We start from the raw sequence: 230,686 nt of genomic DNA on the forward strand, positions 1-230,686 counted from the left end.
AAGGGTTAGTGCAGAGCATGTCGCGCAAGGGCAACTGTCTTGATAATGCGGTAATGGAGAATTTCTTTGGTCACCTGAAAGAAGAAATTTACTATCGCCGGGACTACAGAAGTGTAGAAGAGCTGGAAAATGCCGTTAACGAATACATAACTTACTGGAATCAAAAAAGAATAAAACTCAGTCTTGGGGGACTCAGCCCGGTAGAATACCGGACTGAGTATCAAAAAGCCGGTTAACTGAAACTGTCCAGGTTTTGGGGTTCAGTTCATGGCGCGTCTTATCCAGCTTACGCAGGCACGATAGGGGGCAGCTTATTCCTCCACATACGCCAGCGAATACGGCTTCCCCAACTTGCCCACCTCCATACGTGTCCTCCTTACCAGAAATTTATCCTTAAGCTCCTCAATAACCATTTTCCTGCTAACTAAATTCGTGGTTAAGGTTGCATGATGATATGCAACAAATGTATAACATTTTCTTTACCAAAAGAAATAAACAAAAGCGACCGACAAAAGCATCGGATTACGGCAGGAGACATAATGGCATGGCTGAAAGTACTGTAACGGCAGACAGCAAACTGACAAGTAGTGATACTCGTCGCCGCATTTGGGCAATTGTGGGGGCCTCTTCAGGTAATCTGGTCGAGTGGTTCGATTTCTATGTCTACTCGTTCTGTTCACTCTACTTCGCTCACATCTTCTTCCCTTCCGGGAACACGACGACTCAACTACTGCAAACAGCAGGTGTTTTTGCTGCGGGATTTCTGATGCGCCCAATAGGCGGTTGGCTATTTGGCCGCATAGCCGATAAACATGGTCGCAAAAAATCGATGCTGTTATCGGTGTGTATGATGTGTTTCGGCTCACTGGTTATCGCCTGTTTGCCAGGCTACGAAACAATCGGTACCTGGGCTCCGGCATTATTGCTTCTTGCTCGTTTATTCCAGGGATTATCCGTTGGCGGAGAATATGGCACCAGCGCCACCTATATGAGTGAAGTTGCCGTTGAAGGGCGCAAAGGTTTTTACGCATCATTTCAGTATGTGACGTTGATCGGCGGGCAACTGCTAGCTCTACTGGTTGTCGTGGTTTTACAACACACCATGGAAGACGCTGCACTCAGAGAGTGGGGATGGCGTATTCCTTTCGCGTTAGGAGCTGTGTTAGCTGTTGTGGCGTTGTGGTTACGTCGTCAGTTAGATGAAACTTCACAACAAGAAACACGCGCTTTAAAAGAAGCTGGATCTCTGAAAGGATTATGGCGCAATCGCCGTGCATTCATCATGGTTCTCGGTTTTACCGCTGCGGGCTCCCTTTGTTTCTATACCTTCACCACTTATATGCAGAAGTATCTGGTAAATACTGCGGGAATGCATGCCAACGTGGCGAGTGGCATTATGACTGCCGCATTGTTTGTATTCATGCTTATTCAACCACTCATTGGCGCGCTGTCGGATAAGATTGGTCGTCGTACCTCAATGTTATGTTTCGGTTCTCTGGCAGCCATTTTTACCGTTCCTATTCTCTCAGCATTGCAAAACGTTTCCTCGCCTTATGCCGCTTTTGGTCTGGTGATGTGTGCCCTGCTGATCGTGAGTTTTTATACTTCAATCAGTGGAATACTGAAGGCTGAGATGTTCCCGGCACAGGTTCGTGCATTAGGTGTTGGTCTGTCATATGCGGTCGCCAATGCTATATTTGGTGGTTCGGCGGAGTACGTAGCGTTGTCGCTGAAATCAATAGGAATGGAAACAGCCTTCTTCTGGTATGTGACCTTGATGGCCGTGGTGGCGTTTCTGGTTTCTTTGATGCTACATCGCAAAGGGAAGGGGATGCGTCTTTAGTGACGGGTCAGTTGCCAGACGGTATAGCCAGTAGTTGCACCGGCGACATCCCAGGTAAAATCTTTCCAGCTCCAGCCGCTCCCCTCGGGGCGGCTATCCCAAAGTTCTTTTGACGCCCCCAGCCCAACAGAGAACATCAGCCCGAAAGTGGCACTGCGATCGCGACTCATCCCCTGATGCTGTGCATATTCATTTCCGGCGGCGGAAAGCATCGCCGAGGCGATAAAGTGTTGAGCTTTATCCTGCCCGCTCCAGCTATCGTTAGCCATATGGCTGCATCCAGAAAGTAATAATAGCGAACAGACAAAAAGAATACGCAAAACGTGGCCTCCAAAAAACAAACCCCGTACAGGACGGGGTTGTGATTACAGGATGCGGCTAATTAATCGGTCGATGCGGATACGGCGCAAACGACGGATGAGTTTACGAACCTTCACCGGATAATCGGCAATACTTTGCAGGTCGCGATAGTGCTTAACGATGGTGGTATGCTCGCGGATCAGCTCCAGTTCTTTCTCTCGCTGTGGCGCAAGCTCCAGTTGCGGATCGTGGATCAAAATAGCGTTTTCCAGATCCAGACGCCAGGCGCGCGGGTTCAGGTTATTACCAGTGATCAACATCCACTTATCATCAACCCACATCCCTTTCAGGTGATAGGTGTTGTCGTCATCTTTCCATAACCGAACCACTAACTGGTCAGTGTTGACGTAATACTGCAAACGGCTCAGGAAACGACGCAGATTGATCTCATAGAGATAAGGCAATGCGCCAATTATCTTGAAAGGTTCATCTTCCGGAATGTAGAAGTCATTCGCGGTTTTATCACCAACAATAATTTCGACCTTTTTCCCTTCGCGCAGCAACTGGATAATATTGCGCACAAGGATTGCTGGCAGGTTGAAGTAAGGTGTGCAGATGGTTAGTTTCTGCTCGGCACAAGGCATAAGATGGAAAATGGTCTTGTTCAACAGACTCGATTTCCCCAGACCTACCAACGGCGTTACGGAAAGCTGATCGTTGTCGGCATCGCCCTGGAAATGATAAGCGGCATCACGCAGCTCCTGGCGGAACAGACGAATATCGTTCTTGATTTCCGGGCTTTTTGGCCGATTAACATCATCCAGACGATTAACGCCGCGGCCATTCATAATATTCTGTGTAACCCATTCAAACATAATGTCTGACATCTTACGGTTACGGATAAGATGATAACGGTCGTAGCGATATTTATCGTGCTGATGCAGGTAAACATCGTTCAGGCTGGCACCGCTATAAAGTACGCTATCGTCGATGATAAAGCCTTTAAAGTGCAGAACACCAAGGGCTTCACGGGTATTGATTGGAACGCCATAAACCGGAACATCTACGCCCGGATTTTCCTGCGCCATGCGGCAGTACCAGTCAGCGTTAGTGTTAGATGCCGCAGCGCCAATGCGTCCACGTTGTGCACGATGCCAGTCGACCAGCACCCGCACATCCAGTTCCGGACGCTGCCTTTTAGCCTCATACAACGCGTTCAGAATGCCTTTGCCACCGTCATCCTGTTCGAGATACAGGGCGACAATGCAAATGCGCTGCTTCGCGCTGGCTATTTTTTCCAGCAGCGTCTCCCGGAAGTCGGCGGGAGCGTAAAAGAAATCGACATCATCAACTGATTGAGAAATCTTGGGTAGTTGGGCAAGGTGTTGTTGATGTTTATTACGCTTAAATTTTGACAACATCACAGTGCATTTCTTCTCTGTTCATTGAAGGGTCCTCTGTGCAATGCAGACGACATAAGCGGGCAATAATAACACCAGTCCCGATTAAGTGGTCAACATTTCCAGTACCTTACTCATGATTCCTCGCGCTGGGCAAGATTTAGCGTAAGCCCAACGATCCCCTCTTCGAGCTGGATATCAACGTTAAACCCGAGCTTGCGGGCCAGCGCCACCATGCCACGATTGTTTGGCATCGTAATACCATTCAGACGTTGCAGTCCGTGATCTCGCGTATAGGTAATCAACTTTTCCATTAAGCGTCGACCTAAGCCTAACCCTTTGAGATCCGAGCGAACCAGCACGGCAAATTCGGCATCGATGTTATCAGGGTCGGAGATCGCACGCGTGACGCCAAGGATCTCTTCCGTTTGATCAATACGTCGTACCGCTACAAATGCCATTTCCCGATCGTAGTCGATCTGCGTCATGTTGGCTAAATCTTCATGGGTAAATTCGTTGATCTCGCTAAAGTAGCGGTAATAAAGATCTTCTTTGGTGACTCGCGAAATGAATTGCTGAAGTTGTGGCTCATCTTCTGGCAAAATCGGGCGGAACAAGCAGCGTTCACCGTTTTTCAATTCTACCCATTCTTCCAGCTGATGCGGATAAGGGCGCACTGCCAGCCGACTCTCGTTATCGCCTTCAAACGGCGCGATATCCAGCGTGACATCCAGCGCGGTAAATTCACTGCCAGAAGCCAGCAAAGGATGAATATCCAGACGCTGAATTTCCGGGCAATCGACAATCAAGTTAGAAACCTGCACCAGAAGCTGGCTCAAGCCTGCAACATCTAATGGGCGTAGCGCACTGCGCGCACGAATCTTTTTACTTTTGATCCCCTGAATAACCAGATAGCGGGCCAGGTTCATGTTCAGCGGCGGTAGTGCGACGACGGCTTGATCTTCAGGACGCCACTCCACACCGCCTTCGCCCAGCATGATCAACGGCCCGAAAACCGGATCGTGCTCAACCACAACCCGCAACTCCTGAGCGCCAGCACGGTTAGCCATACTTTGCACCAACAGGCCGTGGATCCGCGCCTGCGGCCAGGCCATTTTTACGCGATCGAAAATAGCGTTTGCCGCTTGCTGGACTTCATTAGCTGTACGCAGGTAGAGCATTACGCCCTGAACTTCCGATTTATGTGGAATATCCGGCGAACGCAATTTCAGCGCCACCGGATAACCAATCTGTTCGGCAATATGCACCGCTTCGGTGCTATCGCTGGCAATCCAGGTGGGGAGCGTGTTCATGCCATATGCTTGCAGGATGGGCTGAACTTCATGGGTATCGAGTGACGTTGCTCCTTCGGCAATCGCCTGTTGCAACAGAAGATGCGCTTCTGCGGTATTGGAGGTCAGATTGCTGGGCAACGCCGGCGTTTCGCGTAGTTGCTTCTGATTACGCCGGTACTCCACCATATGCATAAAAGCAGTGATGGTTCCTTCCGGGGTACGGTAGGTCGGCAGCCCGGCTTCGCTGAATAATCGTCGTGCCTCTTGCGAGGAATGTTCGCCACACCAGTTCGTCAGCAGAGAAACATACTTGCTGCGGGGATGATGCTTTACCGCTTCAATTAATACTTGCGCGCTTTCTGTTGCGGGAGCAGCGGCGCTGGGCGAATGAATAACCATCAGCGCATCAAAATCCTGGCTGTGGAGCAGAATGTCCAGCGTTTTGACATAATGCTCGCTGCTGGCGTCATCGCGTAGATCGAGCGGGTTAGAGATTGCCACATGTTCTGGCAGTGCATCGCGCAGTTTCTGGCAGGTTTCTTCGCTTAGCGTTGCCAGCTTGCCATTGCGTGACCATAAGGCATCCAGCGCCAGCGCGGCAGGCGCAGCACCGTTGCTGATAATCATCAGCCGGTCGCCACGCAGTGGGCGCATATGGCTGAGGGTTTCCACTGCCGAAAACAGCTCGTGAGTATCCTGTACCCGCAACAAACCGGCACGCTGAATAGCCGCATCCCACGCCGGATCCATTCCTGCCGTGGTGTTCAACAGACGTTGAGCCGCCGGGCTACGTCCGCTTTTAATCACCAGAATCGGTTTATTGCGAGAGGCACTACGGGCCGCCGAAACAAAGCGTCGCGCGTCGCTTAACTGTTCGAGATAGAGCAGGATGGCGCTGGTTTTACTGTCGCGCGCCAGATAGTCGAGCAATTCATCAACGTCGATATCCAGGCTGTCGCCGAGCGCAATAAAGTAGGAAAAGCCCATCTCACGCTGTTGCGCCCAGTCGAGGATGGTGTTGGAGACGGCAGCCGATTGCGAAATAAACGCCAGTTTGCCGCGTTTAATCGGCACAGGTGAAAAGCTGGCATTTAGACCTTGCCAGGGAGCCAGTAAACCCAGACTGTTTGGTCCTAGCAGGCGCATGTTATGGCGCAGGGCGCAGGCGCGGAGATCTTCGTGTTGCGATGCCGGGGCGGAAAGAATAATGCAGGTTTTACAGCCTTTCTCGCCGAGCTCTTCCAGAAGAGCAAGATTACGGCTGGCATTGGTACATAAAACCGCAAGGTCGGGTGTAAAGGGCAAGCTGGCAATATCCGGCCAGGCCAACACACCCAACACCGCTTTCCAGGCAGGCGTCACCGGGAGTACCGGTCCGTTAAAGCCTCCCGCCAGCAGGTTACGCATCATCAGGTAACCTGCGCGATTGGGTTTCATCGATGCGCCAATTACCGCAATCGATTTTGGTCGCAGTAGTGCTTCCAGTCCTCGCTGACTCATACCGGTCTCCCGCAGAAGTGACCGAATGATTTTAAACGCTTTCTAACTGTTCTGCTGTGATGCTACCCAGATGTTGCGTTTTTCCTGCCAGATAGCGTGTTTTAAAGCGGGTAAAATGCTCGCCTAACCCTGCCGCCGCCCCGGTATCGCCGGCCATATCTAACAGTGCGATGGCTACCTCGGCAGTACAATATTGGCCTTCAGCCTGGGCTTCACGCAGGCGATAGGCAGAAAGCCGGGAAAGATCGACGGAAATGACGGGAAGATTATCCAGATACGGACTTTTACGAAACATCTTGCGAGCTTCAGGCCAGGTACCATCGAGCATGATAAATAGCGGAGGCTTACCGGCAGGTGGTGTGAAGATCACTTCCCGTTGCTCATCAGCATACGAGGCGGGAAAGACCACCATTGGCTGATAGTCCGGGTTTTGTACCAGATCCAGCAAATCTAGCGAGGGTTCGGTACGCGACCATTGAAACGCAACGGTATCAGGCAAAATATCAGCAATCAGACGCCCGGTATTACTGGGCTTCATTGGCTCGGTGTCGAACATCAGCAAACAGAAGCGACTTTTTGCTTGTGCTGGGGTAATTGTCGAACAGAGACATAATTTCTCTGGCAAAAGACAGCGTTGGCAGCGACGAACGCGATTACCGCGGGCAAGAAAAGGACGTGTTGCGCGCGCAATACGCTCGGCGCGTAACTGGAGAACAGCGTTTTCGGTCATAAGAGAGCGTCGAAAAAACGCCATTGTCGCAGAGGAGAAAACGGGGCACAAGATGCGCCCCGGTAAGATTAAAGAGATTCGTTCAGCCAGCTATCAAACGGCGCTTTCGGTACTGCGCCATTAAGCATGTCGACAACCTGACCGTTTTTGAAAATCATGATCGTCGGTATACTACGAATTCCAAAGCGACTGCTCAATTCACGTTCAGCTTCGGTATTCACTTTCACAAAGCGCACTTTACCGCTACGCTCTTGCGCGACATCTTCAAAAATTGGTGCGAAATTACGGCAGGGGCCGCACCACGGTGCCCAGAAGTCGATCACCACAGGTAGATCATCTTTCAGCAATTTGTCGAGCGTTTCACCGGTCGCATTAATCACCTCTCCGTCAAACAAGTCGTGACCGCAGCGTCCGCATTTTGCCGCATCTTCGATCCGATCGTCGGGAATGCGATTGATGGCCTGACAATGGGTACAAACGGTATTCATAACTAACCTCGGGATGAGTAAGGAGACTTATCGGCAACGACGCCGGTATGTTTCTAATATGTTACATATTATCGGGGACATTGTTCCAGACAACAATCTGTTTTATTCAATAGGTATGATAGTCGCAGGCTTTGGTACGAAATCATGGCGAACCGCGCGGACTTCGGGTAATCTGCGCGCTTCGCGCAGCGCTGGTGGAGAAAAGCATGAACGATGAAATGAAAGGTAAAAGCGGCAAGGTCAAAGTGATGTATGTCCGCAGTGATGATGATTCTGATAAACGTACCCACAACCCGCGTACCGGGAAAGGGGGCGGGCGTCCAGGAAAATCTCGTGCTGACGGTGGCCGTCGCCCCGCCCGCGATGACAAACAGAGTCACCCCCGTGACCGCAAGTGGGAAGATTCGCCGTGGCGCACGGTTTCCCGCGCGCCGGGTGATGAGACGCCGGAAAAGGCCGATCACGGTGGCATCAGTGGTAAAAGTTTTATTGATCCGGAAGTTTTGCGTCGTCAGCGTGCGGAAGAAACCCGCGTCTACGGCGAAAATGCCTGTCAGGCACTGTTCCAGAGCCGTCCGGAAGCGATTGTTCGCGCCTGGTTTATCCAGAGTGTAACGCCGCGTTTTAAAGAAGCCTTGCGCTGGATGGCAGCAAACCGCAAAGCGTACCATGTGGTAGATGAAGCGGAACTGACAAAAGCGTCAGGCACGGAACATCACGGCGGCGTTTGCTTCCTGATCAAAAAGCGTAACGGTACAACCGTGCAGCAGTGGGTAAGCCAGGCAGGCGCGCAGGATTGCGTTCTGGCACTGGAAAACGAATCTAACCCGCATAACCTGGGTGGCATGATGCGCAGCTGTGCGCACTTCGGCGTGAAAGGCGTTGTGGTGCAGGATGAGGCACTGCTGGAGTCGGGGGCGGCTATCCGTACCGCAGAAGGCGGCGCAGAGCACGTTCAGCCGATTACTGGCGACAACATTGTTAACGTGCTGGATGATTTCCGTCAGGCAGGTTACACCGTAGTGACCACTTCCAGCGAGCAGGGGAAACCGCTGTTCAAAACCAGTCTGCCAGCGAAAATGGTACTGGTGCTGGGTCAGGAATATGAAGGGTTACCGGATGCCGCACGCGATCCAAACGATCTGCGCGTGAAGATTGACGGTACTGGCAACGTTGCCGGGCTAAATATCTCTGTCGCAACTGGCGTTTTGCTTGGTGAATGGTGGCGTCAGAATAAAGCCTGATAAATCAGCCGGGTGGCAACGCTGCCATCCGGCGTTTTCCTGCAAATTTACTCACTCTCTGCCGGTAATACTGGCATCCAGTCAATCGGTTTCTCGCCACGTTGTTCCAGCCACTGATTTGCCAGCACAAAATGGTTGCAGCCAAAGAACCCACGATGCGCAGAAAGCGGTGATGGATGCGGCGCTTTCAGTACGTGATGGCGTTGCTTATCAATAATCGCCCCTTTCTTTTGCGCATGTGAGCCCCACAACAAAAACACCACGCCTTCGCGATGCTGGTTAATCAGGCTGATGACTTTATCGGTGAAGGTCTCCCAGCCGAGGCTGGCGTGGGAATGCGCCTGACCTGCGCGAACCGTCAACACAGTATTGAGTAGCAGAACGCCCTGACGCGCCCAGCTTTCAAGATAACCATGATTAGGGCGGGTGAAACCGGGAATAGTATTTTCCAGCTCTTTATACATATTCAGCAGTGACGGCGGTGTCGCAATGCCGGGGCGAACGGAAAATGCCAGACCATGCGCCTGTCCCGGTCCGTGATAAGGATCCTGGCCGAGAATCACCACTTTAACGTCACCCAACTCTGTAAAGCGGAACGCGTTAAAGACATCCTTTTGTGGCGGATAGATAGTGACGCCGGACTGCCGCTCGCTGGCGACGGTCTGTAGGGTATTAAGAAAATAGGGTTGTTGCTTCTCTTCAGCCAGCACGTCATGCCAGGTTAATTCGTTTGCCATCTCGCTCTCCCGCGAATCTTCAATCCGCCTAGCTTAACTGCTTCTTTCTACAGAACAAAATCATGCTCATTTTTTAGACTTAAACGAGTGCAAAAAAATGTAAATTGGTAAAATTTCACACCTGCATAAGTTGATGTAAAACAATAAAATCCATTTGCAACCATACTTGATGTGTGGTTTTTATTGATTTAAATCAAAGATTCAAGGGTGTTTGAGGAGTATATATACACTCAAGCAACAATGGTTTTACCAATTGGCCGCGACAGGCTGAACAAATCAAATAATTTTGCCGGGGAGGCATCACATGATTACAGGTATCCAGATTACTAAAGCCGCTAACGACGATCTGCTGAACTCTTTCTGGCTGCTGGACAGCGAAAAAGGCGAAGCGCGTTGCATCGTTGCGAAAGCAGGTTTTGCAGAAGACGAAGTGGTTGCAGTAAGCAAACTGGGTGATATTGAATACCGTGAAGTTCCAGTAGAAGTGAAACCAGAAGTTCGCGTTGAAGGTGGTCAACACCTGAACGTTAACGTTCTGCGTCGTGAAACTCTGGAAGATGCAGTTAAGCATCCGGAAAAATATCCGCAGCTGACCATCCGTGTATCCGGTTATGCAGTTCGCTTTAACTCTCTGACTCCGGAACAGCAGCGCGACGTTATCGCTCGTACCTTTACTGAAAGCCTGTAAGGCTTAAGTAGCAAGTTATTAAGCGGAAGAGGGTGACCTCTTCCGCTTTTCTTTTTGTCTTTCAATAGAAAATGCGTACCGCACAATAGACCAGCAACAGCGCCAGCACGATATTTAACGGGCGACCATACTGGCGAAACAATCGCTGAAACAGATGCCCCGCCAGCGCCCAGCACACATTGCCAAACGTCCCAATCATCGCCAGCAAAACGCTGACGCCAACTACCCAGCTTAGCGCCTGCGTTTGCGGCAGGACAAACGTCGACAGTGCCGTAACGCCATACAAAATGATTTTGACGTTCACAAACTGCAAAGCAAAGCTGGCCCAAAAGCTGATTGGTTTTGCCTGAAGTCCGTCTTCCTTTGTTGGACTGGTAGCGATTTTCCATGCCAGCCAGACAATATATGCCGCTCCTGCCCAGCTCAACAGATGCACTGCTGCCGGGTCGATAACAGCCAGTGAAAACGAAATTCCCACGCATAGCAACATGACGATTAAAAATCCCAGACTCATCCCTGCCAGCACGCGAGTACTCTGACGAAATCCGTGCGTTGTAGCTGAGCTAAGGGCGAGAATATTGTTCGGTCCTGGCGTCATGGCGGTAATCAGGGTGTAAGTCCAAAAAGCACTTAAAAGGGTCGGTGTCACTTGTTATCTCCTCTGTTTTGGTAGACAGTACCCGACACGGAACATTTAAAAAAATGAATGTTTTTACATTCTAAATTCGATATTTTCGATAGGTTTGGGGTTATGGATCTGCGCCGTTTTATTACGCTTAAAACCGTGGTGGAAGAGGGGTCCTTTTTGCGAGCTTCGCAAAAATTGTGCTGCACACAATCGACGGTGACTTTTCATATTCAGCAGCTTGAGCAGGAGTTCTCAGTCCAGTTATTTGAGAAAATTGGTCGACGAATGTGCCTTACCCGCGAAGGAAAAAAGCTGCTGCCGCACATCTATGAACTCACCAGAGTGATGGATACCCTTCGTGAGGCTGCCAAAAAAGAGTCGGATCCGGACGGGGAACTACGCGTTGTTTCAGGCGAAACGTTGCTTTCTTACCGAATGCCGCAGGTGTTGCAGTGTTTTCGGCAACGCGCACCAAAAGTGCGTTTATCGTTGCAGTCTCTGAACTGTTACGTGATCCGTGATGCGCTACTGAATGATGAGGCTGATGTCGGCGTCTTTTACCGCGTAGGGAATGATGATGCTCTGAACCGACGAGAGTTGGGTGAACAATCACTGGTGCTGGTGGCTTCACCGCAAATTAAAGATGTCGATTTTACTGAGCCGGGAAGACATAACGCCTGTAGTTTTATTATCAATGAACCGCAATGTGTCTTTCGCCAGCTATTTGAAAGTACGCTGCGCCAGCGACGGATCACGGTGGAAAACACCATTGAGCTTATAAGTATCGAAAGCATCAAGCGTTGTGTCGCGGCAAATATCGGGGTCAGTTACCTGCCGCGCTTTACAGTGGCAAATGAACTTGCGAGTGGCGAATTAATCGAATTGCCTTTTGGCGAACAGTCGCAGACCATTACGGCAATGTGCGCTCACCATGCCGGAAAAGCGGTTAGCCCGGCGATGCACATTTTTATTCAGTGTGTTGAAGAGTGTTTTTTGCCGGGATAAAAATAATGCCGGGCTTAAACCCGGCATTGAGATTACTCTTCTGTCGTTTGCGGTGGCACGCCCGTTCCGCTCGGTTTACGGCGCTTACCAATATTTTTGGTGTCGCGATGGCGTTTTTTCACCCGCGGCTTCTCTTTCTCTTTAGCTTTTTTCTTCTCGGCGCGTTTTGCCAGTACTTTCTTCGATGGCTTGCCGGTCTGCTTCTCGCTTGGCGCACGCGTTTTCGGGCGTAACTCATCAATTACACGAGCTTTAATTGGCTCTTCAATATAGCGACCAACTTTGCCCAGCAGCAGATGGTCATGGGCTTCTACCAGCGAAATTGCGGTGCCTTTACGACCGGCGCGCGCGGTACGTCCGATACGGTGCAAATAAGTATCGCCACTGCGCGGCATATCGAAGTTAAAGACGTGGCTGACGTCAGGAATGTCGATACCGCGCGCGGCAACATCGGTGGCAACCAGTACGTTTACGCGACCTTCGGTCAAACGCTTGATCGCTTCGTTACGCTTGCCCTGTACCATCTCACCTTCGAGATAGCAGTTGTTGATGCCCGCTTCGCGCAGCCAGTTTGCCAGCTCATGCACACGCTCACGCTTACGCACAAACACAATTGAGCGGGTCGCTTCCGGCTGTTTTAACAGATGCACCAGCAATGCGGTTTTATGTTCCAGGTCATCGGCGCGGTAATACCACTGATGAATTTTTTTGCGCTCACGTGTGGACGGATTGGCAGAAACCTCCACCGGATCTTCCAGCAGACGCTCGGCAAAGTCCTGAATCGCATCGCCTTCCAGAGTTGCCGAAAAGAGCAGGGTCTGTTTACGCCAGCGCGTTTCGCCAGCAATATGTTCGATATCCTGAGCGAAGCCCATATCCAGCATACGGTCTGCTTCGTCGAGGATCAGCGTTTCAACCGCGCGGCAATCGAAGTTCTCTTCTTTTATGTATTGCAGCAGACGTCCGGTCGTGGCGACCACGATGTCCTGATTTTCGCTGAACACTTCCGCGTGGTTCATATAGGCTACGCCGCCGGTGATGGTGGCAATATCCAGATGCGTATGTTTCGCCAGTTCGCGGGCATGATCGGCCACCTGCATCGCCAGCTCGCGAGTTGGGGTGAGGATCAAAATACGCGGCGGACCGGATTTCTTACGTGGGAAATCGAGCAGGTGCTGCAACGCTGGCAGCAGATACGCCGCCGTTTTACCGGTGCCTGTCGGCGCAGAACCGAGTACATCACGGCCATCGAGCGCAGGCGGAATGGCGGCAGCCTGAATGGCGGTCGGGCGAGTGAAACCTTTATCCTGGAGGGCTTCCAGCAGGCTTTCGTCGAGTTCAAGTTCGGAAAAAGTCGTTACAGTCATGTTCTACCTCTGTGTGGGGCGCTGATTATAGACGTTACGGCTGCAATCTTCATCTGTTTGTATGGATATCGCTTCTCGGGTATTGTTCTCACCCGGTGCTATCGCCGTTTTTCCTGCAAGGTTTTATTTTCATGTCACAGTCTACATCCGTGCTTCGTCGTAATGGATTTACTTTTAAACAGTTTTTTGTTGCTCACGATCGTTGTGCGATGAAAGTGGGAACGGATGGCATTTTGCTGGGCGCATGGGCACCGGTGGCTGGGGTAAAACGTTGCCTTGATATCGGCGCGGGTAGCGGGTTGCTGGCATTAATGCTGGCGCAGCGAACCGATGACAGCGTAATGATTGATGCAGTTGAACTGGAAAGTGAAGCTGCCGCGCAGGCACAGGAAAATATCAACCAGTCCCCGTGGGCAAAGCGGATTAACGTCCATACGGCGGATATTCAGCAGTGGATCACACAGCAGACAGTACGCTTCGATTTAATCATCAGTAACCCACCTTACTATCAGCAGGGAGTAGAGTGCTCGACACCTCAACGGGAACAGGCTCGCTATACCACTACGCTTGATCACCCATCGTTGCTGACCTGTGCGGCGGAGTGCATTACCGAAGAGGGATTTTTCTGCGTGGTGCTGCCAGAGCAGATTGGTAATGGTTTTACTGAACTGGCATTAAGTATGGGCTGGCATTTACGTTTGCGGACGGATGTGGCGGAAAACGAAGCGCGACTGCCGCATCGGGTGCTGCTGGCATTCTCCCCGCAGGCGGGAGAATGCTTTAGCGATCGCTTAGTCATTCGTGGGCCAGACCAGAACTATTCCGAAGCGTATACGGCGCTGACCCAGGCTTTTTATCTGTTTATGTAATGATTGCCGGGGGAAAGGATCGACGGACCGGAATGGGTGAGCAGTTCCGGATAATCCAGCGTGAAATGCAACCCCCGACTCTCTTTACGCATCATTGCACAGCGAACAATCAACTCGGCAACCTGTACCAGATTACGCAGCTCCAGCAAATTATTTGAGACGCGGAAATGGGCGTAATATTCGTCTATTTCTTGTTGGAGCATGGTTATCCGCCGCAGGGCGCGTTCAAGGCGCTTCGTTGTGCGCACAATGCCGACGTAATCCCACATAAACAGGCGTAGCTCGTGCCAGTTATGCTGAATTACTACCCGTTCGTCAGGGTTCTCAACGCGGCTTTCATCCCACGGTGGTAACGTACTGACGCCGTGGGCATAAGGCATACGTCTGGTGATATCTTCTGCCGCCGACCAGCCATAGACCAGACACTCCAGCAATGAATTCGAGGCCATGCGGTTAGCGCCGTGTAAGCCGGTATAACTCACCTCGCCAATGGCATACAAGCCCTCGACGTCCGTACGCCCATGATCATCCACCATCACACCACCGCAGGTATAGTGTGCAGCAGGCACAATCGGTACCGGTTCTTGTGTGAGATCAATCCCCAGCCCGAGCAATTTTTCATAGATCATCGGGAAATGCTGGCGAATAAAATCGGCAGGCTTATGGCTGATGTCGAGATACATACAATCCGCGCCGAGGCGTTTCATTTCATGGTCAATGGCGCGGGCGACAATATCGCGCGGGGCCAGTTCGCCGCGCTCATCAAAATCGGGCATAAAACGCGTACCGTCCGGGCGCTTGAGATAAGCGCCTTCGCCGCGCAGTGCTTCTGTTAACAGGAAATTGCGTGCCTGTGGGTGATACAGCGCGGTAGGGTGGAACTGATTAAATTCGAGATTGGCAACCCGGCAGCCTGCGCGCCACGCCATAGCAATGCCATCGCCAGAAGAAATATCCGGATTGGTGGTGTACTGATAAACCTTCGACGCACCGCCGGTTGCCAGCACCACCGCTTTTGCGTGGCAGGTTTCAACCGTTTCTTTATTTCGGTTCCATACCCACGCGCCTACAACTCGTCGCGTGCCCGGCAGGCCAATTTTGTCAGAGACAATTAGATCAACCGCGTTGCTGCGCTCCAGCACGCAAATATTCGGATGGTTCAGCGCCTTGCTCACCAGCGTGGTTTCTACTTCTCTACCGGTGGCGTCGGCGGCATGAAGAATACGACGGTGACTATGTCCACCTTCACGGGTCAGATGGTAGCTTTCTGCGCCATTTGGCTGAATGTGGGTATCAAACAACACCCCCTGGTCGATTAGCCATTGCACACAGGATCGTGCATTGCTGGCGACAAATTCAACTGCATGGCGATCGCAAATACCACCCCCGGCAATCAATGTGTCTTCCACATGCGAGTCAATGCTGTCAGTTTCATCAAACACGGCGGCAATACCGCCCTGGGCATAAAATGTTGAACCTTCCGTTACCGGGCCTTTACTTAGAACGATGACCTGATGCTGATCAGCCAGGCGCAGCGCCAGTGAAAGTCCGGCTGCGCCGCTACCGATAATCAACACGTCACATGAATGATCAGGGAGAGTATTCATTTTCTTTGTTTAATTTACTAAACACGGTTTGGTCAGCATAGCATCATGTTGTGCGATTAAACACCTGCTATTTTAATATTTGTTACAGTGGCTAAACACGCTGACGCAGGGCGGCGAGAAAAAGAGAAGTTACTGGCTGGTGGAGGATTAGGTGGTGAAATAAAAAGGCCGTTGGGTTACTCTTCAGGCAGTTAAATGGGCATTTCTACACAGATAATGCGATGTTCAGATTCTGTAGACTTATAATGATAGATAATGATCCGTCTACAGCATGACAAACAAAAACAGATGCGTTACGGAACTTTACAAAAACGAGACACTCTAACCCTTTGCTTGCTCAAATTGCAGCTAATGGAGTGGCGTTTCGATAGCGCGTGGAAATTTGGTTTGGGGAGACTTTACCTCGGATGAGCGAGCAGTTAACGGACCAGGTCCTGGTTGAACGGGTCCAGAAGGGAGATCAGAAAGCCTTTAACTTACTGGTAGTGCGCTATCAGCATAAAGTGGCGAGTCTGGTTTCCCGCTATGTGCCGTCGGGTGATGTTCCCGATGTGGTACAAGAAGCTTTTATTAAAGCCTATCGTGCGCTGGATTCGTTCCGGGGAGATAGCGCTTTTTATACATGGCTGTATCGGATTGCTGTAAATACAGCGAAAAATTACCTGGTTGCTCAGGGGCGTCGTCCACCTTCCAGTGATGTGGATGCCATTGAAGCTGAAAACTTCGAAAGTGGCGGCGCGTTGAAAGAAATTTCGAACCCTGAGAACTTAATGTTGTCAGAAGAACTGAGACAGATAGTTTTCCGAACTATTGAGTCCCTCCCGGAAGATTTACGCATGGCAATAACCTTGCGGGAGCTGGATGGCCTGAGCTATGAAGAGATAGCCGCTATCATGGATTGTCCGGTAGGTACGGTGCGTTCACGTATCTTCCGAGCGAGGGAAGCTATTGATAACAAAGTTCAACCGCTTATCAGGCGTTGACGATAGCGGGATACTGGATAAGGGTATTAGGCATGCAGAAAGAACAACTTTCCGCTTTAATGGATGGCGAAACGCTGGATAGTGAGCTGCTTAACGAACTGGCTCATAACCCAGAAATGCAGAAAACCTGGGAAAGCTATCACTTAATCCGTGACTCAATGCGGGGTGATACTCCCGAGGTGCTCCATTTCGATATCTCTTCACGCGTGATGGCCGCCATTGAAGAAGAGCCAGTACGTCAACCGGCGACATTGATCCCGGAAGCCCAGCCTGCGCCGCATCAATGGCAGAAAATGCCATTCTGGCAGAAAGTACGTCCGTGGGCGGCACAGCTTACCCAAATGGGCGTAGCAGCATGCGTATCGCTTGCAGTTATCGTTGGGGTCCAGCACTATAATGGACAATCTGAAACGTCCCAGCAGCCCGAAACGCCGGTATTTAATACACTGCCGATGATGGGTAAAGCCAGCCCGGTTAGCTTGGGAGTACCTTCTGAAGCGACCGCAAATAATGGTCAACAGCAGCAGGTACAGGAGCAGCGTCGTCGCATTAATGCAATGTTGCAGGATTACGAACTGCAACGCCGACTCCACTCTGAACAGCTTCAGTTTGAGCAGGCGCAAACTCAGCAAGCCGCTGTACAGGTGCCAGGAATTCAAACTTTAGGAACGCAATCGCAGTAATGAAGCAACTTTGGTTTGCCATGTCATTAGTGACAGGTAGCCTGTTATTCTCTGCTAACGCCTCGGCCACTCCCGCGTCCGGGGCGTTATTACAGCAGATGAACCTGGCCAGTCAGTCACTGAATTACGAGCTGTCATTCATCAGCATCAATAAACAGGGTGTTGAGTCTCTGCGTTATCGACATGCACGCCTCGATAACCGTCCTCTTGCACAATTGTTGCAAATGGATGGCCCGCGCCGGGAAGTGGTACAGCGCGGCAATGAAATCAGCTATTTTGAACCGGGACTTGAACCGTTCACGCTTAATGGCGATTACATTGTTGATTCTCTACCATCGCTCATCTATACCGATTTCAAACGCCTTTCTCCTTACTACGACTTTATCTCCGTCGGGCGCACGCGTATTGCTGATCGTCTTTGCGAAGTCATTCGTGTGGTTGCCCGAGATGGTACACGCTACAGCTACATCGTGTGGATGGACACCGAATCGAAATTACCGATGCGGGTTGATCTCCTTGATCGCGATGGTGAAACGCTGGAACAATTTCGCGTGATTGCTTTTAATGTCAATCAGGATATCAGCAGCAGTATGCAGACGTTGGCGAAGGCAAATTTGCCGCCGTTGCTTTCTGTTCCTGTAGGTGAAAAAGCTAAATTCAGCTGGACGCCAACCTGGTTGCCACAGGGTTTTAGCGAAGTTTCCAGTAGTCGACGTCCGCTACCGACGATGGACAACATGCCTATCGAATCACGTCTCTATTCCGACGGATTATTCAGCTTTTCGGTAAACGTTAACCGCGCTACGCCATCGAGCACCGATCAGATGTTGCGCACCGGACGCAGAACCGTCAGTACAAGCGTACGTGATAACGCCGAAATCACCATTGTCGGTGAACTGCCGCCGCAAACGGCGAAACGCATTGCCGAGAATATTAAGTTCGGGGCAGCGCAATGATCAAAGAGTGGGCTACCGTCATCTCCTGGGAAAACGGGCAGGCGCTGGTTAGTTGTGATGTTAAAGCCTCATGCAGCAGCTGCGCTTCACGCGCCGGTTGCGGTAGCCGCGTGTTGAATAAACTTGGCCCGCAAACCACGCATACCATTGTCGTACCCTGTGATGAGCCGTTAGTGCCGGGGCAAAAAGTAGAATTAGGAATCGCCGAAGGCAGCCTGCTTAGCTCCGCATTACTGGTTTATATGTCGCCGTTGATGGGACTATTCCTCATCGCTTCACTATTTCAGCTACTCTTTGCTTCAGATATTGCAGCATTATGCGGTGCGATTCTCGGTGGCGTTGGTGGATTCCTGATTGCACGTGGCTGCTCTCGAAAGTTTGCTGCCCGGTCTGAATGGCAACCGATCATCTTAAGCGTGGCCTTGCCGCCTGGCCTTGTGCGATTTGAAACATCTTCGGAAGACGCGAGCCAGTGATTTCACTGGCTTTGTTGCATTTTGCATAACAAATGCGAGGACGTTTCCAGATACCACAATCCATACGGTATGAACATTTCCTCGCCTCAATGTTGTAGTGTAGAATGCGGCGTTTCTATTAATACAGACGTTAAGCTCAGAACAGCGACTTCTAAAAGCCTGGTTAACCGGGCATTAAGGCACAATAATCATACTTTATGAAGAATATACGTAACTTTTCGATCATAGCTCACATTGACCACGGTAAATCGACGCTGTCTGACCGTATTATCCAGATCTGCGGTGGCCTGTCTGACCGTGAAATGGAGGCGCAGGTTCTCGATTCCATGGATCTTGAGCGTGAGCGTGGCATTACCATCAAAGCGCAAAGCGTGACGCTGGACTACAAAGCGTCTGACGGCGAAACCTATCAGCTTAACTTTATCGACACCCCGGGCCACGTTGACTTCTCTTATGAAGTTTCTCGTTCGCTGGCTGCCTGTGAAGGTGCATTGCTGGTGGTCGACGCCGGGCAGGGCGTAGAAGCGCAAACCCTGGCAAACTGCTACACCGCCATGGAAATGGATCTCGAAGTGGTGCCGGTACTGAACAAGATTGACCTGCCGGCAGCCGATCCTGAACGCGTGGCGGAAGAAATTGAAGATATTGTCGGCATCGATGCCACCGACGCGGTGCGCTGTTCAGCGAAAACCGGCGTTGGCGTGCAGGACGTTCTCGAACGTCTGGTGCGCGACATTCCGCCGCCGGAAGGCGATCCGGAAGGCCCGTTACAGGCACTCATTATCGACTCCTGGTTCGACAACTACCTGGGCGTTGTTTCACTTATCCGTATTAAAAACGGCACCCTGCGTAAGGGCGACAAAGTGAAAGTCATGAGTACCGGGCAGACCTATAACGCCGACCGTCTGGGCATCTTCACGCCGAAGCAGGTTGACCGCACTGAACTGAAATGTGGCGAAGTAGGCTGGCTGGTATGTGCGATTAAAGATATCCACGGCGCTCCAGTAGGCGATACCTTAACGCTGGCGCGTAATCCGGCAGAAAAGGCGCTGCCTGGCTTTAAGAAAGTCAAACCGCAGGTATACGCCGGTCTGTTCCCGGTAAGTTCCGACGACTATGAAGCCTTCCGTGACGCGCTGGGCAAACTCAGCCTGAACGATGCTTCACTGTTCTATGAGCCGGAAAGCTCCAGTGCGCTGGGCTTTGGTTTCCGCTGCGGCTTCCTCGGCCTGCTGCACATGGAGATCATCCAGGAACGTCTGGAACGTGAATACGATCTGGATCTGATCACCACTGCGCCGACCGTAGTGTATGAAGTTGAAACCACGTCAAGAGAAGTTATCTACGTCGACAGCCCATCCAAGCTGCCAGCGGTAAATAACATCTACGAACTGCGCGAGCCGATTGCAGAATGTCACATGCTGCTGCCGCAGGCATATCTCGGCAACGTTATTACGCTGTGCGTAGAAAAACGCGGCGTGCAGACCAATATGGTTTACCACGGTAATCAGGTGGCGCTGACGTACGAGATCCCGATGGCGGAAGTGGTGCTCGACTTCTTCGATCGCCTGAAATCTACCTCGCGTGGTTATGCGTCTCTGGATTACAACTTCAAACGCTTCCAGGCGTCCGACATGGTACGTGTAGACGTATTAATCAACGGTGAACGTGTTGATGCGCTGGCGTTGATCACCCACCGTGATAATTCGCAAAACCGCGGTCGCGAGTTGGTGGAGAAGATGAAAGATCTGATCCCACGCCAGCAGTTTGATATCGCCATTCAGGCAGCGATTGGTACGCACATTATTGCGCGATCCACCGTGAAACAGCTGCGTAAAAACGTACTGGCTAAATGTTATGGCGGCGATATCAGCCGTAAGAAAAAGCTGCTGCAGAAGCAGAAAGAAGGTAAGAAACGCATGAAGCAGATCGGTAACGTCGAGCTGCCGCAGGAAGCGTTCCTCGCCATTCTGCACGTCGGCAAAGACAACAAATAACCCTTAGGAGTTGGCATGGCGAATATGTTTGCCCTGATTCTGGTGATTGCCACACTGGTGACGGGCATTTTATGGTGCGTGGATAAATTCTTTTTCGCACCTAAACGGCGGGAACGTCAGGCAGCGGCGCAGGCGGCTGCCGGTGACTCACTGGATAAAGCAACGTTGAAAAAGGTTGCGCCGAAGCCTGGCTGGCTGGAAACCGGTGCTTCTGTTTTTCCGGTACTGGCTATCGTATTGATTGTGCGTTCGTTTATTTATGAACCGTTCCAGATCCCGTCAGGTTCGATGATGCCGACTCTGTTAATCGGTGATTTTATTCTGGTAGAGAAGTTTGCTTATGGCATTAAAGATCCTATCTACCAGAAAACGCTGATCGAAACCGGTCATCCGAAACGCGGCGATATCGTGGTCTTTAAATATCCGGAAGATCCAAAGCTTGATTACATCAAGCGCGCGGTGGGTTTACCGGGCGATAAAGTCACTTATGATCCGGTCTCAAAAGAGCTGACGATTCAACCGGGATGTAGTTCCGGCCAGGCATGTGAAAACGCGCTGCCGGTCACCTACTCAAACGTGGAACCGAGCGATTTCGTTCAGACCTTCTCACGCCGTAATGGTGGGGAAGCGACCAGCGGATTCTTTGAAGTGCCGAAAAACGAAACCAAAGAAAATGGAATTCGTCTTTCCGAGCGTAAAGAGACACTGGGTGATGTGACGCACCGCATTCTGACAGTGCCGATTGCGCAGGACCAGGTGGGGATGTATTACCAGCAGCCAGGGCAACAACTGGCAACCTGGATTGTTCCGCCGGGACAATACTTCATGATGGGTGACAACCGCGACAACAGCGCGGACAGCCGTTACTGGGGCTTTGTGCCGGAAGCGAATCTGGTCGGTCGGGCAACGGCTATCTGGATGAGCTTCGATAAGCAAGAAGGCGAATGGCCGACAGGTGTGCGCTTAAGTCGCATTGGCGGCATCCATTAATAGCCCATCTTCGTTCACGTTGTCGCCGTTATGGCGACAACGTGAATTATTTATGAGATAAATCTCCCGTGGCTAACGACATCCCCCGTCGTTGTGTATAGAATATTCCCCCGAAGTTTAAGGTTGGCACCTCCAGGTTGCCACGGCACACGAAACAGCGTTGGTCCCCATATACCGGTAAACTGAAACTGCAGCGAAGCAGTTAGCAGAACCATGTATATCAGGTCTGTTTCGTGTGCTGAATTGTTGACGCATTTATTTATTGGTATCGCATGAACCCCATCGTAATTAATCGGCTTCAACGGAAGCTGGGCTACACTTTTAATCATCAGGAACTGTTGCAGCAGGCATTAACCCATCGTAGTGCCAGCAGCAAACATAACGAGCGTTTAGAATTTTTAGGCGACTCTATTCTGAGCTACGTTATCGCCAATGCGCTTTATCACCGTTTCCCTCGTGTGGATGAAGGCGATATGAGCCGGATGCGCGCCACGCTGGTCCGTGGCAATACGCTGGCAGAACTGGCGCGCGAATTTGAGTTAGGCGAGTGCTTACGTTTAGGGCCAGGTGAACTTAAAAGCGGTGGATTTCGTCGTGAGTCAATTCTCGCCGACACCGTCGAAGCATTAATTGGTGGCGTATTCCTCGACAGTGATATTCAAACCGTCGAGAAATTAATCCTTAACTGGTATCAAACCCGTCTGGACGAAATTAGCCCAGGTGACAAACAAAAAGATCCGAAAACGCGCTTGCAAGAATATTTGCAGGGTCGCCATCTGCCGCTGCCGACTTATCTGGTCGTCCAGGTACGTGGCGAAGCACACGATCAGGAATTTACTATCCACTGCCAGGTCAGCGGCCTGAGTGAACCGGTGGTTGGCACAGGTTCAAGCCGTCGTAAGGCTGAGCAGGCTGCCGCCGAACAGGCGTTGAAAAAACTGGAGCTGGAATGAGCATCGATAAAAGTTACTGCGGATTTATTGCTATCGTCGGACGTCCGAACGTTGGCAAATCCACATTGTTGAACAAACTGCTGGGGCAGAAGATCTCCATTACCTCCCGCAAGGCGCAAACAACTCGTCACCGCATTGTGGGGATCCATACTGAAGGCGCGTATCAGGCGATCTACGTTGATACCCCAGGCCTGCATATGGAAGAAAAACGCGCCATTAACCGCCTGATGAACAAAGCGGCGAGCAGCTCTATCGGCGACGTTGAGCTGGTGATTTTTGTCGTAGAAGGCACCCGCTGGACGCCGGACGATGAAATGGTGCTCAACAAACTGCGCGATGGCAAAGCGCCGGTAATCCTCGCGGTGAACAAAGTGGATAACGTGCAGGAAAAAGCCGATCTGCTGCCACACTTACAGTTCCTGGCAAGCCAGATGAACTTCCTCGATATCGTGCCGATCTCTGCCGAAACCGGGTTGAATGTTGATACTATTGCGGCAATCGTGCGTAAGCATCTGCCTGAAGCGACTCATCACTTCCCGGAAGATTACATCACCGATCGCTCACAGCGTTTTATGGCGTCTGAAATCATCCGCGAAAAACTGATGCGTTTCCTCGGCGCTGAACTGCCGTACTCCGTGACCGTGGAGATCGAACGTTTCGTCTCTAACGAACGCGGCGGTTATGACATCAACGGTTTGATTCTCGTTGAGCGTGAAGGGCAGAAGAAGATGGTTATTGGCAACAAAGGGGCCAAGATCAAAACCATCGGGATTGAAGCGCGTAAAGACATGCAGGAAATGTTCGAAGCGCCTGTTCACCTTGAGCTGTGGGTAAAAGTGAAATCCGGTTGGGCCGACGACGAACGCGCACTGCGCAGTCTCGGTTACGTTGACGATCTTTAAGAGTAACTCCGATGGAAGGCTGGCAGCGCGCATTTGTCCTGCATAGTCGCCCGTGGAGCGAAACCAGCCTGATGCTGGACGTCTTCACGGAGGAATCGGGTCGCGTGCGTCTGGTTGCCAAAGGCGCACGCTCTAAACGCTCTACTCTGAAAGGTGCATTACAGCCTTTCACCCCTCTCTTGCTACGTTTCGGCGGGCGTGGCGAAGTCAAAACGCTGCGCAGTGCTGAAGCCGTCTCGCTGGCGCTGCCATTAAGCGGTATCACGCTTTACAGCGGTCTGTACATCAACGAACTTCTCTCCCGCGTACTGGAATACGAGACGCGCTTCTCTGAACTCTTTTTCGATTACTTGCACTGCATTCAGTCTCTTGCAGGTGCCACTGGTACGCCAGAACCCGCGCTGCGCCGCTTTGAACTGGCACTGCTCGGGCATCTGGGCTATGGCGTCAATTTTACCCATTGTGCGGGTAGCGGCGAGCCGGTAGATGACACCATGACGTATCGTTATCGCGAAGAAAAAGGGTTTATCGCAAGCGTCGTTATCGACAATAAAACGTTCACCGGAAGGCAGTTAAAAGCGTTAAACGCGCGGGAATTTCCTGACGCAGACACACTGCGCGCCGCGAAACGCTTTACCCGCATGGCGCTTAAGCCGTATCTTGGCGGTAAACCATTAAAGAGCAGGGAACTGTTCCGGCAGTTTATGCCTAAGCGAACGGTGAAAACACATTATGAATGATGAGGATTGTCATGGCTGAATTACTGTTAGGCGTCAACATTGACCATATTGCAACGCTGCGTAACGCACGCGGTACTGCTTACCCGGATCCGGTGCAGGCGGCGTTTATTGCTGAGCAGGCGGGAGCGGACGGCATTACCGTGCATTTACGTGAAGATCGCCGCCACATTACTGACCGTGATGTGCGCATCCTGCGTCAGACGCTGGATACCCGCATGAATCTGGAGATGGCGGTGACCGAAGAGATGCTGGCGATCGCCGTTGAGACGAAGCCACATTTTTGCTGTCTGGTACCGGAAAAGCGTCAGGAAGTAACAACCGAAGGCGGCCTGGACGTCGCAGGGCAGCGTGACAAAATGCGCGATGCCTGTAAACGTCTGGCGGAGGCCGGGATCCAGGTTTCTCTGTTTATCGACGCCGATGAAGGGCAGATCAAAGCTGCGGCAGAGGTTGGCGCACCGTTTATCGAGATCCACACCGGTTGCTATGCTGATGCCAAAACTGACGCCGAACAGGCGCAAGAGCTGGCGCGTATCGCCAAAGCCGCGACCTTTGCCGCTAGTCTCGGTCTGAAAGTTAACGCTGGTCACGGTCTGACCTATCACAACGTGAAAGCTATTGCCGCCATCCCTGAGATGCATGAACTGAATATCGGTCATGCCATTATTGGTCGTGCAGTGATGACCGGACTGAAAGATGCGGTGGCAGAAATGAAGCGTTTGATGCTGGAAGCGCGTGGCTAATGGCAATATTAGGTTTAGGTACGGATATTGTGGAGATCGCTCGCATTGAAGCGGTGATCACCCGATCCGGTGAGCGCCTGGCACGCCGCGTATTAAGCGATAACGAATGGGAAATTTGGAAAACGCACCACCAGCCGGTGCGTTTTCTGGCGAAACGCTTTGCCGTAAAAGAAGCCGCAGCAAAAGCGTTTGGCACCGGGATCCGCAATGGTCTGGCGTTTAATCAGTTTGAAGTATTTAACGATGAGCTTGGTAAGCCACGGCTGCGACTGTGGGGCGAGGCATTAAAACTGGCGGAAAAGCTCGGCGTTGTAAATATGCATGTAACGCTGGCAGATGAACGCCACTATGCTTGCGCCACGGTAATTATTGAAAGTTAAAATAATACCGTTCTCTTTAAAAAGTAAAACCCCCGAACTGGTAAGGAACAGGGGGTTTACTTTACAACTTTAATTTTGTGCAGCACGCACCCTCAACAAGAGCGATTATGGATCAGGGCGGTTATCTTTTACAAGCAACTTGCAATCTTTAGCATAAAAACTCGAGCCTTTACGAAGAAAACAATATTGATGGAAAGATTAACGTGACCGCCAATTCGGAAGTACATTAAAATTGGCTTCGTTATTGGCGATTTTGCTGTGCTTTATACCATGCCACAGAATTCCCCCATTGAAACGAGTGGTGTCGTCAAAGCTCTGGTGTGGAGTGCAGCATGCACCCTCAATAACTCGCACGTTCAGTTTTGGGGAGATGTAAGGGCTAATCTGAACGGCTGCATTCCTTGTTTAAGGAAAAACGAATGACTGATTGCCGATACCTTATTAAACGGGTCATCAAAATCATCATTGCTGTTTTACAGCTGATCCTTCTGTTCTTATAACATAAGGAAACGTACTTAAGGCGCGTCAGGTTAACCAGCCAGGCGCGCCTTTAATAATTATAAATAAGTGCTTATACAGATAGTGTTATCATTCATGAAATAATTGATATTTATGATCACATCACGAAAATAAATATAAGAACCTGAAGGCTCACACTATAAAGTCAACAATAGTCTACTCCAGGAGCAGAATATTAAATTTTATCCGCGTGATGCATCAGCACAAATTTATCCCACAACTGTTCTTCCGTCTCGACATGTTGCGGATCCTTCACAATAGTATTGGGGATCGGGCACACCTTCTGGCAGGTTGGTGTCTCGTAGTGCCCTACGCATTCGGTACACTTATCGCTGTTAATCTCATAGATATGATCGCCCATTGAAATCGCCTCATTCGGGCATTCGGGTTCACACATATCACAATTGATGCATTTTTTAGTGATTAACAGCGCCATAAGGAAACTCTCAAAACAACACAAACCGGGCGGGCATTATACGCGCATTCTTTACTCAGACCAGTTTTTTCACCAGCGCTTCACTGTGACGAATACGTTCTGGAGCCAGTTCCAGATCCTGCTGAATCAGCGCAATGAACAGCAAATCCGTTAACATTCCCTGCGCGTGACAAGCAGAGATTGAAGCACTGTTTGTCGCTTGTTCTTCGGCAATGGTATACAGGCAATGAGAAGCACGCTGTTGCAGGGCATTCGGAGTAAAGCCGGTAATCGCCAGCACTTTTCCGCCCACTCGCAGCATCTCATCTGCCGCCAGGTTTAACTCGCGTCGTACACCGGTGTAAGAAATGGCTAATAACAGATCGTCAGGGGACGACGCCTGTACGGTAGCGAGTAGCGCATGCATATCGCGCACTGCGGCAGCATTGAAGCCAATCTTCATCAGCTTCCAGGCAAAGTTTTGCGCCACCAGACCCGAAGCGCCAATACCGGTCAGAATTATCCGCCGCGCAGAGCGCAACATTGTTACGCATTCATGCAGTTTCTCTTCACTATTAACGTTTAGCGTTGCGTACATAGCGGCAGTATTTTCTTTAATCAGTTTTTCGCCGACCAGCCGTAACGGATCATCACCGCGGATTTGGTTATGAATGGGCACGGAGGGCGATTCCGGCTGGCTTGCCAGCGCTTCACTCAACGCCAACTTAAGCGCCGGAAAACCTTTATAGCCGAGTTTTTGCGCGAACTTCACGACGCTGGACTGACTGACTCCGGCTTCGTTGGCCAGTTGCTGAGAGCTTAAATGGCGCGCCGTATCAGGTTGTAGCAGCAGATAATCCGCCAGTTTTTTATCACTCTGGGCAAGCCCCTGGTAACGCTGACGGATACGAAGTAAGCCGTTCATATCTTTCCTCGCGATGAAATAGTGGCGACAACAGGCAATATGAGACAAACGCGAGTGAATTTTATATTCCATTGCCGCTAATTTCCATGAATTAAAAATTCCAGTTAGCCATGATGCGGTCGATTGTTGCCGGAAAAGTGATGATCTATCTGTTAGGCTATGTAGTAGCGAAAATTAATCAGGATGTTTCAGTCCAGAGGAGTATGGTTTGGCAACTCACGAGCGTCGTGTGGTGTTTTTTGACTTAGATGGAACATTGCATCAGCAGGATATGTTCGGCAGTTTTTTGCGTTATTTACTGCGGCGCCAACCGCTGAATGCGTTGCTTGTCCTGCCGTTGTTGCCGATCATAGCCATTGCGTTATTGATAAAAGGCCGTGCGGCACGCTGGCCGATGAGTCTGCTTCTGTGGGGATGCACTTTTGGTCACAATGAAGCGCGTTTGCAGGCGTTGCAGGCCGATTTCGTACGCTGGTTTCGTGACAATGTTACCGCCTTTCCGCTGGTTCAGGAGCGATTAACCACCTACCTGTTAAGTTCCGATGCTGATATCTGGTTGATTACCGGCTCTCCGCAGCCGCTGGTTGAAGCGGTTTATTTCGATACGCCCTGGCTGCCGCGGGTTAATCTTATCGCCAGTCAGATTCAGCGTGGCTATGGTGGTTGGGTATTGACGATGCGTTGCCTCGGGCATGAGAAGGTCGCGCAACTGGAGCGTAAAATCGGCACGCCACTGCGGTTGTACAGTGGCTATAGCGACAGTAATCAGGACAACCCGCTGCTTTATTTCTGTCAGCATCGTTGGCGAGTAACCCCGCGCGGTGAACTCCAGCAACTGGAATAGAGTAAAGCATAGCGTCCGTGTATAATGCGCCGCGCTTTTATAACCGGAGTTTTCTTTTTGTCTGAAGTCGAATTTAGCCACGAATACTGGATGCGTCACGCGCTGACGCTGGCAAAGCGTGCCTGGGATGAGCGGGAAGTGCCGGTCGGCGCGGTATTAGTGCATAACAATCGTGTTATTGGCGAAGGCTGGAACCGTCCGATTGGTCGACATGATCCCACCGCACATGCAGAAATCATGGCTCTGCGGCAGGGCGGTCTGGTGATGCAAAATTATCGTCTGATCGACGCCACGTTGTATGTCACGCTTGAACCCTGTGTAATGTGTGCCGGAGCGATGATCCACAGTCGCATTGGTCGCGTGGTCTTTGGTGCGCGTGACGCGAAAACTGGCGCTGCGGGATCTTTAATGGATGTGCTGCATCATCCGGGTATGAATCACCGAGTGGAAATTACCGAAGGAATACTGGCGGATGAGTGCGCGGCGTTGCTCAGTGACTTCTTTCGCATGCGCCGCCAGGAAATTAAAGCGCAGAAAAAAGCGCAATCCTCGACGGATTAATTTTGTTTCTCTTCACTCCCTTTCCTGGAAAACAGCAGAGAGGGAGAGTGGGTCAAATAGTTTGATGACGACTGGGAAAGAAACGAGAGAAAAGGAAATTTCTCTTTGCCCAGCTCCGTAGGCGATACCGCCGGATAATCCTGCGCCAGTTGCATCGCCGCTTCTGTAGCCTGCTTCTCTTTCTCCTGCAGATAACCCACTAGGCTAATCTGATACTTACGAATATTTTCGACATAAGCGTAGGCTTCATGCCCACGAGCGTAGCCGTAAGTCAGCTTGCTGTAATAGGGTTTCTGGCTAAGTAAAGGCAGACGCTGTTTTACGTCAGCCCAACTGTCAGGATTCCCTTTGGTTTTTGCCGTCAGAGCGCGGGCATCCAGCATATGCGCATAGCCCATATTGTACGCGGCGAGGGCAAACCAAATCCGTTCGTTCTCCGGCACACTTTCCGGCACTTTACTCATCATATCCTGCAAATAACGCACGCCGCCGCTGATGCTCTGTTCGGCATCGGTACGATCCGTAATGCCGAGGCTTTGCGCGGTATTTTTGGTTAGCATCATCATGCCGCGCACACCCGTCGGTGAAGTGGCCTGCGCATCCCAGTGCGATTCCTGATAAGCAATAGCGGCCAGCAAACGCCAGTCAATTTCTTCGGCGTATTTCTCAAACAGGGGCTTTAACTGCGGCAGTACCGCATCGACGGCGCGTAAAAATGTGCGCGTATCGACGTAATCAAAATCATCGCCATGCCCCAGGTATTTCTCTTCAATGCGTGCCAGCGTACCGTCTTCATTCATTTCGTTGAAGAAATCGAGCAGAGCGGCGGAAAGGGTATTATCGCCATCTAATGGGCTAAACCAGGTCACCGGTTGTTCATCGGTAATGTCGAGCGCTACGGCGAGTTCCGGATGAACGCGCTGAAACAGGCTAATGGCAACAGAATCAGCAATGGTGTAATCGAGTTTTCCTTCGATGACATCTTCCATTAATTCCGCAGAGCCTTTTTTGTCGTCTACCTTCCAACTTAATTCCGGGAATTTTGTTTCTTTCAGGGTCTGGAGATCGTTAACCACCACATGACCCGGTGCAACGGTGAGTTGCTCCGCCGTCAGGTTGCCCAGTGTACGTGGGCGATACTGACCCACTTTATAAACCAGTTGTTGTGACACGGAATAATAGGTAGGGCCAGGCTGATAATTTTTTACACGCTCACTGTTATAGACCAGGCCTGCCGCCAGCAGGTCGGCGTTACCATTATCGAGGTCGTCAAACAGCTGGCTGATATTCTGCCGCACGGTCACTTTCAGTTTTACGCCGAGGTAATCGGCAAACTGTTTCGCCAGTTCGTAATCCAGGCCAAAAGGTTTCCCGTTGATTTCGTTATACGTCAGGGGAGTATGAATGGTGCTCACACGCAACTCTCCCCGCGCTTGAATGGCGGCGATACGGTTGTCGGCTTTACCAAACCAGGGAATGGATGGCCAGAGAGCGACCGCGAGCAGCAGTGCCAGAATGCCGATGAACAGATAATTAATCTTTAATTTTTTCAATTAGTTAATTCTCTGTGTCGTGCGCGTCCCAGCTTGAAAAAACGTAATAATAGTGAAAGGTTTACTCATAAATGAGCGGCATTTTGCGTAAACCTGCGCCAGTTGGCAACTTATTACAGCCATTGGCGGCACGCGTTGCTAATTCGCGATGGTGATTTTATTTCCACGCAAACGGTTTCGTCAGCGCATCAGATTCTTTATAATGACGCCCGTTTCCCCCCTTGGGTACACCGAAAGCTTAGAAGACGAGAGACTTATGATGGAAATTCTGCGTGGTTCGCCTGCATTGTCGGCATTCCGAATCAACAAACTGCTGGCACGTTTTCAGGCTGCCAGGCTCCCGGTTCACACTATTTACGCCGAGTATGTCCATTTTGCTGACCTCAATGCGCCGTTAAACGATGATGAGCACGCACAACTTGAACGCCTGCTGAAATATGGCCCGGCACTCGCCAGCCACGCCCCGCAAGGCAAACTCCTGCTGGTGACCCCGCGTCCTGGCACCATCTCTCCCTGGTCTTCGAAAGCGACCGATATTGCCCATAACTGCGGGCTGCAACAGGTAAACCGTCTTGAGCGCGGCGTGGCTTACTATATAGAAGCCGGTACGCTGACCAATGAACAATGGCAGCAGGTTACCGCTGAACTGCACGACCGCATGATGGAAACGGTCTTTTTTGCTTTAGATGATGCAGAGCAGCTGTTTGCACACCATCAACCGACTCCGGTCACCAGCGTTGATTTGCTGGGGTTGGGCCGTCAGGCGCTAATCGACGCTAACCTGCGTCTTGGCCTGGCACTGGCGGAAGATGAAATTGACTATTTGCAGGATGCTTTCACAAAGCTTGGTCGTAACCCGAACGACATCGAACTGTATATGTTTGCCCAGGCGAACTCCGAGCACTGCCGCCACAAAATTTTTAACGCCGACTGGGTTATCGATGGTGAACAGCAGCCGAAATCGCTGTTTAAGATGATCAAAAACACCTTCGAAACTACGCCGGATCACGTTCTCTCTGCTTATAAAGATAACGCCGCCGTCATGGAAGGGTCTGAAGTGGGCCGCTACTTTGCTGACCACGAAACGGGCCGCTACGATTTCCATCAGGAACCGGCGCATATTCTGATGAAAGTTGAAACCCACAACCACCCGACGGCGATTTCTCCGTGGCCGGGCGCGGCGACCGGTTCCGGCGGTGAAATCCGCGATGAAGGTGCCACCGGACGCGGCGCGAAGCCGAAAGCTGGTTTGGTTGGTTTCTCCGTTTCCAACCTGCGAATTCCTGGCTTCGAACAGCCGTGGGAAGAAGATTTCGGTAAGCCTGAGCGCATTGTCACCGCGCTGGACATCATGACCGAAGGCCCGCTGGGTGGCGCGGCATTTAACAACGAATTTGGTCGTCCGGCACTGAACGGCTACTTCCGTACTTATGAAGAAAAAGTGAACAGCCACAATGGCGAAGAGCTGCGCGGTTATCACAAACCGATCATGCTGGCGGGCGGGATCGGCAACATTCGTGCCGATCACGTACAAAAAGGCGAGATCAACGTTGGTGCGAAGCTGGTCGTTCTCGGCGGCCCGGCAATGAACATCGGTCTTGGCGGCGGCGCGGCGTCTTCCATGGCGTCTGGTCAGTCTGATGCCGACCTCGACTTCGCTTCCGTACAGCGCGACAACCCGGAGATGGAGCGTCGCTGCCAGGAAGTGATCGACCGTTGCTGGCAGCTTGGTGATGCCAACCCAATCCTGTTTATCCACGACGTTGGCGCAGGCGGTCTTTCTAACGCCATGCCGGAACTGGTGAGCGACGGCGGGCGCGGCGGTAAATTCGAACTGCGCGATATCCTGAGCGACGAACCGGGCATGAGCCCGCTGGAAATCTGGTGTAACGAATCCCAGGAACGCTACGTGCTGGCGGTTGCTGCCGATCAGTTACCGCTGTTTGACGAACTGTGTAAGCGTGAGCGCGCGCCATACGCGGTGATTGGTGAAGCGACCGAAGAACTGCATCTTTCTTTGCACGATCGTCATTTTGATAATCAGCCGATCGATCTGCCGCTGGACGTACTGCTTGGTAAAACGCCGAAGATGACCCGCGAAGTACAAACGCTGAAAGCGAAGGGTGATGCGCTGGTTCGTGAAGGGATTACCATTGCTGACGCGGTGAAACGCGTGCTGCACCTGCCGACCGTGGCGGAGAAAACTTTCCTGGTGACCATTGGTGACCGCAGCGTAACCGGCATGGTAGCGCGCGATCAGATGGTGGGTCCGTGGCAGGTGCCGGTCGCTAACTGCGCGGTCACTACCGCCAGCCTCGACAGCTACTACGGCGAAGCGATGGCGATTGGCGAGCGTGCGCCGGTTGCGCTGCTGGATTTCGCCGCCTCTGCCCGTCTGGCGGTCGGTGAAGCGTTAACCAATATTGCCGCAACACAGATTGGCGATATCAAACGCATTAAACTTTCCGCCAACTGGATGGCGGCGGCAGGCCACCCTGGTGAAGATGCGGGCCTGTATGAAGCCGTTAAAGCTGTGGGCGAAGAACTTTGTCCGGCGCTGGGCCTGACGATCCCGGTGGGTAAAGACTCTATGTCGATGAAAACCCGCTGGCAGGAAGGTAACGAAGAGCGCGAAATGACGTCGCCGCTGTCGCTGGTGATTTCTGCATTTGCCCGTGTGGAAGATGTGCGTCACACCATCACGCCGCAGCTTTCTACCGAAGATAACGCATTACTGCTGATTGATCTGGGCAAAGGCAATAACGCGCTGGGCGCAACGGCGCTGGCGCAGGTTTATCGTCAGCTTGGCGACAAACCGGCAGATGTACGCGACGTCGCGCAACTGAAAGGTTTCTATGACGCGGTTCAGGCGCTGGTAGCACAGCGTAAGCTGCTCGCGTACCACGACCGCTCTGATGGCGGCCTGCTGGTAACGCTGGCGGAAATGGCCTTTGCTGGTCATTGTGGCATTGACGCAGATATCGCCACTCTGGGTGACGATCGTCTGGCTGCATTGTTTAGCGAAGAACTGGGTGCGGTGATTCAGGTTCGAGCCGCTGACCGTGAATCAGTTGAAGCGGTACTGGCACAGCATGGGCTTGCTGATTGCGTCCATTATGTTGGGCAAGCGGTTTCCGGTGACCATTTTGTGATTACTGCCAACGGGCAGACTGTATTTAGCGAAAGCCGCACCACGTTGCGTGTCTGGTGGGCAGAAACTACCTGGCAGATGCAGCGCCTGCGTGACAACCCGGAGTGTGCTGACCAGGAGCACCAGGCGAAATCCAACGACGCCGATCCGGGCCTGAATGTGAAACTGTCGTTTGATATCAACGAAGATGTGGCAGCACCGTTTATTGCCACTGGCGCGCGCCCGAAAGTTGCCGTGCTGCGTGAGCAGGGTGTGAACTCGCATGTTGAAATGGCGGCAGCTTTCCACCGTGCAGGCTTCGATGCTATCGACGTGCATATGAGCGATCTGCTGGCTGGACGCACGGGCCTGGAGGATTTCCACGCCCTGGTCGCGTGCGGCGGTTTCTCCTACGGTGATGTGCTGGGTGCCGGTGAAGGTTGGGCGAAGTCTATCCTGTTCAATGACCGTGTACGCGATGAGTTTGCAACCTTCTTCCATCGTCCGCAAACGCTGGCGCTGGGGGTATGTAACGGTTGCCAGATGATGTCTAACCTGCGCGAACTGATCCCAGGTAGTGAGTTGTGGCCACGTTTTGTGCGCAATACCTCCGATCGCTTTGAAGCGCGTTTCAGCCTGGTTGAAGTAACCCAAAGCCCGTCTCTGCTGTTGCAGGGGATGGTGGGCTCGCAAATGCCGATTGCTGTCTCTCATGGTGAAGGGCGCGTGGAAGTGCGTGATGCGGCGCATCTGGCGGCGCTGGAAAGCAAAGGGCTGGTGGCACTGCGCTATGTCGATAACTTCGGTAAAGTCACTGAAACCTACCCGGCTAACCCGAACGGTTCACCGAACGGTATTACGGCAGTCACGACTGAAAGTGGTCGAGTCACCATTATGATGCCGCACCCGGAACGTGTTTTCCGTACTGTCAGCAACTCCTGGCATCCGGAAAACTGGGGCGAGGATGGCCCATGGATGCGCATTTTCCGCAATGCGCGTAAGCAGTTGGGGTAAGTCGTCAGCCCATTGGTTTTGCAGCCCGGATGAGGCATTCACGCCGCATCCGGCATTAAGCACCAACCGCTATTATAAGCTCCCAACTTCGGGAGCTTTTTTGTGTCTGTAAATCACGACAATGGGTGGTGTGCCGTGTCGCTTTCTGGCGACACTTAACTTATTGATTTTAATATTATCTAATAAGTTTATCTTAAGTTGTCTCTTTTTAGCGACACAGTGGCTGATTTACATTCAAATAGCGAAGAAGCAATAAATCCCTCAAAGCAGCGTATAATCAGTACGTTACCAAACTATTTTCTTTATTGGCACAGTTACTGCATAATAGTAACCAGTGGCTCATTCACCGACTTATGTCAGCCCCTTCGGGACGTGCTACATAAAATTCGAATGACGCACAACAAGGTGCCTGCCGTCCAACTTCTGATATCAGCGTAGCTATATCAACCATCGGGCGAAACGTCGAGTTAGGCACCGCCTTATTCCATAACAAAGCCGGGTAATTCCCGGCTTTGTTGTATCTGAACTTCCCCTCGGTTAGCATCAGGCTATTCGCGTCTGACGAGAGTAACACCTTGAAACGCTGGCCCGTTTTTCCCCGCTCATTACGAAAACTGGTAATGCTGGCATTTTTGCTGATTCTGCTACCCCTGTTGGTGCTGGCATGGCAAGCCTGGCAAAGCCTGAATGCGCTTAGCGATCAGGCGGCGCTGGTTAACCGCACTACGCTTGTTGATGCCCGGCGCAGTGAAGCGATGACCAACGCGGCACTGGAAATGGAGCGCAGCTACCGTCAGTATTGCGTGCTGGACGACCCTACGCTTGCGAAGGTTTATCAAAGCCAGCGCAAGCGTTATAGCGAAATGCTCGATGCCCACGCAGGCGTACTGCCAGACGATAAACTTTACCAGGCATTGCGTCAGGACTTGAACAATCTGGCTCAACTTCAGTGTAACAACAGCGGTCCCGATGCCGCCGCCGCCGCGCGTCTGGAAGCCTTTGCCAGTGCCAATACCGAAATGGTGCAGGCCACGCGCACAGTGGTGTTCTCTCGTGGGCAGCAACTTCAGCGTGAAATCGCCGAACGTGGGCAATATTTTGGTTGGCAATCGCTGGTGCTATTTCTGGTGAGTCTGGTGATGGTACTGCTTTTCACGCGGATGATTATCGGTCCGGTAAAAAATATCGAGAGGATGATCAACCGGTTGGGAGAAGGGCGTTCTCTGGGCAATAGCGTTTCGTTCAGTGGACCGAGTGAGTTACGCTCGGTTGGGCAACGTATTCTTTGGTTAAGTGAGCGCCTGTCATGGCTGGAATCCCAACGTCATCAATTCTTAAGACATTTATCTCATGAATTAAAAACGCCGCTGGCGAGTATGCGTGAGGGCACTGAATTACTGGCTGACCAGGTTGTTGGGCCGCTTACGCCAGAGCAAAAAGAGGTGGTGAGCATTCTTGATAGCAGCAGCCGCAATTTGCAAAAGTTGATCGAACAACTGCTTGATTACAACCGTAAACAGGCGGACGGTGCGGTGGAACTGGAGAATGTTGAGTTAGCGCCACTGGTGGAAATGGTGGTTTCTGCTCATAGCCTGCCCGCACGGGCTAAAATGATGCATACCGACGTCGATCTCAAAGCAACAGCTTGCCTGGCGGAGCCAATGCTGCTGATGAGCGTACTGGATAATCTTTACTCCAATGCGGTGCACTACGGGGCTGAATCCGGTAACATTTGCCTTCGCAGCAGCTTACATGGTGCGCGGGTTTATATTGATGTCATCAATACAGGCACACCCATTCCGCAAGAGGAACGCGCCATGATCTTCGAACCCTTTTTTCAAGGAAGCCACCAGCGAAAAGGGGCGGTGAAGGGCAGCGGTCTGGGATTAAGCATTGCCAGGGATTGTATTCGCCGTATGCAAGGGGAACTGTATCTGGTCGACGAGAGCGGGCAAGACGTTTGTTTCCGCATTGAATTGCCGTCGTCGAAAAACACGAAATAATGCTAACAGCCTATCCCATCAGGCTATTTTATTTGCCAGTTCGGCCCCGGGCAGTGCTCGAAATCCTCACGTACGACGTGTACGCTCCGGTTTCTCCGCGCTGTCCATGTCCAAACTGCCTGCAACAATTACGCCCACTGGGATAGGCATTAAGTCTGGTGAATATGCGACACATTTTTCAACGATTATTGCCCCGACGGCTGTGGCTGGCAGGGCTGCCATGTCTGGCATTGCTGGGTTGCGTGCAGAGTCACAATAAGCCAGCCATTAATACGCCAGCAGAAGAAAAAATTCCGGTTTATCAACTGGCTGACTATCTTTCTACTGAATGTAGCGACATCTGGGCGCTGCAAGGTAAATCAACCGAAACCAATCCGCTTTACTGGCTGCGGGCGATGGATTGTGCTGATCGTTTAATGCCTGCGCAGTCGCGTCAGCAAGCTCGCCAATATAACGACGGCAGCTGGCAAAATACCTTTAAACAAGGGATTTTGCTCGCCGATGCCAAAATTACGCCGTATGAGCGCCGCCAGCTGGTCGCGCGCATTGATGCGCTAAGTACCGAAATCCCGGCACAGGTTCGCCCTCTGTATCAACTTTGGCGCGACGGTCAGGCGCTGCAACTGCAACTGGCGGAAGAGCGCCAACGCTACAGCAAACTCCAGCAGTCCAGCGACAGCGAGCTGGATACTTTGCGCCAGCAACATCACGTTCTACAGCAGCAACTGGAACTCACCACCCGCAAGCTGGAAAACCTGACTGATATTGAACGCCAGCTCTCGACCCGCAAACCGGCTGGAAATTTCTCGCCGGATACGCCGCACGAGAGTGAAAAGCCCGCGCCATCCACCCATGAGGTCACTCCTGATGAGCCATAAACCTGCGCATTTATTATTGGTCGATGACGATCCGGGATTGCTGAAACTGCTTGGCCTGCGCCTGACCAGCGAAGGCTACAGCGTGGTCACGGCGGAAAGTGGTGCTGAAGGATTACGGGTACTGAATCGCGAAAAAGTAGATTTAGTTATCAGCGACCTGCGGATGGATGAAATGGATGGTATGCAGCTGTTTGCTGAAATCCAGAAAGTGCAGCCGGGAATGCCGGTAATTATTCTTACCGCACATGGTTCTATTCCCGATGCCGTTGCTGCAACACAGCAGGGAGTGTTCAGTTTCCTCACCAAGCCTGTCGATAAAGACGCGCTATATCAGGCAATTGACGATGCGCTGGAACAATCCGCGCCAGCCACCGATGAACGCTGGCGCGAGGCGATTGTCACCCGCAGCCCGCTGATGCTGCGTTTGCTGGAACAGGCGCGGCTGGTGGCGCAATCAGACGTTAGCGTTTTGATTAACGGTCAGAGCGGCACCGGGAAAGAGATTTTCGCCCAGGCTATCCACAACGCTAGCCCGCGCAATAGCAAACCATTTATTGCTATTAACTGTGGTGCATTGCCCGAGCAATTGCTGGAGTCGGAGCTGTTTGGTCATGCGCGTGGCGCGTTTACTGGCGCTGTCAGCAATCGCGAAGGTTTATTCCAGGCGGCGGAAGGCGGTACGCTATTTCTCGATGAGATTGGCGATATGCCCGCACCGTTGCAGGTTAAACTGCTGCGCGTGTTGCAGGAGCGTAAAGTGCGCCCGCTGGGCAGTAACCGCGATATTGATATCGACGTGCGGATTATTTCCGCCACTCACCGCGACCTGCCAAAAGCGATGGCGCGCGGGGAATTCCGTGAAGATCTCTATTACCGCCTCAACGTTGTCAGCCTGAAAATTCCGGCTCTGGCAGAGCGCACAGAAGACATTCCGCTACTGGCAAATCACCTGTTGCGCCAGGCGGCAGAGCGACATAAACCGTTTGTCCGCGCGTTCTCCACCGATGCGATGAAACGCCTGATGACCGCTAGCTGGCCGGGTAATGTACGCCAGTTGGTCAACGTGATTGAACAGTGCGTGGCGCTGACCTCATCTCCGGTGATTAGCGATGCATTAGTAGAGCAGGCGCTGGAGGGCGAAAACACGGCGCTGCCAACCTTTGTTGAGGCACGTAATCAGTTTGAACTCAACTATTTGCGTAAGCTGCTGCAAATTACCAAAGGCAACGTCACCCACGCGGCGAGAATGGCGGGGCGCAACCGGACAGAATTTTATAAACTGCTTTCCCGACACGAGCTGGATGCAAACGATTTCAAGGAATGAATTGGCGTTATGTGTTACGTTTAGCAGATCAAAAGACAGGCGACCTTTTCAAGGAATAGCATGAAAAAGATTGATGCGATTATTAAACCCTTCAAGCTGGACGATGTTCGCGAAGCACTGGCTGAAGTCGGCATTACCGGCATGACGGTCACTGAGGTGAAAGGTTTTGGCCGCCAGAAAGGCCATACCGAGCTGTACCGCGGCGCGGAGTATATGGTGGATTTTCTGCCGAAAGTGAAAATTGAGATTGTCGTACCGGACGACATTGTCGATACCTGTGTTGATACCATTATTCGCACGGCGCAAACCGGCAAAATCGGTGACGGTAAAATCTTCGTCTTCGACGTGGCACGGGTCATTCGCATCCGTACCGGTGAAGAGGACGACGCGGCAATTTAAACCGCGTCAAGGGTTGCCGGATGTTTCCATCCGGCAACATCAAATCACAGCACCTTATGCGGACCAAAGCATTCGTAATGAATGTTTTCCTGCTTCACGCCCAGATCCACTAACTGTTTCGCGGCAAACTGCATGAAGCCAACCGGGCCGCAGAGATAGAACTGCATTGTCGGATCGCTGAACGCACCTTCCAGTTTGCCCAAATCCATCAGACCTTCGCTATCAAACTGACCTTTAGCGCGATCGGCTTCGCTCGGCTGACGATACCAGGTGTGCGCGGTAAAGCGCGGCAGTGCTTGCCCCAGTTCCTTAACTTCATCGGCAAAGGCGTGAACATCGCCATTTTCTGCCGCATGGAACCAGTTCACTTGTGCTGTGTGGCCAGCTTTTGCCAGCGTGTCGAGCATTGCCAGCATTGGCGTTTGACCGACACCGGCAGAGATTAACGTCACTGGTGTGTCATCTGCGACAGCCATAAAGAAATCACCTGCTGGAGCGACCAGTTTCACGACATCGCCAACATTGGCGTGATTGTGCAGCCAGTTGGATACCTGCCCACCCTCTTCGCGTTTCACCGCAATACGATAGCCTTTGCCATCCGGTTTGCGAGTCAAAGAGTACTGACGAATTTCCTGATGCGGGAAACCTTCCGGCTTCAGCCAGACGCCGAGATATTGCCCCGGACGGTATTCTGCCACTGCGCCACCGTCGACCGGCTCCAGTTCGAAGCTGGTGATAAGCGCGCTGCGCGGTGTTTTAGCCACAATGCGGAAATCGCGAGTACCTTCCCAGCCACCGGCTTTGCTGGCGTTTTCGTTATAGATTTCCGCCTCGCGATTGATAAATACATTAGCCAGTACGCCATAGGCTTTACCCCATGCGTCCAGCACTTCCTGGCCCGGGCTGAACATTTCGTCCAGCGTCGCCAACAGGTGTTCACCGACAATGTTGTACTGTTCCGGTTTGATCTGGAAGCTGGTGTGCTTCTGCGCGATTTTTTCTACCGCTGGCAGCAGCGCAGGCAGGTTTTCAATATTACTGGCGTAGGCGGCAATAGCGTTAAACAGGGCTTCACGTTGATCGCCATTGCGCTGGTTACTCATGTTAAAAATTTCTTTGAGTTCTGGGTTATGAGTAAACATACGGTCGTAGAAATGGGCGGTTAACTTTGGCCCCGTTTCCACCAGTAAAGGGATGGTGGCTTTTACTGTAGCGATGGTTTGAGCGTCAAGCATATGGTCTTCCTTTTTTTGCATCTTAATTGATGTATCTCAAATGCATCTTATAAAAAATAGCCCTGCAATGTAAATGGTTCTTTGGTGTTTTTCAGAAAGAATGTGATGAAGTGAAAAATTTGCATCACAAACCTGAAAAGAAATCCGTTTCCGGTTGCAAGCTCTTTATTCTCCAAAGCCTTGCGCAGCCTGAAGGTAATCGTTTGCGTAAATTCCTTTGTCAAGACCTGTTATCGCACAATGATTCGGTTATACTGTTCGCCGTTGTCCAACAGGACCGCCTATAAAGGCCAAAAATTTTATTGTTAGCTGAGTCAGGAGATGCGGATGTTAAAGCGTGAAATGAACATTGCCGATTATGATGCCGAACTGTGGCAGGCTATGGAGCAGGAAAAAGTACGTCAGGAAGAGCACATCGAACTGATCGCCTCCGAAAACTACACCAGCCCGCGCGTAATGCAGGCGCAGGGTTCTCAGCTGACCAACAAATATGCTGAAGGTTATCCGGGCAAACGCTACTACGGCGGTTGCGAGTATGTTGATATCGTTGAACAACTGGCGATCGATCGTGCGAAAGAACTGTTCGGCGCTGACTACGCTAACGTCCAGCCGCACTCCGGCTCCCAGGCTAACTTTGCGGTGTACACCGCGCTGCTGGAACCAGGCGATACCGTTCTGGGTATGAACCTGGCGCATGGCGGTCACCTGACTCACGGTTCTCCGGTTAACTTCTCCGGTAAACTGTACAACATCGTTCCTTACGGTATCGATGCTACCGGTCATATCGACTACGCCGATCTGGAAAAACAAGCCAAAGAACACAAACCGAAAATGATTATCGGTGGCTTCTCTGCATATTCCGGCGTGGTGGACTGGGCGAAAATGCGTGAAATCGCTGACAGCATCGGTGCTTACCTGTTCGTTGATATGGCGCACGTTGCGGGCCTGGTTGCAGCTGGCGTCTACCCGAACCCGGTTCCTCATGCTCACGTTGTTACTACCACCACTCACAAAACCCTGGCGGGTCCGCGCGGTGGCCTGATCCTGGCGAAAGGTGGTAGTGAAGAGCTGTACAAAAAACTGAACTCTGCTGTTTTCCCTGGTGGTCAGGGCGGTCCGTTGATGCACGTAATCGCCGGTAAAGCGGTTGCTCTGAAAGAAGCGATGGAGCCTGAGTTCAAAACTTACCAGCAGCAGGTCGCTAAAAACGCTAAAGCGATGGTAGAAGTGTTCCTCGAGCGCGGCTACAAAGTGGTTTCCGGCGGTACTGATAACCACCTGTTCCTGGTTGATCTGGTTGATAAAAACCTGACTGGTAAAGAAGCAGACGCCGCTCTGGGCCGTGCCAACATCACCGTGAACAAAAACAGCGTACCGAACGATCCGAAGAGCCCGTTTGTGACCTCCGGTATTCGCGTGGGTACACCGGCGATTACCCGTCGCGGCTTCAAAGAAGCAGAAGCGAAAGAACTGGCTGGCTGGATGTGTGACGTGCTGGACAGCATCAATGATGAAGCGGTTATCGAGCGCATCAAAGGTAAAGTTCTCGACATCTGCGCACGTTACCCGGTTTACGCATAAGCGAAACGGTTAATCTGTTGAAAAAAGGCTTCCTTTGGGAAGCCTTTCTACGTTATCGCGCCATCAAATCTGCCGTAACTGCGCCTCAACATACAAATAGCCAATCCCCAGCACCTGTTGTGCGCGGCTTAATTGCCCAAAGCCAATTTTCGTCGCTTTCACACTCGGTCCTTCGTCGCGGTCGAACGGGTTAAATCCCGTCTGGCGAATAATGGTATTAAGCCAGTGCTCACCAAAGGCACAACTGCGACCGTACAACCAAATCTGATTAATATTGAGGATGTTGAGGAAGTTATACAGACTCAAACCAATGGCATTGGCAGAGCGATCAACCCAGCTGGTGATCCACGGTTCTCCACTCTGCCAGGCAGCGATTAACTGCGCTGTTGTCAGTTTTTCAGGATCAAGCTGAGTATTAACCGGTTGTGATTTTAGCCATACCCGCGCCTGTTTTTTTAATGCGCTTAACGAGGCGACGGTTTCCAGGCAGCCATAACGTCCGCAGTCGCAGACGACGCCATCCGGATTAACGATGGTGTGACCAATCTGTCCGCTACCATACAAACTGCCGCGATAAATTTGCTCGTTAATCACGAACGACGAGCCAATACCGTAATCAACGTTGATCACGCAGAAATCCCGGCCCTGCGAATTATTTTGCCATTTCTCCGCCAGCGCCAGCATCACGCAGTCATTATCGACCATCACCCGAATGCCGAGCTTCTCTTCCAGCAGATACTTCACCTCAACCGGCGTTGTCCACGGTGCTTGCGGCATGGTTTGCGACACGCCAGTCACCGGATCAACCTGACCGTGGATTGCCAGCGCCAGGTTGATGGTACGGTCCGGCCACAATTTACGGTGGCGATGCCAGCATTTTTCGATTTCGGACAGCAGCGCCTGCGGCGTCGGTGCATCAATCTGTAAATACTCAAATTCGCCTTTCGGACTTAAACAGGCGTTAGCGACCTGACACTCAATACTGGTAGGCGTCACGTTCAGGCACAGCGTCCAGTCACCTTCCGGCGCAATCAGCCATGTACCGCTACTATGCCCGCGCGTCTGGCTTTCATCGTCGATATTCACCACCCGTTTTTCGCTTTCCAGTTCCTGCAAAATATTACTGACCGCCGGAATCGAAATTTGCGCCAGCCGGGCCAGGGTTGATTTATTGGCGCGCTTTTGCCGGTACAGCAGTTCCAGAATCACGCATTTGTTATGGTGGCGAATCTGTTGATTATTAATGCAGGCTCTCATCTTCACTAAACCTTGTTTAGTTAATTGCGTGATTATTCCGCGAAAACATTGCCAGATTGTTCAATACACTGCCACAAATCTTTTAATTCAGTATGTCTTGTTAATATTGAGGGCACCATGACTCCAGTAAAAGTGTGGCAAGAGCGCGTTGAGATCCCGACCTATGAAACCGGGCCGCAGGATATACATCCCATGTTCCTGGAAAATCGCGTTTATCAGGGATCGTCCGGCGCGGTTTATCCCTACGGCGTGACCGATACGCTGAGCGAGCAGAAAACCCTGAAATCCTGGCAGGCGGTGTGGCTGGAAAACGACTACATCAAAGTGATGATCCTGCCGGAACTGGGCGGTCGGGTGCATCGCGCGTGGGATAAAGTGAAACAGCGCGATTTTGTCTATCACAATGAAGTCATTAAACCGGCGCTGGTGGGGCTGCTGGGACCGTGGATCTCCGGCGGGATTGAGTTTAACTGGCCGCAACACCATCGCCCGACCACCTTTATGCCCGTTGATTTCACCCTCGAAGCCCATGAAGACGGCGCACAAACCGTGTGGGTAGGCGAAACGGAGCCGATGCATGGTTTACAGGTGATGACAGGTTTCACCCTGCGTCCTGACCGGGCGGCGCTGGAAATCGCCAGCCGCGTCTATAACGGCAACGCCACGCCGCGTCATTTCTTGTGGTGGGCCAACCCGGCAGTGAAAGGGGGTGAAGGGCATCAGAGCGTTTTCCCACCGGATGTGACTGCGGTGTTTGATCACGGCAAACGGGCCGTCTCTGCTTTCCCCATCGCCACCGGCACTTACTACAAAGTGGACTACTCCGCTGGAGTGGACATTTCTCGCTATAAAAATGTGCCTGTTCCAACCTCATATATGGCTGAAAAATCACAGTACGATTTTGTTGGCGCGTGGTGTCACGATGAAGATGGCGGTTTGCTGCACGTTGCCAACCACCATATTGCGCCAGGTAAAAAACAGTGGAGTTGGGGACACAGTGAATTTGGCCAGGCGTGGGATAAGAGTCTGACCGACAATAACGGCCCGTATATCGAACTGATGACCGGTATTTTTGCCGATAACCAGCCTGATTTTACCTGGCTTGATGCGTACGAAGAGAAGCGTTTCGAGCAGTATTTCCTGCCTTATCATTCTCTGGGCATTGTGCAAAATGCCTCCCGCGATGCGGTGATAAAACTCCAGCGTAGTGAGCGGGGGATTGAGTGGGGGCTGTATGCCATCTCTCCGTTGAAAGGATACCGTCTGGCGATCCGCGAAATCGGCAAATGCAACGCGTTACTCGATGATGCCGTGGCCCTGACACCAGCGACCGCCATCCAGGGCGTGTTGCACGGTATCAATCCTGAAAGGCTGACCATTGAACTCTCCGATGCCGACGGCAATATCATACTGAGTTATCAGGAACATCAGCCGCAAGAGTTGCCGTTGCCGGACGTCGCCAAAGCGCCACTGGCAGCACAAGACATTACCAGTACAGATGAAGCCTGGTTTATCGGTCAGCATCTGGAGCAATATCATCACGCCAGCCGTTCACCGTTCGATTACTACCTGCGCGGCGTGGCGCTGGATCCGCTGGATTATCGCTGTAACCTGGCGCTGGCGATGCTGGAATATAACCGCGCCGATTTCCCGCAAGCGGTGGCGTATGCCACTCAGGCGCTGAAACGCGCACATGCGCTGAACAAAAATCCGCAGTGCGGACAGGCCAGTTTGATTCGCGCCAGTGCTTACGAACGTCAGGGACAATATCAACAAGCCGAAGAGGATTTCTGGCGTGCGGTCTGGAGCGGCAATAGTAAAGCAGGCGGCTATTATGGTCTGGCACGACTGGCGACGCGTAATGGTCACTTCGATGCTGGTCTGGATTTTTGCCAACAAAGTCTTCGCGCCTGCCCAACCAATCAGGAAGTGCTTTGCCTGCATAATCTGCTGCTGGTGTTAAGTGGTCGTCAGGACAACGCGCGTTTGCAGCGCGAGAAACTGCTGCGCGATTATCCGCTGAACGCCACTCTGTGGTGGCTGAACTGGTTCGATGGTCGTAGCGAATCAGCCCTCGCGCAGTGGCGCGGTCTGTGTCAGGGACGCGACGTTAACGCCCTGATGACCGCCGGGCAACTGATTAACTGGGGAATGCCCACCCTGGCGGCAGAGATGCTGAACGCACTGGACTGCCAGCGCACGCTGCCGCTTTACCTGCAAGCCAGCTTGCTGCCGAAAGCCGAACGCGGCGAACTGGTCGCAAAAGCCATTGATGTCTTCCCGCAGTTTGTCCGTTTCCCGAATACGCTGGAAGAAGTGGCGGCGCTGGAGAGTATTGAAGAGTGCTGGTTTGCCCGTCATTTACTGGCCTGCTTCTACTACAACAAGCGCAGCTACAACAAAGCCATTACTTTATGGCAACGTTGCGTAGAGATGTCGCCGGAGTTTGCCGACGGTTGGCGCGGGTTAGCGATCCATGCGTGGAATAAGCAACACGATTATGAGCTGGCCGCGCGTTATCTTGATAATGCTTATCAGCTTGCGCCGCAGGATGCACGTCTGCTTTTCGAACGGGATTTGCTGGATAAGTTAAGTGGAGCCACACCGGAGAAACGACTGGCGCGTCTGGAAAATAATCTGGAAATTGCGCTGAAACGCGACGACATGACCGCAGAACTGCTCAATTTGTGGCATCTCACGGGTCAGGCAGACAAAGCGGCGGACATTCTCGCCACGCGCAAATTCCACCCGTGGGAAGGCGGGGAAGGGAAGATCACCAGTCAGTTTATCCTCAACCAGTTATTACGCGCCTGGCAGCATCTTGATGCCAGAGAGCCGCAGCAGGCCAGCGAACTGCTTCATGCCGCGCTGCATTATCCGGAGAATTTAAGCGAAGGCCGTTTACCGGGGCAAACTGATAACGACATCTGGTTCTGGCAGGCGATATGCGCCAACGCGCAGGGCGATGAAACTGAAGCGACGCGTTGTTTACGTCTGGCGGCGACCGGCGATCGCACCATTAACATCCACAGTTATTACAACGATCAGCCGGTTGATTATCTCTTCTGGCAAGGAATGGCGCTGCGACTGCTGGGCGAACAACACACCGCACAGCAACTGTTTAGTGAAATGAAACTGTGGGCGCAAGAGATGGCGAAAACCAGTATCGAAGCGGATTTCTTTGCCGTCTCGCAACCTGACCTGTTGTCGCTGTATGGCGATTTACAACAGCAGCATAAAGAAAAATGCCTGATGGTGGCGATGCTGGCGTCCGCGGGACTAGGGGAGGTTGCGCAATATGAATCTGCTCGCGCTGAATTGACGGCGATTAATCCGGCCTGGCCGAAAGCAGCATTATTCACCACCGTGATGCCTTTTATTTTTAACCGCGTTCACTAAACCTTATTAACTGTAATATTTGAGCGGCACGCGCTGCCGCTCATCACAAAATAATTAGAATAAGCCGTTGTAAATAAAAACCCTACAGGAGGCACTATGCCTAAAAAAATGAGAACAACCCGTAATCTATTATTAATGGCTACGCTATTAGGTAGCGCTCTATTTGCCAGGGCAGCGGATAAAGAAATGACCATTGGTGCAATATACCTTGATACCCAGGGATATTACGCTGGCGTGCGTCAGGGCGTTCAGGATGCGGCAAAAGATTCTTCAGTACAGGTACAGTTAATTGAAACTAACGCCCAGGGCGATATTTCGAAAGAAAGTACTTTTGTAGATACCCTCGTGGCGCGTAATGTCGATGCCATTATTTTATCGGCAGTATCTGAAAATGGCAGTAGCCGTACCGTTCGTCGCGCCAGTGAAGCGGGTATTCCGGTGATTTGCTACAACACCTGTATTAATCAAAAGGGTGTCGATAAATATGTCTCGGCATATCTGGTTGGTGACCCGCTGGAATTTGGTAAAAAACTGGGTAACGCTGCCGCCGATTATTTTATTGCCAACAAAATTGACCAGCCGAAAATTGCCGTCATCAATTGCGAAGCCTTTGAAGTTTGTGTGCAACGACGTAAAGGGTTTGAAGAAGTATTAAAAGCCCGCGTTCCCGGCGCGCAAATTGTCGCTAATCAGGAAGGGACTGTTTTAGATAAAGCGATTTCCGTTGGTGAAAAACTAATTATCTCCACGTCGGATCTCAACGCCATTATGGGGGAATCGGGCGGTGCGACACTCGGCGCGGTAAAAGCGGTACGTAATCAAAATCAGGCCGGAAAAATTGCTGTTTTCGGTTCGGATATGACCACTGAAATTGCTCAGGAGCTGGAAAACAATCAGGTGCTGAAAGCGGTGGTGGATATTTCCGGTAAGAAAATGGGCAATGCTGTTTTCGCGCAAACTTTGAAGGTTATCAATAAACAAGCCGACGGTGAAAAAGTGATTCAGGTGCCAATCGATCTCTATACCAAAACGGAAGACGGTAAACAGTGGCTGGCAACGCACGTTGATGGTCTGCCCTAATCGCTGATTCGCAGAGGTCCCTATGTTCACGGCAACAGAGGCAGTCCCGGTAGCAAAAGTGGTGGCAGGAAATAAGCGTTATCCCGGCGTCGTTGCGTTGGATAACGTTAACTTCACGCTCAATAAAGGCGAAGTTCGTGCGCTGTTAGGCAAAAACGGCGCGGGCAAATCGACCCTCATTCGAATGCTTACCGGCAGTGAACGTCCGGATAGCGGTGATATCTGGATTGGCGAGACGCGACTGGAAGGTGACGAAGCTACGTTGACTCGCCGTGCCGCTGAACTGGGGGTTCGTGCGGTTTATCAGGAGTTAAGTCTGGTGGAGGGACTGACTGTGGCGGAAAACCTCTGCCTCGGTCAGTGGCCCCGCCGCAACGGCATGATTGATTACCTGCAAATGGCGCAGGATGCCCAACGTTGCTTACAGGCGCTGGGCGTTGACGTTAGCCCTGAACAACTTGTTTCAACGCTAAGCCCGGCACAAAAGCAGCTGGTGGAAATTGCGCGGGTGATGAAGGGCGAGCCGCGCGTGGTCATTCTTGATGAACCTACCAGTTCGCTTGCCAGTGCGGAAGTTGAACTGGTGATCAGCGCGGTGAAAAAGATGTCGGCACTGGGCGTGGCGGTGATTTATGTCAGCCACCGGATGGAAGAAATCCGCCGCATTGCCTCCTGTGCCACCGTTATGCGCGATGGTCAGGTGGCGGGCGATGTGATGCTCGAAAACACCTCCACGCATCATATTGTGTCGCTAATGCTCGGGCGCGATCACGTTGATATTGCGCCGGTTTCCCCTCAGGAAATTGTCGATCAGGCCGTGCTGGAAGTCCGTGCGTTACGCCATAAGCCCAAGCTGGAGGATATCAGCTTTACGCTCCGTCGTGGCGAAGTACTCGGCATTGCTGGCCTGCTGGGGGCAGGGCGCAGTGAATTGTTGAAAGCCATAGTTGGGCTGGAGACGTATGAACAGGGCGAAATTGTTATCAACGGCGAGAAAATCACGCGCCCCGATTACGGCGACATGCTGAAACGCGGCATTGGCTATACGCCAGAAAACCGCAAAGAAGCGGGGATCATTCCCTGGCTGGGCGTTGACGAAAATACAGTGCTGACCAATCGGCAAAAAATCAGCGCCAACGGTGTGCTGCAATGGTCCACCATCCGCCGCCTGACCGAAGAGGTGATGCAGCGGATGACGGTCAAGGCCGCCAGTAGCGAAACGCCCATCGGCACGCTTTCTGGCGGCAATCAGCAAAAAGTGGTGATCGGTCGTTGGGTCTATGCCGCCAGCCAGATTTTGTTGCTCGACGAGCCAACGCGTGGCGTCGATATCGAAGCCAAACAGCAGATTTACCGTATTGTCCGCGAGCTGGCTGCCGAAGGAAAAAGCGTGGTGTTTATCTCCAGTGAAGTGGAGGAGTTGCCGCTGGTGTGTGACCGCATCCTGTTATTACAGCACGGTACGTTCTCGCAGGAGTTTCACTCGCCGGTCAATGTGGATGAGCTGATGTCCGCCATTCTGTCTGTGCACTGATGAATTTTACCGAGGAACCTGAAGATGTCTGCTTCGTCATTACCATTGCCGCAGGGCAAGAGCGTCTCGCTCAAACAATTTGTCAGTCGCCATATTAATGAGATCGGTTTGCTGGTGGTGATCGCCATTCTTTATCTGGTCTTTTCTCTGAACGCGCCGGGTTTTATCTCATTGAATAACCAGATGAACGTGCTGCGCGATGCCGCCACCATTGGGATTGCCGCCTGGGCGATGACGCTGATTATTATCTCCGGTGAAATTGATGTCAGCGTTGGGCCGATGGTGGCTTTTGTCTCGGTGTGCCTGGCATTTTTGCTGCAATTTGAAGTTCCGTTGGCGATTGCTTGTCTGCTGGTGTTGCTGTTAGGCGCGCTGATGGGAACGCTCGCCGGGGTGCTGCGCGGCGTGTTTAACGTGCCAAGTTTCGTGGCCACGCTGGGGCTGTGGAGCGCCCTGCGCGGAATGGGGCTGTTTATGACGAACGCCTTGCCAGTGCCGATTGACGAAAACGAAGTGCTGGACTGGCTGGGGGGACAATTTCTCGGTGTGCCGGTATCCGCGCTGATCATGATGGTGTTATTTGCGCTGTTTGTGTTCATTAGCCGCAAAACCGCCTTCGGGCGCTCGGTTTTTGCTGTTGGCGGTAATGCCACTGCAGCACAGTTGTGCGGTATTAACGTTCGTCGGGTACGCATTCTTATTTTTACCCTTTCGGGATTATTAGCAGCGGTGACCGGCATTTTGTTGGCGGCGCGCCTCGGTTCCGGTAACGCAGGTGCCGCAAACGGTCTGGAGTTTGACGTCATCGCCGCGGTCGTGGTTGGCGGTACGGCGCTTTCCGGTGGTCGCGGTTCCCTGTTTGGTACATTGCTTGGTGTGTTGGTGATTACGCTAATCGGTAACGGTCTGGTGCTGCTCGGGATTAACTCCTTTTTCCAGCAGGTGGTGCGCGGCGTCATCATCGTGGTGGCGGTGCTGGCGAATATCTTGCTGACCCAGCGTAGCAGTAAAGCGAAACGCTAAACCTTAACGCCCCTGGCGCGGGTGCGGCAGGGATGAAAATTAATCGTATTGTTAATGAGGGATTTATGAAAACGATGCTGGCAGCTTATTTACCAGGAAATTCGACCGTCGATCTGCGGGAAGTTGCGGTGCCGACGCCGGGGATTAACCAGGTACTGATCAAAATGAAATCCTCCGGGATTTGCGGAAGTGATGTCCACTATATCTATCATCAACACCGTGCCACGGCAGCGGCACCCGATAAACCGTTATACCAGGGATTTATCAACGGTCATGAACCGTGCGGGCAAATTGTGGCGATGGGGCAAGGCTGCCGCCATTTTAAAGAGGGCGACCGCGTGCTGGTGTATCACATTTCTGGCTGTGGTTTTTGCCCGAACTGCCGTCGCGGTTTTCCTATTTCTTGTACTGGCGAAGGAAAAGCGGCTTACGGCTGGCAGCGTGACGGCGGTCATGCCGAATACTTGCTGGCGGAAGAAAAAGATCTGATCCTCCTGCCGGATGCGCTGAGCTACGAAGATGGTGCGTTTATTAGTTGCGGCGTTGGCACGGCCTATGAAGGGATTTTGCGCGGCGAAGTTTCCGGCAGCGATAACGTGCTGGTGGTCGGTCTGGGGCCGGTCGGCATGATGGCGATGATGCTGGCGAAAGGTCGCGGTGCAAAAAGGATCATCGGCGTTGATATGCTGCCGGAACGTCTGGCGATGGCGAAACAGTTAGGGGTGATGGATCACGGCTATTTAGCAACCACCGAAGGTCTGCCGCAGATTATCGCCGAACTCACCCACGGTGGCGCGGATGTTGCGCTCGATTGTTCCGGTAATGCCGCAGGTCGCTTACTGGCGTTGCAATCCACTGCTGACTGGGGACGGGTGGTTTACATCGGGGAAACCGGAAAAGTGGAGTTCGAGGTTAGCGCCGATCTGATGCATCATCAACGGCGGATTATTGGCTCCTGGGTGACCAGTCTGTTCCATATGGAAAAATGCGCCCACGATTTAACGGACTGGAAACTGTGGCCGCGTAATGCCATTACCCATCGCTTCACGCTGGAACAGGCAGGAGATGCCTATGCGCTGATGGCGAGCGGTAAATGCGGGAAAGTTGTGATTAACTTCCCGGATTAAGGAGTCAGCGGATGACCATCTATACGTTATCTCACGGGCCGCTAGAGCTGGACGTTTCTGACCGGGGCGGCGTCATCGAAGGCTTCTGGCGTGACGCGACGCCGCTCTTACGTCCCGGTAAAAAAAGCGGTGTGGCAACCGATGCCTCCTGTTTTCCGCTGGTGCCGTTTGCAAACCGGGTGAGCGGCAATCGTTTTGTCTGGCAGGGGCGTGAGTATCAACTGCAACCGAATGTTGAGTGGGATGCGCACTATCTGCACGGCGACGGCTGGCTGGGGCAGTGGCAATGTGTCTCGCGCAGCGAAGATAGCTTGTGTCTGGTGTATGAACATCGCAGCGGTGTTTATCACTATCGGGTAAGTCAGGCGTTTCATTTAACGGCAGATACGCTGACGGTGACGCTCTCTGTCACCAATCAAGGGACAGAGACGCTGCCATTTGGTACCGGCTGGCATCCTTATTTTCCGTTGTCACCACAAACGCGGATTCAGGCGCAGGCGAGCGGTTACTGGCTGGAGCGGGAGCAGTGGCTGGCGGGTGAGTTTTGCGAGCAGCTACCGCAGGAGCTGGATTTCAACCAGCTCGCGCCGTTGCCGCACCAGTGGGTGAACAATGGCTTTGCCGGATGGAATGGTCAGGCCCGCATCGAGCAGCCGCAGGAGGGTTATGCCATCATCATGGAAACGACGCCACCTGCACCATGTTATTTCATCTTTGTTTCCGACCCGGCGTTTGATAAAGGATATGCGTTTGATTTCTTCTGTCTGGAACCGATGAGCCATGCGCCGGATGACCATCATCGCCCGGAAGGGGGTGATCTCATTGCGCTTGCACCAGGGGAATCAACAACTTCAGAGATGTCGTTGCGGGTTGCGTTACTGTAATTTATAAAATGCCGGATAAGGCGTTCACGCCGCATCCGGCATCTTTCCTAACGCCGATCGAGAGAAATTGCCCCCGGCCCGGTAATTGCCAACAGCAGGAATGCGCCAGCGATACTGACATTTTTCCAGAAATTAATCATATTTGGCCCAACCGCATCGCCGGTCATATCCCAGTAATGGTGACCAATTACCGCTGTACCCAGCGTGTAGAAAATAAACAGCACCGCCAGCGGACGGGTGAAAAAGCCAAGCACGATTAATATCGCGGCGGGCACTTCCATAACTACCGCAATAATCGCTGCCAGCATCGGCATTGGCGCGCCCAGCGAGGCCATATATTGGACCGTACCGTCAAAACCCATCATTTTGGGAAAACCAAAAATAATGAAAATTAAGACCACGGCGATACGGGCAATTAATAACAAAACGGGGCGGGCAGCTCCAAAATCAAAATAACGTAGTGTGTTCATAACCAATCCCTTTGCAAGATAATGTGATTTAAACGTAATACACACTCTGGCACCTCGCCACGCCCCAGGCATTGAGATATTCGCTAATTATCCTGGTTACAGTGATTTAAGCGCGATGTGCTCATCTGTCAGCAGTTTCGCATCAAACGTTTTGCCGCTCTGGATCCATTTGCGGATTAAGCGAATCTCACGCCCCTGATTCAGCGTTACCGCACCGATAAGCACGCCGTTTTGCAGATTAAACCAAATCGCCTTCTGAGTTTCCGGGTTGCCACGACAAAGCCAGTCATCACCACGCATATCACCAATAAACTGTAAGTTATCACTGTACTGATCGCTCCAGAACCACGGCGGCGGCAGTCGCGGAAGCGGTAGCCCCAACATTGCGGAAGCGGCAATTTGCGCCTGGTTATTGGCGTTTTCCCAGCTTTCGCAGCGATGTAGTGCACCATTATCAAGACGGGTGATTGCCACATCGCCACCGGCAAAGATCGCGGGATCGCAGGTGCGGCAAGCCTCATCAATGACAATGCCATTGGTAGTATCAAGGTTGGCCTCGCGAGCCAGTTGGTCGTTGGCGCTGATACCAATACCGTAAATCACCACATCGGCCCGAAGCGTTTCGCCACTTTGCAGCGTCAGTTCTACGTTTTCACCATCGACCACATGTTCAATGGCATTATTGAGCAGAATGTGCACACCAGCCTGCTGATGGCGCTGCAAAAGATAGCGTTGTACGGGCGGTGGTGCATTACGACCCATGACGGTTGCCGCCAGTTCAATCACTGTCACCTTACATCCGCGCTGCGTGGCGCTGGCAGCCAGTTCCAGACCAATAGTTCCGGCACCGACAATCACGACTGACCGTTCGGGCTGCAGAACTTCTCGCAGTCTGGCGGCATCACCGGCATGGCGCAGGGTAAAGCAGCGTTCTCCCAGTGCATCAAGCAACGGCAGCGGTCGAGCTGCCGCGCCAGTTGCTATAAAAAGCTGATCCCAGTGCCAGCTTTCGCCGTTAGCTAACACTAACTCTTGTGTGTCGCGGCCCAATGTTTTGATGGTTACACCGGAATGCAGATGAACATTGTTTTCCTGCCACCAGTGAGCGGGTAACACAGACTGCAACTGTGGGGAATCTTCCAGCAACATGGATTTCGAGAGCGGGGGGCGTTCATAAGGAAGATGTTGCTCACCGGAAAACAGATGCAGCTCACCGGTGAACCCTTGCTGGCGTAGCAAGGCCGCAGCCATTGCCGCCGCTTGCCCGCCACCGACAATAATGATCGTTTTTTCTTTCATCGTGCTTCCTTAAAGATCCAGCCCAGCCGCTACGTGGCGAATGCCGCGAATCGCTAAACCCGCATCAGCGTTGATCATCACACCGCTTAATGCGCGATTATTGCGCCGCGATGCCAACATCACATACGGACCCGTAAAATCCGCCGGTTGCGGGAAAAATTGCAGCGGTAAAATGGCGGCAATTTTCTCCGGCGTCAGAGACTGCATTATCGAGGTTTCACTTTGCCCGAGCGCCTGTGGGCCGCGCAGGTCGCTGGCCATACCACACGGGCCGACGCCATTCACCCGCACTTTCGGTGCCAGTTCATAAGCCAGTTGGCGAATAAGTCCGGTTGCGGCATGTTTACTGGCGGTGTACAGCGGGCCACCGCCGCCGGGATACCAGGCGGCATTTGACAGTGTGAAAATCATGCTGCCTTCACTGGCGATTAACGCCGGAGCGCAGGCTTTTGCGCCCAGCAGGTAACCGAGTACGTTGACGTTAAACAGCTCGTGGAAGCCAGTTTCGAGCGTCTCTGCGGGAGTGTTAACCAGTGAGGCATTGTGATCCCAGATGCCCGCATTGCCGATAAAACAATCCAGCTTGCCAGAACGAGTCAGGATCTGATCGACCGCGCGTTGATAATCGGCATAGCAGGTCACGTTACCTTCCACCGCCAGAATATGTTCGCCAAATCGCTGACGCAGACTGGCGACTTTTGCCGCCGACAGTTCCAGCGTGGCAACCTGCGCGCCTTCTTCGATAAATCGCTCGACCAGCGCCAGGCCTAATCCCGATCCGCCGCCGGTAATAAAGATGGACTCGTTATGCAGATCGCTCATGGCTGCGCCTCCGGTAAGTCGATGAAGATGTCACCACCTTCAACGTGTACTGGATAAGTGGTTAGCGGATCGGTGGCGGGCAGGCATAACGCTTTCCCCGTTTTCAGGCAAAAACTGGCGGCGTGCAGCGGGCACTCCACCGTGGCGTCATCTTCCAGATACCCTTCTGACATCGACGCATTACCATGGCTGCAACGATCGTTAATGGCATAAAACTCGCCGCCTACGTTGAACAGGGCGATGACGGGCGAGGTATCGATCCGGAGAGCCTCACCCTCCGGCACATCCGCAACGGGACACGCATAAATTCGATTCATCAGAACAGTACACTCAGGTTATGGGAGGAGATGACCGCTTGATCCAGGACGATATCCCGTTCCAGCAAGCGCCAGTTCCCGTCCTCCAGACGGCGAACTTTGTCGAAACGCGTTCCAACATAGAATGTTTCATCGCGCTCTTTTTGTGCCCGATAAAGTAGATAATTCACCCTCACGGCAAATACGTTTGGGATGTCGGTTTCGCTTACCTGGCAGTTGCTGATTAAGTGACGAGTGCGTGACGGCGGTTCTTCTGCCCAGGCCATGCCGGTTTCCAGACGGGCGATTCGCCGTTCCAGCTGGTCTTTGGTGTCATTAAAAATCCAGGTTGTCGGCGGTTGAACGCCTTTGCGGCGGTCGCGCGTTTGTGCGTTAACCGTGGTGCGCATGGTGTAACGAATCTCTTCGTCGAGCTGTGCCAGCCAGTCACGAAATTTCCAGTCATCCAGCAGACTGGCTTCGTGAAAGAGAAACTGGCTAATGCGGTGATGTAACTCCAGTGAAACTTGCGCACTCATTTCATCACCTCCTGCTGGTAAGCGGCGGTTTTATCGAGCACTTCCTGCCAGCTTTCGCTACTCAGGAGATCGGCCCAGCGTTGGTACATTCCACGAGCGGCCGTTTCTGAGAAGATATAGTTAGTAATGCCTGGAATGCTGTCGTCGCGACGCTTTTCCTGACCAAGCCCCATTTCCAGACACAGTTTGCTGTTGCGGGCGCGGTGACCTTTCAGCAATTTCTGGATTTCACACCAGTTCTCCGAGTCATCCTGCTCGAGAAAACCAGCAGGACCAAAAGCACGAGTGGCGCTGTTTTCGAAAGCGGCTTTAACTTCATCGGAGGCGGCTTTGTCAGTAATACAGAACGCCCACACTTCAACTTGATCAGGGCCGCGCGGATGCCAGACGCGGAGTGTGGCAGTGCCGTTTAGCCATGAAAGCGTGGGGAATATATTGTTATGACCCGCCAGACGCAGGGCGCGAACTTCACCTAAACGTTGTTCTGCTTCGGCATAGGTTTCGCGGTAATAGCTTGAAACTGCGCCATCGACCCAGACATTAGCATCCGGTTTTTCAGTAAAGAAGAAACCGCTACCGTGACCGTCCTGACCAAATTGCAGCGCATCTTTGGCGGTTTCCCATACCGGACGGGCGGTTTGTCCATCACCGAGGCGCTTATCGCTGCCATCATCTTTCGCCCCTAATACCTGAACGGCAGAAGCATGGCTGAACAGAGCATGATATTGGTCACTGGCGAACTGCTCTGCCGGGAATTTCCAGTTGCAGTTGATCACCCACTTTTGTACACCGCCGACAATTTCGGTGCCGCCTTCGCGACGATCCAGCATGCCATCCAGATACCAGGCAATGTCACCCAGGTAATCACGCAGGCCTGGTGCGCTGGTATCCCAGTTGCCAAAAATCAGCCCTTTATAACTCTCCACACAAGGAACTTCGTTTAGTCCCCAGTGGGATTTACACAACCCTTGTGGGTAGGCGCGAGGTTCCAGCGGTACATCGATCAACTCGCCGTTAATGCCATAAGACCAGCCGTGATACGGACAGGTAAAGGCGCGAGTGTTGCCGCAATCTGCATAACTCACACGCATGGCCCGGTGGCGGCATTGGTTGAGAAACGCCTTAATGCTGCCGTCTTTCTGACGCACTACGACAACCGCATCTTCCCCCATGTAGGTGTTAAAGAAATCACCAGGTTTTGGGATCTGGCTTTCGTGGGCGAGAAATAGCCAGCAACGACCGAAAATGCGCTCAAGCTCCAGTTGGTAAATATCCGGGTCGGTATAAATACGCGGAGTGACCCGACCGTTTTGGGTGTCAATCAGTTGGTAAATGTTCAAATCTGAGGGTGTGGTCATATTTTTTAATCCTGAAAGATAAGATGTATTGACCTTCTATTTTTGTGCCATAAGGATGTTGCTGGTTGGTTGCTAATATGTGAAATAGTTAATTTCTACCAGCTGAGACGTTTTTTCGATAACAAGGGGAAGGTGATGGAACTACGGCATTTACGCTATTTCGTCGCAGTGGCGCAGGCACTGAACTTTACCCGTGCGGCGGAAAAACTGCATACCTCACAGCCTTCGTTAAGCAGCCAGATCCGCGATCTTGAAAACTGTGTCGGTGTTCCGTTACTGGTGAGGGATAAGCGCAAAGTCGCGTTGACGGCGGCGGGAGAATGTTTTCTCCAGGACGCGCTGGCAATCCTCGAACAAGCGGAAAATGCCAAATTACGGGCGCGGAAAATTGTTCAGGAAGACAGACAATTAACCATTGGCTTTGTGCCATCGGCGGAAGTGAATTTACTGCCAAAAGTATTACCGATGTTTCGTCTCAGACAGCCAGACACCTTAATTGAGCTGGTGAGTTTAATCACCACGGAACAGGAAGAAAAAATTCGCCGTGGTGAACTCGACGTCGGCTTAATGCGCCATCCTGTTTATAGCCCGGAGATTGATTATCTGGAGCTTTTTGACGAACCATTAGTGGTGGTGTTACCGGTTGATCACCCTTTAGCACATGAAAAAGAGATCACTGCCGCGCAACTGGATGGCGTGAATTTCGTCAGTACTGATCCAGCGTATTCCGGTTCGCTTGCGCCGATCGTTAAAGCGTGGTTTGCGCAAGAAAACAGCCAGCCAAATATCGTCCAGGTGGCAACGAATATTCTGGTGACCATGAATCTGGTGGGGATGGGGCTGGGCGTCACTTTGATACCCGGTTATATGAATAATTTTAATACCGGCCAGGTGGTATTTCGACCCATTGCCGGAAATGTGCCTTCCATTGCTTTACTGATGGCGTGGAAGAAAGGGGAGATGAAGCCGGCATTACGCGATTTCATCGCCATTGTGCAGGAACGTTTGGCAAGCGTAACGGTATAATTACGCATTATTTTTGCAACATGCGTCGCGGAACGCAGTTTTTTAGTGCTTGTGAACTGGTGTTACAGACATCGGGAAGCAGGCTCGAATATTCTTATTTTTCAACTTGCACCAACATTCGATTAACCCCAGACTAACGCCTCCTGACGGGAGGGACTCATGGTTTTGCAATCCACGCGCTGGTTGGCGCTCGGCTATTTCACATACTTTTTTAGTTACGGCATTTTTCTACCTTTCTGGAGCGTCTGGCTTAAGGGGATTGGTTTAACGCCAGAAACCATCGGCCTGTTATTGGGGGCAGGTTTGGTTGCCCGTTTTCTCGGGAGTTTGCTCATCGCGCCCCGCGTCAGCGATCCTTCTCGCCTGATTTCCGCCTTGCGCGTGCTGGCACTGCTGACACTTCTCTTTGCTGTCGCATTCTGGGCGGGGGCGCACGTAGCGTGGCTGATGCTGGTGATGATTGGCTTTAACCTCTTTTTCTCACCGCTGGTACCGTTGACCGATGCACTGGCGAATACGTGGCAAAAGCAGTTCCCGCTTGATTACGGCAAAGTGCGACTGTGGGGCTCGGTAGCGTTTGTCATTGGCTCGGCGCTGACGGGCAAACTGGTCAGTATGTTTGATTATCGGGTGATCCTCGCGCTGTTGACGTTGGGCGTGGCATCCATGCTGCTCGGCTTTCTCATCCGTCCGACGATTCAGCCACAAGGGGCAAGCCGCCAGCAGGAGAGCACCGGTTGGTCTGCGTGGTTGGCGTTGGTTCGCCAGAACTGGCGCTTTCTGGCCTGCGTTTGTTTATTGCAGGGGGCGCATGCGGCCTATTACGGTTTTAGCGCCATTTACTGGCAGGCTGCTGGCTACTCGGCCTCGGCGGTGGGCTATTTGTGGTCGCTGGGCGTGGTGGCGGAAGTCATTATCTTTGCGCTGAGTAATAAACTTTTCCGCCGTTGTAGTGCACGCGATATGCTGTTGATCTCAGCGATTTGCGGCGTAGTGCGCTGGGGCATTATGGGAGCAACTACGGCGTTGCCGTGGTTGATAGTGGTGCAAATTCTGCATTGTGGCACCTTCACGGTCTGCCACCTGGCCGCCATGCGCTATATTGCCGCTCGCCAGGGTAGCGAAGTCATCCGTTTACAGGCGGTTTACTCTGCCGTCGCGATGGGCGGCAGTATTGCGATCATGACCGTTTTCGCCGGTTTCCTGTATCAATATCTGGGCCACGGCGTGTTCTGGGTTATGGCGCTGGTGGCGCTTCCGGCAATGTTTTTGCGCCCGAAAGTTGTTCCCTCATGCTGATTCGAGCATTTTGCGGATCTGCTCCTGTTGATGTGTTGTCAACGTCAGGTCCGTATAGATCAGCGGTGGTGAAAAGAGCGGTAACGGCATGGTATAAGGAGCAATAATCAGTGCCGCGCTGCGCGGAGCGCCTGTCTGCAAAAATACCTTTACCGACATATGTTTAATATTGAGCGGCAGTAACGTTAGTTCGCGTAGCTGCTGCTCAATCTGCGCTTCTCGCTCACTATCATTCCCGGTCAGTAGAATAATCTGTTTCTCATGCAGGTCGTTTTCCTGCATTAGCCAGGCACCAAAAATCACCGCGACCAGACCGCTTTCCTCATCAGAAAGATGGACGCCGTATTCACTTTCAAATCCGGTCAGCGCCGCGCGGGTGGTGCGCACCAGGCGTGGATACAGGCGGGCGAACTCTTCCGGCAGGGTGTTATCAATACCGATGGCAAACAAACTGCGATTTAACGCCTGGGCGAGGTGGGTATAAAGCTGATCGCACAACCCCTGTTCATCATAAAAACGAACATTTCCCAGCTCACGAAAATGGTTTACCAGACGTTTGATAGACTGACGCAGTTGTCTGTCCCGCTGATGCGCATCCCGCAGTGGATCGGGAACCCGCAACATGGAAAAAAGTAATGCCATGAACAGTGGCTCATCAGGCGGTACAGGCTGGAGCGCCCGACGCTGCCAGTGGCGTCCAATTTCCTGCGCTACCTGAAATTCAAGGCAGGATTCCGCCCAGCGACGTTGGAGCGGATTAAACTGAGGCGTAATTCCAGCGTGGTGTTGCAGCAAACAATATTGCAGATACAGACACAGGAAATGAATATCGCGTGTTTCAAAGCGTTTTTGCAGCCGTCGGGAGCAGAGATTCACTAACGCTTGTAGATTGGTATCGTCGTAAAAGTTACGCGCAATTCCGCGCCGCTTCAGTTCACTCTTCAGGGCGGGGGTGAAATGGCTGGTAATAAATGACGGACACAGACGGAAACCACGTCGTAGCCAGTGAAATAAACACAAACGTTGGTTAAGCACTGTACCTTCAACCCGGTAGCTACCGTCATAACCAGTAGTCAGTGTGAGTTGATGATAGCGCAGGATCTCACGTCCTGTTTCGCTGATATCAAGACTGGCAATATCATCATCCACACCATTAAGCTCGCTGAAAGTTGCCGTGGTGGCGGTCAACCCCGGCTGAAAGAGTGTCAGCAAGATCTGGCAGCGGCGCTGGGGAGCCGAAAGGACAGATGGTGGAGCAAGCGTAGGCATCATCTGTAGATCTCCCATAAGCATAATTGATAAGAATAGCTAAAGTTTGCTCATGGAAATGGCGAAGGGAATGCTAATCATCAGAAATGTTGGCAAGCGTCACAGAATTTTTCTCATCTTAAACTGTTCTGACCAGTGGATTAGCATGTCTTAAGGTGGTTTTGTGAATGATTATCGTGCTAGCGATCATGGGTTAGTTCTGCGGATTCAACGCGCTAAGGATAAAATCCACCATCTGTTCGCGATAAACATCGCCGTGACGATCGGAAAAAGCATCAATGTGTTCGCCATCCGGGATTAGGATCAACCGTTTTGGCTCTTTTGCCAGGCTATACAACTTTTCGCTGTGCTGCCATGGGATAACGTGATCAGCTTTACCGTGAATCAGTAAAAGCGGGATCGGGCTGACGCTGGCGATGTAATTTTCGCCGCTGCAACTCTCATCAAGTAAGTAGCCACTGCCGGGGATCATCTGGTTGGCGATGGTCGCATAAGAGGCAAATGTGGAGTCGAGGATCACCGCACGTATGCCTTCACGATCACCCTGACCAATAACATCCAGAATATTCGCCCCGCCAATACTCTGCCCGAACAGCACCAGCCGTTGTGGGTTTACATCACTGCGATGGCGCACCACATTGATGGCACTTTGCGTATCGTCCAGCAATCCGGCCTGGGACGGCGTGCCTTTTGATTTACCAAACCCGCGATAATCAAACATAAAAACGTTGAAATTACGCTCGGGTAACCAACTGACCAGCGGCCAGTGGGCGGACATATTTCCGGCATTGCCGTGAGCATGAATAATGGTGGCAATGGCATTTTCAGCGGGGCCAGTTGCAGAAGGGATAAACCAACCATGTAGGCGAGTGCCATCTTTAGCGGTGAATTCTACTGATTCGGCTGACCAGGGATCGGGGCCGTAGATTTTGTCGTCAGGGTAATAGAAAAAATTGATGGCGATGCGCGGTATTAAATAAATGCAGAAGGCAACAACAAAGAGAATAAACAGAATTTTGAGAACGCGTTTGTTCACTGGCAGCGCCATAACCTTTCCTTGCGACTTCTTTATCATCCATTAATCGGGGAAAGATGGTGGGAGAGTGGCGAAAGAAAGTAAAGCGGTGAGGAAGTATTTCGGAATAGCGCCTGAAAGGCGAGGGCGGGTGAGTGACATCACCCGCCAGAGTCATTAACGCTTCAGGGCGTCGCTTAACTCGTCACGCATGTTCGCCAGCATGGCTTTAACAACGCGCGGGTTACCAGCAACGATGTTACCGGTCAGCATGTAGTTATGACCACCGGTGAAGTCGCTGACGATGCCGCCCGCTTCACGAACCAGCAGCTCGCCTGCCGCGAAATCCCACGGACGCAGACCGATTTCAAAGAAACCGTCAACGCGACCCGCAGCAACGTAAGCCAGATCCAGCGCCGCAGAACCGGTACGACGGAAGTCTGCACATTCGTTGAACAGTTTGCCGACGATGTTGATGTAGGTGGTGGCGTACTGTTTTGCTTTGAACGGGAAGCCGGTCGCCAGAATAGTACCGTCGAGATCGCGAGCGGTGCTGCCGCGCAGACGGTAGCCGTTCAGCTGTGCGCCCTGACCGCGAGTGGCGGTGAACAGTTCGTTACGCATAGGATCGTAAACCACAGCAACTTCAGTGCGGCCTTTGATACGAACGGCGATAGATACCGCGAAGTGCGGCAGACGTTTGATAAAGTTGGTAGTGCCATCCAGTGGATCGATAACCCATTGAACATCCTGATCAGTACCTTCAAGTTCACCGCTTTCTTCGGTGATGATGGTGTGCTGTGGGTAAGATTTACGAATCGTGTCGATAATCACCGCTTCGGCAGCTTTATCTACGTTGGTCACGAAGTCGTTACTGCCTTTCTGGCTCGCTTCTACAGCGTCCGGGGTTTCATAGTTTTTGGCAATTAAATTACCCGCCTTGCGCGCTGCGCGCACGGCGATGTTCAGCATCGGATGCATCGGTCTCTCTCACTGGATGTTAAAGAACGGGAAAACGGCGCAGAGTATAGCAGCGAGATCGGCATCTGTCTTCGTTTTATGATAAGATGCGCGAATAATCTTTAGACGAAGAAAGACAATGCTGCAAAATATTCGAATTGTGCTGGTGGAGACGTCACACACCGGCAATATGGGTTCTGTTGCCCGTGCCATGAAAACAATGGGATTAACCAATCTGTGGCTGGTTAATCCACTGGTGAAACCTGACTCCCAGGCGATTGCCCTGGCAGCAGGGGCCAGCGATGTGATTGGTAATGCTCACATCGTCGATACGCTCGACGAAGCGTTAGCCGGTTGTAGCCTGGTGGTGGGCACCAGCGCACGCTCCCGCACGCTGCCGTGGCCGATGCTCGACCCGCGCGAATGCGGTCTGAAAAGCGTCGCTGAAGCGGCAAATACCCCGGTGGCGCTGGTTTTTGGTCGCGAGCGCGTCGGCTTGACCAATGAAGAGTTGCAGAAATGCCATTATCATGTCGCGATTGCCGCTAACCCGGAATACAGTTCGCTGAATCTGGCGATGGCGGTTCAGGTTATTGCCTATGAAGTGCGCATGGCCTGGCTGGCAACTCAGGAAAATGGCGAACAAGTCGAGCATGAAGAGACGCCGTATCCGCTGGTCGATGATCTGGAGCGTTTTTATGGTCATCTGGAACAAACGCTGCTGGCAACCGGTTTTATTCGTGAAAACCATCCGGGGCAGGTGATGAATAAATTGCGTCGTTTGTTTACCCGTGCGCGCCCGGAAAGCCAGGAATTGAATATCCTGCGCGGGATTCTGGCTTCTATAGAGCAGCAGAATAAAGGTAATAAGGCCGAATAATAGTGGTTGTCTGATGCGACGCTTAACGCGTCTTATCAGGCCTGCAGTGCACAGAGCCTCAGGTCGGATAAGGCGTTCACGTCGCATCCGACAACAGGTACAAACGCCACGATAAAAAAATGGCACTGAAGGTTAAATACCCGACTAAATCAGTCAAGTAAATAGTTGACCAATTTACTCGGGAATGTCAGACTTGACCCTGCTATGCAATACCCCCACTTTTACAATAAAAAACCCCGGGCAGGGGCGAGTTTGAGGTGAAGTAAGACATGAGACTGACATCTAAAGGGCGCTATGCCGTGACCGCAATGCTTGACGTTGCGCTCAACTCTGAAGCGGGCCCGGTACCGTTGGCTGATATTTCCGAACGTCAGGGAATTTCCCTTTCTTATCTGGAACAACTGTTTTCCCGTCTGCGTAAAAATGGTCTGGTTTCCAGCGTACGTGGACCAGGCGGTGGTTATCTGTTAGGCAAAGATGCCAGCAGCATCGCCGTTGGCGAAGTGATTAGCGCCGTTGACGAATCTGTAGATGCCACCCGTTGTCAGGGTAAAGGCGGCTGCCAGGGCGGCGATAAATGCCTGACCCACGCGCTGTGGCGTGATTTGAGCGACCGTCTCACCGGTTTTCTCAACAACATTACTTTAGGCGAACTGGTTAATAACCAGGAAGTGCTGGATGTGTCTGGTCGTCAGCATACTCACGACGCGCCACGCACCCGCACACAAGACGCGATCGACGTTAAGTTACGCGCTTAATAAAAAGTATTCAGAATCAGGCCGGGGCGTATCGCGCTCCGTAAACACGGTCGTACATCCAGCCGGTAGCCTGGTTCCTTGCATTGAGTGATGTACGGAGTTTATAGAGCAATGAAATTACCGATTTATCTCGACTACTCCGCAACCACGCCGGTGGACCCGCGTGTTGCCGAGAAAATGATGCAGTTTATGACGATGGACGGAACCTTTGGTAACCCGGCCTCCCGTTCTCACCGTTTCGGCTGGCAGGCTGAAGAAGCGGTTGATATCGCCCGTAATCAGATTGCAGATCTGGTCGGCGCTGACCCGCGTGAAATCGTCTTTACCTCTGGTGCAACCGAATCTGACAACCTGGCGATCAAAGGTGCAGCCAACTTTTATCAGAAAAAAGGCAAGCACATCATCACCAGCAAAACTGAACACAAAGCGGTACTGGATACCTGCCGTCAGCTGGAGCGCGAAGGTTTCGAAGTCACCTATCTGGCACCGCAGCGTAATGGCATTATCGACCTGAAAGAACTTGAAGCAGCGATGCGTGACGACACCATCCTCGTTTCCATCATGCACGTAAATAACGAAATCGGCGTGGTGCAGGATATCGCGGCTATCGGCGAAATGTGCCGTGCTCGCGGCATTATCTATCACGTTGATGCAACCCAGAGCGTGGGCAAACTGCCTATCGACCTGAGCCAGTTGAAAGTTGACCTGATGTCATTCTCCGGCCACAAAATCTATGGCCCGAAAGGTATCGGTGCGCTGTATGTGCGTCGTAAACCGCGCGTACGCATCGAAGCGCAAATGCACGGCGGCGGTCACGAGCGCGGTATGCGTTCCGGCACTCTGCCTGTTCACCAGATCGTTGGTATGGGCGAAGCCTATCGCATCGCAAAAGAAGAGATGGCGACCGAGATGGAACGTCTGCGCGGCCTGCGTAACCGTCTGTGGAACGGCATCAAAGATATCGAAGAAGTTTACCTGAACGGTGACCTGGAACACGGCGCGCCGAACATTCTCAACGTCAGCTTCAACTACGTTGAAGGTGAGTCGCTGATTATGGCGCTGAAAGACCTCGCGGTTTCTTCAGGTTCCGCCTGTACGTCAGCAAGCCTCGAACCGTCCTACGTGCTGCGCGCGCTGGGGCTGAACGACGAGCTGGCACATAGCTCTATCCGTTTCTCTTTAGGTCGTTTTACTACTGAAGAAGAGATCGACTACACCATCGAGTTAGTTCGTAAATCCATCGGTCGTCTGCGTGACCTTTCTCCGCTGTGGGAAATGTACAAGCAGGGCGTGGATCTGAACAGCATCGAATGGGCACATCATTAATCGGTATCGGAATCAGGAGAATTTATAATGGCTTACAGCGAAAAAGTTATCGACCATTACGAGAATCCGCGTAACGTGGGTTCCTTTGACAACAACGACGAGAACGTCGGCAGCGGCATGGTGGGTGCACCGGCCTGTGGCGACGTAATGAAGTTGCAGATTAAAGTCAACGATGAAGGTATCATTGAAGACGCGCGTTTTAAAACTTACGGCTGCGGTTCTGCTATCGCTTCCAGCTCCCTGGTCACCGAATGGGTGAAAGGGAAGTCTCTCGACGAAGCGCAGGCGATCAAAAACACCGATATTGCTGAAGAACTTGAACTGCCGCCGGTGAAAATTCACTGTTCTATTCTGGCAGAAGACGCGATCAAAGCCGCCATTGCGGACTATAAAAGCAAACGTGAAGCAAAATAAGAGTTGAGGTTTGGTTATGTCGATTACACTGAGCGACAGTGCAGCAGCGCGAGTAAATACCTTTCTGGCTAACCGCGGCAAAGGGTTTGGCCTGCGTCTGGGCGTGAGAACCTCCGGATGTTCAGGTATGGCTTATGTACTGGAATTTGTTGACGAACCGACGCCGGAAGACATCGTGTTTGAAGACAAAGGCGTGAAAGTCGTGGTCGATGGCAAAAGCCTGCAATTTCTGGACGGTACGCAGCTGGACTTCGTAAAAGAAGGCCTGAACGAAGGGTTTAAATTCACCAACCCGAACGTCAAAGATGAGTGTGGTTGCGGCGAAAGCTTCCACGTTTGATGCGCATACCGATAACCCCACCGTGGTCGCCTGCGCGTGGGGTTTGTTTTACCTGATTCGCCGTTATCGCGGCGGATCGCAGCCCTGAGAATGTTATGGATTACTTCACCCTCTTTGGCTTGCCTGCCTGTTATCAACTCGATACCCAGGCGCTGAGCCTGCGTTTTCAGGATCTACAACGTCAGTATCATCCTGATAAATTCTCCAGCGGAAGCCAGGCGGAACAACTCGCCGCCGTACAGCAATCTGCAACCATTAACCAGGCCTGGCAAACGCTGCGTCATCCGTTAATGCGCGCGGAATATTTGCTTTCTTTGCACGGTTTTGATCTCGCCAGCGAGCAGCATACTGTGCGCGACACCGCGTTCCTGATGGAACAGCTGGAACTGCGCGAAGAACTGGACGAGATCGAACAGGCGAAAGATGAAGCGCGGCTGGAAAGCTTTATCAAACGTGTGAAAAAGATGTTTGATACCCGCCATCAGTTGATGGTTGAACAGTTAGACAACGAGACGTGGGACGCGGCGGCGGATACCGTGCGTAAGCTGCGTTTTCTCGATAAACTGCGAAGCAGTGCCGAACAACTCGAAGAAAAACTGCTCGATTTTTAATTTCTGGAAGCTAAACATGGCCTTATTACAAATTAGTGAACCTGGTTTGAGTGCTGCGCCGCATCAGCGTCGTCTGGCGGCCGGTATTGACCTGGGCACAACCAACTCGCTGGTGGCGACAGTGCGCAGCGGTCAGGCCGAAACGTTAGCCGACCATGAAGGCCGTCACCTGCTGCCGTCTGTTGTTCACTATCAACAGCAAGGGCATTCGGTGGGTTATGACGCGCGTACTAACGCCGCGCTCGATACCGCCAACACCATTAGTTCTGTTAAACGCCTGATGGGGCGCTCGCTGGCTGATATCCAGCAACGCTATCCGCATCTGCCTTATCAATTCCAGGCCAGCGAAAACGGCCTGCCGATGATTGAAACGGCGGCGGGGCTGCTGAACCCGGTGCGCGTTTCTGCGGACATCCTCAAAGCACTGGCGGCGCGGGCAACTGAAGCCCTGGCAGGCGAGCTGGATGGTGTCGTTATCACCGTTCCGGCGTACTTTGACGATGCCCAGCGTCAGGGCACCAAAGACGCGGCGCGTCTGGCGGGGTTGCATGTTCTGCGCTTACTTAACGAACCGACCGCTGCGGCTATCGCCTACGGGCTGGATTCCGGTCAGGAAGGCGTGATCGCTGTTTATGACCTCGGCGGCGGGACGTTTGATATTTCCATTCTGCGCTTAAGTCGCGGCGTGTTTGAAGTGCTGGCGACCGGCGGTGATTCCGCGCTCGGCGGCGATGATTTCGACCATCTGCTGGCGGATTATATTCGCGAGCAGGCGGGCATTCCTGATCGTAGCGATAACCGCGTTCAGCGTGAACTGCTGGATGCCGCCATTGCAGCCAAAATCGCGCTGAGCGATGCGGACTCCGTGACCGTTAACGTTGCGGGCTGGCAGGGCGAAATCAGCCGTGAACAATTCAATGAACTGATCGCGCCACTGGTAAAACGAACCTTACTGGCTTGTCGTCGCGCGCTGAAAGACGCGGGTGTAGAAGCTGATGAAGTGCTGGAAGTGGTGATGGTTGGCGGTTCTACCCGCGTGCCGCTGGTGCGTGAACGGGTGGGCGAATTTTTCGGTCGTCCACCGCTGACTTCTATCGACCCGGATAAAGTCGTCGCTATTGGCGCGGCGATTCAGGCGGATATTCTGGTGGGTAACAAGCCGGACAGCGAAATGCTGTTGCTGGATGTGATCCCGCTGTCGCTGGGCCTCGAGACCATGGGCGGCCTGGTGGAGAAAGTGATCCCGCGTAATACCACGATTCCGGTGGCCCGCGCCCAGGATTTCACCACCTTTAAAGATGGTCAGACGGCAATGTCTATCCATGTGATGCAGGGTGAACGTGAACTGGTGCAGGACTGCCGCTCGCTGGCGCGTTTTGCACTGCGTGGTATCCCGGCGCTACCGGCTGGCGGCGCGCATATTCGCGTAACGTTCCAGGTCGATGCCGACGGTCTTTTGAGCGTGACGGCGATGGAGAAATCCACCGGCGTTGAGGCGTCTATTCAGGTCAAACCGTCTTATGGTCTGACCGATAGCGAAATCGCTTCGATGATCAAAGACTCAATGAGCTATGCCGAGCAGGACGTAAAAGCCCGTATGCTGGCAGAACAAAAAGTAGAAGCGGCGCGTGTGCTGGAAAGTCTGCACGGCGCGCTGGCTGCTGATGCCGCGCTGTTAAGCACCGCAGAGCGTCAGGTCATTGACGATGCTGCCGCTCACCTGAGTGAAGTGGCGCAGGGCGATGATGTTGACGCTATCGAACAAGCGATTAAAAACGTAGACAAACAAACCCAGGATTTCGCCGCTCGCCGCATGGACCAGTCGGTTCGTCGTGCGCTGAAAGGCCATTCCGTGGACGAGGTTTAATATGCCAAAGATTGTTATTTTGCCTCATCAGGATCTCTGCCCTGATGGCGCTGTTCTGGAAGCGAATAGTGGTGAAACCATTCTCGACGTTGCGCTGCGTAACGGTATCGAGATTGAACACGCCTGTGAAAAATCCTGTGCTTGCACCACCTGCCACTGCATCGTTCGCGAAGGTTTTGACTCGCTGCCGGAAAGCTCAGAGCAGGAAGACGACATGCTGGACAAAGCCTGGGGACTGGAGCCGGAAAGCCGTTTAAGCTGCCAGGCGCGCGTTACCGACGAAGATTTAGTGGTCGAAATCCCGCGTTACACTATCAACCATGCGCGTGAGCATTAACAGAGGTTAGTATGGGACTTAAGTGGACCGATAGCCGCGAAATTGGCGAAGCACTGTACGATGCGTATCCCGATCTTGATCCGAAAACGGTTCGATTCACCGATATGCATCAGTGGATTTGCGATCTGGAAGATTTCGACGACGACCCGCAGGCATCCAACGAGAAAATCCTCGAAGCGATTTTGTTAGTCTGGCTGGACGAAGCCGAATAATTTCCGCGTCATGCTTCACGCCGCAGATGCGTTGGCTGCGCTCGTTCACCCCAGTCACATAGTTATCTATGCTCCTGGGGCTTCACTCACTTGCCGCGTGATTCGGCCTTTTGGCCTCACCCCTTTGGGGCCAGCGCAAGCGCTGTTCAAAACGCAATGCGTTTTGTCCTGCAACGCGAATCATTTAGCGGAAAAATCCTGGGGCTGCCAACTGGCGGCCCTTTTACAAAGAAGGATAACTAAAATGACAGAAGCGATGAAGATTACCCTCTCTACCCAACCTGCCGACGCGCGCTGGGGAGAAAAAGCGACTTACAGCATTAATAATGATGGCATTACCCTGCATTTGAACGGGGCAGACGATCTGGGGCTGATCCAGCGTGCGGCGCGCAAGATTGACGGTCTGGGCATCAAGCATGTTCAGTTAAGCGGTGAAGACTGGGATGCGGATCGCTGCTGGGCATTCTGGCAAGGTTACAAAGCCCCGAAAGGCACACGTAAAGTGGAGTGGCCGGATCTGGACGATGCCCAACGGCAGGAACTGGATAACCGCCTGATGATCATCGACTGGGTGCGTGACACCATCAACGCACCGGCGGAAGAACTGGGGCCATCGCAACTGGCACAGCGTGCTGTTGATCTGATCAGCAATGTCGCGGGCGATCGTGTGACTTACCGGATCACCAAAGGCGAAGATCTGCGTGATCAAGGTTATATGGGGCTGCACACGGTCGGACGCGGTTCAGAACGTTCTCCGGTATTGCTGGCGCTGGATTACAACCCGACTGGCGATAAAGAAGCGCCAGTGTACGCGTGCCTGGTTGGTAAAGGCATCACCTTTGATTCCGGCGGCTACAGTATCAAACAGACCGCATTTATGGACTCGATGAAGTCGGACATGGGCGGCGCGGCAACGGTTACCGGGGCGCTGGCGTTTGCCATTACGCGCGGACTGAACAAGCGCGTGAAGCTGTTCCTCTGCTGTGCGGATAACCTGATCAGCGGCAACGCGTTCAAACTGGGCGATATTATTACCTATCGCAACGGTAAAAAAGTTGAAGTGATGAACACTGATGCGGAAGGGCGTCTGGTGCTGGCCGATGGCCTGATTGATGCCAGTGCGCAGAAACCGGAACTGATCATTGATGCGGCGACCCTCACCGGGGCGGCGAAAACTGCGCTGGGTAATGATTATCACGCGCTGTTCAGTTTTGACGATGCGCTTGCCGGTCGCTTGCTGGCGAGTGCCGCGCAGGAGAATGAACCGTTCTGGCGTCTGCCGCTGGCGGAGTTCCACCGCAGCCAGCTGCCGTCTAACTTTGCCGAACTGAACAATACCGGAAGCGCGGCGTACCCGGCAGGCGCGAGCACGGCGGCGGGCTTCCTGTCGCACTTTGTTGAGAACTATCAGCAAGGCTGGCTGCATATCGACTGCTCGGCGACTTACCGTAAAGCGCCGGTTGAACAGTGGTCTGCGGGTGCTACGGGACTTGGTGTGCGCACGATTGCTAATCTGTTAACGGCGTAATCGTCTTATTTGGCCTACAAAATTGCGAAAATCCAATAGATTGAGATTCCCTTGTAGGCCTGATAAGCGTAGCGCATCAGGCACTTGTGCCCCGAACGTTGAATGAATTGTGGTTCTTATGTCCGAAACAAAAAACGAACTTGAAGATCTGCTGGAAAAAGCAGCAACCGAACCGGCGCACCGCCCGGCCTTTTTCCGTACTCTACTGGAATCCACCGTCTGGGTGCCGGGTACGGCGGCGCAGGGCGAGGCTGTGGTTGAAGATAGCGCGCTTGATTTACAGCACTGGGAAAAAGAAGACGGCACCAGCGTCATTCCTTTTTTTACCTCGTTAGAAGCACTTCAACAGGCGGTTGAAGACGAACAGGCATTTGTCGTAATGCCCGTTCGCACATTGTTTGAGATGACCCTTGGCGAAACGCTCTTCCTTAATGCCAAACTGCCAACCGGTAAAGAATTTATGCCGCGTGAAATCAGTTTGTTGATTGGTGAAGAAGGAAATCCGCTGAGCAGCCAGGAAGTACTGGAGGGCGGTGAATCGCTGATATTATCGGAAGTCGCAGAGCCGCCAGCACAAATGATTGATTCACTCACCACCTTATTTAAAACTATTAAGCCGGTGAAGCGTGCTTTTATTTGTTCAATTAAAGAGAACGAAGAGGCACAGCCTAATTTACTTATTGGCATTGAAGCCGATGGTGATATCGAAGAAATTATTCAGGCGGCGGGAAGTGTAGCGACCGATACATTACCTGGCGATGAACCCATCGATATTTGTCAGGTGAAAAAAGGGGAAAAAGGAATTAGCCACTTTATTACCGAACATATTGTGCCATTCTATGAACGTCGCTGGGGTGGTTTTTTGCGTGACTTTAAACAGAACCGGATAATCTAAAATATGCCGCCCTAAAGGGCGGCATTCGGGCTTACTTGCTGCTCTGAAGGTTGTTAACCACCAGTAAATTGTTGCCGGAGAGACTCCGGTTATTATTTACCTCGGTTAACAGCGCACCAGAAACAATAAGTACGATACAAAAGCACCGTATCTTCATTGTGCGGTCCATGCGAAGACCGCATCACGACAGCACCACTGGCGATATTGCCGCGATAGCAAGCACTGTGGGGTGTCTGCATTTACGGTCATGGAACATCCTTTCCTAAAGCCAGCGCCCGTTTGCGAGACGGCGAAAAGGGCCGTCACGAATAATACTCTCATGTTTGAATAATTACTCTGTTTATTATCTTGACATAGCCAGGCATAAAAGAGAGTATTTCAACACTGTGGGGTGCCTGCGTTGCTCCAGCAACACAAGTCAACCAGCTGGAAAGGCCGCGAACCAGACCAGCAATAAAAAACCGCCAAATTCGGCGGTTTTTTATTGCCTGTAAAAAGCTTATTTCAATGGCTCAACCGGTAAATCTGCCCGTGCGCCCCATTCACTCCATGCGCCGTCGTACAGTTTCACGTTTGGCACATCCAGCGTCGCGAGTGCCAACAAAACCACGGCTGCCGTTACACCAGAACCGCAACTGACGATAATAGGTTTGTCATAACTTACGCCGCGACCAAAAAATATCGCATCCAGTTCATCGGTCGTTTTTAGTTCGCCTTCACGTACCAGTTCTGTCCACGGAACGTTAAACGCGCCGGGAATATGTCCGCGACGTAAACCTGGGCGAGGTTCATCAACTTCTGCGTTAAAACGTGCAGCCGGGCGGGCATCAATAATTTGCGCCGTATTTTCATGGCTTGCCAATAACACATCGGTGACTTTCACCACGGCTTCAGGATTAAACGTGGCGTTAAACTCTCCTTCCGGCAGCTCTACTGCACCTTCTTCTAACAGCAGATCATCGCGCTGCCAGCCTGCAAGTCCACCCCCCAGAATCGACACTTTCTCTACACCAAAGGTGCGCAGCATCCACCATGCTCGTGGGGCTGAGAAAAGATTACCTTCGTCATAGACAATCAGGTGCTTATCCTGGTTAACGCCTAACTCACGCATCGCCACGGCGAACGTTTCCGGGCGCGGCAGCATGTGCGGAAGCGGGGAAGTGTGATCAGAAAGCGCTTCGATATCAAAAAACACTGCGCCGGGAATATGTCCATTCAGATACTCCTGAGCAACGTTACGATCTTCCTGTCCAGGCGACGCCATGCGGGCATCGATAATCTGAATTTCCGGGTCATCAATATGTTCGGCGAGCCAGTCGGCTCCTACAAACCATGTCGTGGACATAGGCATCTCCATTTTTGCCGGGGTTAGGCTAAATTGTCGGATGTTTAGTGAAATGCAACAAGCAAAAGAGGCTGATTTGGCTGTCTGAGCCACAATTCTCACTAAAATTCGGATTGTATGGGCGTGATACTGAATTACATAACGTAAATTCTCACGCATAATAATTATTCGACGTTGCTAACGGGCCATTGTGGCAGGGATGAAAAATGAAAAAGTTACGCGTAGCCGCCTGCATGCTAATGCTGGCGCTGGCAGGGTGCGACAACAACGATAACGCGCCAACAGCGGTGAAAAAAGATGCGCCTTCTGAAGTTACTAAAGCGGCCTCTTCAGAAAACGTGAGTTCAGCAAAACTTTCCGCGCCGGAGCGACAAAAACTGGCCCAACAGAGTGCCGGTAAGGCGCTGACATTGCTGGATCTCTCTGAAGTTCAACTTGATGGCGCAGCCACGCTGGTGCTGACGTTCTCCATTCCTCTCGACCCGGATCAGGATTTCTCACGCGTTATCCATGTCGTCGATAAGAAAAGCGGCAAAGTGGATGGTGCCTGGGAGCTGTCAGATAATCTTAAAGAGTTGCGTTTACGCCACCTCGAACCGAAACGTGATTTGATCGTCACTATTGGCAAGGAGGTCAAAGCACTCAACAACGCAACCTTCAGTAAAGATTACGAAAAAACTATAACTACCCGCGATATCCAACCCAGCGTCGGTTTTGCCAGCCGTGGTTCGTTGTTACCTGGTAAAGTTATTGAAGGGCTGCCGGTAATGGCGCTCAACGTTAACAATGTTGATGTTAACTTCTTCCGTGTGAAGCCCGAATCTCTGCCTGCATTCATTAGCCAATGGGAATACCGCAATTCGCTGGCGAACTGGCAGTCTGAAAAACTGCTGCAGATGGCGGATCTGGTTTATACCGGACGGTTTGATCTCAATCCTGCGCGTAACACCCGTGAAAAATTATTGCTGCCGCTGGGTGATATCAAACCGCTTCAGCAGGCAGGCGTGTATCTGGCTGTGATGAATCAGGCTGGACGTTACGATTACAGTAATCCCGCGACGCTGTTTACGTTAAGTGATATCGGCGTTTCAGCTCACCGTTATCACAATCGTCTGGATATCTTTACCCAAAGTCTGGAAAACGGCGCGGCCCAGCAAGGAATACAAGTCTCTTTATTAAATGAGAAAGGGCAGACTCTGACTCAGGCAACCAGTGATGCTCAGGGGCATGTGCAGCTGGAAAATGATAAAAACGCGGCATTACTGCTGGCGCGTAAAGACGGTCAGACAACGCTACTCGATTTAAAACTTCCGGCGCTGGACTTAGCAGAATTTAACATTGCTGGCGCGCCAGGCTATAGCAAACAGTTTTTCATGTTTGGCCCGCGCGATCTTTATCGCCCTGGTGAAACAGTCATCCTCAATGGTTTATTGCGTGATGCAGATGGAAAAGCATTGCCCGATCAACCCATCAAGTTAGACGTGATTAAACCCGACGGGCAGGTACTCAGGAGCGTCGTTAGTCAGCCGGAGAATGGCCTCTACCACTTTACCTGGCCACTCGATAGCAATGCGGCAACCGGTATGTGGCATATTCGCGCTAACACGGGCGATAACCAGTACCGGATGTGGGATTTCCACGTCGAAGATTTTATGCCAGAGCGCATGGCGCTGAATCTGACTGGTGAGAAAACCCCGCTAACGCCGAAAGATGAAGTGAGATTTTCCGTGGTGGGGTACTACCTGTATGGTGCGCCTGCTAATGGTAATACTTTGCAAGGGCAACTTTTCCTGCGCCCACTGCGTGAAGCTGTGTCAGCCTTACCTGGTTTCGAATTCGGCGATATAGCTGCCGAAAATCTTTCCCGCACGCTGGATGAAGTTCAGTTGACGCTGGATGATAAAGGGCGTGGCGAAGTTTCTACAGAAAGCCAGTGGAAGGAAACGCATTCCCCATTACAGGTTATTTTCCAGGGTAGTTTGTTGGAATCGGGCGGTCGCCCGGTGACGCGCCGCGCTGAGCAGGCTATCTGGCCTGCCGATGCATTGCCGGGGATCCGTCCGCAGTTCGCCTCGAAATCGGTTTACGATTATCGCACTGACAGCACGGTGAAACAGCCCATTGTTGATGAAGGCAGTAACGCCGCTTTTGACATCGTTTATAGCGATGCGCAAGGCGTGAAAAAAGCCGTGTCGGGCTTGCAGGTGCGCCTGATTCGCGAACGCCGCGATTACTACTGGAACTGGTCAGAAGATGAAGGCTGGCAATCACAGTTTGATCAAAAAGATCTGATTGAAAATGAACAAACTCTGGATCTGAAAGCGGACGAAACCGGCAAGGTCAGTTTCCCGGTAGAGTGGGGCGCTTATCGTCTGGAAGTCAAAGCGCCGAATGAAGCGGTCAGTAGTGTGCGTTTCTGGGCTGGCTATAGCTGGCAGGACAACAGCGACGGGAGCGGCGCAGTGCGTCCGGACCGTGTCACGCTGAAACTGGATAAAGCCAGTTATCGCCCTGGCGACACCATTAAGTTGCATATCGCCGCGCCAACGGCGGGTAAAGGTTATGCGATGGTCGAGTCCAGTGAAGGGCCGCTGTGGTGGCAAGAGATTGATGTTCCGGCTCAAGGGCTGGATCTGACGATTCCGGTCGATAAAACCTGGAATCGTCATGATCTGTATTTAAGTACGCTGGTGGTACGTCCTGGCGATAAATCTCGCTCTGCGACGCCAAAACGCGCAGTTGGGGTGTTGCATCTGCCGCTTGGCGATGAAAACCGTCGTCTCGATCTGGCGCTGGAAACCCCCACCAAAATGCGCCCCAATCAGCCATTAACCGTGAAAATTAAAGCCAGCAATAAAAATGGTGAGATGCCAAAACAGGTGAATGTGCTGGTGTCTGCCGTTGATAGCGGTGTGCTGAATATTACTGATTACGTTACCCCCGATCCGTGGCAGGCGTTCTTTGGTCAGAAACGCTATGGTGCAGACATTTACGATATTTACGGTCAGGTCATTGAAGGTCAGGGGCGTCTGGCAGCTCTGCGTTTTGGTGGCGATGGTGATGAGCTGAAACGTGGTGGTAAACCGCCGGTCAATCACGTCAATATTGTCGCGCAGCAGGCGCTGCCGGTAACGCTCAACGAACAGGGCGAAGGCTCGGTTACACTGCCGATTGGCGATTTTAACGGTGAACTACGCGTCATGGCGCAAGCCTGGACGGCAGATGACTTCGGTAGCAACGAAAGCAAAGTGATAGTTGCCGCACCGGTGATTGCTGAACTGAACATGCCGCGCTTTATGGCGAGTGGCGATACCTCGCGTCTGACGCTGGATATCACTAATCTTACCGATAAACCGCAAAAACTGAACGTTGCCCTGACCGCCAGTGGTTTGCTTGAACTGGTCAGCGTTTCACCCGCAGCCGTTGAATTAGCGCCAGGTGTGCGTACTACGCTGTTTATCCCGGTGCGAGCATTGCCGGGTTATGGCGATGGAGAAATTCAGGCCACCATTAGCGGGTTAGCGTTACCGGGTGAAACCGTTGCCGATCAGCATAAGCAGTGGAAAATCGGCGTCCGTCCGGCGTTCCCGGCACAAACGGTTAATTACGGTACGGCGTTGCAGCCTGGTGAGACATGGGCGATTCCGGCGGATGGATTGCAAAACTTCTCGCCTGTTACACTGGAAGGGCAATTGTTGTTGAGCGGCAAACCACCGCTGAACATCGCACGTTATATCAAAGAGTTAAAAGCGTATCCGTACGGCTGTCTTGAGCAAACCGCCAGCGGCTTGTTCCCGTCACTTTATACCAACGCAGCCCAACTGCAGGCGTTGGGCATCAAAGGCGACAGTGATGAGAAACGCCGTGCATCGGTCGATATCGGCGTTTCCCGTTTGCTGCAAATGCAACGTGATAACGGCGGCTTTGCGCTGTGGGATAAAAACGGTGACGAAGAGTACTGGCTGACGGCTTACGTGATGGATTTCCTGGTCCGCGCAGGTGAGCAGGGGTACAGCGTGCCGACAGACGTCATTAACCGGGGAAATGAGCGTCTGCTGCGCTATTTACAAGATCCGGGCATGATGTCGATCCCGTACGCGGATAATCTCAAAGCCAGTAAATTCGCCGTACAGTCTTACGCTGCGCTGGTGCTGGCCCGTCAGCAAAAAGCACCACTGGGTGCGCTGCGTGAAATCTGGGAGCATCGTGCAGATGCCGCTTCTGGTTTACCGCTGCTGCAACTTGGCGTTGCGCTGAAAACCATGGGTGATGCGACGCGTGGTGAAGAAGCAATTGCGTTGGCGCTGAAAACGCCGCGTAATAGTGATGAGCGGATATGGCTGGGTGATTACGGTAGTCCACTGCGCGACAACGCGTTGATGCTCTCCTTGCTGGAAGAAAATAAACTGCTACCCGATGAGCAGAACACTTTGCTGAACACGCTTTCGCAGCAGGCATTTGGTGAACGCTGGCTATCGACCCAGGAAAGTAACGCGTTGTTCCTGGCTGCCCGTACAATTCAGGATTTACCGGGTAAATGGCAGGCGCAAACCTCTTTCTCAGCTGAGCCGCTGACAGGCGAGAAAACGCTAAACAGCAATCTGAATAGCGATCAACTTGCCACCTTGCAGGTGACCAACAGTGGCGATCAGCCGTTATGGCTGCGTGTGGATGCCAGCGGTTATCCGCAATCCGCACCTTTACCGGCGAACAATGTGCTGCAAATCGAGCGTCATATTCTTGGTACTGATGGTCAGAGTAAATCGCTGGACTCGTTACGTAGCGGCGATCTGGTGCTGGTCTGGTTGCAGGTAAAAGCCAGTAACAGCGTGCCGGATGCGTTAGTCGTGGATCTGCTGCCTGCGGGTCTGGAACTGGAAAACCAGAATCTGGCGAACGGTAGCGCCAGCCTGGAGCAAAGTGGTGGCGAAGTGCAGAACTTACTGAACCAGATGCAGCAGGCGAGCATTAAGCACATTGAGTTCCGTGATGATCGCTTTGTGGCGGCGGTTGCCGTTGATGAATACCAACCGGTAACGCTGGTGTATCTGGCGCGGGCGGTGACGCCGGGAACGTATCAGGTACCGCAACCGATGGTGGAATCAATGTATGTTCCCCAATGGCGGGCGACTGGCGCGGCTGAAGATCTGCTGATTGTCAGACCGTAAATGCCTCGCCTGTTAACCAAACGCGGCTGCTGGATAACGCTGGCAGCTGCGCCCTTTCTCCTTTTTCTTGCAGCGTGGGGAGCAGATAAACTCTGGCCTCTACCGCTGCATGAAGTCAATCCCGCACGAGTGGTTGTGGCGCAGGATGGGACGCCGCTCTGGCGCTTTGCCGATGCGGAAGGCATCTGGCGTTATCCGGTAACAATCGAAGATGTTTCTCCACGTTACCTTGAAGCGCTGATCAATTATGAAGATCGCTGGTTCTGGAAGCATCCGGGGGTGAATCCATTCTCGGTGGCGCGCGCAGCATGGCAAGATCTCACTTCGGGACGGGTTATTTCCGGTGGCAGCACGCTCACTATGCAGGTTGCTCGTCTGCTTGATCCTCACCCCAAAACATTTGGCGGCAAAATTCGCCAGCTCTGGCGCGCGTTGCAACTGGAGTGGCATCTGTCTAAGCGTGAAATTCTGACCTTGTATCTTAACCGTGCCCCGTTTGGCGGTACGTTGCAGGGGATCGGTGCGGCAAGTTGGGCTTATCTCGGAAAATCGCCTACGAATTTAAGCTATTCCGAGGCGGCAATGCTGGCGGTTTTGCCGCAAGCTCCCAGCCGTCTTCGCCCGGATCGCTGGCCGGAACGTGCCGAAGCCGCGCGTAATAAAGTGCTCGAACGGATGGCTGCGCAAGGTGTGTGGTCCCGTGAGCAGGTAAAAGAATCAAGGGAAGAACCCATCTGGCTGGCACCCCGACAAATGCCGCAACTGGCACCGCTGTTTTCGCGCATGATGCTCGGTAAAAGCAAAAGCGACAAAATCGTTACTACGCTGGATGCCGGTCTTCAACGACGTCTGGAAGAACTGGCGCAAAACTGGAAAGGACGATTACCACCGCGCAGCTCACTGGCGATGATCGTGGTTGATCATACCGATATGCGTGTTCGCGGCTGGGTGGGTTCTGTTGATCTCAACGATGATTCACGCTTTGGTCATGTTGATATGGTCAATGCGATCCGATCGCCAGGATCGGTGCTCAAACCGTTTGTTTATGGTCTGGCGCTGGATGAAGGCTTGATCCACCCGGCATCACTGCTGCAAGACGTTCCCCGGCGCACCGGTGATTATCGACCAGGTAACTTTGATAGCGGTTTTCATGGCCCGATCAGCATGAGCGAGGCGCTGGTGCGCTCGCTGAATTTACCTGCTGTGCAGGTGCTGGAAGCCTATGGACCGAAACGGTTTGCGGCAAAATTACGCAATGTTGGATTGCCGTTGTATCTGCCCAACGGCGCTGCGCCGAATCTTTCGCTCATTCTCGGCGGCGCTGGTGCAAAACTGGAAGATATGGCGGCAGCGTATACCGCGTTTGCTCGCCACGGCAAGGCAGGTAAATTGCGCTTACAGCCTGACGATCCGCTGCTTGAACGGCCTTTAATGTCGTCGGGGGCTGCGTGGATCATTCGCCGGATTATGGCTGATGAAGCGCAACCCTTGCCGGATGGTGCCTTGCCGCGCGTCGCCCCACTGGCATGGAAAACGGGCACCAGCTATGGCTATCGTGATGCCTGGGCGATTGGGGTTAACGCTCGCTATGTCATTGGGATCTGGACTGGCAGACCGGACGGCACGCCCGTTGTTGGTCAGTTTGGCTTTGCCAGCGCCGTACCATTGTTGAATCAGGTTAATAATATCTTACTGTCGCGCAGTGCGAATCTGCCGGAAGACCCACGTCCTGACTCTGTAAGTCGTGGCGTTATCTGCTGGCCGGGCGGACAGTCTTTGCCGGAAGGTGACGGTAACTGCCGCCGCCGCCTGGCAACCTGGCTGCTGGACGGGAGTCAGCCACCAACTCTATTACTGCCGGAGCAGGAAGGCATTAATGGCATTCGTTTCCCCATCTGGCTGGATGAAAACGGCAAACGTGTTGCCGCTGATTGCCCTCAGGCGCGACAAGAAATGATAAATGTCTGGCCGCTACCGCTGGAACCCTGGTTGCCCGCATCAGAACGCCGCGCTGTGCGCTTACCACCGGCCTCGACAATTTGCCCGCCATACGGTCACGATGCACAACTCCCACTGCAGCTGACAGGTGTTCGCGATGGCGCGATTATTAAACGTTTACCGGGCGCAGCGGAAGCGACTTTGCCGTTGCAATCAAGTGGAGGGGCAGGTGAACGCTGGTGGTTTCTGAATGGCGAACCGTTAACTGAACGCGGGCGCAACGTGACCCTGCATTTGATGGATAAGGGCGATTATCAATTGCTGGTGATGGATGAGGTGGGGCAAATCGCGACAGTGAAATTTGTCATGCAATAGTCTGTTTTGTCCCTGATTGTTGCTTAAACTAGGTTTATTTTAAAAAAATGTTACCTTCATCAATAGTCAACGGCCCTGTTGCTCATTATAATCCGCGCCATCTCGTACGCTGGTACAGACAACAACAGAACAATTTACAGAGGTAAAAATGGCTATTGAACGTACTTTTTCCATCATCAAACCGAACGCGGTAGCAAAAAACGTCATAGGTAATATCTTTGCGCGCTTTGAAGCTGCAGGGTTCAAAATTGTCGGCACCAAAATGCTGCACCTGACCGTTGAACAGGCTCGTGGCTTTTATGCTGAACACGATGGAAAACCGTTCTTTGATGGTCTGGTTGAATTCATGACCTCTGGCCCGATCGTGGTTTCCGTGCTGGAGGGTGAAAACGCCGTTCAGCGTCACCGCGATCTGCTGGGCGCGACCAATCCGGCAAACGCACTGGCCGGTACTCTGCGTGCTGATTACGCTGACAGCCTGACCGAAAATGGTACCCACGGTTCTGATTCCGTCGAATCTGCCGCTCGCGAAATCGCTTATTTCTTCGGCGAAGGCGAAGTGTGCCCGCGCACCCGTTAATAATTTCGTAAATGCCGCGTGCAAACGTGGCATCCGTGCGCCAGAATTTGTACAATGCAGCGCCCCCGGACGAGCAGCCGCTCACCGGGGCGTTTCTTTTTTCAACCCTCCAGGGGCCATAACGTGTAATAACGAGGCCGGAATAGCATATGTCTGAACAATTAGTCACACCTGAAAACGTCACCACGAAAGATGGAAAAATCAACCTGCTGGATCTCAACCGTCAGCAGATGCGGGAGTTTTTTAAAGATTTAGGTGAAAAACCCTTCCGCGCCGATCAGGTGATGAAGTGGATGTATCACTATTGCTGCGACAACTTTGATGAGATGACCGACATCAACAAAGTGTTGCGCGGCAAACTGAAAGAGGTGGCGGAGATCCGCGCACCGGAAGTGGTTGAAGAACAGCGTTCATCTGACGGCACCATTAAATGGGCAATTGCCGTTGGCGATCAGCGCGTCGAAACGGTGTATATCCCGGAAGACGACCGTGCCACGCTCTGCGTCTCTTCGCAGGTGGGGTGTGCGCTGGAGTGTAAATTCTGTTCCACCGCCCAGCAGGGCTTTAACCGCAACCTGCGGGTATCGGAAATTATCGGCCAGGTGTGGCGTGCAGCGAAAATCGTCGGCGCAGCAAAAGTCACCGGTCAGCGTCCAATCACTAACGTAGTGATGATGGGCATGGGCGAGCCGCTGCTCAACCTGAACAATGTCGTTCCGGCGATGGAAATCATGCTTGATGATTTCGGTTTTGGCCTGTCTAAACGTCGCGTGACGCTTTCCACTTCCGGTGTAGTTCCGGCGCTGGATAAACTGGGCGATATGATCGACGTTGCACTGGCAATTTCCCTGCACGCGCCGAACGACGAAATTCGTGACGAAATTGTGCCGATCAACAAAAAGTACAATATCGAAACGTTCCTTGCTGCGGTACGCCGTTATCTGGAGAAATCCAACGCCAATCAGGGCCGAGTCACTATTGAATACGTGATGCTTGACCACGTTAACGACGGCACTGAACACGCGCACCAACTGGCGGAGCTACTGAAAGATACGCCGTGTAAGATCAACCTGATCCCGTGGAACCCGTTCCCTGGCGCGCCGTATGGACGCAGTTCGAACAGCCGTATCGACCGTTTCTCAAAAGTGCTGATGAGCTACGGTTTCACCACTATTGTGCGTAAAACTCGTGGTGATGATATCGATGCTGCCTGTGGTCAGTTGGCGGGCGATGTTATCGACCGTACGAAACGTACCCTGCGTAAACGGATGCAGGGTGAAGCCATCGATATTAAAGCGGTCTGATAGCCATTACGCCACGGTTACTTTATGTACCGTGGCGTAATCTTTTATGAATGAAGTATTAAGTTGCAATTGTCTGGTCAATATTAACGGTGCGTTTTTGCTGACTTTAAGGCAGTATGTAACGATGCAACAGTAAGTTAGCCTTAGTGAATGTGGGCTTTGTCACGAGCACACAGACGGTCTTATACTGTATGATAACGGTTAACTTAACGGATGTTTCGCGGTGTGGGTGAGCATGATGGTTCACCGGCATCTCAATTCTCATTTAAACGTACCTGCAGCGAATGAATACTGAAGCCACGCACGACCAAAATGAAGCACTTACTACCGGCGCTCGCCTGCGTAATGCTCGCGAACAACTAGGACTTAGTCAGCAGGCCGTTGCCGAGCGACTTTGCCTGAAGGTTTCCACGGTACGCGACATTGAAGAAGATAAGGCACCCGCCGATCTTGCTTCAACATTCCTGCGCGGATATATCCGCTCTTATGCGCGTCTGGTACATATTCCAGAAGAAGAACTGCTGCCAGGGCTGGAAAAGCAGGCTCCACTTCGGGCTGCAAAAGTTGCGCCGATGCAGAGTTTTTCCCTCGGTAAACGCCGCAAAAAACGCGACGGCTGGCTGATGACCTTCACCTGGCTGGTGTTGTTTGTGGTTATCGGCCTGAGCGGTGCCTGGTGGTGGCAAGACCACAAAGCTCAGCAGGAAGAGATCACCACTATGGCCGATCAATCTTCGGCGGAATTGAGCAGTAATAGCGAGCAGGGGCAGAGTGTTCCGTTAAATACGTCGACAACTACAGACCCGGCTACAACGTCCACGCCGCCAGCGTCTGTGGATACTACCGCAACCAACACGCAAACACCTGCCGTAACTGCGCCAGCACCAGCTGTTGATCCGCAACAGAATGCGGTTGTTTCGCCTTCGCAGGCAAATGTTGATACCGCCGCGACCCCGGCACCAACGGCAACAACAACGCCAGATGGTGCTGCGCCGTTGCCAACCGATCAGGCTGGCGTGACCACGCCGGCGGCTGATCCGAATGCGCTGGTGATGAACTTTACTGCCGATTGCTGGCTGGAGGTCACTGATGCTACCGGTAAAAAACTGTTTAGCGGGATGCAGCGTAAAGACGGTAATTTGAATTTAACCGGCCAGGCACCGTATAAACTGAAAATTGGTGCGCCAGCCGCAGTACAGATCCAGTATCAAGGGAAACCTGTCGATCTGAGTCGTTTTATCAGAACTAACCAGGTTGCGCGTCTGACCCTCAATGCCGAACAATCACCGGCGCAGTAACAGACGGGTAACGCGGGAGATTTTTCATGCATAACCAGGCTCCAATTCAACGTAGAAAATCAACACGTATTTACGTTGGGAATGTGCCGATTGGCGATGGTGCTCCCATCGCCGTACAGTCCATGACCAATACGCGTACGACAGACGTCGAAGCAACGGTCAATCAAATCAAGGCGTTGGAACGTGTTGGCGCTGATATCGTCCGTGTCTCAGTACCGACGATGGACGCGGCAGAAGCGTTCAAACTCATCAAACAGCAGGTTAACGTGCCGCTGGTGGCTGACATCCACTTCGACTATCGCATTGCGCTGAAAGTAGCGGAATACGGCGTCGATTGTCTGCGTATTAACCCTGGCAATATCGGTAATGAAGAGCGTATTCGCATGGTGGTTGACTGTGCGCGCGATAAAAACATTCCGATCCGTATTGGCGTTAACGCCGGATCGCTGGAAAAAGATCTGCAAGAAAAGTATGGCGAACCGACGCCGCAGGCGTTGCTGGAATCCGCCATGCGTCATGTTGATCATCTCGATCGCTTGAACTTCGAACAGTTCAAAGTCAGCGTGAAAGCGTCAGACGTCTTCCTCGCTGTTGAGTCTTATCGTTTGCTGGCAAAACAGATCGATCAGCCGCTGCATCTGGGGATCACCGAAGCGGGTGGTGCGCGCAGCGGGGCGGTTAAATCCGCCATTGGTTTAGGTCTGCTGCTGTCTGAAGGCATTGGCGACACGCTGCGCGTATCGCTGGCGGCCGATCCGGTTGAAGAGATCAAAGTCGGTTTCGATATTTTGAAATCGCTGCGTATCCGTTCGCGCGGGATCAACTTCATCGCCTGTCCAACCTGTTCGCGTCAGGAGTTTGATGTTATCGGTACGGTTAACGCGCTGGAGCAACGCCTGGAAGATATCATCACTCCGATGGACGTTTCGATTATCGGCTGTGTGGTGAATGGCCCAGGTGAGGCGCTGGTTTCTACACTCGGCGTCACCGGCGGTAACAAGAAAAGCGGCCTCTATGAAGATGGCGTGCGCAAAGACCGTCTGGACAACAACGATATGATCGACCAGCTGGAAGCGCGCATTCGTGCGAAAGCCAGTCAGCTGGACGAAGCGCGTCGAATTGACGTTCAGCAGGTTGAAAAATAATAACGTGATGGGAAGCGCCTCGCTTCCCGTGTATGATTGAACCCGCATGGCTCCCGAAACATTGAGGGAAGCGTTGAGGGTTCATTTTTATATTCAGAAAGAGAATAAACGTGGCAAAAAACATTCAAGCCATTCGCGGCATGAACGATTACCTGCCTGGCGAAACGGCCATCTGGCAGCGCATTGAAGGCACACTGAAAAACGTGCTCGGCAGCTACGGTTACAGTGAAATCCGCTTGCCGATTGTAGAGCAGACCCCGCTATTCAAACGTGCGATTGGTGAAGTCACCGACGTGGTTGAAAAAGAGATGTACACCTTTGAGGATCGCAATGGCGACAGCCTGACTCTGCGCCCTGAAGGGACGGCGGGCTGTGTACGCGCCGGCATCGAGCATGGTCTTCTGTACAATCAGGAACAGCGTCTGTGGTATATCGGGCCGATGTTCCGTCACGAGCGTCCGCAGAAAGGGCGTTATCGTCAGTTCCATCAGTTGGGCTGCGAAGTTTTCGGTCTGCAAGGTCCGGATATCGACGCTGAACTGATTATGCTCACTGCCCGCTGGTGGCGCGCGCTGGGTATTTCCGAGCACGTAACACTTGAGCTGAACTCTATCGGTTCGCTGGAAGCTCGTGCGAATTACCGCGATGCGCTGGTGGCATTCCTTGAGCAGCATAAAGAAAAGCTGGACGAAGACTGCAAACGCCGCATGTACACTAACCCTCTGCGCGTGCTGGATTCAAAAAATCCGGAAGTGCAGGCGCTTCTCAACGACGCTCCGGCATTAGGCGATTATCTGGACGAGGAATCTCGTGAGCATTTTGCCGGTCTGTGCAAACTGCTTGAGAGCGCGGGGATCGCTTACACCGTCAACCAGCGTCTGGTGCGTGGCCTGGATTACTATAACTGTACCGTTTTCGAGTGGGTGACTAACAGCCTCGGTTCCCAGGGCACCGTGTGTGCAGGCGGTCGTTATGACGGTCTGGTGGAACAACTGGGTGGTCGTGCTACACCGGCTGTCGGTTTTGCGATGGGCCTCGAACGTCTTGTATTGTTAGTTCAGGCCGTTAATCCGGAATTTAAGGCCGATCCTGTTGTCGATATATACCTGGTGGCTTCAGGTGCTGATACACAATCTGCGGCTATGGCATTAGCAGAGCGTCTGCGTGATGAATTACCGGGCGTGAAATTGATGACCAACCACGGCGGCGGCAACTTTAAGAAACAGTTTGCCCGTGCTGATAAATGGGGTGCCCGCGTTGCTGTGGTGCTGGGTGAGTCTGAAGTGGCTAACGGCACAGCAGTAGTGAAGGATTTGCGCTCTGGTGAGCAAACGGCAGTTGCGCAGGATAGCGTAGCCGCGCATTTGCGCACGTTACTGGGTTAAGGAAGGAGAAGGACAGCGTGGAAATTTACGAGAACGAAAACGACCAGGTAGAAGCGGTTAAACGCTTTTTTGCTGAAAATGGCAAAGCACTGGCTGTTGGGGTGATTTTGGGCGTTGGCGCACTAATTGGCTGGCGCTACTGGAACAGCCATCAGGTTGATTCTGCACGCTCCGCTTCTCTTGCCTATCAAAATGCGGTTACCGCAGTGAGCGAAGGCAAACCGGATAGCATTCCGGCGGCGGAAAAATTTGCTGCTGAAAATAAAAATACTTATGGTGCGCTGGCTTCTTTGGAACTTGCGCAGCAATTTGTTGACAAAAATGAACTAGAGAAAGCTGCCGCCCAGTTACAACAGGGGCTGGCAGACACGAGCGATGAAAATCTCAAAGCCGTGATAAATCTGCGTCTTGCTCGCGTTCAGGTTCAGCTCAAGCAGGCTGATGCCGCGCTGAAAACCCTTGATACCATCAAAGGTGAAGGGTGGGCTGCCATTGTTGCCGACCTGCGTGGTGAAGCATTGCTGAGCAAAGGTGATAAGCAAGGTGCGCGTAGTGCATGGGAAGCAGGCGTGAAAAGCGATGTTACCCCGGCACTGAGCGAAATGATGCAGATGAAAATTAATAATTTGTCCATCTGAGAGGGACCCGATGCAATTGCGTAAATTACTGCTGCCAGGACTGCTTTCCGTTACCCTTTTAAGCGGCTGTTCGCTGTTTAACAGCGAAGAAGATGTGGTAAAGATGTCCCCATTGCCGACCGTTGAAAACCAGTTTACGCCGACCACGGCGTGGAGCACTTCCGTTGGTAGCGGCATTGGCAACTTCTATTCCAATCTTCATCCGGCACTGGCGGACAACGTTGTCTATGCAGCGGACCGCGCTGGTTTAGTAAAAGCGCTGAATGCGGATGATGGCAAAGAAATCTGGTCTGTCAGCCTGGCCGAGAAAGATGGCTGGTTCTCTAAAGAGCCTGCATTACTTTCTGGCGGTGTGACCGTGTCTGGTGGGCATGTCTACATTGGCAGCGAAAAGGCGCAGGTTTACGCGCTGAATACCAGCGATGGTACTGTGGCATGGCAAACTAAAGTCGCGGGTGAAGCACTTTCGCGTCCGGTGGTCAGCGACGGTCTGGTGTTAATCCACACCAGTAACGGTCAGTTACAAGCGCTGAACGAAGCTGACGGCGCTGTCAAATGGACAGTTAACCTCGATATGCCTTCGCTCTCTTTGCGTGGCGAGTCTGCGCCGGCAACGGCTTTTGGTGCGGCCGTCGTGGGTGGCGATAATGGTCGCGTCAGCGCAGTGCTGATGGAACAGGGCCAGATGATTTGGCAGCAGCGTATTTCCCAGGCGACCGGTTCTACCGAAATTGACCGTCTGAGCGATGTTGACACGACTCCCGTCGTTGTTAACGGCGTTGTTTTCGCGCTGGCCTATAATGGTAACCTGACGGCGCTTGATCTGCGCAGTGGTCAGATTATGTGGAAACGCGAACTGGGTTCGGTGAATGATTTCATCGTCGACGGCAATCGCATCTATCTGGTCGATCAAAATGACCGGGTGATGGCGTTGACCATTGATGGCGGCGTTACGCTGTGGACACAAAGCGATCTGTTGCATCGCCTGCTGACTTCTCCGGTGCTGTATAATGGCAACCTGGTGGTAGGTGACAGCGAAGGTTATCTGCACTGGATTAACGTCGAAGATGGTCGTTTCGTTGCCCAGCAAAAAGTTGATAGTTCCGGTTTCCAGACTGAACCGGTTGCCGCTGATGGCAAACTGCTGATCCAGGCAAAAGACGGAACCGTGTACTCTATTACACGTTAATCGTCTCTGTCGTTCACTTTGAAAACGGCTCCTGGACAGGGGCCGTTTTCCTGTTTTTAACAACGACACGAATATAGCGTGCGTTGTCTGATGATTTATAAAAATGAGGCTTTAAACATGGTACCTGTGGTCGCGCTTGTCGGGCGCCCTAACGTAGGAAAATCCACGTTATTTAACCGTCTAACTCGCACCCGAGATGCGCTGGTTGCGGATTTCCCGGGTCTGACTCGTGACCGTAAGTACGGTCGTGCAGAAATTGAAGGCCGCGAGTTTATTTGTATTGATACTGGTGGGATTGATGGCACCGAAGACGGTGTAGAGACACGTATGGCGGAACAGTCGCTGCTGGCGATTGAAGAAGCGGACGTCGTACTGTTTATGGTGGATGCGCGCGCGGGCCTGATGCCGGCGGATGAAGCGATTGCCAAACATCTGCGCTCCCGTGAAAAACCGACCTTCCTGGTGGCAAACAAAACTGACGGTCTGGATCCCGATCAGGCGGTGGTTGATTTCTACTCGCTTGGTTTAGGGGAAATCTACCCGATCGCCGCGTCTCACGGTCGTGGCGTATTAAGTCTGCTGGAGCACGTGCTGCTGCCGTGGATGGAAGATCTCGCACCGCAAGAAGAAGTCGACGAAGACGCCGAATACTGGGCGCAATTTGAAGCGGAAGAGAACGGCGAAGAAGAAGAGGAAGACGACTTCGACCCGCAAAGTCTGCCGATCAAACTGGCGATTGTGGGTCGTCCGAACGTAGGTAAGTCTACACTCACTAACCGTATTCTTGGTGAAGAGCGCGTTGTTGTTTATGATATGCCTGGTACGACGCGTGACAGTATCTACATTCCAATGGAACGCGATGGACGTGAGTATGTGCTCATTGACACCGCTGGCGTACGTAAACGCGGCAAAATCACCGATGCTGTAGAGAAATTCTCGGTAATCAAAACGTTGCAGGCCATTGAAGATGCCAACGTGGTGATGTTAGTGATTGATGCGCGCGAAGGTATTTCCGATCAGGATCTCTCCCTGCTGGGCTTTATTCTCAATAGTGGGCGCTCACTTGTCATTGTGGTGAATAAGTGGGATGGCCTGAGCCAGGAAGTGAAAGAGCAGGTGAAAGAAACGCTGGACTTCCGTCTGGGCTTTATCGATTTTGCTCGTGTGCATTTTATCTCAGCCTTGCACGGCAGTGGTGTTGGTAATCTGTTTGAATCAGTACGTGAAGCGTATGACAGCTCCACCCGTCGTGTGGGGACCTCTATGCTGACGCGCATCATGACGATGGCTGTTGAAGATCACCAACCGCCGTTGGTACGCGGTCGTCGTGTGAAGCTGAAATATGCCCACGCCGGTGGTTATAACCCGCCGATTGTGGTGATTCACGGTAATCAGGTGAAAGACCTGCCTGATTCCTACAAGCGTTACTTGATGAACTACTTCCGCAAATCGCTGGACGTAATGGGATCGCCGATTCGTATTCAGTTCAAAGAAGGGGAAAACCCGTATGCGAACAAGCGTAACACCCTGACGCCAACCCAGATGCGTAAACGTAAGCGTCTGATGAAGCACATCAAGAAAAATAAATAATTATCCGTAAGTATTTTATCTGCCATTCCCTCTATGAATGTAGAGGGAATGGCTACCGGAGAAATTCATATGGAACTGCATTGTCCACAATGTCAGCATGTGCTTGATCAGGATAACGGCCATGCGCGTTGCCCATCCTGCGGGGAATTTATTGAAATGAAAGCTCTTTGTCCAGACTGCCATCAACCGTTGCAGGTGTTAAAAGCCTGCGGTGCAGTAGATTACTTCTGTCAGCACGGGCATGGCTTGATATCGAAAAAACGCGTTGAATTCGTGCTGGCTTAATGAACCTTTTTACGCGATTTTTTTACCGGCTGGATGTTTTTTACTTCACTTTCTATCCAGCCGTCTTCCAGACGTGTGGTTAGCATTTCACCCGCTTTAACTTGCTTCACTTTTTTCAGTACATTGCCGTCAGTAGCAGTAGTAACGCTGTATCCACGCGCCAGCGTCGAAAGCGGGCTAACTGCTTCCAGGTGCGTTACTGCATTACCAAACCGTTCTCGCGTTGCGCTCAGTTGCGCGCGCAACGTTTCTGCCAGGCGATATTCCAGTTGTTGAATTCGCGTCTGTGCGCGGTGAATACGCGGCTGCGGATTTTGCTGGTTTAGCCGCTGTGTTAACCGCTGCTGCTGTTGCCCGGCACGCTTAAGCTGATTTTCCAGCGCAAAGCTCATCCGCTTTTGCAGGCGCTCAAGCATGGTTTGCTGGCGTGCCAGCCGGAGCTGTGGATGCTGCTGCTGTAAGCGATGATGGATCTGCGTAAAACGACGCGTGCGGTTGGCGAGATAATAATCCATTGCCATTTCGAGGCGCTGCTGCGCAGACTGCACCTGACGCAGTAACTCCTGTTGATTGCGGCTCACTACTTCAGCGGCGGCAGACGGCGTTGGCGCACGCAGATCAGCGACAAAGTCGGCAATCGTCACATCCGTCTCATGCCCGACGGCGCTGACGACCGGAATGCGGCTGGCAAAAATCGCCCGCGCTACACGTTCGTCGTTAAAACTCCATAAATCTTCCAGCGAACCGCCGCCGCGCCCAACGATCAACACGTCGCACTCGTTGCGCTGATTCGCCAGTTCAATGGCGCGAACAATTTGCCCTGGCGCGTCATCGCCCTGAACGGCGGTGGGGTAGATGATCACCGGCAGAGAAGGATCGCGACGTTTTAATACATGCAAAATATCATGTAGCGCAGCACCGGTTTTTGAGGTGATCACACCAACGCAATGCGCAGGAGAGGGGAGTGATTTTTTGTATTGCTGATCGAACAGACCTTCAGCCTGCAATTTCGCTTTAAGCTGTTCGTATTTTTGTTGCAGCAACCCTTCACCGGCAGGCTGCATACTTTCGACGATAATCTGGTAGTCACCGCGCGGCTCGTAGAGCGTAATATTGGCGCGAACTAAAACCTGTTGCCCATGCTGTGGGCGGAAGGTCACCCGGCGGTTGCTGTTGCGGAACATCGCGCAGCGTACCTGGGCGGTGTCGTCTTTGAGTGTAAAGTACCAGTGACCGGAAGCCGGTTGTGTGAAATTAGAGATTTCGCCGCTGATCCAAACCTGTCCCATCTCATGCTCAAGCAGCAGACGAACCGTTTGATTCAGGCGACTAACGGTAAAAATTGCAGGGGATTGAGAAGGTAACATGTGAGCGAGATCAAATTCTAAATCAGCAGGTTATTCAGTCGATAGTAACCCGCCCTCCGGGGATAGCAAGCATTTTTTGCAAAAAGGGGTAGATGCAATCGGTTACGCTCTGTATAATGCCGCGGCAATATTTATTAACCACTCTGGTCGAGATATTGCCCATGCTACGTATCGCTAAAGAAGCTCTGACGTTTGACGACGTTCTCCTCGTTCCTGCTCATTCTACCGTTCTGCCGAATACTGCTGACCTCAGCACCCAGCTGACGAAAACTATTCGTCTGAATATCCCTATGCTTTCCGCAGCAATGGATACCGTAACGGAAGCGCGCCTGGCTATTGCTCTGGCTCAGGAAGGCGGTATCGGCTTTATCCACAAAAACATGTCCATTGAACGCCAGGCAGAAGAAGTTCGCCGTGTGAAAAAACACGAATCTGGCGTGGTAACTGATCCGCAGACCGTGCTGCCGACAACCACCCTGCGTGAAGTGAAAGAACTGACCGAGCGTAACGGCTTTGCGGGCTACCCGGTGGTTACCGAAGAAAACGAACTGGTCGGCATCATCACCGGTCGTGACGTGCGTTTTGTGACCGATCTGAATCAACCGGTTAGCGTTTACATGACGCCGAAAGAGCGTCTGGTAACCGTGCGTGAAGGCGAAGCCCGTGAAGTGGTGCTGGCAAAAATGCACGAAAAACGCGTTGAAAAGGCGCTGGTGGTTGATGACGAATTCCACCTGATCGGCATGATCACCGTGAAAGACTTCCAGAAAGCGGAACGTAAACCGAACGCCTGTAAAGACGAGCAAGGCCGTCTGCGTGTTGGTGCAGCGGTTGGCGCGGGTGCGGGTAACGAAGAGCGTGTTGACGCGCTGGTTGCCGCAGGCGTTGACGTTCTGCTGATCGACTCCTCTCACGGTCACTCAGAAGGCGTTCTGCAACGTATCCGTGAAACCCGTGCTAAATATCCTGATCTGCAAATCATCGGCGGCAACGTGGCAACAGCTGCAGGTGCACGCGCTCTGGCAGAAGCTGGTTGCAGCGCGGTTAAAGTCGGTATCGGCCCAGGCTCTATCTGTACGACTCGTATCGTGACTGGCGTCGGTGTTCCACAGATCACCGCCGTTGCTGATGCAGTAGAAGCCCTGGAAGGCACCGGTATTCCGGTTATCGCTGACGGCGGTATCCGTTTCTCAGGCGATATCGCCAAAGCTATCGCCGCTGGCGCAAGCGCGGTAATGGTGGGTTCCATGCTGGCGGGTACTGAAGAATCTCCGGGTGAAATCGAACTCTACCAGGGCCGTTCTTACAAATCTTACCGTGGGATGGGTTCCCTGGGCGCGATGTCCAAAGGTTCTTCTGACCGTTACTTCCAGAGCGACAACGCTGCCGACAAACTGGTGCCGGAAGGTATCGAAGGTCGCGTAGCCTATAAAGGTCGCCTGAAAGAGATCATTCACCAGCAGATGGGCGGCCTGCGCTCCTGTATGGGGCTGACCGGCTGTGGTACTATCGACGAACTGCGTACTAAAGCGGAGTTTGTACGTATCAGCGGTGCGGGCATTCAGGAAAGCCACGTTCACGACGTGACCATTACTAAAGAGTCCCCGAACTACCGTCTGGGCTCCTGATTCTCTTCGCCCGACTTCATGTCGGGCGATTTATATTATCTGTTTCACTTGCCTCGGAATAAGCGTCAATGACGGAAAACATTCATAAGCATCGCATCCTCATTCTGGACTTCGGTTCTCAGTATACTCAACTGGTTGCGCGCCGCGTGCGTGAGCTGGGCGTTTACTGCGAACTGTGGGCGTGGGATGTGACAGAAGCACAAATTCGTGACTTCAATCCAAGCGGCATTATTCTTTCCGGCGGCCCGGAAAGCACCACCGAAGAAAACAGCCCGCGTGCGCCGCAGTATGTCTTTGAAGCAGGCGTACCGGTATTCGGCGTTTGCTATGGCATGCAGACCATGGCAATGCAGTTGGGCGGTCACGTTGAAGCCTCTAACGAACGTGAATTTGGCTACGCGCAGGTTGAAGTCGTAAACGACAGCGCACTGGTTCGCGGTATTGAAGATGCTCTGACCGCAGACGGTAAACCTCTGCTCGATGTCTGGATGAGCCACGGCGATAAAGTTACCGCTATCCCGTCCGACTTCGTCACCGTAGCCAGCACCGAAAGCTGCCCGTTTGCCATTATGGCTAACGAAGAAAAACGCTTCTATGGCGTACAGTTCCACCCGGAAGTGACTCACACCCGCCAGGGTATGCGCATGCTGGAGCGTTTTGTGCGTGATATCTGCCAGTGTGAAGCCCTGTGGACGCCAGCGAAAATTATCGACGATGCTGTAACTCGCATCCGCGAGCAGGTAGGCGACGATAAAGTCATCCTCGGCCTCTCTGGTGGTGTGGATTCCTCCGTAACCGCAATGCTGCTGCACCGCGCTATCGGTAAAAACCTGACTTGCGTATTCGTCGACAACGGCCTGCTGCGTCTCAACGAAGCAGAGCAGGTTCTGGATATGTTTGGCGATCACTTTGGTCTCAATATTGTTCACGTTCCGGCAGAAGATCGCTTCCTGTCAGCGCTGGCTGGCGAAAACGATCCGGAAGCAAAACGTAAAATCATCGGGCGCGTTTTCGTTGAAGTATTCGATGAAGAAGCGCTGAAACTGGAAGACGTGAAGTGGCTGGCGCAGGGTACTATCTACCCTGACGTTATCGAATCTGCGGCGTCTGCAACCGGTAAAGCACACGTCATCAAATCTCACCACAACGTGGGCGGCCTGCCGAAAGAGATGAAGATGGGCCTGGTTGAACCGCTGAAAGAGCTGTTCAAAGACGAAGTGCGTAAGATTGGTCTGGAGCTGGGCCTGCCGTACGACATGCTGTACCGTCACCCGTTCCCGGGACCAGGCCTTGGCGTTCGTGTTCTGGGTGAAGTGAAGAAAGAGTATTGTGACCTGCTGCGCCGTGCTGACGCCATCTTCATTGAAGAACTGCGTAAAGCGGACCTGTACGACAAAGTCAGCCAGGCATTCACCGTCTTCCTGCCGGTACGTTCCGTTGGCGTAATGGGCGATGGTCGTAAGTATGACTGGGTTGTTTCTCTGCGTGCTGTCGAAACCATCGACTTTATGACCGCACACTGGGCGCATCTGCCGTACGATTTCCTCGGTCGCGTTTCCAACCGCATTATCAATGAAGTGAACGGTATTTCCCGCGTGGTGTATGACATCAGCGGCAAGCCACCAGCTACCATTGAGTGGGAATGATTTTGATCCCTGCACTATGAATGAACAAAACCCTCTGTTACTACAGAGGGTTTTTTATCTTCAAGAATTATAGGCTTGAAGTTACTTACATCGATTAATTAAACCAGCTGTCCGATTTGTTCTCTTCTGCTTTGCCCACGCTTTTCATCAGATCGCGACCGCCCTCAGTCATATTCCTGTTTGCGTCAGCTTCAGATTGCACCACATCGGTTTGCGCAGCTTTGTGCTTCAGTTCCTGATCGATAAATTCGTTTTCTCGCTTAACGCGGGCTTCTTCTTTCGCCAGCGCCAGTTTTTGTTTCTGAATCTCTAAGCTGCGTAGCTCATCTTCATAACTTTGATCGCGTTTTTTGTCCGCAGTGGCTTCGGCGTCCAGTTTATCCTGACGAGCTTTCTTATTTGCCGCTGCCGTTGCCGCTCTTTTGTTAGCGGCGGCCTGGGCGTTTGCGCGACGTTGCTTCTCTTGCTGGATTTCCCTGTTGCGCTCCGCGACCCATTCGTCATGCTGCCTTTGCTCTTCATTTTTACCTTGCTGTTCCGCTTCTGCGACAGCAGAGAGTTGATCCTGCAATGATGAGGCGATAGCCGGATAGCTTAAGGAGGTTAAGATGGCGCAAAGAAAAACTTTCTTCATGACTCCTCCTGATCATTAGCTCTTTTCAGGACATTTCGTATTTGGCTGAATACGCGTTTCGTTATACGTCGTGGTAATAACAACGGCTAAACCTGTCGTAAACTGGCACTCTTTACCCACCTGGGTAGAGGTATACACTTTGGTGCCTTCCTTATACGTTAGAGAAACACCTTCCACTAAGGTTTTATCATTCACCATAGAACCCGCTGCCGCGCCAACAGCTCCGCCGCCAACTGCACCTGCCGTCGTTCCGGAATTGCTGCCAGACCCCACGTTGTGGCCGATTACACCGCCAGCGACTGCACCAATAAGCGCGCCGAAGGCTTGTGCGTTCCGTTTATTTTGGGAGTTGTCTACGGCAACTTTTGCGGGAAGAATGGAAATAATATTAACGGTTTTAGTTTCTTGTTTGGTATTCAGTTGATCGGTTTGATAAACATCGGCGGCATGATCATCAGCATTTGACTGGCATCCTGCCAGAGTGAATGACGCTAACATTGCCACAGGCAGAAGACATTTTTTAAATTTCATCACTATTCCTTGTTATACACATTACTAAAAATAAGACATTTAAGATCATCAAAAGAAGAAAGTAAATGTATTGCGTATAAAGGAATAGATTAAATTTATTAAAATTCATGTGGGAAATAATTTATAAAAATACATCATTAAAATATATGTATTAATTTTATATTTATTTCGCAGCCAAACAGGATAAACATCTGTCAGGACAAAGACGTAAAATTTAAGATGAAAGAATATCTGCCGCTTTGATAATCCCAAAGAGCAAAAGCATCCGACAGCGAGGTGCCGTTATGTTCTGTGAAAGTGGAGAAGGTAACCGCTAACGTTGTACCGGTGATTCGACGGAGAGTGTGGATTGCTGAGCTTCTTTTTTGCTCTGATGGTGCTGCCATGCACCGACGGACGAGTAGATAAAACGGCCAAAGAAGAAGATAAAGCTGATGAGCAGTACGATACGGGTCATGCGACTGTTAAATCGGTGTCGTTTTCGCATACTGGTTGCCTGACTCACAAAAGGTTCCTTGAAGTATGTCCCACGCTGTGGACGGTACTTACATTAAGGCACAACAGGACAAAATGGTCAATTCTTCGTTATGTAAAAAAGCGTCAGTGGATACATATTTTAATGTTATGGAAGTTAATTTAATTATTTACAATGATGATGTAATAATGATGAATTAACATGATAAACGTAATAATTCATTAATCAGGGTTATTTTGTTTGATATATATCAATTGGAACTTTCATATGACACTTAGAATCAATGCTCTCTATAGTGATGAATAATCATCATTCGAAGTCAGGTGGGATGCCTGTCTGAATACACCTCCTTCAGGATGTGGGGGATTCTGCTGAGCATCTATGAAACTGAATGCAACTTATATAAAAATACGTGATAAATGGTGGGGGCTTCCGCTGTTCCTGCCTTCTTTAATCTTGCCCATTTTCGCCCACATTAATACTTTCGCGCATATTTCTTCCGGTGAGGTTTTTCTCTTTTATCTGCCTCTGGCTCTGATGATCAGCATGATGATGTTTTTCAGCTGGGCGGCATTGCCAGGGATCGCCTTAGGGATTTTTGTCCGCAAATATGCAGAGCTGGGTTTTTACGAAACGCTCTCATTAACGGCTAATTTTATTATCATTATCATTCTCTGTTGGGGCGGTTACAGGGTCTTTACTCCCCGGCGTAACAACGTTTCACATGGTGATACCCGTTTAATTTCCCAGCGTATATTCTGGCAGATTGTGTTTCCTGCAACGCTGTTTCTGATACTTTTCCAGTTTGCTGCGTTTGTAGGATTACTGGCGAGCAGAGAAAATCTGGTCGGCGTCATGCCTTTTAACCTCGGGACCTTAATCAATTATCAGGCCTTACTGGTGGGCAATCTGATTGGTGTCCCGCTGTGCTACTTCATCATTCGTGTAGTGCGAAATCCGTTTTATTTACGTAGTTATTATTCGCAATTAAAACAGCAGGTTGATGTCAAAGTCACCAAAAAAGAGTTCGCACTCTGGCTACTGGCATTAGGTGCGTTGTTGTTGCTGTTATGCATGCCGTTAAATGAAAAAAGCACAATTTTTAGCACCAATTATACCTTGTCATTATTGCTGCCCCTGATGATGTGGGGAGCCATGCGCTATGGTTATAAGCTGATTTCGCTGCTCTGGGCGGTCGTGTTGATGATCAGCATCCACAGCTATCAAAATTACATTCCCATTTATCCTGGCTATACCACGCAGCTGACCATAACCTCCTCCAGTTATCTGGTATTCTCTTTTATTGTCAATTATATGGCTGTACTGGCAACCCGTCAGAGAGCGGTAGTCAGACGCATTCAGCGGCTTGCGTATGTGGACCCGGTGGTTCATCTGCCAAATGTTCGCGCCCTGAATCGCGCGTTGCGTGATGCCCCCTGGTCTGCGCTTTGTTATTTACGCATCCCTGGCATGGAAATGCTGGTTAAAAACTATGGCATCATGCTACGGATTCAATACAAGCAAAAACTTTCTCACTGGCTGTCACCATTGCTGGAACCGGGTGAAGATGTTTATCAGCTATCGGGTAACGATCTCGCGCTGCGACTGAATACAGAATCGCACCAGGAGCGCATTACCGCACTGGATAGCCATCTCAAGCAATTTCGTTTCTTTTGGGATGGAATGCCGATGCAACCGCAGATTGGCGTCAGTTACTGCTATGTGCGCTCGCCAGTGAATCATATCTACTTACTGCTGGGAGAGCTAAATACGGTCGCCGAACTTTCCATCGTGACCAACGCCCCAGAAAATATGCAGCGTCGCGGGGCAATGTATTTGCAACGCGAATTGAAAGATAAAGTCGCGATGATGAATCGGCTACAGCAGGCGCTGGAACACAACCATTTTTTCCTGATGGCCCAGCCGATTACCGGTATGCGTGGCGATGTCTACCATGAAATTCTTCTGCGTATGAAAGGTGAGAATGATGAACTGATCAGCCCCGACAGCTTCTTGCCGGTCGCGCACGAATTTGGTTTATCGTCGAGTATCGACATGTGGGTCATTGAGCATACGCTGCAATTTATGGCTGAAAACAGAGCGAAGATGCCCGCTCACCGTTTTGCGATTAATCTGTCGCCAACCTCGGTATGTCAGGCTCGTTTTCCCGTTGAAGTCAGTCAGCTGCTGGCTAAATATCAAATTGAAGCGTGGCAACTTATTTTTGAAGTCACCGAAAGTAATGCTCTGACAAATGTTAAGCAGGCGCAAATCACCTTGCAGCATCTTCAGGAATTAGGCTGCCAGATTGCGATTGATGATTTCGGCACCGGCTATGCCAGCTATGCGCGGCTTAAAAATGTGAATGCCGATTTGCTTAAAATTGACGGCAGTTTTATCCGCAATATTGTGTCAAATAGTCTGGATTATCAGATAGTGGCGTCGATTTGCCACCTGGCGCGAATGAAGAAAATGCGGGTAGTGGCAGAGTACGTTGAAAACGAAGAGATCCGCGAGGCGGTGCTCTCTTTGGGGATCGATTATATGCAGGGTTATCTTATTGGTAAGCCGCAACCGTTAATTGATACGCTGAATGAAATCGAACCCATTCGCGAAAGTGCCTGAATAATGCGGGCCGACATTTCTCGTCGGCCCGCAAAGCATTAAGCGGCGATTTCTGGGGTACTTTCTTCTTCAATTTTCAACCGCCAGCCAGCCACGCCTTCCCAGTATTCTTGCTCCTTTTCCAGATCAAGCAGTACCAGCGCATTCTGACTAAACCAGTCATGCGGGAAACGCAGTGTCCAGTGACTGTCATCGGTAATCAGCGTCAATGTTGGCGGTGTAGTGGTTGCCTGACGTTGATTATTGAGTAATACGCCAAGGCGCAATAGCTGAATCAGTGGCAGGAACTGTTTCTTCTTAAACAAGGTAAAGCGCGGCAGATCGTCGAGCTTAATCGCTTTACGGTGATAGCGCACCAGCGTCGCCATCATCAACTGCTGTTCCTGATTAAAACCCGGCAAGTCGCTGTTTTGCAGAATATAAGCTGAGTGGCGATGCAAACCGCTGTGGTTGATATTCAACCCGACCTCATGCAGCATGGCGGCCCATCGCAGTAGCGCCTCCAGTTGCGGATGCGCCAGCTTCGGTTGCTGTTCCCGCCACTGTTCGTACATTTGCATAGTGGTATCCAGTACCCGTCGGGCCTGTTCGCTGTCGATGTGATACTGGTTGGCGAGGCTGCTGGCGGTGCGACTACGCACATCCTGATGACGGAAACGTCCTTCCATTTCATACAGTACGCCTTCGCGTAACGCCCCGTCAGAAAGGCGCAGTTCACGGATGGCTAAAGCATCAAACACACCGCATAAAATCGCCAGTCCCGGAACGAAGACTGTTTTCCGCTCTTCGGAAAGACCCGGTAAACTCAGCGATGCGAAATTACGGTGACGTAAAACTTCTTTTACCAGTTTTTCCAGACGTTCCGGGGTAATTATCCCGTCTTTCTCGCCCATTTCCATTAACACTTCATGGGCGGCTTTTATGGTACCGGAAGCGCCCATTGCCACGTTCCAGCCCTGAATACGGAATTGCCAGGTTAAAGTTTCCAGTTTTTGTGCTGCCGCCATGCGAGCGCGCTGAAAATTCTCTTTATTGATGACCCCGCCAGGGAAGTAAAGCTGGGCAAAGCTGACACAACCCATCCGGCGGCTTTCAACGAGAATCGGTTCGAAATTTTCACCAATCACCAGTTCCGTAGATCCGCCGCCAATATCAATAACCAGTTTGCGACCTTTCTCCGGTTGGGTATGTTCCACGCCCATAAAAATCAGACGGGCTTCTTCATTACCGGAAATAATTTCAATCGGGTAGGGAATGACCTTTTCCGCGCGTTTCAGAAAGTCAGTGGCGTTCAGCGCCTGACGCAGTGTATGGGTGCCAACTATACAGACGCTGGCAGGAGAAAACCCTTGCAGCCGTTCGGCAAACAGCGACAGACAGTTCAAACCGCGCGTCATTGCCTCTTCACTCAACATATTATCTGGCCCCAGGCCGTCCGCCAGATGCACCCGCTGTTTCAGGCGGCCAATAATCTGCATGGCACCATCTACCACACGGGCTATGACCATGTGAAAACTGTTTGAACCAAGATCGACCGCAGCAAACTCCTGCGGACGAGGGGATTTATCGTGTATTGGCATAGGGTTATTCAGGTTGTTCGAGTGATTTGATGTAGTCGTAAATCGCCAACTGCGCCCGTACTTTGCGGCGATTGCCGCGGGGAACGTAGCGATTACTGAGTTCTTTATCGATATAACGTGCTTTGACTGTATCGCTGAACAATATGTCGATGATGTCCAGCACCCGCTGCTTCAGGCGCGGATCGAGCAGTGGCGTCGCCACTTCAATACGATAATCAATATTGCGCGTCATCCAGTCGGCGGAAGAAAGGTAGACCTTTTTATCGCCGCCATTTTCAAAAATATAAACCCGGTCATGTTCAAGGTAACGGTCAACAATACTGATGGCACGAATGTTGTCGCTAATGCCTTCCAGATTGGGGATCAGCGAACACATGCCGCGAACCAGCAGATTAACCGGTACGCCGGAGCTGGAGGCCGCATACAGACGATCAACCAGGCCTTTATCGACAAGGTTATTTAGCTTCAGGGTGATACCACTGGGCAGCCCTTGCTGCGCGTTGGCGATCTCGCGGTCCACCATTTCATACAACAGGCGGCGGGAGTTTTGCGGCGACACCATTAAATAATCAAATGTCACCGGACGGTATGGGTTTTCAATAAAGTTGAACACCCGCCGTACTTCGTTGGTGATGCGCGCATCGGCGGTCAGCAACGAATAGTCAGTATAAAGACGCGCGGTTTTTTCGTTAAAGTTCCCGGTCCCGATGTGTGCGTAACGCACCACTTCACCGTTTTCTTTACGTGAAATCAGGAACAGTTTGGCGTGAATTTTCAGCCCCGGCGCAGAGAAGATAACGTGCACGCCTGCTTCGGTCAGGCGCTTCGCCCAGTGAATGTTGGCTTCTTCGTCGAAACGCGCCTGTAACTCAACCACCACGGTGACTTTCTTACCGTTGTGTGCGGCGTGGATCATCGAGTCGATGATGCGTGAATCTTTCGCCACGCGGTAAATGTTAATTTTAATCGCCAGTACGCTCGGGTCGAACGAAGCCTGACGCAGCAGTTCCAGCACATGCTCAAAGGTATGATAAGGATAATAGAGCAACACATCGCGTTCGCGAATGGCATCAAAACCATTGCGGAACTGGGCTTTATCAAACCAAATGTGGCGTAAACGCGGCAGTGGTTTGTTCACCAGATTGGCTTTGCCGACATTGGGGAAATTAATAAAGTCTTTAAAATTATGATAACGACCGCCGGGGACGATGGAGTCGTAGCGGGAAATAGTCAGTTTTTCGCGTAACACTTCAACCAGCGCATTGGGCATATCGCGCTGATAAACAAAACGCACCGGCTCAGCAGTTAAACGCTGCTTGAGACTGGAAGACATCAACTCCATCAGGCTGGCTTCCATCTCATGCACTAAATCGTATTCGGCATCGCGGGTCATCTTCATTGAATAGGCATTCAGTGCGTCATAATCAAAGAAGCCTTTGAAAATATCATCAAGGCAGTAACGCAGAATGTTATCCAGAAGAATCATCGGCTTGCGTCGACGCGGCGCTTCTGGCGGTAAATTCACAAAGCGCGGCACTTTATCTGATGGGATCTCCAGCAGCGCGTAACGGATGGTATCGCCACGGATAATTTCCACCGCCAGATAGGTGTAATCATCTTTCAGGAACTGCACTAAGTCAGTGTCAGGATTGATTAAAATCGGCGTAATGTGCTGACGCAGATACTGCTTAAAATAATGACGCAGCCAGTTTTGTTGATTGACGGAGAGCTGGCGTTCATTAATCAGGAAGATCTGGTTGCGCGCCATCTCCAGCAGTAACTCGTTGTAGAGGCCGTCGAATTCCTGATCGGCTTTCAGCACCCGGGACTGAATTTTGCCCAGTAAATGGCGGGAATGAGAGTTGGAGCCTTGTTCTTCGCTAATAATGATGCGTCGCTTCAGTTCAGCGAAGCGGACTTTATAGAACTCATCAAGGTTATTGGAATAGATCCCCAGGAAACGCATCCTTTCAATCAGCGGGTTAGATTTGTCCGCCGCTTCCTGAAGCACGCGTTCATTGAACGATAACCAACTGAGCTCTTTTTCGATGTATAGCTTTTCCTGACCCATTACCACTTTTACTCCGTTTTATTCACGGGACACTGCCTGGATATTATGGCGAGCAATATTGGCAGATGTCCAACTATGCCAGAAAAGGGGGAAAAAAACTGCTGGAGCTTGCGATTTACAGGTGAATTGAAAAACGCCAGCGGCAGAGCTGGCGCTTTAACTACGGGGCATTACTCGTCGGCAGCGTAGCCCTGCGGCGGCAGACGTTGACCATCCAGCCACGCGGCGTTTTCGTGCATTTTCAGACGACCATCGGCAAACCAGCTAATCACCAGTGGATAAATAGCGTGTTCCTGGGTTTGCACGCGGGCGGTGATGTCATCCTCCGTATCACCAGCAAATACCGGGACTTTCGCCTGTAAAATAACCGGGCCACCGTCCAGTTCATCGGTGACGAAATGCACCGATGTACCGTGCTCTTCATCGCCATTTTCCAGCGCCTGACGATGGGTGTGTAATCCGGGATATTTCGGCAGCAGAGAAGGGTGAATGTTCAGCAAACGCCCGGCATAGTGGGAGACAATCGCCGGGCTGAGAATGCGCATAAAACCAGCCAGTACGACCACATCGGGTGCGTACATGTCGATTTCATGAATCAACTCCCGGTCATAGGCTTCACGACTGTCAAACGCGCTGGCGATGAGCGTATGCGTTGCAATACCCGCCTGGCGGGCGCGTTCAAGGCCGAACGCGTCGGCCTTATTGCTGAAAACTGCCCGTACGGTGCCTTTAATTTTATTGGTTTTGCAGGCGTCAATAATTGCCTGCAAATTACTTCCGTTGCCGGAAATAAGCACCACAATATTCATTATTCGATAACCACGCGTTGTTCGGAATCAGAGGCTTTGATGATACCGATTTTCCACGCGTTTTCACCGTTGGCATTGAGCAGGGCGAGGGCTTTGTCCACTTCCGGAGCAGGCAGGGCAATAATCATCCCGACGCCGCAGTTGAAGGTGCGATACATTTCATGGCGCTCAACGTTACCTGCCGTTTGCAGCCAGTTGAACACTTCCGGCCACTGCCAGGATGATTCATCAATCACTGCCTGAGTATTATCTGGCAATACGCGCGGAATGTTTTCCCAGAAGCCGCCGCCGGTCAGGTGCGCAATAGCATGCACATCGACCTTTTCAATCAACTCCAGCACGGACTTCACGTAAATGCGGGTCGGTGCCAGCAGATGATCGGCTAATGGCTTACCATCAAGTTCGGTGGTTTGCGGATCACAACCGCTGACTTCAAGAATTTTGCGCACCAGCGAATAGCCGTTCGAGTGCGGACCGCTGGAGCCGAGTGCAATCAGCACATCGCCATCGCTGACTTTAGAGCCGTCGATGATTTCTGATTTTTCTACCACGCCAACGCAGAAACCAGCGACATCGTAATCTTCACCGTGATACATCCCCGGCATTTCTGCCGTTTCGCCACCCACCAGTGAACAGCCCGATTGCAGACAACCTTCCGCGATGCCGCTGATCACCGCTGAAGCGGTATCAACATCCAGTTTTCCGGTTGCGTAATAGTCGAGGAAAAACAGCGGTTCTGCACCTTGCACCACCAGGTCATTAACGCACATGGCGACCAGATCAATACCAATGGTGTCGTGACGTTTTAAGTCCATCGCCAGACGCAGCTTGGTACCTACGCCGTCAGTGCCGGAAACCAGCACGGGTTCACGATATTTTTGCGGCAATGCACACAGCGCACCGAAGCCGCCCAGACCGCCCATCACTTCCGGACGACGCGTTTTCTTCACTACGCCTTTGATTCTTCCAACCAGAGCATTACCCGCGTCAATATCAACACCGGCATCTTTGTAGCTAAGAGAGGTTTTATCGGTCACTGCTTGGGTCCCCACGCGTTACTTGCGGTAGAAAAATAAAATTCGGCGCAATTCTAACAGGGAAAGCAAACGTTTGCGAGACTGCTTTACACAACCTTTTTGCACGTCTTTTCCCCAGGCGCGCGGCGAAAGAATACTTGTACCAGGGCAAAGGATCGTTTTCGGATGGAATAATCTTCTTCTATAACCATTTGAATATAAAATAACTTTATCTCAAACCGTTATCATTTTGACTAAAGTCAACGAAAATAATATTGCCGCCTTGAAGAAAGGAGGTATAATCCGTCGATTTTTTTTGTGGCTGCCCCTCAAAGGAGAAAGAGTATGAAGATCGTGGAAGTCAAACACCCACTCGTCAAACACAAGCTGGGACTGATGCGTGAGCAAGATATCAGCACCAAGCGCTTTCGCGAACTCGCTTCCGAAGTGGGTAGCCTGCTGACTTACGAAGCGACCGCCGACCTCGAAACGGAAAAAGTAACTATCGAAGGCTGGAACGGCCCGGTAGAAATCGACCAGATCAAAGGTAAGAAAATTACCGTTGTGCCAATTCTGCGTGCGGGTCTGGGGATGATGGACGGTGTGCTGGAAAACGTTCCGAGCGCGCGCATCAGCGTCGTCGGTATGTACCGTAATGAAGAAACGCTGGAGCCGGTACCGTACTTCCAGAAACTGGTTTCTAACATCGATGAGCGTATGGCGCTGATCGTTGACCCAATGCTGGCAACCGGTGGTTCCGTTATCGCGACCATCGACCTGCTGAAAAAAGCGGGCTGCAGCAGCATCAAAGTTCTGGTGCTGGTAGCTGCGCCAGAAGGTATCGCAGCGCTGGAAAAAGCGCACCCGGACGTCGAACTGTATACTGCATCAATTGACCAGGGACTGAACGAGCACGGATACATTATTCCGGGCCTCGGCGATGCCGGTGACAAAATCTTTGGTACGAAATAAAGAATAAAAATAATTAAAGCCGACTTTAAGAGTCGGCTTTTTTTTGAGTAAAGCGCCTATAACACATAATACAGAGGATAATACTATGACGCGCCGTGCTATCGGGGTGAGTGAAAGACCGCCACTTTTACAGACAATCCCGCTTAGTTTGCAACATTTGTTCGCCATGTTTGGTGCAACCGTCCTGGTGCCCGTCTTATTTCATATTAACCCGGCGACTGTACTGTTATTTAACGGTATAGGAACACTGCTGTATCTCTTCATCTGTAAAGGGAAAATTCCGGCTTATCTTGGTTCCAGCTTTGCCTTTATTTCACCGGTATTGTTACTGTTGCCGTTGGGGTATGAAGTCGCGCTGGGCGGCTTTATTATGTGCGGCGTGCTGTTCTGCCTGGTTTCTTTTATCGTGAAGAAAGCGGGGACCGGCTGGCTGGACGTGCTGTTTCCACCTGCGGCAATGGGCGCAATCGTTGCCGTCATCGGTCTGGAGCTGGCGGGCGTAGCTGCCGGTATGGCAGGTTTACTCCCGGCTGAAGGGCAAACTCCAGACTCCAAAACCATCATCATCTCCATTACCACCCTGGCGGTTACGGTTTTAGGTTCCGTGCTGTTTCGTGGTTTCCTGGCAATTATCCCGATTTTAATTGGCGTGCTGGTGGGCTACGCGCTCTCTTTCGCAATGGGAATTGTCGATACCACGCCGATTATTAATGCTCACTGGTTTGCGCTGCCAACTCTCTATACGCCGCGCTTCGAGTGGTTTGCCATTCTGACTATTCTGCCAGCGGCGTTAGTGGTTATTGCCGAACACGTAGGGCACCTGGTGGTAACGGCTAATATCGTCAAAAAAGATCTGCTGCGCGATCCAGGTCTGCACCGTTCGATGTTTGCTAACGGCTTGTCGACCGTGATCTCCGGCTTCTTTGGCTCCACGCCAAATACCACCTACGGGGAAAACATTGGCGTGATGGCGATCACCCGTGTTTACAGTACCTGGGTTATCGGCGGGGCGGCGATTTTCGCTATCCTGCTTTCCTGCGTCGGTAAACTGGCTGCTGCTATCCAGATGATCCCATTGCCGGTGATGGGCGGCGTTTCGCTGCTGCTTTATGGTGTCATCGGTGCTTCCGGTATTCGTGTTTTGATCGAATCGAAAGTGGATTACAACAAAGCACAGAACCTGATCCTGACTTCCGTGATTTTGATCATCGGTGTCAGTGGCGCGAAGGTAAACATCGGCGCGGCGGAGCTGAAAGGTATGGCGCTGGCGACCATCGTCGGTATCGGCTTAAGTTTGATCTTCAAACTGATTAGTGTGCTGCGCCCTGAAGAAGTGGTGCTGGACGCAGAAGACGCGGATATAACAGACAAATAATGTACCGACCGGGCAGTGTTGCTGCCCGGTTCAAACATCATGGGATTCTGTGGTAAACTTCTCGCGATTTTGTGAAATCCTGGTTGAGGTATCTCTGAACACACCGGCACAGCTCTCTTTGCCACTTTATCTTCCTGACGACGAAACCTTTGCAAGTTTCTGGCCGGGGGATAACTCCTCTTTACTGGCCGCGCTGCAAAACGTGCTGCGTCAGGAACATAGCGGTTACATCTATCTCTGGGCACGCGAAGGCGCGGGGCGCAGCCATCTGCTGCACGCGGCTTGCGCGGAATTGTCGCAGCGTGGCGATGCGGTGGGCTATGTCCCGCTGGATAAACGCACCTGGTTTGTTCCGGAAGTGCTCGACGGTATGGAGCATTTGTCGCTGGTCTGTATCGACAACATTGAGTGTATTGCAGGCGATGAGTTGTGGGAGATGGCGATTTTCGATCTCTACAATCGAATTCTGGAATCGGGCAAAACACGGTTGTTAATCACCGGCGATCGTCCACCGCGGCAGTTGAATCTGGGATTACCGGATCTCGCGTCGCGTCTCGACTGGGGGCAGATCTACAAATTGCAGCCACTTTCTGATGAAGATAAGTTGCAGGCGCTACAGTTACGCGCGCGTTTGCGTGGTTTTGAACTGCCGGAAGATGTGGGGCGTTTCTTGTTGAAGCGGCTCGACAGAGAGATGCGCACGTTATTTATGACGTTGGATCAGTTGGATCGTGCGTCGATTACCGCGCAACGTAAGCTGACCATTCCGTTTGTGAAAGAAATTCTGAAACTGTAGACAAGACGTTTATTGTCGGATGCGCACCCATAGTATTCGTCGGCCGGATAAGACGCGGCAAGCGTCGCATCCGGCAATGTGCTTCAACTAGCGATGGAGCACTTCTTAACCCACGATTTCCAGCACCTGCTCCGGTGGACGACCAATTCGCGCTTTGCCATTCGCGACCACAATCGGGCGCTCCATTAGCTTCGGATTATCCACCATTGCCTGAATCAGCGCCTCTTCGCTAAGCGAACTGTCAGCCAGGTTCAGTTCTTTATAAAGATCCTCTTTCTGGCGCATCAATTCACGAGCGCTATTCATCCCCAGCATTTTCAGCAAATCACGCAGCGTTGCCGCATCGGCGGGTGTCTCAAGGTAGAGCACCACTTCTGGCTCCACGCCGTTTTCTTTCAGCAGGTTCAGCGTTTCCCGGCTCTTTGAACAGCGTGGGTTATGGTAGATTTTTACCTGTTTGGTCATTGTTCTTCCTTTAATGCGAATTACATCTTGGTATAAGGCTTAAAGCGTTCCTGCAGCTGGCGCAACTGGTCGATGCGCGCATCGTAACGTGCTTGTTGCAGGCTGCCTAATTTCACCTGCGAACTGGCGCTACTCAACAAGGAAATAGCCTGATCGAGTCGCCCGGCGAGCGCATAACCTTCTGCTCGCGCAGCCAGTTCCTGATCGCGGTTATTTAGCGCGGCTTCCGCCTGTGCCAGCAAATCCCAGCCGTTGCTGTCATCTTTATTATTAAAGGTGTAGCGATTCAGAATATTGGCCGCTTCTTGTGGTTGACCGCCTTGCAGATAAGCGTTCGCCAGGTTGAGCTGCAACACCGGATTGGTGCGTAAATCACGGGCATTTTTCAGACGATTGATAGCGTCATTGGCTTTGTTTTGCCCAAGATCGATATCAGTAGCCAGATCGAGATACCATGCGTTGCCAGGTTCTGCCGCCAGTAACGGTTGCAGCGTTTTACGCGCCTCGTCGTATTTATTGGCTTCCATCGCCTGTAAAGCACGACCATATTGTGCTGCTCGTTGCTGACGAACGTTTCCTTTCGCCCATTCATCCAGCAAATCACTGGTGAGCTGGTTACGTCCGGAATTATACATCCCCAGTGTGCGCGCTTTCGCCAGATAGAAATCTTCCGACGACTGCACCACCATCGGACGCATCTGATTAGCACGGTTGCGGGCATCTGCCAGACGACTTTCCGGCAACGGGTGAGTCAATAAAATTTCCGGCGGACGCGAGGAGTAACGCGCCTGATCGAGCAATTTTTCGAGGAAGGTCGGCATCGCCTGCGGATCGAATCCCGAGCGTTGCAGCACCTGAATACCAATGCGGTCCGCTTCCTGTTCATTTTGCTGGGTGAAACTGATCATCCCCTGGCGCGTTCCCGCCAGTGTACCGGTCAGCGCAGCCATCCCCGCCTGCGGACTGGCCATCGCCAGTAAAATAGAACCTAATGCGCCGACCCAGGTCAGCGGCGCGCTGCGCTGCTGATCTTCCATCGCTCGCGCCAGGTGACGTTGGGTGACGTGGGAGATTTCGTGCGCCATAACTGAAGCCAGTTGACTTTCGTTATCGGAATAACGGAACAGGGCAGAGTGCAGCACCACGTTGCCGCCAAAGAAAGCAAAGGCGTTAATTTCGTCGTTGTTGATCAGAAAGAAATGAAACGGTGTCTTAACCGAATTGGCATGCGAAACCAGACGCATACCCAGCGAATTAATATATTGCGTTAACAGCGGGTCATTAATTAACGGCGCGCTGCCGCGTAGCTGGCGGACATAATAGTCGCCCATCTGCATTTCCTGGCCAATGGAAAGCGTGCTTCCTGCGGAGGTTCCCATATCCGGCAAGGTGTCTGCGCTGTCGGCAAACGCCGGGGCTACCTGACCAATGGTCATAGCAGCAATGAGGGTTGCAACCAGGTTTTTTTTCAACTGCCTGAACATAACCTCTATCCTGTATTTCTGAAGATAGTCATTTGACCGATACTGTGAAATATCGTTCCCACCGCGCCGCCTTTGAGTGTAACGGCGAAGATTAGCCCACTCAAATGACTTTTCAGTTTCCTGAATCCGTCATAAAAAGCGAAGTCTTTTTTGTGACATTTCGATACAATTGCGGATCGCAATCCCGCTCTTGAGGTTCAGGGAAGGTCTTTATGCTCGAAATGTTGATGCAATGGTATCGCCGCCGTTTTAGCGACCCGGAAGCGATTGCCTTGCTGGTTATTTTAGTTGCCGGATTTGGCATTATCTTTTTCTTTAGTGGCCTGCTTGCTCCGTTGCTGGTGGCTATTGTGCTGGCCTATTTGCTGGAATGGCCAACCGTGCGCCTGCAATCTATTGGCTGCTCCCGCCGCTGGGCGACGTCGATTGTATTGGTGGTTTTCGTCGGTATATTGCTACTGATGGCGTTCGTGGTATTGCCTATCGCCTGGCAGCAGGGCATCTACTTAATTCGCGATATGCCGGGGATGCTCAATAAGCTTTCTGACTTTGCCGCCACGTTGCCGCGCCGCTATCCGGCGTTGATGGATGCGGGCATTATTGATGCAATGGCCGAAAATATGCGCAGTCGGATGCTGACCATGGGCGATTCGGTGGTGAAAATTTCCCTCGCCTCGCTGGTCGGTTTGCTGACCATTGCCGTCTATCTGGTGCTGGTACCATTGATGGTCTTCTTCCTGCTGAAAGACAAAGAGCAGATGCTGAACGCCGTTCGCCGGGTGCTGCCACGTAACCGTGGACTGGCAGGACAGGTGTGGAAGGAGATGAATCAACAAATCACCAACTATATCCGCGGCAAAGTGCTGGAGATGATCGTGGTGGGGATCGCCACCTGGCTGGGATTCTTACTCTTCGGGCTGAACTATTCGCTGCTGCTGGCGGTGCTGGTCGGCTTCTCGGTACTTATTCCGTACATTGGCGCATTTGTGGTGACCATTCCGGTGGTTGGCGTGGCGCTATTCCAGTTTGGTGCTGGCACGGAATTCTGGAGCTGCTTCGCGGTGTATCTGATCATTCAGGCGCTGGACGGCAACCTGTTAGTACCTGTGTTGTTCTCCGAAGCGGTTAACCTGCATCCGCTGGTCATTATTTTATCGGTGGTGATCTTCGGTGGTTTGTGGGGATTCTGGGGCGTATTCTTCGCCATTCCGTTGGCGACGCTGATCAAAGCCGTGATTCATGCCTGGCCCGATGGGCAAATCGCGCAAGAATAATCTTCAGCCCGACGAACTGTTTCGCCGGGCTGATTTTTTAGGGTTCCTGACGTAAATAAATAGCCCGATAACAAATACTCACCAGCACTGCACCGCCGATAATATTACCCAGCATCACCGGGAGCAGATTGGCGGTAATAAAATGGCTGACCGTCAGTGCCGGAAAATTGTCTGCGCTACTGTGCGCCAGTTGCCAGAAGGGGGGAGGGGCGAAATGGCGAATGGCAATGGCGAACGGAATCACAAACAAATTGGCGATACAGTGCTCAAAGCCACTTGCGACAAACAGGGTGATGGGCAAAATCATGGCGACGATTTTGTCGCATAATGAACGTCCGCAATAACTCATCCACAGCGCCAGGCAAACCATCACATTGCACATAATGCCGAGGCTGACTGATTCAGTAAATGTATGATGCATTTTGCCCTCGGCGCAGTGTAAAACCGCGACTCCCCACATCGCGTTTTCACTCATCACCAGCCCGGAAAACCAGATTAACAAACTGAAACAGGCAATACCTGCCAGATTACCGCAGGCCACCAGAAGTGCATTAATCAGCCATGTTCGCCAGCTAATAACGCCCCGACTTTTTGCCATCACCGTCATTACCGACGAGGTGAACAGGCTGGTGCCGCAAACCGCTAGCAAAATAAAGCCGAGTGTAAAGCAAAGGCCGCCCACCAGATGGGTTAATGCCTGTGAAGACGGGGCATCGGCGATAACGGAAAGGTAAAAAGTAAATCCAATCGCCATAAACACGCCAGCGGACATCGCCATTAAAAAGACCGATACTTTGCTGCGGGCAATTTTATGGGCAGCAATCCGTTCAGCGATTGCCGCTTTTCTGGCGCTCAACTGCAAGTCGAAAGAGAGTTTGTTTCTCATGCATACTCCTGCAAAAACAGATTACAACACCTCGCGAACCGAGATCCCCAGCCGCTGCATTCGTGACAGCAGCGTGGTGCGCTTCATCCCTAATCGCGTCGCCGCGCCACGGGGCCCGGCAACAATGCCATTGGTTTCTCGCAATACCTGAACAATGCGCTGACGTTCTTCTTCGTCATTCTCTGGCGTCGTCGGGTGCAGCAACTGTGCCATTGAACTGCGAAGCGCTGAATCTTCATTTAGCGTCGGCAGTAAACGGCTTTGTCGGACATTAAGATGTAAATTCAGACTGTTACCGCGAGTCAGTAGTACCGCTCGCTCAATCACGTTTTCCAGCTCGCGCACGTTGCCCGGCCAATCCCACGACATCAACTGGCGTAGTGCCTCGGTCGGGATGGCGTCAATTGCGCGATTCATATGGCGCGCCATTTTTTGCGTGAAATGTTTTGCTAAAAGAGGGATATCTTCCGGACGGTCGCGCAGCGGCGGCAATTCCAGTGGGAAGACATTCAGGCGATAAAAGAGATCGCTGCGAAACTGGCGATCTTCAACCATTTGCCACAAATCACGGTTGGTGGCGGCAATGACTCTGACATTCACCGGGATCGTTCTACTCCCGCCGAGACGCTCAATCTCCCGTTCCTGCAATACGCGCAGCAGTTTAGGCTGAAGTTCTAACGGCAGATCGCCAATTTCATCGAGAAACAACGTGCCGCCATCGGCAATTTCAAAACGACCACGATGGGTATTAATCGCACCAGTAAATGCCCCTTTGTCATGACCGAATAACTCACTTTCCAGAAGACTGGCGGGGATGGCAGCGCAGTTGATTTTGACCAGTGGCTTGTCGCGTCGTGGGCTAAGTTGATGGATCGCTCTGGCGATCACCTCTTTGCCGGTTCCGGTTTCACCACAAATCAACACCGTACTGACGCTCTTCGCCACAATATCTACCTGCTGGAGCAAATCTTCCATTGCCTGGCTTTGATAGATAATGTCACCGACGCCCAGATTCGAAAGGAGCTGCTCGCTAAGCTGGTGGTTTTCTTGCTGCAAGCTTTCCTGCAAATCGGTCATGCTGCGCCAGGCATCGGCATTGCCAACGGCAATAGCGATGCGATCGGCAATATGTTGTAGTAGCTGGCAGTTTTCCTCACTAAAGAGAGTGGAAGAGGTATGCGCCAGCAACAATGCGCCCGGTGTATGGTTGCCAAAGGTGAGCGGTATCAGGAGCGCAGATTCGCAGCCGTTAGATGCAAGTAAGTGTAATAACGGGTCGCGTTGCCAGAGAAACAGATCGTCTGCACGGTGCGTCAAGGTCGGTTGTCGGGTTTGTAGCGTTTGTGTCAGCAATACACTTTCGCCAGGCATACAGCGTGGCAGACACGCACAATGTGAGGCAGAAAGATCGCTGCACCACAGGCTGAACTTCTCGTTCTTTCGATGATCGCCCAGTACCATACTGACTGAAGCCAGACCGAAAAAATGATGGATCTCACGAGCGACGTCAGCGATCAGATCGTCGAGATCAAGATGTGACAACACTGCATTAGTGATATCCACCAGTACCCGATGATGATCGCGATCTTTCTCCAGCAAACGCAGCGCCACCTGCTGTTCTTCATCATTGAGCCATGATTGCAGAACCGGAGTGATTATGTGTGCCAGCCAGTTAAACAGTGTGCAATCCTGGGGAGTAAAACGGCTGCCGTGAGTGCGAATAAAGCGTAGCTCCGCCATTCCACTACTGCCGAGAAGGACGGCGTGACGCGAATAATCGACCATCTCACCCTGATACTCTGTTGTTGCCGTCACATCGCTGCCATCATCATGGTAGCGGTAATAGAAGTTGCTTTTGAGAACATGCAGTTCAATAAGTTGTACCGGGCTGAACGGCGGCGGCAGCGGGATGAAGGCGCGTAATAAAGACGCCTTGCCGTGTTTCTGCGCTAACCGCTCCGCGAGCATTCCGTTTACCGCTTCAATTGTTATTCCTTGCGGCGGGGCAAACATCGCCTCGTCTGACATAGCCATCAACAGTCCTTATTAATGAGAAATCCTTCTCACGCAATTTTTCTGGCCATCAGATAGATGGCCGGTTCCTGCACAATTTCATCCAACAGATGAATGAATTGAATGCTACGCGCCTGCCACGCCGACGTCGCGTCATCTGCCAGTGGCGCGAATGCCCGGGTCAACAGGGCGGTGTGGCTGGCGTCAATAACAATCTCACCAAAAGTCATCACCCCCAGCATCTTACGTCGGGCTTGCTCCTCTTCGACCAGTGCAAGCCAATCTTCGTATTCCGTCAGTGGGCAGCGGAAGGCGACATTCAGACAATCAATCACGCCAACGTGATGGCCGATAGCCAACGAGTAATACATTACCTGGGAGCTGTGTTCCGGCATCTCGTCGCTACTGGCGATAAATTTTTTTCGCAGCATCCAGAAAACAATTTCCCTGCACTCCTCAGCCATGTAACCCCCGGAGAACGCGAAAGAGTTGCTGAACGATACTATTGAGACGCGGATCGTCGGCTTCGCGCAACCAGGTGTTAACCCGATTTCCTGTGGGATCGTCGCTTAAATGGCGCAGGAGTCGATCGCAAATTTCTCGCCCTTGACGATAGCCCGCCAGCCGCCTCGCTTCTCGCTCAATGGCGATACGCTGTGATGGCGGGATCTGCGGCCACAGCGGTTGCATGGTCACCCCGGTGGGATCGCGATAATCCACCGCGTGAATCTTCTGTTGCAGCAAACCGAGCGCCACGGCGAAACCGTGAATGGTGGCGGCCGGTGTTGGCGGGCAGCCGGGGATCCAAACATCAATGGGGACAATGGTGTCGCTGCCGCCCCAGACGCTGTAGAGATCGTGGAAAATACCGCCGCCGACACCACACGCGCCGTAGGAAACACAGATTTTATGATCGGGGGCAGACTCATATGCCCGAAGTGCAGGCATACGCATCGCCCGGGTGACTGCGCCAGTAAATAACAAAATATCGGCGTGACGCGGTGATGAAACAACCTTAATGCCAAAACGTTCTGCGTCGAATACGGGTGTGATGGCGGCAAAAATTTCGATTTCGCAGGCGTTACAGCCGCCGCAATCGACGCGATAAACGTAGGCCGAGCGACGGATATCCTGTAGCAAATGCTGCTTCATCTTTTGCGTTTGCTCGTCCAGCGTTATGGGCTGGCTGACATGTTGCGTAAGCACTGGACTCATAGCTGCTCCTTAGCCACCAGCGGTTCATCTGTGTCGTCGTTGATCAGCGTCGCGCGTTGTTTGCATTCCGGGCAGACGCTCGCTTGCGCCCGCAACATTTCGCGGTTTTGTGGTGCATTTTGTTGCTGTGCCAACAGTTCTGCAGCCAGTGCGACGGTTTTTTGCGGGGCAAACGGGCGTTCGCAACGGCTGCAACGTTGTAGATGGAACGTCGCGCGGGTATAGAGATCGGCTTTATTGGTGACGGTCAGTTCAAAGTTATTGGTAAGCTGAATGGCTCTGGTCGGGCACACTTCTTCACAACGTCCGCAGTAAATACAACGTCCCAGATAGAGCTGCCAGGTGCGCGTATTTTGCTGGTAGTCGGTCTGGATAGTCAGCGCATTTGCCGGACAAGCACAGGCGCAGGCACCGCAGGCAATACATTGGCTGGGCATCAGGTCCGGTTTCCCGCGAAAGCCTGGGCTGACCTCCAGTGGTGCGAAGGGATATTTCACCGTCGCGGTTCCGGCGCGCATAATAGTTTTCAGTAACTTCAGCATCTTCTGTCCTTACTTCAGCGGCGAACGGTTACGATCAATGCCGTAGCGTTCGATCTCTTTATACGGCACGATTTTTGACTGGCGCTTGCGCACATCAACCAGCGTCACACGGTCGGTACAGGAGTAGCAGGGATCAAGGCTACCGATAATTAGCGGTGCGTCAGAAACGGTATTGCCGCGCAGCATGTAACGCAGCACTGGCCAGTTGGCGTAGGTGGCGGCACGACAGCGCCAGCGGAACAATTTTTGGTTATCACCGAGCATGCTCCAGTGCACGTCTTCACCACGTGGCGCTTCAACAAAGCCCAGCGCGAATGCGTGAGGTTTATAGCTAAAGCCTTCGGTCAGCAGTGGGGTATCTGGCATGTTGTCGAGGGCAAATTCCAGCATTGCCAGCGAATCAAACGTCTCTTTGACACGGACCATCACGCGGGAGAAGACATCGCCGCCGGTAAAGGTAAACAGCGTTTTTGGAATATTGCCGTAGTCGGCGTAGGGGTGATCAAAGCGCAAATCACGGGCAAAACCACTGCCGCGGATCAGCGGCCCGACAGGGCTATAATCACGGGCGATTTGTCGGTCGAGAATGCCAATGCCCTGAGTGCGTTGTTCCATATTCGGCGTGGCAAGCAGCATCTCTACCAGCTCCGACACGTCGGCGCGCATCTCGCGCACTAGTTTCAGCGTTTGCAGACGTTGCTCTTTGAGAATATCGCGGCGAACACCACCAATCAGATTCAGACCGTAGGTTTTACGCGACCCGGTCAGCAATTCCGCCATCGTCATCGACTTTTCCCGCACGCGGAAAAATTGCATAAAGCCGGTATCAAAACCAACAAAATGACAGGAGAGGCCAAGGTTGAGCAAATGACTGTGCAGCCGTTCGACTTCCAGCAGAATCGAGCGAATAGTATGCGCTCGTTGCGGCACCTCAATCCCCAGTGCATTTTCAACCGAGTTGGTATAGGCCACACTGTGGGCAAAACCACAAATCCCACACACGCGGTCGGATAAGAAGGTCACTTCGTTGTAGCCCATCCGCGTTTCTGCCAGTTTCTCCATGCCGCGATGGACATAAAACAGGCGGTAATCAGCATCGACAATTTGCTCGCCATCCACAAACAAGCGGAAGTGACCTGGTTCATCGGAGGTGATATGCAGCGGGCCGACAGGGATCACCCGCGCATCGCTGTTGCCCTCGTTGATAAACGGATACGTTTCGGTATCAGTCGTCGGTTCTGGGCGCAGTCGATAATCCATCGCGTCTTTGCGCAGCGGATGCATATCTTCCGGCCAGTCATCGGGCAACACCAGCCGACGCTGATCCGGCAGGCCAACCGGAATCAGCCCGTACATATCGCGAATTTCTCGCTCGCCCCAGACCGCGGCAGGGACGCGCGGTGTGACTGACGGAAACTCCCGACTGTCGGCATCGACCAGTGCCTTCACCACGATCCAGCATTTTTCGGCCCCTTCCATAGAAAGGGCGTAATAAACCGCGTAATGACCGTTAAGTGTCCGCTCGTCGTTGCCAAACAGGACCGGAAGCCAGCCATCATGTTGATAATAAAGATAATGTACAACGTCAGGCAGCAGATTGATTTTCACCGTAATGGTGACCTGTTCAGGCGTTTGTCGCTCTTCATCCAGCACCGCGCCGGGGAACTGCGTTTTCAGGGCGGCGAGAATCGCTTCGCCACGATTTGACGATGAATTAACGTTCACTGTGTTTCTCCGAAACAGATGCGGTGCCTGAAGGCAAAAAATCATGCCAGGTGCTACGTTGTGCAGGCAGGTTGTGCGTCCCTGAGAGGACTATAGTGGAAGCGCCCGCCAGGATCCTGATGACAGGTTGTGGAATATGCGTTCCCATCGCCAGCATCATGACCAGCAGAATCACCATTGGCGAGGTGGTCAACCAGCCAAGTTCACCCCGGTTAACGGCCTGCGGCGGTTTCGCCATTAATACCCGTGCAGCCATCCGTACCAGGCCCGCCAGCACCAGCGTTAACAGCAATAACAGCAGGACGATAAGCAGCAGATGATTACGCGCCAGTCCGGCGGTAACGGTCATAAATTCGCTAAGAAAAATGTTGAAGGGCGGCATCCCGGCCAGCGCCAGCGCACCGCCGCCAAACAACACGGCGGTAAATGGCATGATTTTGAGCATCCCACAGACGACGTTGAGATCGCGCGTGCCGTACTTGAGCAGTACATTGCCGGAACCGCAGAACAACAGCGTTTTGGCCAGACTGTGGTTTAAGGTGTGCAGCAGCGCGGCAAAAATTCCCAGCGGCCCGCCAATGCCTAACGCCACCGCGACCAGTCCCATGTTCTCCACGCTGGAGTACGCCAGCAGACGCTTAATGTCCCGCTGTACCAGAATGAAAAATGCCGCCACGGCAACCGACAACATGCCGAAGATGAGCAACAACCGGTTGGGGAAATCGCTGCCGATGGCCTGGCAAATAATGATGTAATAGCGAATAAGCACCAACAGCGCGCAGTTCAGCAATACGGCGGAGAGCAGGGCGCTGACCGGACTCGGCGCTTCACTGTGAGCATCTGGCAGCCAGGCGTGCATGGGGAATAGCCCGGTTTTGGTGCCAAAGCCAATTAGCACAAACACAAAGGCCAACAGCATTAATGTTGGGTCAAGCAAGGACGATTGCTTAAGAACCTCGCTCCAGAATATCGCCATTTCTGCCTGCGGCATAACGCTGGCGGCGTTGGCGTATACCAGCACGGTACCGAACAGACCAAAAGCGACACCAACAGTACAAATAATGATGTACTTCCATGCAGCTTCCAGCGATGAACGCTGACCGTAAATGCCTACCAGAAACGCCGAGCTTAAGGTGGTGGCTTCAATTGCCGCCCACATCACAATCAGGTTATTGCTGGTAACAACCAGCAGCATGGTGAACAAAAACAGATGGAAGAAACCGTAGTAATCGCACAGCGTAACGGGTGAAAGCTCGCCGTGTGCCACTTCATGACGCATGTAGCCAATCGAGTAAACACCGGTGAGAAAGCCAATCACACCAAGAATGGCGAGGAACAAACCGCCCAGACCATCAATGTGAAGCCACAGTCCCGCAGCGAATATTTCTCCCGCATCAGCGGCAGTTTGGACCACCCACAGTGCCAGAATCAGCAGCAGTGTGATCCCTAAGCCATGTAGTACTGTCACCGTGCGAGTCGCAGAGTGCCCCCGTTTCCGGCAGGCAAAACAGAGCAGCGAAAAAAGCAGCGGCGTGAGCAGGAGTAAAGCGAACATCACAGAATAACTCATCTCATTATCCCTTCAGCGCGGTCAAGTTATTCACGTCCAGCGTGCCGTGGGTACGCCATATTTTTCTTGCCAGTAACACCATCACAATGACGGCGAAGATGGCGTCGGTAGCGATACCTATTTCCACCAGTTCCGGTGCTCGCCAGGCAAGAAGCGCCAGCACCAGATGGGAGCCGTTTTCCATCAGGCAGTAACCAAAAATTTGCCGCAGGATATTGCGCTGGCTGACAATGCACAGCAGGCCAAGCAGAAAATGACCTAACGCCACCGCCAGCGCCGGTTTCAGCCCGGTAGCCATCGGTAGCTTCACGGGCTGAACGACAAATGCGCAAAGCAGGACAATTAACGCCGCGAGCAGTGTCATCATTGCCGGACCGAATAACGCTTTTTCCGGGATGTTCTGGGGAATATTTCGTGCAGCGTAAGTCATGATTAACGGTACCAGCAGCACTTTGGTGATAAAGGCGCTGGCGGACCAGATCAGCAGTTGCTCTGCGACGAACAGGCACGAGAGGGTGGCGAAAATAGACACCAGCACCAGCGACTGGCAGGCGTAAAATCCGCATGACAGGCGATAGCTTTTGACGCTAATCACAAACAGCGATGTCAGCATCATCAGTCCCGCCAGATTATTTACGATCATAGAACCGGTCATTCATCATCTCCTTACTGCAACCAGGTCGCGGCGATTACGCTGGAAATCAGCGACATCACAATCAGTACAATCAACACCAGGCGCATTGATCCTGGCAGCGGTGCGGCATCGGCGACGGCCTCGCTCGGTTTGCCAGGCACGACGCGACCAAACCAGCGAATAAACCAGGCGAAACTGGCGACCGATTCAATCATCAGCAGAATCATGGCGGGCAGCAGGATCCAGTACTCCACTGACAACGCAAAACCGGCGGCAAACAGCGGGAATTTACTGAAGAAGCCGTTGAACGGCGGTACGCCGGTAATCGCCAGCGCTGCCACGCAGAAACCCACGCCTGGCAACGGCAGGGTGTGCAATACGCCACGCAGACGCGGCAACAAGCGCGTGCCGCAGCTGTAACTCAGCGCACCTGCTACAAGGAAAAATAGGCTTTTAGCGAACGCGTGGTTGACGATGTAGGCGATGCTGCCCTCCAGCGCCAGCCGCGAGCCGAAGATGGAGAGCGACAAGCCGAAAAACATCCAGCCAAGTTGAGTGATGGTCGACCAGGCCAGCAACCGCTTCATATCCTGCTGTGGCAAATACATCAGGAAGCCATAAAGAATGGTGACCAGTGCCATAACCATGCCAACGCCGCCAATCACATGCGGGATATTGCCGCCGTCGATAATGGCGCGGGCAAAAATGTAAACGCCCACTTTCACCATCGATGCGGCGTGGAGATAGGCGCTGATCGGTGTTGGCGCTTCCATTGCATCCGGTAGCCACGCTTGCATCGGTAGCTGGGCCGATTTCCCCCACGCGGCAAACAGGATGCCACCATAAACCAGATAGCGTGCGTCGCCGTGTAACTCGCTCATCGCGCTGAGCGCGAACGTTCCGGTCTGCAAAAACAGCGTGGCGGCGGCAAGATACAACCCCAACGAACCGATATGAGTGATAAGCAACGCTTTTAGTGCTGAACGCTGCGCTTTATCGCTCTGGTAATAACTGATCAACGCCCAGGAGCAGCCGCCCGTAATTTCAAAAAACAACAACTGACCGAGCAGCGTCGAGGAGAGTACCAGTCCCGCCATCGCGCCGATAAAAACCAGCAAAAATGCGTAATAACGATTCGTGCCGTTATGCGGGTGTTCGCGATTTTTATCCGTCAGATAACCCGTGGAGTAGATCGTGACCAGCAAACCGAGAAACACCACCACAAACAGAATCAGCGTACTCACGCGATCAATGACCAGGCCAAACAACGCCACACCCCCCACGTTGACCAACGTCAACGTGACGGCAACTTTATCGGCCTGATAAAACGCGGAGATCAGTGACAACATGCACAGCGTGGTCAGCGCGGCGAACAAAACCCCCCATTCGGCGGCCCGACGTTGTGGCGAAAACGAAACGACCAGTGCGCCGATAAAAGGCAGCAATAACGTCGTCAGAGCAAGATTTTCCATATTCCGTCAGTGCTCCTTACAGACCGGTTAACCAGAAGACCCATGCAAGCGCAGCAAGGCTGAAGCCAAGCCAGGTCACATGGTGAATGAGTAAAAATCGCCCGCGTGCCAGCGTGTTTTCTGCGATTGAGGCCAGTACAAAAATCAGCAAAACCTTGAGCAGCGTAACGACAAGTGAAGTCAGCAGGCAGGCGAGAGAAAGCTCTTGCGCGCGCCCAAAGGGCAGAAACAGGGCCACAAACAGTGATGCCATCACGACCTGTTTCAGCCCCAGCCCCAACTTCGCCAGCGCCAGCCCGGCACCGGAATATTCGGTCAGCGGGCCTTCCTGTAATTCCTGTTCTGCTTCAGCAACATCAAAGGGAATTTTTCCCATCTCAATGAAGCAGGCAAAACCACAGGCCAGTAACGCCAGTACGGTGGTTAGCGGCGAGTTCCAGCCCGTCGCCAGCGTCTTGCTGATCATCTCGATATGCGTGGAATCCGCTATCAGCGCCAATACCAGCAGTGAGAGAATGAGCATGGGTTCGACCAGAATGCCGAGCGTCAACTCGCGACTGGCACCGACTCCCGCAAACGGGCTTCCGGTATCCAGCCCGGAAAGAGCAAAGAAAAAATGAAACAGGGCAAGAAGATAGATAAGGGTGATCAGATCGCCGCCGCCCGCAAAAGGGGAAACAGTAATAAATAGTGGCAGGGCCATCGCCAGCACCAGCATGCTGCTGATTAATACCCACGGCATCAGGCGGAACATCAGACCTGAAGATGTCGGCGCAACTTCCTGGCGTTTAAACAGTTTGTGGATATCGCGATAATCCTGCCAGAACCCCGGTCCGCGACGGGAGTGCATTCGCGCGCGTATCTGCCGGGAAATCCCCGTAAAAAGCGGGGTTAGCACCAGCAGAGTCACGGCCTGTGCTAACGCAAAAATGACCAGATATCCGTCGCAAAGAGTTTGTCTCATGGTGATTTCCTTAGACGGCAATAGCGATTAGCAGCACAACCAGTGCGGCGACCACATACAGGCAATAGAGACGAAAGTCGCCACTTTGCAGATGCTGTATTTCTTTGGCCAGCCGTTGGGTGGCGCTCACGATGGGGCGGATCACCCGCTCATCCCAGAAGGGTTCTGTGCTCTGAGCCCTGGCGGTGACGTGCGCAAGACCTTTGTTCAGCCTCAGCGTAGGGTCGAGCTGTTGTCGTAGACGAAATAGCGCACAAAAGACCACACGCAGCGGCTGCATCACGCCATTGCCTGACGGGGCCATCGCATGTTCCCAGCCGTAGCCGCATGCCCAGGCATCTCCAGTGCGACGAAACGCTGCGCGGCGCGAACGACACCACAGCCAGTAAAGGCCAGGCAGCAAAGGCATCGCCAGTAGTAACAGCAACAGTAATGAGGGAGTGACCCGTGTATGAAACGTGCCGGGTACAAGTGCTATTCCGCTGGTGACAGTGACGGGAGGGGTATTGGTAAACGCATGGGCAATGTGCATTATCTTCGGTGCCAGCCAACTGGCACTAAGCGCAATGAATACGCAGAGTGCCGCGAGCAGTAGCATGGCGACGATCATCGTATTTGGCACTTCCTGTGCCTCTTCAGCGTGTGTACTGCGCGGCGCGCCACAGAAAGTAATACCGTACATTTTGACGAAGCACATTACTGCCAGCCCACCAGTGACTGCCAGCATCACCATAGCAATAGGACCCGCAAGTTGTAGCGCTACGGCTTCCACACGACTTAGTGAGAACAGCGACTGCCAGGTGTACCATTCGCTGATAAAACCATTCAGCGGAGGAATGGCTGATATCGCGAGGCAACCAATCAGGCATGCTGCGGCTGTCCACGGCATCCGTTTCGCCAGTGCCCCCATTTTTTCCATGTCGTGGGTATGCAAACGCGAAATAATCGCACCCGCGCCGAGAAACAGCAGCCCTTTGAACAGCGCATGGTTGAGCAGATGAAACAGCGCGCCGAGCAGTCCAACAACGGTGAGCAGCGGGTCGTGCAGTGACAGACCGACCATCGCCACACCGACCGCCAGCAAAATAATGCCGACGTTTTCGACGGTGCTCCAGGCCAGCAGCCGTTTGATATCCTGTTCCGCCAGCGCATACAGCACGCCCAGGAGCGCGGAGATTGCGCCGATCGCCATCACCAGAATGCCCCACCACAGCGGCAAACCCGTTTGCGCCAGCAGATCAATCGCTACTTTCAGGATGCCGAAAATACCGATTTTGACCATTACGCCAGACATCAACGCCGAAGCGTGCGATGGTGCGGCAGGGTGAGCGCGTGGCAACCAGCTGTGCAACGGCATCATCCCGGCTTTCGCGCCAAAACCGAAAAAGGCCAGCAGGAACACCGCCGACGCCAGCCCCGGAGAAAGTGAAAGCGTGCGGAAACTGGCAAAATCGAGGCTGCCGCTTTCGCGCCCCATCAGCAAGAAGGCGATCATAATCAGCACCGATCCGGCGTGGGCGATAAAAAAGTAGAGCATGCCAGCGTTGATCGACGTTTTATCCTGCCTGGCAATGACCAGAAACCAGGAAGACAGCGACATCATTTCAAACAGCACGATGAACCAAAAAGCGTTGTCCATCACCAGCAGGGCAACCATCGATGCGATGAAAAGATTCATAAAGAAGCCCATCGCCGCCGCGCCTTTACCCTCGTATTCGCGCATATAAGTCAATGAATAGAGCGAACAAACCACCACCAGCAAGGAGATAACCATCACCATAAATGCCGAGAGGCTATCCATTCGCAGTGTTAAATCGGCAAAGTCAAAAGGCGTGGCAAAACGGGCGACTAAAGTTACGCCTGCATGTAATTGCGTAATTCCGCTGATGATGCCAATCACGCCACCCACCAGCGATGTGATGCCGGAAAGCTTAATAGCCAGTCTGTCCAGACCGAGTAAAAACAGCGAAGCCAGACTGGCAAACAGATAGAGGATCAGTGACCAGGTTAATAATTGCAGGGCATCCATTAGCGTTGCTCCTGAGTGAGGGAAAGGGGATCCTCCCCGCCATTGGCAAACCAGCTTGCGGCAAGGCGCTGTTTTTCTTTCATCTGACGTTGCAGGCTATCGTCGGTGATCAGCCGTAACGCCTGATTCGGGCAAGCGCGAACGCAGGCCGGACCTTCTGGCAAGAAATCACACAGGTCGCATTTCACCGCGACGGTCTGGACACCCGGTTCCCAGCGCAGCAAAGCATGTTGGGTCGGCGCGTTTTCTTCGCCGTCTTTGAGTGAGCCGTCAGCCTGAAAAACATATTGCGCAGGGGCATTCACCGGACGGCTTCCTGAAGCGCTGATTGCGCCAAATGGGCAGACCACGGCGCAAAGCTTGCAGCCAATACAGAGGCTTTCGTTGAGTTGGATCGCATCGTCCCTCTGGGAGATGGCATTGACCGGGCAGACCTGCAGGCAAGGGGCTTCCTCACAGTGATGACACACGACAGGGGCAGTGAGTGTTGACGTCTTCGCCAGGGCCAGGCGCGGGTGTTGCTGTAAACCTTGCGTTTTATGCACGTCCGAACAGGCAGCGAGACAGGTATTACATCCTGTACACCACAGTGGTTCGGCCACCACAAAGCGGTTCATGTCGGCTCCTTGAAAATGATATGAAACATTGCATTTCATATTGCATAAAGGATGCCAGTCTGATTAATTTAATGTATTCAATAAGTTATGAATTAACTGTATTCTGAACGGTACAAAAATGATGGTCATTAACGTTCAGCAAAAAATGAATTCGACACCCGTGTCGCAGGGGAAAGCGAGAATGTGATCTTGATCACGAGAAGTGAGGTGTGCTGACCGCAAGCGCAGCCAGCACGGAATGGAGCAAAGTAATCAGGCGTGTTCTTTCAGCCAGTTCAGCACAACGTCGTGGTGATTGCTGGTTTTGAAATCGTCAAAGACATGTTCGATTTTGCCATCAGCGTCAATCAGGAAGCTGATGCGATGAATACCATCGTAGGTTTTGCCCATGAAGGACTTTTCACCCCAGACGCCGAATTGTTCGCACACCTGGTGGTCCTCATCAGACAGGAGCGTAAAGTTAAGCAGCTCTTTTTCCGCAAAACGGGAGAGTTTTTCGGGTTTATCGGTGCTGATACCCAGCACATCAACGCCCGCTTTTTTCAACTCATCCATGTTATCGCGTAAGCCGCAGGCCTGTACGGTACAGCCGGGGGTCATGGCTTTCGGGTAGAAATAAACCAGAACACGCTGTCCCTGGAAGTCGGTCAAATTAACTTGTTCTCCGTCTTGATCCGGCAAGCTAAATTTCGGTGCGATATCACCGGCTTTCAGTGGATTCATTACTTAACTCCATCCTGTTCATCATGTTGGGAATAATTGACGACGTTAATACTGCCTTGTGCATTGAGTTCTGTACATAGGGCTTTGAACGCTTGCTCAATATTTGCTGCGTCCGCAGATGCGGGGCTGTGGGCGGTTATCTGAATATGCAACTGCGCAGCCCGTTCATTTTCAGCAGGTTGCGTGCGCGACACCAGCTCCGCAATGTTCATATGATGCGCGTCGAAAAGTGCTGTGAAGCGTTCAATTAAATGCGGGGAGTCTGCCACATCGACCTGAACCCAGACAGATGCTGGCATTGGCGGACGCGGACGCGCCGTCGTGCGCTTCATCACGATTAAAAGATCCAGTTCTGCACCTTTCAACGGTAACGTTGATTCAATCAGAGTAATGGCATTCCATGAACCGGAAAGCAGCATGATAAACGTGAACTCTTCTCCCAGCATCGCCAGGCGACTGTCTTCAATATTACAGCCGCAACTACTGACATGACGGGTGATGGTGTTCACAATTCCAGGGCGATCGGCACCCAACGCAGTGATCACCAGATAATGTTGCGATGACAGTGTCAAACTGGTTATTCCTTTAAGGGGTGAGTTGTTCTTAAGGAAAGCATAAAAAAAACATGCATACAACAATCAGAACGGTTCTGTCTGCTTGCTTTTAATGCCATACCAAACGTACCATTGAGACACTTGTTTGCACAGAGGATGGCCCATGTTCACGGGAAGTATTGTCGCGATTGTTACTCCGATGGATGAAAAAGGTAATGTCTGTCGGGCTAGCTTGAAAAAACTGATTGATTATCATGTCGCCAGCGGTACTTCGGCGATCGTTTCTGTTGGCACCACTGGCGAGTCCGCTACCTTAAATCATGACGAACATGCTGATGTGGTGATGATGACGCTGGAGCTGGCTGACGGGCGCATTCCGGTGATTGCCGGGACCGGCGCTAACGCTACTGCGGAAGCCATTAGCCTGACGCAGCGCTTCAATGACAGTGGTATCGTCGGCTGCCTGACGGTAACCCCTTACTACAATCGTCCGTCGCAAGAAGGTTTGTATCAGCATTTCAAAGCCATCGCTGAACATACTGACCTGCCGCAAATTCTGTATAATGTGCCGTCCCGTACTGGCTGCGATCTGCTTCCGGAAACGGTGGGCCGTCTGGCGAAAGTAAAAAATATTATCGGAATCAAAGAGGCAACAGGGAACTTAACGCGTGTAAACCAGATCAAAGAGCTGGTTTCAGATGATTTTGTTCTGCTGAGCGGCGATGATGCGAGCGCGCTGGACTTCATGCAATTAGGCGGTCATGGGGTTATTTCCGTTACGGCTAACGTCGCAGCGCGTGATATGGCCCAGATGTGCAAACTGGCAGCAGAAGGGCATTTTGCCGAGGCACGCGTTATTAATCAGCGTCTGATGCCATTACACAACAAACTATTTGTCGAACCCAATCCAATCCCGGTGAAATGGGCATGTAAGGAACTGGGTCTTGTGGCGACCGATACGCTGCGCCTGCCAATGACACCTATCACCGACAGTGGTCGTGAGACGGTCAGAGCGGCGCTTAAGCATGCCGGTTTGCTGTAAAGTTTAGGGAGATTTGATGGCTTACTCTGTTCAAAAGTCGCGCCTGGCAAAGGTTGCGGGTGTTTCGCTTGTTTTATTACTCGCTGCCTGTAGTTCTGACTCACGCTATAAGCGTCAGGTCAGTGGTGATGAAGCCTACCTGGAAGCGGCACCGCTTGCGGAGCTTCATGCCCCGGCTGGAATGATTTTGCCGGTGACCTCCGGTGATTATGCAATCCCGGTGACCAACGGTAGTGGTGCTGTCGGTAAGGCGCTGGACATTCGTCCACCAGCCCAGCCGCTGGCACTGGTTTCTGGCGCGCGTACCCAGTTCACGGGCGATACCGCTTCATTGCTGGTGGAAAATGGTCGTGGCAATACTCTGTGGCCGCAGGTGGTTAGCGTGCTGCAGGCGAAAAACTACACCATCACCCAACGTGATGATGCTGGTCAGACACTGACCACCGATTGGGTACAATGGAACCGTCTGGACGAAGACGAGCAGTATCGTGGTCGTTATCAAATCTCTGTTAAGCCGCAGGGTTATCAGCAGGCGGTTACGGTTAAACTGCTGAACCTGGAACAGGCGGGCAAACCGGTTGCAGACGCGGCTTCCATGCAGCGTTACAGCACGGAGATGATGAACGTTATTTCCGCCGGTCTGGATAAATCTGCCACTGACGCCGCGAACGCTGCGCAAAATCGTGCCTCCACCACTATGGACGTACAAAGTGCAGCTGATGACACCGGTTTACCGATGCTGGTCGTACGCGGGCCGTTCAATGTGGTTTGGCAACGTCTGCCAGCGGCGCTGGAAAAAGTGGGCATGAAAGTGACCGACAGCACCCGTTCGCAGGGTAACATGGCCGTAACTTACAAGCCGCTGTCTGACAGCGACTGGCAGGAACTGGGCGCGAGCGATCCAGGCCTGGCATCCGGTGACTATAAACTGCAGGTTGGCGATTTAGATAACCGCAGCAGCCTACAGTTCATCGATCCGAAAGGTCATACTCTGACTCAGAGTCAGAACGACGCGCTGGTAGCTGTCTTCCAGGCTGCGTTTAGCAAGTAAAAATACAGGGCTGGAGTCATCCGGCCCTTTTTTCTGATATGATACGCAAACGTGTGCGTCGGCAGGAAAACGCGATTTTAGCGGTAATTCGCACTAAATTTGTTTGTCGGACGTAGGTCGGATAAGGCGTTCTTGCCGCATCTGACAAAACATCCGGCACACCAGACAGCAAAAGATTTTAAAACGTTAATTCACACCCAGGAGTGATAAAGATGCAAAAGCAAGCTGAGTTGTATCGTGGTAAAGCGAAAACCGTATACAGCACGGAAAACCCGGACCTGTTGGTGCTCGAATTCCGCAATGATACGTCAGCAGGGGATGGCGCGCGCATTGAGCAGTTTGATCGCAAAGGTATGGTGAACAACAAGTTCAACTACTTCATTATGAGCAAACTGGCTGAAGCGGGTATCCCGACTCAAATGGAGCGTCTGCTCTCCGATACCGAATGTCTGGTGAAAAAGCTGGATATGGTGCCGGTTGAGTGTGTCGTGCGTAACCGTGCTGCTGGCTCTCTGGTGAAACGTCTTGGAATCGAAGAAGGTATTGAGCTGAACCCGCCGCTGTTCGATCTGTTCCTGAAAAACGACGCCATGCACGATCCGATGGTCAACGAATCTTACTGCGAAACCTTTGGCTGGGTGAGCAAAGAGAACCTGGCGCGTATGAAAGAGCTGACCTACAAAGCGAACGACGTGCTGAAAAAACTGTTCGATGATGCTGGTCTGATTTTGGTCGACTTTAAACTGGAGTTTGGCCTGTACAAAGGTGAAGTGGTACTGGGCGATGAGTTCTCCCCGGACGGCAGCCGCCTGTGGGACAAAGAAACGCTGGAGAAAATGGACAAAGACCGTTTCCGCCAGAGCCTCGGTGGCCTGATCGAAGCCTATGAAGCCGTCGCCCGCCGCCTGGGTGTACAGCTGGACTGATTTTTCTGTTCATCATCTTGCCGTGCAGCTGGCACGGCAAGACAACCGCTCTCGGAAGATGTGCATTGAACGCTCATTCCTCCGCCATTTCATCCCGCTTTCCTGTGGTAATCTTCCTCTGAACCACCTACGATCATTTCTATAATGAATATATTGTTGAGGTATCTATGCGTTGGCAAGGGCGACGTGAAAGTGACAATGTTGAAGACAGGCGCAACAGCTCTGGTGGTCCGTCAATGGGCGGTCCCGGTTTTCGCCTGCCAAGCGGTAAAGGCGGGCTGATTTTACTGATAGTCGTGCTGGTTGCAGGCTACTATGGCGTTGATTTAACCGGGTTGATGACCGGACAGCCGGTTTCCCAACAGCAATCAACACGGTCAATTAGTCCTAATGAAGACGAAGCCGCAAAATTCACTTCGGTGATTCTGGCAACCACGGAAGACACCTGGGGACAGCAATTCGAGAAGATGGGTAAAACCTATCAGCAACCGAAGCTGGTCATGTACCGTGGAATGACGCGCACCGGCTGCGGGGCGGGCCAGTCCATTATGGGACCGTTCTATTGCCCGGCGGATGGCACGGTTTATATCGATCTCTCTTTCTATGATGACATGAAAGACAAACTTGGCGCGGATGGCGATTTTGCCCAGGGGTACGTTATCGCCCATGAAGTCGGTCATCATGTGCAGAAACTGTTAGGCATCGAGCCGAAAGTTCGTCAACTGCAACAAAACGCGACGCAGGCGGAAGTGAACCGCTTATCTGTGCGTATGGAACTCCAGGCCGACTGTTTTGCCGGTGTCTGGGGGCATAGTATGCAGCAGCAAGGTGTTCTGGAAACCGGCGATCTGGAAGAGGCGCTGAACGCGGCGCAGGCCATCGGCGATGACCGTTTACAACAGCAAAGTCAGGGGCGAGTAGTACCAGACAGTTTCACTCATGGCACTTCTCAGCAACGCTACAGCTGGTTTAAACGTGGTTTCGACAGCGGTGATCCGGCACAATGCAATACTTTTGGTAAAAGCATTTAACTTCCGGGGCAGGGATGGCTGAACTGACTGCGCTTCACACATTAACAGCGCAAATGAAACGTGAAGGGATCCGCCGCTTGCTGGTGTTGAGCGGGGAAGAGGGTTGGTGTTTTGATCATGCGCTTAAGTTGCGTGATGCCTTACCTGGCGACTGGCTGTGGATTTCGCCGCAGCCAGTCGCTGAAAACCACTGTTTTCCCTCGGCGCTACAAACTTTACTTGGGCGCGAGTTCCGGCATGCGGTATTCGACGCCCGCCACGGCTTTGATGCCGCTGCCTTTGCGGCACTTAGCGGAACGTTGAAAGCGGGAAGTTGGCTGGTTTTGTTACTCCCTGTATGGGAAGAGTGGGAAAACCAACCTGATGCCGACTCGCTGCGCTGGAGTGATTGCCCTGACCCTATTGCGACGCCGCATTTTGTCCAGCATCTCAAACGCGTACTTACGGCGAATAACGACGCTATCCTCTGGCGGCAGAACCAGCAGTTCTCGTTGGCGCATTTTGCTCCCCGTACTGACTGGCACCCCGCTACCGGCGCACCACAACCAGAACAACAGCAACTCTTACAGCAGTTACTGACCATGCCGCCGGGCGTGGCAGCGGTAACTGCTGCGCGTGGGCGCGGTAAATCGGCGTTGGCAGGGCAACTCATTTCTCGTATTGCGGGCAGTGCGATTGTCACCGCGCCCGCAAAAGCGGCAACGGATGTACTGGCACAATTTGCGGGCGAGAAGTTTCGCTTTATTGCACCGGATGCCTTGTTAGCCAGCGATGAGCAAGCCGACTGGCTGGTGGTCGATGAAGCCGCAGCCATACCTGCGCCGTTGTTGCATCAACTGGTATCGCGTTTTCCTCGAACGTTGTTAACCACTACGGTGCAGGGCTACGAAGGCACCGGACGTGGTTTTTTGCTGAAATTTTGCGCTCGCTTTCCGCATTTACACCGTTTTGAACTGCAACAACCGATCCGCTGGGCGCAGGGATGCCCGCTGGAAAAAATGGTTAGTGAGGCACTGGTGTTTGACGATGAAAACTTCACCCATACACCACAAGGCAATATCGTCATTGCCGCATTTGAACAGACGTTATGGCGAAGTGAGCCAGAAACGCCGTTAAAGGTTTATCAATTATTGTCTGGTGCGCACTACCGGACTTCGCCGCTGGATTTACGCCGCATGATGGATGCACCAGGTCAACATTTTTTACAGGCGGCTGGCGAAAACGAGATTGCCGGAGCGCTGTGGCTGGTGGATGAGGGCGGATTATCTCAAGAACTCAGTCAGGCGGTATGGGCGGGTTTTCGTCGCCCGCGGGGTAATCTGGTGGCCCAGTCGCTGGCGGCGCACGGCAGCAATCCACTGGCGGCGACATTGCGCGGACGGCGGGTTAGCCGGATAGCAGTTCATCCTGCTCGTCAGCGGGAAGGCACAGGGCGACAGCTTATTGTTGGTGCTTTGCAATATACGCATGACCTCGACTATCTTTCGGTGAGTTTTGGTTACACCGAGGAGTTATGGCGTTTCTGGCAACGCTGCGGTTTTGTGCTGGTGCGAATGGGTAATCATCGTGAAGCCAGCAGCGGTTGCTATACGGCGATGGCGCTGTTACCGATGAGTGATGCGGGTAAACAGCTGGCTGAACGTGAGCATTACCGTTTACGTCGCGATGCGCAAGCTCTCGCGCAGTGGAATGGCGAAACGCTTCCTGTTGATCCACTAAACGATGCCGTCCTTTCTGACGACGACTGGCTTGAACTGGCCGGTTTTGCTTTCACTCATCGTCCGCTATTAACGTCGTTAGGTTGCTTATTGCGTCTGCTACAAACCAGCGAACTGGCATTACCGGCGCTGCGTGGGCGTTTACAGAAAAACGCCAGTGACGCGCAGTTATGTACCACACTTAAACTTTCAGGCCGTAAGCTGTTACTGGTCCGTCAACGCGAAGAAGCCGCGCAGGCGCTGTTCGCACTTAATGATGTTCGCACTGAGCGTCTGCGCGATCGCATAACGCAATGGCAATTTTTTCACTGACTCCTTCAATTTTCTCCCATGGTCATTGTGAGTCAGCGGCGTAAAATTAATGACATCAGTTAAGGAGTTCGCCATGAAACATGACCATTTTGTTGTTCAAAGCCCGGATAAACCTGCGCAACAGTTGTTACTGCTTTTCCACGGTGTCGGGGATAACCCGGTGGCAATGGGGGAAATAGGCAGCTGGTTTGCGCCGCTATTTCCTGATGCGCTGGTGGTGAGTGTCGGAGGCGCGGAGCCGAGCGGTAATCCGGCGGGGCGTCAGTGGTTTTCGGTGCAGGGTATTACGGAAGATAATCGCCAGGCACGTGTGGATGCCATCATGCCGACGTTTATTGAAACGGTGCGCTACTGGCAGAAACAGAGCGGAGTAGGGGCTAACGCCACGGCACTAATCGGTTTCTCTCAAGGCGCGATTATGGCGCTGGAGAGCATTAAAGCCGAACCGGGCCTTGCTTCGCGCGTCATTGCCTTTAACGGACGCTATGCCAGCCTGCCGGAAACCGCGTCTACAGCCACGACAATTCACTTGATTCATGGTGGTGAAGATCCGGTTATCGATCTGGCGCATGCGGTTGCGGCGCAGGAAGCGTTAATCAGTGCCGGTGGTGACGTGACGCTGGATATCGTGGAGGATTTAGGCCATGCGATCGACAATCGCAGTATGCAATTTGCCCTGGATCACTTGCGTTATACCATTCCGAAACATTATTTCGACGAAGCGCTAAGTGGCGGTAAGCCTGGCAATGATGATGTGATTGAAATGATGTAATAATAACCGGGTAGGCCTGATAAGACTGTATCAGGCATCATGGCCGGATGTGGCGTGAACGCCTTATCCGGCCGCTCAGCTTACTTCTTCGGTTGATCCTTTTTCGGCCAGTCGTCGTCATCGTCCCACTTATCGTTGAAATCACGATGCGGGGGAAGCTCCGGCTTGTTGGCGAGAAATTTCTTATGGTCGACGCGCTTGAGATCTTTAATCACGTTCAGCAGGACGCCTACCAAAAAGACAATCACCAGAATCCACCAATATTTAGCCAGCCAGTCCATGCTTATTTCCTCTTGCAGAACCACTCATCAGGCGACGAGCTGTTCCATGATACGTTGATACATACGGGCAAGTAGCTGCAGGTCGGCAGCGTTCACACATTCATTAATTTTATGAATAGTGGCATTGACCGGCCCGAGTTCCACCACCTGCGCCCCCATGCGGGCAATAAAGCGCCCGTCGGACGTTCCGCCTGTGGTCAGTAGCTGCGGTTTAATTTCATTATAGTGCTCAACCGCGTTAACGACCGCATCCACCAGTTTACCGCGCGCGGTCAAAAATGGCTGCCCGGAAAGCCACCATTCCACCGTATAACGCAGTTGATGTTTTTCAAGCAGGGCAAGTACCTGCGCTTTGATCATCTCATCAGTCAGTTCGGTGCTGAAGCGGAAGTTAAACTGCACAAACAGTTCACCCGGAATAACGTTGTTACTGCCCGTTCCCGCCTGAATATTGGCAATCTGCATACTGGTCGCCGGGAAGAATTCATTGCCCTGATCCCACTCAATAGCCACTAATTCATTAAGGAAAGGTGCTGCGCGATGTACCGGATTGTCAGCCAGATGTGGGTAGGCAACATGCCCCTGCACGCCATGAATGGTGAGGTTGCAGGTTAACGATCCGCGACGACCATTTTTCACCACATCACCTACCACTTCGATACTCGACGGTTCGCCAACCAGGCAGTAATCGAGACGCTCATTACGTGCCATCAACGCTTCGACGACTTTTACCGTACCGTTATGGGCACTGGCTTCCTCATCAGAAGTGATCAGAAATGCCAGTCGACCTGCATGGTTGGGATGTTGTGCGACAAAGCGTTCTGCCGCTACCACCATCGCTGCCAGCGAGCCTTTCATATCTGCCGCACCGCGCCCGAATAACATGCCATCACGAATGGTGGGTTCAAACGGCGGATTGATCCAACGATCGGCGTCGCCAGGCGGCACCACGTCGGTATGCCCGGCAAAGGCCAACGTTTCACCTTGCCCACGCCATGCCCAAAAATTCTGCGTATCGGCAAAATCCATGCGTTCAACGGTAAAACCGATCGCCTGCAAACGTTCAATCAACAAAGCCTGACATCCTGCGTCATCAGGACTCAGGGAAGGGCGGCGAATAAGCTGTTGTGTCAGCTCAATAACCGGGCACGACATAGACTACACCTCATGGAAAAATTGCTGATAACTGGAATCACTGAAACCCAGCAGCATAGGCTTACCGGGCGTGCAGAGCAATGGACGTTTGATAATTGCAGGCATTTCAGTCATTAATGCCGCCGCAGAGGCCGCATCGATGATTTTATTGCGGGTGGTTTCGTCCAGTTTACGCCAGGTTGTACCACGGGTGTTGAGTAACGCTTCCCAGCCTAATTCGTTGATAAAACCGTTCAATAATTCGCTGTCCAGCCCATCGACGCGGTAATCATGAAAACGATAGTCGATGTTATTGGCTTCCAGCCAACGGCGAGCCTTTTTAATGGTGTCACAATTTTTGATGCCGTAAAGTGTAACCATAATGAATCCTTTTTCGATTTATGAGAATAAATACTCATTTAAGAGTGAAAACATTTTGCCTGCAAATGATTATCAGGAAATATAACATTATCGAAGTATTCAAATTAACAACTATTAAATAATATTAAACATTTTTAACGTAAACATTAAGAATATTCATCTTGTTATCTGTCTGTATTTTAACCAGAATTAAATAAGTATTAGATGCCGTATGAATATCTCGAAATGTTGCTGTGTATCACATACAAATCATCACCGCAGGACCATAGTATTTACATAAGGTTTGTCCCCCGGAGGTAGTCATCGCAGCAATCGAGTAAATTAGCTTCACCACGGTATATTGTTTCCGTAGAATACCCATAATTATAAGAGAGGTTGTTATGATTGAACGTGAACTGGGGAACTGGAAAGACTTTATCGAAGTTATGCTTCGTAAGTAATTCCTGAGACAAAGTACAAACAGCAAGAACCTGCTGAGCAGGTTCTTAATCGGAAAGTTGAAAAAGGCGACACATTGGCATGTCGCCTTTTTTATTGCTTATTCCGGGCGCGGCTTCAGCGGGAAGCGGCGGCGCACCAGCACAAAGAACAGCGGCACGAAGTAAATAGCCAGAATAGTGGCCGAAATCATCCCGCCCATTACGCCAGTACCCACCGCATGCTGACCACCGGAACCGGCACCCGTGCTGGTTGCCATTGGCAATACGCCGAAGATAAATGCCAGCGAGGTCATCAGAATCGGGCGTAAACGCTGACGGCAGGCGTGGAGCGTCGCTTCAAACAGGTCGTGGCCTTTTTGGTTCATCTCGTTAGCAAACTCGACGATCAGGATGGCGTTTTTCGCCGATAAACCAATGACCGTTAACAGGCCCACCTGGAAGTAAACGTCGTTTTCCAGCCCGCGCATCCAGGTTGCCAGCAGCGCGCCGATAACCCCCAGCGGCACGACCAGCATTACCGAGAACGGCACCGACCAGCTTTCATACAGCGCCGCCAGACACAGGAATACCACCAGCAAGGAAATGGCGTACAGCGCCGGAGCCTGCGCGCCGGAAAGCCGCTCCTGATACGACATCGCCGTCCACTCCAGACCAAAGCCGTTTGGCAACTGCTTCACTAACGATTCCATAATATCCATCGCCGTACCGGTACTGACCCCCGGTGCGGCTTCCCCAACAATCTCAACCGCAGAATAACCGTTATAGCGTTCCAGACGCGGCGAGCCTGTCTCCCAGCGTGAGGTCGCGAAAGCAGAGAAGGGCACCATGCCGCCATCTTTATTTCGGACATACCAGAGATTGATATCATCTGGCAGCATGCGATACGGCGCAGCTGCCTGCACATAGACTTTCTTCACGCGACCGCGATCCATAAAGTCATTCACATAGCTCGAACCCCAGGCGGTTTGCAGTGTGTCGTTAATATCGTCGATAGCAACGCCCAGCGCCTGAGCTTTACGCTGGTCGATATCAATCTGCAACTGCGGACTGTCGTCGAGGCCGTTATGGCGCACACGGGTTAGCTCCGGGTTTTCCGCCGCCAGCGCCAGCAACTGGTTACGTGCTGCCATCAGCGCATCGTGACCTGCTCCAGCGTGGTCCTGCAACTCCATATCAAAACCCGCAGAACTACCAAGACCGCTAATTGCTGGCGGGCTGCTGGCGATAACGCGAGCTTCTTTAATCTTGTTAAACGCCTTCGTTGCACGCTCGATAATGGCAAACGAGGTGCCGGTCTTACTGTCGCGTTCGCTCCAGTCTTTCAGGCGGATAAACATTCTCGCCACGTTTTGCCCGTTACCCCCAGGGCCAGAACCAACAGTGGCAAACACCGACATGATGTTGTCTTTTTCATGGGTGAAGTAATATTTCTCGATTTGCTCAACGACTTTCAGGGTCTGTTGTTGGGTTGAACCGCTGGGCAACTGTACCGAGGTAGTAAACATGCCCCGGTCTTCCAGTGGCAAGAACGACGTCGGCAAACGCAGGAACAGGAACACCATGCCGCCAAGCAGCAGGACATAAATCACAATCCAGCGCAGGCTACGGTGGAGAATTTTCGCCACCCCTTTTTCGTAGCGTTCGGCGTTGCGGTTAAACATCTGGTTAAACCAGGCAAAAAAGCCTTTTTGCCCGTGATGCTCACCCTTTTTCAGTGGCTTAAGTAGCGTGGCACACAGAGCCGGAGTGAGGATCATCGCTACCAATACTGACAGCACCATCGCCGCAACAATGGTAATAGAGAACTGGCGATAGATGGCACCGGTGGTGCCGCCGAAGAAGGCCATTGGTACAAATACCGCCGAAAGCACCATCGCAATCCCGACCAGTGCCCCCTGGATCTGCCCCATCGATTTACGTGTGGCTTCGCGAGGAGTGAGTCCTTCCTCACTCATAATACGTTCGACGTTTTCCACCACCACGATGGCGTCATCCACCAGCAGACCAATCGCCAGCACCATCGCGAACATGGTTAAGGTGTTGACGCTGTAACCGAAGGCATAAAGTACGGAGAAGGTTCCCATCAACACCACCGGCACGGCGATAGTGGGTATCAGCGTGGCGCGGAAGTTTTGCAGGAACAGATACATAACGAGGAAAACCAGAGCGATAGCTTCCAGCAGCGTTTTCACCACGTCTTCAATGGAGGCTTTAACAAACGAGGTGGTTTCATACGCCACCTTGTATTCCAGTCCATGCGGGAAATACTGCGCCAGCTCGTCAAGACGATTGAGCACCAGCTCCGCTGTCGCCATTTCGTTCGCGCCGGAGGCCAGTTTTACCCCCAACCCGGAGGCTGGTTTACCATTGAAGCGGCTAAGATAATCGTATTTCTCCGCCCCCATTTCGACGGTGGCGACATCGCCCAGCCTTACCTCTGAGCCGTCCTGATTCACCCGCAAGGTGATATCGCGGAACTGTTCTGGTGTTTGCAGCAGTGACTGGGCGTTAATGGTGGCGTTGAGCGCCTGCTTATCGACGGAAGGCGTACCACCAAGTTGCCCAACCGCAATCTGCGCGTTCTGTGACTCAATGGCATCAGTGACATCTTTAGCCGTCATCTGGAAACTGTTGAGTTTCGCCGGGTCCAGCCAGATACGCATGGAATATTGCGAACCATAGGCATCGATATCCCCGACGCCATTCACGCGGCTTAACGGGTCCTGAATATTACTGGCAACATAATCGGCAATATCCTGTTTATCCATCGAACCATCGGTAGAGACGAAGGCAATGGTCAGAATATTGGTATCGCCGGTTTTACGCACCGTCACGCCCTGATTTTGCACCGCCTGCGGTAACTTTCGCATGGCTGATTGCAGCTGGTTTTGTACTTGCTGCACGGCTTCGTCCGGATCGGTGCCTGCTTTAAAACTTAACGTGACAGATGCCTGGCCGGTGCCACTGCTCTGAGACGACATATACATGAGATTATCGAGGCCGGTCATATTTTGCTCGATAACCTGGGTCACGGTGTTTTCCAGCGTCTGGGCCGATGCGCCGGGATAGTTAGCGGTCACTCGCACATTCGGTGGCGCGAGATCGGGGTATTGTTCAACGGGCAATGAGAAAATCGCCAGGGTCCCTGTCAGACACAACAGGATTGCCAGCACCCAGGCAAAAATGGGGCGATCAATAAAGAAATTCGCCATTAAAAGAGGACCTCGTGTTTCTGCGTATCGTTGTAGGCTTGACTTGCTTCACTGTAGCGGCAAGGTACGAGCCAATCGTGGAGAAAAAAAGGAGTTAATGTAAATTATCATGCCCTTTTATACTGAACTTTAAGGGCCAGTATTCTTTGGTCAGTCGGAGGCATTACATCAGCTGACTTTCCTCACCCTCCGCGGAGCGAAAGCTAATACTCACTAACGTGCCGCCGCCGGAAGGTTGTGAAAAAGTCAGCGTCCCACCCAGCCGTTCCGCGCGCTCGCGCATGATATTCAGGCCATAATGACCTTCGGGTTCTTTCGGTTCACCGATGCCAATCCCGTTGTCGCGAATATAGACTGTGTGATTGCCATCCGGCGCGGTGACGCAGCTAACGGCGATTTCGCTGGCGTTGGCGTGCTTCATCGCATTCAGCACCGCTTCGCGAATAATTTGCAACAAATGCACCTGCATTTGCGCATCCAGCGCCAGGGTTGGCAGACGGCAGTCGAGGGTCAGTTTGGCGCTGGTTTGATTTTGTAACGTATCCAGCATTTCACGTAGCGCAGAGGGGAGATCCGCCTGCTGCAGCGTCAGGCGGAAAGTAGTTAACAGCTCGCGTAACTGCCGATAAGCATCATTCAACGCCTGGGAAAAATCGGCCATGATACTTTGTGCGGTGGCGTTATCTTCCGGTATCGAACGCTTCAGTAACGTCAACTGGATACGTAAGTAAGAAAGTACCTGAGCCAGCGAGTCGTGCAATTCGCGGGCGATGGTCGCACGTTCTTCCATCAACAATAACTGCTGAAAATGCTTCTGCGCCTGATTAAAGTACAAACCGCGTCCCAGCATCGACGAAACGCTGTTAAGCAGCGGTTCTGATGATGAAACGTGACTATTTTGCCAGTGCAGTTCGCCGTAAACCGTCTCTTGCATTGTCACCGGTAAAATCTGCATCGGCAATTCCGGGTTTGGCTGCCCTTCGCTAATCCGCCAGTTGTCACCGACATTTAACTCCAGATATTCAGCCGCTTCGTTGTCGCGAACAATCTGCAAAATATGGCGGAAACAATGCACATCAATCTGGCTGGTGTTCAGCGCCTGCGAACACTGATACAACACCTCCAGGCGACGCTTGGCCTCGTGGAGGTCGCGGGTCTTTTCTTCTACTGACGCCTCCAGCGAACGGTACAATTTATGCAGCTCGCTCGACATCTGGTTAAAGGTTTTGGCAAGCAGGCCAAGCTCATTCGGCAGGCTGGTATCCAGCGGCGGCGAGTCGAACTGCCCGTGTTCAATACGCTGACTGGCGGTAACCAGCTGATTCAGCGGGGCAACCACCTGATGGCGTATGCGGCGCAAAGTAAAAAAGACCAGCGTGAAAATACCGATGCCGCCAGCCAGGGAAATCGCCACCACCAGCAGCATTTTGCGTTCAGCGTAGTGCTGTAAAGCCAGTACGAACAGGTCTATCTGATTAACATAATTATTAATATTGGCCTGATACCACGGCAAGTCGCCCTTGCTGAGCCGATTATTCATCTCCAGCCAGTTGGCATTCAGATGCGCATAGCGGGTTTTTACTGCCTCTGGCACATACCAGACGTTGAGATTGGTTAATACCGGTGAATGCAGTGCCTGCTGAAATAACTGGCGATGTGCATTGAGTTGTGGACTGCCACTTTGCAAATCGTAGCCCAGGCGGTAACTCTGCATACGCAGCGATCCGGCAATATTGATAGCCTCAGCGTCGCGCAAACTGCTCGCCAGAGTTAGCAGAGCGATACCCGTGGAAAGAATCGACAGCAGGACAATGTAAAAAAAGGCCCGGGCCAGACTGGCCGAGACGGGTCGTTTAACAATCACACGCGTCTTCTCCACAAAAAATCATTAATGTTCCAGTTCGCTGAAACGCAATTTAGTCAGTGATGGGATTATTTGATCTGCCACAGTTTATAGCGAAATAGTTACTTATTCTGGGCACATGAACATTGCCGATTCCCCTGTAAGTCGGGTAATAACAACACTCATATAAAGAATAAGGTTTTTACAACCAAAAAAGAAGGTCGTTATGAATCGTTTTATTATGGCCAACAGTCAGCAATGTCTGGGTTGTCATGCTTGTGAAATCGCCTGTGTCATGGCTCACAATGATGAGCAACATGTCCTGAGCCAACACCATTTTCATCCCCGAATTACGGTTATCAAACATCAGCAGCAACGTAGTGCAGTGACCTGTCACCATTGCGAAGATGCGCCCTGCGCCCGTAGCTGCCCTAATGGCGCAATCAGCCACGTTGATGACAGCATTCAGGTCAATCAGCAAAAGTGTATTGGCTGTAAATCCTGCGTGGTGGCCTGTCCATTTGGTACGATGCAAATCGTCCTTACCCCCGTCGCGGCAGGAAAAGTAAAAGCCACGGCGCATAAATGCGACCTTTGTGCAGGGCGCGAAAACGGTCCTGCTTGTGTCGAGAATTGCCCAGCGGACGCACTGCAACTGGTCACTGACGCCGCACTCTCAGGCATGGCGAAATCCCGCCGCTTGCGTACCGCACGTCAGGAACATCAACCGTGGCATGCCAGTACCGCGGCGCAAGAAATGCCGGTAATGAGTAAAGTCGAGCAAATGCAGGCAACGCCCGCGCGTGGCGAGCCGGACAAACTGGCGATTGAAGCGCGTAAAACCGGTTTTGATGAAATTTATCTGCCATTCCGTGCCGATCAGGCACAACGGGAAGCCTCGCGCTGCCTTAAGTGCGGCGAGCACAGCGTTTGTGAATGGACCTGCCCGCTGCATAACCATATTCCGCAGTGGATTGAACTGGTGAAAGCCGGAAACATCGACGCCGCCGTCGAGCTTTCTCACCAGACCAACACCCTGCCGGAAATTACCGGACGCGTTTGTCCGCAAGACCGTTTGTGTGAAGGAGCCTGTACTATTCGCGATGAGCACGGTGCAGTAACTATCGGCAACATTGAACGCTACATTTCAGATCAGGCGTTGGCGAAAGGTTGGCGTCCTGACTTAAGCCATGTCACCAAAGTGGACAAGCGGGTGGCGATTATCGGTGCAGGTCCGGCAGGGCTGGCCTGTGCGGATGTTCTGACCCGCAATGGCGTGGCGGTGACGGTGTACGATCGCCATCCAGAAATTGGTGGCTTGCTCACTTTCGGCATTCCTTCTTTCAAACTGGATAAATCCCTGCTGGCACGCCGTCGGGAAATCTTCAGCGCGATGGGGATTCACTTCGAACTCAATTGTGAAGTGGGTAAAGATGTCTCTTTGGATTCGCTTTTGGAACAATACGACGCGGTCTTCGTTGGCGTAGGCACTTACCGTTCCATGAAAGCGGGTTTACCCAATGAAGATGCGCCGGGCGTTTATGACGCCCTGCCGTTCCTCATCGCCAACACTAAACAGGTGATGGGACTCGAAGAGCTACCGGAAGAGCCGTTTATCAATACCGCCGGACTCAACGTCGTGGTACTGGGCGGCGGCGACACCGCGATGGACTGTGTGCGTACTGCGCTGCGCCACGGCGCGAGTAACGTTACCTGCGCTTATCGTCGTGATGAAGCTAACATGCCAGGCTCGAAGAAAGAGGTGAAGAACGCCCGCGAAGAGGGGGCCAACTTCGAATTTAACGTCCAGCCGGTGGCGCTTGAGCTGAATGAACAAGGTCACGTTTGCGGGATTCGTTTCCTGCGTACGCGTCTTGGCGAGCCGGATGCCCAGGGGCGTCGGCGTCCAGTACCGGTGGAAGGCAGTGAATTTGTCATGCCAGCCGACGCGGTGATTATGGCGTTTGGCTTCAATCCGCACGGGATGCCGTGGCTGGAGTCGCACGGTGTAACGGTAGACAAATGGGGCCGCATCATCGCGGATGTGGAAAGCCAGTACCGTTATCAGACCACGAATCCGAAAATCTTCGCCGGTGGTGACGCCGTGCGTGGTGCGGATCTGGTGGTTACCGCAATGGCAGAAGGACGTCATGCGGCACAGGGGATTATTGACTGGCTGGGGGTAAAATCAGTCAAATCTCACTGATAGCCTGCGCAGACAAACCCGGCTTCACAGCGTAAGATAATTGTTCATTTCGCGCTGTGGAGTCGGTATGACGCAACAAATCACCCTCATTAAAGACAAAATTCTCTCCGATAACTATTTCACCCTGCACAACATTACTTACGATCTCACGCGCAAAGATGGCGAAGTTATCCGTCATAAACGTGAAGTTTACGATCGCGGTAATGGTGCAACGATCCTCCTGTACAACGCGAAGAAAAAGACTGTAGTTCTGATTCGTCAGTTCCGCGTCGCTACCTGGGTTAATGGCAATGAAAGCGGGCAGCTGATTGAAACCTGCGCCGGGCTGCTGGATAACGACGAACCGGAAGTGTGCATTCGCAAAGAAGCGATTGAAGAGACGGGCTATGAAGTGGGCGAAGTGCGCAAATTATTTGAACTGTATATGTCGCCTGGCGGTGTGACTGAGCTAATCCACTTTTTTATCGCCGAATACAGTGACAGCCAGCGCGCTAACGCCGGCGGTGGTGTCGAAGATGAAGATATTGAAGTGCTCGAGCTGCCGTTCAACAAGGCGCTGGAGATGATCAAAACTGGCGAGATACGTGACGGTAAGACGGTGTTATTGCTTAACTATTTGCAAATGTCACATTTAATGGACTGAAAAATAACAATAATATTTCGTTGTTTATTATTGGCTCAATCCGATAAATCCGATTGAGCCGCGCTACCTGCGCAACGAAGATACGACTTGTGCTGTTTGTTTGAACTTCTGGGGTCGTACCGTCCATGCGCTATCGCATTTTCCTTCTCTTTTTTTTCGCTTTGTTGCAGACGTCTTTGGTGTGGGCGGCACCAGCGCAACGGGCGTTTTCCGACTGGCAGGTCACCTGTAATAACCAAAACTTCTGCGTGGCGCGTAATACGGGCGATCATAACGGACTGGTGATGACCCTGAGCCGCAGCGCCGGGGCGCATACGGATGCCGTTTTACGTATTGAGCGCGGCGGGTTGAAGTCGCCGGATGCGTCTGAAGGGGAGATAGCGCCACGGCTGCTGTTAGATGGCGAGCCGTTGGCGTTAAGTGGTGACAAGTGGCGGATTTCACCATGGTTATTAGTAACCGATGATACGGCAACCATCACCGCGTTTTTGCAGATGATTCAGGAAGGGAAGGCAATCACCTTACGCGATGGCAATCAGACCATTTCTCTGAATGGCTTAAAAGCGGCGTTGTTGTTTATTGATGCTCAGCAAAAGCGCGTTGGCAGTGAAACCGCGTGGATAAAGAAAGGGGACGAACCGCCGCTCAGCGTACCGCCCGCGCCTGCGCTGAAAGAGGTCGCGGTGGTTAACCCAACGCCGACGCCACTCTCACTCGAAGAACGCAACGATTTGCTGGATTATGGAAACTGGCGGATGAATGGTCTGCGCTGCTCGCTTGATCCATTGCGTCGAGAGGTAAATGTCACTGCGCTGACCGATGATAAAGCGCTGATGATGATTAGCTGTGAGGCAGGGGCCTATAACACCATTGATTTGGCCTGGATTGTGTCGCGTAAAAAGCCACTGGCCTCGCGCCCGGTTCGGTTACGTTTGCCGTTCAACAGCGGTCAGGAGACGAATGAACTGGAACTGATGAACGCAACATTCGATGAAAAATCGCGTGAACTGGTGACCTTAGCGAAAGGGCGCGGATTAAGCGATTGTGGCATTCAGGCGCGCTGGCGCTTTGACGGTCAGCGTTTTCGCCTGGTGCGTTACGCCGCAGAACCCACCTGCGATAACTGGCATGGGCCAGACGCCTGGCCCACGTTGTGGATCACCCGTTAAACAAAATCCCAGATGCGCCCCTAAAAAGCGCACGGACCGTCCCCTCGCCCCTCTGGGGAGAGGGTTAGGGTGAGGGGAACATATAGCATCCGGCGATCACCATCAGGCACCTTTCACTCCCAGCACCTTATGCGCTTTTGCCACAATATTCTCGGCGGTAAAGCCAAAGAACGGGAACAGCTTATCTGCCGGAGCAGATTCCCCATAGCCGGTCATCCCGACAATTGCCCCTTTCAGACCAACATATTTGTACCAGTAATCGGCGATGCCTGCTTCCACCGCCACGCGAGCCGCAACGTTAGAAGGCAACACCGACTCCCGATATTCCTCATCCTGGGCGTCGAAAATATCGGTCGAGGGCAGCGAAACTACGCGTACATTGCGACCTTCTCCTGCTAATTTCTCTGCCGCTTGCAGGGTGATTTCCATCTCTGAACCGGTGGCAATCAGAATAATATCCGGCTTGCCGCCGCTGTCTTTCAACACATAACCACCACGAGCAATCTCTTTAACCTGATCCGGCGTACGTTCCACCTGGGCCAGATTCTGCCTGGAGAGGATCAGTGCCGTCGGTCCGTTGTGGCGCTCAACCGCCAGCTTCCAGCCCACCGCCGCTTCCACCTGATCGCACGGTCGCCAGGTGCTGAAATTTGGCGTTAAGCGCAGACTGGCCAGTTGCTCAACAGCCTGGTGCGTAGGACCATCTTCGCCCAGACCAATTGAGTCGTGGGTATAAACCATAATCTGCCGCGCTTTCATCAGTGCCGCCATCCGCGCGGCGTTACGGGCGTATTCAACAAACATCAGGAACGTCGCGGTATACGGCACAAAGCCGCCGTGGTGCGCAATGCCGTTGGCGATAGCGGTCATGCCAAATTCACGCACCCCGTAGTGAATGTAGTTGCCCGCCGGATCTTCCTTCAGCGACACAGAACCTTTCCAGATGGTGAGGTTGCTGGGAGCCAGATCTGCCGAACCGCCGAGCAGCTCCGGTAGCAAGGGGCCATAAGCGTTAAGCGTATTTTGCGAAGCCTTACGGGTGGCGATTTTCGCCGGATTCGCCTGCAACTCATTGATATATTTCTGAGTCGTTTTCTCCCAGTCCTTCGGTAAACCGCCGCTCATCCGACGGGTAAACTCTTCTGCCAGTTGCGGATGGACCTTTTTATAGGCGGCAAACTTCTCATTCCAGCTCTGCTGCGCTTTTTCGCCTTTTTCGCGGGCATCCCAGGCGTGATAAATCTCTTTAGGGATTTCAAATGGCGGATGGTGCCAGCCCAGTTTTTGCCGTGCCAGCGCCACTTCTTCTTCCCCCAGTGGTGCGCCGTGCGCCTCTTCCTTACCTGCTTTATTCGGCGATCCAAAGCCAATCACCGTACGGCAGATAATCAGCGACGGCTTATCTTTCACGCTTTGCGCTTCAAGGATCGCTTCCTTCACCGCCTGCGGATCGTGACCGTCGATCTCGTGGATCACATGCCAGTGATAGGCTTCAAAACGTTTTGCCGTATCGTCGGTAAACCAGCCTTCGGTTTCACCGTCGATGGAAATACCGTTGTGATCGTAAAAACCAATCAGCTTGCCCAGTCCCAGCGTGCCCGCCAGCGAACAGACTTCGTGGGAAATACCTTCCATCAGGCAGCCGTCGCCCATAAACACATAGGTGAAGTGATCGACAATTTCATGATCCGGCTGGTTAAACTGCGCCGCCAGCGTACGTTCTGCTATCGCCAGTCCGACGGCGTTCGCCAAACCTTGTCCAAGTGGACCGGTGGTGGTTTCAACACCTGGCGTATAACCAATCTCCGGGTGACCTGGGGTTTTTGAATGCAACTGACGGAAGTTCTTCAGCTCTTCCAGCGGCAGGTCGTAACCGGTCAGATGCAGCAAACTGTAGAGCAGCATCGACGCGTGACCGTTGGAAAGAATAAAGCGGTCGCGATCATACCAGGTTGGGTCGGTGGGGTTATGTTTAAGAAAATCGTTCCACAGCACTTCAGCAATATCAGCCATGCCCATCGGCGCGCCGGGATGACCAGAATTGGCTTTTTGTACCGCATCCATACTGAGTGCGCGAATCGCATTGGCAAGGTCTTTTCGGGACATATAACACTCCGTGGCTGGTTTATAGTTTGGCGGCAAGAAGATCTTCCAGTTTGCGTTGATCAACGGCGAACAGACGAATGCCTTCAGACAGTTTTTCTACCGCCATCGCATCCTGATTGTGCTCCCAACGGAACTCCGCTTCGCTCATGGGAGCGGGGCGTGGGAACGTCTGAGAAGGTGGGATTAATTTACGTACCACTGGCGAAACTTTTTCCTGCAGCTCCTTCAGCAAATTCGGTGCGATAGTCAGTCGATCGCAGCCGGTTAAGGCGAGGATTTGTTCGGTGCGACGGAAGCTCGCGCCCATCACAATGGTTTCATAGTGGTGTTGCTTATAGTAGTCGTAGATATTGCGTACTGATTTAACGCCTGGATCTTCTTCCACCACATACGGGTCCATCGGCTTGCGTGCCTGATACCAGTCATAAATACGCCCGACAAACGGCGAAATTAGAAATACGCCTGCTTCTGCACAGGCCCGCGCCTGTGCAAAAGAAAACAGCAGTGTCAGGTTGCAGTTAATACCTTCTTTTTCCAGCTCTTCTGCCGCGCGAATTCCTTCCCAGGTTGAAGCCAGCTTGATCAAAATACGTGATTTCTCAACGCCTTGTTGCTGATACAAGTCCACCAGATGGCGCGCTTTCTCAATACTCTTTTCTTTATCAAAAGAGAGGCGTGCATCAACTTCTGTTGACACGCGACCGGGTACGATTTTGAGAATTTCAGCACCGAAATTGACCGCCAGTTTGTCACACGCTGCGACCACCTGTTGTTCCTGGGTTTTGCCATTTTTTCTACCCCAGGCGATAGCATCGTCTATTAAATGCTCATATTGTGATAATCCGGCAGCCTTGAGTAACAGCGAAGGATTGGTGGTGGCATCCTGGGGATGATAATGGCGAATGGACTCAATATCGCCGCTGTCTGCCACGACAGTGGTGAACTGTTTGATGCCGTCTAACTCGTTCATAGGAAATACTCCTTGAAAAGTAAAGTGTTAGATGAGTGCGTTAATTCACACTTCTGAGAAATTTCGCTAAACGCATCAAAAAAGCATAGCAGACAGGCATGGTATTGCTGGATTAAGCAGGTAACATCAGTGTTATAGGATTATTACCAAAACATTATATTAATGGTGAGAGTTTGGACTTGCTCAAAGTCTGTAGACTCCGGCAAGGTAATAATGTGCGCCACGTTGTGGGCAGGGGCTGTTGCCCACACACTTTATTTGTGAACGTTACGTGAAAGGAACAACCAAATGGATGACCAGTTAAAACAAAGTGCACTTGATTTCCATGAATTTCCAGTTCCAGGGAAAATCCAGGTTTCTCCAACCAAGCCTCTGGCAACGCAGCGCGATCTGGCGCTGGCCTACTCACCAGGCGTTGCCGCACCTTGTCTTGAAATCGAAAAAGACCCGTTAAAAGCCTACAAATATACCGCGCGTGGTAACCTGGTGGCGGTGATCTCTAACGGTACGGCAGTGCTGGGGTTAGGCAACATTGGCGCGCTGGCAGGCAAACCGGTGATGGAAGGCAAGGGCGTTCTGTTTAAGAAATTCGCCGGGATTGATGTATTTGACATTGAAGTTGATGAACTCGACCCGGACAAATTTATTGAAGTCGTCGCCGCGCTTGAACCGACCTTCGGCGGCATCAACCTCGAAGACATTAAAGCGCCAGAATGTTTCTATATTGAACAGAAACTGCGCGAGCGGATGAATATTCCGGTATTCCACGACGATCAGCACGGCACGGCAATCATCAGCACTGCCGCCATCCTCAACGGTTTGCGCGTGGTGGAGAAAAACATCTCCGACGTGCGGATGGTGGTTTCCGGCGCGGGTGCCGCAGCAATCGCCTGTATGAACCTGCTGGTAGCGCTGGGTCTGCAAAAACATAACATCGTGGTTTGCGACTCAAAAGGCGTTATCTATCAGGGCCGTGAGCCAAACATGGCGGAAACCAAAGCCGCATATGCGGTGGTGGATGACGGCAAACGTACCCTCGATGATGTGATTGAAGGTGCGGATATTTTCCTCGGCTGTTCCGGCCCGAAAGTGCTGACCCAGGAAATGGTGAAGAAAATGGCCCGTGCGCCAATGATCCTGGCGCTGGCGAACCCGGAACCGGAAATTCTGCCGCCGCTGGCGAAAGAAGTGCGTCCGGATGCCATCATCTGTACCGGCCGTTCCGACTACCCGAACCAGGTGAACAACGTTCTTTGCTTCCCGTTCATCTTCCGTGGCGCGCTGGACGTTGGCGCAACCGCCATCAACGAAGAGATGAAACTGGCGGCGGTACGCGCGATTGCAGAACTGGCCCATGCGGAACAGAGTGAAGTGGTGGCTTCAGCTTATGGCGATCAGGATCTGAGCTTTGGTCCGGAATACATCATTCCAAAACCGTTTGATCCGCGCTTGATCGTTAAGATCGCTCCTGCGGTCGCTAAAGCAGCGATGGAGTCCGGCGTGGCGACGCGTCCGATTGCTGATTTCGACGTCTACATCGACAAGCTGACGGAGTTCGTTTACAAAACCAACCTGTTTATGAAGCCGATTTTTTCCCAGGCTCGCAAAGCGCCGAAGCGCGTCGTTCTGCCGGAAGGTGAAGAGGCGCGCGTTCTGCATGCCACTCAGGAACTGGTAACGCTGGGGCTGGCGAAACCGATCCTTATCGGTCGTCCGAACGTGATCGAAATGCGCATTCAGAAACTGGGCTTGCAGATCAAAGCGGGTGTTGATTTTGAGATCGTCAATAACGAATCCGATCCGCGCTTTAAAGAGTACTGGACCGAATACTTCCAGATCATGAAGCGTCGCGGTGTCACTCAGGAACAGGCGCAGCGTGCATTGATCAGTAACCCGACAGTGATTGGCGCGATCATGGTTCAGCGTGGCGAAGCCGATGCAATGATCTGCGGTACGGTGGGCGATTATCATGAACATTTTAGCGTGGTGAAAAATGTCTTTGGTTATCGCGATGGCGTTCACACCGCAGGTGCCATGAACGCGCTGCTGCTGCCGAGTGGTAACACCTTTATTGCCGATACCTACGTCAATGACGAACCAGACGCAGAAGAGCTTGCGGAGATCACCTTGATGGCGGCAGAAACTGTTCGTCGTTTTGGTATTGAGCCGCGTGTGGCTCTGTTGTCTCACTCCAACTTTGGTTCTTCTGACTGCCCGTCGTCGAGCAAAATGCGTCAGGCGCTGGAACTGGTCAGGGAACGTGCACCAGAACTGATGATTGATGGTGAAATGCACGGCGATGCAGCGCTGGTGGAAGCGATTCGCAGCGACCGTATGCCGGACAGCCCTTTGAAAGGTTCCGCTAATATTCTGGTGATGCCGAACATGGAAGCTGCCCGCATTAGTTACAACTTACTGCGTGTTTCCAGCTCGGAAGGTGTGACTGTCGGTCCGGTGCTGATGGGCGTGGCGAAACCGGTTCACGTGTTAACGCCGATCGCATCGGTACGTCGTATCGTCAACATGGTGGCGCTGGCCGTGGTTGAAGCGCAAACCCAACCGCTGTAATTCTTTTTTAACTCTCACGCTTACCCTGAATATTCAGGGTAAGCGGTTTAGCTGCAATATATTAGTAAAGCTTATTACTGAGTTTGCGAATAATAAAAAAAGCAGTATATAAAATATCTCGAGATTATTTTATTTATATTCATGCGTCGCATATGAAAGTTTATTCATAACAGTAATTATCTCTCCATTCTTAGTGATCTACCTCACCTTTTAAACGTACTTGCCGAATTTTGTTATTTACTCTGACGAAAAATTGTCACGATACACGAAAGTTTTTCACAGGCGGCGACTCATGGATAAAGAACGCATCATTCAGGAATTTGTGCCCGGCAAACAGGTCACGCTGGCGCATCTCATCGCGCATCCCGGCGAGGAACTGGCGAAGAAAATCGGCGTTCCGGATGCTGGCGCAATCGGCATTATGACGCTAACTCCTGGCGAAACGGCGATGATCGCCGGTGATTTAGCATTGAAAGCCGCTGATGTGCATATCGGTTTTCTCGACCGCTTCAGCGGTGCATTGGTGATTTATGGCTCGGTGGGTGCAGTAGAAGAAGCGTTATCACAAACCGTCAGCGGTTTAGGGCGTTTATTAAATTATACGCTTTGTGAAATGACCAAAAGTTAATACGAGGCATTCATGAAACGAATTGCGTTTGTGGGTACCGTCGGGGCAGGAAAAACAACGTTATTTAATGCGTTGCAGGGAGATTATACCCTCGCCAGAAAAACGCAGGCCGTAGAATTTAATGATAAGGGTGATATTGATACGCCGGGTGAATATTTTAGCCATCCCCGCTGGTATCACGCCTTAATTACCACGCTACAGGATGTGGACATGCTGATCTATGTCCACGGCGCGAATGACCCGGAAAGTCGGTTGCCTGCCGGGTTGCTGGATATTGGCGTCAGCAAACGGCAAATCGCCGTCATCAGTAAAACGGACATGCCAGATGCTGACGTCGCCGCAACGCGAAAATTATTGCTTGAGACGGGCTTCGAAGAGCCGATTTTCGAGCTAAACAGCCACGACCCGCAAAGCGTGCAGCAACTGGTGGATTATCTGGCATCTCTCACCAAACAGGAGGAAGCAGGTGAAAAAACTCATCACAGCGAATGATATTCGTGAAGCACACGCGCGCGGCGAACAGGCAATGTCCGTGGTTCTGCGCGCCAGCATTATTACCCCGGAAGCCCGTGAAGTGGCAGATCTACTGGGTTTTACCATCACTGAATGTGATGAATCGACCCCGGTAACGGCGTCCGTTCCCGCCAGCGTGCCAGCCGATAAAACCGAAAGCCAGCGCATCCGCGAAACCATCATTGCCCAGCTGCCGGAAGGCCAGTTTACCGAAAGCCTGGTCGCGCAGCTGATGGAAAAAGTGATGAAGGAAAAACAGTCGCTGGAGCAGGGCGCAATGCAGCCGAGCTTCAAATCGGTGACCGGCAAAGGCGGTATCAAAGTTATTGATGGCAGCAGCGTCAAGTTTGGTCGTTTCGACGGCGCACAGCCACACTGCGTCGGATTAACGGATCTGGTCACCGGAGACGACGGCAGCAGCATGGCCGCTGGTTTTATGCAGTGGGAGAACGCCTTCTTCCCGTGGACCCTGAACTATGACGAAATCGACATGGTACTGGAAGGGGAACTGCACGTTCGCCACGAAGGCGAAACCATGATCGCCAAAGCAGGCGACGTGATGTTTATCCCGAAAGGCTCCAGCATCGAATTTGGTACGACATCCAGCGTGAAATTCCTGTATGTCGCCTGGCCGGCTAACTGGCAATCCCTATGAAAGATTTCATCACCGAAGCATGGCTAAGAGCGAACCATACGCTCAGCGAAGGCGCAGAGATCCATCTCCCTGCGGACAGTCGCCTGACGCCCTCTGCCCGGGAGTTGCTGGAAAGCCGCCATCTGCGCATCAAGTTTATTGACGAGCAGGGCCGCCTGTTTGTTGACGATGAACAGCAGCAGCCGCAGCCCGTTCATGGGCTGACCAGTAGCGATGAACATCCGCAGGCGTGCTGCGAACTGTGCCGCCAGCCGGTGGCGAAAAAGCCGGATACGCTGACTCACCTGTCGGCGGAAAAAATGGTCGCCAAAAGCGATCCGCGCCTGGGTTTTCGCGCGGTTCTCGACAGCACCATTGCGCTGGCAGTGTGGCTGCAAATTGAACTGGCGGAACCGTGGCAGCCGTGGCTGGCGGATATCCGTTCGCGTCTTGGCAACATTATGCGTGCCGATGCGCTGGGGGAACCGCTGGGCGATCAAGCGATTGTCGGGCTTTCTGACGAAGATCTGCATCGGCTTTCTCATCAGCCGCTGCGCTATCTCGACCACGATCATCTGGTGCCGGAAGCCAGCCACGGGCGCGATGCGGCGTTGCTCAATCTGCTACGCACCAAAGTGCGGGAAACCGAAACCGTAGCGGCGCAGGTCTTTATCACCCGCAGCTTTGAAGTATTACGCCCGGACATCTTGCAGGCGCTGAACCGCCTTTCCAGCACGGTCTACGTGATGATGATCCTGAGCGTAACGAAGCCGCCGCTAACGGTGAAGCAGATCCAACAACGACTGGGGGAAACGCAATGATTATTGAACGTTGTCGTGAACTGGCGTTGCGAGCGCCCGCCAGAGTGGTTTTTCCGGATGCGTTAGATCAGCGTGTGCTGAAAGCGGCGCAATATTTACATCAACAAGGTCTGGCAACGCCCATTCTGGTCGCTAATCCGTTTGAACTTCGTCAGTTTGCGCTCAGTCATGGCGTAGCGATGGACGGGCTACAGGTGATTGATCCGCATGGCAACCTCGCAATGCGGGAAGAATTTGCTCATCGCTGGCTGGCCCGCGCGGGCGAAAAAACGCCGCCGGATGCGCTGGAAAAACTTACCGACCCGCTGATGTTCGCCGCAGCAATGGTCAGCGCCGGTAAAGCGGATGTCTGTATCGCGGGCAACCTCTCTTCCACGGCGAATGTGCTGCGTGCCGGATTACGCATTATCGGCTTGCAGCCAGGCTGTAAAACGCTCTCATCCATTTTCCTGATGCTGCCACAGTACAGCGGTCCGGCGTTGGGTTTTGCCGATTGCAGCGTGGTGCCACAGCCGACGGCGGCGCAGTTGGCGGATATCGCGCTTGCCAGCGCCGAAACCTGGCAGGCCATCACCGGAGAAGAACCGCGCGTGGCGATGTTGTCGTTTTCCAGTAACGGCAGCGCCCGTCACCCCTGCGTTGCCAACGTCCAGCAGGCGACAGAAATCGTCCGTGAGCGCGCGCCGCAGTTGGTAGTCGATGGCGAGTTGCAGTTTGACGCCGCCTTCGTGCCGGAAGTGGCGGCGCAAAAAGCGCCTGCCAGCCCGCTACAAGGCAAGGCCAATGTGATGGTTTTTCCGTCGCTGGAAGCCGGAAATATTGGCTACAAAATCGCACAACGACTCGGCGGATATCGTGCCGTCGGGCCATTGATACAAGGACTTGCCGCGCCGATGCACGATCTCTCTCGTGGTTGTAGCGTGCAGGAAATTATCGAGCTGGCGCTGGTGGCAGCTGTGCCGCGTCAGACAGAAGTGAACCGCGAAAGCAGTTTACAAACACTGGTTGAATGAACGGTCCCGTTCTGGACCCTGATAAAGAGGAAAGCACAATGGAAGCATTAGGAATGATCGAAACCCGGGGCCTGGTTGCACTGATTGAGGCTTCTGACGCGATGGTGAAAGCTGCGCGCGTCAAGCTGGTTGGTGTTAAGCAGATTGGCGGCGGCCTGTGTACTGCCATGGTTCGTGGTGATGTTGCAGCCTGTAAAGCCGCGACCGACGCAGGTGCTGCAGCGGCACAGCGTATCGGCGAGCTGGTATCTGTACACGTTATCCCGCGTCCGCACGGCGACCTGGAAGAAGTCTTCCCGATCGGCCTGAAAGGCGATAGCAGCAACCTGTAATCACCCTGTGTGACGTCGATTCGGGCGTCACGCTCTCTCCTTTTTCAGTTTACCTTCCGCGGAGGGTAGGGGGAGCTTTTACCTGAAATACGCCACGGAGGCGGGTATGAAACTGGCAGTCGTCACTGGACAAATTGTTTGTACCGTACGCCATCACGGACTGGCGCATGACAAATTGCTGATGGTGGAAATGATTGATCCACAAGGTAATCCTGACGGGCAATGCGCCGTCGCCATCGACAATATTGGCGCGGGAACCGGGGAGTGGGTGTTGCTGGTGAGTGGCAGTTCCGCCCGCCAGGCGCATAAAAGCGAAACGTCACCGGTCGATCTGTGCGTGATTGGCATCATCGATGAGGTGGTGTCTGGCGGTCAGGTAATTTTCCACAAATAAGGCAGAACATCATGAATCAACAGGATATTGAACAGGTGGTGAAAGCGGTACTGCTGAAAATGCAAAGCAGTGATACGCCGCCCGCCGCCGTTCATGAGATGGGCGTTTTCGCGTCCCTGGATGACGCCGTTGCGGCAGCCAAAATTGCCCAGCAAGGGTTAAAGAGCGTGGCAATGCGCCAGTTAGCCATTGCTGCCATTCGTGAAGCAGGCGAAAAACACGCCAGAGATTTAGCGGAACTTGCCGTCAGTGAAACCGGCATGGGCCGCGTCGAAGATAAATTTGCCAAAAACGTCGCTCAGGCGCGCGGCACACCGGGCGTTGAGTGCCTCTCTCCGCAGGTGCTGACTGGCGACAACGGCCTGACTTTAATTGAAAACGCGCCCTGGGGCGTGGTGGCTTCGGTAACTCCGTCCACCAACCCGGCGGCAACCGTAATTAATAACGCCATCAGCCTGATTGCCGCGGGCAACAGCGTCATTTTTGCCCCGCATCCGGCGGCGAAAAAAGTCTCCCAGCGGGCGATTACGCTGCTCAACCAGGCGATTGTTGCCGCAGGCGGGCCGGAAAACTTACTGGTTACTGTGGCAAATCCGGATATCGAAACCGCGCAACGTTTGTTCAAGTTTCCGGGCATCGGCCTGCTGGTGGTGACCGGCGGCGAAGCGGTAGTAGAAGCGGCGCGTAAACACACCAATAAACGTCTGATTGCCGCAGGCGCTGGCAACCCGCCGGTAGTGGTGGATGAAACCGCTGACCTCGCCCGTGCTGCTCAGTCCATCGTCAAAGGCGCGTCTTTCGATAACAACATCATTTGTGCCGACGAAAAGGTACTGATTGTTGTGGATAGCGTAGCCGATGAACTGATGCGTCTGATGGAAGGCCAGCACGCGGTGAAACTGACCGCAGAGCAGGCGCAGCAGCTGCAACCGGTGTTGCTGAAAAATATCGACGAGCGCGGAAAAGGCACCGTCAGCCGTGACTGGGTTGGTCGCGACGCAGGCAAAATCGCGGCGGCAATCGGCCTTAAAGTTCCGCAAGAAACGCGCCTGCTGTTTGTGGAAACCACCGCAGAACATCCGTTTGCCGTGACTGAACTGATGATGCCGGTGTTGCCCGTCGTGCGCGTCGCCAACGTGGCGGATGCCATTGCGCTGGCGGTGAAACTGGAAGGCGGTTGCCACCACACGGCGGCAATGCACTCGCGCAATATCGAGAACATGAACCAGATGGCGAACGCCATTGATACCAGCATTTTCGTTAAGAACGGACCGTGCATTGCCGGGCTGGGGCTGGGCGGGGAAGGCTGGACCACCATGACCATCACCACGCCAACCGGTGAAGGGGTAACCAGCGCGCGTACGTTTGTCCGTCTGCGTCGCTGTGTATTAGTTGATGCGTTTCGCATTGTTTAAGGAGTAACCGATGGCGCACGACGAACAATGGCTCACCCCGCGTCTGCAAACGGCGGCAACGCTGTGTAACCAGACGCCTGCCGCAACGGAATCTCCGCTGTGGCTGGGGGTGGATCTGGGCACCTGCGATGTGGTGTCGATGGTTGTCGACCGCGACGGTCAGCCGGTGGCGGTATGCCTCGACTGGGCTGATGTGGTCCGCGACGGCATCGTCTGGGATTTCTTCGGTGCGGTCACCATTGTTCGTCGCCATCTCGACACCCTCGAGCAGCAATTCGGTCGCCGTTTTAGCCATGCGGCGACCTCTTTTCCTCCAGGTACGGACCCGCGTATTTCCATCAACGTGCTGGAATCTGCCGGACTGGAAGTGAGCCATGTACTGGATGAGCCAACCGCAGTCGCGGATCTGCTGCAACTGGACAACGCCGGTGTAGTGGATATCGGCGGTGGCACTACTGGTATTGCCATCGTGAAAAAGGGCAAGGTGACGTACTCGGCGGATGAAGCGACCGGCGGACATCACATCTCTCTGACTCTCGCCGGAAATCGTCGTATTTCGCTGGAAGAGGCAGAGCAGTACAAGCGCGGTCACGGTGAAGAGATTTGGCCCGCGGTGAAACCGGTGTACGAAAAAATGGCGGACATTGTTGCCCGGCATATTGAAGGGCAGGGCATTACTGATTTATGGCTGGCGGGCGGCTCTTGTATGCAACCGGGCGTGGCGGAACTGTTTCGCAAACAATTCCCGGCGTTACAGGTGCATTTACCGCAGCACAGTTTGTTTATGACCCCGCTGGCGATCGCCAGTAGCGGGCGAGAGAAAGCGGAGGGGATCTATGCAAAATGAATTGCAGACCGCGCTCTTTCAGGCGTTCGATACCCTGAATCTGCAACGGGTAAAAACATTTAGCGTTCCACCGGTGACGCTTTGCGGTCCGGGCTCGGTGAGCAGTTGCGGACAGCAAGCGCAAACGCGTGGGCTGAAACATCTGTTCGTGATGGCAGACAGCTTTTTGCATCAGGCAGGGATGACCGCCGGGCTGACGCGCAGCCTGGCCGTTAAAGGTATCGCCATGACGCTCTGGCCATGTCCGGTGGGCGAACCGTGCATCACCGACGTGTGTGCAGCCGTGGCACAGTTGCGTGAATCAGGTTGTGACGGGGTGATCGCGTTTGGCGGCGGCTCGGTGCTGGATGCAGCAAAAGCCGTGGCGTTGCTGGTGACGAACCCGGATAGCACGCTGGCAGAGATGTCAGAAACCAGCGTTCTGCAACCGCGCCTGCCGTTGATTGCCATTCCAACGACCGCCGGAACCGGCTCTGAAACCACCAACGTAACGGTGATTATCGACGCGGTGAGCGGGCGCAAGCAGGTGTTAGCCCATGCCTCGCTGATGCCGGATGTGGCGATTCTCGACGCTGCGCTGACCGAAGGCGTGCCGTCGCATGTCACGGCGATGACCGGTATCGACGCGTTAACCCATGCTATTGAAGCGTACAGCGCGCTGAACGCCACACCGTTTACCGACAGTCTGGCGATTGGTGCCATTGCGATGATTGGCAAATCGCTGCCGAAAGCGGTGGGCTACGGTCACGACCTTGCCGCCCGCGAGAGCATGTTGCTGGCTTCATGTATGGCGGGAATGGCGTTTTCCAGTGCGGGGCTTGGGTTGTGCCACGCGATGGCGCATCAGCCAGGGGCGGCGCTGCATATTCCGCACGGTCTGGCGAACGCCATGCTACTGCCAACGGTGATGGAGTTTAACCGGATGGTCTGTCGTGAACGCTTTAGTCAGATTGGTCGGGCGCTGCGAACTAAAAAATCCGACGATCGTGACGCTATTAACGCGGTAAGTGAGCTGATTGCGGAAGTCGGGATCAACAAGCGGCTGGCAGACGTGGGCGCAACCACCGGACATTACGGCGCATGGGCGCAGGCCGCGCTGGAAGATATTTGTCTGCGCAGCAACCCGCGTACCGCCAGCCTGGAGCAGATTGTCGGCCTGTACGCAGCGGCACAATAAATGCCGGATGCGACGCTTGCTGCGTCTTATCCGGCCTACAGGATTGCACATGTAGGGCGGATAAGGCGTTCACGCCGCATCCGCCAGTGGCGCGGTGCAATTGCCGGATGCGACGCTTGCCGCGTCTTATCCGGCCTACAGGATTGCACATGTAGGGCGGATAAGGCGTTCACGCCGCATCCGCCAGTGGCGCGGTGCAATTGCCGGATGCGACGCTTGCCGCGTCTGATCCGGCCTACAGGATTGCACATGTAGGGCGGATAAGGCGTTCACGCCGCATCCGCCAGTGGCGCGGTGCAATTGCCGGATGCAACGCTTGCTGCTCTTATCCGGCCTACAGGATTGCACATGTAGGGCGGATAAGGCGTTTACGCCGCATCCGCCAGTGGCGCGGTGCAATTGCTGGATGCGACGCTTGCTGCGTCTTATCCGGCCTACAGGATTGCACATGTAGGGCGGATAAGGCGTTTACGCCGCATCCGCCAATAAATAACAACTAACAGGGAGTAAAGGCGATGGGAATTAACGAAATCATCATGTACATCATGATGTTCTTTATGCTGATAGCTGCCGTAGACAGGATCCTGTCGCAGTTCGGCGGTTCTGCTCGTTTCCTCGGTAAGTTCGGTAAAAGTATCGAAGGATCCGGCGGGCAGTTTGAAGAAGGCTTTATGGCGATGGGCGCACTGGGCCTGGCGATGGTTGGTATGACCGCGCTGGCACCTGTTCTGGCCCACGTACTCGGGCCGGTGATTATCCCGGTTTACGAAATGCTCGGCGCAAACCCGTCAATGTTCGCCGGAACACTGCTGGCGTGCGATATGGGCGGCTTCTTCCTCGCCAAAGAGCTGGCGGGCGGCGACGTAGCAGCGTGGCTATACTCTGGATTAATTCTCGGGTCGATGATGGGTCCAACGATTGTGTTTTCCATTCCGGTGGCGCTCGGCATTATCGAACCTTCTGACCGTCGTTATCTGGCGCTCGGCGTGCTGGCGGGCATTGTGACCATTCCGATTGGCTGTATTGCCGGTGGTCTGGTGGCTATGTATTCCGGTGTGCAGATCAACGGTCAGCCAGTGGAATTCACCTTTGCCCTGATCCTGATGAACATGATCCCGGTACTTATCGTCGCGGTACTGGTGGCGCTGGGGCTGAAATTCATCCCGGAAAAAATGATCAACGGCTTCCAGATCTTCGCCAAATTCCTCGTTGCATTGATCACCCTCGGTCTTGCCGCTGCGGTAGTGAAATTCCTGCTCGGTTGGGAACTGATCCCCGGTCTGGATCCGATCTTCATGGCTCCAGGCGACAAACCCGGTGAAGTGATGCGCGCCATTGAAGTTATCGGTTCTATCTCCTGCGTGCTGCTGGGGGCGTATCCGATGGTGCTGCTGCTGACTCGCTGGTTTGAAAAACCGCTGATGAGCGTCGGTAAGGTGCTGAATATGAACAACATCGCGGCAGCTGGCATGGTCGCAACCCTTGCCAACAATATCCCGATGTTCGGCATGATGAAGCAGATGGATACCCGCGGCAAAGTGATCAACTGTGCCTTCGCCGTTTCCGCTGCTTTCGCCCTGGGTGACCACTTAGGCTTCGCCGCTGCCAACATGAACGCCATGATCTTCCCGATGATTGTCGGCAAGTTGATCGGCGGCGTAACGGCGATTGGCGTGGCGATGATGCTGGTGCCAAAAGAAGACGCGACCGCGGCCAAAACCGAAGTGGAGGCACAATCGTGAACACTCGCCAGCTACTGAGCGTCGGTATCGATATCGGCACCACCACCACCCAGGTGATCTTCTCCCACCTGGAGCTGGTTAACCGTGCGGCGGTGTCGCAGGTGCCGCGCTACGAATTCATCAAACGCGAAATTAGCTGGCAAAGCCCGGTGTTCTTTACCCCTGTCGATAAACAGGGTGGTTTAAAAGAAGCGGAACTGAAAACCTTAATCCTGGAGCAATATCAGGCTGCGGGCATTGCGCCGGAAAGTGTTGATTCTGGTGCCATCATCATCACCGGTGAAAGCGCGAAAACCCGCAACGCTCGCCCGGCGGTGATGACGCTCTCCCAGTCGCTGGGCGATTTTGTCGTCGCCAGCGCCGGGCCGCATCTCGAATCCGTGATCGCCGGTCACGGTGCCGGGGCGCAAACCCTTTCTGAACAACGGCTGTGTCGGGTACTGAATATCGACATCGGCGGTGGCACCGCGAACTACGCCCTGTTCGATGCCGGAAAAATCAGCGGCACTGCCTGCCTCAACGTCGGTGGTCGCCTGCTGGAAACCGACAGCCAGGGGCGCGTGGTTTACGCTCATAAACCGGGGCAGATGATTGTGGATGAGTGCTTCGGCGCAGGCACCGACGCCCGTTCGCTGACCGGCGCGCAGCTGGTGCAGGTTACCCGGCGGATGGCAGAGCTGATTGTCGAAGTGATTGACGGAACGCTCTCGCCGCTCGCGCAGGCATTAATGCAAACCGGTTTGCTGCCCGCAGGTGTTACGCCCGAAATCATTACGCTTTCTGGCGGCGTGGGCGAATGTTATCGCCACCAGCCCGCCGATCCGTTCTGTTTTGCCGATATCGGCCCGCTTCTGGCAACGGCGCTGCATGACCATCCGCGCCTGCGTGAGATGAACGTGCAGTTTCCAGCGCAAACCGTACGCGCCACGGTGATTGGCGCGGGTGCACATACCCTTTCGCTCTCTGGCAGCACAATCTGGCTGGAGGGCGTACAACTGCCGCTGCGCAATTTGCCGGTGGCGATCCCAATTGATGAAACGGATCTGGTGAGTGCCTGGCAACAGGCGCTGATTCAGCTGGATCTTGATCCCAATTCTGACGCGTACGTGCTGGCGCTTCCCGCCTCGCTGCCTGTGCGTTACGCCGCGGTACTGACGGTCATCAACGCGCTGGTCGATTTCGTCGCGCGTTTTCCGAATCCGCATCCCCTGCTGGTGGTGGCCGGGCAGGACTTTGGTAAAGCTCTGGGCATGTTGTTGCGCCCACAGCTACAACAACTCCCGTTGGCAGTCATTGACGAAGTGATTGTCCGCGCGGGGGACTATATCGACATTGGTACGCCTCTTTTTGGCGGATCGGTTGTGCCGGTGACGGTGAAATCACTCGCATTTCCTTCCTGAGGGAACGACTTATGAAACTAAAGACCACATTGTTCGGCAATGTATATCAGTTTAAGGATGTAAAAGAGGTGCTGGCTAAAGCCAACGAACTGCGTTCGGGGGATGTGCTGGCGGGCGTTGCAGCGGCAAGCTCACAGGAGCGCGTGGCGGCAAAGCAGGTGTTGTCGGAAATGACCGTAGCGGACATCCGCAATAATCCGGTGATTGCCTATGAAGATGACTGCGTGACGCGGCTGATTCAGGACGACGTTAACGAAACGGCCTACAACCAGATTAAAAACTGGAGCATCAGCGAACTGCGTGAGTATGTGCTGAGCGATGAAACCAGCGTGGACGACATTGCCTTTACCCGCAAAGGGCTGACCTCGGAAGTGGTCGCGGCGGTAGCGAAGATTTGCTCCAACGCGGACCTGATCTACGGCGCGAAGAAAATGCCGGTGATCAAAAAGGCCAATACCACCATCGGTATTCCGGGCACCTTCAGCGCCCGCTTGCAGCCAAACGACACCCGTGACGACGTGCAAAGTATCGCCGCGCAAATCTACGAAGGGCTTTCTTTCGGGGTGGGCGATGCGGTGATCGGCGTTAACCCGGTGACTGACGACGTGGAAAACTTAAGCCGCGTGTTGGACACCATCTATGGCGTGATCGACAAATTCAACATTCCGACCCAGGGCTGCGTGCTGGCGCACGTCACCACCCAGATTGAAGCGATCCGTCGTGGCGCACCAGGCGGGCTGATTTTCCAGAGTATCTGCGGCAGCGAAAAAGGGCTGAAAGAGTTTGGCGTGGAACTGGCGATGCTCGACGAAGCGCGCGCAGTGGGCGCGGAGTTCAACCGTATCGCCGGGGAAAACTGCCTCTACTTCGAAACCGGACAAGGCTCTGCGCTATCCGCTGGCGCTAACTTCGGCGCAGACCAGGTGACGATGGAAGCGCGTAACTACGGGCTGGCGCGTCATTACGATCCGTTTATCGTCAACACCGTGGTCGGCTTTATTGGGCCGGAGTATCTCTACAACGACCGCCAGATTATCCGTGCGGGCTTAGAAGATCACTTTATGGGCAAGCTGAGCGGCATCTCTATGGGCTGTGACTGCTGCTACACCAACCACGCTGACGCTGACCAGAACCTCAACGAAAACCTGATGATCCTGCTCGCCACCGCAGGCTGCAACTACATCATGGGGATGCCGCTGGGCGATGACATCATGCTCAACTATCAGACCACCGCATTCCACGACACTGCCACTGTGCGTCAGTTACTCAACCTGCGCCCGTCACCGGAGTTTGAACGCTGGCTGGAAAGCATGGGCATTATGGCAAACGGTCGCCTGACCAAACGGGCGGGCGATCCGTCACTGTTCTTCTGATGACGCGGAGATAACACATCATGGATCAAAAACAGATTGAAGAAATTGTACGCAGCGTGATGGCGTCAATGGGACAAGCGGCCCCCGCGCCGTCAGAAGCAAAGTGCGCCACCACCACCTGTGCGGCACCGGTGACCTCGGAAAGCTGCGCGCTGGATTTAGGCTCTGCGGAAGCAAAAGCGTGGATTGGCGTTGAAAACCCGCATCGCGCAGACGTATTAACAGAACTGCGTCGCAGCACCGTGGCCCGCGTTTGTACCGGTCGTGCCGGTCCGCGTCCGCGTACCCAGGCGTTGCTGCGTTTCCTGGCCGATCACTCTCGTTCGAAAGATACCGTACTGAAAGAAGTGCCGGAAGAGTGGGTGAAAGCGCAGGGCTTGCTGGAAGTCCGCTCTGAAATTAGCGACAAAAATCTCTACCTGACTCGTCCGGATATGGGCCGCCGCCTGTGTGCAGAAGCTGTTGAAGCGCTGAAAGCGCAGTGTGTTGCCAATCCGGACGTGCAGGTCGTTATTTCTGATGGCCTGTCAACTGATGCGATCACCGTGAACTACGAAGAGATCCTGCCACCGCTGATGGCGGGCCTGAAACAGGCCGGGCTGAAAGTCGGTACGCCATTCTTTGTTCGTTATGGTCGCGTGAAGATTGAAGATCAGATCGGTGAGATCCTCGGCGCGAAAGTAGTGATCCTACTGGTGGGGGAACGCCCGGGATTAGGGCAGTCAGAAAGCCTCTCCTGCTACGCCGTTTACTCGCCGCGTATGGCAACCACCGTTGAGGCCGACCGTACCTGTATCTCTAACATTCACCAGGGCGGCACGCCGCCGGTTGAAGCCGCAGCCGTCATTGTGGATTTGGCGAAACGTATGCTGGAGCAGAAAGCATCCGGCATCAACATGACCCGATAAGGAGGCATCATGCCAGCTTTAGATTTGATTCGACCGTCGGTCACCGCCATGCGGGTGATTGCCTCTGTTAACGCCGAATTTGCGCGTGAACTGAAATTGCCGCCGCATATTCGTAGCCTTGGGCTGATTTCTGCTGATTCCGATGACGTCACCTACATTGCGGCTGACGAAGCGACCAAGCAGGCGATGGTCGAAGTGGTGTATGGCCGCTCGCTGTATGCGGGAGCTGCACACGGACCGTCACCGACTGCCGGTGAAGTGCTGATTATGCTCGGTGGGCCAAACCCGGCGGAAGTGCGTGCTGGTCTGGATGCGATGGTTGCGCATATTGAAAATGGCGCGGCTTTCCAGTGGGCTAATGACGCAGAAAACACAGCTTTCCTGGCACATGTAGTTTCGCGTACCGGTTCTTATCTCTCATCAACCGCCGGGATCACGCTTGGCGATCCGATGGCGTATCTGGTGGCACCGCCGCTGGAAGCGACCTACGGCATTGATGCGGCGTTGAAATCTGCCGACGTGCAGCTGGTGACCTATGTCCCGCCGCCGTCTGAAACCAACTACTCGGCAGCATTTTTAACCGGTAGCCAGGCCGCGTGTAAAGCAGCCTGTAACGCTTTTACCGATGCAGTGCTGGAAATCGCGCGTAATCCAATCCAGCGTGCGTAACGGAGGTTGCCGATGATCAATGCACTGGGATTGCTGGAAGTGGACGGCATGGTCGCCGCGATAGATGCAGCGGATGCCATGCTCAAAGCAGCTAACGTTCGTCTGCTCAGTCACGAAGTGCTTGACCCTGGTCGCCTAACGCTGGTGGTGGAAGGCGATCTGGCGGCGTGTCGTGCGGCGCTGGACGCAGGTTGTGCTGCCGCGATGCGTACCGGGCGTGTCATCAGCCGTAAGGAGATCGGTCGGCCAGACGATGACACCCAGTGGCTGGTTACTGGCTTTAACCGCCAGCCGAAGCAACCCGTAAAGGAACCCGACGCGCCAGTTATCGTCGTGGAATCTGCTGACGAGTTGTTGGCGCTGTTAACATCAGTACGTCAGGGAATGACGGCAGGAGAAGTGGCTGCCCACTTTGGCTGGCCGCTGGAAAAAGCCAGAAATGCGCTCGAACAGCTCTTTTCTGCCGGGACGTTACGTAAACGCAGTAGTCGTTATCGTCTCAAGCCCCATTAACCTGTCGGAGGTGCCGGGTGTCCTACAACACCCGGCATTAACATCATGAAAAAGACCCGTACAGCCAATTTGCACCATCTTTATCATGAACCCTTACCCGAAAACCTGAAGCTCACGCCGAAGGTCGAAGTGGATAATGTTCATCAACGACAGACAACGGATGTCTATGAACATGCTTTGACGATTACCGCCTGGCAGCAGATTTACGATCAGCTGCATCCGGGCAAGTTTCATGGTGAATTTACGGAAATTCTACTCGATGATATTCAGGTTTTTCGTGAATACACCGGTCTGGCGCTGCGTCAGTCGTGCCTGGTCTGGCCGAATTCGTTCTGGTTTGGCATTCCGGCGACGCGCGGAGAGCAGGGATTTATCGGTTCGCAATGTCTGGGAAGCGCAGAAATAGCGACGCGCCCTGGTGGAACCGAGTTTGAATTAAGTACGCCGGATGATTACACGATCCTTGGCGTAGTGCTTTCTGAAGATGTCATCACCCGTCAGGCTAACTTTTTGCATAATCCGGATCGGGTATTACATATGCTGCGTAGCCAGTCGGCGTTGGAAGTGAAAGAGCAGCATAAAGCCGCGCTGTGGGGCTTTGTCCAACAGGCGCTGGCGACATTTTGCGAGAACCCGGAAAATCTTCATCAGCCTGCTGTGCGTAAAGTGCTGGGGGATAATTTGCTAATGGCGATGGGGGCGATGCTGGAAGAAGCGCAGCCAATGGTGACGGCGGAAAGCATCAGTCATCAGAGTTACCGTCGGTTGCTTTCCCGCGCCCGTGAATATGTGCTGGAAAACATGTCCGAACCGGTGACGGTGCTGGACTTGTGTAATCAACTGCATGTCAGCCGCCGCACGCTACAAAACGCGTTTCACGCTATTTTAGGCATTGGCCCAAATGCGTGGCTGAAACGCATTCGCCTGAACGCCGTGCGCCGCGAACTGATAAGCCCGTGGTCGCAAAGTATGACGGTAAAAGACGCCGCCATGCAGTGGGGATTCTGGCATCTGGGGCAATTCGCCACGGATTACCAGCAGCTGTTTGCCGAGAAGCCGTCACTGACGCTGCATCAGCGGATGCGGGAATGGGGGTGAGGGAGTTACACCCAATCCCTGACCTTAATAAACTCACTCAACGCCGCTTCCGGGCTGCCATCTTCTGGATGATAATCGTACTCCCAGCGTACCAGCGGCGGCATTGACATCAGGATAGACTCGGTGCGCCCGCCAGTTTGCAAACCAAACAGCGTGCCACGATCCCAGACCAGATTGAACTCGACATAACGACCGCGACGATATAACTGGAAATTGCGCTCGCGCTCGCCGTAGGCCATCGTTTTACGTCGCTCTACAATTGGTAAATAAGCGTTGGTGTAGCCTTTGCCTACCGCCTGCATAAAGGCAAAACAGTGGTCGAAGTCTGGCGTGTTCAGGTCATCAAAGAACAGGCCGCCAATGCCGCGTTGTTCGTTACGATGTTTGAGGTAGAAGTATTCGTCGCACCACTTTTTGTAACGCGGATAAACGTCTTCGCCAAATGGCAGGCACAGGTCACGGGCGGTGCGGTGCCAGTGAATAGCATCGTCTTCAAAGCCATAGAAAGGGGTTAAGTCGAAGCCGCCGCCAAACCACCAGACGGGTTCGGCACCCGGTTTTTCGGCAATAAAAAAGCGCACATTCGCGTGGCTGGTGGGAACATACGGATTATGCGGATGCACTACCAGTGAAACGCCCATCGCCTCGAAACTGCGCCCGGCAAGTTCCGGGCGATGAGCGGTGGCGGAAGCAGGCATCGCCTCACCGTGGACATGTGAAAAGTTGACACCCGCCTGTTCGAAAACACCACCATTACGCAACACCCGGCTACGTCCGCCGCCGCCAGCTTCGCGCTGCCAGCTATCTTCGACAAACTCTGCGCCATCGACGGCGCTCAGCTGCTGACAAATTGTATCCTGAAGGTTGAGCAGGAACTGTTTAACCTGGTGTGCGTCGGGTTTCATCACTTACCGCTTTCTCGAGTGTGCTTTCTGGTTGTCAAACCAGTGGAAATAACTGATCACGCCTTCGGCAATCGCAGTGGCGATTTTCTGGCGAAATGCCGCCGTGCCTAACAGCCGCTCTTCTTCCGGGTTGGTGATAAACGAGGTTTCCACCAGCACCGAAGGAACCGACGGCGATTTCAACACCACAAACGCGGCTTGTTCGGTGTTGCGGCTGTGCAGTTTATGCACCGGCTTAATCTTCTTCAGAATATGCGAGCCGAGCGTCAGGCTGTTTTTAATAGTATCGGTTTGCACCAGATCAAACAGCACTTGCTGCAATAGGTGATCCTTGTCAGTCGCCTTTTTACCAGCAACTTCATCGGCGCGGTTTTCGCGTTCAGACAGGTATTTCGCCATTGCGCTACTTGCACCGCGGTTAGAGAGGGCAAATACCGAAGCACCGGCAGCTTTCGGGTTGGTAAAGCCGTCGGCATGAATTGACATAAACAGATCTGCGCCATGTTTATGGGCGATTTCAACGCGATCGTAAAGTGGGATAAACGTATCGCCAGAACGCGTTAAACGCGCATCAATCCCATGATTACGCAAAATGGAACGGACGTTTTTAGCAATCGCCAGCACCACATGTTTTTCTTTCGAACCGTTGCGTCCGATCGCTCCGGTATCGATCCCACCGTGGCCTGGATCGAGAACAACGACACGTTTGCCGCCAGATTTTTTGGCTTTCGGCTTGCTGTGTCCGTTGCTGGTTTTTAAAGGTTCGTCTTTGGCGATGGCTTGCGACATTCCTGACAACGTCAGGGCAGCCAAACCGGCTTTCAGCACCTGGCGGCGCGAAGTGAGTGTTTTTAGTGGTTTAAAAGTGCTCATACGGCCTGAGTTGTAATAATAAAGTTCCAGATGTTATATCGTATCGCGTAATCCGTTACGACCGTTTGCTGATGAGAATTGTTTTACTTTTCATTTCAATAGTTGACAACTCCCCATTATGCCACTTTTTCAACCGATTTTCGTCAGATATTGGCTAATTCGACCGTTCACGCCATAATCAGCCTTTTAACCCGCAAAAAGGTAACGAATACCATGGAGATACGCGTATTTCGCCAGGAAGATTTCGAAGAGGTCATCACCCTTTGGGAGCGTTGCGACTTGCTGCGTCCGTGGAACGATCCGGAAATGGACATCGAGCGTAAGATGAACCATGACGTCAGTTTGTTTCTGGTCGCTGAGGTGAACGGTGAAGTGGTCGGAACGGTGATGGGCGGTTATGACGGGCATCGCGGGTCTGCTTATTATCTTGGCGTGCATCCAGAGTTTCGTGGGCGTGGGATTGCTAATGCGTTGCTTAATCGGCTGGAGAAAAAGCTGATTGCTCGCGGCTGTCCGAAAATTCAGATCAACGTGCCGGAAGATAACGACATGGTGCTCGGAATGTATGAACGCCTGGGATATGAACACGCCGACGTGCTGAGTCTGGGTAAGCGTTTGATTGAAGATGAAGAGTACTGAGTTTCATCCTGTCCATTATGATGCGCACGGTCGCCTGCGTTTACCCTTGCTCTTCTGGCTTGTGCTATTGCTTCAGGCGCGAACCTGGGTGCTGTTTGTCATTGCTGGTGCGTCGCGCGAGCAGGGTACTGCGCTGCTAAATCTGTTTTATCCCGATCACGATAATTTCTGGCTGGGGTTGATTCCCGGCATTCCGGCGGTGCTGGCGTTTTTGCTGAGTGGTCGGCGGGCTTCATTTCCCCGTATCTGGCATGTGCTCTATTTTCTGTTGCTGTTGGCGCAGGTGGTTTTACTTTGCTGGCAACCGTGGCTGTGGCTGAACGGTGAATCCGTTAGCGGTATCGGGCTGGCGCTGGTAGTGGCGGATATTGTGGCGTTAATCTGGCTGCTGACCAATCGACGTTTACGCGCTTGTTTTAATGAAGAAAAAGAATAACGGCACTTTTTGGTGAATTTGCACTCCAAGCAACGTTATTGAATAACCAAAGGAAGTGACATGAAATCGCTGCGTTTAATGTTATGCGCTATGCCGTTGATGCTGACCGGCTGTTCCACGATGTCGTCAGTTAACTGGTCTGCCGCTAACCCGTGGAACTGGTTTGGGTCGTCCACCAAAGTGAGCGAGCAGGGCGTTGGTGAATTAACGGCGTCCACACCACTGCAAGAACAAGCCATTGCCGATGCGCTTGATGGCGATTATCGCCTGCGCAGCGGAATGAAAACCGCGAACGGCAACGTGGTGCGCTTTTTTGAAGTGATGAAAGGCGACAACGTGGCGATGGTGATTAACGGCGATCAGGGTACGATCAGCCGCATTGATGTGCTGGATAGCGATATTCCTGCTGACACCGGTGTTAAAATCGGTACACCGTTTAGCGACCTTTACAGCAAAGCATTTGGCAATTGCCAAAAAGCTGATGGTGATGATAATCGTGCCGTCGAATGTAAAGCCGAAGGCAGTCAACATATTAGCTACCAGTTCAGCGGGGAATGGAGTGGTCCTGAAGGGTTAATGCCTTCGGACGATACCCTGAAAAACTGGAAAGTCAGTAAAATTATCTGGCGGCGTTAATTTGCGTCTGAACAAACCGCCGCCGCGAAAAAACACGTAAAATAGCGCTCAACAATGCCACGGATTGCGTGGCATTCTTATTTTCAGGAGGAACAATGTCTCAGGTTCAGAGTGGCATTTTGCCAGAACATTGCCGCGCGGCGATTTGGATCGAAGCCAACGTGAAAGGGGAAGTTGACGCCCTGCGTGCGGCCAGTAAAACATTTGCCGATAAACTGGCAACTTTTGAAGCGAAATTCCCGGATGCGCATCTTGGTGCGGTGGTTGCCTTTGGTAACAACACCTGGCGCGCTCTGAGCGGCGGCGTTGGGGCCGAAGAGCTGAAAGATTTTCCGGGCTACGGTAAAGGCCTTGCGCCGACGACCCAGTTCGATGTGTTGATCCACATTCTTTCTCTGCGTCACGACGTAAACTTCTCTGTCGCTCAGGCGGCGATGGAAGCCTTTGGTGACTGCATTGAAGTGAAAGAAGAGATCCACGGCTTCCGTTGGGTTGAAGAGCGTGACCTGAGCGGCTTCGTTGACGGTACAGAAAACCCGGCGGGTGAAGAGACGCGCCGCGAAGTGGCGGTTATCAAAGACGGCGTGGATGCGGGCGGCAGCTATGTGTTTGTGCAGCGTTGGGAGCACAACCTGAAGCAACTCAACCGTATGAGCGTTCACGATCAAGAGATGATGATCGGGCGCACTAAAGAGGCCAACGAAGAGATTGACGGCGACGAACGTCCGGAAACCTCTCACCTGACCCGCGTTGATCTGAAAGAAGATGGCAAAGGGCTGAAGATTGTTCGCCAGAGCCTGCCGTACGGCACCGCCAGTGGCACTCACGGTCTGTACTTCTGCGCCTACTGCGCGCGTCTGCATAACATTGAGCAGCAACTGCTGAGCATGTTTGGCGATACCGATGGCAAACGTGATGCGATGTTGCGTTTCACCAAACCGGTCACTGGCGGCTATTACTTCGCGCCGTCGCTGGACAAGTTGATGGCGTTGTAATCGTTTCTGATTCGATGATTTAAGGCCAGCCAGTATCACAACTGACTGGCCTTTTTATTACTGCTTTAACGCCGCATACACCTGATCAACTACCCAACCATAAGTTGCAATCGGTAGCTGACCGCTTTCGAACATATTGGGATTTTTTTGTGGATCGGCAACTGGCGAATGTGGCTTGTTGCTTAACATCACAATCGCCATATGATTCACCGGATCGATAACGGTCACCGTCCCGGTCCAGCCAGTGTGACCGTAGGTTTGCGGGCTTGCCAGCGTGCCAAACGTCGGCGTCATGGTGGCATTACCATTCACGCGCCAGCCAAGGCCAAAAGTGGCATCTTCCTTAGAGCTGGTGGTGAACATCTTCACCGTTTCTGCATTGAACAACTGCACATCGCCATAGCCGCCGCCGTTCAGCATCGTTTGCATTAACACCGCAATATCGCCGGTATTGGAAAACAACCCTGCATGCCCGGAAACGCCGCCCATCGAATAAAAGGCTTTTTCATCGTGCACCTGACCCCAGAGAGTGGAGGTGCGGATATTCGGGAAATGGATCACGCCATCGCGGGTATTGCCGTTGAGTTCCGTGGCGGCAATTTGTTGCGGTTTAAAGCCTTTCAGTAGCGGATTAAACACCGTATGCGTCAGGCCGAGCGGGCGATAAATCGACTCTTCAACATAGCGGTCAAGTGGCTGACCGGTAACCGACTCGACGATAAATCCAAGCAGCATATAATCGACATCGCTGTAGATATGCTTGCTGCCGGGCTGATACTCCAGCGGCGTGCGCTTGATCATCTCCAGCGTCTGGCCTTTATCCTGGGAATATAACGCGCCCGCGACCGCTTTATTCGGATATTGTGGGTCCGCCGGGAAACCGCCGCTGTGATGCAGCAGGTCAGAAATCCGCAGCGTGTTTTTGCCTTTGATGGTGTCATTTGGACTATCGGCAAATCCCGGAATATATTTCGCAATCCGATCGTCAGGATGCAGCTTGCCTTCGCTCATTAGCTTTTGCAGAGCAAAGTTAGTGGCGTACATCTTGGTATTGGAAGCCAGGTCATACAGCGTCCCGGTGGTGGCTTTGACAGGCTGTTCCATCAATACGCTGCCATCGTACTTTTTCGCCGCTCCCCAGGCTTTGCGATACACAATCTGATTATCTTTAATAATCAGCAGGTTTACGCCGGGATAACCGGCATCCACCTGCTGGCTTATCCAGCGATCCATCTGGTTAAGCCGTTCGACGTTGAACCCTGCTTTCTCTGGCGAACTTTCTGTCAGAACAGGGTATTTTGCGGCGCTGACGCTACAGCTGACAGCCAGCAGAGAAAGATAGAGCATTGTCCGTTTCATATTATCAGTCCAGATTGACGTTACGGCAGCCAAAGAGCGTGGTGAAAATAAACCCGCAAACCCATGCCACCAGAATCCCGCCTGCATAAACCGCCATTGCCGGAAGGATGCCTTGTGCGGAAGTCATCAGCGGCAGCGCCACCAGACCAGACGGCCCAAAGGCGCTGTTTAAGCCCATCGGCAGACCCCACCAGGCTATCAATCCGATAAACAAACCGCCCGCCGCGCCGCCTAAACAGGCGGTAATAAACGGTTTCATGCGGGGCAGGGTGACGCCATAAATCAACGGTTCGCCAACGCCCAGCAGGCCGGGAATAATCGCCCCGCGTACCTGACTGCGTAATGCACTGTGCGGTTGCGCCCGCCAGTAGAGTGCCAGCGCCGCGCCCACCTGGCCCGCGCCTGCCATCGAAAGGATGGGAAATAAGCTGTTGAATCCCTGACTGTCCATTAACGCGAGGTAAACAGGAATAAAGCCCTGATGCACGCCAAACACCACGGCGATCAGGAACAGCCCGGCTAAAACCGCACAACCGAGCGGATTACTGTTCAGGTGCATAAACAGCCACGACATGCCTTCAAACAGCCAGCCGCCCAGCGGCATAATGATCAGGTAGGCCAGCGTAGCGGTGATCAGCAGGGTGATTAACGAGGTCAACAGCATGTCGAGATCGTCCGGCATAAAGCGGCGCACCATGCCTTCGATGCGGGCGCAGGCCCACGCGGCAATCAACACGCCGATAATATTGCCGCGCGGATCGATGGGCAGACCAAAGAAATCGTGAAAACCGGCGTAGTAACCGGTGGTTGCAGTTGGGTTATAACCGAGCAAAAAGAGCGCGGCGATAATCGCGCCATTTACGCCCGTGCCGCCAAATGCCTGGGCGGCGTTATAGCCCACCAGAATCACCAGGAAGGTGAACAAACCTTTGCTGAACACCTTCATAAAATTCAGCGCGTCGGGTAGCGTGCCCTGAGCATCTGCCGGAACGTGCATCACCGTGGCAATTAACGTCGCTATCCCCAGCAGCAGACCGGCGGCAATAAAACCGGGGATCAGCGGCGTGAAGATGGTGGCGAATTTGGCGAGAAATTGTTGCACGCCGGAGGTTTGTTTGGCTTTTAACTGACGTTTGTTCTGGGCGGCGATTTCTGCGGCATCCTGTACCGGTGCTTCTCCCAGCAGCTCGCTCATGGCTTTTGCGGCACGATGCGCTTTGCCCGGCCCAAAAACCACCTGCACCTGATCGCTGGTCAAAATGACGCCCTTCACGCCTTCCAGCGTTTTGATATTGGGATCAACCAGTGAACTGTCATGTACACCCAGACGCAGGCGCGTCATACAGTTACCACAACTGGCGATATTTCCCGGTCCGCCGACACGGGTAAGAATGGTGTTCAGAAGTTCACTGCTGATCTCTTTGGCCATGGGTTATTCCTTGTCTAAAACCTGACGAATAAAGCCGCCGTGTTGATCAAGACGTTTTTTAGCTTCTGCGGCATCGAGATTTTTCAGCACCATCACAATGGCCGTTTTACAGTTGCGCTCGCAGGCAACCAATGCCGCTTCCGCTTGCTCTGCGCTACATCCGGTAGCGTTTTTGACGATATTGACCTGGCGCACATGCAATTTTTCGTTGGTGGCGACCACATCGACCATCAGGTTGCCGAACACTTTGCCGGATTTAATCATCAGCCCGGTGGAGAGCATATTGAGCACCAGTTTCTGCGCCGTACCTGCTTTCATTCGCGAAGAACCTGTGACCACTTCGGCCCCAACAACTGGCGTAATGGCAAACTCAGCGGTGGTTGAAACGGCGCTCCCGGGATTACAGGAAATTCCCACTGTGCGGCAGCCGAGCTGGCGTGCGTATTCCAGTCCGGCAATTACATACGGCGTGCGACCACTGGCCGCAATGCCAACCACCACATCCTGCGCGGTTAAGCCGATGTTTTTCAGATCGTTAACACCACCTTCCCGGCTATCTTCAGCGCCTTCCACCGCGTGCTGAATGGCATATTCGCCTCCAGCAATCAAACCAACCACCAGACCCGGTTTAACGCCGTAGGTGGGCGGACATTCGCTGGCATCCAGAATCCCCAGACGACCGGATGTTCCCGCACCGAGATATATCAGACGCCCGCCGCCGCTTACCTGGGCGTGGATAACATCGATCGCCGCGGCGATATCCGGCAGTACGCGCTCAACGGCGAGTGGTACGGTTTTATCTTCATCGTTGATAATCCGGCACATTTCCAGCGTTGATACGCGGTCAATTTCAGCCGAGGCGGCGTTCGAGCCTTCGGTAATCATCTTTTCAAGTTGCATCGGTGGTGACCTTACTATTTACGATCAAATAATTGCAGATGTATGGAATCATATATCCCGAATTGACAGACTTAAAGGAATCATTGAGTCTACACTCGCAGAGTGTGAAGAGCGTCATAAGAACTTAAGCGGAATTTTTGCTGCCAGCCCAGGAGAGTGGAAGATGTTGTACCTGACGAAAATACGCAATGCGGAAAGTGAATTTACCGGGAACGAGCAAAAAATTGCTGACTTTCTGCGGGCCAACGTGAGTGAGCTGAAATCCGTCTCTTCGCGCAAGATGGCGAAACAGCTCGGCATCAGCCAGTCGAGTATTGTGAAGTTTGCCCAGAAGCTCGGTGCGCAAGGATTTACTGAATTGCGTATGGCGTTAATTGGCGAATACAGTGCTAGCCGGGAGAAAACGAATGCCACGGCGCTGCACCTGCACAGTTCGATTACCAGTGATGATTCGCTGGAAGTGATTGCCCGCAAATTGAATCGCGAAAAAGAGCTGGCGCTGGAGCAAACCTGTGCGTTGTTCGACTACGCGCGGTTGCAAAAAATCATTGAGGTCATCAGTAAAGCACCGTTTATCCAGATAACGGGCCTGGGTGGGTCGGCGCTGGTGGGGCGCGATCTTTCATTCAAACTGATGAAAATTGGTTATCGTGTGGCCTGTGAAGCTGACACGCATGTACAAGCCACCGTTTCCCAGGCGCTGAAAAAAGGCGATGTACAAATCGCTATCTCTTACAGCGGCAGTAAAAAAGAGATTGTCTTGTGCGCCGAGGCAGCACGAAAGCAGGGGGCAACGGTGATTGCCATTACCTCGTTAACCGATTCCCCGCTGCGGCGGCTGGCGCATTACACCCTCGATACCGTTTCTGGCGAAACCGAATGGCGCAGCTCGTCGATGTCCACCCGCACGGCGCAAAATTCTGTTACCGATTTACTGTTTGTTGGCCTTGTGCAACTCAATGATGTGGAGTCATTGAAAATGATTGAGCGCAGCAGTGAGCTAACGCAACGCCTGAAATGATGCATAAAGCAGCGACTGGATTGAGATTTTCCTGAATTAGTGAGCTGATCCGCAGCAATATTTTGTTTATCCTGTATTTTCAGAGGGAATGGAGTGTAACGCTCTGTATTAACAAGGAGAGCATTAAAATGGGTAAACTCACGGGCAAGACAGCACTGATTACGGGCGCATTGCAGGGAATTGGCGAAGGAATTGCCAGAACTTTTGCGCGTCATGGCGCAAACCTAATCTTGCTGGATATCTCCCCTGAGATCGAAAAGCTGGCGGACGAACTGTGTGGTCGTGGTCATCGCTGTACGGCGGTTGTCGCCGATGTGCGTGACCCGGCGTCGGTCGCCGCAGCTATCAAGCGCGCGAAGGAAAAAGAAGGGCGCATTGATATCCTGGTGAATAACGCAGGCGTTTGTCGTCTGGGCAGTTTCCTCGATATGAGCGATGAAGATCGCGATTTCCATATTGATATCAATATTAAAGGCGTATGGAACGTCACGAAGGCGGTGCTGCCGGAGATGATTGCCCGCAAAGATGGTCGCATTGTGATGATGTCTTCAGTCACTGGCGATATGGTGGCCGATCCGGGTGAAACGGCGTATGCCTTAACGAAAGCGGCGATTGTTGGCCTGACTAAATCGCTGGCGGTGGAGTACGCGCAGTCTGGTATTCGCGTTAACGCCATCTGCCCGGGATACGTACGCACGCCAATGGCGGAAAGCATTGCCCGCCAGTCGAACCCGGAAGATCCAGAATCGGTGCTGACTGAAATGGCAAAAGCAATCCCGATGCGTCGCCTCGCCGATCCGCTGGAAGTCGGCGAACTGGCAGCCTTCCTCGCATCGGATGAATCAAGTTATTTAACCGGTACACAGAATGTGATTGATGGCGGCAGCACACTGCCGGAGACGGTTAGCGTCGGCATCTGATTCACCTCTGTTTCCTCCCTGCATTTGTGGGGAGGATTTCGTCTTGAACCCGGTTCTTATTCCCTTTTCAACTTCCAAATCACCAAACGGTATATAAAACCGTTACTCCTTTCACGTCCGTTATAAATATGATGGCTATTAGAAAGTCATTAAATTTATAAGGGTGCGCAATGGCCGTTAACTTACTGAAAAAGAACTCACTCGCGCTGGTCGCTTCTCTGCTGCTGGCGGGCCATGTACAGGCAACGGAACTGCTGAACAGTTCTTATGACGTCTCCCGCGAGCTGTTTGCCGCCCTGAATCCGCCGTTTGAGCAACAATGGGCCAAAGATAACGGCGGCGACAAACTGACGATAAAACAATCTCATGCCGGGTCATCAAAACAGGCGCTGGCGATTTTGCAGGGCTTAAAAGCCGACGTTGTCACTTATAACCAGGTGACTGACGTACAAATCCTGCACGACAAAGGCAAGCTGATCCCGGCCGACTGGCAAACGCGCCTGCCGAATAACAGCTCGCCGTTCTACTCCACCATGGGCTTCCTGGTGCGTAAGGGTAACCCGAAGAATATCCACGACTGGAACGATCTGGTGCGCTCCGACGTAAAGCTGATTTTCCCGAACCCGAAAACGTCGGGTAACGCACGTTACACCTATCTGGCGGCATGGGGCGCAGCGGATAAAGCTGACGGTGGCGACAAAGCCAAAACCGAACAGTTTATGACCCAGTTCCTGAAAAACGTTGAAGTGTTCGATACTGGCGGTCGTGGCGCGACCACCACTTTTGCCGAGCGCGGCCTGGGCGATGTGCTGATCAGCTTCGAGTCGGAAGTGAACAACATTCGCAAACAGTATGAAGCGCAAGGCTTTGAAGTGGTGATTCCGAAAACCAATATTCTGGCGGAATTCCCGGTGGCGTGGGTCGATAAAAACGTGCAGGCCAACGGTACGGAAAAAGCAGCAAAAGCTTACCTGAACTGGCTCTACAGCCCGCAGGCGCAGACCATCATCACCGACTATTACTACCGCGTAAATAACCCGGAAGTCATGGACAAACTGAAAGATAAATTCCCGCAGACCGAGCTGTTCCGCGTGGAAGACAAATTTGGCTCCTGGCCGGAAGTGATGAAAACCCATTTCACCAGCGGTGGCGAGTTAGACAAGCTGTTAGCGGCGGGGCGTAATTAATGTTTGCAGTTTCATCAAGACGCGTGCTGCCGGGCTTTACCTTAAGCCTCGGCACCAGTCTGCTGTTTGTGTGCCTTATTTTGCTGCTGCCGCTCTCCGCGCTGGTGATGCAGCTGGCTCAGATGAGCTGGGCGCAGTACTGGGAGGTGATCACCAACCCACAAGTGGTCGCGGCCTACAAAGTGACGCTGCTGTCGGCGTTTGTGGCATCAATTTTTAACGGCGTTTTCGGCCTGCTGATGGCGTGGATCTTAACCCGTTATCGCTTTCCGGGCCGCACGCTGCTTGATGCGCTGATGGATTTACCCTTTGCGCTGCCAACGGCAGTCGCCGGTTTAACGCTGGCCTCGCTCTTTTCTGTAAACGGTTTTTACGGTGAATGGCTGGCGAAGTTTGATATCAAAGTCACCTATACCTGGCTGGGGATTGCGGTGGCGATGGCCTTTACCAGCATTCCGTTTGTGGTACGTACCGTGCAGCCGGTGCTGGAAGAGTTAGGCCCGGAATATGAAGAAGCGGCAGAAACGCTTGGCGCAACGCGCTGGCAGAGTTTCTGCAAAGTGGTGCTGCCGGAACTTTCTCCGGCGCTGGTGGCGGGCGTGGCGCTGTCGTTTACTCGTAGTCTTGGTGAGTTTGGCGCGGTGATTTTTATCGCCGGGAACATCGCCTGGAAGACGGAAGTGACGTCGCTGATGATTTTTGTGCGCTTACAGGAGTTTGATTACCCGGCGGCGAGCGCGATTGCTTCGGTGATCCTCGCGGCATCCCTGCTGCTGCTGTTCTCAATTAACACTCTGCAAAGTCGCTTTGGTCGGCGTGTGGTAGGTCATTAATGGCGGAAGTGACACAGTTGAAGCGTTATGACGCGCGCCCGATTAACTGGGGCAAATGGTTTCTGATTGGCATCGGGATGCTGGTTTCGGCGTTCATCCTGCTGGTGCCGATGATTTACATCTTTGTGCAGGCGTTCAGTAAAGGGCTGATGCCAGTTTTACAGAATCTGGCCGATCCGGACATGCTGCACGCCATCTGGCTGACGGTGATGATTGCGCTGATTGCCGTGCCGGTGAACCTGGTGTTCGGCATTCTGCTGGCATGGCTGGTGACGCGCTTTAACTTCCCCGGACGCCAGTTGCTGCTGACGCTGCTGGACATTCCGTTTGCCGTGTCGCCGGTGGTTGCCGGTCTGGTGTATCTGCTGTTTTACGGCTCTAACGGCCCGCTCGGCGGCTGGCTGGATGAACATAATCTGCAAATTATGTTCTCCTGGCCGGGAATGGTGCTGGTCACCATCTTCGTGACGTGTCCGTTTGTGGTGCGTGAGCTGGTGCCGGTGATGTTAAGCCAGGGCAGCCAGGAAGACGAAGCGGCGATTTTGCTGGGCGCATCTGGCTGGCAGATGTTTCGCCGCGTCACGCTGCCGAACATCCGCTGGGCGCTGCTTTATGGCGTGGTGCTGACCAACGCCCGCGCGATTGGCGAGTTTGGTGCGGTGTCGGTGGTTTCCGGCTCGATTCGCGGCGAAACACTTTCGCTGCCGTTACAGATTGAATTGCTGGAGCAAGACTACAACACCGTCGGCTCCTTTACCGCTGCCGCGTTGTTGACGCTGATGGCGATTATCACCCTGTTTTTAAAGAGTATGTTGCAGTGGCGTCTGGAGAATCAGGAAAAACGCGCGCAGCAGGAGGAACATCATGAGCATTGAGATTGCCAATATTAAGAAGTCTTTTGGTCGCACCCAGGTGCTGAACGATATCTCACTGGATATTCCTTCTGGTCAGATGGTCGCGTTGCTGGGGCCGTCCGGTTCCGGGAAAACCACGCTGCTGCGCATTATCGCCGGGCTGGAGCATCAAACCAGCGGGCATATTCGCTTCCACGGCACCGACGTCAGCCGCCTGCATGCGCGCGATCGTAAAGTTGGTTTCGTGTTCCAGCACTATGCGCTGTTCCGCCATATGACGGTGTTCGACAATATCGCTTTCGGCCTGACGGTGCTGCCGCGTCGCGAGCGCCCGAATGCCGCAGCCATCAAAGCGAAAGTGACAAAATTGCTGGAGATGGTGCAGCTTGCGCATCTGGCGGATCGTTATCCGGCACAGCTTTCCGGCGGGCAGAAACAGCGCGTGGCGCTGGCGCGTGCGCTCGCTGTGGAACCGCAAATTCTGCTGCTTGATGAACCGTTTGGCGCGCTGGATGCGCAGGTGCGTAAAGAGCTGCGTCGCTGGTTGCGTCAACTGCATGAAGAACTGAAATTTACCAGCGTATTCGTGACCCATGACCAGGAAGAAGCGACCGAAGTAGCCGATCGTGTAGTGGTGATGAGCCAGGGCAATATCGAGCAGGCTGATGCGCCGGATCAGGTATGGCGCGAACCAGCGACCCGCTTTGTGCTCGAATTTATGGGCGAAGTGAACCGCCTGCAGGGAACCATTCGCGGCGGGCAGTTCCATGTTGGCGCACATCGCTGGCCGCTGGGCTATACACCTGCGTATCAGGGGCCGGTGGATCTCTTCCTGCGCCCGTGGGAAGTGGATATCAGCCGCCGTACCAGCCTCGATTCGCCGCTGCCGGTACAGGTACTGGAAGCCAGCCCGAAAGGCCACTACACCCAATTAGTCGTGCAGCCGCTGGGGTGGTACAACGAAGCGCTGACGGTCGTGATGCACGGCGACGACGCCCCGCAACGTGGCGAGCGTTTATTCGTTGGTCTGCAACATGCGCGGCTGTATAACGGCGACGAGCGTATTGAAACCCGCGATGAGGAACTTGCTCTCGCACAAAGCGCCTGATAGGTTGAGTGAATGTTAAACGCCCGGAGGCGCTTCCCGCGATCCGGGCTTTTTAATGGCAAGGTTTGTAACCTGTAGGCCTGATAAGACGCGCAAGCGTCGCATCAGGCAACACCACGTATGGATAGAGATCGTGAGTACATTAGAACAAACAATTGGCAATACGCCTCTGGTGAAGTTGCAGCGAATGGGGCCGAATAACGGCAGTGAAGTCTGGTTGAAACTGGAAGGCAATAACCCGGCAGGTTCGGTGAAAGATCGTGCGGCACTTTCGATGATCGTCGAGGCGGAAAAGCGCGGGGAAATTAAACCGGGTGACGTGCTGATCGAAGCCACCAGTGGTAACACCGGCATTGCGCTGGCAATGATTGCCGCGCTTAAAGGCTATCGCATGAAATTGCTGATGCCCGACAACATGAGCCAGGAACGCCGTGCGGCGATGCGTGCTTATGGTGCGGAACTGATTCTTGTCACCAAAGAGCAGGGCATGGAAGGTGCGCGCGATCTGGCGCTGGAGATGGCGAATCGTGGTGAAGGAAAGCTGCTCGATCAGTTCAATAATCCCGATAACCCTTATGCGCATTACACCACCACCGGGCCGGAAATCTGGCAGCAAACTGGCGGGCGCATTACCCATTTTGTCTCCAGCATGGGAACAACCGGCACCATCACCGGCGTGTCACGCTTTATGCGCGAACAATCCAAACCGGTGACCATTGTCGGCCTGCAACCGGAAGAGGGCAGCAGCATTCCCGGCATTCGCCGCTGGCCTGCGGAATATCTGCCGGGGATTTTCAACGCTTCGCTGGTGGATGAGGTGCTGGATATTCATCAGCGCGATGCAGAAAACACCATGCGTGAACTGGCGGTGCGGGAAGGAATATTCTGTGGCGTTAGCTCCGGCGGCGCGGTTGCCGGAGCACTGCGCGTGGCAAAAGCTAACCCCGGCGCGGTGGTTGTGGCGATCATCTGCGATCGCGGCGATCGCTACCTCTCCACCGGCGTGTTTGGGGAAGAACACTTTAGCCAGGGGGCGGGGATTTAAGATTATTGCGCAGACACCGTTTTATCCGTCTGCGCAATCAGCGCATGTAAAAAAGGTTGCGCATTTTCATCGCTCTTACCGGGCATCTTCACGATATACGGCTTCCCGGTAATCGATGATGACGAAGCAACCTTATCAATAAATTGTTCGGCAGTGTCAATGCGGTTACGGGTATTGCCGAGCTTCAGACGCAGGTGGGAAACCGCTTCATCACAGGTGTGTTCATCGCCGTTACGCACAAATATCAAATCCTTTTTCTGTGCTAATCCCTCCAGCATGGCGTTGATACGGGCTTCTTCATGGGCAGTTAACTTCGCGTAAACGGGGAGTGTCATTAGCAGCGTAATGACCAGACAAATGATTTTCTTCATTGAATTACCTTATCCTTGTTTTGTGATAGCCGATTTGACTGCCAGAATCAGGTAAAGTTTCGGTTGGAATACGATGAGGATCATCGGCAAGGAGAAAAAATTAAATGAGTAGTTTGTTGTTGTTTAACGATAAGAGCAGGGCATTGCAGGCAGATATCGTCGCCGTGCAGTCGCAGGTAGTGTACGGCAGCGTAGGCAACAGCATTGCCGTGCCTGCTATCAAACAGAACGGCCTGAATGTCTTTGCCGTGCCGACGGTATTGCTGAGCAATACACCGCATTATGACACTTTCTACGGTGGTGCGATTCCGGACGAATGGTTTAGCGGCTATTTGCGTGCGCTTCAGGAGCGTGATGCGTTGCGCCAACTTCGTGCTGTAACCACGGGCTATATGGGAACGGCATCGCAAATCAAAATCCTTGCCGAGTGGCTGACTGCGCTACGCAAAGATCATCCTGACCTATTGATCATGGTCGATCCAGTGATTGGCGATATTGATAGCGGAATTTATGTCAAACCTGACCTTCCCGAGGCGTATCGACAATATTTACTGCCGCTGGCGCAGGGAATTACCCCCAATATCTTTGAGCTGGAAATCCTGACCGGTAAAAATTGCCGCGATCTCGACAGTGCCATTGCTGCCGCAAAAAGTCTGCTTTCAGACACATTAAAATGGGTGGTGATTACCAGCGCCTCCGGTAATGAAGAAAATCAGGAGATGCAGGTGGTGGTGGTCAGTGCCGACAGCGTGAATGTCATTTCCCATTCACGGGTAAAAACCGACCTGAAAGGGACTGGCGACCTGTTTTGTGCTCAGCTTATCAGTGGTTTGCTGAAAGGGAAGGCGTTAAACGATGCGGTGCACCGTGCGGGGTTGCGCGTACTGGAAGTGATGCGCTACACCCAGCAGCATGAGAGCGATGAATTGATTTTGCCGCCGCTGGCGGAAGCATAAAAAATGGCGCCGATGGGCGCCATTTTTCACTGCGGCAAGAATTACTTCTTGATGCGGATAACCGGGGTTTCACCCACGGTTACGCTACCGGACAGTTTGATCAGTTCTTTGATTTCGTCCATGTTGGAGATAACAACCGGAGTCAGGGTAGACTTGGCTTTCTCTTCCAGCAGCGGCAGATCAAATTCAATGACAGTATCGCCAACTTTCACGCGCTGACCTTCTTCAGCAATACGCTTGAAGCCTTCGCCTTTCAGTTCAACGGTGTCGATACCGAAGTGGACGAACAGTTCAACGCCGCTATCAGATTCGATAGAGAACGCGTGGTTGGTTTCAAAGATTTTACCAATGGTGCCGTCTACAGGCGCGACCATTTTGTTTCCAGTTGGTTTGATAGCAATGCCATCACCAACGATTTTTTCCGCAAAAACGACATCCGGCACGTCTTCGATATTGACGATCTCGCCAGAGAGCGGAGCAATGATCTCAATAGTTCCGGTATCCTTCTTGTCGTCGGAAACCAGAGATTTCAGTTTATCGAACAAACCCATGATCTTCTCCTAAGCAGTAAATTGGGCCGCATCTCGTGGATTAGCAGATTGTTTTTTCTTCAATGAACTTGTTAACCAGCGTCATTAACTCGTCCGTTGTCGGTTGAGCAAGAGCCTGCTCTGCTAACACCTTCGCATCTTCGAAGTTCGTGTTACGGATAATCTTCTTAATGCGCGGGATAGAAATGGCGCTCATAGAGAATTCGTCCAGACCCATCCCCAGCAACAGAAGTGTAGCACGTTCATCGCCAGCAAGCTCACCACACATGCCAGTCCATTTGCCTTCAGCATGAGAAGCATCAATAACTTGCTTGATCAAGTTCAGCACGGACGGTGACATTGGCTGGTAAAGGTGTGAAATCATATCATTACCACGGTCAACTGCCAGAGTGTACTGCGTTAAATCATTGGTGCCGATACTAAAGAAATCAACTTCTTTGGCTAAATGACGTGCAATTGTTGCGGCAGCCGGTGTTTCCACCATTACGCCGATTTCAATTGACTCGTCAAACGCTTTACCTTCGTCGCGCAGTTCCTGTTTGTAGATTTCGATCTCTTTGCGCAGTGCACGTACTTCTTCAACAGAGATGATCATCGGGAACATAATGCGCAATTTACCGAAAGCTGAGGCACGCAGGATAGCGCGGAGCTGATCGCGCAGGATCTCTTTACGATCCATCGCGATACGGATAGCGCGCCAGCCGAGGAACGGGTTCTCTTCTTTCGGGAAGTTCATGTATGGCAGCTCTTTGTCGCCGCCGATGTCCATGGTACGAACGATAACCGCCTGCGAGCCACACGCTTCAGCCACTGCTTTGTAAGCAGCAAACTGTTCTTCTTCAGTGGGCAGCGCGTCGCGGTCCATGAACAGAAACTCAGTACGATACAGACCAACGCCTTCAGCGCCGTTACGCTCTGCACCTTCAACGTCACGAACCGTACCAATGTTAGCGCACACTTCTACCTGGTGACCGTCCAGCGTAATAGCTGGCAGATCTTTCAGTTTAGCAAGCTCTGCTTTTTCAGAAGCCACTTGCTCCTGAACAGCGCGCATTTTATCAATAACTTCGTTGGTTGGATTGACGTAAACCTGATTATTTACGGCATCCAGAATCAGATAGTCGTCATTTTTCACCTGAGAGGTGACGCTACCGGTACCCACGATAGCAGGCAGTTCCAGAGAACGCGCCATGATAGAGGTGTGGGAAGTACGGCCACCCGCGTCGGTGATGAAACCCAGCACCTTCTTCAGGTTCAGCTGTGCAGTTTCGGACGGCGTCAGGTCAGCGGCAACCAGAATGACTTCATCCTGAATGGCGCTCAGGTCGATAATCTTCAGGCCCAGGATGTTGCGCAGCAGGCGCTTACCGATATCACGTACGTCAGCCGCACGTTCTTTCAGGTATTCATCATCCAGCTCTTCCAGGGCAGAAGCCTGACCTTCGATAACTTCATGAGCAGCTGCGTCAGCTGTCATGTGCTTATCTTTAATCAGGGCTATGATTTCCTGCTCCAGCTCCTCATCTTCGAGCAGCATAATATGCCCTTCAAAGATGGCTTCTTTTTCTTCACCGAACGTTTCACCAGCTTTCGTTTTGATCGTTTCCAGCTGGGCTGATGCCTTGGCACGACCGCTCAGAAAACGTTCAACTTCCTGATCAACCTGGTCGGCAGAAATTTTTTTCCGGTCAATGACAATTTCGTCTTCTTTCAGAAGCAGAGCTTTACCGAAAGCGATACCCGGGGATGCTAAAATGCCTGAAATCATAACCCTACCTTACTTGTGACTGATTTTTAAAAGAACCCGGGAAATTACTCGAGTTCCGCCATCAGTTTAACCAGATGTTCAACCGCTTTCTGCTCGTCTTCGCCTTCTGCGGAGATAGTCACAACGGTACCTTGAGTCAGGCCCAGAGTCTGCAGTTTAAACAGGCTTTTCGCGCTGGCGCTTTTGCCGTTGGAAGTCACAGTAATTTCAGAAGTGAAGCCCTTAGCTTCTTTTACAAACTGGGCAGCAGGGCGGGTGTGCAGACCGTTCGGAGCGGTAATGGTAACTTCTTGCTGGAACATTGTATTTCCCCAACTTATAGGTTTAGTGTTGTGGAACTAAAGTCTAGCCTGGCGGTTCGACTTTAGCCTGTATTGTTAGCGCCAGTTTTTAACAGACGCGACGCACGAAGAGCGCAATACAGTCCATTGCTGGCGGGTGTTGACCGCTGACGTTTCGTACGTCATTAAACATTATGCCGCTAAAGGAAGAATTGAACCAAATCATAAAATCGATTCAGCTTTGGCTTTTCCTGTAACGATTAATTTCGCGCATCAAAATAATTAGTCTGGTTAAATACCAGTTCCGACAGGCTGAATCAATGCCAGGAGGGGCGAAAGTTTGAAGCAGGCCACAAAAAAGCACCTGAAAAGGTGCTTTTTTACGCATTTTTAACAAGCTGGCATTACTGTTGCAATTCTTTCTCAGTGAAGAGATCGGCAAACAATGCGGTGCTTAAATAACGCTCACCCGATGATGGTAGAATAACCACAATATTCTTGTTGGTAAAGCTTTCATCTTCTTGTAGTTTCAACGCCGCGGCAACAGCTGCTCCAGAAGAGATACCTGCAAGAATACCTTCTTCTTCCATCAGACGACGGGCGGTAGAAATGGCTTCTTCATTGGTGATGCCAATGACTTTATCGACCAGCTTGAGATCGAGGTTAGCCGGGATAAAACCTGCGCCAATACCCTGAATTTTATGCGGGCCAGGTTTAATCTCTTCACCAGCCAGTGCCTGGGCGATAACTGGAGAATCGGTTGGCTCAACGGCGACAGAGATAAGATCGGTCTTGCCTTTGGTGCCTTTAATGTAGCGGCTGACGCCAGTCAGCGTACCGCCAGTCCCAACGCCAGCAATAAATACATCAACCTGACCGTCGGTATCTTCCCAGATCTCCGGACCGGTGGTTTTTTCGTGAATTTCAGGGTTTGCCGGATTGCTGAATTGTTGCAGCAGCAGGTATTTCTCTGGATTGCTGGCGACAATTTCTTCTGCTTTTTGGATTGCGCCTTTCATGCCTTTAGCACCTTCGGTCAGCACCAGGTTTGCACCTAACGCTTTCAGCAGCTTGCGGCGTTCAATACTCATGGTTTCTGGCATGGTCAGGGTAAGTTTGTAACCGCGAGCGGCAGCGACATAGGCCAGTGCAATCCCGGTATTACCGCTGGTTGGTTCAACCAGTTCAACGCCTGGTTTCAGCACGCCGCGCTTTTCGGCATCCCAAATCATGTTGGCACCGATACGGCACTTAACGCTGAAGCTGGGGTTACGAGATTCCACCTTCGCCAGAATGCGTCCGTTACCGATGCGATTCAGGCGAACCAGCGGCGTGTGACCGATAGTCAGCGAGTTATCTTCAAAAATCTTACTCATGGCCTGTCCTTAACTGTATGAAATTGGGATACAACAGGTAGCATACCCGCTCAGAGAATATGCGGAAGTAAGGATTTAGCATATCTATATGCAGAAGGGAAATAATGACATGCAAGATGGAATAAGGGGCGGCATAAGCCACCCCTGTTTCACACAAGCGGTTTACAAAATAACCGGTAGATTGTTACCGCCACATCGCGTGTTTATCGCGATAGCAATCGACCCACATCGCCGTCGCACCACAAACGGCAACGGGCATGATGAACAGATTAAGCAGAGGGATCATCGTAAACAGGCTGGTTAAAGCACCAAACTGCATATTGGTGATTTTGCGTGTGCGCAGGGCGGTGCGCATCTCTTTAAACGGCACTTTGTGGTTATCGAAGGGGTAATCGCAATACTGGATGGCTAACATCCAGGCGCTAAACAGGAACCACAGTACCGGCGCGACGGTTTGCCCAATACCAGGGATGAAGTAAAGAATTAGCAATACAATTGCGCGCGGCAGATACCAGGCAAATTTTTGCCATTCGCGTTTCATGATTCGCGGCACATCTTTCATGATACCGAAAATCCCGGTATCTGGCGGTGTAGCGCCAGTCAATCGTGCTTCCAGTTGTTCAGCCAATAAACCGTTAAACGGAGCGGCAATCCAGTTAGCAATCGTTGAGAAGAAATAGCCAAACACTAACAGCACGGAGATGACTGCCAGAGGCCACAAAAGATAGCTCAGCCATTGTAACCAGTCCGGAACATAACTCATGAGAGTCGGGATCCAGACATCGAGTTGCGTAAAGAGCCACCAGAATGCGCCCCCCATCAACAAAATATTGACCAGCAGCGGTAAAATAACGAAACGCCGAATCCCAGGTTGCGAGACGAGCTTCCAGCCTTGCGCAAAATAGTAAAAACCGCTGCGTGGGGCAGATGTGAATGATGAAACCATAATCAGGATGAGCTCCTTTTGACCAATCCCAGGAAAATTCTGCGTATTTTACCGGGTAATTGCGCAATGGACAGTTAGGATATGTTCGAAAAAACAGCAAAAAGCACGATTTCATCTATCTTTGTGCTGTGAAAGTTAATAGTGCACTTGCACTTGAGGTAATCGGCAAATACTCTTAGTGAGTAAATGTTTGCCGTGGTGGCAAGGTGTTAGAACAACAGAGAATATAATGATGCAGGATTTGCGTCTGATATTAATCATTGTTGGCGCGATCGCCATAATCGCTTTACTGGTACATGGTTTCTGGACCAGCCGTAAAGAACGATCTTCTATGTTCCGCGATCGGCCATTAAAACGAATGAAGTCAAAACGTGACGACGATTCTTATGACGAGGATGTCGAAGATGATGAGGGCGTTGGTGAGGTTCGTGTTCACCGCGTGAATCATGCCCCGGCTAACGCCCAGGAGCATGAGGCTGCTCGTCCGTCGCCGCAACACCAGTACCAACCGCCTTATGCGTCTGCGCAGCCGCGTCAACCGGTCCAGCAGCCGCCTGAAGCGCAGGTACCGCCGCAACATGCTCCGCGTCCAGCGCAGCCGGTGCAGCAACCCGTGCAGCAGCCTGCCTATCAGCCGCAGCCTGAACAACCGTTGCAGCAGCCAGTTTCGCCACAGGTCGCATCAGCGCCGCAGCCAGTGCATTCAGCACCGCAACCGGCACAACAGGCTTTCCAGCCTGCAGAGCCTGTAGCGGCACCACAGCCTGAGCCTGTAGCGGAACCGGCTCCAGTTATGGATAAACCGAAGCGCAAAGAAGCGGTGATTATCATGAACGTCGCGGCGCATCACGGTAGCGAGCTAAACGGTGAACTGCTTCTTAACAGCATTCAACAAGCGGGCTTCATTTTTGGCGATATGAATATTTACCATCGTCATCTTAGCCCGGATGGCAGCGGCCCGGCGTTATTTAGCCTGGCGAATATGGTGAAACCGGGAACCTTTGATCCTGAAATGAAGGATTTCACTACTCCGGGTGTCACTATCTTTATGCAGGTACCGTCTTACGGTGACGAGCTGCAGAACTTCAAGCTGATGCTGCAATCTGCGCAGCATATTGCCGATGAAGTGGGCGGTGTAGTGCTTGACGATCAGCGCCGTATGATGACTCCGCAGAAATTGCGCGAGTACCAGGACATCATCCGCGAAGTCAAAGACGCCAACGCCTGATACACTTAAGGCAAATTAACTCCTCTTCGAACCCCCGCTTGTCGGGGGTTTTTAGCATTGATGGTGCGATATGGAATCAATCGAACAACAACTGACAGAACTGCGAACGACGCTTCGCCATCATGAATATCTTTATCATGTGATGGATGCGCCGGAAATTCCCGACGCTGAATACGACAGGCTGATGCGCGAACTGCGCGAGCTGGAAACCAAACATCCAGAACTGATTACGCCTGATTCGCCTACCCAACGTGTAGGTGCTGCGCCGCTGGCGGCTTTCAGCCAGATCCGCCATGAAGTGCCAATGCTGTCGCTGGATAACGTTTTTGATGAAGAAAGCTTTCTTGCTTTCAACAAACGTGTGCAGGACCGTCTGAAAAGCAACGAGAAAGTCACCTGGTGCTGTGAGCTGAAGCTGGATGGTCTTGCCGTCAGTATTCTGTATGAAAATGGCGTTTTAGTCAGTGCCGCGACGCGTGGCGATGGCACTACCGGGGAAGATATTACGTCTAATGTGCGTACTATTCGCGCCATTCCGCTGAAGCTACACGGAGAGAATATCCCGGCGCGTCTGGAAGTGCGTGGTGAAGTGTTCCTGCCGCAGGCGGGGTTCGAAAAGATTAACGAAGATGCGCGACGCACGGGCGGGAAAGTGTTTGCTAACCCACGTAATGCGGCTGCTGGTTCACTGCGTCAGCTTGATCCGCGTATTACAGCGAAGCGACCGCTCACTTTTTTCTGCTATGGCGTCGGTATTCTGGAAGGTGGCGAGCTGCCGAATACTCATCTTGGCCGTTTACTGCAATTTAAAAAGTGGGGTTTGCCGGTCAGCGACCGGGTAACACTTTGTGAATCGGCGGAAGAAGTGCTGGCGTTCTATCACAAAGTGGAAGAAGACCGCCCGACGCTGGGCTTTGATATCGACGGCGTGGTGATTAAGGTCAACTCACTGACACAGCAGGAGCAGCTTGGCTTTGTCGCGCGTGCCCCGCGCTGGGCGGTAGCGTTTAAATTCCCGGCGCAGGAACAGATGACCTTTGTGCGTGACGTCGAGTTTCAGGTTGGGCGTACTGGCGCGATTACGCCTGTTGCGCGTCTGGAACCTGTCCATGTTGCAGGCGTGCTGGTGAGTAACGCAACCTTACACAATGCGGATGAAATCGAACGTCTTGGTTTACGCATTGGCGATAAAGTGGTGATTCGCCGCGCTGGCGACGTGATCCCGCAGGTGGTTAACGTCGTGCTTTCTGAACGCCCGGAAGATACCCGTGAGGTTGTATTCCCGACGCATTGTCCGGTATGTGGTTCTGACGTTGAGCGTGTGGAAGGTGAAGCGGTTGCCCGCTGTACCGGTGGCCTGATTTGCGGTGCGCAGCGTAAAGAGTCGCTGAAACACTTTGTTTCCCGCCGTGCGATGGACGTTGACGGTATGGGCGACAAAATCATCGATCAGCTGGTTGAAAAAGAATATGTCCACACTCCGGCGGATCTGTTCAAACTCACCGCAGGCAAACTTACCGGACTGGAGCGTATGGGGCCAAAATCGGCACAAAACGTGGTTAATGCGCTGGAAAAAGCGAAAGAAACCACCTTTGCTCGCTTCCTCTATGCACTTGGCATCCGTGAAGTCGGCGAGGCCACCGCAGCAGGTCTGGCGGCATATTTCGGCACGCTGGAAGCGCTGGAAGCCGCTTCGATTGAAGAGCTGCAAAAGGTGCCTGATGTTGGCATTGTCGTTGCATCCCACGTTCACAACTTCTTTGCCGAAGAAAGCAACCGCAATGTCATCAGCGAGCTGTTGGCGGAAGGCGTTCACTGGCCTGCGCCGGTGGTGATTAACGCGGAAGAGATTGACAGCCCGTTTGCTGGTAAAACCGTGGTGCTTACGGGCAGCTTAAGCCAGATGTCACGTGATGACGCTAAAGCTCGACTGGTCGAACTGGGCGCGAAAGTCGCGGGCAGCGTGTCGAAGAAAACCGATCTGGTGATAGCTGGAGAAGCGGCAGGTTCTAAACTGGCGAAAGCGCAGGAACTGGGCATAGAAGTTATCGACGAAGCGGAAATGCTGCGTTTGCTGGGTAGCTGAGATGGAAAAAGAGCAGCTGATTGAAATAGCCAATACGATAATGCCGTTTGGCAAATACAAAGGGCGTCGCTTAATCGACCTGCCGGAGGAGTATCTTCTGTGGTTTGCCCGCAAAGATGAGTTCCCAGCAGGGAAGCTCGGTGAGCTAATGCAAATCACGCTGCTGATTAAAACTGAGGGGCTGACGCAACTGGTCCAGCCCCTGAAGCGTCCTCTTTAAGCTTTATTGGCGCGGCTTTCCTGCTGCGCCTGTAACTGTTCGGTCTGGTGTTTGTATCGACGCGCCAGCACCGCACAGACCATCAATTGGATCTGATGGAAAATCATCAGAGGCAGCACCATCATACCGATCACCGATGTGGGGAAAAGAATGTTTGCCATCGGGATGCCATTTGCCAGACTCTTTTTCGAACCACAAAAGACGATAGTAATTTCATCTGCCTTATTGAAGCCCAGTCGGCGTGCCATAAAGACGTTAACTACAATCACGATAGCCAGAAGAACGCAGCTGACCACCACGATAAACAGCAATGATCCCCAGCCAACTTTATGCCAGATACCATTAACGACGGCTTCGCTAAACGCTGTATAAACCACCAACAGAATGGACGTCTGGTCAGTTTTCGCAATCCATTTTTTATTGCGCGACACCCAGTCACCAATCCACGGCCGGGAAAGATGCCCCAACACAAACGGCAGCAGCAGTTGCAGCATAATTTTACCGACCTGCTCAAGGCTGCCTCCCGCACCGTGAACATTCATCACCAGACCAACCAGCAATGGTGAAAGGAAAATCCCCAACAGGCTGGATGCTGACGCAGAACAAACCGCTGCCGCGACGTTACCGCCCGCCATTGAAGTAAAGGCGATTGCAGACTGCACGGTAGCGGGGAGAATGCACAAGTAGAGAAAACCGGAGTAGAGCATCGGGTCGACATTTACCGGTTTCCACCAGGCAAACAGCACGCCCAGAATCGGAAACAGTACAAAGGTGCTGCACATTACCCACAAATGCAGTCGCCAGTGACCACCGCCAGCAATAATCGCTTCACGCGACAACTTCGCGCCGTGCATAAAGAACAGCAGGGCAATAGCTGCGGTGGTCAGATTTTCAAAGAAGGGGACGAAATCGCCTCTGGCCGGAAAGAAAGAGGCCAGCAACACCACCGTGATCAGGGTTAAGGTGAAAGGATCGAGGATACGAAAAAGTTTCATAAAGACTCCAGATGATCGATGGTTCTATTGTGCTTCTTCCAGTTTGAGAAATAAAATTGATTTATTGCATCCATTCATGAAGAAAACAGATGAATTATTCTTTAAAGCAATTAAAGGTTTTCGTCACAGTAGCGCAGGAGAAAAGTTTTAGTCGTGCAGGAGAGCGTATCGGCCTGAGTCAGTCGGCAGTAAGTCACAGTGTGAAGGAGCTGGAAAATCATACTGGTGTTCGCCTGCTGGACAGAACCACGCGTGAAGTGGTGCTTACAGATGCAGGGCAGCAGTTGGCTTTGCGTCTTGAGCGACTGCTGGATGAACTTAACAGCACGTTGCGCGATACCGGGCGTATGGGGCAACAACTGAGCGGAAAAGTTCGGGTCGCTGCCAGCCAGACCATTTCCGCGCATCTTATTCCGCAATGCATTGCTGAAAGCCATCGCCGCTATCCAGATATTCAGTTTATCCTGCACGATCGTCCGCAGCAGTGGGTGATGGAAAGTATTCGCCAGGGAGATGTCGATTTTGGCATCGTCATCGATCCAGGCCCAGTGGGCGATCTGCAATGTGAAGCGATTCTTTCCGAGCCTTTCTTCTTGCTTTGCCATCGCGATAGCGCTTTGGCCGCGGAAGATTATGTACCCTGGCAGGCATTACAGGGAGCGAAATTGGTGTTGCAGGATTACGCGTCAGGCAGCCGACCGCTGATTGACGCAGCTCTGGCGCGCAACGGTATTCAGGCGAATATTGTGCAGGAGATTGGTCATCCGGCGACGCTGTTCCCGATGGTAGCCGCAGGCATCGGCATCAGTATTCTTCCCGCTCTGGCGCTACCATTGCCTGAAGGTAGCCCGCTGGTGGTAAAGCGCATTACGCCGGTGGTGGAACGCCAGTTGATGCTGGTGCGCAGGAAGAACCGTTCACTTTCCACCGCCGCACAAGCGTTATGGGACGTGGTACGAGGCCAGGGCCGTGCGCTAATGGCTGGGCGGGAAGGGGATCCGCTGTATCAGATATAGAGCTATTCATACTGCCGGGAGCCCCGGCAGTAATCAATCAGAAATTAAATTTGATGGAGTAGATTATCGCATCCTGGTAAAAATCTTCGCCCAGTTTGTCATCCGCATAACGATACTGAATCCCTGTGGTGATGTATGAAGTTGCATTCCACCAAAGTGCGACGGCACCGTTCAGACCTTCTTTGCCGCCATTACCTGCCGCGTAGGTGGCATCACGATCAAACTCGTACTCGTTCCAGTTGGTGAGGGTGAATTTCTCACTGCCCAGCATAAAGCTGTAACCTGCAACCCAACCGGCGACATAACCGTTATCGCCGGTATAATAGGTTTGGTCTGTATAGCGTTTTGCAAAGAACGGTTTGAACCACCAACCGCTGCCGGTGAAATTGTAGCCGATCCCGTAAAGGAACATATCGTCATGGAAATTCACACGATTCGCAGAACCGTAGGTGCCATACGCATGCAAGTAGAGATTAAATCCGGTGTCACCCAGGTAAATACGGTTGGTATTTTTAAATGTATAACGCTGCTCGCTACCCGGTTTATCATGACGATCATTATAAAAGTTTTCCCAGTCGAAGAACCCGTACATTTCTCCCCAACTAAAGTTAGCGCCGCCTTCCAGTTCCAGATATCCAAAATCATCTTTGTGTGATTTGGTCGACGATTTCTCAGTGGTTCTGCTAGTCCAGTCAAGATAATGAATACCTATATCAGCAAAACCGCCTTTAAATTCTGCATGGGTTACTGCTGGTATCGCCAATACAGAAGAGAGTGTCAGAGTAAAAAGATGTTTTTTCATAGCATAATTCCCTATGCCGATCGTTATTAGTTGATTGCTTAATAAAAAGGTTGATTAAAAGCGGCATATTGTTAATGCAATGGAAAGGAGAGTACCAATACAGTTTTTTCCGCCTATTAATAGTGAAAAAATATAAATATATCGATATCGAATAACTATCGGATACATGAAAAAAGTGTATTGGTATGAGGTAGGGCAATCTCGTTATAAAAAGGCGTTAGATTCCACCCTACAAAAAAAGGATATATATGTCTCAGGCTCGGTTTTCTCATAACCCACTGTATTGCGTAGATATTATCAAGACTTATAAACCTGATTTCACGCCACGAGTGGCCTTTATTTTAGGTTCCGGGCTGGGCGCGCTGGCCGATCAGATTGAGAACGCGGTCGCAATTTCCTACGAAAAGCTGCCGGGCTTCCCGGTAAGTACGGTACATGGTCATGCGGGGGAGTTAGTGCTGGGCCATCTCCAGGGCGTACCGGTGGTATGTATGAAAGGTCGCGGACATTTCTACGAAGGTCGTGGAATGACCATTATGACTGACGCAATTCGTACCTTTAAGTTGCTGGGCTGCGAGCTACTGTTCTGCACCAATGCGGCAGGCTCGCTGCGTCCGGAAGTGGGGGCAGGCAGCCTGGTCGCATTGAAAGATCATATCAACACCATGCCAGGTACGCCGATGGTGGGACTTAACGATGATCGTTTTGGAGAGCGTTTCTTCTCACTGGCAAATGCCTATGATGCGGATTACCGGGCGCTGTTGCAAAAAGTGGCGAAAGAAGAGGGATTCCCCCTGACGGAAGGTGTGTTTGTTTCGTATCCGGGGCCGAATTTCGAAACGGCGGCTGAAATTCGCATGATGCAAATTATTGGCGGGGATGTCGTTGGAATGTCCGTTGTGCCTGAAGTTATTTCAGCACGCCATTGTGACCTGAAGGTAGTGGCCGTTTCTGCGATTACCAATATGGCAGAAGGCCTGAGTGACGTGAAGCTCTCGCATACCCAAACGCTGGCAGCAGCGGAGCTTTCTAAGCAGAACTTTATCAACCTAATTTGCGGGTTTCTGCGCAAAATTGCCTGATTAAAACAACAATAAACGGCCTCACGGGTGAGGCCACATGATGCGACAAGGAAACGATTATGAGCATCGCTTTGCGCTTAAAGGTAATGTCCTTTTTGCAATATTTTATCTGGGGGAGCTGGCTGGTTACCCTCGGTTCTTACATGATTAATACCCTCCATTTTACCGGCGCTAATGTCGGCATGGTTTACAGCTCCAAAGGTATTGCCGCGATTATTATGCCTGGCATTATGGGGATCATCGCGGACAAATGGCTGCGCGCTGAACGAGCATATATGCTGTGCCATCTGGTGTGCGCGGGCGTACTTTTTTATGCGGCGTCGGTGAGTGATCCGGATACGATGTTTTGGGTGATGTTAATCAATGCGATGGCATTTATGCCGACTATCGCATTATCGAACAGTGTCTCTTACTCTTGCCTGGCCCAGGCAGGGCTTGATCCGGTGACGGCTTTCCCACCCATTCGCGTTTTTGGTACGGTGGGATTCATTGTCGCGATGTGGGCGGTAAGCTTACTGCATTTGGAATTGAGCAGCCTGCAGCTGTATGTTGCGTCCGGTGCGTCATTGTTGCTGTCGGCTTATGCGCTGACTTTGCCTAAGATTCCGGTTGCGGAGAAAAAATCGGCCACGTCGCTTGCCAGCAAGCTGGGTCTGGATGCCTTCGTGCTGTTTAAAAATCCACGCATGGCCATCTTTTTCCTCTTTGCCATGATGCTGGGTGCGGTACTGCAAATTACCAACGTTTTTGGTAATCCGTTCCTGCATGATTTCGCCCGTAACCCGGAGTTTGCTGATAGCTTCGTGGTGAAATATCCCTCCATTTTACTGTCAGTTTCACAGATGGCTGAAGTCGGTTTCATTTTGACGATTCCGTTCTTTTTGAAGCGTTTTGGCATCAAAACCGTCATGATGATGAGTATGGTGGCCTGGACGCTGCGCTTTGGTTTCTTCGCTTATGGAGATCCGTCACCAACCGGGTTTATTTTGCTGCTGCTGTCGATGATTGTTTATGGCTGTGCATTCGATTTCTTCAATATTTCTGGTTCGGTATTTGTCGAACAGGAAGTTGATTCCAGCATTCGTGCCAGCGCGCAGGGGCTCTTTATGACCATGGTAAATGGTGTCGGCGCATGGGTTGGCTCGATTCTGAGTGGCATGGCAGTTGATTACTTTTCGGTGGATGGCGTAAAAGACTGGCAAACTATCTGGCTGGTGTTTGCAGGATATGCTCTTTTTCTCGCAGTGATATTTTTCTTTGGGTTTAAATATAATCATGACCCTGAAAAGATAACGCATCGTTCAGTTACACATTAAAAGGATTCGCAGCTCTGTTCCTTGGGGCTGCTTTTATGATAAAGGTTAATTAGTGAAAGATATTTTATTTTCTTCTGGCGTTGGTTTTGGCATTGGTGCTTTGTTTACAATCGTGCGATTACCTATTCCTGTTCCAAATGTATTGCCGGGTATATTATCCATCGTGTTTATGTATGTCGGATATCTGGTGGTGAAATACTTTATGCCATGATAATTTAATACGATGTATTTATTATATGGAGCACTTAATTATGGAACGCGTATATAGAACAGATCTTAAGTTGCTCCGTTATTTTCTTGCCGTAGCGGAAGAGTTGCATTTTGGTCGCGCAGCAGCGCGTTTAAATATGTCTCAGCCTCCGCTCAGTATTCATATTAAAGAGCTGGAAAATCAACTTGGCACGCAGCTTTTTATTCGCCATTCGCGCAGCGTCGTACTGACACACGCGGGCAAAATCTTGATGGAAGAATCGCGTCGATTGCTGGTGAATGCAAATAATGTATTGGCTCGGGTTGAACAAATAGGTCGGGGAGAAGCAGGGCGGATTGAACTCGGGGTTGTGGGAACGGCAATGTGGGGACGGATGCGCCCGGTTATGCGGCGATTCCTCAGGGAAAATCCTAACGTTGACGTTCTTTTTCGCGAAAAGATGCCCGCGATGCAAATGGCCCTGCTGGAACGGCGTGAACTCGATGCCGGAATCTGGAGAATGGCGACAGAACCACCGGCTGGTTTTACCAGCTTACGGTTGCATGAATCGGCGTTTCTGGTGGCGATGCCTGAAGAGCATCATCTCTCATCATTTTCCACCGTTCCGCTGGAAGCGCTAGGTGACGAGTATTTTGTTACAATGCCGCCCGTGTACACTGACTGGGATTTTTTGCAGCGAGTTTGCCAGCAGGTGGGATTTTCACCGGTTGTTATTCGCGAAGTTAATGAACCGCAAACGGTACTCGCCATGGTCAGTATGGGTATTGGTATCACATTGATAGCGGACAGCTACGCGCAGATGAACTGGCCCGGTGTCATATTCCGTCCGCTCAAAGAACGCATCCCGGCAGACTTATATATTGTTTATGAAACGCAGCAGGTGACGCCCGCGCTGGTTAAACTGCTGGCGGCGTTGGCGCAGTAGATGAGAGGCACGGGAACTGCCGGACATAGTTGGTCTGATAAGCGAAGCGCATCAGGCAATTTCGCAAATTGCAGATAGCAAAAAAGCGCCTTTAGGGCGCTTTTTTACATTGGTGGGTCGTGCAGGATTCGAACCTGCGACCAATTGATTAAAAGTCAACTGCTCTACCAACTGAGCTAACGACCCGAAGTGGTGGGTGATGACGGGATCGAACCGCCGACCCCCTCCTTGTAAGGGAGGTGCTCTCCCAGCTGAGCTAATCACCCACTTCGGTACTTCACATTGCTACAAGAAATTTAGCTGGCGAGAAAGTGGTGGGTGATGACGGGATCGAACCGCCGACCCCCTCCTTGTAAGGGAGGTGCTCTCCCAGCTGAGCTAATCACCCATTTCTCAATTTCTTGCTACACGGCGGAGACTACATAAAGTAGTTGGTGGGTGATGACGGGATCGAACCGCCGACCCCCTCCTTGTAAGGGAGGTGCTCTCCCAGCTGAGCTAATCACCCCCGCTGTGTGGAGTCGCATTATAGGGAGAGTTCAAAATGAGTCAACGCATTTTCTAAAGAAATTGTTCGTTCGTCGTAAATTTAAGCAAGATGATCGCAAAACAGACCGTGTTGCGCAATTTGTCAACGAAAACAATAATGCGTAAGGTTGCAACCCGAACTACATTGAGGAATCAGGCGGGAGTGATAGAATATCGCCCACTCAATTTTTCCAGGATTTGCCGGTTGTCGGCATCTTTCTAAACGTAAGGCCATTTCATGAAAATCAAAACTCGCTTCGCGCCAAGCCCAACAGGCTATCTGCACGTTGGCGGCGCGCGTACTGCTCTTTACTCCTGGCTTTTTGCACGTAACCACGGCGGTGAGTTCGTGCTGCGTATTGAAGACACCGATCTTGAGCGTTCCACGCCGGAAGCTATCGAAGCCATTATGGATGGCATGAACTGGCTGAGCCTGGAGTGGGATGAAGGTCCGTACTACCAGACCAAACGTTTTGATCGCTACAACGCGGTGATCGATCAGATGCTGGAAGAGGGCACTGCTTATAAATGCTATTGCTCTAAAGAGCGCCTGGAAGCGCTGCGCGAAGAGCAAATGGCGAAAGGTGAGAAGCCGCGTTATGACGGTCGCTGCCGCCACAGCCATGAGCATCATGCTGATGATGAACCGTGTGTTGTACGTTTTGCTAACCCGCAGGAAGGTTCTGTTGTTTTTGACGATCAGATCCGTGGTCCGATCGAATTCAGCAACCAGGAGCTGGATGATCTGATTATCCGTCGTACCGATGGTTCTCCAACCTATAACTTCTGTGTGGTTGTCGATGACTGGGATATGGAAATCACCCACGTTATCCGTGGCGAAGACCATATCAACAACACGCCACGCCAGATCAACATTCTTAAAGCACTGAAAGCGCCGGTACCGGTTTACGCGCACGTTTCTATGATCAACGGCGATGACGGTAAAAAACTGTCCAAACGTCACGGGGCGGTCAGCGTAATGCAGTATCGTGATGATGGTTATCTGCCAGAAGCACTGCTGAACTATCTGGTGCGTCTGGGCTGGTCCCACGGCGATCAGGAAATCTTCACTCGTGAAGAGATGATCAAATACTTCACCCTGAATGCCGTCAGCAAATCTGCCAGTGCGTTCAACACCGACAAGCTGCTATGGCTGAACCATCACTACATTAACGCGCTACCGCCGGAGTATGTTGCTACTCACTTACAGTGGCACATTGAGCAGGAAAATATCGATACCCGTAACGGCCCGCAGCTGGCTGATCTGGTGAAACTACTGGGTGAACGCTGCAAGACGCTGAAAGAGATGGCACAGAGCTGCCGTTATTTCTACGAAGATTTTGCTGAGTTCGATGCCGACGCCGCGAAAAAACATCTGCGTCCGGTAGCGCGTCAGCCGCTGGAAGTGGTTCGTGACAAACTGGCCGCGATTACTGACTGGACCGCTGAAAACGTTCATCACGCTATTCAGGCGACGGCGGATGAGCTGGAAGTGGGTATGGGTAAAGTTGGTATGCCGCTGCGTGTCGCCGTAACCGGTGCAGGGCAGTCTCCGGCGCTGGATGTTACCGTTCACGCAATCGGTAAGACCCGCAGTATCGAGCGTATCAACAAAGCGCTGGCTTTTATTGCTGAACGCGAAAATCAGCAGTAATTAGCGCATAAAAGATAAACGGCAGGAGAGATACCCCTGCCGTTTTTTATTTATTCTGATTCATCTATGTCGAGACGAGCAAGGAAATTACGAATTCCTTCGCGTGACAAAAATTGCGCAACTTTTTCCTGCTCACTGTGAGTCATGTTGTCTATTGCGCTGATGATTTGCCGATAAGCAGGGGTGCGAATACCCGGTGCGTATTCGGCAAGGGGTTCTTCGGCTTCCAGAAGCATCGGTGTGTTATGGAAGGCTGGCGTGTTCTGAATAAACTCGCAAACTTGCGTATCGACCAGAATAAGTCTGGCACGACCGCCTTTCACGCCAGGAAATTTTTCCGTTTTCCAGCCTTTTTCTCTGATCCAACGGTTAACAGTTTGTTTAGCCACACCGAGGCATTCAGCCAGTTCTTCGGTGGTCATTTTATTGCGTAATCTTTTCATATTATTTGCTATCGCGAATCCCTAAGCGTTGTAATAATCCGATAATCCCTTCCCGCAGAAGCAAGGATGTAAACTGTTTTTGTTCAACTGGCGTCATCTCTTTCGCCAGTGTCACCAGCAACACTTCAAGCGGCGCATCACCAGACAGGGCAGGCGCTTCTCCCTGACCTTCTGGACGTTCAGCATTGCGAATATATTCACGAACCTGTTCATTGACGTGAACCAGTCGGGCTTTGCCACCCTGGACGCCAGGTTTTGGTGACGTTGTCCAGCCTTCCTTGCGTACCCATTTATTAATGGTCTGCCGGCTATAGCCGGTCAGTCTGGCAAGTTCATCTGGCGTCATCCTCTCCTTGAACATAACAATTCCCTGAATGTATGTGGGTCTATTAGTAGTTCATTTTATAACACCACTTTACAGGAAACCGTGACATGAATAACTACTGAATGCGAGCGGTTTTCCAAAATTGTTCATTTGCCTGATTTTTCAGCGATTGAAACTACACGTTGCAATTTGCCGTTGACACATTCGGGCGGAATTCATATGATGCCGCCCGTCAACTCGACAAGCTTTACGTGACGGGGCTATAGCTCAGCTGGGAGAGCGCTTGCATGGCATGCAAGAGGTCAGCGGTTCGATCCCGCTTAGCTCCACCAAATTTTGCACCCAGCAAATTTGGTACGTAAACGCATCGTGGGGCTATAGCTCAGCTGGGAGAGCGCTTGCATGGCATGCAAGAGGTCAGCGGTTCGATCCCGCTTAGCTCCACCAAATTTCAAACCCTCGCTGTAAAGCGGGGGTTTTTTGTCTCTGCTTTTTGCCGCTTTTGTAATACAGTCTACGTCCGGGTTAGCGCCGCCTGGTGAAAGCATCATTGGATGAAAAATCGGCAACAGGCTGGCCCCTGTTTGCTTCGCGATGCGAATAAACTTATTATTTGTGTGCCTGAAAACCCCGATCAGTGAGAGTAGTGTACTCATGTTTGTGGAGCATAACCTGATAAAAAATATCAAGATATTCACACTAGCGTTTACGCTCACCGTGGTACTTATTCAGCTATCCCGTTTTATTTCGCCACTTGCCATTATCCATTCCAGTTATATCTTTCTGGCGTGGATGCCACTGTGCGTAATGCTGTCAATCTTGTTTATCTTTGGCTGGCGCGGTGTCGTTCCCGTTTTATGCGGGATGTTTTGCACCAATCTGTGGAACTTTCATCTATCTTTTTTACAGACCGCGGTCATGCTCGGCAGCCAGACGTTTGTTGTGTTGTGTGCCTGCGCAATATTACGCTGGCAGCTGGGGACGCGTTGGCGTTATGGATTGACCAGCCGATATGTCTGGCAACGTCTTTTCTGGCTTGGTTTGGTGACGCCGATCGGCATCAAATGCAGCATGTATCTTGTGGGGAGCTTTTTTGATTTCCCGCTAAAGATATCCACCTTTTTCGGCGATGCGGATGCCATTTTCACAGTCGTTGATTTACTAAGCCTTTTCACCGCTGTGCTGATTTACAACATGCTTTTCTACTATCTCACTCGCATGATTGTAAGTCCCCACTTTGCGCAGATATTGTGGCGCAGGGATATCGCTCCGTCGTTGAGCAAAGAGAAACGCGCATTTACCTTAAGCTGGCTGGCAGCTCTTAGCGTGCTGCTACTTCTGATGTGCACACCGTATGAGAATGACTTTATTGCCGGTTACCTGGTACCTGTTTTCTTTATCATCTTTACCCTCGGTGTCGGTAAGCTTCGCTATCCGTTTTTAAATCTCACCTGGGCTGTTTCAACGCTTTGCCTGCTGAATTACAACCAGAACTTTTTGCAAGGGGTACTAACCGAATATTCGCTGGCATTTATTCTCGCGGTGCTGATTTCCTTTAGTGTTTGCCTGCTCTATATGGTGCGCATTTATCATCGCAGTGAATGGCTTAATCGCCGCTGGCATTTGCAGGCGCTGACCGATCCGTTAACGCTCCTACCCAACTTTCGTGCGTTAGAACAAGCGCCGGAGCAAGAGGCGGGCAAGAGTTTTTGCTGCCTGCGCATTGATAATCTTGAGTTTATGAGTCGTCATTACGGCTTAATGATGCGCGTTCACTGTATCCGATCAATTTACCGTACGCTGCTGCCGTTGATGCAGGAAAACGAAAAGTTGTATCAATTGCCGGGTAGTGAACTGCTGTTAGTGCTGAGTGGACCGGAAACGGAAGGGCGACTCCAGCATATGGTTAACATCCTGAATAGTCGGCAAATTCACTGGAATAATACCGGGCTGGATATGGGCTATGGTGCTGCCTGGGGGCGTTTTGATGGAAATCAGGAAACCCTGCAACCCTTGTTGGGGCAGTTAAGCTGGCTGGCGGAGCAATCCTGCGCACATCACCATGTGCTGGCGCTGGATAGCCGAGAGGAGATGGTTTCCGGGCAGACCACTAAACAGGTGCTATTGCTGAATACCATTCGTACGGCGTTAGATCAGGGTGATTTGCTGCTCTACGCCCAGCCAATTCGCAACAAAGAGGGTGAAGGTTATGATGAAATCCTCGCGCGACTGAAATATGACGGCGGCATTATGACCCCGGATAAGTTTCTGCCCCTTATTGCTCAGTTTAACCTTAGCGCGCGTTTTGATTTGCAAGTGCTGGAATCCTTGTTGAAGTGGCTGGCAACACATCCTTGCGACAAAAAAGGCCCGCGCTTTTCAGTCAATTTAATGCCGCTCACGCTGCTGCAAAAGAATATTGCCGGGCGGATTATTCGTCTGTTTAAGCGTTATAACATCTCCCCGCAGGCGGTCATTCTTGAGATCACCGAGGAGCAGGCGTTTTCTAACGCAGAAAGCAGCATGTACAACATCGAGCAGCTGCATAAGTTTGGTTTCCGGATTGCGATTGATGACTTTGGCACCGGCTATGCCAACTACGAACGGTTAAAGCGTTTGCAGGCTGATATCATCAAAATTGATGGCGTCTTTGTGAAAGATATTGTCACGAATACGCTGGATGCGATGATTGTGAGATCAATTACCGATCTGGCGAAAGCGAAGTCATTGAGTGTGGTCGCGGAGTTTGTCGAGACGCAACAGCAGCAGGCGCTATTGCATAAGCTCGGGGTGCAATATCTGCAAGGGTATTTGATTGGTCGCCCGCAGCCATTAGCTGATTAACAGGCGTAAAAAAAACCGGGGAATTATCCCCGGCTTTTTTATGTATGGTCTTACAGCACCAGTGCTGCGATTGACGCAGACAGCACACTCACCAGGGTAGAGCCGTAAACCAGCTTCAGACCGAAGCGAGAAACCACGTTACCTTGCTCTTCATTCAGGCCTTTAACTGCACCTGCGATAATCCCGATTGAAGAGAAGTTAGCGAAGGAAACCAGGAACACAGAGATGATGCCTTCAGCACGCGGAGAGAGTGTAGAGGCAATTTTCTGCAGATCCATCATCGCAACGAACTCGTTGGAAACCAGTTTGGTCGCCATGATACTGCCCACTTGCAGTGCTTCACTGGAAGGAACACCCATCACCCATGCAATCGGATAGAAGATGTAGCCCAGGATGCCCTGGAAGGAGATGCTGTAGCCAAACCAGCCAGTCACGGTGGCAAACAGTGCGTTCAGCGCGGCGATCAGGGCGATAAAGCCGATCAGCATCGCGGCAACGATAATGGCGACTTTGAAACCTGCCAGAATGTATTCACCCAGCATTTCGAAGAAGCTCTGGCCTTCGTGCAGGTTGGACATCTGGATGTTTTCTTCACTGGCATCAACACGGTAAGGGTTGATCAGCGACAGCACGATAAAGGTGCTGAACATGTTCAGTACCAGTGCCGCAACGACGTATTTCGGTTCCAGCATGGTCATGTATGCACCAACGATGGACATCGACACGGTGGACATCGCCGTTGCTGCCATGGTGTACATACGATTGCGGGAGATTTTGCCGAGGATGTCTTTATAGGCAATAAAGTTTTCAGACTGACCCAGAATCAGGGAGCTGACGGCGTTAAAGGATTCCAGTTTGCCCATGCCGTTGACTTTGGAGAGCAGGAAACCAATTGCGCGGATAATCACCGGCAACACGCGAATGTGCTGGAGAATACCGATCAATGCAGAGATAAAGACGATTGGGCACAGCACTTTCAGGAAGAAGAATGCCAGGCCTTGATCATTCATGCTACCAAAGACGAAGTTAGTCCCTTCGTTGGCAAATCCGAGCAGTTTTTCGAACATTTCGGAGAAGCCTTTCACGAAGCCTAAACCAACGTCGGAGTTCAGGAAGAACCACGCCAGTAACACTTCGATAACAAGCAGTTGAATAACATAACGGATACGAATTTTTTTGCGGTCGCTGCTTACCAGCAGTGCGAGAATCGCAACAACGGCAAGTGCCAGTACAAAATGAAGGACGCGGTCCATATTTGCTCCAAATATGAGGCAGGTTAAATTTCCGTGCACATTCTATGTAACATGGTTAAGGAAAACGAGATCTGACACACACTATAATGACGTCCTGTGACAAGCTTCAAAAATAGTGAGCTGTCATACATTTCTGCTATGTTGTGTATGGAAGCTGAAAGTTATGTAAATGTGCTAACATTAAACATAACCATAACATTCAAGTCATCAATCTTTTCGTAGTCATAATCCTGGTCTATCAGAGAAATCACCACAACCCATTTAAATGAATTTGATAATCATTCTCGTTTGGCATAGCATGAAACATAGCAAAGGCTATGTTTTAGAGGCACAAGATGACGAACTATCGCGTTGAGAGTAGCAGCGGACGGGCGGCGCGCAAGATGAGGCTCGCATTAATGGGACCTGCGTTCATTGCGGCGATTGGTTATATCGATCCCGGTAACTTTGCGACCAATATTCAGGCGGGTGCCAGCTTCGGCTATCAGCTACTGTGGGTTGTCGTTTGGGCCAACCTGATGGCGATGCTGATTCAGATCCTCTCTGCCAAACTGGGGATTGCCACCGGTAAAAATCTGGCGGAGCAGATTCGTGATCACTATCCGCGTCCCGTAGTGTGGTTCTATTGGGTTCAGGCAGAAATTATTGCGATGGCAACCGACCTGGCGGAATTTATTGGTGCGGCGATCGGTTTTAAACTCATTCTTGGTGTTTCGTTGTTGCAAGGCGCGGTGCTGACGGGGATCGCGACTTTCCTGATTTTAATGCTGCAACGTCGCGGGCAAAAACCACTGGAGAAAGTGATTGGCGGGTTACTGTTGTTTGTTGCCGCGGCTTACATTGTCGAGTTGATTTTCTCCCAGCCTAACCTGGCGCAGCTGGGTAAAGGAATGGTGATCCCGAGTTTACCTACTTCGGAGGCGGTCTTCCTGGCAGCAGGCGTGTTAGGGGCGACGATTATGCCGCATGTGATTTATTTGCACTCTTCGCTCACTCAACATTTACATGGCGGTTCTCGTCAACAACGTTATTCCGCCACCAAATGGGATGTGGCTATCGCCATGACTATTGCCGGTTTTGTCAATCTGGCGATGATGGCTACAGCTGCGGCGGCGTTCCATTTTTCAGGTCATACTGGTGTTGCCGATCTTGATGAGGCTTACCTGACGCTGCAACCGTTGTTAAGCCATGCTGCGGCAACGGTCTTTGGATTAAGCCTGGTTGCTGCCGGACTGTCCTCAACGGTGGTGGGGACACTGGCGGGGCAGGTGGTGATGCAGGGCTTCATTCGCTTTCATATCCCGCTGTGGGTGCGTCGTACAGTCACCATGCTGCCGTCATTTATTGTCATTCTGATGGGATTAGATCCGACACGGATTCTGGTTATGAGTCAGGTGCTGTTAAGTTTTGGTATCGCTCTGGCGCTGGTTCCACTGCTGATTTTTACCAGTGACAGTAAGTTGATGGGCGATCTGGTGAACAGTAAACGCGTAAAACAGACAGGCTGGGTGATTGTGGTGCTGGTAGTGGCGCTGAATATCTGGTTGTTGGTGGGGACGGCGCTGGGGCTATAGTTCAACTGGCGTCGTACCAGTCATCACTGGCGGATGCGGCGTAAAACGCCTTATCCGCCCTACGCGTTAAAGAGACGGTTTGTAGGCCTGACAAGACGCGCTAGCGTCGCATCAGGCGTTGTGCTCCATTGGCGAATGTGTTTAATGGCGGTGTCCATGTCCGCGGCCTTTTCCGCGATGATCGTCACGATCGCGCCAGCCTTCACGATAGCCACGCTCATACGCTTTACGCTTATCCCAGCCACGATGGTAGCCATTATCATGACGCCACCAGCGGTTCTTACGCCATTCATAATTGCGATGCCAGTAGTCACGGTCGCGCCAGTGACCACCGTCCCAGTAATTACCGTAATGATCGCGATCGCCAATTTGTAATTTGATTGATGGCAGTAGGGTGATTTCACCTGCGTTTGCCGCAAGCGGGGTAAATGCCATCAGGGCGGCCGCCAGAAACAGTGACCTGAACATTGTTATTCTCCTTCACGATCGAAGCCGTCAGCGGCCTGTTAACGCAATATTACGGGGAGGTAAAGCCCCGTATCATCGCCATAACTCTTAAATCATAAAGGAGAGCATTTTTTGCTAAACGTTATCGTGGGGTGGCTGTTGCTTCGGACGATTGACCATCATCATCGGCTTACCTGCTAATAACAGCCATGCCGGAAGCATGACGATACAGAGCAGCGGTAGCAATGTGGTATTGGGTACAACGACTGCCGCCATAAAAAGACTTAACCAGCCATCGCGTGTTACCACCAGCACGATGCCGAGAATAGCGCAGGAAACGGTTATTGCCGCTGGAACGGCGGGGACGTGCTCATGCAGCATCAACCCTAATGCCACGCCGACAAACACTGCCGGGAAGATTCGCCCACCGCGAAAGCCACTGGCGGCAGCAACGACCAGGGCGGCAAGTTTAATTACCGCCAGCAAAAAGTAATCGCTGGTGCTGAAAGCCTGATTTGCCACCATCTGCTGCATCTCATCCAGCCCTTTAAACAGAGAAACTGGTCCACCCATAACCCCCAGAATACCGAGAATAAATCCGCCAATACCCAGCACGAGCACCGGATTTTTCATTTGATGCATCATCGCGTGCAACCGTGGTAAGCACCATACGGCGACCATCCCTGCTGCGATGGCAATCGCCGCGACAATTGCACCGCTGAGAATATCGGTCATTTCCATTTGTCCGTAATGCGCAATGGGCAGTGAAAAATGGGGATGGAAAAATAATCCGGTAGTAAGTGCACCAGCTGCTGCCGCCATTAACGGCGCAAAAAGACGATCCCATAGCGGAACTTCACTACTACCATTTAAGGTTTGCGAAAATATCAACGCCGCCGCAACAGGTGTGCCAAACAGCGCGCCGATGGTTCCGGCAGAGGCTAAAATAGTCCACTCCATTCGGTTGACACGCGGTAACAGACGAGCGCCAATGGCAACCGCAAGGGCGATATTGACGGTCATGATCGGATGTTCTGGCCCCAGGCTGACGCCACCAGCAAGACCAAGAATTAATGCTACGATAAGTCCTGGTAGCGCAGAGGGCGGAACTGGTGCGCCGATCAGCGGTTCACAGGCGGGGTCTGGTCCGGCATGCCCCTGGCTGAAACGGATAACCAACCCCACCGCAATACCTGTTAGCGTTAATATGGCGATGATCCAGAAAGGTGAATCCTGGGCTATCCCCAGAGTTCCCGGCAGTCGTTGCCAGAGCAAATTCTGTAATACCGAGGCGATTTTCATCACCACAATCAGAATAAGACTGGACGCAATCCCAATTGCCACGGCGGGGAGCGATAATAACAACATGGTTCTGGCTCGCGGATGGAGCATATTCTATTCCTTATGCGGGGTCAGATACTTAGTTTGCCCAGCTTGCAAAAAGGCATCGCTGCAATTGGTGCTGAAACGATAAAGTAATTGTGTGACCCAGATCGATATTTACAGGGAGCCTGCCTTTCCGGCGTTGTTGTTATGCCCCCAGGTATTTACAGTGTGAGAAAGAATTATTTTGACTTTAGCGGAGCAGTTGAAGAATGACAAAGTATGCATTAGTCGGTGATGTGGGCGGCACCAACGCACGTCTTGCTCTGTGTGATATTGCCAGTGGTGAAATCTCGCAGGCTAAGACCTATTCAGGGCTTGATTACCCCAGCCTCGAAGCGGTCATTCGCGTTTATCTTGAAGAACATAAGGTCGAGGTGAAAGACGGCTGTATTGCCATCGCTTGCCCAATTACCGGTGACTGGGTGGCAATGACCAACCATACCTGGGCGTTCTCAATTGCCGAAATGAAAAAGAATCTCGGTTTTAGCCATCTGGAAATTATTAACGATTTTACCGCTGTATCGATGGCGATCCCGATGCTGAAAAAAGAGCATCTGATTCAGTTTGGTGGCGCAGAACCGGTAGAAGGTAAGCCTATTGCGGTTTACGGTGCCGGAACGGGGCTAGGGGTTGCGCATCTGGTCCATGTCGATAAGCGTTGGATAAGCTTGCCAGGCGAAGGCGGTCACGTTGATTTTGCGCCGAATAGTGAAGAAGAGGCCATTATCCTCGAAATATTGCGTGCGGAAATTGGCCATGTTTCGGCGGAACGTGTGCTTTCTGGCCCTGGGCTGGTGAATTTGTATCGCGCAATTGTGAAAGCCGACAACCGCCTGCCAGAAAATCTCAAGCCAAAAGATATTACCGAACGCGCGCTGGCTGACAGCTGCACCGATTGCCGCCGCGCGTTGTCGCTGTTTTGCGTCATTATGGGCCGTTTTGGCGGCAATCTGGCGCTCAATCTCGGGACATTTGGCGGCGTGTTTATTGCGGGCGGTATCGTGCCGCGCTTCCTTGAGTTCTTCAAAGCCTCCGGTTTCCGTGCCGCATTTGAAGATAAAGGGCGCTTTAAAGAATATGTCCATGATATTCCGGTGTATCTCATCGTCCATGACAATCCGGGCCTTCTCGGTTCCGGCGCACATTTACGCCAGACCTTAGGCCACATTCTGTAACTCCTTCCTGTTATATCGGGAGGTAACTCTCCCGATAATCTTTTAAATCATACAGTTAATTCAATTTTCCTTTGTGTCCCCTCACAAGGCCGACCTGCGTCACACTTCCGTGCAGCGGGATTAATTCTCCAGTAAATGCATTATTTGTCTGGTAACGGCGATTTGTTTTGCACGTTCATAATTTCACTCGTCAACTATCACTGAACGAGGAATTAACGATGAGTAAGAAACTGATTGCCTTATGTGCCTGCCCAATGGGCCTGGCTCACACCTTTATGGCCGCTCAGGCGCTGGAAGAAGCGGCGGTAGAAGCCGGTTATGAAGTGAAAATTGAAACCCAGGGTGCGGACGGTATCCAGAATCGTCTGACCGCGCAGGATATCGCCGAAGCGACCATCATCATCCACTCCGTGGCGGTTACCCCGGAAGATAACGAACGTTTCGAATCACGCGACGTTTATGAAATCACTTTGCAGGACGCAATTAAAAACGCTGCGGGCATCATCAAAGAAATCGAAGAGATGATTGCCTCTGAACAACAGTAATATTCGACAGGGATAATTGTTATGGCCATTAAAAAACGCAGTGCAACCGTTGTGCCTGGCGCATCCGGTGCGGCAGCGGCAATTAAGAATCCGCAGGCCTCTAAAACCAGCTTCTGGGGTGAACTCCCGCAGCATGTGATGTCAGGGATTTCACGCATGGTGCCGACCTTAATTATGGGCGGTGTGATCCTCGCTTTCAGCCAGCTGATTGCTTATAGCTGGCTTAAAATTCCTGCTGATATCGGCATCATGGATGCTCTTAATAGCGGGAAATTCTCCGGTTTCGACCTCTCCTTACTTAAATTTGCCTGGCTGTCGCAGTCCTTCGGCGGCGTGTTGTTTGGTTTTGCCATTCCGATGTTTGCTGCTTTTGTGGCAAACTCTATCGGTGGCAAACTGGCGTTCCCGGCGGGTTTTATCGGCGGCTTGATGTCTACCCAGCCGACGCAACTGCTGAACTTCGATCCCAGCACTATGCAATGGGCGACCTCTTCGCCGGTGCCGTCCACCTTCATTGGTGCGCTGATAATATCTATCGTTGCGGGTTACCTCGTGAAATGGATGAACCAGAAAATCCAGTTACCGGATTTCCTGTTAGCGTTCAAAACCACATTTTTGCTACCGATTCTTTCCGCCATTTTTGTCATGCTGGCGATGTACTACGTCATCACCCCCTTTGGTGGCTGGATCAACGGCGGTATCCGTACCGTGCTGACCGCTGCAGGTGAGAAGGGCGCGCTGATGTACGCGATGGGGATCGCCGCGGCGACAGCAATCGACCTTGGTGGCCCGATCAACAAAGCCGCAGGTTTCGTTGCCTTCAGCTTTACCACGGACCACGTATTACCGGTCACCGCACGTTCTATCGCTATCGTTATTCCGCCGATTGGTCTGGGTCTGGCGACCATTATTGACCGTCGTTTAACCGGCAAACGCCTGTTCAACGCTCAGCTTTATCCGCAGGGTAAAACCGCCATGTTCCTTGCCTTTATGGGGATCAGTGAAGGTGCGATTCCGTTTGCGCTGGAAAGCCCCATCACCGCCATTCCGTCCTATATGGTTGGCGCGATTGTCGGCTCAACCGCTGCAGTCTGGCTGGGCGCAGTGCAATGGTTCCCGGAATCCGCTATCTGGGCATGGCCACTGGTCACTAACCTCGGCGTCTACATGGCGGGGATCGCGCTGGGAGCAGTCATTACTGCGCTGATGGTGGTGTTCCTGCGTCTGATGATGTTCCGTAAAGGCAAATTGTTAATCGATAGCCTGTAAGAAGGAAAATCCTGATGACATTACTCGCTTCGCTGCGCGACTGGCTTAAGGCGCAACAACTGGATGCGGTGCTTCTCTCCTCACGGCAGAACAAACAGCCGCATCTGGGGATCTCCACCGGATCAGGCTATGTGGTGATTAGCCGTGAAAGTGCGCACATTCTGGTGGACTCGCGCTATTACGCGGATGTAGAAGCCCGCACGCAAGGTTACCAGCTGCATTTGCTTGACGCGACGCACAAGCTTACAACCATCGCCAGGCAAATCATTGCCGATGAGCAGTTGCAAACGCTCGGTTTTGAGGGCCAGCAGGTGAGTTGGGAAACCGCGCACCGCTGGCAGTCTGAACTCAATGCGAAACTGGTAAGCGCCACGCCGGATGTGCTGCGGCAAATCAAAACGCCAGAGGAGGTGGAGAAAATCCGCCTCGCCTGTGGGATTGCCGATCGCGGTGCAGAGCATATTCGCCGCTTTATTCAGGCGGGAATGAGCGAGTGCGAGATAGCCGCTGAACTGGAGTGGTTTATGCGCCAGCAGGGCGCAGAAAAAGCCTCTTTTGACACCATTGTCGCCAGCGGCTGGCGTGGGGCGCTGCCGCACGGCAAAGCCAGCGACAAGATTGTTACAGCGGGCGAGTTTGTCACTCTCGATTTCGGTGCGCTCTATCAGGGGTACTGCTCTGATATGACGCGCACCTTGCTGGTGAATGGCGAAGGGGTGAGCGCCGAATCTCACCCGCTGTTTAACGTCTATCAAATTGTCCTGCAGGCACAGCTCGCAGCAATCTCCGCGATTCGCCCCGGCGTGCGCTGCCAGCAGGTTGACGACGCCGCGCGCCGGGTGATTACCGAGGCTGGATTTGGTGACAATTTCGGTCATAACACCGGTCATGCTATCGGTATTGAAGTCCATGAGGATCCGCGTTTTTCACCGCGGGACACCACGACGCTACAGCCAGGCATGTTACTGACCGTGGAGCCGGGGATTTATTTGCCAGGGCAAGGGGGCGTGCGCATCGAGGATGTTGTGCTGGTCACCCCGCAAGGCGCAGAAGTGCTCTACGCCATGCCGAAAACAGTGTTGCTCACGGGAGAGGCATAATGGATTTATCGTTATTAAAAGCGTTGAGCGAGGCAGATGCGATCGCCTCCTCGGAACAGGAAGTGCGGCAGATCCTGCTGGAAGAAGCGGATCGCCTGCAAAAAGAAGTGCGATTTGACGGCCTGGGATCGGTGCTGATCCGCCTCAATGAATCGACAGGTCCGAAGGTGATGATCTGTGCGCATATGGATGAAGTGGGATTTATGGTGCGCAGCATCTCCCGCGAAGGGGCGATCGATGTGTTGCCGGTTGGCAATGTACGCATGGCTGCCCGCCAGCTTCAGTCGGTGCGTATCACTACCCGTGAAGAGTGCAAAATTCCAGGCCTGCTTGACGGCGACCGGCAGGGGAATGACGTCAGCGCCATGCGCGTGGACATTGGTGCGCGCTCGTATGACGAAGTGATGCAGGCGGGAATTCGTCCAGGCGATCGCGTCACCTTTGATACAACTTTTCAGGTTCTCCCTCACCAGCGGGTGATGGGGAAAGCCTTTGATGATCGCCTCGGTTGCTATCTGCTGGTGACGTTACTACGTGAGCTGCACGACGCCGAACTGCCTGCGGAGGTGTGGCTGGTGGCCAGCTCCAGCGAAGAGGTGGGATTACGCGGCGGGCAAACCGCTACCCGTGCGGTTTCACCGGACGTTGCGATTGTGCTGGATACCGCCTGCTGGGCGAAAAACTTTGATTATGGCGCGGCTAACCATCGCCAGATTGGTAACGGCCCGATGCTGGTATTAAGCGACAAGTCGCTGATTGCGCCGCCAAAACTTACCGCGTGGATTGAAACCGTGGCGGCAGAAATTGGCGTGCCGTTACAGGCAGATATGTTCAGCAACGGCGGCACGGACGGTGGAGCGGTGCATTTAACTGACACCGGCGTACCCACGGTGGTGATGGGGCCAGCGACGCGCCACGGACATTGTGCGGCATCGATTGCCGATTGCCGCGACATTTTGCAGATGCAGCAACTTTTATCTGCCCTTATTCAACGTCTTACCCGTGAGACGGTTGTTCAACTGACGGATTTCAGATGATCTCCTGATTAACCCGGAGCGGTTATGTTAACGATTCAATTTCTCTGTCCTTTGCCTAACGGTATTCATGCTCGTCCGGCGTGGGAACTTAAAGAACAGTGCAGCCAGTGGCAAAGCGAAATCACTTTTATTAACCATCGCCAGAACGCAAAGGCCGATGCGAAAAGTTCGCTGGCGCTGATTGGTACCGGCACTTTATTTAATGACAGTTGCAGCCTGAACATTAGCGGCAGCGATGAAGAGCAGGCGCGGCGCGTGCTGGAAGAGTACATCCAGGTGCGCTTTATCGACAGCGACAGCGTCCAGCCAACGCAGGCAGAACTGACGGCGCATCCGCTGCCGCGTTCATTAAGCCGTCTGAATCCTGATTTATTGTACGGCAATGTGCTGGCAAGCGGCGTCGGCGTGGGTACGCTGATCCTGTTACAGAGCGACAGCCTCGACAGTTACCGGGCGATCCCCGCCAGTGCGCAAGATTCCACCCGGCTGGAGCACAGCCTGGCAACGCTTGCCGAGCAACTGAACCAGCAGCTGCGTGAGCGTGACGGCGAAAGCAAAACTATCCTCAGCGCCCATTTGTCGCTGATTCAGGATGATGAATTTGCAGGCAATATCCGTCGCCTTATGGCAGAACAGCATCAGGGGCTGGGGGCGGCGATCATCAGCAATATGGAGCAGGTTTGCGCCAAACTATCTGCTTCTGCCAGCGATTATCTGCGCGAGCGGGTCAGCGACATTCGCGATATCAGCGAACAGTTGCTGCATATCACCTGGCCGGAACTGAAGCCGCGCAACAATCTGGTGCTGGAAAAACCGACTATTCTGGTGGCCGAGGATTTAACCCCAAGCCAGTTTTTGAGCCTCGATTTAAAAAATCTTGCGGGCATGATTCTGGAGAAAACCGGGCGCACCTCGCATACCCTGATTCTGGCCCGTGCCTCGGCGATCCCGGTACTGAGTGGCTTGCCGCTGGATGCGATCGCGCGCTATGCCGGGCAACCGGCAGTGCTTGACGCCCAGTGCGGCGTGCTGGCGATTAACCCTGATGACGCGGTGAGCGGTTATTATCAGGTCGCGCAGACGCTGGCGGATAAACGCCAAAAACAACAGGCGCAGGCCGCCGCGCAGCTGGCCTATTCCCGTGATAACAAGCGTATTGATATTGCGGCGAATATCGGCACCGCTCTGGAAGCGCCAGGCGCGTTTGCCAACGGCGCGGAAGGTGTTGGGCTGTTCCGTACTGAAATGCTCTATATGGATCGCGACAGCGCGCCGGACGAGCAGGAGCAATTTGAAGCCTACCAGCAGGTGCTACTGGCGGCGGGCGACAAGCCGATTATCTTCCGCACGATGGACATCGGCGGCGATAAAAGCATTCCTTATCTGAATATTCCCCAGGAAGAGAACCCGTTCCTCGGCTATCGCGCGGTACGTATTTACCCGGAATTTGCGGGCCTGTTCCGCACTCAACTGCGGGCCATTTTGCGCGCCGCCAGTTTCGGCAACGCCCAGTTGATGATCCCAATGGTTCACAGCCTCGATCAGATCTTATGGGTGAAGGGCGAGATCCAAAAAGCGATCGTTGAGCTTAAGCGCGATGGCCTGCGTCATGCAGAGACGATTACGCTGGGTATCATGGTGGAAGTGCCGTCGGTGTGCTACATCATCGATCACTTCTGCGATGAGGTAGATTTCTTCAGTATCGGCTCCAACGATATGACCCAGTATCTGTATGCGGTCGATCGTAATAACCCGCGCGTATCGCCGCTGTATAACCCGATTACGCCATCGTTCCTGCGCATGTTGCAGCAGATTATTACCACTGCGCATCAGCGGGGTAAATGGGTAGGCATTTGCGGTGAACTGGGCGGTGAAAGCCGTTATCTGCCGCTACTGCTTGGGCTGGGCCTGGACGAGTTAAGTATGAGTAGCCCGCGCATTCCGGCGGTGAAAAGCCAGCTTCGTCAACTGGATAGCGAGGCGTGTCGGGAACTGGCGCGTCAGGCATGTGAATGCCGCAGCGCGCAGGAAATTGAAGCGTTACTCACCGCCTTTACGCCGGAAGAAGACGTTCGCCCACTGCTGGCGCTGGAGAATATCTTTGTTGATCAGTCCTTTAGCAATAAAGAGCAGGCGATCCAGTTCCTGTGCGGTAACCTCGGCGTTAACGGGCGCACTGAACATCCGTTCGAGCTGGAAGAGGATGTCTGGCAGCGGGAAGAGATTGTTACCACCGGCGTTGGTTTTGGCGTAGCGATCCCGCACACCAAATCTCAGTGGATCCGTCATTCCAGTATCAGCATTGCCCGGCTGGTGAAACCGGTTGACTGGCAGTCAGAAATGGGCGAAGTCGAACTGGTGATCATGCTGACACTGGGCGCTAACGAAGGGATGAATCATGTGAAAGTCTTCTCGCAGCTGGCGCGTAAACTGGTGAATAAAAACTTCCGCCAGTCGCTGTTCGCCGCGCAAGATGCGCAAAGCATCCTGACGCTGCTGGAAACGGAATTAACCTTCTGACGTTAGCCCTGAAAACGGGCGCTGTACTCTCCCGGCGTCAGGCCAAACTGACGCCGGAAAACGCGACAAAAATAGTCGCTGTCCGGAAAACCGCAACGCTGTGCCACTTCATGAATCGACAGATGATATTTCTGCAAAATCATCCTCGCCTTCGCCATTCGCACCCAACGCACATATTCGATAAAACGCATTGTTCCATGCTGCGCAAACAGTTTTGACAGATGATTGGGCGTGATATTAAAAAACTGCGCCACGCTCTCACGGGTGAGCGGCTGGGCATAATTATCCTGAACCCAGTTACAAATGCTGTGATAGAGAAAATCGCCGCGCGGCTGCGAATTGCCCGGCGGCATATTCACCACGTTACGGCAAAGATGCAGCAAACTTAACACCAGCGGCTGAATGATATTCTGCTCCAGCGGCGAACGGCTAAGATGGGTGAGGGCAGTAAGCATTGCTTCACCTTCGCCGCGTTGCAGGCTGGGAAGTTGGATCTGGCGAGCAGGATGTAACAACGACGTGGTGCGGCTATCGTAAAATGATAAGCCAAGCCAGGTCGGTGCGAACACCAGGCTTAACAGCATCACCGGTTTGTTGTTGACCGGTAAATTAGCCGCGCGTGCCGGAATAAACAGCATTTCTCCTTCCACCATACGTTGCTGCTTTGCTTCCAGCAGATTGCCGTATTCGCCGCGTAGCACGATATCCAGACGGGGAAAATCAATACATAAACTGCCCACTGGCAATGAGGCAGGCTGGCTGGCAAACCAGACGCGCCCCAGTAGTTGCGGGTTAAGCACCAGGCCGCTGAACAGATCGGCGAAAAATTGTTGATCGGCGGGCAAGCCTGGTGCTTTCATGAAAGTTCCCGATTAAAGATGCATTAACTGGCGGAATTCTTTAACTTTGCTGCGGCTGACCGGCACTTCAAAATCCAGATCTTTCAGCCGCAGAATATAGGTGTTATTAAACCACGGTTCGATCTCGCGGATTTTGTTCAGATTGACACAAAATGAGCGATGGCAGCGGAAAAAATGCGACGGCGGCAGCTTGCTGCAAAACTCGGTAATGTTCATCGGCATTACGTAGGATTCACGCCGCGTATAGACAAAGGTCATTTTCTCGTGCGCTTCGGCGTAATAGATATCGTTAATTGGCGTGACAATGATTCGCTCATCTTTCACCAGATTAATGGTGTCATTCTCACGCGTTACCGTCGCGGCAGGCGTACTGCTGGTCTGCTGTTGTTGCCAGGCTGCTTCCAGTTTTTGCAGCATCCCGGTAATGCGTGACTCCTGATACGGTTTGAGAATGTAGTCAAACGCCTCCAGTTCAAACGCTTCTACCGCATGTTCTTTCCATGCGGTGATAAACACAATAAACGGTTTATGGGCGAACTGGCTGATGTTTTGCGCCAGCAACACGCCATCCAGCGACGGAATATTGATATCCAGAAAAATGGCGTCGACGCGGTTATGCTGCAAAAACTTCAACACGTCCAGACCGTCGTCAAAGGTGCCGACAATCTCCATCTGGCTGTGCTCTTTAATTAGCCAGCTCAGTTCCTGTTGTGCCAGGAATTCGTCTTCAACAATGATGACTTTCACAATATCACTCCGGCTCAAAGCAATAACGTAGCCTGTGAGGCGACTGGGGTGCGTTGGTTAGGAATGTAAAACGCAATTTCCGTTCCTGGTTCCAGGCGGCGGATATGCAGCCCCTCGCCATACAATAACTTCACGCGATGATGGACATTCAGCAGACCAATTTTATTGCCCGGCATTTCGTTCGCTTCGACCCGCTCAATGACTTTTGGATCGATGCCGTGCCCGGTGTCTCGCACCGCAATGCGTACCCGATTACCGCACTCTGCAACGCTGATGGTGACAACGCCTTTACCTTTGCAAGGCTGGATACCGTGGACAATGGCGTTTTCCACCAACGGCTGGATCAGCAGGCTGGGAATGCAGCAATTCACCTCTTCATCAATATCATAGATAACCGTCAGCTTGTCGCCAAAGCGGGCCTGCTCAATGGCAATATAGTCTTTAATTTGATACAGCTCTTTTTTGATATCGATTTGCTCATCGTCTTTTAATTCAATGTTATAGCGCAGATAACGCGACAGATTAAAGATCAGCTGGCGAGCGGTATCCGGATTCAGACGGATTGACGATGAAATAGCGTTCAAAGCGTTAAACAGGAAATGGGGATTAATTTTGCTTTGCAGGGCGCGAAGCTCTGCCTTATTTGCCATTTCACGTAGCTGCTCGGCGCGTGAAACCTCCAGTTGCGTGGAGATGATTTGCGACAGACCGACCGCCATTTCCTGTAATGATGACGTAATCTGATGCGCGTGGCAGTAGTAAATTTTCAGTGTTCCGGTCACAACGCCTTTCTCCCACAATGGGATCACCAGCATGGAATGAATCTCTGGTGTGCGGTGGGCTTCATCATTGTTTTTAATGATGATTTTTCCGTAATTCATCGCCTGTCGGGTAGTCGGGCTAATGAAGTCATCGCCATTCTGATAGTTGTGTTCACCCACGCCAACATAGGCCAGCACATGATCGGTATTGGTAATCGCCACCGCATCGGCATGAATATCATCGCGGATAATTTCACAAACTTTGCGTAATGACTCGCTATTGACATGGCGAAACAGCGGCAGCGTTTTGTTGGCGATATCCAGCGCCAGCTTGGCCTGCCGCGCGGCGCTGGCCTCTTTTTCGCCCTCAACGCTTTGCACCAGCAGCACAATAAAGCCGATACAGACGCTACCGAGGATCATCGGAATCCCGATTTTAGAGACGATATCGATCCCCAACGCGGTAGTTGGTGCCCAGACAATCACCAGAATCATGGTCAACGTTTCACATAACATGCCGCCGAGAATACCGACGCGCCAGCGCTGTGCTTTGGGGATTTTCAGGTTGATCCAGCCCGATATACAACCCGCCAGAATGCTGGTGATAAAGCAGGGGATCGCCGTCACGCCGCCGATATCAATTAAATACCGGTGAATACCCGCAATCACGCCGGTAATGATGCCTACCCACGGGCCAAACAGAATCCCGCCTGACATCACCGCGATAATACGAACGTTCACTAGCGAGCCTTCTACGGGAACGCCGGACCAGGTGCTGAACAGGGCGAACAGCGAGAAAATGGCGGTAACAGCGAGCAGCTCTTTTGGGGAGTGCGCCGACTTGTGCAACAGTTCGCGAAACAGGCGGATACGGATGAGAAAGAACAGGCAGATAAGCATTAACGCTGCCCGATCGAAGACCGCCAGCAGCATGTTGAATATTTCGTGCACGGGTGACTCTGAATAAGGATTAAACCTCTATGATAGGTAACCTGAAGGCTGATGACCAGCAGGCCGTTTTTGAGGAAAAACCACAATTTTAAAAGGGGATTGAAAGATAAATGGTGTATTAGCAATGCATCTCTTGATAATGCACATCTGCTTGGTAAATTTATTGAAATTATAATGTTAATAAAATGAGTGGTAATTTTCTTGTTAGCGCAGATAAATTTCCTGTTTTTGAAGTGGTGTTCCTCATTTAAAGCCATTGATAAAAATGTTCTAAAACGCTGGACAGACAGAAATTAATCAGGCTATTTTCAAAACAGCCACCATCGTGGCAGCGTCGCTCGGACGGTCCGGGCGCTAACGTTAATCTGAGGAAATTATGGCTGACACTCGCCCTGAACGTCGCTTTACGCGCATTGATCGTCTCCCGCCCTACGTTTTTAATATTACCGCTGAACTGAAAATGGCTGCGCGTCGGCGCGGCGAAGATATTATCGATTTCAGTATGGGTAACCCGGACGGTGCGACTCCGCCGCACATCGTCGAAAAATTATGTACGGTGGCCCAGCGCCCGGACACGCATGGTTACTCCACTTCACGCGGCATTCCGCGGCTACGTCGCGCCATTTCACACTGGTATCAGGATCGCTACGACGTTGAAATCGACCCGGAATCAGAAGCCATCGTCACTATTGGTTCGAAAGAGGGACTGGCGCATCTGATGCTGGCGACGCTGGATCATGGTGACACTGTACTGGTGCCTAATCCAAGCTACCCGATTCATATTTACGGCGCGGTGATTGCCGGGGCGCAGGTACGCTCAGTGCCGCTGGTGGAAGGTGTCGATTTCTTCAACGAACTGGAACGCGCCATTCGCGAAAGTTATCCGAAACCGAAGATGATGATCCTCGGCTTCCCGTCGAATCCAACCGCGCAATGTGTGGAGCTGGAGTTTTTCGAAAAGGTTGTGGCGCTGGCGAAACGCTACGATGTGCTGGTGGTCCATGACCTGGCCTATGCCGATATCGTCTACGATGGCTGGAAAGCGCCGTCAATCATGCAGGTGCCGGGTGCACGCGATGTGGCGGTCGAGTTCTTTACGCTGTCGAAAAGCTACAACATGGCGGGCTGGCGTATCGGCTTTATGGTTGGCAACAAAACGCTGGTCAGTGCGCTGGCACGTATTAAAAGCTATCACGATTACGGCACCTTTACGCCGTTGCAGGTGGCAGCGATTGCGGCGCTGGAGGGCGATCAACAGTGCGTGCGCGACATTGCTGAACAGTACAAACGCCGCCGTGATGTACTGGTAAAAGGGCTGCATGAAGCGGGCTGGATGGTCGAAATGCCGAAGGCTTCGATGTATGTCTGGGCGAAAATCCCGGAACCGTATGCTGCCATGGGCTCGCTGGAATTTGCCAAGAAGCTGCTGAACGAAGCGAAGGTTTGTGTCTCTCCGGGGATCGGCTTTGGCGACTACGGCGACACGCATGTGCGCTTTGCACTGATTGAAAACCGCGACCGTATTCGTCAGGCGATTCGTGGGATTAAAGCGATGTTCCGTGCCGACGGTTTACTACCCGTCAGCAGCAAACATATTCACGAAAACGCGGAATAAACACCATCGCCAGAAATGCAAACAGGAGCCAGATGGCTCCTGTTTTTCATTGCACAGTTTGCTTTTAGATCATCAGGGCAAAAGTACCGGCCCAAACGATGACCATAAAAGAAATGCCCATAAAGAAATATTTCACTTTACATCTCTCCGCGTAATTACTGTTACGCCTGAATGACTTCATTACACCTGATACAGTGAGTTGACACCGGGCAAAACGACCTTAAAAGTCCTGTATTTTACCGTGGGCATCACCCCAGAATTCTGAGCTAAACTGCTCCAGACGGCGCTAATGTACGCCTAAAACTGAAACGAGACAAGAGGCATTTTCTTATTTACTTTTAGTAACTTACAGGTGTCTCATATCGGCGACAGTTTAATTTCTGACGGTAATAATTAGAGATTCAGCGAAGGAAAAAACCTTAAGAAAAAAGCCATAAAAACCATGAGGTTATTATGGCTGATTTGAGGAGGGAAAGAGTAAGAGCAGTTTGTTAAATGTATAGCGACGATTCTCCCACCGGGCGCGTTTTAAAGCGACGGTGGATCCAGAGGTACTGCTCCGGTGCGCGCATGATCTCTTTTTCGATAATCTTGTTCATATAGGCAGCGGCTTGATTTTCATCTGCCGGGTAGCCTTCCATCTCTGGGGTGATGTACAAACGATATCCGCTGTAATCCGCTTTTCTTACCATCGTTACGGTTAACATGGCTGCGCCAGAGAGACGTGAAAGGACATACGTACCATTGGTTGTGGCAACATTTTCCACCGCAAAGAACGGCGCGAAGGAGCTGCCTTTACGACCATAATCCTGATCGGGAGCAAACCATACCGCTTCACTTTTCTTCAGTGCACCGACAATGCCGCGCAGATTATTTCTGCCGATCATCGCTTTGTTAGAGCGCATGCGCCCACGGGTCTGCACCCATTCCATCAGCTGATTATTATGTGGACGATAGGTAGCCATCATTGGTTGGCACAGTCCCATCACGCGGCCGCCCAGTTCCAGCGACATAAAATGGACGCCGACAACCATTACGCCGCGATTTTGCATTTGTGCGCGTTTAAGGTTATCCAACCCTTCAACATCAAACCATTTACGTACGCGACTGTCGGGCCAGAACCACGCCATGCCGGTTTCTACCAGCGCCATGCCGAGTGAACGAAAGTTTTCGGCAATCATCTTCTCACGTTCTTCCGCAGAATGCTGCGGGAAACAAAGTTCCAGGTTTTTACGGGCGATAGATTCACGCCGTTTCAGGAATGGTCGCGCCATTGCGCCAATACGCGTGCCGAGAAAGCAGAGAACAGGATAAGGAAGCTGTACCCAAAGCCAGAGTACACCAAGCCCAAACCATGTGAGCCAGTAGCGAGGATGTAGAAACTCGCGGGAAAATTTGCATTGTGGAAACATAGTTACCTTCTGTAGATACGAATTGTTGTATCGCAGAAGATTCCATGTCGACAGCGGTACACTCAATTGGTTGGGCCATCATGTACGACAATGGTTCCTGTAAAGAGTGTAAAGACTAGTCAGGACATAACCACGAGGAGCATGAATGCGGTGGCTCTACTTTATCACTGGCTGACTGCTTTCAGCTACTGATTATTAATCGTGCAAAGTAAAAAATTTTCCGCACGCAATAGCGTTGCATTTAACGTGCTGTTTTCATTGATGCTTAGCAAAAATTGCCAGAGGTTAAGGATTGTCTTACTATTAAAGTGACTGAAGTTACAGGTTTTTTAGCGCGGCAGGAGGTTGAGCTATGATTTATTTATGGATGTTTCTCGCCCTGTGTATTGTCTGCGTAAGCGGATACATCGGTCAGGTACTGAACGTGATCTCGGCGGTCTCTTCTTTCTTCGGCATGGTGATCCTCGCTGCACTCATTTACTACTTCACCATGTGGTTAACTGGCGGTAATGAACTGGTGACGGGGATATTTATGTTTCTTGCCCCGGCTTGTGGCTTGATGATTCGCTTTATGGTGGGGTATGGCAGGCGGTAGTAGTTCAGGATGGATCATTTGGGCAGGTGCTCACATCAGCATCAGGAATGATTGTTCACCTGCCATGTGACAGACGCTATCGCACAGGATGAATAAGATAATTCGCCTTTGTCGGAAAAGGGGGCGTAATGTCTTCTGTGAGATTTAATGGTGGCGCATCTTCTCTCATCTTAAACAAAATCGCCTGTGATGGCTGAAGTTTTGTAGAATGAGTTGTCGTCATCATTGACGTTTTTTCTGTCTCTTTATAGCTCGTCTCACTTCCACCACCAGAAATGGAAAATGCAAAAACATTGCATGCCATAATAGAGACCAATAAAAATAAGCTAAAAAGCATTAAGTTTACTTTCATAGAAAGTTATCCTGAAAATGGTTCACTGAGAACCTACGATGTTATGGCTGTATTTACATTTAATTAATCAGTATTTACATCGATATAATAAATGACATCTCTTTGTGGTATATAAGAATAGTTCTCTGTGACAGGAAGCATATTCCTACAATTGTAAGACTAAAATACTTCTTGCGATAATAACTACAACTGTAAGATAACCCTTTCAAAATGAGCGTTGCTCTCTGATTTCTCATTTCATGCTCACCCAATATGATGGCGGCGTTTTCTAAAACTGTTAAAGAATGAGGTAAGTATGAAACGTTTAATTATGGCTACGATGGTCACAGCAGTTCTGGCATCTTCAACTGTATGGGCTGCTGATAATGCACCGGTAGCGGCACAACAGCAAACTCAGCAAGTTAAGCAAACCCAGAAAACGGCAGCAGCAGAGCGTATCTCTGAACAAGGTTTATATGCGATGCGTGACGTGCAGGTAGCGCGCCTGGCTCTGTTTCATGGCGATCCGGAAAAGGCAAAAGAACTGACCAATGAAGCTTCAGCTTTGTTGTCAGATGACAGTACCGAATGGGCAAAGTTCGCTAAGCCAGGTAAAAAGACCAATGTCAATGATGACCAATATATTGTCATTAATGCATCTATCGGAATTTCTGAGAGTTATGTAGCGACACCCGAAAAAGAAGCCGCGATAAAAATTGCCAACGAAAAAATGGCGAAAGGGGATAAAAAGGGCGCAATGGAAGAGCTTCGCCTGGCCGGTGTTGGCGTAATGGAAAACCAATATCTGATGCCGCTCAAACAGACTCGTAATGCACTTGCTGATGCGCAGAAACTGCTTGATAAAAAGCAATACTACGAGGCAAACCTGGCGCTTAAAGGTGCGGAAGATGGAATCATCGTCGATAGCGAAGCACTGTTTGTGAACTAACGCTGACAGGCAGTATATTGAGGTAAAGGATTTAACTCCCTCCAGCCGACAATTTTTTATGACCACAATACGACAGATTGTGGTCATAAAATTATTTGGCGCTCGCGGTTCTATAAACTCGCATTTTATCTTCCTCAAAGTAAACCGCAATAATCCCGTGTCATCACAAATCATTTATTATGTTATGTTTTATGGTACGCTTTAAAAAGCGTAATCATACCCTTACTTGTAAATCACCGGCGCTTCTTACAGTTGTAAGAATAACATCACAAATGTCGCGGCTCTCTCTGATTACCGCGAACCAATATTTATCATATTCTTCTTTTCGTCCTCACTACTTACCATGCAGAAAGGAATTGGAAGTAGCGATGAAATGATTTTCAGTACTTGATACAGGAATTTAAAAATATCGAGTGCAGCTACGACGATATTTTGCGGATTATTTATAGAGGCGTTATGTCTTAAATAAACGCTAAATTAACACATATTTAATTAACTAATAGGTATTGCTATGTCAACTCCACTTCAAGGAATTAAAGTTCTCGATTTCACCGGTGTGCAATCTGGCCCATCTTGTACTCAAATGCTGGCCTGGTTTGGCGCTGACGTCATTAAAATTGAACGTCCCGGCGTTGGTGACGTAACGCGTCACCAGCTGCGAGATATTCCTGATATCGATGCGCTTTACTTCACCATGCTTAACAGTAACAAACGTTCTATTGAATTAAATACCAAAACAGCGGAAGGCAAAGAGGTAATGGAAAAGCTGATCCGCGAAGCTGATATCTTAGTCGAGAACTTTCATCCTGGGGCCATTGATCACATGGGCTTCACCTGGGAGCATATTCAAGAAATCAATCCACGTCTGATTTTTGGTTCGATCAAAGGGTTTGATGAGTGTTCGCCTTATGTGAATGTAAAAGCCTATGAAAACGTTGCTCAGGCAGCGGGTGGCGCTGCATCCACTACGGGTTTTTGGGACGGTCCGCCGCTGGTAAGCGCTGCAGCGTTGGGTGACAGCAACACCGGAATGCATTTACTGATCGGTTTACTTGCTGCTTTGCTGCATCGCGAAAAAACGGGGCGTGGGCAACGAGTCACCATGTCAATGCAGGATGCCGTATTGAACCTTTGCCGCGTGAAATTACGCGACCAGCAGCGTCTCGATAAATTGGGTTATCTGGAAGAATACCCGCAGTATCCGAATGGCACATTTGGTGATGCAGTTCCCCGCGGAGGTAATGCGGGGGGGGGCGGTCAGCCTGGCTGGATCCTGAAATGTAAAGGCTGGGAAACCGATCCTAACGCCTATATTTATTTCACTATTCAGGAGCAAAACTGGGAAAATACCTGTAAAGCCATCGGCAAACCAGATTGGATTACCGATCCGGCATACAGTACAGCCCATGCCCGACAGCCACATATTTTCGATATTTTTGCTGAAATCGAAAAATACACTGTCACTATTGATAAACATGAAGCGGTGGCCTATTTGACTCAATTTGATATTCCTTGTGCACCGGTTTTAAGTATGAAAGAAATTTCACTCGATCCCTCTTTGCGCCAAAGTGGCAGTGTCGTCGAAGTGGAACAACCGTTGCGTGGAAAATATCTGACAGTTGGTTGTCCAATGAAATTCTCTGCCTTTACGCCGGATATTAAAGCTGCGCCGCTATTAGGTGAACATACCGCTGCTGTATTGCAGGAGCTGGGTTATAGCGACGATGAAATTGCTGCAATGAAGCAAAACCACGCCATCTGATATTAACGGGGGCTTCTGGCTCCCAATTTATAAAAATTTCGAGGTTATTAATCATGTCAGATCAACTTCAAATGACAGATGGTATGCATATCATCGTTGAAGCATTAAAACAGAATGATATTGACACTATTTATGGTGTTGTAGGTATTCCTGTGACGGATATGGCGCGCCATGCCCAGGCGGAAGGCATTCGTTATATTGGTTTTCGTCATGAGCAGTCGGCAGGCTATGCCGCTGCGGCAAGCGGTTTTCTTACCCAAAAACCGGGGATCTGCCTGACAGTGTCTGCGCCAGGATTCCTCAATGGTTTGACCGCATTGGCCAACGCAACGGTAAATGGTTTTCCGATGATCATGATTAGCGGCTCCAGCGACCGCGCGATCGTCGACCTACAGCAAGGTGATTATGAAGAGCTGGACCAAATGAATGCGGCAAAACCGTATGCCAAAGCGGCGTTTCGCGTTAATCAGCCGCAGGATCTTGGCATTGCATTGGCACGCGCTATCCGGGTCTCAGTATCGGGTCGCCCTGGCGGAGTTTATCTTGATTTGCCAGCAAATGTCCTGGCCGCGACGATGGAAAAAGACGAAGCGTTAACCACGATTGTTAAAGTTGAAAATCCGTCGCCAGCATTATTGCCATGCCCGAAGTCAGTCACTAGCGCAATTTCGCTTTTAGCAAAAGCTGAACGACCATTAATTATCCTTGGCAAAGGCGCGGCGTATTCACAAGCTGATGAACAGCTTCGTGAATTTATTGAAAGTGCCCAGATTCCATTCCTGCCAATGTCTATGGCGAAAGGGATCCTCGAAGATACGCATCCACTTTCTGCGGCAGCTGCGCGTTCGTTTGCCCTGGCAAATGCTGACGTTGTCATGCTTGTTGGTGCACGACTGAATTGGTTACTGGCGCACGGTAAAAAAGGATGGGCGGCAGATACACAGTTTATTCAACTGGAAATTGAACCGCAGGAAATTGACAGCAACCGTCCCATTGCTGTGCCAGTCGTTGGCGATATTGCATCCAGTATGCAAGGTATGCTGGCAGAATTGAAACAAAACACATTTACGACTCCGCTGGTGTGGCGCGATATTTTAAATATCCACAAGCAGCAAAATGCGCAAAAAATGCATGAAAAGTTAAGTACAGATACCCAACCATTAAATTACTTTAATGCATTGAGTGCTGTGCGCGATGTATTGCGTGAGAACCAGGATATTTATTTAGTTAATGAAGGGGCAAATACCCTGGATAATGCACGAAATATTATTGATATGTATAAACCACGTCGTCGTCTGGATTGTGGCACCTGGGGTGTCATGGGCATCGGTATGGGCTATGCCATCGGTGCTAGCGTGACCTCTGGTTCTCCGGTTGTCGCCATTGAAGGTGATAGTGCTTTTGGTTTCAGTGGGATGGAGATTGAAACGATTTGTCGATATAACCTGCCGGTGACGATCGTTATTTTTAATAATGGCGGCATCTACAGAGGAGACGGTGTTGATCTCAGTGGCGCTGGTGCACCATCACCAACAGATCTATTGCACCATGCAAGGTATGACAAATTAATGGATGCGTTTCGTGGCGTTGGCTATAACGTCACTACGACAGATGAACTTCGTCATGCTTTAACCACCGGTATTCAGTCGCGCAAACCGACCATTATTAATGTGGTCATCGACCCTGCAGCAGGAACTGAAAGTGGCCATATTACCAAACTTAACCCAAAACAAGTCGCTGGTAATTAAATACTGACATCGTCTCCTCTTGCCAACTCATTATCGATGGTGAGGGGACCCTTATCGGAAATACTATTATGCTAACATTTTTTATTGGCGATTTATTGCCTATTATCGTAATCATGCTGTTGGGTTATTTTAGCGGCAGACGAGAAACTTTTTCAGAAGATCAAGCCCGGGCATTTAATAAACTGGTATTAAACTACGCTCTTCCTGCGGCCCTATTTGTTTCTATTACCCGGGCAAACAGGGAAATGATTTTTGCGGACACTCGCCTGACCCTTGTATCACTTGTGGTTATTGTCGGATGTTTCTTTTTCTCCTGGTTTGGTTGCTACAAATTTTTTAAACGTACTCATGCAGAAGCAGCAGTATGTGCATTAATTGCAGGTTCACCTACCATCGGATTCCTGGGATTTGCAGTTCTCGATCCTATTTATGGCGATTCCGTATCAACAGGTTTAGTTGTAGCAATTATTTCTATTATTGTTAACGCAATTACTATTCCTATTGGTCTGTATTTGCTGAATCCTTCCTCAGGAGCGGATGGTAAGAAGAATAGTAATCTGAGCGCATTAATTTCTGCGGCAAAGGAGCCAGTAGTATGGGCACCTGTTCTGGCAACGATCCTGGTGTTGGTTGGGGTAAAAATTCCGGCAGCATGGGACCCAACCTTTAATCTGATTGCGAAGGCTAACTCAGGGGTAGCGGTATTCGCTGCGGGGTTGACTCTGGCTGCACATAAATTCGAATTCAGTGCCGAAATTGCTTATAACACCTTCCTGAAGCTGATTCTGATGCCACTGGCGCTGCTTCTCGTGGGTATGGCATGTCATTTGAACAGCGAACATTTGCAGATGATGGTACTGGCAGGTGCCTTACCGCCGGCATTCTCCGGAATCATTATTGCCAGCCGGTTTAATGTCTACTCCCGCACTGGTACAGCGTCACTGGCTGTGAGCGTACTGGGCTTTGTCGTCACGGCTCCTTTGTGGATTTATGTCAGTCGACTGGTTTCATAATTAATCATGTTATTGATTTTACATAAATGCCGAAGTGTCTTTTCACCTTCGGCTTTTTTCAAGGCATAAGCAAATGACAAATAATGAATGCAAAGGGCCGTTTGAAGGCTTATTAGTTATCGATATGACACATGTCCTTAATGGACCTTTCGGAACTCAACTTCTTTGTAATATGGGCGCAAGGGTAATTAAAGTTGAGCCGCCGGGTCATGGTGATGATACCCGCACATTTGGTCCCTATGTGGATGGACAGTCACTCTATTACAGTTTTATTAATCATGGCAAAGAGAGTGTGGTTCTTGATTTAAAGAATGATCACGATAAAAGTATATTTATAAATATGCTTAAACAAGCTGATGTATTAGCTGAGAATTTTCGCCCAGGTACAATGGAAAAACTGGGGTTTTCATGGGAAACGCTACAAGAAATCAACCCGCGTCTCATATATGCTTCATCGTCAGGTTTTGGGCATACCGGCCCGCTAAAAGATGCTCCAGCCTACGATACCATCATTCAGGCAATGAGCGGGATAATGATGGAAACAGGGTACCCTGATGCTCCGCCAGTGCGCGTGGGTACCTCTCTTGCGGATTTATGTGGCGGTGTCTATTTATTCAGCGGAATAGTGAGTGCACTTTATGGCCGCGAAAAGAGCCAGAGAGGGGCGCATGTCGATATAGCGATGTTTGATGCCACGCTGAGTTTTCTGGAGCATGGTCTGATGGCATATATTGCGACAGGGAAGTCACCACAACGCCTGGGAAATCGCCATCCCTACATGGCACCTTTTGATGTTTTTGATACTCAGGATAAGCCGATTACGATTTGTTGTGGTAATGACAAGCTTTTTTCTGCGTTATGCCAGGCACTGGAGCTTACGGAACTGGTTAATGATCCCCGATTTAGCAGCAATATTTTACGCGTACAAAACCAGGCTATTCTTAAACAATATATTGAGCGAACGTTAAAAACGCAGGCAGCTGAAGTTTGGTTAGCCAAAATACATGAAGTTGGTGTGCCCGTCGCGCCGTTATTAAGTGTGGCTGAGGCCATTAATTTGCCACAAACTCAGGCGAGAAATATGTTGATTGAAGCCGGGGGAATAATGATGCCAGGTAATCCGATAAAAATCAGCGGCTGCGCGGACCCGCATGTTATGCCGGGAGCGGCAACGCTCGACCAACATGGGGAACAAATTCGCCAGGAGTTTTCATCATAAATGTAAGATGTGCTGGTAAATAGCTCCCACATTTGAATATTGTGGGAGCCGCTATTTAGTCATTTTGTTGACAGAAAACAGCTATCTCCTGGTCCAGCTCTGCAATGTGTTCTTTAACAGAGTTCAGCAACTTAAGAATTTCAGGCTTACTGTCATCTGAAACAGGTGTTATTTCTAACTGATGGCTAATATTAATCAACTTTTGCAAATTGAGGATGTTAGCCGCACCGTGGATGCGATGAATACACTGATGGAAAGTTCTGTTGTCGCCAGCTTCTAGTGCATGAAACGCAGCGGGTAGATCTTTATGCGTTTCATGCTGGAAAGTCATGAGAATCTCCTGCATCAGTTGTAGATCGTTCGCCGTATTATTTTTCAGGGCCTCGATATCAAGGTGGCGATACTGAGGTGCAATAGGCGCAACCTGGTGTAACTGACTTAAATGTGTTTTCAGTACATCCAGGGTCAACGGTTTGAACAAACATAAGTTCATGCCGCAATTTAACCCTTTTTCACGTTCGTTAGCCTGTGCGTTGGCTGTAAGCCCCCAGATGGGTAAGGAAGAATTTTGCTCACGGAGTTTGCGAGTCAACTCAAAACCATCCATATTCGGCATATTAACGTCAGTAATAAGCAGATCATAATGTTGCATACTGACTTTGTGTAGCGCTTGCACACCATCAGTTGCTTCATCAACATCATATCCTAATAGGTTTAGCTGGCGTTTGAGTAATAGCCTGTTGGTCGGATGATCATCCGCGATTAATATGCTCAACTTTTCAGGGAGTGTCATGGGTTGTTCTGCTTTTGCCTCGACAGCCGCCACTTGTTGGGTAATTTCTACCGGGATTGTGATCGTAAATGTCGTTCCTATGCCTGGATGACTTTCTAATGACAAATCGCCCTGCATGTTTTTAATTAATTCTTTGCAGATCATTAAGCCTAAACCAGAACCTGTTTGCTGACGACCTGCACTTGTTTGGCTATAGCGTTTAAACAGTTGTTGTTGTTCTTCCTGCGATAATCCACTTCCAGAATCCATAATCGTCATTTTGATAACAGCGTGGTTGTCATCAATGTCACCCAGGGAGGTCGTAATTTTTACTGCCCCCTCGGTAGTAAATTTAAGAGCATTGCTCAGTAAATTAGATAAGACCTGCTTAAACGCCTGAGGGTCGATCTTAACCTGGTAATGTTCTGGAAACGTACTGCTGCAACTTAATGCGATGGATTTGCTTGCAGCAATCGCACCGAAAGAATGACAAGTGTTCTGGACTAAAGTAGGGATATCGACCCATTGTGGTTGAAGTTGATAGTTACCCGATTCAATTTTGTCGACATCAAGGATTTCACCAATTAAGCCGAGGAGTGATTGTCCGGTGGCGTAGGCAAGTGAAATCGCCTCCACCCGTTGCTCCTTGCTAAGACCAGAACCCGACAGAAGTTCCAGGAAGCCCATAATGGAGCTTATTGGTGTTCTTATTTCGTGACTCATTGTTGCCAGAAACTGGCTTTTTGCGACAGTTGCATTGATCGCTTTATTTCTCTCTACCTCGAGTGCATGAATTAAATCACGCGTCTCGGTAATATCTTGCCAACCACAAATATAAACAGCATGATCGCTGGCTGGCAGATTGCATAATGTATGCCAGTGGTTAATGCATCTTTTCTCGATGCCATTATCAATTTCAAATACCTGTGTGTATATTGTTCGATTTTCTTTCGTTTCTGCTGTGACTTCATGCGCATTAGAAAAAACATCTTTAAAGGGTGAGTCACTGTTTTCTAATGGTAACATTGCATTTTTGTAGTAATCCGCAGTGAAATAATGTTCAAAAGCACTATTATGACTAATGACATTACCTTGCCAGTTTACAACATAAGTTGGATTCGGTAAGGAATCCGAGAGTGCTTTTCGGAATGATATTTGGTTTTCTAAATCACCCTGAATGACTTTACGACGACGAACTGAGCGTAACAGGTAGAATCCCCATAAAAGGCTACTGCCAACTAATAAAACGGATAATGTCGTGACAATATAAAATTGCTCGCTATAGAGGTCCCATGTGTCAATGGTCACATTGGGCATTTTAATCCATTTTTCCGTCAGGCGCAGAACTTCGCTTGGGGGAATTGCATTCAGTGCTTTATTAATAATATCCTTAAGTTCCGGTTCTCCGCGAGGAAAAGCGAACGAAAGCGATGCATTCGGAACGCCGGGAATAAGAAAATGATAAAGTTCATTAGGATAGTAATGGTCGATCATGTAACGTGAATTTAACTGTGTCGCGACCAGAGCATCAAGTTCGCCTTCCTTGACCTTGTGAAATGCAGCGCTGGCGTTATCGACTTTTATCCACTCTACCTCCGGATACATCTCTTTTAATTGCGAATGAAGCTCATAATAATAGGGAATGGCAACTTTCATT

Annotated in this window: 210 protein-coding genes and 6 tRNA genes (1 of these 216 cut by a window edge); 131 read left to right on the forward strand and 85 right to left on the reverse strand. The window is 52.0% G+C overall.

The features are described from left to right. Window positions 1-236 (forward strand): IS3 family transposase (locus ACJHYD_RS00005; RefSeq protein WP_149858641.1); only part of this gene is annotated, 236 nt, incomplete at its 5' end. Between the two features lie 308 nt (window positions 237-544). Further along, window positions 545-1,843 carry an alpha-ketoglutarate permease gene (gene kgtP, locus ACJHYD_RS00010; RefSeq protein ID WP_000841103.1) on the forward strand — a complete coding sequence of 433 codons (1,299 nt, stop codon included), beginning with the start codon at window positions 545-547 and terminating at the stop codon, window positions 1,841-1,843. Here the strand turns inward: kgtP and ACJHYD_RS00015 are convergent. The 5 genes from ACJHYD_RS00015 to trxC all read right to left on the reverse strand — a co-directional run bounded on the left by ACJHYD_RS00015 (window position 1,840) and on the right by trxC (window position 7,556). Continuing rightward, the gene (locus tag ACJHYD_RS00015; RefSeq protein ID WP_001696047.1) at window positions 1,840-2,163 is read right to left on the reverse strand and encodes a YfiM family lipoprotein; all 324 of its coding nucleotides are present in this window, start codon (window positions 2,161-2,163) and stop codon (window positions 1,840-1,842) included. The genes kgtP and ACJHYD_RS00015 overlap by 4 nt on opposite strands. A gap of 45 nt (window positions 2,164-2,208) precedes the next feature. Beyond that, window positions 2,209-3,564: a CDP-diacylglycerol--serine O-phosphatidyltransferase gene (gene pssA, locus ACJHYD_RS00020; RefSeq protein ID WP_000949265.1), complete on the reverse strand. Its 1,356-nt coding sequence runs from the start codon at window positions 3,562-3,564 to the stop codon at window positions 2,209-2,211. Window positions 3,565-3,677: 113 nt separating this feature from the next. After that, window positions 3,678-6,338, reverse strand: coding sequence for a peptidyl-lysine N-acetyltransferase PatZ (gene patZ, locus ACJHYD_RS00025; RefSeq protein WP_001521091.1), 2,661 nt, complete (start codon window positions 6,336-6,338; stop codon window positions 3,678-3,680). A 31-nt stretch (window positions 6,339-6,369) separates the two neighbouring features. Next, complete coding sequence (gene tapT / locus ACJHYD_RS00030; RefSeq protein ID WP_001308860.1) at window positions 6,370-7,068, reverse strand: tRNA-uridine aminocarboxypropyltransferase; 699 nt, start codon at window positions 7,066-7,068, stop codon at window positions 6,370-6,372. Window positions 7,069-7,136: 68 nt separating this feature from the next. Beyond that, window positions 7,137-7,556, reverse strand: a complete 420-nt coding sequence (gene trxC, locus ACJHYD_RS00035; RefSeq protein WP_001098726.1) for a thioredoxin TrxC — start codon at window positions 7,554-7,556, stop codon at window positions 7,137-7,139. A gap of 206 nt (window positions 7,557-7,762) precedes the next feature. Here trxC and ACJHYD_RS00040 point away from each other — a divergent pair, with 206 nt between their 5' ends. After that, window positions 7,763-8,800 carry a tRNA/rRNA methyltransferase gene (locus tag ACJHYD_RS00040; protein ID WP_001521090.1) on the forward strand — a complete coding sequence of 346 codons (1,038 nt, stop codon included), beginning with the start codon at window positions 7,763-7,765 and terminating at the stop codon, window positions 8,798-8,800. Between the two features lie 47 nt (window positions 8,801-8,847). Here the strand turns inward: ACJHYD_RS00040 and ung are convergent, their stop codons facing one another. Further along, a complete protein-coding gene (ung, locus tag ACJHYD_RS00045) occupies window positions 8,848-9,537 on the reverse strand; it encodes a uracil-DNA glycosylase (protein ID WP_001262721.1) in 690 nt (229 codons plus the stop codon). 304 nt (window positions 9,538-9,841) lie between these two features. Here ung and grcA point away from each other — a divergent pair, with 304 nt between their 5' ends. Further along, window positions 9,842-10,225, forward strand: coding sequence for an autonomous glycyl radical cofactor GrcA (grcA, locus tag ACJHYD_RS00050; RefSeq protein ID WP_000627804.1), 384 nt, complete (start codon window positions 9,842-9,844; stop codon window positions 10,223-10,225). Window positions 10,226-10,286: 61 nt separating this feature from the next. Here grcA and eamB read toward each other — a convergent pair whose 3' ends face one another. Continuing rightward, window positions 10,287-10,874 (reverse strand): cysteine/O-acetylserine transporter, encoded by a 588-nt coding sequence (gene eamB / locus ACJHYD_RS00055; RefSeq protein ID WP_001521088.1) that lies wholly within the window; start codon window positions 10,872-10,874, stop codon window positions 10,287-10,289. A gap of 102 nt (window positions 10,875-10,976) precedes the next feature. Here eamB and ACJHYD_RS00060 point away from each other — a divergent pair, with 102 nt between their 5' ends. Then, a complete protein-coding gene (locus ACJHYD_RS00060; RefSeq protein ID WP_220412347.1) occupies window positions 10,977-11,858 on the forward strand; it encodes a LysR family transcriptional regulator in 882 nt (293 codons plus the stop codon). A gap of 32 nt (window positions 11,859-11,890) precedes the next feature. Here ACJHYD_RS00060 and srmB read toward each other — a convergent pair whose 3' ends face one another. Continuing rightward, entirely contained in the window at window positions 11,891-13,225 is a 1,335-nt protein-coding gene (gene srmB / locus ACJHYD_RS00065; protein WP_000219193.1) for an ATP-dependent RNA helicase SrmB, read from the reverse strand. A gap of 131 nt (window positions 13,226-13,356) precedes the next feature. Between srmB and trmN the strand changes: the two genes are divergently transcribed. Beyond that, window positions 13,357-14,094, forward strand: coding sequence for a tRNA(1)(Val) (adenine(37)-N(6))-methyltransferase TrmN (trmN, locus tag ACJHYD_RS00070; protein WP_001469536.1), 738 nt, complete (start codon window positions 13,357-13,359; stop codon window positions 14,092-14,094). Here the strand turns inward: trmN and nadB are convergent. Beyond that, a complete protein-coding gene (nadB, locus tag ACJHYD_RS00075; protein WP_001551512.1) occupies window positions 14,079-15,701 on the reverse strand; it encodes an L-aspartate oxidase in 1,623 nt (540 codons plus the stop codon). The two genes, trmN and nadB, sit on opposite strands and share 16 nt — an antisense overlap. 255 nt (window positions 15,702-15,956) lie before the next feature. On the opposite strand from nadB, the gene rseD reads away from it, so the two are divergent. The 13 genes from rseD (at window position 15,957) to shoB (ending at window position 26,004) form a co-directional block, all read left to right on the forward strand. Next, window positions 15,957-16,112 carry a rpoE leader peptide RseD gene (rseD, locus tag ACJHYD_RS00080; protein WP_001303621.1) on the forward strand — a complete coding sequence of 52 codons (156 nt, stop codon included), beginning with the start codon at window positions 15,957-15,959 and terminating at the stop codon, window positions 16,110-16,112. Further along, the gene (rpoE, locus tag ACJHYD_RS00085; protein WP_001295364.1) at window positions 16,109-16,684 is read left to right on the forward strand and encodes an RNA polymerase sigma factor RpoE; all 576 of its coding nucleotides are present in this window, start codon (window positions 16,109-16,111) and stop codon (window positions 16,682-16,684) included. Before rseD ends, rpoE begins: the two co-directional genes overlap by 4 nt. A 32-nt stretch (window positions 16,685-16,716) precedes the next feature. After that, window positions 16,717-17,367 (forward strand): anti-sigma-E factor RseA, encoded by a 651-nt coding sequence (gene rseA / locus ACJHYD_RS00090; protein ID WP_001168459.1) that lies wholly within the window; start codon window positions 16,717-16,719, stop codon window positions 17,365-17,367. Continuing rightward, window positions 17,367-18,323, forward strand: a complete 957-nt coding sequence (rseB, locus tag ACJHYD_RS00095; RefSeq protein ID WP_000812053.1) for a sigma-E factor regulatory protein RseB — start codon at window positions 17,367-17,369, stop codon at window positions 18,321-18,323. Before rseA ends, rseB begins: the two co-directional genes overlap by 1 nt. Next, the gene (rseC, locus tag ACJHYD_RS00100) at window positions 18,320-18,799 is read left to right on the forward strand and encodes a SoxR-reducing system protein RseC (RefSeq protein WP_000589046.1); all 480 of its coding nucleotides are present in this window, start codon (window positions 18,320-18,322) and stop codon (window positions 18,797-18,799) included. The genes rseB and rseC overlap by 4 nt, the downstream gene beginning before the upstream one ends. A 197-nt stretch (window positions 18,800-18,996) precedes the next feature. Then, window positions 18,997-20,796, forward strand: coding sequence for a translation elongation factor 4 (lepA, locus tag ACJHYD_RS00105; protein ID WP_000790168.1), 1,800 nt, complete (start codon window positions 18,997-18,999; stop codon window positions 20,794-20,796). 15 nt (window positions 20,797-20,811) lie between these two features. Beyond that, window positions 20,812-21,786, forward strand: a complete 975-nt coding sequence (lepB, locus tag ACJHYD_RS00110; protein ID WP_000002542.1) for a signal peptidase I — start codon at window positions 20,812-20,814, stop codon at window positions 21,784-21,786. A gap of 272 nt (window positions 21,787-22,058) precedes the next feature. After that, window positions 22,059-22,739 carry a ribonuclease III gene (gene rnc, locus ACJHYD_RS00115; RefSeq protein ID WP_001068343.1) on the forward strand — a complete coding sequence of 227 codons (681 nt, stop codon included), beginning with the start codon at window positions 22,059-22,061 and terminating at the stop codon, window positions 22,737-22,739. Further along, window positions 22,736-23,641 (forward strand): GTPase Era, encoded by a 906-nt coding sequence (gene era / locus ACJHYD_RS00120; RefSeq protein ID WP_000020737.1) that lies wholly within the window; start codon window positions 22,736-22,738, stop codon window positions 23,639-23,641. The genes rnc and era overlap by 4 nt, the downstream gene beginning before the upstream one ends. Before the next feature lie 11 nt (window positions 23,642-23,652). Further along, entirely contained in the window at window positions 23,653-24,381 is a 729-nt protein-coding gene (gene recO, locus ACJHYD_RS00125; protein WP_000399393.1) for a DNA repair protein RecO, read from the forward strand. A gap of 11 nt (window positions 24,382-24,392) precedes the next feature. After that, window positions 24,393-25,124: a pyridoxine 5'-phosphate synthase gene (pdxJ, locus tag ACJHYD_RS00130; RefSeq protein ID WP_001445862.1), complete on the forward strand. Its 732-nt coding sequence runs from the start codon at window positions 24,393-24,395 to the stop codon at window positions 25,122-25,124. After that, a complete protein-coding gene (gene acpS, locus ACJHYD_RS00135; RefSeq protein WP_000986046.1) occupies window positions 25,124-25,504 on the forward strand; it encodes a holo-ACP synthase in 381 nt (126 codons plus the stop codon). The genes pdxJ and acpS overlap by 1 nt, the downstream gene beginning before the upstream one ends. A gap of 419 nt (window positions 25,505-25,923) precedes the next feature. After that, the gene (shoB, locus tag ACJHYD_RS00140) at window positions 25,924-26,004 is read left to right on the forward strand and encodes a type I toxin-antitoxin system toxin ShoB (RefSeq protein ID WP_000128776.1); all 81 of its coding nucleotides are present in this window, start codon (window positions 25,924-25,926) and stop codon (window positions 26,002-26,004) included. Between the two features lie 194 nt (window positions 26,005-26,198). On the opposite strand, the gene yfhL is transcribed toward shoB, so the two are convergent. Together yfhL and ACJHYD_RS00150 are read right to left on the reverse strand one after the other, a co-directional pair. Beyond that, window positions 26,199-26,459 (reverse strand): 4Fe-4S dicluster ferredoxin YfhL, encoded by a 261-nt coding sequence (yfhL, locus tag ACJHYD_RS00145; RefSeq protein ID WP_001196285.1) that lies wholly within the window; start codon window positions 26,457-26,459, stop codon window positions 26,199-26,201. Window positions 26,460-26,514: 55 nt separating this feature from the next. Further along, window positions 26,515-27,363: a MurR/RpiR family transcriptional regulator gene (locus ACJHYD_RS00150; RefSeq protein WP_001013779.1), complete on the reverse strand. Its 849-nt coding sequence runs from the start codon at window positions 27,361-27,363 to the stop codon at window positions 26,515-26,517. A gap of 208 nt (window positions 27,364-27,571) precedes the next feature. Here ACJHYD_RS00150 and yfhb point away from each other — a divergent pair, with 208 nt between their 5' ends. Together yfhb and tadA are read left to right on the forward strand one after the other, a co-directional pair. After that, on the forward strand, window positions 27,572-28,207 hold the full coding sequence (gene yfhb / locus ACJHYD_RS00155) for a phosphatidylglycerophosphatase C (RefSeq protein ID WP_000190644.1): 636 nt from the start codon (window positions 27,572-27,574) through the stop codon (window positions 28,205-28,207). Window positions 28,208-28,264: 57 nt separating this feature from the next. Further along, the gene (gene tadA / locus ACJHYD_RS00160; protein WP_001297409.1) at window positions 28,265-28,768 is read left to right on the forward strand and encodes a tRNA adenosine(34) deaminase TadA; all 504 of its coding nucleotides are present in this window, start codon (window positions 28,265-28,267) and stop codon (window positions 28,766-28,768) included. Here tadA and mltF read toward each other — a convergent pair. After that, a complete protein-coding gene (mltF, locus tag ACJHYD_RS00165; RefSeq protein ID WP_000734212.1) occupies window positions 28,765-30,321 on the reverse strand; it encodes a membrane-bound lytic murein transglycosylase MltF in 1,557 nt (518 codons plus the stop codon). The genes tadA and mltF overlap by 4 nt on opposite strands. Before the next feature lie 256 nt (window positions 30,322-30,577). Here mltF and purL point away from each other — a divergent pair, with 256 nt between their 5' ends. From purL to glnB, 5 genes are all read left to right on the forward strand, one after another. Next, window positions 30,578-34,465 carry a phosphoribosylformylglycinamidine synthase gene (gene purL, locus ACJHYD_RS00170; RefSeq protein ID WP_001551475.1) on the forward strand — a complete coding sequence of 1,296 codons (3,888 nt, stop codon included), beginning with the start codon at window positions 30,578-30,580 and terminating at the stop codon, window positions 34,463-34,465. Between the two features lie 575 nt (window positions 34,466-35,040). Further along, window positions 35,041-36,468, forward strand: coding sequence for a sensor histidine kinase (gene qseE / locus ACJHYD_RS00175; protein WP_220412346.1), 1,428 nt, complete (start codon window positions 35,041-35,043; stop codon window positions 36,466-36,468). Window positions 36,469-36,632: 164 nt separating this feature from the next. Continuing rightward, window positions 36,633-37,346: a two-component system QseEF-associated lipoprotein QseG gene (qseG, locus tag ACJHYD_RS00180; RefSeq protein WP_001215901.1), complete on the forward strand. Its 714-nt coding sequence runs from the start codon at window positions 36,633-36,635 to the stop codon at window positions 37,344-37,346. Further along, complete coding sequence (glrR, locus tag ACJHYD_RS00185; protein WP_001298983.1) at window positions 37,336-38,670, forward strand: two-component system response regulator GlrR; 1,335 nt, start codon at window positions 37,336-37,338, stop codon at window positions 38,668-38,670. The genes qseG and glrR overlap by 11 nt, the downstream gene beginning before the upstream one ends. Window positions 38,671-38,730: 60 nt before the next feature. Beyond that, on the forward strand, window positions 38,731-39,069 hold the full coding sequence (glnB, locus tag ACJHYD_RS00190) for a nitrogen regulatory protein P-II (RefSeq protein ID WP_000717694.1): 339 nt from the start codon (window positions 38,731-38,733) through the stop codon (window positions 39,067-39,069). A gap of 44 nt (window positions 39,070-39,113) precedes the next feature. Here the strand turns inward: glnB and hmpA are convergent, their stop codons facing one another. After that, window positions 39,114-40,304, reverse strand: a complete 1,191-nt coding sequence (gene hmpA / locus ACJHYD_RS00195; protein WP_001551472.1) for an NO-inducible flavohemoprotein — start codon at window positions 40,302-40,304, stop codon at window positions 39,114-39,116. 327 nt (window positions 40,305-40,631) lie between these two features. Here hmpA and glyA point away from each other — a divergent pair, with 327 nt between their 5' ends. Next, a complete protein-coding gene (gene glyA / locus ACJHYD_RS00200; RefSeq protein WP_000919159.1) occupies window positions 40,632-41,885 on the forward strand; it encodes a serine hydroxymethyltransferase in 1,254 nt (417 codons plus the stop codon). Window positions 41,886-41,948: 63 nt separating this feature from the next. On the opposite strand, the gene ACJHYD_RS00205 is transcribed toward glyA, so the two are convergent. Then, complete coding sequence (locus tag ACJHYD_RS00205) at window positions 41,949-43,142, reverse strand: ROK family protein (protein ID WP_001551471.1); 1,194 nt, start codon at window positions 43,140-43,142, stop codon at window positions 41,949-41,951. Between the two features lie 117 nt (window positions 43,143-43,259). Between ACJHYD_RS00205 and ACJHYD_RS00210 the strand changes: the two genes are divergently transcribed. From ACJHYD_RS00210 to ACJHYD_RS00235, 6 genes are all read left to right on the forward strand, one after another. After that, the gene (locus ACJHYD_RS00210) at window positions 43,260-46,541 is read left to right on the forward strand and encodes a DUF5107 domain-containing protein (RefSeq protein WP_001551470.1); all 3,282 of its coding nucleotides are present in this window, start codon (window positions 43,260-43,262) and stop codon (window positions 46,539-46,541) included. A 96-nt stretch (window positions 46,542-46,637) separates the two neighbouring features. Further along, entirely contained in the window at window positions 46,638-47,621 is a 984-nt protein-coding gene (locus tag ACJHYD_RS00215) for a substrate-binding domain-containing protein (RefSeq protein ID WP_001124890.1), read from the forward strand. 22 nt (window positions 47,622-47,643) lie between these two features. Beyond that, a complete protein-coding gene (locus tag ACJHYD_RS00220) occupies window positions 47,644-49,155 on the forward strand; it encodes a sugar ABC transporter ATP-binding protein (RefSeq protein ID WP_000493485.1) in 1,512 nt (503 codons plus the stop codon). A gap of 24 nt (window positions 49,156-49,179) precedes the next feature. Continuing rightward, window positions 49,180-50,178, forward strand: coding sequence for an ABC transporter permease (locus ACJHYD_RS00225; protein ID WP_001276664.1), 999 nt, complete (start codon window positions 49,180-49,182; stop codon window positions 50,176-50,178). Window positions 50,179-50,210: 32 nt separating this feature from the next. After that, on the forward strand, window positions 50,211-51,305 hold the full coding sequence (locus ACJHYD_RS00230; protein WP_000700790.1) for a zinc-dependent alcohol dehydrogenase family protein: 1,095 nt from the start codon (window positions 50,211-50,213) through the stop codon (window positions 51,303-51,305). Between the two features lie 11 nt (window positions 51,306-51,316). Beyond that, window positions 51,317-52,189, forward strand: a complete 873-nt coding sequence (locus tag ACJHYD_RS00235; RefSeq protein WP_001551469.1) for an aldose 1-epimerase — start codon at window positions 51,317-51,319, stop codon at window positions 52,187-52,189. A 47-nt stretch (window positions 52,190-52,236) separates the two neighbouring features. Here the strand turns inward: ACJHYD_RS00235 and ACJHYD_RS00240 are convergent, their stop codons facing one another. From ACJHYD_RS00240 to hcaE, 6 genes are all read right to left on the reverse strand, one after another. After that, entirely contained in the window at window positions 52,237-52,659 is a 423-nt protein-coding gene (locus ACJHYD_RS00240) for a DoxX family protein (RefSeq protein ID WP_001094726.1), read from the reverse strand. A gap of 96 nt (window positions 52,660-52,755) precedes the next feature. Next, window positions 52,756-53,958 carry a phenylpropionate dioxygenase ferredoxin reductase subunit gene (gene hcaD, locus ACJHYD_RS00245; RefSeq protein WP_069903729.1) on the reverse strand — a complete coding sequence of 401 codons (1,203 nt, stop codon included), beginning with the start codon at window positions 53,956-53,958 and terminating at the stop codon, window positions 52,756-52,758. 9 nt (window positions 53,959-53,967) lie between these two features. Next, window positions 53,968-54,780 carry a 3-phenylpropionate-dihydrodiol/cinnamic acid-dihydrodiol dehydrogenase gene (gene hcaB / locus ACJHYD_RS00250; protein WP_001281377.1) on the reverse strand — a complete coding sequence of 271 codons (813 nt, stop codon included), beginning with the start codon at window positions 54,778-54,780 and terminating at the stop codon, window positions 53,968-53,970. Next, window positions 54,777-55,097, reverse strand: coding sequence for a bifunctional 3-phenylpropionate/cinnamic acid dioxygenase ferredoxin subunit (locus ACJHYD_RS00255; RefSeq protein WP_001080102.1), 321 nt, complete (start codon window positions 55,095-55,097; stop codon window positions 54,777-54,779). The genes hcaB and ACJHYD_RS00255 overlap by 4 nt, the downstream gene beginning before the upstream one ends. Continuing rightward, entirely contained in the window at window positions 55,097-55,615 is a 519-nt protein-coding gene (gene hcaF, locus ACJHYD_RS00260) for a 3-phenylpropionate/cinnamic acid dioxygenase subunit beta (RefSeq protein ID WP_001276077.1), read from the reverse strand. The genes ACJHYD_RS00255 and hcaF overlap by 1 nt, the downstream gene beginning before the upstream one ends. Next, on the reverse strand, window positions 55,612-56,973 hold the full coding sequence (gene hcaE, locus ACJHYD_RS00265; protein ID WP_001551467.1) for a 3-phenylpropionate/cinnamic acid dioxygenase subunit alpha: 1,362 nt from the start codon (window positions 56,971-56,973) through the stop codon (window positions 55,612-55,614). Before hcaE ends, hcaF begins: the two co-directional genes overlap by 4 nt. A 135-nt stretch (window positions 56,974-57,108) precedes the next feature. On the opposite strand from hcaE, the gene hcaR reads away from it, so the two are divergent. Further along, the gene (gene hcaR / locus ACJHYD_RS00270; RefSeq protein WP_001551466.1) at window positions 57,109-57,999 is read left to right on the forward strand and encodes a DNA-binding transcriptional regulator HcaR; all 891 of its coding nucleotides are present in this window, start codon (window positions 57,109-57,111) and stop codon (window positions 57,997-57,999) included. Between the two features lie 159 nt (window positions 58,000-58,158). Next, window positions 58,159-59,298: a 3-phenylpropionate MFS transporter gene (locus tag ACJHYD_RS00275; RefSeq protein ID WP_000244186.1), complete on the forward strand. Its 1,140-nt coding sequence runs from the start codon at window positions 58,159-58,161 to the stop codon at window positions 59,296-59,298. Here the strand turns inward: ACJHYD_RS00275 and csiE are convergent. The 3 genes from csiE to suhB form a co-directional block, all read right to left on the reverse strand. Continuing rightward, the gene (csiE, locus tag ACJHYD_RS00280) at window positions 59,290-60,570 is read right to left on the reverse strand and encodes a stationary phase inducible protein CsiE (RefSeq protein WP_001551465.1); all 1,281 of its coding nucleotides are present in this window, start codon (window positions 60,568-60,570) and stop codon (window positions 59,290-59,292) included. The genes ACJHYD_RS00275 and csiE overlap by 9 nt on opposite strands. A 190-nt stretch (window positions 60,571-60,760) precedes the next feature. Continuing rightward, window positions 60,761-61,615 (reverse strand): alpha/beta hydrolase, encoded by an 855-nt coding sequence (locus tag ACJHYD_RS00285; protein ID WP_001551464.1) that lies wholly within the window; start codon window positions 61,613-61,615, stop codon window positions 60,761-60,763. Between the two features lie 144 nt (window positions 61,616-61,759). Next, window positions 61,760-62,563 carry an inositol-1-monophosphatase gene (gene suhB, locus ACJHYD_RS00290; RefSeq protein WP_000553451.1) on the reverse strand — a complete coding sequence of 268 codons (804 nt, stop codon included), beginning with the start codon at window positions 62,561-62,563 and terminating at the stop codon, window positions 61,760-61,762. A 118-nt stretch (window positions 62,564-62,681) separates the two neighbouring features. Between suhB and trmJ the strand changes: the two genes are divergently transcribed. The 11 genes from trmJ to sseB all read left to right on the forward strand — a co-directional run bounded on the left by trmJ (window position 62,682) and on the right by sseB (window position 71,710). Beyond that, window positions 62,682-63,422 carry a tRNA (cytosine(32)/uridine(32)-2'-O)-methyltransferase TrmJ gene (gene trmJ / locus ACJHYD_RS00295; RefSeq protein ID WP_000940019.1) on the forward strand — a complete coding sequence of 247 codons (741 nt, stop codon included), beginning with the start codon at window positions 62,682-62,684 and terminating at the stop codon, window positions 63,420-63,422. Between the two features lie 269 nt (window positions 63,423-63,691). After that, the gene (iscR, locus tag ACJHYD_RS00300; RefSeq protein ID WP_001241357.1) at window positions 63,692-64,180 is read left to right on the forward strand and encodes a Fe-S cluster assembly transcriptional regulator IscR; all 489 of its coding nucleotides are present in this window, start codon (window positions 63,692-63,694) and stop codon (window positions 64,178-64,180) included. A 111-nt stretch (window positions 64,181-64,291) separates the two neighbouring features. Further along, entirely contained in the window at window positions 64,292-65,506 is a 1,215-nt protein-coding gene (gene iscS, locus ACJHYD_RS00305) for a cysteine desulfurase (RefSeq protein WP_001295373.1), read from the forward strand. Window positions 65,507-65,533: 27 nt separating this feature from the next. Further along, on the forward strand, window positions 65,534-65,920 hold the full coding sequence (iscU, locus tag ACJHYD_RS00310; protein WP_000331707.1) for a Fe-S cluster assembly scaffold IscU: 387 nt from the start codon (window positions 65,534-65,536) through the stop codon (window positions 65,918-65,920). Window positions 65,921-65,936: 16 nt separating this feature from the next. Next, window positions 65,937-66,260 carry an iron-sulfur cluster assembly protein IscA gene (gene iscA, locus ACJHYD_RS00315; RefSeq protein WP_000028953.1) on the forward strand — a complete coding sequence of 108 codons (324 nt, stop codon included), beginning with the start codon at window positions 65,937-65,939 and terminating at the stop codon, window positions 66,258-66,260. Window positions 66,261-66,355: 95 nt separating this feature from the next. After that, window positions 66,356-66,871: a co-chaperone HscB gene (hscB, locus tag ACJHYD_RS00320; protein WP_001551463.1), complete on the forward strand. Its 516-nt coding sequence runs from the start codon at window positions 66,356-66,358 to the stop codon at window positions 66,869-66,871. A gap of 16 nt (window positions 66,872-66,887) precedes the next feature. After that, complete coding sequence (gene hscA, locus ACJHYD_RS00325; protein ID WP_001196617.1) at window positions 66,888-68,738, forward strand: Fe-S protein assembly chaperone HscA; 1,851 nt, start codon at window positions 66,888-66,890, stop codon at window positions 68,736-68,738. A gap of 1 nt (window position 68,739) precedes the next feature. Next, window positions 68,740-69,075, forward strand: a complete 336-nt coding sequence (fdx, locus tag ACJHYD_RS00330; RefSeq protein WP_001124471.1) for an ISC system 2Fe-2S type ferredoxin — start codon at window positions 68,740-68,742, stop codon at window positions 69,073-69,075. A gap of 11 nt (window positions 69,076-69,086) precedes the next feature. Then, window positions 69,087-69,287, forward strand: coding sequence for a Fe-S cluster assembly protein IscX (iscX, locus tag ACJHYD_RS00335; protein WP_000523616.1), 201 nt, complete (start codon window positions 69,087-69,089; stop codon window positions 69,285-69,287). 244 nt (window positions 69,288-69,531) lie between these two features. Then, window positions 69,532-70,815, forward strand: coding sequence for an aminopeptidase PepB (gene pepB, locus ACJHYD_RS00340; RefSeq protein WP_000133560.1), 1,284 nt, complete (start codon window positions 69,532-69,534; stop codon window positions 70,813-70,815). A gap of 118 nt (window positions 70,816-70,933) precedes the next feature. Continuing rightward, window positions 70,934-71,710 (forward strand): enhanced serine sensitivity protein SseB, encoded by a 777-nt coding sequence (gene sseB, locus ACJHYD_RS00345; protein ID WP_001521057.1) that lies wholly within the window; start codon window positions 70,934-70,936, stop codon window positions 71,708-71,710. 31 nt (window positions 71,711-71,741) lie between these two features. Here sseB and timP read toward each other — a convergent pair whose 3' ends face one another. Together timP and sseA are read right to left on the reverse strand one after the other, a co-directional pair. After that, complete coding sequence (timP, locus tag ACJHYD_RS00350; RefSeq protein WP_023063708.1) at window positions 71,742-71,867, reverse strand: small toxic inner membrane protein TimP; 126 nt, start codon at window positions 71,865-71,867, stop codon at window positions 71,742-71,744. Between the two features lie 342 nt (window positions 71,868-72,209). After that, complete coding sequence (sseA, locus tag ACJHYD_RS00355) at window positions 72,210-73,055, reverse strand: 3-mercaptopyruvate sulfurtransferase (protein ID WP_001551462.1); 846 nt, start codon at window positions 73,053-73,055, stop codon at window positions 72,210-72,212. Window positions 73,056-73,261: 206 nt separating this feature from the next. On the opposite strand from sseA, the gene yfhM reads away from it, so the two are divergent. The 11 genes from yfhM to ACJHYD_RS00410 all read left to right on the forward strand — a co-directional run bounded on the left by yfhM (window position 73,262) and on the right by ACJHYD_RS00410 (window position 89,950). Beyond that, on the forward strand, window positions 73,262-78,223 hold the full coding sequence (yfhM, locus tag ACJHYD_RS00360) for an alpha2-macroglobulin (RefSeq protein WP_001551461.1): 4,962 nt from the start codon (window positions 73,262-73,264) through the stop codon (window positions 78,221-78,223). Further along, a complete protein-coding gene (gene pbpC, locus ACJHYD_RS00365) occupies window positions 78,224-80,536 on the forward strand; it encodes a peptidoglycan glycosyltransferase PbpC (protein ID WP_001551460.1) in 2,313 nt (770 codons plus the stop codon). A 148-nt stretch (window positions 80,537-80,684) separates the two neighbouring features. After that, a complete protein-coding gene (gene ndk / locus ACJHYD_RS00370) occupies window positions 80,685-81,116 on the forward strand; it encodes a nucleoside-diphosphate kinase (protein ID WP_000963837.1) in 432 nt (143 codons plus the stop codon). Window positions 81,117-81,265: 149 nt separating this feature from the next. Next, window positions 81,266-82,420 (forward strand): bifunctional tRNA (adenosine(37)-C2)-methyltransferase TrmG/ribosomal RNA large subunit methyltransferase RlmN, encoded by a 1,155-nt coding sequence (locus ACJHYD_RS00375; protein ID WP_000003317.1) that lies wholly within the window; start codon window positions 81,266-81,268, stop codon window positions 82,418-82,420. A 284-nt stretch (window positions 82,421-82,704) separates the two neighbouring features. Further along, entirely contained in the window at window positions 82,705-83,718 is a 1,014-nt protein-coding gene (gene rodZ / locus ACJHYD_RS00380) for a cytoskeleton protein RodZ (RefSeq protein WP_001090850.1), read from the forward strand. Between the two features lie 26 nt (window positions 83,719-83,744). Then, entirely contained in the window at window positions 83,745-84,863 is a 1,119-nt protein-coding gene (gene ispG / locus ACJHYD_RS00385) for a flavodoxin-dependent (E)-4-hydroxy-3-methylbut-2-enyl-diphosphate synthase (RefSeq protein ID WP_000551813.1), read from the forward strand. A gap of 110 nt (window positions 84,864-84,973) precedes the next feature. Beyond that, complete coding sequence (gene hisS, locus ACJHYD_RS00390) at window positions 84,974-86,248, forward strand: histidine--tRNA ligase (protein ID WP_001551459.1); 1,275 nt, start codon at window positions 84,974-84,976, stop codon at window positions 86,246-86,248. Between the two features lie 17 nt (window positions 86,249-86,265). Next, window positions 86,266-86,886: an ancillary SecYEG translocon subunit YfgM gene (gene yfgM / locus ACJHYD_RS00395; RefSeq protein ID WP_000409205.1), complete on the forward strand. Its 621-nt coding sequence runs from the start codon at window positions 86,266-86,268 to the stop codon at window positions 86,884-86,886. Window positions 86,887-86,896: 10 nt separating this feature from the next. Beyond that, window positions 86,897-88,075 (forward strand): outer membrane protein assembly factor BamB, encoded by a 1,179-nt coding sequence (gene bamB, locus ACJHYD_RS00400; RefSeq protein WP_001177048.1) that lies wholly within the window; start codon window positions 86,897-86,899, stop codon window positions 88,073-88,075. A 117-nt stretch (window positions 88,076-88,192) separates the two neighbouring features. Then, window positions 88,193-89,665: a ribosome biogenesis GTPase Der gene (gene der, locus ACJHYD_RS00405; RefSeq protein ID WP_000249410.1), complete on the forward strand. Its 1,473-nt coding sequence runs from the start codon at window positions 88,193-88,195 to the stop codon at window positions 89,663-89,665. Between the two features lie 69 nt (window positions 89,666-89,734). Then, the gene (locus ACJHYD_RS00410; protein WP_001295478.1) at window positions 89,735-89,950 is read left to right on the forward strand and encodes a zinc ribbon domain-containing protein; all 216 of its coding nucleotides are present in this window, start codon (window positions 89,735-89,737) and stop codon (window positions 89,948-89,950) included. Here ACJHYD_RS00410 and xseA read toward each other — a convergent pair. Then, window positions 89,947-91,317, reverse strand: a complete 1,371-nt coding sequence (gene xseA / locus ACJHYD_RS00415; protein ID WP_001551458.1) for an exodeoxyribonuclease VII large subunit — start codon at window positions 91,315-91,317, stop codon at window positions 89,947-89,949. The two genes, ACJHYD_RS00410 and xseA, sit on opposite strands and share 4 nt — an antisense overlap. 161 nt (window positions 91,318-91,478) lie before the next feature. On the opposite strand from xseA, the gene guaB reads away from it, so the two are divergent. Both guaB and guaA read left to right on the forward strand, forming a co-directional pair. Next, on the forward strand, window positions 91,479-92,945 hold the full coding sequence (guaB, locus tag ACJHYD_RS00420) for an IMP dehydrogenase (RefSeq protein WP_001299507.1): 1,467 nt from the start codon (window positions 91,479-91,481) through the stop codon (window positions 92,943-92,945). Between the two features lie 68 nt (window positions 92,946-93,013). Then, a complete protein-coding gene (gene guaA, locus ACJHYD_RS00425; RefSeq protein ID WP_001551457.1) occupies window positions 93,014-94,591 on the forward strand; it encodes a glutamine-hydrolyzing GMP synthase in 1,578 nt (525 codons plus the stop codon). Between the two features lie 94 nt (window positions 94,592-94,685). Here the strand turns inward: guaA and ACJHYD_RS00430 are convergent, their stop codons facing one another. The 3 genes from ACJHYD_RS00430 to ACJHYD_RS00440 form a co-directional block, all read right to left on the reverse strand. Further along, on the reverse strand, window positions 94,686-95,225 hold the full coding sequence (locus tag ACJHYD_RS00430; RefSeq protein WP_001551456.1) for a DUF5384 family protein: 540 nt from the start codon (window positions 95,223-95,225) through the stop codon (window positions 94,686-94,688). Window positions 95,226-95,240: 15 nt separating this feature from the next. After that, complete coding sequence (locus ACJHYD_RS00435) at window positions 95,241-95,759, reverse strand: glycine zipper 2TM domain-containing protein (RefSeq protein WP_001295476.1); 519 nt, start codon at window positions 95,757-95,759, stop codon at window positions 95,241-95,243. A 310-nt stretch (window positions 95,760-96,069) separates the two neighbouring features. Further along, window positions 96,070-96,261 (reverse strand): YfgG family protein, encoded by a 192-nt coding sequence (locus ACJHYD_RS00440; RefSeq protein ID WP_000076001.1) that lies wholly within the window; start codon window positions 96,259-96,261, stop codon window positions 96,070-96,072. A gap of 17 nt (window positions 96,262-96,278) precedes the next feature. On the opposite strand from ACJHYD_RS00440, the gene ACJHYD_RS00445 reads away from it, so the two are divergent. After that, window positions 96,279-96,431 (forward strand): hypothetical protein, encoded by a 153-nt coding sequence (locus ACJHYD_RS00445; protein ID WP_000017552.1) that lies wholly within the window; start codon window positions 96,279-96,281, stop codon window positions 96,429-96,431. 181 nt (window positions 96,432-96,612) lie between these two features. Beyond that, window positions 96,613-98,856, forward strand: a complete 2,244-nt coding sequence (gene pdeF, locus ACJHYD_RS00450; RefSeq protein ID WP_000772737.1) for a cyclic-guanylate-specific phosphodiesterase PdeF — start codon at window positions 96,613-96,615, stop codon at window positions 98,854-98,856. A gap of 38 nt (window positions 98,857-98,894) precedes the next feature. Here the strand turns inward: pdeF and ppx are convergent, their stop codons facing one another. The 4 genes from ppx to purM all read right to left on the reverse strand — a co-directional run bounded on the left by ppx (window position 98,895) and on the right by purM (window position 104,353). Beyond that, window positions 98,895-100,436, reverse strand: coding sequence for an exopolyphosphatase (gene ppx, locus ACJHYD_RS00455; RefSeq protein WP_001121363.1), 1,542 nt, complete (start codon window positions 100,434-100,436; stop codon window positions 98,895-98,897). 4 nt (window positions 100,437-100,440) lie between these two features. Beyond that, a complete protein-coding gene (ppk1, locus tag ACJHYD_RS00460; protein ID WP_000529576.1) occupies window positions 100,441-102,507 on the reverse strand; it encodes a polyphosphate kinase 1 in 2,067 nt (688 codons plus the stop codon). A gap of 170 nt (window positions 102,508-102,677) precedes the next feature. After that, the gene (gene purN / locus ACJHYD_RS00465; protein WP_001028621.1) at window positions 102,678-103,316 is read right to left on the reverse strand and encodes a phosphoribosylglycinamide formyltransferase; all 639 of its coding nucleotides are present in this window, start codon (window positions 103,314-103,316) and stop codon (window positions 102,678-102,680) included. Continuing rightward, window positions 103,316-104,353 carry a phosphoribosylformylglycinamidine cyclo-ligase gene (gene purM, locus ACJHYD_RS00470; protein ID WP_001295474.1) on the reverse strand — a complete coding sequence of 346 codons (1,038 nt, stop codon included), beginning with the start codon at window positions 104,351-104,353 and terminating at the stop codon, window positions 103,316-103,318. Before purM ends, purN begins: the two co-directional genes overlap by 1 nt. Before the next feature lie 324 nt (window positions 104,354-104,677). Here purM and upp point away from each other — a divergent pair, with 324 nt between their 5' ends. The 3 genes from upp to ACJHYD_RS00485 all read left to right on the forward strand — a co-directional run bounded on the left by upp (window position 104,678) and on the right by ACJHYD_RS00485 (window position 107,475). Then, on the forward strand, window positions 104,678-105,304 hold the full coding sequence (upp, locus tag ACJHYD_RS00475; RefSeq protein ID WP_001295473.1) for a uracil phosphoribosyltransferase: 627 nt from the start codon (window positions 104,678-104,680) through the stop codon (window positions 105,302-105,304). An 85-nt stretch (window positions 105,305-105,389) separates the two neighbouring features. Beyond that, complete coding sequence (gene uraA / locus ACJHYD_RS00480; RefSeq protein WP_000198328.1) at window positions 105,390-106,679, forward strand: uracil permease; 1,290 nt, start codon at window positions 105,390-105,392, stop codon at window positions 106,677-106,679. A 94-nt stretch (window positions 106,680-106,773) separates the two neighbouring features. Next, window positions 106,774-107,475, forward strand: a complete 702-nt coding sequence (locus ACJHYD_RS00485) for a DnaA inactivator Hda (protein WP_001307333.1) — start codon at window positions 106,774-106,776, stop codon at window positions 107,473-107,475. Between the two features lie 105 nt (window positions 107,476-107,580). Here ACJHYD_RS00485 and arsC read toward each other — a convergent pair whose 3' ends face one another. After that, on the reverse strand, window positions 107,581-107,940 hold the full coding sequence (gene arsC / locus ACJHYD_RS00490) for an arsenate reductase (glutaredoxin) (RefSeq protein WP_000166449.1): 360 nt from the start codon (window positions 107,938-107,940) through the stop codon (window positions 107,581-107,583). 20 nt (window positions 107,941-107,960) lie between these two features. Beyond that, window positions 107,961-109,424, reverse strand: coding sequence for a beta-barrel assembly-enhancing protease (gene bepA, locus ACJHYD_RS00495; protein ID WP_000489665.1), 1,464 nt, complete (start codon window positions 109,422-109,424; stop codon window positions 107,961-107,963). A 212-nt stretch (window positions 109,425-109,636) separates the two neighbouring features. Here bepA and ACJHYD_RS00500 point away from each other — a divergent pair, with 212 nt between their 5' ends. Continuing rightward, the gene (locus ACJHYD_RS00500; RefSeq protein ID WP_000892044.1) at window positions 109,637-110,698 is read left to right on the forward strand and encodes an AI-2E family transporter; all 1,062 of its coding nucleotides are present in this window, start codon (window positions 109,637-109,639) and stop codon (window positions 110,696-110,698) included. A gap of 37 nt (window positions 110,699-110,735) precedes the next feature. Here ACJHYD_RS00500 and focB read toward each other — a convergent pair whose 3' ends face one another. The 14 genes from focB to ACJHYD_RS00570 all read right to left on the reverse strand — a co-directional run bounded on the left by focB (window position 110,736) and on the right by ACJHYD_RS00570 (window position 125,660). Continuing rightward, a complete protein-coding gene (gene focB / locus ACJHYD_RS00505; RefSeq protein WP_001551455.1) occupies window positions 110,736-111,584 on the reverse strand; it encodes a formate transporter FocB in 849 nt (282 codons plus the stop codon). A 21-nt stretch (window positions 111,585-111,605) separates the two neighbouring features. Further along, window positions 111,606-113,618 carry a DNA-binding transcriptional regulator HyfR gene (gene hyfR, locus ACJHYD_RS00510; RefSeq protein WP_001596059.1) on the reverse strand — a complete coding sequence of 671 codons (2,013 nt, stop codon included), beginning with the start codon at window positions 113,616-113,618 and terminating at the stop codon, window positions 111,606-111,608. 29 nt (window positions 113,619-113,647) lie between these two features. Continuing rightward, window positions 113,648-114,061, reverse strand: a complete 414-nt coding sequence (hyfJ, locus tag ACJHYD_RS00515) for a hydrogenase 4 assembly chaperone HyfJ (protein WP_001551453.1) — start codon at window positions 114,059-114,061, stop codon at window positions 113,648-113,650. After that, entirely contained in the window at window positions 114,054-114,812 is a 759-nt protein-coding gene (gene hyfI / locus ACJHYD_RS00520; RefSeq protein WP_000075547.1) for a hydrogenase 4 catalytic subunit HyfI, read from the reverse strand. The genes hyfJ and hyfI overlap by 8 nt, the downstream gene beginning before the upstream one ends. After that, window positions 114,809-115,354, reverse strand: coding sequence for a hydrogenase 4 subunit H (hyfH, locus tag ACJHYD_RS00525; protein WP_001551452.1), 546 nt, complete (start codon window positions 115,352-115,354; stop codon window positions 114,809-114,811). The genes hyfI and hyfH overlap by 4 nt, the downstream gene beginning before the upstream one ends. Window positions 115,355-115,363: 9 nt before the next feature. Next, window positions 115,364-117,079 (reverse strand): hydrogenase 4 catalytic subunit HyfG, encoded by a 1,716-nt coding sequence (hyfG, locus tag ACJHYD_RS00530; protein ID WP_001551451.1) that lies wholly within the window; start codon window positions 117,077-117,079, stop codon window positions 115,364-115,366. Continuing rightward, a complete protein-coding gene (hyfF, locus tag ACJHYD_RS00535; RefSeq protein ID WP_001551450.1) occupies window positions 117,069-118,649 on the reverse strand; it encodes a hydrogenase 4 subunit F in 1,581 nt (526 codons plus the stop codon). The genes hyfG and hyfF overlap by 11 nt, the downstream gene beginning before the upstream one ends. Window positions 118,650-118,653: 4 nt before the next feature. Further along, entirely contained in the window at window positions 118,654-119,304 is a 651-nt protein-coding gene (gene hyfE / locus ACJHYD_RS00540; RefSeq protein ID WP_000148002.1) for a hydrogenase 4 membrane subunit, read from the reverse strand. An 11-nt stretch (window positions 119,305-119,315) separates the two neighbouring features. After that, window positions 119,316-120,755, reverse strand: a complete 1,440-nt coding sequence (gene hyfD / locus ACJHYD_RS00545; protein WP_001551448.1) for a hydrogenase 4 subunit HyfD — start codon at window positions 120,753-120,755, stop codon at window positions 119,316-119,318. Between the two features lie 16 nt (window positions 120,756-120,771). After that, window positions 120,772-121,719 (reverse strand): hydrogenase 4 subunit HyfC, encoded by a 948-nt coding sequence (gene hyfC / locus ACJHYD_RS00550; RefSeq protein WP_001551447.1) that lies wholly within the window; start codon window positions 121,717-121,719, stop codon window positions 120,772-120,774. Between the two features lie 10 nt (window positions 121,720-121,729). Beyond that, window positions 121,730-123,748, reverse strand: coding sequence for a hydrogenase 4 subunit B (gene hyfB / locus ACJHYD_RS00555; protein WP_001551446.1), 2,019 nt, complete (start codon window positions 123,746-123,748; stop codon window positions 121,730-121,732). Further along, window positions 123,748-124,365, reverse strand: a complete 618-nt coding sequence (gene hyfA, locus ACJHYD_RS00560; RefSeq protein ID WP_001521030.1) for a hydrogenase 4 subunit HyfA — start codon at window positions 124,363-124,365, stop codon at window positions 123,748-123,750. The genes hyfB and hyfA overlap by 1 nt, the downstream gene beginning before the upstream one ends. A gap of 252 nt (window positions 124,366-124,617) precedes the next feature. Then, window positions 124,618-125,088: a thioredoxin-dependent thiol peroxidase gene (bcp, locus tag ACJHYD_RS00565; RefSeq protein ID WP_001068682.1), complete on the reverse strand. Its 471-nt coding sequence runs from the start codon at window positions 125,086-125,088 to the stop codon at window positions 124,618-124,620. Next, complete coding sequence (locus ACJHYD_RS00570; protein ID WP_000176187.1) at window positions 125,088-125,660, reverse strand: glycine cleavage system transcriptional repressor; 573 nt, start codon at window positions 125,658-125,660, stop codon at window positions 125,088-125,090. The genes bcp and ACJHYD_RS00570 overlap by 1 nt, the downstream gene beginning before the upstream one ends. Before the next feature lie 145 nt (window positions 125,661-125,805). Here ACJHYD_RS00570 and dapA point away from each other — a divergent pair, with 145 nt between their 5' ends. The 6 genes from dapA (at window position 125,806) to ypfH (ending at window position 132,494) form a co-directional block, all read left to right on the forward strand. Continuing rightward, window positions 125,806-126,684, forward strand: a complete 879-nt coding sequence (gene dapA / locus ACJHYD_RS00575) for a 4-hydroxy-tetrahydrodipicolinate synthase (protein WP_001295469.1) — start codon at window positions 125,806-125,808, stop codon at window positions 126,682-126,684. Window positions 126,685-126,700: 16 nt separating this feature from the next. Next, window positions 126,701-127,735, forward strand: coding sequence for an outer membrane protein assembly factor BamC (gene bamC, locus ACJHYD_RS00580; RefSeq protein WP_001297320.1), 1,035 nt, complete (start codon window positions 126,701-126,703; stop codon window positions 127,733-127,735). Window positions 127,736-127,947: 212 nt separating this feature from the next. Next, window positions 127,948-128,661 (forward strand): phosphoribosylaminoimidazolesuccinocarboxamide synthase, encoded by a 714-nt coding sequence (purC, locus tag ACJHYD_RS00585; RefSeq protein WP_001295467.1) that lies wholly within the window; start codon window positions 127,948-127,950, stop codon window positions 128,659-128,661. A gap of 167 nt (window positions 128,662-128,828) precedes the next feature. Next, window positions 128,829-129,692: a neutral zinc metallopeptidase gene (locus ACJHYD_RS00590; RefSeq protein WP_001267498.1), complete on the forward strand. Its 864-nt coding sequence runs from the start codon at window positions 128,829-128,831 to the stop codon at window positions 129,690-129,692. Between the two features lie 14 nt (window positions 129,693-129,706). Further along, window positions 129,707-131,722, forward strand: coding sequence for a tRNA cytosine(34) acetyltransferase TmcA (tmcA, locus tag ACJHYD_RS00595; RefSeq protein ID WP_000829351.1), 2,016 nt, complete (start codon window positions 129,707-129,709; stop codon window positions 131,720-131,722). A 73-nt stretch (window positions 131,723-131,795) separates the two neighbouring features. Then, on the forward strand, window positions 131,796-132,494 hold the full coding sequence (ypfH, locus tag ACJHYD_RS00600; RefSeq protein ID WP_000679814.1) for an esterase: 699 nt from the start codon (window positions 131,796-131,798) through the stop codon (window positions 132,492-132,494). A gap of 80 nt (window positions 132,495-132,574) precedes the next feature. Here the strand turns inward: ypfH and ACJHYD_RS00605 are convergent, their stop codons facing one another. From ACJHYD_RS00605 to ACJHYD_RS00615, 3 genes are read right to left on the reverse strand one after another with little or no spacing between them, the layout of a single operon-like run. Then, on the reverse strand, window positions 132,575-132,775 hold the full coding sequence (locus tag ACJHYD_RS00605; protein ID WP_000383836.1) for a YpfN family protein: 201 nt from the start codon (window positions 132,773-132,775) through the stop codon (window positions 132,575-132,577). Between the two features lie 27 nt (window positions 132,776-132,802). Further along, on the reverse strand, window positions 132,803-133,930 hold the full coding sequence (gene dapE, locus ACJHYD_RS00610; protein ID WP_001277792.1) for a succinyl-diaminopimelate desuccinylase: 1,128 nt from the start codon (window positions 133,928-133,930) through the stop codon (window positions 132,803-132,805). A gap of 3 nt (window positions 133,931-133,933) precedes the next feature. Further along, the gene (locus ACJHYD_RS00615; RefSeq protein ID WP_000258243.1) at window positions 133,934-134,290 is read right to left on the reverse strand and encodes an ArsC family reductase; all 357 of its coding nucleotides are present in this window, start codon (window positions 134,288-134,290) and stop codon (window positions 133,934-133,936) included. A 380-nt stretch (window positions 134,291-134,670) separates the two neighbouring features. Between ACJHYD_RS00615 and ypfM the strand changes: the two genes are divergently transcribed. Next, window positions 134,671-134,730, forward strand: coding sequence for a protein YpfM (ypfM, locus tag ACJHYD_RS00620; protein WP_001386977.1), 60 nt, complete (start codon window positions 134,671-134,673; stop codon window positions 134,728-134,730). 98 nt (window positions 134,731-134,828) lie between these two features. On the opposite strand, the gene acrD is transcribed toward ypfM, so the two are convergent. Both acrD and narQ read right to left on the reverse strand, forming a co-directional pair. Continuing rightward, window positions 134,829-137,942, reverse strand: coding sequence for a multidrug efflux RND transporter permease AcrD (gene acrD, locus ACJHYD_RS00625; RefSeq protein WP_001273136.1), 3,114 nt, complete (start codon window positions 137,940-137,942; stop codon window positions 134,829-134,831). Between the two features lie 163 nt (window positions 137,943-138,105). Next, the gene (narQ, locus tag ACJHYD_RS00630; protein ID WP_001296285.1) at window positions 138,106-139,806 is read right to left on the reverse strand and encodes a nitrate/nitrite two-component system sensor histidine kinase NarQ; all 1,701 of its coding nucleotides are present in this window, start codon (window positions 139,804-139,806) and stop codon (window positions 138,106-138,108) included. A 205-nt stretch (window positions 139,807-140,011) separates the two neighbouring features. Here narQ and aegA point away from each other — a divergent pair, with 205 nt between their 5' ends. The 3 genes from aegA to ACJHYD_RS00645 all read left to right on the forward strand — a co-directional run bounded on the left by aegA (window position 140,012) and on the right by ACJHYD_RS00645 (window position 143,803). Next, window positions 140,012-141,991 (forward strand): formate-dependent uric acid utilization protein AegA, encoded by a 1,980-nt coding sequence (aegA, locus tag ACJHYD_RS00635; protein ID WP_001078843.1) that lies wholly within the window; start codon window positions 140,012-140,014, stop codon window positions 141,989-141,991. A 67-nt stretch (window positions 141,992-142,058) separates the two neighbouring features. Continuing rightward, window positions 142,059-142,634 carry a GDP-mannose pyrophosphatase NudK gene (gene nudK, locus ACJHYD_RS00640; RefSeq protein ID WP_001389740.1) on the forward strand — a complete coding sequence of 192 codons (576 nt, stop codon included), beginning with the start codon at window positions 142,059-142,061 and terminating at the stop codon, window positions 142,632-142,634. Between the two features lie 125 nt (window positions 142,635-142,759). Then, window positions 142,760-143,803: a DUF1176 domain-containing protein gene (locus tag ACJHYD_RS00645; RefSeq protein ID WP_001551444.1), complete on the forward strand. Its 1,044-nt coding sequence runs from the start codon at window positions 142,760-142,762 to the stop codon at window positions 143,801-143,803. Between the two features lie 102 nt (window positions 143,804-143,905). Here ACJHYD_RS00645 and tkt read toward each other — a convergent pair whose 3' ends face one another. Then, window positions 143,906-145,909 (reverse strand): transketolase, encoded by a 2,004-nt coding sequence (gene tkt / locus ACJHYD_RS00650; protein ID WP_001551443.1) that lies wholly within the window; start codon window positions 145,907-145,909, stop codon window positions 143,906-143,908. A gap of 19 nt (window positions 145,910-145,928) precedes the next feature. Next, the gene (tal, locus tag ACJHYD_RS00655) at window positions 145,929-146,879 is read right to left on the reverse strand and encodes a transaldolase (RefSeq protein WP_001003734.1); all 951 of its coding nucleotides are present in this window, start codon (window positions 146,877-146,879) and stop codon (window positions 145,929-145,931) included. Window positions 146,880-147,167: 288 nt separating this feature from the next. Here tal and maeB point away from each other — a divergent pair, with 288 nt between their 5' ends. The 18 genes from maeB (at window position 147,168) to eutR (ending at window position 164,924) form a co-directional block, all read left to right on the forward strand. Next, window positions 147,168-149,447, forward strand: a complete 2,280-nt coding sequence (gene maeB, locus ACJHYD_RS00660) for an NADP-dependent oxaloacetate-decarboxylating malate dehydrogenase (RefSeq protein ID WP_000342645.1) — start codon at window positions 147,168-147,170, stop codon at window positions 149,445-149,447. 292 nt (window positions 149,448-149,739) lie between these two features. Beyond that, window positions 149,740-150,075, forward strand: coding sequence for an ethanolamine utilization microcompartment protein EutS (eutS, locus tag ACJHYD_RS00665; RefSeq protein WP_000356956.1), 336 nt, complete (start codon window positions 149,740-149,742; stop codon window positions 150,073-150,075). 12 nt (window positions 150,076-150,087) lie between these two features. After that, the gene (gene eutP / locus ACJHYD_RS00670) at window positions 150,088-150,567 is read left to right on the forward strand and encodes an ethanolamine utilization acetate kinase EutP (RefSeq protein WP_000820771.1); all 480 of its coding nucleotides are present in this window, start codon (window positions 150,088-150,090) and stop codon (window positions 150,565-150,567) included. Beyond that, complete coding sequence (gene eutQ, locus ACJHYD_RS00675; protein ID WP_000733927.1) at window positions 150,542-151,243, forward strand: ethanolamine utilization acetate kinase EutQ; 702 nt, start codon at window positions 150,542-150,544, stop codon at window positions 151,241-151,243. The genes eutP and eutQ overlap by 26 nt, the downstream gene beginning before the upstream one ends. Further along, window positions 151,240-152,043: an ethanolamine utilization cob(I)yrinic acid a,c-diamide adenosyltransferase EutT gene (gene eutT / locus ACJHYD_RS00680; protein WP_001551442.1), complete on the forward strand. Its 804-nt coding sequence runs from the start codon at window positions 151,240-151,242 to the stop codon at window positions 152,041-152,043. Before eutQ ends, eutT begins: the two co-directional genes overlap by 4 nt. Continuing rightward, window positions 152,040-153,056, forward strand: a complete 1,017-nt coding sequence (gene pta / locus ACJHYD_RS00685; RefSeq protein ID WP_000582969.1) for a phosphate acetyltransferase — start codon at window positions 152,040-152,042, stop codon at window positions 153,054-153,056. The genes eutT and pta overlap by 4 nt, the downstream gene beginning before the upstream one ends. A gap of 38 nt (window positions 153,057-153,094) precedes the next feature. Then, window positions 153,095-153,388, forward strand: a complete 294-nt coding sequence (eutM, locus tag ACJHYD_RS00690) for an ethanolamine utilization microcompartment protein EutM (RefSeq protein ID WP_000387713.1) — start codon at window positions 153,095-153,097, stop codon at window positions 153,386-153,388. Between the two features lie 106 nt (window positions 153,389-153,494). Then, window positions 153,495-153,782, forward strand: a complete 288-nt coding sequence (gene eutN, locus ACJHYD_RS00695) for an ethanolamine utilization microcompartment protein EutN (protein ID WP_001551441.1) — start codon at window positions 153,495-153,497, stop codon at window positions 153,780-153,782. 11 nt (window positions 153,783-153,793) lie between these two features. Continuing rightward, window positions 153,794-155,197 carry an aldehyde dehydrogenase family protein gene (locus ACJHYD_RS00700; RefSeq protein WP_001075665.1) on the forward strand — a complete coding sequence of 468 codons (1,404 nt, stop codon included), beginning with the start codon at window positions 153,794-153,796 and terminating at the stop codon, window positions 155,195-155,197. Between the two features lie 10 nt (window positions 155,198-155,207). After that, on the forward strand, window positions 155,208-156,044 hold the full coding sequence (eutJ, locus tag ACJHYD_RS00705) for an ethanolamine utilization protein EutJ (RefSeq protein WP_001551440.1): 837 nt from the start codon (window positions 155,208-155,210) through the stop codon (window positions 156,042-156,044). Beyond that, window positions 156,034-157,221, forward strand: coding sequence for an ethanolamine utilization ethanol dehydrogenase EutG (gene eutG, locus ACJHYD_RS00710; protein WP_001551439.1), 1,188 nt, complete (start codon window positions 156,034-156,036; stop codon window positions 157,219-157,221). Before eutJ ends, eutG begins: the two co-directional genes overlap by 11 nt. Before the next feature lie 515 nt (window positions 157,222-157,736). Next, the gene (gene eutH, locus ACJHYD_RS00715) at window positions 157,737-158,963 is read left to right on the forward strand and encodes an ethanolamine utilization protein EutH (RefSeq protein WP_000512387.1); all 1,227 of its coding nucleotides are present in this window, start codon (window positions 157,737-157,739) and stop codon (window positions 158,961-158,963) included. Continuing rightward, entirely contained in the window at window positions 158,960-160,363 is a 1,404-nt protein-coding gene (gene eutA / locus ACJHYD_RS00720) for an ethanolamine ammonia-lyase reactivating factor EutA (protein WP_001097497.1), read from the forward strand. Before eutH ends, eutA begins: the two co-directional genes overlap by 4 nt. Window positions 160,364-160,374: 11 nt before the next feature. Further along, window positions 160,375-161,736 (forward strand): ethanolamine ammonia-lyase subunit alpha, encoded by a 1,362-nt coding sequence (eutB, locus tag ACJHYD_RS00725; protein WP_000769961.1) that lies wholly within the window; start codon window positions 160,375-160,377, stop codon window positions 161,734-161,736. A gap of 20 nt (window positions 161,737-161,756) precedes the next feature. Continuing rightward, window positions 161,757-162,644 (forward strand): ethanolamine ammonia-lyase subunit beta, encoded by an 888-nt coding sequence (gene eutC, locus ACJHYD_RS00730; protein WP_000372321.1) that lies wholly within the window; start codon window positions 161,757-161,759, stop codon window positions 162,642-162,644. Window positions 162,645-162,653: 9 nt separating this feature from the next. After that, a complete protein-coding gene (gene eutL / locus ACJHYD_RS00735; RefSeq protein ID WP_001111038.1) occupies window positions 162,654-163,313 on the forward strand; it encodes an ethanolamine utilization microcompartment protein EutL in 660 nt (219 codons plus the stop codon). A 12-nt stretch (window positions 163,314-163,325) separates the two neighbouring features. Then, a complete protein-coding gene (gene eutK / locus ACJHYD_RS00740; protein ID WP_001314924.1) occupies window positions 163,326-163,826 on the forward strand; it encodes an ethanolamine utilization microcompartment protein EutK in 501 nt (166 codons plus the stop codon). Between the two features lie 45 nt (window positions 163,827-163,871). Then, window positions 163,872-164,924, forward strand: coding sequence for an HTH-type transcriptional regulator EutR (eutR, locus tag ACJHYD_RS00745; protein ID WP_000753708.1), 1,053 nt, complete (start codon window positions 163,872-163,874; stop codon window positions 164,922-164,924). Window positions 164,925-164,929: 5 nt separating this feature from the next. On the opposite strand, the gene hemF is transcribed toward eutR, so the two are convergent. Both hemF and amiA read right to left on the reverse strand, forming a co-directional pair. Continuing rightward, complete coding sequence (gene hemF / locus ACJHYD_RS00750; protein ID WP_001314923.1) at window positions 164,930-165,829, reverse strand: oxygen-dependent coproporphyrinogen oxidase; 900 nt, start codon at window positions 165,827-165,829, stop codon at window positions 164,930-164,932. Between the two features lie 3 nt (window positions 165,830-165,832). Continuing rightward, on the reverse strand, window positions 165,833-166,702 hold the full coding sequence (gene amiA, locus ACJHYD_RS00755; RefSeq protein ID WP_000102892.1) for an N-acetylmuramoyl-L-alanine amidase AmiA: 870 nt from the start codon (window positions 166,700-166,702) through the stop codon (window positions 165,833-165,835). 213 nt (window positions 166,703-166,915) lie between these two features. Here amiA and ACJHYD_RS00760 point away from each other — a divergent pair, with 213 nt between their 5' ends. From ACJHYD_RS00760 to yfeX, 4 genes are all read left to right on the forward strand, one after another. Beyond that, a complete protein-coding gene (locus tag ACJHYD_RS00760) occupies window positions 166,916-167,341 on the forward strand; it encodes a GNAT family acetyltransferase (protein ID WP_000406000.1) in 426 nt (141 codons plus the stop codon). Further along, window positions 167,328-167,777 (forward strand): DUF2919 domain-containing protein, encoded by a 450-nt coding sequence (locus tag ACJHYD_RS00765; protein ID WP_001296281.1) that lies wholly within the window; start codon window positions 167,328-167,330, stop codon window positions 167,775-167,777. Before ACJHYD_RS00760 ends, ACJHYD_RS00765 begins: the two co-directional genes overlap by 14 nt. 60 nt (window positions 167,778-167,837) lie before the next feature. After that, on the forward strand, window positions 167,838-168,413 hold the full coding sequence (locus tag ACJHYD_RS00770) for an RpoE-regulated lipoprotein (protein WP_000838945.1): 576 nt from the start codon (window positions 167,838-167,840) through the stop codon (window positions 168,411-168,413). Window positions 168,414-168,508: 95 nt separating this feature from the next. Further along, window positions 168,509-169,408: a porphyrinogen peroxidase gene (gene yfeX / locus ACJHYD_RS00775; RefSeq protein ID WP_000084590.1), complete on the forward strand. Its 900-nt coding sequence runs from the start codon at window positions 168,509-168,511 to the stop codon at window positions 169,406-169,408. 57 nt (window positions 169,409-169,465) lie between these two features. Here yfeX and pbp4b read toward each other — a convergent pair whose 3' ends face one another. The 3 genes from pbp4b to murQ are packed head-to-tail and all read right to left on the reverse strand — an operon-like array spanning window position 169,466 to window position 173,096. Continuing rightward, window positions 169,466-170,767, reverse strand: coding sequence for a penicillin binding protein PBP4B (gene pbp4b, locus ACJHYD_RS00780; RefSeq protein ID WP_001520983.1), 1,302 nt, complete (start codon window positions 170,765-170,767; stop codon window positions 169,466-169,468). Between the two features lie 4 nt (window positions 170,768-170,771). Next, window positions 170,772-172,196: a PTS N-acetylmuramic acid transporter subunit IIBC gene (gene murP, locus ACJHYD_RS00785; RefSeq protein WP_001040492.1), complete on the reverse strand. Its 1,425-nt coding sequence runs from the start codon at window positions 172,194-172,196 to the stop codon at window positions 170,772-170,774. Between the two features lie 3 nt (window positions 172,197-172,199). Then, window positions 172,200-173,096: an N-acetylmuramic acid 6-phosphate etherase gene (murQ, locus tag ACJHYD_RS00790; RefSeq protein ID WP_001175617.1), complete on the reverse strand. Its 897-nt coding sequence runs from the start codon at window positions 173,094-173,096 to the stop codon at window positions 172,200-172,202. A 163-nt stretch (window positions 173,097-173,259) separates the two neighbouring features. On the opposite strand from murQ, the gene murR reads away from it, so the two are divergent. The 7 genes from murR to cysM all read left to right on the forward strand — a co-directional run bounded on the left by murR (window position 173,260) and on the right by cysM (window position 180,064). Then, complete coding sequence (gene murR, locus ACJHYD_RS00795; RefSeq protein ID WP_000966454.1) at window positions 173,260-174,117, forward strand: HTH-type transcriptional regulator MurR; 858 nt, start codon at window positions 173,260-173,262, stop codon at window positions 174,115-174,117. Window positions 174,118-174,245: 128 nt separating this feature from the next. Then, window positions 174,246-175,037, forward strand: coding sequence for an SDR family oxidoreductase UcpA (gene ucpA / locus ACJHYD_RS00800; protein ID WP_000517443.1), 792 nt, complete (start codon window positions 174,246-174,248; stop codon window positions 175,035-175,037). 170 nt (window positions 175,038-175,207) lie between these two features. Next, window positions 175,208-176,224 (forward strand): thiosulfate/sulfate ABC transporter substrate-binding protein CysP, encoded by a 1,017-nt coding sequence (gene cysP / locus ACJHYD_RS00805; protein WP_000290240.1) that lies wholly within the window; start codon window positions 175,208-175,210, stop codon window positions 176,222-176,224. Then, window positions 176,224-177,057: a sulfate/thiosulfate ABC transporter permease CysT gene (gene cysT, locus ACJHYD_RS00810; protein WP_000458406.1), complete on the forward strand. Its 834-nt coding sequence runs from the start codon at window positions 176,224-176,226 to the stop codon at window positions 177,055-177,057. Before cysP ends, cysT begins: the two co-directional genes overlap by 1 nt. Continuing rightward, complete coding sequence (gene cysW / locus ACJHYD_RS00815; protein WP_000852686.1) at window positions 177,057-177,932, forward strand: sulfate/thiosulfate ABC transporter permease CysW; 876 nt, start codon at window positions 177,057-177,059, stop codon at window positions 177,930-177,932. Before cysT ends, cysW begins: the two co-directional genes overlap by 1 nt. Next, a complete protein-coding gene (gene cysA / locus ACJHYD_RS00820) occupies window positions 177,922-179,019 on the forward strand; it encodes a sulfate/thiosulfate ABC transporter ATP-binding protein CysA (RefSeq protein WP_000021031.1) in 1,098 nt (365 codons plus the stop codon). Before cysW ends, cysA begins: the two co-directional genes overlap by 11 nt. A 133-nt stretch (window positions 179,020-179,152) precedes the next feature. Continuing rightward, window positions 179,153-180,064: a cysteine synthase B gene (gene cysM, locus ACJHYD_RS00825; RefSeq protein ID WP_001295461.1), complete on the forward strand. Its 912-nt coding sequence runs from the start codon at window positions 179,153-179,155 to the stop codon at window positions 180,062-180,064. Between the two features lie 2 nt (window positions 180,065-180,066). On the opposite strand, the gene ACJHYD_RS00830 is transcribed toward cysM, so the two are convergent. After that, on the reverse strand, window positions 180,067-180,435 hold the full coding sequence (locus ACJHYD_RS00830) for a YfeK family protein (RefSeq protein WP_001551436.1): 369 nt from the start codon (window positions 180,433-180,435) through the stop codon (window positions 180,067-180,069). 104 nt (window positions 180,436-180,539) lie between these two features. Here ACJHYD_RS00830 and pdxK point away from each other — a divergent pair, with 104 nt between their 5' ends. Further along, entirely contained in the window at window positions 180,540-181,391 is an 852-nt protein-coding gene (gene pdxK, locus ACJHYD_RS00835; RefSeq protein WP_000096660.1) for a pyridoxine/pyridoxal/pyridoxamine kinase, read from the forward strand. Between the two features lie 41 nt (window positions 181,392-181,432). On the opposite strand, the gene crr is transcribed toward pdxK, so the two are convergent. From crr to cysZ, 5 genes are all read right to left on the reverse strand, one after another. After that, complete coding sequence (crr, locus tag ACJHYD_RS00840) at window positions 181,433-181,942, reverse strand: PTS glucose transporter subunit IIA (protein WP_000522247.1); 510 nt, start codon at window positions 181,940-181,942, stop codon at window positions 181,433-181,435. A 40-nt stretch (window positions 181,943-181,982) separates the two neighbouring features. Then, window positions 181,983-183,710 carry a phosphoenolpyruvate-protein phosphotransferase PtsI gene (gene ptsI, locus ACJHYD_RS00845; protein ID WP_000623136.1) on the reverse strand — a complete coding sequence of 576 codons (1,728 nt, stop codon included), beginning with the start codon at window positions 183,708-183,710 and terminating at the stop codon, window positions 181,983-181,985. Window positions 183,711-183,754: 44 nt separating this feature from the next. Further along, a complete protein-coding gene (gene ptsH, locus ACJHYD_RS00850; RefSeq protein WP_000487600.1) occupies window positions 183,755-184,012 on the reverse strand; it encodes a phosphocarrier protein Hpr in 258 nt (85 codons plus the stop codon). 383 nt (window positions 184,013-184,395) lie between these two features. Further along, window positions 184,396-185,367: a cysteine synthase A gene (gene cysK, locus ACJHYD_RS00855; protein WP_000034402.1), complete on the reverse strand. Its 972-nt coding sequence runs from the start codon at window positions 185,365-185,367 to the stop codon at window positions 184,396-184,398. Between the two features lie 184 nt (window positions 185,368-185,551). Next, window positions 185,552-186,313 carry a sulfate transporter CysZ gene (cysZ, locus tag ACJHYD_RS00860; RefSeq protein WP_000254839.1) on the reverse strand — a complete coding sequence of 254 codons (762 nt, stop codon included), beginning with the start codon at window positions 186,311-186,313 and terminating at the stop codon, window positions 185,552-185,554. Between the two features lie 229 nt (window positions 186,314-186,542). Between cysZ and zipA the strand changes: the two genes are divergently transcribed. The 3 genes from zipA to ACJHYD_RS00875 all read left to right on the forward strand — a co-directional run bounded on the left by zipA (window position 186,543) and on the right by ACJHYD_RS00875 (window position 189,847). Next, window positions 186,543-187,541, forward strand: a complete 999-nt coding sequence (zipA, locus tag ACJHYD_RS00865; RefSeq protein ID WP_001317975.1) for a cell division protein ZipA — start codon at window positions 186,543-186,545, stop codon at window positions 187,539-187,541. A gap of 70 nt (window positions 187,542-187,611) precedes the next feature. Beyond that, window positions 187,612-189,627: an NAD-dependent DNA ligase LigA gene (gene ligA / locus ACJHYD_RS00870; RefSeq protein WP_001551434.1), complete on the forward strand. Its 2,016-nt coding sequence runs from the start codon at window positions 187,612-187,614 to the stop codon at window positions 189,625-189,627. Between the two features lies 1 nt (window position 189,628). Continuing rightward, the gene (locus ACJHYD_RS00875) at window positions 189,629-189,847 is read left to right on the forward strand and encodes a DUF3820 family protein (RefSeq protein WP_000410201.1); all 219 of its coding nucleotides are present in this window, start codon (window positions 189,629-189,631) and stop codon (window positions 189,845-189,847) included. On the opposite strand, the gene ACJHYD_RS00880 is transcribed toward ACJHYD_RS00875, so the two are convergent. Further along, window positions 189,844-190,842 carry a bile acid:sodium symporter family protein gene (locus ACJHYD_RS00880; protein WP_000765603.1) on the reverse strand — a complete coding sequence of 333 codons (999 nt, stop codon included), beginning with the start codon at window positions 190,840-190,842 and terminating at the stop codon, window positions 189,844-189,846. The two genes, ACJHYD_RS00875 and ACJHYD_RS00880, sit on opposite strands and share 4 nt — an antisense overlap. Window positions 190,843-190,931: 89 nt before the next feature. Between ACJHYD_RS00880 and ACJHYD_RS00885 the strand changes: the two genes are divergently transcribed. After that, window positions 190,932-191,858, forward strand: coding sequence for a LysR family transcriptional regulator (locus ACJHYD_RS00885; protein WP_001109783.1), 927 nt, complete (start codon window positions 190,932-190,934; stop codon window positions 191,856-191,858). A 37-nt stretch (window positions 191,859-191,895) separates the two neighbouring features. Here ACJHYD_RS00885 and ACJHYD_RS00890 read toward each other — a convergent pair whose 3' ends face one another. Further along, complete coding sequence (locus tag ACJHYD_RS00890; protein ID WP_001551433.1) at window positions 191,896-192,660, reverse strand: outer membrane protein OmpK; 765 nt, start codon at window positions 192,658-192,660, stop codon at window positions 191,896-191,898. Between the two features lie 248 nt (window positions 192,661-192,908). Here ACJHYD_RS00890 and xapA point away from each other — a divergent pair, with 248 nt between their 5' ends. Genes xapA through xapR form a run of 4 tightly spaced genes read left to right on the forward strand, consistent with a single transcriptional unit; the run spans window position 192,909 to window position 196,194 of the window. Continuing rightward, window positions 192,909-193,742: a xanthosine phosphorylase gene (xapA, locus tag ACJHYD_RS00895; RefSeq protein ID WP_001551432.1), complete on the forward strand. Its 834-nt coding sequence runs from the start codon at window positions 192,909-192,911 to the stop codon at window positions 193,740-193,742. 59 nt (window positions 193,743-193,801) lie between these two features. Then, window positions 193,802-195,058: a xanthosine/proton symporter XapB gene (gene xapB, locus ACJHYD_RS00900; RefSeq protein WP_001551431.1), complete on the forward strand. Its 1,257-nt coding sequence runs from the start codon at window positions 193,802-193,804 to the stop codon at window positions 195,056-195,058. A gap of 52 nt (window positions 195,059-195,110) precedes the next feature. Then, window positions 195,111-195,269: a DUF1427 family protein gene (locus ACJHYD_RS00905; RefSeq protein ID WP_000651752.1), complete on the forward strand. Its 159-nt coding sequence runs from the start codon at window positions 195,111-195,113 to the stop codon at window positions 195,267-195,269. A 40-nt stretch (window positions 195,270-195,309) separates the two neighbouring features. Next, window positions 195,310-196,194: a DNA-binding transcriptional regulator XapR gene (xapR, locus tag ACJHYD_RS00910; RefSeq protein ID WP_001308829.1), complete on the forward strand. Its 885-nt coding sequence runs from the start codon at window positions 195,310-195,312 to the stop codon at window positions 196,192-196,194. A 110-nt stretch (window positions 196,195-196,304) separates the two neighbouring features. Here the strand turns inward: xapR and ACJHYD_RS00915 are convergent. The 4 genes from ACJHYD_RS00915 to ACJHYD_RS00930 all read right to left on the reverse strand — a co-directional run bounded on the left by ACJHYD_RS00915 (window position 196,305) and on the right by ACJHYD_RS00930 (window position 196,702). After that, window positions 196,305-196,380, reverse strand: a tRNA-Lys gene (locus tag ACJHYD_RS00915). A 4-nt stretch (window positions 196,381-196,384) separates the two neighbouring features. Further along, window positions 196,385-196,460, reverse strand: a tRNA-Val gene (locus ACJHYD_RS00920). Between the two features lie 46 nt (window positions 196,461-196,506). Next, a tRNA-Val gene (locus ACJHYD_RS00925) sits at window positions 196,507-196,582 on the reverse strand. A gap of 44 nt (window positions 196,583-196,626) precedes the next feature. Beyond that, a tRNA-Val gene (locus ACJHYD_RS00930) sits at window positions 196,627-196,702 on the reverse strand. Window positions 196,703-196,960: 258 nt separating this feature from the next. On the opposite strand from ACJHYD_RS00930, the gene gltX reads away from it, so the two are divergent. Then, on the forward strand, window positions 196,961-198,376 hold the full coding sequence (gene gltX / locus ACJHYD_RS00935) for a glutamate--tRNA ligase (protein WP_000695653.1): 1,416 nt from the start codon (window positions 196,961-196,963) through the stop codon (window positions 198,374-198,376). 50 nt (window positions 198,377-198,426) lie between these two features. Here the strand turns inward: gltX and ACJHYD_RS00940 are convergent, their stop codons facing one another. Beyond that, a complete protein-coding gene (locus ACJHYD_RS00940) occupies window positions 198,427-198,819 on the reverse strand; it encodes a MerR family transcriptional regulator (RefSeq protein WP_000826500.1) in 393 nt (130 codons plus the stop codon). 1 nt (window position 198,820) lies between these two features. After that, window positions 198,821-199,180: a YfeC-like transcriptional regulator gene (locus ACJHYD_RS00945; RefSeq protein WP_000472021.1), complete on the reverse strand. Its 360-nt coding sequence runs from the start codon at window positions 199,178-199,180 to the stop codon at window positions 198,821-198,823. Window positions 199,181-199,400: 220 nt separating this feature from the next. On the opposite strand from ACJHYD_RS00945, the gene ACJHYD_RS00950 reads away from it, so the two are divergent. The 3 genes from ACJHYD_RS00950 to ACJHYD_RS00960 all read left to right on the forward strand — a co-directional run bounded on the left by ACJHYD_RS00950 (window position 199,401) and on the right by ACJHYD_RS00960 (window position 201,988). Next, window positions 199,401-199,476, forward strand: a tRNA-Ala gene (locus ACJHYD_RS00950). Window positions 199,477-199,515: 39 nt separating this feature from the next. After that, window positions 199,516-199,591 (forward strand) — tRNA-Ala (locus ACJHYD_RS00955). A gap of 207 nt (window positions 199,592-199,798) precedes the next feature. Then, a complete protein-coding gene (locus ACJHYD_RS00960; protein ID WP_001308827.1) occupies window positions 199,799-201,988 on the forward strand; it encodes a sensor domain-containing phosphodiesterase in 2,190 nt (729 codons plus the stop codon). A gap of 50 nt (window positions 201,989-202,038) precedes the next feature. On the opposite strand, the gene nupC is transcribed toward ACJHYD_RS00960, so the two are convergent. Continuing rightward, complete coding sequence (nupC, locus tag ACJHYD_RS00965; protein ID WP_000376337.1) at window positions 202,039-203,241, reverse strand: nucleoside permease NupC; 1,203 nt, start codon at window positions 203,239-203,241, stop codon at window positions 202,039-202,041. Window positions 203,242-203,576: 335 nt separating this feature from the next. Here nupC and ACJHYD_RS00970 point away from each other — a divergent pair, with 335 nt between their 5' ends. Further along, a complete protein-coding gene (locus ACJHYD_RS00970; RefSeq protein WP_000186369.1) occupies window positions 203,577-204,815 on the forward strand; it encodes an Nramp family divalent metal transporter in 1,239 nt (412 codons plus the stop codon). 141 nt (window positions 204,816-204,956) lie between these two features. Here ACJHYD_RS00970 and ypeC read toward each other — a convergent pair whose 3' ends face one another. Together ypeC and ACJHYD_RS00980 are read right to left on the reverse strand one after the other, a co-directional pair. Then, entirely contained in the window at window positions 204,957-205,283 is a 327-nt protein-coding gene (gene ypeC / locus ACJHYD_RS00975; protein ID WP_000490072.1) for a DUF2502 domain-containing protein YpeC, read from the reverse strand. Window positions 205,284-205,397: 114 nt separating this feature from the next. After that, entirely contained in the window at window positions 205,398-206,654 is a 1,257-nt protein-coding gene (locus ACJHYD_RS00980) for an ion channel protein (RefSeq protein WP_001551429.1), read from the reverse strand. Between the two features lie 203 nt (window positions 206,655-206,857). On the opposite strand from ACJHYD_RS00980, the gene glk reads away from it, so the two are divergent. The 6 genes from glk (at window position 206,858) to ptsP (ending at window position 214,294) form a co-directional block, all read left to right on the forward strand. Then, on the forward strand, window positions 206,858-207,823 hold the full coding sequence (glk, locus tag ACJHYD_RS00985) for a glucokinase (RefSeq protein ID WP_001551428.1): 966 nt from the start codon (window positions 206,858-206,860) through the stop codon (window positions 207,821-207,823). A gap of 218 nt (window positions 207,824-208,041) precedes the next feature. After that, complete coding sequence (locus tag ACJHYD_RS00990) at window positions 208,042-208,368, forward strand: PTS fructose transporter subunit IIB (RefSeq protein ID WP_000038456.1); 327 nt, start codon at window positions 208,042-208,044, stop codon at window positions 208,366-208,368. 21 nt (window positions 208,369-208,389) lie between these two features. Next, the gene (locus tag ACJHYD_RS00995) at window positions 208,390-209,637 is read left to right on the forward strand and encodes a PTS fructose transporter subunit IIC (protein WP_001551427.1); all 1,248 of its coding nucleotides are present in this window, start codon (window positions 208,390-208,392) and stop codon (window positions 209,635-209,637) included. Between the two features lie 14 nt (window positions 209,638-209,651). Then, entirely contained in the window at window positions 209,652-210,737 is a 1,086-nt protein-coding gene (ypdF, locus tag ACJHYD_RS01000; RefSeq protein WP_001551426.1) for an aminopeptidase, read from the forward strand. Then, window positions 210,737-211,774, forward strand: coding sequence for an aminopeptidase (gene ypdE, locus ACJHYD_RS01005; RefSeq protein WP_001551425.1), 1,038 nt, complete (start codon window positions 210,737-210,739; stop codon window positions 211,772-211,774). The genes ypdF and ypdE overlap by 1 nt, the downstream gene beginning before the upstream one ends. 24 nt (window positions 211,775-211,798) lie before the next feature. Next, the gene (gene ptsP, locus ACJHYD_RS01010; RefSeq protein ID WP_001551424.1) at window positions 211,799-214,294 is read left to right on the forward strand and encodes a phosphoenolpyruvate--protein phosphotransferase; all 2,496 of its coding nucleotides are present in this window, start codon (window positions 211,799-211,801) and stop codon (window positions 214,292-214,294) included. Window positions 214,295-214,296: 2 nt separating this feature from the next. Here ptsP and ACJHYD_RS01015 read toward each other — a convergent pair whose 3' ends face one another. Genes ACJHYD_RS01015 through ypdA form a run of 3 tightly spaced genes read right to left on the reverse strand, consistent with a single transcriptional unit; the run spans window position 214,297 to window position 217,613 of the window. Continuing rightward, window positions 214,297-215,154: an AraC family transcriptional regulator gene (locus ACJHYD_RS01015; protein WP_000646859.1), complete on the reverse strand. Its 858-nt coding sequence runs from the start codon at window positions 215,152-215,154 to the stop codon at window positions 214,297-214,299. Window positions 215,155-215,166: 12 nt separating this feature from the next. Next, window positions 215,167-215,901, reverse strand: a complete 735-nt coding sequence (ypdB, locus tag ACJHYD_RS01020; RefSeq protein WP_001295458.1) for a two-component system response regulator YpdB — start codon at window positions 215,899-215,901, stop codon at window positions 215,167-215,169. A 14-nt stretch (window positions 215,902-215,915) separates the two neighbouring features. Continuing rightward, window positions 215,916-217,613 (reverse strand): two-component system sensor histidine kinase YpdA, encoded by a 1,698-nt coding sequence (gene ypdA, locus ACJHYD_RS01025; RefSeq protein ID WP_000544359.1) that lies wholly within the window; start codon window positions 217,611-217,613, stop codon window positions 215,916-215,918. Between the two features lie 376 nt (window positions 217,614-217,989). Here ypdA and alaC point away from each other — a divergent pair, with 376 nt between their 5' ends. Then, complete coding sequence (alaC, locus tag ACJHYD_RS01030; protein ID WP_001551423.1) at window positions 217,990-219,228, forward strand: alanine transaminase; 1,239 nt, start codon at window positions 217,990-217,992, stop codon at window positions 219,226-219,228. 64 nt (window positions 219,229-219,292) lie between these two features. Here the strand turns inward: alaC and ypdK are convergent, their stop codons facing one another. Together ypdK and lpxP are read right to left on the reverse strand one after the other, a co-directional pair. After that, window positions 219,293-219,364 (reverse strand): membrane protein YpdK, encoded by a 72-nt coding sequence (gene ypdK, locus ACJHYD_RS01035; protein ID WP_010723117.1) that lies wholly within the window; start codon window positions 219,362-219,364, stop codon window positions 219,293-219,295. A gap of 355 nt (window positions 219,365-219,719) precedes the next feature. Further along, complete coding sequence (lpxP, locus tag ACJHYD_RS01040; protein ID WP_001551422.1) at window positions 219,720-220,640, reverse strand: kdo(2)-lipid IV(A) palmitoleoyltransferase; 921 nt, start codon at window positions 220,638-220,640, stop codon at window positions 219,720-219,722. 352 nt (window positions 220,641-220,992) lie between these two features. Between lpxP and ACJHYD_RS01045 the strand changes: the two genes are divergently transcribed. Continuing rightward, the gene (locus ACJHYD_RS01045; RefSeq protein ID WP_000639878.1) at window positions 220,993-221,235 is read left to right on the forward strand and encodes a YfdY family protein; all 243 of its coding nucleotides are present in this window, start codon (window positions 220,993-220,995) and stop codon (window positions 221,233-221,235) included. A gap of 76 nt (window positions 221,236-221,311) precedes the next feature. On the opposite strand, the gene ypdI is transcribed toward ACJHYD_RS01045, so the two are convergent. After that, the gene (ypdI, locus tag ACJHYD_RS01050; protein ID WP_001551421.1) at window positions 221,312-221,587 is read right to left on the reverse strand and encodes a colanic acid biosynthesis lipoprotein YpdI; all 276 of its coding nucleotides are present in this window, start codon (window positions 221,585-221,587) and stop codon (window positions 221,312-221,314) included. Between the two features lie 295 nt (window positions 221,588-221,882). On the opposite strand from ypdI, the gene ACJHYD_RS01055 reads away from it, so the two are divergent. The 5 genes from ACJHYD_RS01055 (at window position 221,883) to yfdE (ending at window position 228,257) form a co-directional block, all read left to right on the forward strand. Further along, complete coding sequence (locus ACJHYD_RS01055; RefSeq protein ID WP_001551420.1) at window positions 221,883-222,515, forward strand: YfdX family protein; 633 nt, start codon at window positions 221,883-221,885, stop codon at window positions 222,513-222,515. 511 nt (window positions 222,516-223,026) lie between these two features. Continuing rightward, window positions 223,027-224,277, forward strand: a complete 1,251-nt coding sequence (frc, locus tag ACJHYD_RS01060) for a formyl-CoA transferase (protein WP_000106757.1) — start codon at window positions 223,027-223,029, stop codon at window positions 224,275-224,277. A 53-nt stretch (window positions 224,278-224,330) separates the two neighbouring features. Further along, on the forward strand, window positions 224,331-226,025 hold the full coding sequence (gene oxc, locus ACJHYD_RS01065) for an oxalyl-CoA decarboxylase (RefSeq protein WP_001551419.1): 1,695 nt from the start codon (window positions 224,331-224,333) through the stop codon (window positions 226,023-226,025). Between the two features lie 68 nt (window positions 226,026-226,093). Continuing rightward, the gene (gene yfdV, locus ACJHYD_RS01070) at window positions 226,094-227,038 is read left to right on the forward strand and encodes a transporter YfdV (RefSeq protein WP_105461069.1); all 945 of its coding nucleotides are present in this window, start codon (window positions 226,094-226,096) and stop codon (window positions 227,036-227,038) included. 73 nt (window positions 227,039-227,111) lie between these two features. Then, complete coding sequence (gene yfdE / locus ACJHYD_RS01075) at window positions 227,112-228,257, forward strand: CoA:oxalate CoA-transferase (protein WP_001314918.1); 1,146 nt, start codon at window positions 227,112-227,114, stop codon at window positions 228,255-228,257. 55 nt (window positions 228,258-228,312) lie between these two features. Here the strand turns inward: yfdE and evgS are convergent, their stop codons facing one another. Then, on the reverse strand, window positions 228,313-230,686 hold the 3' portion of the coding sequence (evgS, locus tag ACJHYD_RS01080; protein WP_001551418.1) for an acid-sensing system histidine kinase EvgS. The gene runs 1,220 nt beyond the window's last position; 2,374 of the gene's 3,594 nt are visible here — the last part of the coding sequence; its start codon lies off the right edge, out of view; it ends in the stop codon at window positions 228,313-228,315.

The organism is Escherichia sp. WS1368 (assembly GCF_046487485.1).
In the GTDB taxonomy this organism is placed as follows: Bacteria; Pseudomonadota; Gammaproteobacteria; order Enterobacterales; family Enterobacteriaceae; genus Escherichia; species Escherichia coli.

What these genes read in the sequence shown, in the direction of transcription:
- sseA (WP_001551462.1), bottom strand. Translation starts at nt 73,055, where the DNA reads ATGTCCACGACATGGTTTGTAGGAGCCGACTGGCTCGCCGAACATATT.
- ACJHYD_RS00590 (WP_001267498.1), top strand. Translation starts at nt 128,829, where the DNA reads ATGCGTTGGCAAGGGCGACGTGAAAGTGACAATGTTGAAGACAGGCGC.
- ACJHYD_RS00700 (WP_001075665.1), top strand. Translation starts at nt 153,794, where the DNA reads ATGAATCAACAGGATATTGAACAGGTGGTGAAAGCGGTACTGCTGAAA.
- arsC (WP_000166449.1), bottom strand. Translation starts at nt 107,940, where the DNA reads ATGACCAAACAGGTAAAAATCTACCATAACCCACGCTGTTCAAAGAGC.
- nudK (WP_001389740.1), top strand. Translation starts at nt 142,059, where the DNA reads ATGACGCAACAAATCACCCTCATTAAAGACAAAATTCTCTCCGATAAC.
- focB (WP_001551455.1), bottom strand. Translation starts at nt 111,584, where the DNA reads ATGAGAAACAAACTCTCTTTCGACTTGCAGTTGAGCGCCAGAAAAGCG.
- era (WP_000020737.1), top strand. Translation starts at nt 22,736, where the DNA reads ATGAGCATCGATAAAAGTTACTGCGGATTTATTGCTATCGTCGGACGT.
- ptsH (WP_000487600.1), bottom strand. Translation starts at nt 184,012, where the DNA reads ATGTTCCAGCAAGAAGTTACCATTACCGCTCCGAACGGTCTGCACACC.
- grcA (WP_000627804.1), top strand. Translation starts at nt 9,842, where the DNA reads ATGATTACAGGTATCCAGATTACTAAAGCCGCTAACGACGATCTGCTG.
- ACJHYD_RS00770 (WP_000838945.1), top strand. Translation starts at nt 167,838, where the DNA reads ATGAAATCGCTGCGTTTAATGTTATGCGCTATGCCGTTGATGCTGACC.
- guaB (WP_001299507.1), top strand. Translation starts at nt 91,479, where the DNA reads ATGCTACGTATCGCTAAAGAAGCTCTGACGTTTGACGACGTTCTCCTC.
- ACJHYD_RS00940 (WP_000826500.1), bottom strand. Translation starts at nt 198,819, where the DNA reads ATGAAAAGATTACGCAATAAAATGACCACCGAAGAACTGGCTGAATGC.
- ACJHYD_RS00645 (WP_001551444.1), top strand. Translation starts at nt 142,760, where the DNA reads ATGCGCTATCGCATTTTCCTTCTCTTTTTTTTCGCTTTGTTGCAGACG.
- cysA (WP_000021031.1), top strand. Translation starts at nt 177,922, where the DNA reads ATGAGCATTGAGATTGCCAATATTAAGAAGTCTTTTGGTCGCACCCAG.
- glrR (WP_001298983.1), top strand. Translation starts at nt 37,336, where the DNA reads ATGAGCCATAAACCTGCGCATTTATTATTGGTCGATGACGATCCGGGA.
- ACJHYD_RS00255 (WP_001080102.1), bottom strand. Translation starts at nt 55,097, where the DNA reads ATGAATCGAATTTATGCGTGTCCCGTTGCGGATGTGCCGGAGGGTGAG.
- cysW (WP_000852686.1), top strand. Translation starts at nt 177,057, where the DNA reads ATGGCGGAAGTGACACAGTTGAAGCGTTATGACGCGCGCCCGATTAAC.
- yfeX (WP_000084590.1), top strand. Translation starts at nt 168,509, where the DNA reads ATGTCTCAGGTTCAGAGTGGCATTTTGCCAGAACATTGCCGCGCGGCG.
- pdxJ (WP_001445862.1), top strand. Translation starts at nt 24,393, where the DNA reads ATGGCTGAATTACTGTTAGGCGTCAACATTGACCATATTGCAACGCTG.
- ACJHYD_RS00430 (WP_001551456.1), bottom strand. Translation starts at nt 95,225, where the DNA reads ATGAAGAAAGTTTTTCTTTGCGCCATCTTAACCTCCTTAAGCTATCCG.
- tal (WP_001003734.1), bottom strand. Translation starts at nt 146,879, where the DNA reads ATGAACGAGTTAGACGGCATCAAACAGTTCACCACTGTCGTGGCAGAC.
- tapT (WP_001308860.1), bottom strand. Translation starts at nt 7,068, where the DNA reads ATGACCGAAAACGCTGTTCTCCAGTTACGCGCCGAGCGTATTGCGCGC.
- hyfF (WP_001551450.1), bottom strand. Translation starts at nt 118,649, where the DNA reads ATGAGTTATTCTGTGATGTTCGCTTTACTCCTGCTCACGCCGCTGCTT.
- eutG (WP_001551439.1), top strand. Translation starts at nt 156,034, where the DNA reads ATGCAAAATGAATTGCAGACCGCGCTCTTTCAGGCGTTCGATACCCTG.
- hcaF (WP_001276077.1), bottom strand. Translation starts at nt 55,615, where the DNA reads ATGAGTGCGCAAGTTTCACTGGAGTTACATCACCGCATTAGCCAGTTT.
- eutM (WP_000387713.1), top strand. Translation starts at nt 153,095, where the DNA reads ATGGAAGCATTAGGAATGATCGAAACCCGGGGCCTGGTTGCACTGATT.
- trmN (WP_001469536.1), top strand. Translation starts at nt 13,357, where the DNA reads ATGTCACAGTCTACATCCGTGCTTCGTCGTAATGGATTTACTTTTAAA.
- ACJHYD_RS00235 (WP_001551469.1), top strand. Translation starts at nt 51,317, where the DNA reads ATGACCATCTATACGTTATCTCACGGGCCGCTAGAGCTGGACGTTTCT.
- rodZ (WP_001090850.1), top strand. Translation starts at nt 82,705, where the DNA reads ATGAATACTGAAGCCACGCACGACCAAAATGAAGCACTTACTACCGGC.
- hcaE (WP_001551467.1), bottom strand. Translation starts at nt 56,973, where the DNA reads ATGACCACACCCTCAGATTTGAACATTTACCAACTGATTGACACCCAA.
- bamC (WP_001297320.1), top strand. Translation starts at nt 126,701, where the DNA reads ATGGCTTACTCTGTTCAAAAGTCGCGCCTGGCAAAGGTTGCGGGTGTT.
- tkt (WP_001551443.1), bottom strand. Translation starts at nt 145,909, where the DNA reads ATGTCCCGAAAAGACCTTGCCAATGCGATTCGCGCACTCAGTATGGAT.
- amiA (WP_000102892.1), bottom strand. Translation starts at nt 166,702, where the DNA reads ATGAGCACTTTTAAACCACTAAAAACACTCACTTCGCGCCGCCAGGTG.
- ACJHYD_RS00830 (WP_001551436.1), bottom strand. Translation starts at nt 180,435, where the DNA reads ATGAAGAAAATCATTTGTCTGGTCATTACGCTGCTAATGACACTCCCC.
- ypeC (WP_000490072.1), bottom strand. Translation starts at nt 205,283, where the DNA reads ATGTTCAGGTCACTGTTTCTGGCGGCCGCCCTGATGGCATTTACCCCG.
- ACJHYD_RS00960 (WP_001308827.1), top strand. Translation starts at nt 199,799, where the DNA reads ATGTTTGTGGAGCATAACCTGATAAAAAATATCAAGATATTCACACTA.
- hyfR (WP_001596059.1), bottom strand. Translation starts at nt 113,618, where the DNA reads ATGGCTATGTCAGACGAGGCGATGTTTGCCCCGCCGCAAGGAATAACA.
- glk (WP_001551428.1), top strand. Translation starts at nt 206,858, where the DNA reads ATGACAAAGTATGCATTAGTCGGTGATGTGGGCGGCACCAACGCACGT.
- purC (WP_001295467.1), top strand. Translation starts at nt 127,948, where the DNA reads ATGCAAAAGCAAGCTGAGTTGTATCGTGGTAAAGCGAAAACCGTATAC.
- ptsP (WP_001551424.1), top strand. Translation starts at nt 211,799, where the DNA reads ATGTTAACGATTCAATTTCTCTGTCCTTTGCCTAACGGTATTCATGCT.
- eutC (WP_000372321.1), top strand. Translation starts at nt 161,757, where the DNA reads ATGGATCAAAAACAGATTGAAGAAATTGTACGCAGCGTGATGGCGTCA.
- eutR (WP_000753708.1), top strand. Translation starts at nt 163,872, where the DNA reads ATGAAAAAGACCCGTACAGCCAATTTGCACCATCTTTATCATGAACCC.
- ACJHYD_RS00375 (WP_000003317.1), top strand. Translation starts at nt 81,266, where the DNA reads ATGTCTGAACAATTAGTCACACCTGAAAACGTCACCACGAAAGATGGA.
- hcaD (WP_069903729.1), bottom strand. Translation starts at nt 53,958, where the DNA reads ATGAAAGAAAAAACGATCATTATTGTCGGTGGCGGGCAAGCGGCGGCA.
- ung (WP_001262721.1), bottom strand. Translation starts at nt 9,537, where the DNA reads ATGGCAAACGAATTAACCTGGCATGACGTGCTGGCTGAAGAGAAGCAA.
- ACJHYD_RS00060 (WP_220412347.1), top strand. Translation starts at nt 10,977, where the DNA reads ATGGATCTGCGCCGTTTTATTACGCTTAAAACCGTGGTGGAAGAGGGG.
- dapA (WP_001295469.1), top strand. Translation starts at nt 125,806, where the DNA reads ATGTTCACGGGAAGTATTGTCGCGATTGTTACTCCGATGGATGAAAAA.
- ypfH (WP_000679814.1), top strand. Translation starts at nt 131,796, where the DNA reads ATGAAACATGACCATTTTGTTGTTCAAAGCCCGGATAAACCTGCGCAA.
- eutP (WP_000820771.1), top strand. Translation starts at nt 150,088, where the DNA reads ATGAAACGAATTGCGTTTGTGGGTACCGTCGGGGCAGGAAAAACAACG.
- hyfC (WP_001551447.1), bottom strand. Translation starts at nt 121,719, where the DNA reads ATGAGACAAACTCTTTGCGACGGATATCTGGTCATTTTTGCGTTAGCA.
- alaC (WP_001551423.1), top strand. Translation starts at nt 217,990, where the DNA reads ATGGCTGACACTCGCCCTGAACGTCGCTTTACGCGCATTGATCGTCTC.
- murP (WP_001040492.1), bottom strand. Translation starts at nt 172,196, where the DNA reads ATGGCCAAAGAGATCAGCAGTGAACTTCTGAACACCATTCTTACCCGT.
- ptsI (WP_000623136.1), bottom strand. Translation starts at nt 183,710, where the DNA reads ATGATTTCAGGCATTTTAGCATCCCCGGGTATCGCTTTCGGTAAAGCT.
- acrD (WP_001273136.1), bottom strand. Translation starts at nt 137,942, where the DNA reads ATGGCGAATTTCTTTATTGATCGCCCCATTTTTGCCTGGGTGCTGGCA.
- glyA (WP_000919159.1), top strand. Translation starts at nt 40,632, where the DNA reads ATGTTAAAGCGTGAAATGAACATTGCCGATTATGATGCCGAACTGTGG.
- upp (WP_001295473.1), top strand. Translation starts at nt 104,678, where the DNA reads ATGAAGATCGTGGAAGTCAAACACCCACTCGTCAAACACAAGCTGGGA.
- ACJHYD_RS00240 (WP_001094726.1), bottom strand. Translation starts at nt 52,659, where the DNA reads ATGAACACACTACGTTATTTTGATTTTGGAGCTGCCCGCCCCGTTTTG.
- ACJHYD_RS01045 (WP_000639878.1), top strand. Translation starts at nt 220,993, where the DNA reads ATGATTTATTTATGGATGTTTCTCGCCCTGTGTATTGTCTGCGTAAGC.
- hcaR (WP_001551466.1), top strand. Translation starts at nt 57,109, where the DNA reads ATGGAACTACGGCATTTACGCTATTTCGTCGCAGTGGCGCAGGCACTG.
- hyfD (WP_001551448.1), bottom strand. Translation starts at nt 120,755, where the DNA reads ATGGAAAATCTTGCTCTGACGACGTTATTGCTGCCTTTTATCGGCGCA.
- pepB (WP_000133560.1), top strand. Translation starts at nt 69,532, where the DNA reads ATGACAGAAGCGATGAAGATTACCCTCTCTACCCAACCTGCCGACGCG.
- murQ (WP_001175617.1), bottom strand. Translation starts at nt 173,096, where the DNA reads ATGCAACTTGAAAAGATGATTACCGAAGGCTCGAACGCCGCCTCGGCT.
- eutB (WP_000769961.1), top strand. Translation starts at nt 160,375, where the DNA reads ATGAAACTAAAGACCACATTGTTCGGCAATGTATATCAGTTTAAGGAT.
- cysK (WP_000034402.1), bottom strand. Translation starts at nt 185,367, where the DNA reads ATGAGTAAGATTTTTGAAGATAACTCGCTGACTATCGGTCACACGCCG.
- tmcA (WP_000829351.1), top strand. Translation starts at nt 129,707, where the DNA reads ATGGCTGAACTGACTGCGCTTCACACATTAACAGCGCAAATGAAACGT.
- eutT (WP_001551442.1), top strand. Translation starts at nt 151,240, where the DNA reads ATGAAAGATTTCATCACCGAAGCATGGCTAAGAGCGAACCATACGCTC.
- ACJHYD_RS00215 (WP_001124890.1), top strand. Translation starts at nt 46,638, where the DNA reads ATGCCTAAAAAAATGAGAACAACCCGTAATCTATTATTAATGGCTACG.
- ACJHYD_RS00410 (WP_001295478.1), top strand. Translation starts at nt 89,735, where the DNA reads ATGGAACTGCATTGTCCACAATGTCAGCATGTGCTTGATCAGGATAAC.
- bepA (WP_000489665.1), bottom strand. Translation starts at nt 109,424, where the DNA reads ATGTTCAGGCAGTTGAAAAAAAACCTGGTTGCAACCCTCATTGCTGCT.
- cysT (WP_000458406.1), top strand. Translation starts at nt 176,224, where the DNA reads ATGTTTGCAGTTTCATCAAGACGCGTGCTGCCGGGCTTTACCTTAAGC.
- ACJHYD_RS00765 (WP_001296281.1), top strand. Translation starts at nt 167,328, where the DNA reads ATGAAGAGTACTGAGTTTCATCCTGTCCATTATGATGCGCACGGTCGC.
- kgtP (WP_000841103.1), top strand. Translation starts at nt 545, where the DNA reads ATGGCTGAAAGTACTGTAACGGCAGACAGCAAACTGACAAGTAGTGAT.
- ACJHYD_RS00040 (WP_001521090.1), top strand. Translation starts at nt 7,763, where the DNA reads ATGAACGATGAAATGAAAGGTAAAAGCGGCAAGGTCAAAGTGATGTAT.
- iscS (WP_001295373.1), top strand. Translation starts at nt 64,292, where the DNA reads ATGAAATTACCGATTTATCTCGACTACTCCGCAACCACGCCGGTGGAC.
- bamB (WP_001177048.1), top strand. Translation starts at nt 86,897, where the DNA reads ATGCAATTGCGTAAATTACTGCTGCCAGGACTGCTTTCCGTTACCCTT.
- pdeF (WP_000772737.1), top strand. Translation starts at nt 96,613, where the DNA reads ATGAAACTGAATGCAACTTATATAAAAATACGTGATAAATGGTGGGGG.
- ACJHYD_RS00970 (WP_000186369.1), top strand. Translation starts at nt 203,577, where the DNA reads ATGACGAACTATCGCGTTGAGAGTAGCAGCGGACGGGCGGCGCGCAAG.
- lpxP (WP_001551422.1), bottom strand. Translation starts at nt 220,640, where the DNA reads ATGTTTCCACAATGCAAATTTTCCCGCGAGTTTCTACATCCTCGCTAC.
- maeB (WP_000342645.1), top strand. Translation starts at nt 147,168, where the DNA reads ATGGATGACCAGTTAAAACAAAGTGCACTTGATTTCCATGAATTTCCA.
- ACJHYD_RS00980 (WP_001551429.1), bottom strand. Translation starts at nt 206,654, where the DNA reads ATGCTCCATCCGCGAGCCAGAACCATGTTGTTATTATCGCTCCCCGCC.
- hscB (WP_001551463.1), top strand. Translation starts at nt 66,356, where the DNA reads ATGGATTACTTCACCCTCTTTGGCTTGCCTGCCTGTTATCAACTCGAT.
- trxC (WP_001098726.1), bottom strand. Translation starts at nt 7,556, where the DNA reads ATGAATACCGTTTGTACCCATTGTCAGGCCATCAATCGCATTCCCGAC.
- iscR (WP_001241357.1), top strand. Translation starts at nt 63,692, where the DNA reads ATGAGACTGACATCTAAAGGGCGCTATGCCGTGACCGCAATGCTTGAC.
- xapB (WP_001551431.1), top strand. Translation starts at nt 193,802, where the DNA reads ATGAGCATCGCTTTGCGCTTAAAGGTAATGTCCTTTTTGCAATATTTT.
- eutH (WP_000512387.1), top strand. Translation starts at nt 157,737, where the DNA reads ATGGGAATTAACGAAATCATCATGTACATCATGATGTTCTTTATGCTG.
- ACJHYD_RS00220 (WP_000493485.1), top strand. Translation starts at nt 47,644, where the DNA reads ATGTTCACGGCAACAGAGGCAGTCCCGGTAGCAAAAGTGGTGGCAGGA.
- xapR (WP_001308829.1), top strand. Translation starts at nt 195,310, where the DNA reads ATGGAACGCGTATATAGAACAGATCTTAAGTTGCTCCGTTATTTTCTT.
- eutK (WP_001314924.1), top strand. Translation starts at nt 163,326, where the DNA reads ATGATCAATGCACTGGGATTGCTGGAAGTGGACGGCATGGTCGCCGCG.
- dapE (WP_001277792.1), bottom strand. Translation starts at nt 133,930, where the DNA reads ATGTCGTGCCCGGTTATTGAGCTGACACAACAGCTTATTCGCCGCCCT.
- purL (WP_001551475.1), top strand. Translation starts at nt 30,578, where the DNA reads ATGATGGAAATTCTGCGTGGTTCGCCTGCATTGTCGGCATTCCGAATC.
- csiE (WP_001551465.1), bottom strand. Translation starts at nt 60,570, where the DNA reads ATGATGCCTACGCTTGCTCCACCATCTGTCCTTTCGGCTCCCCAGCGC.
- ACJHYD_RS00885 (WP_001109783.1), top strand. Translation starts at nt 190,932, where the DNA reads ATGAATTATTCTTTAAAGCAATTAAAGGTTTTCGTCACAGTAGCGCAG.
- ACJHYD_RS00445 (WP_000017552.1), top strand. Translation starts at nt 96,279, where the DNA reads ATGTCCCACGCTGTGGACGGTACTTACATTAAGGCACAACAGGACAAA.
- ACJHYD_RS00875 (WP_000410201.1), top strand. Translation starts at nt 189,629, where the DNA reads ATGGAAAAAGAGCAGCTGATTGAAATAGCCAATACGATAATGCCGTTT.
- timP (WP_023063708.1), bottom strand. Translation starts at nt 71,867, where the DNA reads ATGAAGATACGGTGCTTTTGTATCGTACTTATTGTTTCTGGTGCGCTG.
- xapA (WP_001551432.1), top strand. Translation starts at nt 192,909, where the DNA reads ATGTCTCAGGCTCGGTTTTCTCATAACCCACTGTATTGCGTAGATATT.
- ndk (WP_000963837.1), top strand. Translation starts at nt 80,685, where the DNA reads ATGGCTATTGAACGTACTTTTTCCATCATCAAACCGAACGCGGTAGCA.
- ACJHYD_RS00500 (WP_000892044.1), top strand. Translation starts at nt 109,637, where the DNA reads ATGCTCGAAATGTTGATGCAATGGTATCGCCGCCGTTTTAGCGACCCG.
- hyfJ (WP_001551453.1), bottom strand. Translation starts at nt 114,061, where the DNA reads ATGGCTGAGGAGTGCAGGGAAATTGTTTTCTGGATGCTGCGAAAAAAA.
- patZ (WP_001521091.1), bottom strand. Translation starts at nt 6,338, where the DNA reads ATGAGTCAGCGAGGACTGGAAGCACTACTGCGACCAAAATCGATTGCG.
- pssA (WP_000949265.1), bottom strand. Translation starts at nt 3,564, where the DNA reads ATGTTGTCAAAATTTAAGCGTAATAAACATCAACAACACCTTGCCCAA.
- ACJHYD_RS00615 (WP_000258243.1), bottom strand. Translation starts at nt 134,290, where the DNA reads ATGGTTACACTTTACGGCATCAAAAATTGTGACACCATTAAAAAGGCT.
- ypdI (WP_001551421.1), bottom strand. Translation starts at nt 221,587, where the DNA reads ATGAAAGTAAACTTAATGCTTTTTAGCTTATTTTTATTGGTCTCTATT.
- oxc (WP_001551419.1), top strand. Translation starts at nt 224,331, where the DNA reads ATGTCAGATCAACTTCAAATGACAGATGGTATGCATATCATCGTTGAA.
- iscU (WP_000331707.1), top strand. Translation starts at nt 65,534, where the DNA reads ATGGCTTACAGCGAAAAAGTTATCGACCATTACGAGAATCCGCGTAAC.
- nupC (WP_000376337.1), bottom strand. Translation starts at nt 203,241, where the DNA reads ATGGACCGCGTCCTTCATTTTGTACTGGCACTTGCCGTTGTTGCGATT.
- qseG (WP_001215901.1), top strand. Translation starts at nt 36,633, where the DNA reads ATGCGACACATTTTTCAACGATTATTGCCCCGACGGCTGTGGCTGGCA.
- ypdE (WP_001551425.1), top strand. Translation starts at nt 210,737, where the DNA reads ATGGATTTATCGTTATTAAAAGCGTTGAGCGAGGCAGATGCGATCGCC.
- der (WP_000249410.1), top strand. Translation starts at nt 88,193, where the DNA reads ATGGTACCTGTGGTCGCGCTTGTCGGGCGCCCTAACGTAGGAAAATCC.
- frc (WP_000106757.1), top strand. Translation starts at nt 223,027, where the DNA reads ATGTCAACTCCACTTCAAGGAATTAAAGTTCTCGATTTCACCGGTGTG.
- ACJHYD_RS00150 (WP_001013779.1), bottom strand. Translation starts at nt 27,363, where the DNA reads ATGAACGGCTTACTTCGTATCCGTCAGCGTTACCAGGGGCTTGCCCAG.
- hcaB (WP_001281377.1), bottom strand. Translation starts at nt 54,780, where the DNA reads ATGAGCGATCTGCATAACGAGTCCATCTTTATTACCGGCGGCGGATCG.
- yfhM (WP_001551461.1), top strand. Translation starts at nt 73,262, where the DNA reads ATGAAAAAGTTACGCGTAGCCGCCTGCATGCTAATGCTGGCGCTGGCA.
- crr (WP_000522247.1), bottom strand. Translation starts at nt 181,942, where the DNA reads ATGGGTTTGTTCGATAAACTGAAATCTCTGGTTTCCGACGACAAGAAG.
- shoB (WP_000128776.1), top strand. Translation starts at nt 25,924, where the DNA reads ATGACTGATTGCCGATACCTTATTAAACGGGTCATCAAAATCATCATT.
- ACJHYD_RS00285 (WP_001551464.1), bottom strand. Translation starts at nt 61,615, where the DNA reads ATGGCGCTGCCAGTGAACAAACGCGTTCTCAAAATTCTGTTTATTCTC.
- eutL (WP_001111038.1), top strand. Translation starts at nt 162,654, where the DNA reads ATGCCAGCTTTAGATTTGATTCGACCGTCGGTCACCGCCATGCGGGTG.
- ligA (WP_001551434.1), top strand. Translation starts at nt 187,612, where the DNA reads ATGGAATCAATCGAACAACAACTGACAGAACTGCGAACGACGCTTCGC.
- lepB (WP_000002542.1), top strand. Translation starts at nt 20,812, where the DNA reads ATGGCGAATATGTTTGCCCTGATTCTGGTGATTGCCACACTGGTGACG.
- ACJHYD_RS00205 (WP_001551471.1), bottom strand. Translation starts at nt 43,142, where the DNA reads ATGAGAGCCTGCATTAATAATCAACAGATTCGCCACCATAACAAATGC.
- rnc (WP_001068343.1), top strand. Translation starts at nt 22,059, where the DNA reads ATGAACCCCATCGTAATTAATCGGCTTCAACGGAAGCTGGGCTACACT.
- fdx (WP_001124471.1), top strand. Translation starts at nt 68,740, where the DNA reads ATGCCAAAGATTGTTATTTTGCCTCATCAGGATCTCTGCCCTGATGGC.
- recO (WP_000399393.1), top strand. Translation starts at nt 23,653, where the DNA reads ATGGAAGGCTGGCAGCGCGCATTTGTCCTGCATAGTCGCCCGTGGAGC.
- iscA (WP_000028953.1), top strand. Translation starts at nt 65,937, where the DNA reads ATGTCGATTACACTGAGCGACAGTGCAGCAGCGCGAGTAAATACCTTT.
- srmB (WP_000219193.1), bottom strand. Translation starts at nt 13,225, where the DNA reads ATGACTGTAACGACTTTTTCCGAACTTGAACTCGACGAAAGCCTGCTG.
- yfdE (WP_001314918.1), top strand. Translation starts at nt 227,112, where the DNA reads ATGACAAATAATGAATGCAAAGGGCCGTTTGAAGGCTTATTAGTTATC.
- rpoE (WP_001295364.1), top strand. Translation starts at nt 16,109, where the DNA reads ATGAGCGAGCAGTTAACGGACCAGGTCCTGGTTGAACGGGTCCAGAAG.
- hyfE (WP_000148002.1), bottom strand. Translation starts at nt 119,304, where the DNA reads ATGACCGGTTCTATGATCGTAAATAATCTGGCGGGACTGATGATGCTG.
- hyfA (WP_001521030.1), bottom strand. Translation starts at nt 124,365, where the DNA reads ATGAACCGCTTTGTGGTGGCCGAACCACTGTGGTGTACAGGATGTAAT.
- ACJHYD_RS01015 (WP_000646859.1), bottom strand. Translation starts at nt 215,154, where the DNA reads ATGAAAGCACCAGGCTTGCCCGCCGATCAACAATTTTTCGCCGATCTG.
- ucpA (WP_000517443.1), top strand. Translation starts at nt 174,246, where the DNA reads ATGGGTAAACTCACGGGCAAGACAGCACTGATTACGGGCGCATTGCAG.
- ypdF (WP_001551426.1), top strand. Translation starts at nt 209,652, where the DNA reads ATGACATTACTCGCTTCGCTGCGCGACTGGCTTAAGGCGCAACAACTG.
- nadB (WP_001551512.1), bottom strand. Translation starts at nt 15,701, where the DNA reads ATGAATACTCTCCCTGATCATTCATGTGACGTGTTGATTATCGGTAGC.
- ACJHYD_RS00230 (WP_000700790.1), top strand. Translation starts at nt 50,211, where the DNA reads ATGAAAATTAATCGTATTGTTAATGAGGGATTTATGAAAACGATGCTG.
- suhB (WP_000553451.1), bottom strand. Translation starts at nt 62,563, where the DNA reads ATGCATCCGATGCTGAACATCGCCGTGCGCGCAGCGCGCAAGGCGGGT.
- hyfI (WP_000075547.1), bottom strand. Translation starts at nt 114,812, where the DNA reads ATGAGTCCAGTGCTTACGCAACATGTCAGCCAGCCCATAACGCTGGAC.
- ACJHYD_RS01055 (WP_001551420.1), top strand. Translation starts at nt 221,883, where the DNA reads ATGAAACGTTTAATTATGGCTACGATGGTCACAGCAGTTCTGGCATCT.
- sseB (WP_001521057.1), top strand. Translation starts at nt 70,934, where the DNA reads ATGTCCGAAACAAAAAACGAACTTGAAGATCTGCTGGAAAAAGCAGCA.
- pta (WP_000582969.1), top strand. Translation starts at nt 152,040, where the DNA reads ATGATTATTGAACGTTGTCGTGAACTGGCGTTGCGAGCGCCCGCCAGA.
- ispG (WP_000551813.1), top strand. Translation starts at nt 83,745, where the DNA reads ATGCATAACCAGGCTCCAATTCAACGTAGAAAATCAACACGTATTTAC.
- cysP (WP_000290240.1), top strand. Translation starts at nt 175,208, where the DNA reads ATGGCCGTTAACTTACTGAAAAAGAACTCACTCGCGCTGGTCGCTTCT.
- hscA (WP_001196617.1), top strand. Translation starts at nt 66,888, where the DNA reads ATGGCCTTATTACAAATTAGTGAACCTGGTTTGAGTGCTGCGCCGCAT.
- ACJHYD_RS00210 (WP_001551470.1), top strand. Translation starts at nt 43,260, where the DNA reads ATGACTCCAGTAAAAGTGTGGCAAGAGCGCGTTGAGATCCCGACCTAT.
- ACJHYD_RS00990 (WP_000038456.1), top strand. Translation starts at nt 208,042, where the DNA reads ATGAGTAAGAAACTGATTGCCTTATGTGCCTGCCCAATGGGCCTGGCT.
- pbp4b (WP_001520983.1), bottom strand. Translation starts at nt 170,767, where the DNA reads ATGAAACGGACAATGCTCTATCTTTCTCTGCTGGCTGTCAGCTGTAGC.
- murR (WP_000966454.1), top strand. Translation starts at nt 173,260, where the DNA reads ATGTTGTACCTGACGAAAATACGCAATGCGGAAAGTGAATTTACCGGG.
- rseB (WP_000812053.1), top strand. Translation starts at nt 17,367, where the DNA reads ATGAAGCAACTTTGGTTTGCCATGTCATTAGTGACAGGTAGCCTGTTA.
- hyfH (WP_001551452.1), bottom strand. Translation starts at nt 115,354, where the DNA reads ATGCTGAAGTTACTGAAAACTATTATGCGCGCCGGAACCGCGACGGTG.
- glnB (WP_000717694.1), top strand. Translation starts at nt 38,731, where the DNA reads ATGAAAAAGATTGATGCGATTATTAAACCCTTCAAGCTGGACGATGTT.
- cysZ (WP_000254839.1), bottom strand. Translation starts at nt 186,313, where the DNA reads ATGGTTTCATCATTCACATCTGCCCCACGCAGCGGTTTTTACTATTTT.
- bcp (WP_001068682.1), bottom strand. Translation starts at nt 125,088, where the DNA reads ATGAATCCACTGAAAGCCGGTGATATCGCACCGAAATTTAGCTTGCCG.
- ACJHYD_RS00880 (WP_000765603.1), bottom strand. Translation starts at nt 190,842, where the DNA reads ATGAAACTTTTTCGTATCCTCGATCCTTTCACCTTAACCCTGATCACG.
- hmpA (WP_001551472.1), bottom strand. Translation starts at nt 40,304, where the DNA reads ATGCTTGACGCTCAAACCATCGCTACAGTAAAAGCCACCATCCCTTTA.
- ACJHYD_RS00890 (WP_001551433.1), bottom strand. Translation starts at nt 192,660, where the DNA reads ATGAAAAAACATCTTTTTACTCTGACACTCTCTTCTGTATTGGCGATA.
- yfhL (WP_001196285.1), bottom strand. Translation starts at nt 26,459, where the DNA reads ATGGCGCTGTTAATCACTAAAAAATGCATCAATTGTGATATGTGTGAA.
- rseC (WP_000589046.1), top strand. Translation starts at nt 18,320, where the DNA reads ATGATCAAAGAGTGGGCTACCGTCATCTCCTGGGAAAACGGGCAGGCG.
- pbpC (WP_001551460.1), top strand. Translation starts at nt 78,224, where the DNA reads ATGCCTCGCCTGTTAACCAAACGCGGCTGCTGGATAACGCTGGCAGCT.
- eutN (WP_001551441.1), top strand. Translation starts at nt 153,495, where the DNA reads ATGAAACTGGCAGTCGTCACTGGACAAATTGTTTGTACCGTACGCCAT.
- ACJHYD_RS00275 (WP_000244186.1), top strand. Translation starts at nt 58,159, where the DNA reads ATGGTTTTGCAATCCACGCGCTGGTTGGCGCTCGGCTATTTCACATAC.
- uraA (WP_000198328.1), top strand. Translation starts at nt 105,390, where the DNA reads ATGACGCGCCGTGCTATCGGGGTGAGTGAAAGACCGCCACTTTTACAG.
- ACJHYD_RS00605 (WP_000383836.1), bottom strand. Translation starts at nt 132,775, where the DNA reads ATGGACTGGCTGGCTAAATATTGGTGGATTCTGGTGATTGTCTTTTTG.
- yfdV (WP_105461069.1), top strand. Translation starts at nt 226,094, where the DNA reads ATGCTAACATTTTTTATTGGCGATTTATTGCCTATTATCGTAATCATG.
- ppx (WP_001121363.1), bottom strand. Translation starts at nt 100,436, where the DNA reads ATGCCAATACACGATAAATCCCCTCGTCCGCAGGAGTTTGCTGCGGTC.
- rseA (WP_001168459.1), top strand. Translation starts at nt 16,717, where the DNA reads ATGCAGAAAGAACAACTTTCCGCTTTAATGGATGGCGAAACGCTGGAT.
- ACJHYD_RS00760 (WP_000406000.1), top strand. Translation starts at nt 166,916, where the DNA reads ATGGAGATACGCGTATTTCGCCAGGAAGATTTCGAAGAGGTCATCACC.
- ACJHYD_RS00945 (WP_000472021.1), bottom strand. Translation starts at nt 199,180, where the DNA reads ATGTTCAAGGAGAGGATGACGCCAGATGAACTTGCCAGACTGACCGGC.
- pdxK (WP_000096660.1), top strand. Translation starts at nt 180,540, where the DNA reads ATGAGTAGTTTGTTGTTGTTTAACGATAAGAGCAGGGCATTGCAGGCA.
- eutJ (WP_001551440.1), top strand. Translation starts at nt 155,208, where the DNA reads ATGGCGCACGACGAACAATGGCTCACCCCGCGTCTGCAAACGGCGGCA.
- ACJHYD_RS00995 (WP_001551427.1), top strand. Translation starts at nt 208,390, where the DNA reads ATGGCCATTAAAAAACGCAGTGCAACCGTTGTGCCTGGCGCATCCGGT.
- purN (WP_001028621.1), bottom strand. Translation starts at nt 103,316, where the DNA reads ATGAATATTGTGGTGCTTATTTCCGGCAACGGAAGTAATTTGCAGGCA.
- xseA (WP_001551458.1), bottom strand. Translation starts at nt 91,317, where the DNA reads ATGTTACCTTCTCAATCCCCTGCAATTTTTACCGTTAGTCGCCTGAAT.
- zipA (WP_001317975.1), top strand. Translation starts at nt 186,543, where the DNA reads ATGATGCAGGATTTGCGTCTGATATTAATCATTGTTGGCGCGATCGCC.
- acpS (WP_000986046.1), top strand. Translation starts at nt 25,124, where the DNA reads ATGGCAATATTAGGTTTAGGTACGGATATTGTGGAGATCGCTCGCATT.
- aegA (WP_001078843.1), top strand. Translation starts at nt 140,012, where the DNA reads ATGAATCGTTTTATTATGGCCAACAGTCAGCAATGTCTGGGTTGTCAT.
- guaA (WP_001551457.1), top strand. Translation starts at nt 93,014, where the DNA reads ATGACGGAAAACATTCATAAGCATCGCATCCTCATTCTGGACTTCGGT.
- iscX (WP_000523616.1), top strand. Translation starts at nt 69,087, where the DNA reads ATGGGACTTAAGTGGACCGATAGCCGCGAAATTGGCGAAGCACTGTAC.
- ACJHYD_RS00225 (WP_001276664.1), top strand. Translation starts at nt 49,180, where the DNA reads ATGTCTGCTTCGTCATTACCATTGCCGCAGGGCAAGAGCGTCTCGCTC.
- trmJ (WP_000940019.1), top strand. Translation starts at nt 62,682, where the DNA reads ATGCTGCAAAATATTCGAATTGTGCTGGTGGAGACGTCACACACCGGC.
- hyfB (WP_001551446.1), bottom strand. Translation starts at nt 123,748, where the DNA reads ATGGATGCCCTGCAATTATTAACCTGGTCACTGATCCTCTATCTGTTT.
- lepA (WP_000790168.1), top strand. Translation starts at nt 18,997, where the DNA reads ATGAAGAATATACGTAACTTTTCGATCATAGCTCACATTGACCACGGT.
- eutS (WP_000356956.1), top strand. Translation starts at nt 149,740, where the DNA reads ATGGATAAAGAACGCATCATTCAGGAATTTGTGCCCGGCAAACAGGTC.
- rseD (WP_001303621.1), top strand. Translation starts at nt 15,957, where the DNA reads ATGATCCGTCTACAGCATGACAAACAAAAACAGATGCGTTACGGAACT.
- hemF (WP_001314923.1), bottom strand. Translation starts at nt 165,829, where the DNA reads ATGAAACCCGACGCACACCAGGTTAAACAGTTCCTGCTCAACCTTCAG.
- gltX (WP_000695653.1), top strand. Translation starts at nt 196,961, where the DNA reads ATGAAAATCAAAACTCGCTTCGCGCCAAGCCCAACAGGCTATCTGCAC.
- ppk1 (WP_000529576.1), bottom strand. Translation starts at nt 102,507, where the DNA reads ATGGGTCAGGAAAAGCTATACATCGAAAAAGAGCTCAGTTGGTTATCG.